Below are 230686 nucleotides of genomic sequence, written 5' to 3' on the forward strand. Positions count from 1 at the left end.
GTCGTGGAATGATCCGTGGAACAATCTCACTTTCATTGATTCGATTGGATAGCCCGCCAAAGGACCATTCTTCATCGCTTCAGCAAATCCTTTCTGGATAGATGGGATAAATTCTTTTGGAATCACACCACCAACGATACCGTTTACGAAATCCAATCCTTGCTTGATCTCTCCTGTTTCAGGATCTGCTTCGCGTGGACCTAGTTCAAACACGATATCGGCAAATTTACCTTTACCACCTGTCTGCTTCTTATACACTTCCTTGTGCTCAATAGAACCAAACAAAGCTTCTTTGTAAGCAACTTGAGGAGCACCTTGGTTGATCTCAACCTTGAACTCACGCTTCAAACGGTCGATGATGATATCTAGGTGAAGCTCTCCCATACCTCTCAAGATAGTCTGACCAGTTTCGTGATCAGTATTTACTTGAAGTGTAGGATCTTCTTCTACTAGCTTGGCGATAGCCATACCCAATTTATCAACATCAGCCTGAGTTTTTGGCTCGATAGCGTATCCAATTACAGGCTCAGGGAAGATCATAGACTCCAATACAACTTTACGCTTTTCGTCGCAAAGGGTATCACCAGTCTTGATGTCCTTAAATCCTACTACCGCACCGATATCACCTGCGCGAAGTGCATCGATTTGATTTTGCTTGTTAGCGTGCATTTGGAATACACGAGAAATACGCTCTTTATTTCCAGAACGGCTATTGAATACATAAGAGCCAGAATCCAATCTACCTGAATAAGCTCTTACGAAGCATAGACGTCCTACGAATGGGTCAGTAGCAATTTTGAATGCTAGACCAGAGAAAGGCTCGTCCTCATCTGGAGCGATTCTTACCTCTTTCTCTTCATCATCCAAATCATGAGCGATGATATCGTCTTTGTCCATTGGAGAAGGAAGTAATTCCATCACCAAGTCAAGCATGGTCTGAACTCCTTTGTTTTTGAATGAAGATCCACAAACCATCGGTACAATCTTCATATCGATGGTAGCTGCACGAAGCGCGGTCAAGATTTCTTGCTCTGAGATAGAATCTGGATCGTCGAAGAATTTCTCCATCAACGATTCGTCATACTCTGCAACAGCTTCTAGCAAGTGCTCTCTCCACTGATCTACATCTTCTTGCATATCTTCAGGGATTGGAACCTCCTCGAAAGTCATTCCCATATCCTCTTCATTCCATACAATAGCTCTGTTATTGATCAAGTCAACAACACCTTTGAACTTATCTTCTGCACCGATAGGCAACTGCAAAGGAACTGCATAGCTACCCAACATATCCTTTACCTGCTTACACACGTCAAGGAAGTTAGCACCTGCACGGTCCATTTTGTTGACAAATCCGATACGAGCTACTTTGTAATTATCTGCTAGTCTCCAGTTGGTCTCCGACTGAGGTTCTACACCATCAACGGCACTGAAAAGGAATACCAATCCATCCAATACACGCAAGGAACGGTTTACCTCTACGGTAAAGTCAACGTGTCCCGGAGTATCGATGATGTTGATTTGGTATTTTTGATCTCTGTAGTTCCAGAATACGGTAGTCGCAGCTGAAGTAATGGTAATACCTCTTTCCTGCTCCTGAGCCATCCAGTCCATGGTAGCTGCTCCGTCGTGAACCTCACCGATTTTGTGAGATACACCTGAGTAAAAAAGGATCCGCTCAGTGGTGGTAGTTTTACCGGCATCAATGTGAGCGGCGATACCGATATTTCTGGTGTATTTTAAGTCTCTTTTAGCCATCCTTAATTAAAATCTAAAATGTGAGAATGCTTTGTTGGCTTCAGCCATTCTATGCGTATCATCTTTCTTCTTGACGGCAGCTCCTTCACCTTTAGCAGCAGCCATAATCTCTCCTGCTAGTCTATCCATCATCGTCTTTTCACCTCTTTTTCTTGCATAGTTGATCATCCACTTAATTCCAAGGGACATCTTCCGCTCTGGTCTGACTTCCATTGGAACTTGGAATGTAGCACCACCAACTCTACGACTCTTCACCTCTACGGATGGAGCAATATTGTTAAGCGCTTTTTTCCAAACTTCAAGACCATTCTCACCTACTTTTGCCTCCACTTTCTCGACTGCGTCGTAGAAAATGTTGTAAGCAATACTCTTCTTCCCGTCGATCATTAGACAGTTTACAAACTTGGTCACCAAAGTGTCATTGAACTTTGGATCGGGAAGAATATATCTCTTCTTTGGTTTCGCTTTTCTCATTTCTTTCTCTGATTACTGATTATTTTTTGGCTGCTGCAGCCTTTGGTCGTTTCGCACCGTACTTGGATCGGCCCTGCTTTCGGTCCTTCACACCAGCGGTATCTAGTGCACCTCGGATGATGTGATATCTCACACCTGGTAGATCTTTCACACGACCACCTCTGATCAATACGATAGAGTGCTCTTGTAGATTGTGACCTTCACCTGGAATGTAAGCGTTCACTTCTTTTCCATTTGTCAATCTAACCCTTGCCACCTTTCTCATCGCTGAGTTAGGCTTCTTAGGCGTGGTAGTGTATACTCTGGTACAAACCCCTCTTCGCTGTGGACATGCATCCAAAGCTCTTGATTTTGATTTGGTTTCCAGTGTAGTTCTACCTTTTCTTACTAACTGTTGAATAGTAGGCATTAACTGAAATTATTTAGTTGTCTTGTAAACTGTTGAATTTTGGACTGCAAAGGTAAATAAAGTAATAAGACTAACAAAATTAAGGAGTTATATTTTTGTTAGGCTTCTCCAGGAGTCCCAAAGCTAATCGGGAACTTGGACTGCTCATCTTGTGGGTTGATTTTTCCAAAAGCGGCCTCATACTTATCAATGTTGTCTTTTAATGCAGCCAACAATCTCTGGGCATGTTCCGGAGTAATAATCACTCTGGATTTTACTTTTGCCTTTGGAACACCAGGCATCATCCGGATGAAATCTATCACAAACTCTGAATTGGAGTGGGCGATCATGGCCAAATTACAATAAACGCCTTCTGCCACTTCTTCGCTCAATTCGACATTGATCTGTTGATCTGGTTTCTTTTGCTCGCTCATTTTCTTAGGATTAAAAAAGGCCTGCTCGACGCAGGCCTTCCACTTAAAACTAATTATAAATTTTACAGAATTGCTTCGCTGGACTTTGAAGAAGTCATCTCCATGTTTTCAGAAAGCTTTTCATACTCCTCTTGAGATCCAACGATCATCTTCTGGAAGTTACGCTGACCTGTACCGGCTGGGATCAAGTGACCTACGATCACATTTTCCTTCAGACCTAACAACTCATCACGCTTACCTCGGATAGACGCTTCCGAAAGCACCTTAGTAGTTTCCTGGAAGGATGCTGCAGAGATAAAGCTCTCAGTACCCAAGGAAGCTGCTGTGATACCTTGAAGTGTTGGCTTAGAAACCGCAGTTTCTGCATCCCTCACTTGTACCAATTTCAAATCCTTACGCTTCAGACTGGAGTTTTCGTCTCTCAATCTTCTTGCAGAAATGATCATACCTGGCTTCAAAGTACTAGAATCACCTGCATCCATCACGACTTTCTTATCAAGAATCATATCGTTTTCTTCTCGGAAAGCCCATTTGTCTACAGTCTGACCCTGAAGGAAGCTGGTGTCTCCTGCATCCAGAATTTCGACTTTTTGCATCATTTGAGATACAATCACCTCGATGTGCTTATCGTTGATTTTCACACCTTGAAGTCGATATACTTCCTGGATTTCATTGACCAAGTACTCCTGAACAGCCGTCGGTCCTTTGATCGCCAAGATATCATTTGGAGTAATCGCTCCATCAGATAATGGCTCACCAGCACGGATGAAGTCATTCTCCTGGACCAAAATGTGCTTAGAAAGCGACACCATGTATTTCTTGATCACACCATCCTTAGATTCGATGATAATCTCTCGGTTACCTCGTTTGATACCTCCGTAAGAAACCACTCCATCGATTTCAGAAACTACCGCCGGATTAGACGGGTTACGTGCTTCGAAGAGTTCAGTTACTCGTGGAAGACCACCGGTAATATCTCGAGTTTTACCTACGGATCGAGGGATTTTCACAAGGATTTGGCCAGACTTCACTTTGTCACCCAAGTCAACTGCCAAGTGGGCACCAACTGGGATGTTGTAAGACTTGCTATCCTCGCCGTACTCAACTACGATCGCAGGGTTCTTCGTTCTATCTTTGGTTTCGATGATTACTTTCTCACGGAATCCTGTCTGATCATCGGCTACTTCTTTGAAAGTAACCCCTTCAACGATCGACTCGAAATCAATCTTTCCATCAAATTCGGAAAGAATCACTGCGTTGTATGGATCCCAAGTACAAAGTGAATCACCTTTCGCTACCTTCTGACCATCTTTTACATTCAAGATAGCTCCGTAAGGAACGTGGTTTGACACTAGGGTCTTGCCACTTTTCGCTTCATTGATTCGAATCTCACCGGATCGTCCCATTACTACTGTGACAGGCTCTCCATCCTTATTGGTGGTCTCGATGAATCTCAATTCCTCGTCGAATTCAACAACTCCTTCAAATTTAGCATTGATACTTGCATCAACGGCCATGTTGGAAGCTGTACCACCGACGTGGAATGTACGAAGTGTCAACTGAGTACCTGGTTCTCCGATGGACTGTGCAGCAATTACACCGACAGATTCACCTGTATGAGCCATTTTACCAGTAGCAAGGTTTCTTCCGTAACACTTAGAACAAACTCCTCTACGAGTTTCGCAAGTCAATACAGATCGAATTTCAACTTCTTCGATTGCAGAATCATCTACTTTAGCAGCGATTTCGTCATCAATCTCTACTCCCGCAGGAATGATCAATTCATCTGAAATCGGATCATACACATCATGAACAGATACACGCCCTAGGATTCGCTCAGAAAGTGGCTCTACAATATCTTCATTGTCTTTGAGTGGCTGTACAACCAATCCTCTTAGCGTACCGCAATCATCTTCAGTGACGATCATATCTTGAGCTACGTCAACCAGACGACGAGTCAAATAACCCGCATCGGCTGTTTTCAAGGCTGTATCTGCAAGACCTTTTCGAGCACCGTGTGTGGAGATAAAGTACTCCAATACATCAAGACCCTCTTTAAAGTTTGAAAGGATTGGGTTTTCGATGATTTCACCTACAGAACCCTGAAGGTTCTTCTGTGGCTTGGCCATCAAACCTCTCATACCACCCAACTGACGAATCTGCTCACGAGAACCTCGGGCTCCGGAGTGCATCATCATGTAGATAGCATTAAATCCTTGCTTATCTTCCTCCATCTGCTTCATCAAGATGTTAGTCAGATGAGAGTTAGTTCTTGTCCAGATATCAATTACTTGGTTGTATCGCTCATTGTCTGTGATAAGACCCATTAGATAGTTGTTCCAAACGACATCTACTTCTTCTTTTGCCTTATCGATCATCGGATCTTTCTCATCCGGAATGATGACATCATTCAGACCCATGGACAATCCACCTTGATAGGCCATTTGGAAACCAAGGTGCTTGATATCATCCAGGAATTGAGCAGTTCGGGCTACACCGCAAACCTTCACAACTTTGGCAATGATTTGCTGAAGCTTTTTCTTAGTCAATAGTTCGTTGACATAGCCTACTTCTTCTGGTACAAATTGATTGAAAATCAATCGTCCTGCTACCGTGTCAATAAGCTCAGATTTGATCTCTCCATCTGCAGAGCGAACATTTACCTTACACTTAATGTGAGCATGCTTGGAAATTTGCCCCTCGTTAAGAGCAATGATTACTTCCTCTTGACTGTAGAAGGTCATTCCCTCTCCAGCTACAGGCTCTTCCTCAGTAGATTTTTTACCCTTAGTCACGTAGTAAAGACCCAAAACCATATCCTGAGAAGGAACAGTAATTGGAGCACCGTTAGCCGGGTTCAAAATGTTGTGCGAAGAAAGCATCAATGTAGATGCCTCTAGGATAGCTTCATGTCCAAGTGGAACGTGTACCGCCATTTGGTCACCGTCAAAGTCAGCGTTGAAGGCTGTACAAACGAGTGGGTGCAATTGGATCGCTTTTCCTTCGATCAATTTTGGCTGGAAAGCCTGAATACCCAAACGGTGAAGAGTTGGAGCACGGTTGAGAAGAACAGGGTGCCCTTTCAACACATTTTCCAAAATATCCCAAACAACAGGATCTTTACGATCCACAATTTTCTTAGCAGATTTTACAGTCTTAACAATTCCTCTTTCGATCAACTTTCTGATGATAAAAGGCTTGAAAAGCTCTGCTGCCATATTTTTAGGAAGACCGCACTCGTGAAGCTTCAATTCAGGACCTACTACGATCACCGAACGACCGGAGTAATCCACACGCTTACCGAGCAAATTCTGACGGAATCGACCTTGCTTACCTTTCAACATATCGGAAAGAGACTTCAAGGCACGGTTTCCATCGGATCTTACCGCATTTACTTTTCTTGAGTTGTCAAATAGTGAATCGACAGCTTCCTGAAGCATTCGCTTTTCGTTTCTCAAAATCACCTCAGGTGCTTTGATATCGATCAAACGCTTCAATCGGTTGTTTCGAATGATTACACGACGGTAAAGGTCATTCAAATCAGAAGTTGCAAATCGACCTCCATCCAAAGGAACCAATGGACGCAATTCTGGTGGAATCACAGGCACCATGCGGACGATCATCCACTCAGGTCTGTTTTCGATTCGCGTACGTGCATCACGGAATGCCTCTACTACTTTCAATCGCTTCAGCGCTTCAGCCTTCCGCTGCTGGGAAGTATCTGTAGCCGCCTGGTGGCGAAGAGAGTAAGATAGATCATCCAAATCCAAACGAGCAAGAAGCATTTCCAATGCCTCCGCACCCATTTTAGCGATGAATTTATTAGGATCATCGTCATCCAAAAGATGGTTTTCTTTTGGAAGCTTATCCATGATATCGAGGTATTCGTCCTCAGTCAAAAAGTCAAGATATTGAATACCGTCTTCAGCTTTAATACCAGCTTGAACCACCGCATATCGCTCATAATATACGATTTGATCTAGCTTTTTGGTAGGAAGTCCCAATAGGTAACCAATTTTGTTTGGAAGGGACTTGAAATACCAAATATGGGCAACTGGAACTACCAATTCGATATGTCCCATTCGCTCACGTCGTACTTTCTTCTCGGTCACCTCTACACCACAACGGTCGCAGATAATGCCCTTGTATCTGATGCGCTTGTATTTGCCACAATGACACTCCCAGTCTTTAACCGGACCAAATATCCGCTCGCAGAACAAACCGCCCATCTCAGGCTTGTAAGTTCTGTAGTTGATAGTTTCTGGCTGGGTCACTTCACCATTTGAACTATCCAGAATAGATTCTGGGCTAGCCAAACTGATGGTGACTCTCGAAAAGTCATTGTTGAGTTTTTTGTTTTTTCTGAACGCCATAGTTTATAGAAAGATATGTGAAGGGCGGTTTCCCGCCCAATTGAGCCAAATTAGTCTAAGGTGATTTCTAGTGCCAAACCTCTCAATTCATGAACCAATACATTGAATGATTCAGGGATATTTGGTTTTGGCAGGTTCTCACCCTTAACAATCGCTTCGTATGCTTTTGCACGGCCAATTACGTCATCAGACTTAACCGTCAAAATCTCCTGCAACACGTGTGATGCACCAAATGCTTCCAATGCCCACACTTCCATCTCTCCGAATCGCTGTCCACCGAATTGGGCTTTACCACCCAATGGCTGCTGCGTGATCAAAGAGTAAGGACCGATGGATCTTGCGTGCATTTTGTCGTCTACCAAGTGACCTAGCTTCAACATGTAGGCTATACCTACAGTCACCGGCTGATCAAATCTGACGCCTGATAGACCATCGTATAGGTAAGTTCGGCCATATGGAGGTAAACCTGCTGCTTCCAATTCTGCAGAGACCTCTTCCATAGAAGCTCCATCAAAGATTGGAGTGGCATATTTCTTACCAAGTTTCTGACCAGCCCATGCCAATACAGTTTCGAAGATCTGTCCGATGTTCATTCGGGAAGGAACACCAAGTGGATTCAATACAATGTCCATTGGAGTACCATCTTCCAAGAATGGCATATCTTCATCTCTTACGATTCTTGCCACGATACCTTTGTTACCGTGACGACCTGCCATCTTATCTCCTACTTTCAATTTACGCTTCTTGGCTACGTATACTTTTGCCAATTTCACGATACCTGCAGGAAGCTCATCGCCTACCTCCAATGTAAATCGCTCACGCTTAAATTGACCGGAAATCTCATTACGAGCATTGGTGTAGTTTTTCACCAATTGTACAATGAGTGAATTGGTATGTGCATCATCTGTCCAGTCATCTAGGATGATATCTGAGATCAAATTAGCTTCTTCTGGCACATTGTAGTTAGACTCATCCCGATAAGGGTTCTTAGCTGGGAAGAGGTTATTTTCAATGTTCTTATGATTGAACTTCTGTCCCTTGCTGATAATCTCATCACCAAACTTGTGCTTGACACCCAATGATGTCTTTCCGTCAAGGATATTGACCAATTTGTTGATCATTCGAGCACGGATTCCAAGAAGGTCTTTGGAGTATTTTGCTTTCAGTTTTTCAACCTCAGCTTTTGCCTTAGCACGTACATCCTTGTCCTTCTTTGGTCTTGAGAATAGTTTGGTCTCGATTACCACCCCGTTCAATGATGGAGAAGCTTTCAAAGAAGCATCTTTTACATCACCTGCTTTGTCACCGAAGATAGCTCTTAGAAGCTTCTCTTCTGGTGTAGGATCAGTTTCACCTTTTGGAGTAATCTTACCAATGATGATATCGCCTTCTTTGATTTCCGCACCTACGGTGATGATACCGTTTTCATCCAAGTGCTTCACAGCTTCCTCGGATACGTTTGGAATTTCAGAAGTTAATTCTTCCTCTCCACGCTTGGTATCCCGAACTTCTAGTTGGAATTCTTCTACGTGAATGGAAGTAAATATATCCTCACGAACAACTCGCTCAGAAATAACGATCGCATCCTCGAAGTTATAACCCTGCCAAGGCATGTAAGCCACTCTTAGGTTTTTACCCAGTGCAAGCTCACCATTGTTGGTGGAGTATCCTTCGACCAAAACTTGACCCTTTTCCACTTTTTGACCATGCAAAACAAGTGGTGTCAGGTTTATCGTCGTGTCTTGGTTAGTTCTTCTGAATTTGATCAGATCATATGTTTTATATTCATCCGTGAAGTTGACCAACAACTCATCGTCAGATAGGTCATACTTGATTCGGATTTTTGTAGCATCTACGTAGTCAACCACACCGCTTGCCTCAGCAATGATCAGTGATCTAGAGTCGATAGCAGCTTTTCCTTCAAGTCCAGTACCTACGATTGGTGCTTCAGCTTTCAACAATGGAACTGCCTGACGCTGCATGTTGGAACCCATCAAGGCTCGGTTTGCATCATCATGCTCCAAGAATGGAATCAAAGAAGCAGCTACAGATACAATCTGATTAGGAGCTACGTCCATGTAACTGATTTCGTTTGGCTCCAAAACAGGGAAATCACCCTCATATCTAGCCTTCACTCGATCATTTACAAAAGATCCTTTCTCATCCAATGGTGCATTGGCCTGAGCGATGTTATGATTATCCTCTTCTTCAGCGGTAAGGAAGACAATATCCTCCTTTTTCATCCCTACTTTGCCTTCTTTTACTTGGCGATAAGGAGTTTCCAAGAAGCCCATTGAATTCACTTTTGCGTGAACACAAAGAGAGGAAATCAAACCAATATTTGGACCTTCAGGAGTTTCGATCGTACAAAGACGCCCATAATGCGTATAGTGAACGTCACGAACCTCGAAACCTGCACGCTCTCTTGAAAGACCACCTGGACCTAAGGCAGAAAGTCTACGCTTGTGTGTCAACTCAGCCAATGGATTGGTTTGATCCATAAACTGAGAAAGTTGGTTGGTTCCGAAGAAAGAGTTGATTACTGAAGAAAGCGTACGCGCGTTGATCAAATCAACAGGCTTGAAATCTTCGTTGTCACGAACGTTCATTCGCTCACGGATGGTTCTAGCCATTCTAGCCAAACCTACACCAAACTGGCTGTAAAGCTGCTCGCCTACAGTACGAACACGTCTATTAGACAAGTGGTCAATATCATCGACAACCGCTTTAGAGTTGATCAAACCGATCAAGTATTTAACGATATTGATGATATCCTCTTTGGTAAGGACGATTTTCTCAGAATCGATGTCGAGACCCAGTTTTTTGTTGATTCTATAGCGACCAACTTCTCCTAGATCATAACGCTTGTCAGAGAAGAACAAGGAGTGAATTACCTCACGGGCAGTAGCCTCATCAGGAGCTTCAGTATTTCTCAACTGACGATAAATCACTTCTACCGCTTCCTTCTCAGAGTTTGAATTATCTTTTTGTAGAGTATTGTAAATGATAGAGTAGTCGGCAATGTTGACATCTTCTCTGTGGAGAATGATGCTCTTAGAGCCTGAATCCAAGATCATTTCAATATCTTCCTCAGTAAGGACCGTATCACGTTCTAATAGAACTTCATTTCGGTCGATAGAAACTACCTCACCAGTATCCTCATCCACAAAGTCCTCTACCCATGTTCTCAAAACACGTGCAGCCAACTTACGGCCTGCAGCTTTTTTAAGGGCAGTTTTAGTGGCATTCACTTCCTCAGAAAGACCGAATAGATCCAAGATATCTTTATCTGAACCGTATCCAATAGCTCTAAGAAGTGTGGTTACCGGGAATTTTTTCTTACGATCGATATAAGCATACATGACATTGTTGATGTCAGTTGCAAACTCGATCCAAGAACCTTTGAAAGGAATAATTCGAGCGGAATAAAGCTTGGTACCGTTGGTGTGCTTACTTTGAGCAAAGAAGACACCTGGAGATCGGTGAAGCTGGGAAACGATCACTCGCTCAGCCCCATTGATCACAAATGAACCTTTTTCGGTCATGTATGGAAGATTTCCTAAAAATACTTCCTGCTCGATGGTTTCAAAGTCCTCATTATCTTCATCGTGGCAAAGCAACCTCAATTTTGCCTTGAGCGGCACAGAGTAGGTTAGTCCGCGCTCGATACACTCTCCGACGCTGTATTTAGGAGGGTCAACTGCATAGTCAATAAACTCCAAGGTGAAGTTTTCACGGGAATCAGAAATTGGGAAATTCTCTGAAAAAACCTTGAATAATCCGTCTGCTCTTCGCTTCTCAGCAGGTGTATCCAGTTGGAAAAAGTCCTTGAAGGACTGCAACTGAATATCGAGAAAATCCGGATAGTCTTTGACCACCTTAATGGAGGAGAAACTTTTCCTTTCGGTTTGATTCTTGATAGCCAAGGTAGTGTGTGTTTTAGTGATATTTAATAACGGAATGCGACAATTATCGCTTAGAATAATGCAATTTTTACCCTGTGCATAAACAGGAAAAGACCTGACTTATTTTAGTCAGGTCTTAGGGCAATACCTAAACCAAGGGTTCAGGTTTTGCCAAATTATTTGATCTCTACTTCAGCACCAGCTTCTTCAAGAGACTTCTTCAAAGCCTCAGCTTCGTCTTTAGCGATACCTTCTTTCAATGCTTTAGGAGCGGAGTCAACCAATTCCTTTGCATCTTTCAATCCAAGACCAGTCAATTCTTTCACAAGCTTAACTACTGCAAGCTTCTGACCACCGGCTGCCTTCAATACCACGTCAAAAGAAGACTTCTCTTCTTCTGCTGCGCCACCATCAGCACCACCAGCAGCTGGTCCAGCTACTGCTACAGCTGCAGCTGCAGGCTCGATACCATACTGATCCTTAAGGATATCTGTCAATTCTTTAACCTCTTTTACAGTCAAGTTAACCAACTGATCTGCAAGTTGTGTTAGATCTGCCATTTTATTGTAAAGTTTAAATTTTCGTTGTTAAATGTGTGAATTTTTACTGCTCGCCTCTTTCTTCCAAAGCCTTCAAAACACCACCTAGGTTGTTTTGACCACTCTGAAGTGCAGAGATCAAGTTCATAGCAGGAGATTGCAACAGACCCAAGAGGTCTCCGAGCAATTCTTGCTTAGATTTAAGTTTGGACAGCATGTCAAGGTTTGCTTCACCTACGATTACATCAGAATCGATGGAAGCTCCTTTGAATACTGGTCTGGTTTCTTTTTTACCCAACTTCTTACGGAAGTCAAGCAAAACTTTCGCCGGTAGATTACTTGTCTCTTTGGAGAAAATAATACCAGAGAAACCTTTCAATGTATCATCCAACTGAGAGAAATCTGCATCGAGATTCTCCAATGCTTTTTTGATCAAGGTGTTTTTGTACACTTTGTACTCCACTCCTTTTTCAAAGCATGTACGTCGGAAAGCATTCACCTGTGCTACAGTAAACCCGGAAGCATCTGTAACATAGAAGAAAGGGTTTTCTCTGAATTTCTCGGTAAGACCGTCGATTATTTCTTTTTTCTCTTCTCTAGTCATGATTTAGATACCTTGAAAACTACCCTTGTCTAGTTTGATGCCCGGAGACATCGTACTGGATAGATGAATACTTCTAAAATAAGTTCCCTTTGCGGAAGCTGGTTTCAGCTTGGAGATGGTTTGGATAAGTTCATTTACGTTCTCCTGAATTTTCTCAGGGGTAAAAGATACTTTTCCTACGCTTGCGTGAATAATTCCAAACTTATCTACCTTGAAATCAATCTTACCAGCCTTCACCTCTTTTACAGCTTTACCTACTTCTAGGGTTACTGTTCCTGCTTTAGGGTTTGGCATTAGTCCTCTAGGACCCAATACCCTACCTAGTCTACCTACTTTTGCCATCACGTTAGGCATAGTGATAATGACATCAATGTCAGTCCACCCACCTTCGATCTTAGCAATGTAGTCGTCCAATCCAACGTAGTCTGCGCCTGCTTCTTTCGCTTCTTCCTCTTTATCGGGTGTACAAAGAACCAATACTTTGGTGTCTTTACCAGTACCGTGAGGTAGAGCTACTACACCTCTGACCATTTGATCTGCTTTACGAGGATCAACGCCAAGGCGTACATCCACATCAACAGATGCGTCAAATTTAGTGTCAGTAATCTCTTTTACGATCGTAGAAGCGGCCTCCAGGGAGTACACTTGGCTTGGGTCGTACTTAGAAAGAGCTTCTTTTTGCTTTTTTGTTAACTTAGCCATAGTTGTATAATTATTCTTCCCAAGGGGCTTTTCCAGATACTGTGATACCCATACTACGTGCAGTCCCTGCTACCATTCGCATGGCAGACTCCACTTTGAAAGCATTTAAGTCAGGCATTTTCACCTCCGCTATCTCCTTTACCTGATCCCAGGTAACAGATCCTACCTTCTTACGGTTAGGCTCTGCAGATCCGCCTTTGATTTTTGCTGCTTCCAAAAGCAGGTTTGCTGCTGGTGGAGTTTTTACAACAAAATCGAAAGACTTATCCGAGTAGATTGTAATCAATACAGGACACGTTTGACCCATTTTGTCTTGGGTACGTGCATTGAACTGCTTACAAAACTCCATGATGTTCAAACCCTTGGAACCAAGAGCTGGACCTACTGGAGGCGACGGGTTAGCCTGGCCACCTTTCACTTGCAGTTTTAAATAACCAGTGATTTCCTTAGCCATTGCTTAGTCTTGTTTTTCTACTTGTATAAAGTTTAATTCAACAGGAGTATTTCGTCCGAAGATCTTGACCATAACATTCAATTTCTTCTTGTCATCAAATATCTCCTCAATCGTCCCGGTAAATCCACTGAAGGGTCCATCCATTACTTTTACGGACTCTCCGACTATAAATGGTGTATCTAGCTTCTCGGCAAACTCATCAATCTCCTCAACCTTTCCTAAGATGCGATTGACTTCTGATTGGCGTAATGGTTCAGGGGTTTTGGAAGCTCCCCCCTGGCTTGATCCAAGAAACCCGATTACTCCCGGAATACTCGTTATTACGTGATTGGCCTCTCCATTCGATAGATCTGCGTTGACAAGCACATAGCCCGGGAAGAAGTTCTTCTCTCGGACTCGCTTTTTGCCATTTCGCATTTCATATACTTTCTCAGAGGGGATCAGTACATCAGGAATAAATTCATCCAACTTTTGCCTGACAATTTCATTGTCAAGGTAAGTCTTCGCTTTTTTTTCCTGTCCTGCTACTACTCTGAGTACGTACCACTTATGTTCGGCCATGCTGTAATTTCAATTCAATTAAAACAAATCATAAAACCATGTCATGATATTTTCGAATCCTAGATCCACTCCACCAATAAATAGTGCAAAGATCAGTGACGCTACCAATACCAATACGGCAGAATTCTGGAGAAATGAGTACTTCGGCCAGGTGACCTTGTTCTTCATTTCGTCGTAAGACTCGAGGACAAAGTTTTTTAAATTCATATTGATTCGCTTGCTAGCACGGGCAGAGAGATTCGAACTCCCATCAACGGTTTTGGAGACCGCTATTCTGCCATTGAACTATGCCCGTGTGTTTGATCGCTCTCCAAACGGGAACGCAAAATTAGATATAAGTGCCTTAAGAAACAAATGCGATCCCAAAAAACTTTAGGATCGCATTGTTAATTAAGTATAATGTGTATTAGTCTAGGATTTCAGTAACCTGACCGGCTCCTACTGTACGACCACCTTCACGGATCGCAAATCGAAGACCTTTCTCCAAAGCAACTGCGTTAAGCAAGTTAACTTCGATAGTTACGTTATCACCAGGCATTACCATTTCAACGTTTTCTGGAAGTTTGATCTCTCCAGTTACGTCAGTAGTTCTCAAGTAGAACTGTGGACGGTACTTGTTGAAGAATGGAGTGTGACGTCCACCTTCTTCTTTTGAAAGAACGTAAACCTCAGCCTTGAAGTGAGCGTGTGGAGTTACGGATCCTGGCTTACAGATAATCATACCACGCTTGATTTGCGCTTTTTCGATACCTCTAAGCAATAGACCTACGTTATCACCAGCTTCACCTCTGTCCAAAATCTTACGGAACATCTCAACACCAGTAACAGTAGACTTCAATCCTTCTGCACCCATACCGATGATATCAACTGGATCACCAGAGTTGATTACACCTCTTTCGATACGTCCGGTAGCTACAGTACCACGACCTGTGATAGAGAATACGTCCTCTACAGGCATCAAGAAATCTTTGTCAGTCAAACGCTCTGGAAGTGGAATGTGGTTATCAACCGCATCCATCAATTCCATTACTGTGTTAACCCACTTCTCTTCTCCGTTCAATGCTCCAAGAGCAGAACCTTGAATAACTGGAATATTGTCACCGTCGAATTCATAGAAAGAAAGCAATTCTCTAACTTCCATTTCTACTAGCTCAAGAAGTTCCTCATCGTCAACCATGTCAACTTTGTTAAGGAATACAACTAGAGCAGGTACACCTACCTGACGAGCCAAAAGGATGTGCTCACGAGTTTGTGGCATTGGTCCGTCTGTAGCTGCTACCACTAGGATAGCTCCGTCCATTTGAGCGGCACCTGTAACCATGTTTTTCACATAGTCAGCGTGACCTGGACAGTCTACGTGTGCATAGTGTCTGTTTGCTGTTTGATACTCTACGTGAGAGGTGTTGATAGTAATACCTCTTTCTTTTTCTTCTGGCGCGTTGTCGATAGAAGAGAAATCTCGTAGTTCGGAAAGACCCTGCTTAGCCAACACTGTAGTGATAGCTGCAGTCAATGTAGTTTTCCCATGGTCCACGTGTCCAATCGTACCGATATTTACGTGCGGCTTGGAACGGTCGAATGTTGCTTTTGCCATGCTTGAAAATCCTCAGTTTAAGTTTAAAGATATGTTTAGTTTAATTATAAGCCGTTAAGAGCCAACGACGGGATTTGAACCCGTGACCCCTTCCTTACCAAGGAAGTACTCTACCCCTGAGCTACGTCGGCTTTTACCCGATGCCCTCCTCAGAAAGGCATTGAGCGGGAGACGAGGCTCGAACCCGCGACCTGCAGCTTGGAAGGCTGCCGCTCTACCAACTGAGCTACTCCCGCTTTTAATCTTTAGAGAATACTTCCTCTACTTTTTTGCCCTGCAAAACTAGGAAAAAATTTTACAATTCGGCAATGTGGGGGAAACAGGATTCGAACCTGTGAAGACATAAGTCAACGGATTTACAGTCCGTCCCAGTTGGCCGCTTTGGTATTCCCCCTTGTCTGCTTTTCAGTAAATTATGACCGCTATTCGTCATAACGGATGGCAAAATTATAGGCTTTTCACAAAGTTTCAAAGCATACAAAATATTTTTCCGAATATTTTATTGAAATAAGTTTTAATTCGCTTAAAATCAATGATTTAATTTTCGTCTCCAAAGCTCTGAAGGAAGTACTGAAAGTAATTTTTGATCTGGGAGTTCGTCTCTTTCGATGCAATTTCCTGCAATTGCTTCACCAAGGTCTCATCATCAGCAAATCCCAATAGCCCTTGAAATGCTCCCAATCGAACAAAAACCTGTGGATTATTTTGCATCTGATCCAACAAATAGGCCTTGGCTTCCTCAGCCCCTTCTTCCGGATTGGAGACAAAATACTCACTGAAATAACCCAAAAAATAATACAAACCTTCGCCACTCAGCACAGAAAGCTTGGAACGAAACCAATCTCCCTTACCCTTTATATCCTCATTGAGATAGTATTCTGCGACAGGTACGAGTACCCGATAATTCGTTTCCGATTCAAATCGCTCAAACAAGTCAGGATCAAGCCGCTCGGAAGAAACATTATTCATTGCCATCAAGGCAGAACTGACAATCAAAAAAGATGAATCATTCACATATCGGCTGAGGTCAGGATAGTATTTGTCCGCATTTAACGAACCTAATACATCGATGGCTCCCGCCCGAACAGAATTTTTTTCATCATTATCGGCAATGGTATAAATAGATTCCTCCATTCCTTCTGATATCCATTCTGGGTTGCTCTGAAGAATATTCAGCGTCAACTCCCGAATACTCCAAAAGGGATCTTTCAGACCTTCCGCCAACAAAGGTTTCAACTTATCCTCCTCCACTCTACTCACCAGGCTATCCAACGCTTCATATCTCGCGATTCCCAACTGAGATTCTTGAAACTGCCGCACATAATGATCAGATGAAAACTCTCCTTTCCGCTTTGTCAGTAAATCTTTACCCTCATCAAAATAGGCTTGTGTCAGGGGAAATTCATTTTCAAGCGCAAACTGCTGAAAGCCTTTCTCCAAAATTAATCGCCTACTCTTCCGCTCTTCCCCTTCGTACCAACTGATCTCGAAAGGCAATTTATACAGAGGGGAAAGTGTAAGATCTTGCGTTTGCTCTACTGTGATCAAGAGATTCTCAGGAATGGAGTAATCAATGGAGACCTTTAGCTCAGGGTGTCCCTTATCCAGAAACCACTGGTTGAAAAACCAATTCAGGTCTTCTCCGCTGACCTTTTCAAATGCCAACCTTAAATCATGCACTTCCACGCTTTGGAACGCATGAGTAGTAAGATAAAGATTGAGTCCTCTGAAAAATAACTCATCGCCCAGGTATTTCCGAAGCATATGTAGGATCACCCCTCCTTTGGAATAACTATGCGCATCAAACATATCCTCAGGATCGGAATAGCCAAAGCGAATCAAATCCACCTGCTTGGTTTCAGCTTCCTGAAAATAAGTTTCCGTCTCGACGATCAGCTTTAATTTGGCTAGGTCATCTCCATATTTATGCTCGTTCCATAAATATTCACTGTAGTTTGCAAATGCTTCATTCAGGGTCAGATTAGCCCAAGACTCTGTAGTCACTAAGTCTCCAAACCATTGGTGAAATAATTCATGTGCAATGATGTAGTCCCACTCTGAATCGATGGCTTCACGCTCTGTCAATCGTAATTCTTCCATAAAAATGGAAGCTGTGGTATTTTCCATCGCACCAGAGACAAAGTCCCGCACGACAATCTGATCATATTTGGGCCAAGGAAATTTTACCTGAAGCAAATCTTCGAAATAGCGGATCATTTCAGGGGTATGCTTAAATACTCTCGCTGCCCCAGCTCCATATCCTTTTTCTACATAGTAATTGATTGGCAAGCCATCCAAGTCTCTCTTCACGACATCAAACTCCCCAATCGCGACCGCAGCAAGGTAAGGAGCATGAGGCAAATCCATTCTCCAGGTATCTTGGCGCATTCCATCTGCAAGCGGTTTTTGGGCAATCAGCTCTCCATTGCTGATGGTGGTAAGATTATCTTTAACTGTCAAATGGATGGTCTGAGTAAAGCGCTCATTAGGTTTATCGATAGTCGGAAACCATTTACTGTTGTATTCAGTCTCCCCTTGAGTCCAAATCATGGTAGGCTTGCCCGGTACGGTATCCAGAGGATCAATAAAGTACAAACCCTTGGTGTCGGTAATAGCCAAGTTGTCCGAGCCTGAATTTCGCTCTGGAAAAGCTGTATATCTTACCCGAATAGAAAATGTATCGCTTAGGCTAACAGGCTTGGGAAGGTAAATCATCAACTGCTTGTAGTCATAGCGATAATTAGTCGATGTCTCCTCTCCATCGTGAGAAAAATAAATGGATCCAGGTTCAAAATCTTTTGCATCCAAAACCAATATAGACTGAGCTTTGGCATAGGGAGTGATGGTCAAAATAGCTTCACCCATCACAGCCTGCTGCTCATAATCAAAGCGTAAATCCAGTTCGGTATCCAAAATATCAAACTCTCTGGTAGCTGCGGCCCGGTAGTTTGCAATTGCCGCCTCTTTTTGCCTTAAAAGCTGCATTGCCTTCAGTGAATCATCTGAATTAGAGTCATCACTTTCTATTTGAGGAATAGGTTCTATGATGCTAACAACTTCTTTGGGAGGCAGATCCTGGGTAGATTTACAGGCAGTGGTATAGATCAATAAGCCTGAAATCCCCCAAATCAGATTCTTTCCCAAAATATTCTTTGGCTTCGTGTGCATTTATTGGATATTTGACAAATTTCAGAAAACTCAAAATAAATCTTGAAGGCCTAAATTAGCAGGAATGTTTTCAGCAACCATCAATGACAAAACCTTTTCGGTTGAAAAAAACGAAAAGGGCATCACCGTGGCAGATAAAGCACTCGATTGGGATATCAAACCCATCGATGGAAGGAAGTTTCATCTGATTAAAAATCATCAGTCCTATGAAGCTGAATTGGTGAGTATTGACAAAGAATCCAAAACACTTCATATCAGACTGAATAAAAAACTGGTCGAGGTATCTCTAAAAGATCGCTTTGATCTCTTGCTTGAAGAAATGGGCATGGAAGACGTAGCCGGTTCGGCTGTTCAGGATATCAAAGCACCGATGCCAGGACTGATTTTGGATTTGAAAGTAAAGCCCGGAGATGAAGTCAAGAAAGGCGACGTAGTGTTGATTCTTGAGGCCATGAAAATGGAAAATATCATCAAGTCTCCCGGAGATGGCCTGGTATCAGAGGTAAAGGTAAACCTCAAGCAAAGTGTGGAGAAAAACCAGGTTTTGATTACTTTCTAAAGCTTCCTGACGGGAAACTCAAAAAATACTAGCATTCTGAGGGATAGAAATTATATTTGTCCGGTGATTTTTGAAAACAGTCCAAAAAAATCAAACTCAGTGCCTGCTTGGTCAAGATAAAGGTTTAAGCAAAATGAGTTTGGAAAATCAAGCTTCATCAAGAAGAGGTGACATTTTAAAAACAAAGGGAAATAAAAAATGAAGTACAAAAGAATCCTCCTCAAACTCAGCGGAGAGGCCCTAATGGGTGACAAAAACTACGGGATTGACCCCAATAGGCTACAGCAATACACTGCTGAGATCAAAAAAGTAAAAGATATGGGCGTGGAAATCGCCATTGTCATTGGAGGAGGAAATATTTTTAGAGGGGTTCAGGCTGAAAAATCCGGAATTGACCGAGTACAAGGTGATTACATGGGAATGCTAGCCACCCTGATCAATGCGATGGCATTGCAAAGCGCCTTGGAGCAAGCCGGACTTTACACCCGCTTGATGTCTGGTATCAAGGTAGAAAGTGTGTGTGAACCCTTTATTAGAAGAAGAGCAATCCGACACCTGGAAAAAGGTAGAATCGTAATCTTTGGAGCTGGGATTGGTAACCCTTATTTCACAACAGACTCTACAGCCAGTCTTCGAGCTATCGAAATTGAGGCGGACGTAGTCTTGAAAGGCACCCGAGTAGACGGCGTATATACAGCAGATCCTGAAAAAGATAAATCAGCTACCAAATATCAAACCATCTCTTTTCACGAAGTGTATGAAAAAAACCTCAATGTCATGGACATGACGGCTTTTACACTTTGCCAGGAAAACAATCTGCCTATCATTGTATTTGACATGAACAAAGTCGGTAATCTCAGCAAACTCGTAGAAGGAGAGAAAGTCGGCACACTAATCACATCAATCTAAGCAATCTCATGGAAGAAATAGAACTGTATCTCGAGGAAGCAAAGGAACTCATGCAAAAAGCCGTGGATCATACGGCTGCAGAATTAGTCAAAATCCGTGCAGGAAAGGCCATGCCTAACCTACTCGATGGAGTCATGGTCCCCTACTACGGCACCCCTACTCCTATTAATCAAGTATCTTCTGTCACTACACCGGATGCTCGGACATTGTCTATTCGCCCTTTCGAAAAAAACCTAATCTCTGAGATCGAAAAGGCCATCATCAACTCTGACCTTGGCCTAGCTCCTCAAAATAACGGAGAGGTAGTCATTCTTACCATTCCTACACTTACTGAAGAGCGCAGACTAGCTTTAGTCAAGCAAGCCAAGCATGAGTGTGAAAACGGAAAAATATCCATCCGTACCGTACGTAAAGACACCAATGATTCACTGAAAAAACTTCAAAAGGAAGGTGCTTCAGAAGATGAGGTAAAGCGTGCTGAAGACAAGGTTCAAAAATTCACCGATCAATATTCCGCAAAAATCGATGAACTTCTCGTGAAAAAAGAAGCGGATATCATGAAGGTCTAAAAACAAGAAAGCACATTAACTTTCAAAAGCCACTTTCGGAAAGAAAGTGGCTTTTTGGATTTTAAATGGGAAGAATCCGATCAATTGGGGAGGTATCTTGAAAAATCTCAGAACCCAAAATTCATGTATTTAGCTAAAATCATGAATTCAACTTCACGTATTTAGCTAAATTTATGAAGTTCACTTTAGATACAATCAAGCTCCCTAAGATTTTCAGCCAAACCTATCCCAATTCCAGCTTTAAGGTAATCCGCCCAGATAATTTTTATGAATTAACCGATTTGGAATAGCTCCAACTATGCCTTTCAAAGCACCTTTCGAAAGAGAGGACCCCATTTTTAGCTTTGCATGATCAATAATCTTTCTAGAGGGATAATTCAATACTCTTTTTAAACACCTCCCCGTCCAGTGTCAATCCTTCGATTCGAATTCTCAACTGGCGAACGCCGTGGGGAATTTTAACCTGAACGCTGAAAACACCATCCTCGGTCAGTGCCTCGGGCTCCCAGAAAATGGTTGGTCTTTTCTTTAAGTATTGGTCAGCTGGTGGATTTTTGGGGAATTCCTCGAATTCGGTAAAACCTAAGACATCAAAAAGCTGAAAACCTTTAGAATTAAAGTTGCGGCTTCTTTCTTCTCTGATCCTTTCACCACGTTTGGTTTCAAGTATCACTACTCCTGAATACCCTGCCATTCCAAATACCCCCGCGCCGAATGTATAAATTCCTACAGATTTTATTTCTTTAGGAACATAGGAATTAATCATATCCACAAATTCTTGGTTTTCAAGAAAAGGAAACTTGGAACCATCTATAATCAAAAGCGGTGCTCCAGTTCTTTCTCCGTAGCTATAATTGCCAAATTTTAAACTATTTGAATTAAAGCCCATGCGTGTTAAAACTGTCATCATATTTAAACTCATCGCTAACTGATCCTCAGTCATTACCCTATCTGGCTCCCCATATCCATACCAGTCAGATTCTTTCGCAACCTCTTTTTTAGCCTCTTTAACAAACTCCTCCAAAAGGATGTAATCGCCTGCTGCATCGAGGATATCTTCATCAGTCGGAAGTGGTGCTTTCTGGTAGGGCATTCTTGGAAACTCCGAAGGAGGATCCGGTTTTCCCAAGGAGTCCAGCCTGACCGAGCCATAGGGTTTTCGTTTACTGTCCATTGCCGCCACTGCGATCTGGGCAGTATCCTTGAAATATAATCCCGTTGCCCAAAACCTCCCTGCCGAATCCGTGTCCACCTGTCCGTAATCCTCCAAGTCTCCCCGAACTATGGTAATGGGATTGATCAGGGGACGGCGTTTTTTGTCCGGAATAAACTGACCCTGAATGGATATCCCGTATTCGACGGGATGGGATAGCTCAGTCCCAACGTCTTCCGGTAGGGCAGTATCCAGCCAGTCCATGGCCTGCTCCAAACTGTTTATTCGGGGGAATTCCCGCACATACTCCGCATCTGTGATGCTAAGGATAAATTCCCCGTCGATGGGATTGTCAAAACCATCCTTCAGGGCCAACTCCAAATCCATTAGCCCATAGCTCAGCGAATCCCTGAGGGTATAGGAGGAACTCACCTGAATTTCCCCAAAATATTCCACCGGATCGGGAAGATCTGCTGTGGGAAAATATCCCGGCTCCATTACCACAAAAGGGGTCAAGAATTCATCCAATTGTCCAAAGTTCCGGCTCCAATGGGTATAGGCTCTAAGGGCATAATCCCCCGGCTTCAAATCCTCTGATAAAACCAAGGCTCCGGAAAGCTTCCCTTCCCGGACAGGAAAAGTAGCCGATTGGATGACTTCTGCCTTGGAATCCAACAAGTCCACATAGACTGTCCGGCTGAGTGAATCTTTCAGGGTAGGTTCATGGTAAAGCATCCGTCCCCCAAGCCAAGCGGTCTCTCCGGGATAAAAATAGGGCTTGCTGGTAGTTATCCATGCCTTTTCCCGTAAGCGGTTCAGTTTGGAAGAAGGATCGTTGAGGATTTCGTTTGGTGGTTGTTGGGCCAAAAGTCCCGATTCTGGAACAAAATCCAGCGGCAAGGTCCGGGCTACCCGCTGCCGACTCAAATAGCCAGAGAGCATCAACTGGGTGGGATTGATCAGTACCCCTCTGCGATCGATGTCATAAAAGCCCAGAGGGGCTTCGATCCAGCTGAGGGCATGATACACATCTCGGTAATACTGGTTGGGCCAGGGCTTATCCAGGTGGTGGATTTCCATCTTTCCGGGTAGAAAGATTCTGTAATTGCCATTTTCCAAAGGTTTTCTCAGCAAAGAGTCCTTGCTGACAGCAAGAATGGACTCATCCAATTCTTCATAAAACTCGTTGGTGCGTCTTCTGTCCATCCTTTCCGGCAATACCCGATAGAGTTTAAATTCCACAGAATCCGGCGCATTGAGCAGGATGGACTGATTGAGGCTACGGATAGATCCCTGATAGTTTGCAGCCCTGGCTTCCGCCCAACCTTGGGATTCCTCGGCATCTGTGGGATTCAGCGGTTCGAAAAATACCTGACCGTAAAACCGGGATCCGTTTCGGATAAGACGATAATCCTGAAGATAATAATCGATTCGGTACCCCAGGGCGCGGTTGATGATTTTCAGGGGTTCCCGGGCGCTGGCCCGGAGGTAATTTTGTCCCCTTTTCGGTTTTATCTTTTCAAATTCCACCACCCAGGGGTTTTGGATTTCGATTTGGGATTTATACGGGTCATCGGGCACCGCCAAAAAAACTTCCTCAAACCTTCGGAATTCGCGTTGCCAGGCTTTGTCGCGTTTAGCCTTGAGCTCTACTTCAGAAAGACCAGACTCCTGAAATGCAAGTTCAAAGTCCACCTTTAGCTCATTTTTGTTTTCAAAGGAAATCGTCTTCACCTCAGTGACATACCCGACAAATGAGGCAACGATTTCGATTTCGTTGGGGAAAGTTCCTCTGAGCGTAAACCGGCCTTCCTCGTCTGAGGCCGCGCCCAAGGTGGTATTGTTGACAAATACATTTGCAAAGGGAAGGGGAAGTCCAGATTCTTTTTCGAAAACCGTTCCCCTGATGGTTTGCGAAGCAAGAATTTTAGCTGAAAACAGAAGTAAGATCAAAAAAAGAATTCTCATCCTTGAGTTTTTACTTAATGGAATTGAATCTACTATTTTTCTTGATAAATACTCATTTCATAGGTCTGATTATTTACTATCCTTTTCAGTGACACAATTCTAACAACGACTAATTTACTAATTCATAATATTGGATACCTCGAGAACTCCCCACCTTAATTCACCCTTTGACCGTAGCATTTTCGAATTTTCTTCGGGCTAAATTGAGTACGAGTCGAGGGAAACCCGAAGAATATCCGAATGAAAGCCGTAGAAAACCTAAAGATACCAAGGCTTAGCCATGGCTTTGAAATAGGAATGAATTACTGAATCTGTATAAAAGTCGCCACACCAAATCTCACACCTCCACGCAGATAATTTCCATTTTCAAACCCTGCACCTATCTCTACACGGAAGATCCTAAACAAATTATCCAACGAGTAGCCTACTTCTACATAGTGAGGGGAGTTTTCGGTTTTAAGATAGTTCAAGAAAACATTTTCCTGCACTCCTGAAAATCGAAGCATCGGAAGCTGAGTCAGGAGAAACTTTCGGAATTGATAATGGAAAATACCTGACAAATAAGAGCTTGAAGTGCTGTATTTGTAATAGTCCATAAATCGGAAGTTGGAAGCAGGACCAAAGTTTGAAAAGATGGTACGATTGCCCCCGAAGTGCTGGAAGTCTGGAAAATAAACCCGATTGGAATTCAAGAAAGTCCCGGCACTCACATTGAAATCGAACTTCCCACTGATTCCAAAGGTGTAGTCATGCTCCACTCCTACCCGAATGTGGTCAAAGTCTGCTGCATAATCTTGCTGTCGGGTCAGTTGTGGAATAGCTTTGATGTAATCAAACCGAATCAATGGCGCTCGATCCGAAATAGGGTATTTTCGACCATTTCGGATACCGTATTTTATTCCAGGCCTCCATTCTACACCTAGCTGAAGCTTAGCAATCTGATGGTCTTGAAATGCCTGATTACCGGTCTCTACGTTTTCAGGTCGATTTGGGGTATAAATCCGCTCACCTCGATTATAAAAACTGTAATCCGAGTTATTGAAAAGCTGATTTCGCTGCGCATAGGTGAAATTCACCCGGTAAGTAAAACCATAATCCACCCGATGAGCCCAAAATGCCCGACCAAAGCTTTGCTCATAGAGCTTCATGTAATTTTGTCTGAACAAGAGCGAATACAAGGCATTCACTTGCTCATTGATAGGCTCTCCCCCATTAAACTGATAAATAAAACGCCCCCCCTCAAGTCCATAAGAGTAGCCCGAGGTGGGCTTGTTGCCTGACCAGCGCAAGGTAGATTTTCCATAAAATCGCCTGCTACTGAAACCATATCTGAGTTCGGGTTCGATATTGAAACTCTTCCGAAAGACATTGACACTATCTGCCATCGGTATTTCTTTCGCTTTCCGATAGAAACCTGACACACCAACTTTCAGTCCCTCCACGGTATTGAAAGATATTTTGGTCCAATTCTGATTGAATCCTATGCTCCTACCTTTTCCAAAACTGTAAGTAGCCCCATTGAGAAAGTCCAAGGGCCGATATTTCCTTCTTGCCTTTTTGGCTACTGAGTCTACCTCACTCATTTTGGCAGCTTCCACCACTGCCAGACTATCATCCCGCTCATAGCCTTGAATCTCCTTTGCTGTCAAAGGAACCGGCCGGATGCTATCCCAATAGCTCAAGTCCCGCTTTTTCGCAAGACTGTCCACCGTATAATTCCGCTCGATAATCACCTCTTCTTCCCGTTGCTCTTGGAGCATTTCCTTTTCATACTCATTGAGAAGTTTCCGGTATTCCTTACGCGTCTTGGGAGTTTCACTGCTTAGCTTTTCTAGAAGCCCCAGATCTTCGGCTTCTTTTGCCATTGCATCCTGAGGCTTTTCCTCAATTTTTTCATCGATAATCTCAGGAGTTTGGACAAGGTCAGGATTCAGCACTACCTCATAATCCCGGGTAGAAGCGAGGTAATTAAATTCACCGGCAAAGCCGAAAATCTTTCCTGAAAAGCGGTAGGTATGTGTAAAGGGCATCCAAACATTCTCAGCCACAGGGGCGTATTGTTGCTTGGCTTCGATTTGAAAACCCAAAAGCGAAGACTTCAGATCCAGACTATGAATGGCCCATAGATCCTCGATAATGTAAATGTACCCGTCAAAAATCCGCTCGCCACGCGACCGAGGGATTACCCGGATTTTATTGACCATGACATCTTCATCAAAAAAACTTCCTTCATAGCGAAAGCGATAATACTGAAAGGCTGCTCGAGATAGTGGAGAGATGATTTCATTGATTTTTTCTTCGTAAAAACTCGTCTGAATGTACGGAGCGGGTGAAGTGTTTTGATTATCCCCATTGGTACGGATTGAGATGACCTCTTCTTCCAATTTGTCAGGTAATGAAAACCGGATCTTGGAAACCGACTCTGAAGTGTAGGCTTCATTCAGGTTCAGTCCATCTTTTTCAAGCGTTTTTTTAAGAAAAAAGGGAGCATCCGTCAATTGACCTGTTCCCTTCAGGTAGACAGTCATCTCATACGATTGGAGCTGCAGTCGATGGTACTTTGCCTTAGAGATGGCTTTCCTCATGATAGTCAAAGCGGGATCTTCAGCACCTGCCCGAACTTCTACCTGCTCGAGTGTGTAAATCTGAGGCTCCAATCTTACATCAAAATCTGTCCAAGCACCTTCTTTGACAACCAAGGTCTCGATGCGTGATTTATATCCCAAAATCTGAAAGTAGACATCGTAGATTCCCTCCGGTAATTTCATTTCATAATAACCTTCATCATTGGCAGGCACTCCATCTCCAAGGTTTCTAATAAAGACTGAAGCGTAAGGCAAAGGCTCTCCATCATTAGAAAAAACCCGACCACGAATTCCCTGAGAAAAAGAAGAAAATGAAATGAATAAAAATGACAATATTAAGAGTGAAAAAGCTGCAGGATTTTTCATATAAAGCAGAGTAATAGAAGTAATAAAATAAAATTACGAGGAATAGATTTCCAGAGTTGTAAAATGCTCACCAGTCCAAACAAGGGTCTTTTTGGGACCAAAAACAAGGCGAAAAGGAAGCAAAAAGACCAATTTTAATTTTTTTAGGAAAATAGACTACTTTTTAAAATTTTTTAAAGATGTCATTTCTTGAAATAGAGGCACTTCCTCGAAAGCTTCAAAATTTTCATTTTTTTAAAAATATTTCAATTTTTTAAGTTTTAATAAAAGGAAAACGATTTCCATTAAAAATATTTCAATTAATAATTCGATAATATATGGAATTATTAAAATATACTTTATTCTATTAAAAGGCGCTTTTCCAACATACTCCTTTGCACTTTGTTAAATATTGCAAAATCAAAAATAATACAACACATTAGTTTCGAAATTAAGTACTCATACCTATTTCGCTTTTTAACTAACAAAAAACCCTATGAGAAATTATTTACAACAGTTCAAAACATTGGCTTTTGCACTGACCCTCCTATTTGGGGTGTCTTTCCTAGCCAATGCGCAAAACAGAACCATCACAGGTACCGTCCTGGATGCTTCTCTTGGTGACCCTGTTCCCGGTGCCACTGTGCTAGTCAAAGGCACCACCCGCGGGGTTGCAACGGATTTGGATGGAAAGTTTACTCTTGACATTCAATCAGGCGATCAAATCTTGGTAGTTTCCTTTGTAGGATACCTAACCCAAGAAGTAGAAATCGGAAACCAAAGTAGCTTCACCATTAATCTGGAGGAAGATATCCAGAGCTTGGAAGAAGCAGTGGTAATTGGTTACGGTTCTCAGGACAAAAAGGAAATCACCTCAGCAGTAGTGGGTGTGAAACCTGAAGACTTCAACCGTGGTAACGTTGCCAATCCGGCTCAGTTGCTTCAAGGTAAAGTAGCAGGTCTATCCATTACTCGTCCAGGTGGTAACCCAAATGCTGGATTCAACATCCGATTGAGAGGTCTTTCTACCTTCGGGGCCAACTCCTCTCCACTTATCGTATTGGATGGTGTGATTGGTGCTTCTTTGGAAAACGTCGATCCGAATGATATCCAATCGATCGATGTTTTGAAAGATGGTTCTGCAGCTGCAATTTATGGTGCAAGAGGTTCTTCTGGTGTAATCTTGATCACTACTACTAAGAAAGGAAGCAAGGAAGGCCGAGCTGAAGTAAGCATCAATTCATTTGGTACATTAGATCAAGCCACAAACCTGATTCCTGTATTGTCTCCAGAGGAATTTGTTGCCCGTGGTGGTACTGATTTCGGAAGTGAGACAGATTGGAGACAGGAATTGATCAGAGATGCTTATTCCTACACTACAAATGCAAGTATTTCCGGTGGATTTAACAACACCAATTATTTGGCATCTGTCAATTATCGGAGTAATAACGGAGTAGCTAAGGGAATTTCAAATGAAAGATTGAATACTCGAATTAATTTATCCCAAGCTGCTTTGGATAATAGATTGCGATTCAATGTTAATCTTTCGTTTACAACAGTCGAATCAAATTCAGTCCCTGAGTCAGCATTTAGATATGCAACTATTTACAATCCGACTGCTCCTATTTTCGAGGATACTGAAGATGCCAATCAGCGATTTGGAGGATACTTCCAGCGTGACCTATTTGATTTCTTCAACCCGGTAGCATTGATCAATCAGCAAAGAGGCATCAATGAAATCAAAACTGCATTGACTTCATATCGAGTGGAGTATGACTTCCTGCCAAACTTGACACTATCTGCTCAATATTCAGAAGATAGAAGAAATGAATTGATCGGTAACTTCTGGTCTATCCAAGATTTTCAGGTAGGATTTGGAGCTAGAGGTTCTGCTGAGCGGATCACCAATGACCGAGTTCAACGAATCTTCGAATCTACCCTTAGATATGAAGTAGATTTGTTTGATGGATTGAATCTTGCTCTATTGGGTGGTGTCGGTACGCAGACTACCAAAAACCAAGGATTCGGTGCACGTTCAAGACAATTCCTATTCGATACAGGATGGGATAACCTAGGAGCAGGTGCACTTCGAATCGGTAACTTTACCAATATGTATTCTTATGCCAATCAGGATCAATTGAATTCTGTATTTGGTCGAGCGAACTTTAACTATAACAACTTCTTGTTCTTCTCTGCGTCTGTCAGAGCGGAAACCTACTCAGGATTTGGACCAGAAAATCAAACGGGTGTATTCCCAGCCTTCTCTTTGGGCTCGGACTTTACGCAGATTTTCGATATGGGAGTATTCTCTCAGTTCAAGCCAAGAGTATCTTACGGTGTGACTGGTAACCTTCCTCCATCTCCTACCCTGGCTTTGGGTGTATTCGGAAATGGTAACCGAATTGACTTGGATGGTGATCCTTTGAGTACTGATGACATCTATGTGGGTATCATTCAAAACTCCAACCCAAACAGATTCTTGAAGTGGGAAACAAAAAGAGAATTCAACGTAGGTGTGGATTTCGGTATTTGGGATAACAAGGTGACTGGTAGCATGGACTACTACACCAGAAATATCTCCGACCTACTATTCAATGTGCCAGTTGGTGGTGGACCAAACATCTTCGACCCAGGACGATTCAACACCGTTGGAAGTACTTGGGTTAACCTTGCTGATTTGAGCAATGCAGGTTTTGAATTCGCTGTAGCAGTAAATGGCTTAAACTTGGGAGAAGTCCTTTGGACACCAAGCGGTAACTTTACTATCTATCAAAAGACTCAAATCGAAAGCTTATCGGCTTCTGGTCTTGGATTTGATGAATTACGATTTGCGACTCCAGGTTCTCCAGGACAAAACAACAACCCAATTATCTACAATAGAGTAGGTCAGACATTGGGTGATATCTATGGACCAAGATTGCTAGGTCTATCTGAATCAGGTGAGTATATCTTATCTACCACGAATCCAGATGAGTTTGAAAGACTAGGAAATGGACTTCCAAAAGGCGAGTTTGGTTTTGCCAACAACTTCGCTTGGAGAAACTGGACATTGAACTTCTTCCTTAGAGGTGTATGGGGTCATGACCTTTACAACTCTTACAGAGGATTCTACGAAAATGCGGATGGAGCTTCTGTAACTTGGAACTCTGTAATTACAGAGAAAACTCCAACCAATCCGGTGGTAACCTCAACCCCAACCTTTAATAGCTCGTATGTAGAAGATGCAAGCTTTATTAGACTGGATAACATGGAGTTAGGTTATAACTTTAGAACTAATTCACCAAATATTGGTTCTTTTAGAGTATACTTTGCCGCTCAGAATCTTTTCACTATTACCAACTACACGGGTATCGACCCGGAGGCAAGAGTAACTGACTCAGAAAATGATGATAATTTCACTACTGCCCTTTCCCCAGGGATTGAGCGTAGAGATCAGTATTTCCAGACCCGCTCATTTACATTGGGACTTTCTTTAAACTTTAAATAATCAATCAAAATACAGAGATATGTTTAAATCAATTCGAAAAACCTTTCTTTTGATCCCTGCGACATTGATGCTGGGATCATGCTGGGAGTTGGATCAAGAGGTGCTGGATGGGATTACACAGGAAGAGGTGAATAATAGCAACAATCCGGTATTGATTGATGTCTTGAAAGCCTCTGCTTACTCAAGAATTGTAGGTAGCTGGGGTGGTCACAACAGTATTTGGTCTATCTATGAAGTCACATCTGACGAGCTAGCTATTCCTCAAAAAGGTGCTGACTGGGAAGATGGTGGCCTTTGGCTACGGGCTCACAGACACACTTGGCAAGCTTCCGATGAAGCCTTCAACAACTCTTGGGCTTATTGCTACACTGCAATCGGTGAAATCAACAACTTGATCGTTTCTTATAGAGATGTTCAAGCTTTGACTGCTGAACTTAGAGTACTTAGAGCATTGGTATATTCTTGGCTTATTGACAGTTTCGGAAATGTTCCAATCGTCACAGAGGATGACTTAGAGGGTAACCCTACTAACAATTCCCGTCAGGAAGTATTTGACTTTATCGAGCAGTCTATCTTAGAAAATGTGGATTTACTTCCGAAAACTGACACTAAGACTACGTTGAACTACTATTCAGCTCATGCTGTCTTGGCTAAGTTGTATTTGAATGCTGAAGTATACACAGGCACGGCTCGTTGGGCCGACGCGGAAGCTGCAGCAGACGTGGTGATCAACAGTGGTCTTTATTCTCTATCATCTAACTTCTTTAGCAACTTTTCTACAAGAAATGGAGGATCAACAGAAAACATCCTGACTCTTCCTTATGATGAGAATAACGCTGGTGGATTCAACTTGGCGCAGATGACTCTTCACTACTCCAGTCAGGCTACTTACAACCTACAGGAGCAGCCTTGGAATGGATACGCTTCCTTGGAAGAGTTTTACAACTCGTTTGATGACAATGATGTCAGAAAGAACTCCTTCTTGGTAGGTCCTCAGTTTGCTGCTGATGGTACTCGTTTGAATGATATTTCTGCCGAAGCAGAAGATCCAGATGGAGAGCCTTTGACCTTCACTCCTGAGATCAACGAATTAGCTCCTAACGCTTTGCGTCAAGCGGGTGTTCGGGTAGGTAAATTTGAGTTTGCTTCAGGTGCTGCTTCCTCTTTGAGCAACGATTATCCTTTGCTAAGACTTGCGGACATGTATCTGACTAAAGCAGAAGCTGCTTTCCGTCAAGGAAAAACAGGTGATGCGCTTGCAGCGATCAACATGGTAAGAGAAAGAGCTGGCATGCCTGCATTCGCTTCTTTGACCCTCGAAGACATCTATGATGAGCGAGGAAGAGAAATGTTTGCTGAAGCTTCCAGAAGAACTGACCAGATCCGTTTCGGTACCTGGAATGATCCATGGTGGGAAAAAGGACAGTCTGAGCCGTTCAGAGCACTATTCCCTATTCCATTGCAGCAGATCAATGCTAACCCTAACTTGGTACAGAACCCAGGTTACTAATCACCTATTAATTTGAATCAAAAAGGAAGTGTACATTCGTGCACTTCCTTTTTTTTACAAGTATGAAGAAGTCAGCTTCTTTCCTTTTTATTCTTTTTTCCATACTCGCCTCCTGTCAGAAAAAAGGAGAAAGCGAGCAATTACTTTTTGAAAAAATAAAGCCTGAGGAGTCAGGGATAACATTCAGAAATGACCTTAGCTATACCGAGTCAGTTAACCCATACACTTTTCGAAATTTCTACAATGGAGCTGGTGTCGGTTTAGGAGATTTAAATAATGACGGACTGATTGATATTGTTTTCTCAGGAAATCAGAGCCCCAACAAAATCTATCTCAACGAAGGAAACTTCAAATTCAAAGACATTACGGATTCCGCCGGGATTATTTCCCAAAATGAATGGAATACCGGAGTAAGCCTGGCAGATGTGAATCAGGACGGTCTACTCGATATTTATTTTTGTAAATCCGGCCCTCTCAACAGTGCCAATCGAGCCAATGAGCTCTATATCAATCTGGGAAATCTACAATTTGAGAATCAAGCAAAAGCCTATGGCTTGGATGAAGTTGGACTCTCCCAACATGCAGTTTTTTTTGACTTTGATAAAGACGGAGACTTGGATGTATACCTTCTGAGTAATTCTGCCCGCTCAGTAGGAGTATTTGATCTGCGTGAAGGGCAACGTGAAATCCGAGATCCCGAAGGTGGGAATAAGCTTTTCAGAAATGAAGGAGAAAAATTCACCGATATCAGCGAAGAAGCAGGGATTTATGGCAGTGTGATTGGCTATGGACTCGGGGTGACGGTCGCTGACCTCAACGAGGATTTTTGGCCTGATCTATATGTTTCCAATGACTTTTTCGAGCGGGATTACCTCTATCTCAATAATCAAGATGGGACTTTCCGGGAGGTTCTCCCTGATCTCCTACCCGAAATCAGCATGGGATCTATGGGAGCTGATATTGCAGATCTCAATAATGACGGACTTCCCGAAATATTCGTGACTGAAATGCTTCCTGCAGATTTGGCACGTGCCAAAACCAAAACACCTTTTGAAGAATGGGACAAGTATCAATCTAACCTGAAGGCTGGTTACCACCGACAATTTACTCGAAACACCCTCCAAAGAAACTTGGGAAAATACCCAAATTCTGATTTACCCTTGTTTACAGAGATAGCCCGAATGGCTGGTGTGCATGCTACCGATTGGAGCTGGGGAGCTCTGATCTTTGATGCTGACTTGGATGGTTTGAAGGATGTTTTCGTAGCCAATGGCATCGTGAAAGACCTGACTGACTTTGACTTCGTGGATTTTTACATGAACAATCAGGAGAAGATCGAGGATTATCGGGCAGATTCTATTTTGGTCACCAAGATGATCGATGCCTTTCCTTCCAATCCACAGGTGAATTTTTGGTTTAAAAACCAAGGGAACTGGTCATTTGAAAATCAGGCAGAAACGAGTGGATTAGATCAGGCAACTTTTAGTACGGGGGCAGCCTATGGTGATCTAGATAATGACGGAGACTTGGATCTGGTGGTAAACAATCTCAATGATGAAGCAGGAGTCTATCGGAATACCAGCATAGAAAAGCAGCAGAGCAATTTTATAGGCTTGGATCTAAGTGGATATTTTGGAGCAAAAGTTTCAATCAAAACTGCAAAAAACAAACAAGTTCAAGAGTACCATCCAGTCAAAGGGTATATGTCCTCTGTGGATCCCCGTTTGGTTTTTGGATTGGGAGATGAATCTTCCATTGAGGAAATCCAAGTAATTTGGCCGGATTTAAGTGAGACTATTCTCAGCAACATTTCCGCAAATCAATACCTAAAGCTCTCTCCTTTAGAAAAGGAGCTTTTAAAGGATCAGAAAGACTTGGTTTCTCCACTTTTAGAAGAGCTCCCACTTCCCGAAGGTATTAAGCATCAAGAAAGTCCTTTTGTGGATTTCGATCGGGATAGACTTAGGTTTTGGTCCATCAGTAACGAAGGCCCGAGAATAGCATCCACTCAAGAAGCGGATGGATCGCTGATTTTTCTTCCGGGAGCAAAGGGCTATCCTTCCCAACTATTCAGATTAGATCAAGCTGGAAAAACCAAGGACGAAAGTGAGCGATTGGTGGGGCAAAATCCAGAAATGGAAATCGTAGGAGCTGCATTTTTCGATGCCAACGGAGATGGACGGCAAGATTTACTCACATGGTCCGGAGGAATAGAATTCCCGGCTCGTAGTCCTCAATATCGTGATCAACTTTTCATCCAAAACGAACAAGGAGAGTTCATTTTAAGTGAACAAGGATTCGATTCCCGACCCACTGCTTTTGCTCTTTCGCATGATCTGGACCAAGATGGGGACGAAGACTTGATCTTTGGATACCGTGCCCACCCTTTTGCCTATGGAGTACCGGAGGGATTGGGTATTTGGCAAAATGATGGAAAAGGAAATTTCAAAGACATCTCTGAATCCTATGGAGAGTCTATTTCCAGTCTTGGGATGCTGACCGATGGAGCATTGGCAGACTTGGATGGAGATGGCATGAGTGAGCTAATTGTGGCGGGAGAATGGATGGCTATTCAGATCTTTTCATTGGATGAAGCACTAACCAACCGTACTGCCGAATTTGGATTTGCGGAAAGTACAGGCCTTTGGAATCGACTTTTGGTTGAAGATCTCGATGAAGATGGATACCCAGAAATACTAGCTGGAAACAGTGGAACCAATACCCGCCTTCACTTCAAAAATGGTTCAACGCTTCGGATGTATATCAATGATTTTGACCAAAACGGAAGCCTTGACCCGATTCTCTGTGAGTTTAATGGGGAGAAATCAATTCCCTGGGTGATGAAAAACGCGCTACTCAAGCAAATCCCCTCACTTCGAAAAAACCTAGTTCGCTATTCCGACTATCAGGATAAAAGCATGGAGGAGCTTTTCCCTGCCAATTCCCTTTCAAATTCCTTAATTTTGGAGGCTGAAAATCTGGAAACTACCCTTTGGAAAAATGAGAATGGGGAGCGATTTACCAAGTCAGAATTGCCGCAGGAAGTGCAGCAAGCTCCGGTATTTGCAATTCATTCGATTGAGACAGCAGCTGGCAAATACCTCATATTGGGGGGTAATCAGAGTCGTATCAAACCAGAACTTGGAACGCAACTAGCTTCCTACGGATGGGTTTTACAAAAAGACAATTCAGGAAAATGGAAGGCTATGATGCCTGCCGAAAGTGGAATGGCAATTCCAGGAGAAATCCGGGATATCCTAGCCATCCAAAACAATCAATATTTAATCGTAAGTAAAAATGATGATAAACCGGTTCTATTTAAGATTCGTCCTTAGCTGTACCATGCTATCGGGTTTGATTTCTTGCCAAAGCGAATATCAAAAAATAGAGCAAGAGGAACTTTCCTCAGGAGAGATCAATAATGAGCTCTTTCTGGATTTGGAATTAGGAATGGTAAGAAAGGACTTCTTCCAGACCTGTTGGGATTGGAATAAGAAAGGAGTGCTAAGCAATGGCCCCACCGAGCTTTCCGTTGAATACAATGTGACCCTACCTTCCGGAAAGGATGCGAAGATGCGGTTCTACCCCAAATTTGAAGATGATAAGATCTACCTGATGCCTGTGGAATTCACTTACGAGGGATGGGCTCCATGGAATGAAGAGCTAAGCGTGGAAAACCTCCGGGAAGATGTTGTAGCTCAATTTGAAGAGTGGTACGGACCTGGATTCTTTGAAGTCAGTAATGAAGATCGAAGTCTGATAGCCTTTGTGAAAATCGACGGTAATCGCAGAGTTCGGGTTTTCAAAAAAAGCCTCTCCGTGGTGAGGGCTGAGATAGCCGACTTAAACATTTTGAAAAGCCTAGAAGAAAACGAATGAGAAATTACTCTTACATAGCACTCAGTTTAATCTTGGCTTTTTCCTGTAAACAAAAGGAGGAGAAGGCGCCTACTCTTTTTCAGGAATTAGACCCCGCAGTCTCTGGAGTAAACTTTAGCAATGACCTATCCTTTGACGAGGATTTCAATATTTTCACTTATAGAAATTATTACAACGGAGGTGGAGTAGCTCTAGGGGATGTCAATCAAGACGGACTGCTCGACATCTACCTCACAGCCAACCTGGGGCCGAACAGACTTTATCAAAACCGAGGAAATCTAAAATTTGAGGATGTCACGGAGCAGGCAGGAGTAGCTGGGACCCGTGCATGGTCTACGGGTGTCGCTATGGCTGATGTGAACGGTGATGGATTGCTTGATATCTATGTCTGCAACTCCGGGGATATTTCCGGCGACAATAAGCAAAATGAGCTTTTCATCAATCAGGGTAATGGGAGTTTCTCGGAAGAGGCTGAAAAATATGGCCTAGCAGATGAGGGATTTTCTACGCATGCCGTGTTTTTCGACTATGACAAGGATGGAGACCTAGACGTCTATCTTCTAAACAATAGCTATCAGGCCATTGGCAGCTTCAATAAAATGCAAAATGAGCGACCCAAACGCGATCCGGTTGGTGGTGATAAACTCTTTCGGAATGATGGGGAAAGCTTCACAGATGTCAGCGAAGAGGCGGGAATTTACGGATCGATTATAGGTTTTGGGCTAGGCATCACCATCGGGGATGTGAATCAGGATACTTGGCCGGACATTTTCATCTCCAATGATTTTTTTGAAAAGGACTATCTCTATATCAACAATCAGGACGGAACCTTCACTGAATCTTTGGAGTCATCCATGCGATCCATTTCCGCGGCTTCCATGGGTGCGGATATTGCAGATATTAATGGAGATGGCTTGTTGGACATTTTTGTCACAGATATGCTCCCAGAACCCTTGGAGAGACTGAAGCAGGTAACCACCTTCGAAAATTGGGATAAATTTCAGTTTAATAAAATCCACGGCTACCATTATCAGTTTTCGAGAAATATGCTCCATCTGAACAATGGGGATGGAAGCTTTAGCGAAGTCGGCCGGCTTGCCAACGTAGAAGCAACGGATTGGAGTTGGGGAGCCCTGATTTTCGACATGGATAGCGATGGCAAGCGGGACCTTTTCGTAGCCAATGGCATCTACCAAGACATTACCGACTTGGATTACCTGAACTTCATCGATGATGAAGACACCAAAGTAAAAATTATCACAGGAGAGGGTGTAGACTATCGGGCTTTGATAGATCCGATTCCGATTAATCCTGTCCCAAATTACGCTTATCAAAATCAAGGCAATCTGAAATTTGTCAATCAAGCTGATGCCTGGGGATTGGGAGAAGCCATCCATTCTAATGGGGCTGCTTATGGAGACCTCAACAATGATGGCTACCCTGATTTAGTAATCAACAATGTAAATCGTTCAGCACAGCTTTTCATCAATCAGGCCGACAGTTTGTTGAGTGAAAAAAACTACTTGCAAATCCAGCTAGAAGGCAAAAGTAAAAACACCTATGCGATCGGAACTCAAATTCAAATCAAGGCTGGAGAGGAGATTTTCTATCAGGAGCAAATGCCCAATCGAGGCTTTCAATCCTCTGTCGACCCAAAAATTACGATCGGACTTGGAAGCATAACCGAACTGGATGAAATCCGCGTCACTTGGCCTGACAACAGGGAAACCATCCTCAAGGATCAAGACGTCAACCAATTGATTTCCCTGAAATGGGAAGATGCCGAAGAGGCCATTGACCGTCCTTCTTCTGATTCTGGTTTTGGGACTTTCAAAAAAGAGAATAAAGATCAGCTCGCCTTCGAGCACCGGGAAAACATCTTCGTGGATTTTGATCGGGATAGATTGACCTACCATCTATTTTCTACCGAGGGGCCGGCCATGGCCACAGCTGATGTGAATGGAGATGGGCTGGAGGACTTTTACTTTGGAGGATCAAAAGACGCAGCAGGACAGCTATTCTTGGCCAGTTCAAGTGGTGATTTTCAATTTAGCTCTCAAACAGCTTTCGAAGGAGATAAAAATTCAGAGGATACGGATGCAGTATTTTTCGACGCCAATGGAGATGGATCTTTGGATCTCTTTGTAAGCTCCGGAGGAAATGAATTCCCGCTAAATGCCTTGGATCTTGCTGACCGACTTTACCTAAATGACGGGAAAGGAAATTTCACCAAATCCGAAAACAGTGGCTTGCAAAGCCTTCGGGGCAGCAGCTCGGTAGTCGTCCCGATAGACATCAATGAAGATGGTGCAATGGACTTGTTTATCGGTGACCGTTTAGTTCCTTTCGTTTATGGCGCTCCTGCAAGCAGTCATATTTGGATCAATGATGGAAAAGGGCAATTCACCGAACAAACACAAAATTACGCTCCTGAACTACTAGAAATCGGCATGGTCACAGATGCTGCCAAACTTGATTGGGATGGAGATAGAAAAGAAGATTTGGTACTGGTGGGAGACTGGATGGCACCGACCTTCTTCAGAAATACAGATGGAAAGCTAGAGAAAATCAGCATGCCTGAAATGGAAGGTAAAAAAGGCTGGTACCGAAGTCTCAAAGTAGCTGACCTCAACAAGGATCAAAAACCGGATTTGATTTTGGGAAATCAAGGGCTAAATACCCGATTCAAAGCATCTGAGGAACAGCCTGTCCGCCTGTACTTAAATGATTTTGATCAAAACGGTTCTATTGAGCAGCTTTTTACGACAGTCCGAAACGGAGTCGCTATTCCATACACGCTCAAACACGAACTAGAAAAGCAGGTCCCAAGTATCAAAAAGAAATACATCCGCTACAGCAATTACAATAATCAAACGCTGGAGCAGATTTTTGATCAAGAAACCATCGGAAAATCCATTATCAGCGAAGTCAATCATTTGGAATCAGGGGTATTGATGAATCAAGGTTCAGGGAAATTTGAATGGAAATCCTTACCAATTGAAGCACAGCGATCCATGATATTTGCGATTGAAACAGCTGATCTGGACGGTGATGGAATTCTGGATCTGATCTTAGGAGGAAATCTTTATGGGATCAAACCCGAAATCGGAAAATCAGATGCAAGCTATGGTGAAGTGCTGCTTGGGAATGGGGATGGAACGTTCCGCTTTATTCCCAATCGCATTCATTCGATGCAATTGCAGGGAGAGATTCGTCATTTCAAATGGCTAAGTGATTCAAGGCTGCTAGTAATCAAAAACAACGCGGCAGCAGAAATTTGGAGGTATGAGGAGTAGAATCAAAAGCAGATTAATTCTCGGTATTCTTGGATTTTCATTCTCTTTTTATTCCTGTGAAGAAAAGAAAAAAGAGCAAAGCCTCTTTGAGCTCATTCCTGCAGAGAAGTCCGGTGTAACATTTGAAAATTCACTTCAATCCACGGACTCATTGAATATCCTGGAGTACCTATATTTCTACAATGGAGGAGGAGTTGCAGCTGGAGACATTAATAATGATGGTCTGGTCGATTTATTTTTTACCGGAAATCAAGTTCCCAATAAGCTGTACCTAAATAAGGGCAACTTTCAATTCGAAGATATCAGCGAATCCTCAGGAGTTCAATCTGTCAAAGGCTGGTCCAATGGGGCCATTTTCGGTGATGTAAATGGAGATGGCTTTTTGGACATTTATATCAGCCAAGTGGGTGATTACAAGGGGATCCAGGGTCATAACCGACTCTTGATCAATCAAGGAGATCTGACTTTTGAAGAAAAATCAGAGCAATACGGGGTTGATTTCAAAGGATTTGGGACTCATGCGGCTTTTTTAGATTTTGACAGAGATGGAGACCTCGACCTGTACTTGTTGAATCATGGTGTGAAGTCACCGGAGGTTTTTGCCCAATCAGAAAACCGATATAAACCGGATGAAGGCGGGGATAAGCTGCTGAAAAACTTATCGGTAGAAGGAGAAGATCGCTTTGTGGATGTCACTGAGTCCGCTGGAATTTACTCCAGTATTCTAGGCTTTGGCCTGGGTGTAGCTGTCGAGGATTTCAATGAAGATGGCTGGCCGGATCTTTACGTTTCGAATGATTTTACAGAAAATGATTACCTCTACCTAAATCAGCAAGACGGTACTTTTGAAGAATCCTTGGAGTCCCTCATTGCCAACACCTCGCGCTACTCCATGGGAAATGATGCCGCCGATCTGAATGGAGATGGAAAGCCGGATATCATCACCACCGATATGCTACCCGAAGACCCGGAGATCTGGATGAAATCCGTCGGTGAGGACAAAGTAGAGGTTTACTCGATTAAAAAGCAGTTCAATTATGGAGATCAATATGTCAGGAATCATCTGCAATTGAATCAGGGAAAGAAAGGTTTCAGTGAAATCGCGCTTTATGCCGGTACTTTTGCCTCCGACTGGAGTTGGTCCCCATTGATTTTTGATATGGACAATGATGGCTTGATGGACATCCACATCACCAATGGCATTGTCAAAAGACCGAATGACCTGGATTTTATCCAATATTCTCAGGAGGCTGATCCTAATATGACTTTCTCGGAGCTTCGCAAAAGACAAATCGACATGCTCCCAAGCGTTAAGCTTCCAAATTACGCCTTTCAAAATCTGGGTAATCTAAAATTTGAACAGGCACAATCAAGCTGGGGACTTGATCAGGAATCCTATTCCAATGGCAGTACTTATGCCGATTTGGACAATGATGGGGATTTGGATCTCATTATCAATAATCTGGATCAGCAAGCTTTCATCTACCAAAATCAAAGTGAAAGGCTAAATAGAAATTTTGTCCAAATCAGTCTTTCTTCAAGCAGCAAAAACCCATTTGGAATTGGGGCAGAAGTCCAGGTTTTCGCTGGAAAAAGAGTTTTTCGCCAATTCCTCAGTACCTCGAGAGGATTTCAGTCAGGTACGTCAACCATCCTGACTTTTGGATTGGGCGAAATCGACGCGATAGACTCCATACAAGTCAACTGGCCTGAGGGAGAACAAGAGACCTTCAAAAATATCCCAATCAACACCCTCCAAAAGCTCAAAAAAGGGAATGGTGAATTAAGAGAAAGTAAGCTGAGAGTTGAGGAGGAAATTCTGTCAGACAGTCCATTCAACTGGAAACATCAAGAAAAAAACAGCATCAAAGAAAGTGATCGCGAATACCTGATCCCCCGAAGCTATGCAATTTCAGGGCCTGCCATCGCGGTGGCAGATGTGAATGGTGATGGGTTGGAGGATATCTATTTGGGAGGTGCTAAGGATCAGGCAGGTGAACTGCATTTGCAACAAGCAGATGGGTCTTTTGAAAAAATTGAAAACCCAACCTTCAACCAATTGGCCAGAGCAGAGGATATCGTTACCACTTTTGCTGACTTGAATGGAGATGGTGCTTTGGATCTCTATGTAGCAAGTGGGGGAAATGAACTCGAGCAAGGAAATCTATTTCTTTTTGATCGGGTGTTTTTGGGAAATGGTACCGGTCAGTTCACTTTCTTCCCAAATGCCTTGCCACCAATTGGCGAAAATACGGCTGCGATAGCACCCTCAGATGTAAATGGCGATGGTGCTTTAGACCTCTTTATCGGAGCTTCGAATGTGGCAGGCGACTATGGTGCAAGCCCAAAAAGCTACCTCCTCATCAACAACGGAAAAGGGCAATTTCGAGAGCAAACCGAAGAATGGTTTGGAGTGAACATCGATTTCGGGATGGTCAATTCAGCCATGTGGAGCGATTTGGATCAGGATGGGACTGATGAACTCCTACTTTCAGGGGAATGGCAGGGAGTCCGTGTTTTCAAGAAATCAGGTTCTAAGTTTGAAGAAATTTTCCCGAAGGGCTTAGAGAATTCGGCAGGATGGATCAATGAATTGCAGCTTGCAGATATTAACGGGGACGGTCTTCCTGACATTCTCACTGGAAATCTAGGATTGAATTCCAAACTAAAAGCCAGTCCGGAAAAACCGGTTTATTTGTATCATCATGATTTTGACGAAAATGGGCAGGCAGATCCGCTAATCTTTCATTTCATGGGTGAAAAATTGGTACCATTTGCTACCCGAGATGACTTGATCAAGCAAATTCCCGGCATCAAACGCAAGCATCCTAGTTATCAGGAATATGCCCAAATCAAAAGTCCCGAGGACCTTTTTCCCAAAAGCACCTTGGACCAAGTGACACCCAAAAAAGCGGTAGAATTCCGCTCGGGCGCATACCTTCAAAACGCAGACGGGGGCTTTACATTTCAACCATTTCCTTGGGAAGCTCAACTGAGCCCCATATTGGCAATTCATTGGGATCAGGATACCAAAACCCTAATTTTGGGAGGTAATTTCTCAGGATATCGAGTTGATTTAGGAAAAGCATCCGCATCATCTCTTTCGGCATGGAAATGGGATGAGGGCCAATGGAAAAAGGCCCAATTAGATGAAAATCTACCCCTTCATGCAGAGGTGAGAGCTTTGTTTGAGATCAAAAAACAGGTATTTGCACTGACGCATGATGGTCCCATCTATCCTCTTGGACAAATACAGGAATGATAAAAATCATAGCCTGTTTTCATAAATTAACCTAGCTTTGTCCCTATCGTACAAAGTAACAGAGAGTTGATTAACTCCACGACGAAAAAATCAAAGCTTTAATAGATTAAAATTACCCGATTATGCGTAGCCTACGCCTACTTATCTTATCCATTTTCGTGATTACAGCTTCCTGCCAAGAGCCTGTAGATTACAGTCAGGTCATCACAGATGGAAGCTATATTTCCAGAGCACAAGACCGGATCACAGAGGTGATCATTCACGATATTTTCTCTCCTCCGGTAGCAGCTCGGATCTACTCCTATTCATCCTTGGCTGCCTATGAAGTTGCTGCAGCCTCTGACCCTGCTTACCAGTCCCTTTTGGGACAATTGAAAGGTTCCGAATCGGTGAGTTTTACCATTCCGGAAAAGGTTTACCCTCCCCTTGCTTCACTTGCAGCTTATTACAAAACAGGGACCGCATTGATCTTTTCAGAAGATATGGTCAATGCGCATCGGGATGGAATCTATGAGGAATTGAGAGAAAAAGGAATCCCGGATGATGTATTTGAAGCATCCTTGGAGTTTGGTCAAGAGGTAGCAGATGCAGTCATAGCCTATTCCAAAAAAGACAATTACCACGAAAGCCGCTCATTCCCAAAATACACGGTAACAAATCTTCCGGGTACCTGGGAACCTACACCTCCTGCATATATGGAGGGAATCGAACCCCATTGGAATAAGATCAGAACATTCGTGATCGATTCAGCTTCTCAATTTAAGGTATCTCCTCCCCCTCCTTTTTCCACAGATCCAAATTCAGATTTTTACAAGTTGGCCTACGAAGTCTATGAGGGAGTGAATAAAGCAAGCAAGGAAGAGGTAGATATTGCCATGTTTTGGGATTGCAATCCTTACAAGATGAATGTAAAGGGCCATGTAATGTTTGCTGAGAAAAAGATTACTCCCGGAGGGCATTGGATGAGTATCGCAGCTATCGCTTCTAAAACCGCAAATGCAGATTGGAAAAAGACCGCTGAGGCATTGGCTTTGACCGGAGTATCGCTGCATGATGCCTTTGTTGCCTGCTGGGATGAGAAATACCGAAGCGTATTAATTCGCCCTGAAACATACATCAATCAATACATTGATGAGGAGTGGCTTCCCATTCTACAGACACCACCATTTCCTGAGCATACCAGCGGACATAGCGTTGCCTCCACCGCTGCTGCCTATACCTTGACTCAGATCTTTGGAGAGGAATTTCATTTTGTGGACAGTTCAGAGGTCAATTACGGGCTTCCTGTTAGAGAATATGATTCATTTTTGGAAGCCTCATCCGAAGCAGCCATTTCCAGATTGTATGGCGGTATTCACTACATGCCTGCGATTGAAGAGGGAGTATGGCAAGGACGACAAGTAGGTGAGTTGATTTGGAAACGAATCAGTACCAAGCCAGAAAATTTGGCAGAAAACAATTAATTTAAGCGAGGCTGTTTCATAAATATGAGGTCACGTCATCGCGATCCCGACAGGGTCGGGAGAAGCGATCTTTATATTGATTAGGATAAAATCTGGGTAGATTGCTTCTCCGCCACGGCGGATCGCAATGACGGAATCCTTTTGAAACAACCTTAATTTTTTTACCCAAAAAACCTATTTACAAATGGCTAATCCGATTTGGATCATGACTTCAGCTTTTGACCAGCTGAATTTGGAACAAACTATCACCAAAGCAAATGAAATTGGCATACAGGGCTTGGACCTTTGTGTCTTCCGGAGGGATGGCACACGGGATGATTTTGTCGCTACCCATTTGGATTATGAAAGTTTTGGGCCCGAAGATGCTCATCGGATTATTGAGCAATTCAACCAAGCTTCTCTTCGTCTTTCGATCGGAGCCTTTGAAAATTTGATCGGTGGAGATCCCATTCAGCGTGTCAAAAATCAAAACCATTTACTCCGACTCATCCGAATGGCCTACCTTCTAGGAGGAGATGAAAATGATGTGAAAGTCGGAACCTTCGTTGGCTACAATCACGAATTGGGAAATCAGGAAGGAGGCTTCGAAAAAAACCTACTGGAATACCAGCGGATTTTTGAACCCATCATCAAGTATGCCGCGAATCTGGGCGTCAGTATATTATATGAAAACTGCCCGATGGAGGGTTGGCGAAGCTCGGCTCAGTTTAGTACTTACAACAACCTGCCTGGGGTACTAGCAGCACGTAAACTCATGTATGAATTGATTCCTGCCAAGAATCATGGTGAAATCTACGACCCTTCCCACGATATCTGGCAGCACACAGACCCCGTGGAAGTGATCAAAAATACGGATATGAGTCGCCTGAAGCGTATCCATGTCAAATCCACACGCAACAATCCTGATCCTTTCTGGGGTAATATGTATCCCATGCATCAGATTCCTGAAGATTGGGCCAAAAAGGCCGGAATCCCATCCAGCACCAATCCTTGGGACCGGCATCACTACGAGGCTACCTTACCTGGATTTGGCTTAGGGGATCATCTGGACTGGAGAGCTTTTGTAAATGTATTGAAGGAAAAAGGCTTTTCAGGACCTTTTGAAATAGAAAATGAGGCAGTCCTATCCAAGCAAACCGGAAAAATGGGTGCAATCGTGCAAGGCTGTAAGGCAGCTGTACAAAATTTAGCGCCTCTTCTTTACGAATTGACTGATGAAGGATGGGTATATCCACAAGCTGAGTATCAAGCTCTAAAAGAAGTCAATCGAAAAGACATCCCGCTAGTGACGATGGAAGACTTATAGGCGTGGAGTTTATATTGTCAAAACACAAAGGTTTATTTTTACAGTATAAACTTTTTTATATTACAAAAATAAACTCTTACCTTTGAGTAATAAAATTGGTAGAATTATGCTACTCAAAGAAGAAATAGAACTAGCAGTTAATCGGCAAAAAAAGCTGTTTGACCAAAAATTACCACTCACTCGAAGAGAGGCAAAAAGCAAAATCAAGCAGGGAAGTCGGCAGATAGAAGTAATCACCGGAATAAGAAGATCTGGGAAAAGTTCGCTAATGCGACAACTCATAGATGAATTTGCTCCAAACTTCTCCTATTTGAACTTTGAAGATCCTCGGATATTTGATTTTACAGTTGATGATTTCTCCAAATTGGATGAAATCTTAGAATCGAGTGGCGCTCCTTATTTTTTTGATGAAATCCAAAATGTAAAAGGTTGGGAAGTTTATGTTCGTCAATTGCATGATCGCGGGCAAAAAGTCTTCATCACTGGATCCAATGCTTCGCTTCTCAGCCGGGAACTTGGCACCCGACTCACTGGAAGATACTTAGCCTATGAAATATTCCCCTTTTCCTACTCTGAGTTTTTAGAATATAATGCTTGGGAAGATAGTGTAGAAAACTTTCAAAATTACTTGGACTTGGGGGGCTTTCCTGAGTATCTCCGAGACAGAAATCCTGAAATCCTTCAAAATTTGCTTAAGGACATCGTTTTCCGAGATATTGCGATTCGCTATGGCATCAAAAACACCAAAACACTCTTAGATGTCACCTTGTACCTGATATCCAATGTGGGAAAAGAAATCAGCTATAATGGTATCAAAAAGACATTTGAAATCGGATCAGCCAATACCGTCTCTGATTACCTAAACTGGCTAGGAGATGCCTATCTTCTATTTTTCCTACCACGCTTCAGTTGGTCTGCCAAAAGCATATCCAAAAATCCAAAGAAAGTCTATTGCATAGACACCGGATTTGCTCGGGCAAATTCACTGAGCTTTTCAAAGGATCAGGGAAGACTATTGGAAAATTTAGTTTATTTAATGCTTCGAAAAACAAGCTATCAGTTGTTTTATTTCAGAGAAAAGAAAGAATGTGACTTTGTAGTTTTTGAGGACAAAACCTGCAAGTGGGCCATACAAGTTTCTGAGAAAATCCATTCAGAAAACAAAAATCGAGAAATAGAAGGCCTTTTTGAGGCGATGAATTTCTTTGACCTGAAAGAGGGTTTTATCCTTACCCTGGATCAAGAGGACAGCCTTTCAATGGAAGGGAAAGTAATTCGAATACTTCCCGTTAAGGAATTCCAAAAGAAGTATCTGACTTAAAGCACTACTTGGCGTTTGACTCATACCCCTCATCTACTTTGAGACTAGGACCTTCTGCTGCTTCTACCGCTAGCTGATCGCAGCGCTCATTCTCGATATTTCCGGCATGCCCTTTCACCCAAACAAACTTGGGCTTATACTTCAGATGAAGTGGAATGTACCGAAGCCATAGGTCGGGGTTCTTTTTGTCCTTAAAGCCCTTTTTCTGCCATCCCCAAAGCCAACCTTTTTCGACAGCATCCACGACATACTTGCTATCTGAGTAGATCGTCACGGGAATTCCCGTAAGCTTTAACTCTTGCAAAGCTCGGATCACTGCCAAAAGCTCCATGCGATTGTTGGTAGTCAGGCGAAACCCTTCGGAAAGCTCTTTTCGGTGCTTATTAAACTTCAGAACTGCGCCATAGCCACCGGGACCCGGATTGCCTTTGGCAGCTCCATCTGTGTAAATGGTAATCATGATGTAAAGAAAGGGAATTTGCCCTGTTAGACAATTTCCATGGGGAAGGCATTGCTCTTGAAAATTTTCACTGCGATCGAAAGCAAGATGATCCCAAAAATCCTTCGGAGCACATCCAGACCTGTTTTTCCAAGTTTCCGCTCCAGCCAAGAGGTACTTTTCAATACCACATAGACCAAGATCAAATTCAGGACAATCCCGATCGCGATATTTACCTGATCAAACTCGGCCTTCAAAGTCAAGATAGTGGTCAAAGTACCAGCACCGGCAATCAAAGGGAAGGCAATAGGAACAATCGATGCTCCTGTGGAAGCCTCTGGATCAGGCTTGAAAAGCTCAATTCCCAAAATCATCTCAGCTCCTAGAGCAAAAATGATCAAAGCTCCGGCGATGGCAAAGTCCTCCACCCCGATTCCAAAGAGGGATAAGATGGTTTTTCCTCCCAGAAGAAAAAGAATCATCAAAACACCCGCTGCAAGGGTAGCTTTTTCGGACTGAATATGTCCGGCTTTTTTACGCAAATTGATGATGATCGGTATAGATCCGAGTATATCTATCACCGAAAAGAGGATCAATGAAACCGACAGAATTTGCTTGAGGTCAATCATGCCGCAAAAGTAGACATTTCTTTGCCGGAAAAGAAAGAAGAACAGATTATGAAATAATTACTCAGACGGAAAACTTGGGTTCATCCAATTATAAACGAAGAATCAGTTCTTGAAAAAGTACTCAAATCCAAAAAACGCTAGAATCACCAAGGCAGCAAGAAAAGGAACGCTCATCCGCACTAGGAATTCCTTTCCCCTTCCTTCCTTACTATAAAGATTATAGATGAATCTTTGGGTCAAAATAGCATAGCCAAATAGGATCAATAACAAAACGTTCCATCCTAGCGCTATAGAGAAAGCTAGTAGCGGAAGAACAGGGAAGAATAAAATTCGTTCCCATTTCTTTACTTCCGATGACCTATTTGGAATTCCCTCAAAATTCATTCAGGAAAATATTAAAGATTTAATAATTTTTCAAGAAACTCATCAGCTTGTCCATTTCCTCATCCGTAATCGCGGGAAAATTAGCGATCCGAAAAGAAGTGGGCTTCAGTGGACCATAGCCACTTCCCAATTGCATCCCCGCTTCTTCCGCTGCCTTTTTTACTTCACTGATCAGGCTCTCTGTACCCGTCACACCCAAAACCGTCTTACTTCTAGTTTCGGAATTGGGAACCAACAAACGCAAGCTTGATGTCTGAATGATGCACTGCTCGAGCTGGTGCATGCGATCATTGAGTCTACTGGAAATATGCTGGATTTCAGGGATATCCTGTAAAACCCGCTTCAGCAAGTAGATTCCCAAGACATTGGGTGTGTAATGCGTTTGGAATGAGCGGGCATTTTCCAGCATGAAATTCAGGCTGTTGTATCGACCTTTTTCACCCTTTCGCTCCGTCTGCTCCACGGCTCGGGGAGACAAGATTAATACTCCCAGACCAGCCGGCATTCCGAAGCATTTTTGAACGGAAGCGTACCAAATGTCCCCCAGACTAAAATTCAAAGCTATTCCCCCCATACTGGAGGTCGTATCTACTGCTATAAGCTTTTCGGGATATTTATCTCGAATTTCCTCCAAGACTTCCATCGGAACTTGCGTCGCATTGGAGGTTTCATTTTGGGTGATCGCAATCAGGTCAAACTTCTCCGCTATATTCAAATTAGCCACATCGATTGCCTGATCAGCCTCGATTTTTAGCCCTTCTGTTTCGGGATTGATATGCTGCGCAAAGTTGATCCACTTCTTCCCAAAAGATCCCGAATAAATATGATAGCTCGCAGATTCTACGATGGACTGCGTGATGATTTCCCAGTTTTCGGTTGCTGAGGATGTAAATAGCAAAGAATAATCTTCAGGCATGTGAAGCTTTTCACAGAATAGCTGATGAACTTCCCGGTAGAGATTCATGAAAGCTGCGCTCCGGTGATTGGCACTCAGGATCCCCGCTTCATAAGCATCCTGTAAATATTGAGGCATGGAATCGTAAACCTTGGAAGGTCCTGCAGAGAAGGTAAGCATAGGTAAGAGAATTTATAGAAAATAGCGGATGCCCAATTCGTAGCCCTTCAGGCCCAATCCAGAAATCATTCCGACACAGGCCTGGGAGATGATACTTTTATGACGAAACTCCTCCCGCTTGTAAATATTGGAGATATGAACTTCCAGCACGGGAGTAGTCACTCCGGCAATAGCATCGGAGATGGCCACCGAGGTATGGGTGTAGCCACCTGCATTGAGCAAAATGGCATCAAAATCAAAGCCCACTTCATGAATTTTATTGATCAACTCCCCCTCCACATTGCTCTGAAAGTAATGTAGATCGATTTGAGGAAATTGCTTTTTCAGCTCCTCGAAATATTCCTCGAAGGATGTGCTGCCGTAAACTTCAGGCTCGCGCTTTCCCAGGAGATTGAGATTGGGTCCGTTGATGATTTGTATTTTCAAAACTGGAAGGACTTTTGGTCTGAGAGATCAAAGTTAAAAACTAGGCAGATAAATAAATCATTTTCGAAAGATTTGAAGGCTTTATTTTCAGCTTTTTAGAAAAGAAAAATCTAACCAATCAAATCCGTACCTTTGCAGCATGGAAGAGATCCAAAAAAGGGACATACGAAAACTGAGCTTAGAGGAGCTAGAAGAGTTTTTCCTATCTGTGGGAGATAAGAAGTTTCGGGCAAAGCAAGTCTATGAGTGGCTTTGGAACAAGTCGCTGAAAAACTTCGACGAAATGACCAATATTTCCCTCGCTACTCGTGAGATGCTCAAAAAGCATTTTGAAATCAATCACATCTTGGTCGATCTCATGCAGCACTCCCAGGATGGCACGATCAAAAATGCCGTCAAACTCTACGATAATAAAATCGTCGAGTCTGTTTTGATCCCTACTTCCAAGCGGATTACAGCCTGTGTTTCTTCCCAGGTCGGCTGTAGCCTGGATTGCAACTTCTGCGCTACTGCCCGACTCAAGCGAATGCGAAATCTGAATCCCGATGAAATCTACGATCAAGTCGTGGCTATCAAGGATGAAGCAGAAACCTACTTTCAGCGTCCATTGACCAATATTGTATTTATGGGAATGGGAGAGCCTTTGCTGAACTACAACAATGTACTTTCTGCCATCGAAAAAATCACCGCTCCGGAAGGCTTGGGAATGGCACCGAGACGGATTACCCTCTCGACCGTAGGCATCCCCAAAATGATCAAGAAATTGGCAGATGATGAAGTCAGGTTCAACTTGGCTATCTCTCTACACTCCGCCATCAATGAAACGCGCTCCCGACTGATGCCGATCAATGATTCCAGCCCATTGGAAGATCTGGCGGAAGCCTTAAAATATTGGTACCAAAAAACTAAGCGAAAAGTCACCTACGAATATGTCATCTGGGAAGGCATCAATGATGATGAGCGACATGCGAGGGCTTTGGCCAAGTTTTGTAAGATCATCCCATCCAAAGTCAATATTATCCAATACAATCCCATCGATGAGGGTGAATTCCGACAGGCAAAGCAGGAAGCCGTGGATCTCTATGTCCGCATCTTAGAGCAAAATGGTATTGTAGCAAAAGTACGCAAATCAAGAGGTCAGGACATCGATGCTGCTTGCGGACAACTAGCCAACAAAAATGAAGTGGCAGACCTAATCCAATAATTAAGATTTTTTCACTTTTAAATTTGCTGATTATTTAGTTTTATTACGATCTCTTAAGATTAAACCAAAAGGTTTTCTTTTCGTCAAAATACAGATAGTACTAAACCAACTCTTTTTATGCGAAAAATAATTATTGGGGCCATTATTCTTTTTTCTTTTGGCCACCTAGGCTTTGCGCAAGAAGGACTACCAAGTCAAATCCAATCCTTTTTTGATACTTACCAAAAGGAAAGTCCACCTGAAAAGGCTCACTTGCATTTTGACAAACACACCTACACACTTGGAGAGGATGTGTGGTTCAGTGCCTATTTGGTAGCTGGAAGCTCGCAGATTCTATCCCCTCTCAGTGCCACGCTTTATGTGGACCTTTTTGACGGGGATGGTTTATTACTGGAGCAACGCATCGTCCAATTGGAAAATGGACGCGGAAAAGGGGATTTTTCTTTGCCTCGATTTGGAAAGGCAGGAACCTATCAAGTCAAAGCCTACACTGCTTGGATGCGGAATTTTGGAGAAGAGTTTTTCTTCAACACAAGCCTTCAGGTCATTGATGGAGATGCGGGGAGTTTTCTTCCAAACCTTGAAATCAAGCAAATCACCACCGCAGGAGGAAAGGTAAGCTATCAATCGGAGTTGACTGCGATCAACGACAAGGGGAACCCCCTTTCTTCTGAATCAGTCGAGCTTCTGATTTTCGGGTCCGGAGAGCAGCTGTACAAGCAAGACTTACTTCTCAATGCCGACGGACAGGCTTCTTTCTCTTTTTCTATTCCTGAAAAGCCCTACGAAAGCCTCCATGCTGAATTGATTTTCATGGAAAATGAAAACTATCCTGTTAGCAAAAAACTAGGACTGCCATACAGCTTAAGTCTGGCTGACATTCAATTCCTCCCTGAAGGCGGTAATTGGCTGATTGGGAAAAAGTCAACCATAGCCTTTCGGGCTGTGGCACCTAATGGCGAACCCTATCAACTCGAGGGAGAGATTTCAGGAGAGGAAGTAGCTTTTGAAAGCAATTTTGCCGGTTTGGGAAAATTTGAATTAACCCCTACCAAAAAGGAGTATCAGGCTGTATTAACAGATCCCAAAACACAAGAAAGTAGAACTATTTCCCTGCCGGAGCCACTTGAAAATGGCATGGTGCTTCAGGTAGTAAATAATCCTGAAGCAAGCTACGTGACGGCATTTGTGCAAGGCAATATCCCGGCAGAGGGACTGCTTTTGGTGAGTCAGACTCGTGGGATTGTGAATTACATGATTCAAGGTGGCCTCACCAATGGCGTTTGGGGTGTACGAATCCCTAAAGAAAATCTGATCGCAGGCATCAATCAGATCAGTATTTTGGATGCTACTGGAAAACCACTTTTAGAACGACTTATATTTATCCATCCCGAGGACTACCTTGATCTTAGCCTGAGTATGAAAGGGTCAATTCAACCTCGAGAAAAACTCAGCTTAGAGCTTCAAAATTCATTAAATGGAAAGGTCCAACCTGGTACCTTTTCGGTAGCTGTTCTGGATGCTGATCAAGTAGAAGACGAGCGTGATATTTACGGTACGATTGCATCTCAACTCCTGTTGAGTTCGGATCTCCCCGGCAAAATTTATTTACCAGGTTATTACTTCAAGGACAATTCACCAGAAACCTTAGCCGCAATGGATTTGGTCATGTTGACGCATGGCTGGAGACGATTTACTTGGGAGGAGGTTTTGGAACAGGAAATCCCAAAGGTTGACTATTTCATCGAGCGGGGAATCAATATTGAAGGTCAGATCACCGATCAAGAAGATACCCGAAAAGGTTTGGCTGGAGGAAAAATCACGGCACTAGTCGGCGAAGGAATCGAAATCGTCACCTCTGAGTACGGGCCCAACGGTCGGTTTATTTTTAGGGATTTGGTTTATCAGGACTCTGCCAAGGTGACCATCACAGCCGAAGACAACAGATTAAAAACCTTTATTGATGTCGAGGTGATTCGGCCGGAACCGGTTTTCTCAAAAATCACTGGAGAATATGTCAAGGAAATCCAATGGCCTGAGGGATTGGCAGAGAGTTTTCAGGCTCGAAATCTGATGAAACAAATGAATGAAGATCCAGATTTAGTGGATTTGGAAGAGGTCACAGTAGAAGGACAAACCATCGAGCGGGAAGAAGAGGAAGTTCGCAAGATCTATGGAAGTGGTGATGTGACTATCACTCCTGACAAGATCCCTTCATCCGTTGGCTTTACCAATGTATTTCAATTGATTCAAGGTCGGGTCTCCGGGGTACAGGTTTTCGTCAGCGGTTTGGATGTCGCTGTTACTATCCGAGGTGTGGGTTCGGTGAACTCGGGCACTACACCGCTATTCCTTTTGGATAATATTCCTGTTGATGCAGCAACCCTACTACAGATTAGCCCACGCGATGTGGCAAGTGTGGATGTCTTCAAAGATCCTGCGAGAGCGGCCATTTTCGGTGCTCAAGGAGCCAACGGAGTAATTGCTGTATATACCAAGCAGGGAGCAGGATTCACCCCAAGTGTGGGTGGAACCCTAGTCACGACCTACGGTGGCTATTCTATTGCCCGGGAGTTTTATCAGCCTGATTACTCTGAAAAATCCATGGAAACGGCTCTCACTGATCAACGGGCCACCATTTATTGGAATCCGCTGGTGAATGTGGATGAATCCGGCAAAATCTCCATGGAGTACTACAATACCGATCAGGCAAAACGACAACTGATCATCGTGGAAGGAATGGATGAAAGCGGTCGAATGGGACTGTTCTCAAAAATTTTCGAATAAGAATATTGTTTTCTTCACCAAAGCCCTCTAATTTCTCAGCATAAACGACTGACTATGAAGAAGGCTTTGGTGATTTGTTTTTTGGGCCTGCTAATGGCACTGCCCTCCTACTCCCAGACACAGGAGCAAGGAGATGCTCGAGTTCATGCTTTTGGAACTTATGGCCTTCGATGGCAAGAGTTTGGAATTGGTGGGGGTGTAGAGTATTTTTTCTTGGAGCACTTTGCCTTGATGCCCAGCTTTACCTATCATTTTCCCAACATAGGAAATCGAACAAACTTCAGTTTTGATCTTCGCTACTATGTTTCTGAAGGTCCATCCCAACTCTACTTCATGGCAGGATACAGTCAAGATTGGGAAAATACGCAGCCAGGCGATCCCGGAGTTAGAAGGACATTCAATGGCGCCAACATGGGTTTGGGTGCCTACATTGCAATTGTCGATTGGGTAGGATTAAGTACCGAATTCAAATTCCAAAGTCAAAACAGAAGGGAATTGGGATTTCGGGTTGGATTCGCTTTTCCGCTCTGATTACTTTTTGCTAAACTCAAATAACTTTCTCTTCTCATCCTTTGACAGGGCATCATAGCCTTTGTCAGCAATCTTGTCTAGAATTCGGTCGATTTCTTCCTGCGTAGCCTCTGAGCCACCTTTTACCGGAGTAGTCTTGCTACTGCTTTCAGACTTATTAAAGGAACTGAAGCTACCACTTTTGCTTTGCGTTTTGCGGAAACTGACTTTTACTCGAGGGCGGTTGGACCCAAAAAGGTTTTCGAAGAAAATTCCAACCTTCTGAATAGGCACTCCCCAGTCATTTCCTTTTCGGAGCTGAGTTACATATAAAAATCCCATCAAGGCTCCACCGAGATGTGCCAGTTCTCCACCGGCATTTGCTCCTGCGCTATTGGCAAAAGATAACACCACGTAGAAAATCGCGATGTACTTGATCTTCACCGGTCCGAGTAGGATCAGGAAAAAGGTGGTATTAGGTGACAAAGTAGCAGCACCGACGACAATAGCGAAAACTCCCGCACTCGCACCTAGCATCATGGATGAATCAACAGAATTGCTGAAATAGGGAGCCAAATTATAGATCAACAAATAGAAAAGACCACCTGCCAAACCACCTAAAATGTAGAGATTTGCGAGTTTTCTACTGCCTAGGTACTGATGGATCAGCAAACCGAACCAGTAGAGGAATAGCATATTGAACAGGATGTGAAAAATCCCCTCATGCAAAAACATGTAGGTAAAAATACTCCAAGGCTGAATGGCCAATTTGGGTAAAGAGGCCGGCATCATAAACCAGGAAATCAGCGAACCATACGTATCACCGATTCCTCCAATGGTCATCACTACGCGCAATACCATAAATACTGCCCAAACGATGAGATTGATGGCGATCAGCTTGTAAACGCTGTTGTCTCCATGCTTGAAGGCGTTCTTAAGATTTTCCCAAAAATTTCCGTACATATCAATAAAAACTATTTCGGTCTTTTTTCCACTTATACACCAATGCTCCACCAATAATCAAACCACTCAGGTGGGCAAAATGCGCCACGTTGTCGAGGGGATTATTTACCAATACGTTGTAAATCGTATAAAGCCCATAAAAGAGTACCAGATACTTAGCCTTTACCGGCATCGGCGGAAAGAGCAAGAATAGCTGCGTATTGGGGAACAACATGGCGAAGGCAATCAAAATTCCAAACAAGGCTCCGGAAGCTCCAACCATCGGAATATTAGACTGAATATCAATGATCGCATTCAGGGTCTGCTTGGCTTGGTTGATTTTGGCCGGGTCTCCAGGGTTTCGGCTGTATTCATCTACAAAATCAAAGACAGATCGCTGAAAAAATCCTCGATTATCCAGCACAATCCGATTGAAAACTTCAGGATCAGGATTATTGACAAAGGTCTCAACTTTACTCTCCAGTTGGTTGACTCGGTAGATATTGTAGCCCGAGTACAGAACTCCCGATCCCACACCACAAATCATCCAAAGCGTAAGGAGTTTTTTAGGCCCCAGAAACTGCTCCAAGAGCGGTCCAAAGATCAAAAGTCCAAACATATTGCTGAACAAATGCCAAAAATCGGCATGCATAAACATGTAAGTCAAAAACTGAAAGGGCTTGAAATACTGACTACCGATGTAATAAAGGGCAAACCATTCATTCAACTGAGGCAAGACAAAAGCACTCACCAAAAAAAGAACGATGTTGATTAAAAGTAAATTCTGTACGACTGGCGTGATATTTCTAAACATAAGATTCTATTTCCCAAAGAAGGAGTGGATGCTGCTTAAATCCAATTTTACAAAGGTTTTGTTCCCGGAAAGCCCATAATTCGCATTTTGACAGGCAAATAGCTGCCCAACGAGGGTCTCCATCTCTTGATCATTGAGCTTTTGACCTCTCTTCAAAGAAGACTTTCTGGCTAAAGAACGGGCCAAATTTTCCCGCGTATCCAATGACAATTCGTTTTTGAAGTTTTTGAATTGCTCGATCAAGCCTTCAAAAAGCTCTTTTTCATTTCTGACCTGAATATCTGCAGGAACTCCCTGCACCACTACGGCCTGATTCCCAAAAACAGAAATCATGAAACCCAGGCTATGCAACTCAGGAAGTAAGCCTGACACCAATTCGAAGTCACTCGGGCTCAGCTCGATCACGGGAGGAAATAAGCTTTGCTGCGAAGGTCCTTGGGCCAATTTGAGTTGCTTCAGGTAACGCTCGTACAAAATCCGCTCATGCGCTGCCTGCTGATCCACGATCAAAAGACCCGTTGACATCTGGGCTACGATGTAATTTAGCTCGACTTGAAAGGTCGTCCCAGTATTCTCAAGCATCTCTTTTGAATTGAGAATGCTCGGTTCGCTCTCAGGATTGGCCCGGGATGAGAAAGTCAATACTTCCGTATCATCCTCATTGGATTTTTGTGAGGCGACTGCTGGCCCTCCCTTAAAATCCCCCTCAAATAATTTTTCCCAACCTGAAGCACTGGACTTTTTAAATTCCGGTGTATTGAAGGTCTTATAGCTGTACTCTTGATCTACTTTGATTTTATTTTCCGGATCCTGATCCCACTTATCATTGAAGTTGACATCCAATGAAAAGTCCAAGGACGGCACGACGTGATGGGCTCCCAAAGCTTGTCTCACCGCTGCCCGAACCACGGCATAGACCGTGCGCTCATCGTCAAACTTGATCTCAGTCTTGGTCGGGTGGACATTGATATCGATATGCGAGGGATCTATCTCCAGGAAAAGCACGTAAAATGGATGCTGATCTGTCTGAATCATCCCTTCAAAGGCGGTGCTTACCGCATGATGCAGGTAGGAGCTTTTGATATAGCGATTATTGACGAAAAAGAACTGCTCACCACGGGTTTTCTTTGCGGATTCAGGTTTTCCGATATATCCTTTGACGTTCACATGAGGAGTCAGTTCCTCGCAAGGCACTAATTGGCTTTGATAATTTTTCCCAAAAAGACCAACCACCCGTTGACTGAGTTTGCCGGCATGCAAGCGAAACAATTCCATATCATTTTGCATCAGCGTAAACGCGATTTCTGGATAGGACAATGCCACTCGCTGAAATTCCTCCACGATATGTCGCATCTCGACAGGATTGGATTTTAGGAAATTTCTTCGGGCGGGGACATTGAAAAAGAGATTTTTCATTGCCACGGAAGTGCCCGGTGTGGTAGCTATCGGCTCTTGTTTTTTGACTTCTGAGCCCTCTATTTGGATTAAAGTCCCTAGTTCCTCGCTTTCCTGCCGCGTTTTGAGTTCTACCTGTGCTACGGCGGCTATGGAGGCCAAAGCTTCTCCTCTAAATCCGAATGTACGAATAGAAAACAGGTCCTGACTATTGCGAATCTTGGAGGTGGCATGTCGCTCAAAGGACATTCTGGCATCGGTAGGACTCATCCCCCGTCCGTCATCCACGACCTGAATCAATTGCTTTCCTGCTTCTTTGACAATCACCTGAATTTTGGAAGCGCCGGCATCGATCGCATTTTCCAATAGCTCCTTTAGGGCAGACGCTGGCCGCTGCACCACTTCACCGGCAGCAATTTGGTTGGCGATGGCATCAGGCAAAAGCTGAATCAAATCACTCATCGTTTGGATTTGTTTTTCAGCTTAGAGAAGAAATATCCAACTGCAATGATCAAAACGATGTAAAGCAAGTACTCAAAAATTACAGGACCGAAGTAAATATATCCTGCCAAGCCTCCGACAAGAATTAAAAAAATCAAGGTTCGAAGCATGGCCGTAGATGCAAGTACAGAAGTCGCTCTGGGGCGAATGCCTTGATGATGCGCAAAAGCTCCTCTGATTCCTGTCTCATAATGCCTTAAGCGGTCGGCCTCGTCCAAATCCCCCAGCTTTCCTTCAGCCTCTAATTCTTTTTTGATACGGGAGGTTCGCTGCTCCAATTCCTCCTTGACTGGATCATAGTATCTAGGCTTAATATCAAATCGGTTCGGACTGGCTGTACGAAAGATGGAAGGAAACTTCATGCGTTAAGTTTTTGACTCAGGGAGCAGGTTTGAAAGGCAGATCAGATTACGAACCTGCCAACTATCAAATTTATATTATTTAAACCCAAATCCATGCTCAAATGTTGACTGGACTTTAGTATCTTCAATTTAATTAAGTCCAATTGGATTTAATTTAGCCCTGTTTGAAGCAATTTTCAGAATTCTTCGTTTTTAAAACTACAGGGTGATGACACAAATTTATCTCAAAAATTAAGGATAAAAAATCAAGCTCGAATGCATAAACTGCTGTCGAAAATAGTTCTAATCTGTTTATTCACATTTTTTTGGACCAGCCAGTCGAACAGCTGGAGTTCAGGCAATTCGCCGGACCCTGTTGCGATAGAAAATATGGAAATGGCCAATTGGGTAGATTCCGTGTTCAATGCATTGAGCCCGGATCAGCGACTCGGTCAGCTGTTTATGGTAGCAGCCTATTCCAATCAAGGTCAAGATCATGTCAATCAGATTGCCAACTTGGTCGAGCAGGAAAACCTAGGAGGTTTGATCTTTTTCCAAGGTGGCCCAAAAAGACAGGCACGCTTGACAAATTATTACCAAGCTAAGGCAAAAACACCACTTTTGATCGCTATGGACGCTGAGTGGGGAATTGGAATGCGACTCGACTCCATTCCTGATTTTCCCAAAGCCATGACCTTGGGGGCAATCCCCGATACCCAATTGATCTATGAAATGGGTGAGGAAATCGCCAGACAGTTTAAGGAACTAGGCATGCACATCAATTTTGCCCCGGTTGTGGATGTCAACTCCAATCCGGATAATCCCGTGATCGGTTATCGCTCATTTGGTGAAAACCCACAAGCTGTGGCCCGCCAATCCGTCGCCTACATGAAAGGAATGCAGGACCATGGCATCATTGCCAATGCCAAGCACTTCCCTGGACATGGCGATACCGAAGCTGACAGCCACTATGCACTGCCGCTGATCCGCCATCCCGAAACCCGAATCTGGGAAGTAGACCTCTACCCCTATCAGGAGCTCATTAAAGAAGGCCTCAAATCTGTCATGGTAGCCCACCTCAATATCCCCAGCTTGGGAGAAAGTGGAAATCGGCCTACCAGTTTGAGTAAAAAAGTTGTGACTGAACTCTTGCAAGAACGAATGAAATTCAAAGGGCTGATCTTCACCGATGCCCTGAATATGCAGGGAGTGACCAAATCCTACAGCCCGGGAGAAGTCGATGTAGAAGCCTTAATCGCCGGAAATGACGTATTGCTTTATTCGCAAAATGTCCCCAAAGCCAAGGAGCTGATCAAGAAAGCGGTGGCCGAAGGAAAAATCGAACAGTCAGAAATTGATCGCAGAATCAAAAAAATCCTCAAGTCAAAATATGAGGTGGGATTAAACGAATATCGGCCAATTGATACTTATCGTTTAGTGGAGCGAATCGTCACTCCCAAAACACATGAGATCCTCGAAAAGCTCTACGCCAGCGCTATCACCGTGGCTTCCAATAAAGCTGATCTGATTCCTTTCAGGCAATTGGACACCAAGCGTTTTGCCAGCTTGACCATAGGGGGTGATGGAAAAGAATTCCAGAAGGGGCTTGACAAATACGCCAAATTTGAACACTTCCAGATCGGAAAAGCCAGTAGTGAATCCGAGCATTATAATCTGCTCAAAAAACTGGAGGATTTTGATGTCATTGTCGTAGGTGTAATGGGAATATCCAACAGCCCCCGCCGGGCATTTGGAATAGCGCCGGGAGATGTAGCTTTGCTCAGAAAGCTTCAGCAGCGGCAAAAAACCGTGAATGTGCTGTTTGGAAATGCTTACTCCAGTAAGTTTTTCGAAGGGATCGACCACTTGGTGATGGCCTACGAAAATGTGGACTGGACCCAAAGCATCGTTCCCCAGATTCTCTTTGGTGGCAGACCTGCTCAAGGCATCCTACCTGTCAGTACCGGAGGACAGTTTACTTACGGCGTAGGAGGTTTCCTGAGTGGACTAAATAGGCTTTCCTATGGAACTCCCGAAAGCGTAGGACTAAACAGCAAAACCTTGGATAAGATCGACTCGGTCGTCGATCGAGCCATCAAAATCCAGGCTACTCCCGGAGCAAATGTATTGGTGGTAAAAGATGGAAAAGTAATTTTTGAGCGGTCTTACGGGCAATTGGAATACCGAAACAGTCCGAAGGTGAATTCCGAAACTGTTTATGATCTGGCTTCTATTACCAAGGTCTTGGCCACTACACAGGCGGTTATGTTCTTGAACAGCCGCGGGGAACTGGATATGAATAAAACCTTGGGAGACTACCTTCCCGAACTTCGTGGCACCAACAAGGCAAATTTGGTACTCAAGGATGTCATGGCTCACGAGGCGGGCCTAAAAGCTTTTATCCCACACTATGCCAAGACCGTGGAAAGCGGACAATGGAAATCAGAGTTTTATCAGGAAAGCTCCAGTCCGGGATTCACCCGGCCAATTTCCAATCGCATGTATGCCAAAGAAAGCCTTCGGGACAGCATTTGGAAGTGGACGGTCGAGTCAGAATTGTTACCCAAGCGGGCTGGAAGAAATCGCTATGTCTATTCAGACCTGACCATGTACTTTATGCAGGCCGTCGTAGAGCGCATCGTCAATCAGCCCCTGGATGAGTTTCTGGAGCAAAACTTCTACGAACCCTTAGGGCTACACACACTTACGTTTAAGCCGCATGAAAAAATGCCATTGGACAACATTGCCCCTACGGAAAACGATGTGGTTTTTCGGAAAAGGCAGGTACAAGGATATGTGCATGACCCGGGGGCTGCCATGTATGGTGGCGTGGCTGGACATGCAGGGCTTTTTGGCAAAGCCAATGACCTAGCCGTGATGATGCAGCTCATGCTGAATAAAGGCTACTACGGGGATGTAAGCTTGATGAAACCCGGTACTGTCAGCGCATTTACTGCCCGTCAATCCACGCAGAGCCGTCGCGGCTGGGGCTGGGACAAACCTGAACCCGAGGAGGGAGAAGGTGGCTCAGCCGGAAAACTCGCTCCCAAATCTACTTTTGGACATACGGGATTCACCGGTACTTGTGCCTGGGCAGATCCCGATAATCAGCTGATTTACATTTTCCTATCCAACCGGGTCTATCCCGATGCCGAAAACAAAAAATTGCTCAGAGAAGGAATCCGAACGGATATCCATGATATCATCTATCAGGCAATGGCTAAGGGGAAAGGATAAGTGCAAAGATTTTATTCTTTGTCCATTATCATTATCCCTTTATCAGAACTTTCGATTAATTAGAATTAACCTTTGGGGTTTTGGAAACCCCGAAGGTTTCTAACCATATTCCCCTGTCCTGCTTTTAGAGATCCCCGACAGCTGACATTTTGGAACAAAGACTCTTCCTGCTTTCGGAAAAGCAGGAAAACAGAATAACAAGTACAGTTCTTTGATTCGGATTAAATCTCCCTTGATAAAATTCTCATCGTCTTGGTTTTTACTATTATAGCTAATCCAAAGCCCTTCCGATGTAACAAAAGAAAACCCAACATTGTAGGTATTCTCCTTTGGTAAGTAAAAATCTGAAATCAGATTAAGATTAGAATCTAAAACGGAAACTAATATTCTATTGTAATTGACATAGTGAAAATCAGCTTCGTTGAAATTTGGCCGAGGAGGACTACTCAATCGATAATAAACGTCCCTGTAATGGTCATAGTAAATTTTATAATAAAAAGGATTTTCAGCCATGAATAACTGTTTTTCAGAAGTATTCATAGGACCGAAGGGAATATCATCTGCTTTGACCTTCTCCCAAGGTGGATTTGCCACTACAGAACTGACACTGGAACTAAGAAAATCATATCGAAAAATCCTTGGGCTGCCCGAAAAAATATATGCGAAGCCATTTCCATCGAGCGTAGCTGAAGTCAAAAAAAGTTTACTTAAGTCAAGCTTTTTGCCTAGATAATCCTCAGGATAGTATATGGGGATAGATTTGGATTTCCCTGTCTTTAGTGAATAAGAAGCAAATATCCTTTTCTTCTTAGGTTGATTAAAACTCGTAAAATAAAGGAATATTTCATGCTCTTCGGAATTGTATAAAAGTTGTGAAGCAAATCGAAGAGAAGGACTATTATCATACACCTTTTCTCTTTCAACAGTCTCAAAGCTACTCTCAAAATCACTATACCTTCTCTTCAATTCTCCTCTACTAGTGATCAAAACAATGGCTTGATTATTCTCTGCCAAAAAAATAGAATCTTCATTGTGATAATAAAAGCTAGAGATCTCATTCACAGCATTTGGGCCGTTAAATTCAAACTGAATAGAGGAAACTACCGAATCCACACGCGTATCGATGATATTAAGTGCATGATCATAAACGTTAAATACGAGCAAAGAATCGTTTCTCACTTGATTAAAAAAATAAAATTGGCCTAGTGAGTTACCGGTATGGAAATTCTTCGAAACCACCTCCGGTGATAAAGAAATCGGAACAGTTTTCTCCTTTGAACAGGAAAAAAGCCCAAAAATTAGCAAAGAAAAGAGACGAATTTTTAACCTCAGGACAACTTCTAATTTTTCCATAAATTCAAAAATGCCATCTCAGCGGAATCGCTGAGATGGAATAATTTTAGATAATAATTTAACAGGCTCCAATCGGTTTTTTCTTAGATTTTCCACATGAAAGAGAACTTTCAATTGATTCACAATATTTACCCTGATCATAAGGGCAGTCAAAATAATACCACTTGATCTTTTCTCCCCCAATGTCATCTGGATCTGTTGCTTCCTCCTCCTCAGGTGGATTAGTAGTTTGAGCCGGGGCAGGAGCATACAAAAATCCCATCATTCCCAAGCTCAGCGCAATAAACGCAATTCTTGCTTTTTTCATTTTAATAAAATTTAAAATTAAACGATTTATTAAAAGGCTCTCAGCGCTGAAAGCTTGAACTAAAAGTAGCGCCCACCCCACGAGAAAAGCAAGTATTTACTAAATACTTTTTACTGCTTTATACAAAACTAGTTAAAACTTAATAGGTTACACTGATTTGGGTTAACCTTTGGGGTTTTCAAAACCCCGAAGGTTTCTAACCATATTCTCCTGTCCTACTTTTAGAGATCCCCGACAGCTGAAATTTTGAATATTTGGCAGCTTCCGCTTAAAGCCATCAGAAGAAAATAGCTGATTGGGAGATTTTTAGCATGTATTTCCTTTTGACAGGAAGGCTATATGGAAATCCAAAAAATAAAGTCTTAGCCTGGCACATGTCTCAAACCTAGTTAAAACACTTGAAATCAAAGCAATAGGAAATAGGATTAGTGAAGAGAATATCAGGATATATGATTAATTCCTTTTATTTTGAACAAAACTTGCATTTATGCGTGTTTTAGTCGCTGAATAGCTAATTGGCTCAATAGAGAAATGAAAATAGGAATTGTTTGTTATCCTACCTTCGGTGGTAGTGGGGTGGTCGCAACGGAACTTGGAAAAGGACTGGCGAAAGTCGGTCATGAAGTTCATTTTATCACCTATCGCCAACCGACGAGATTGGATTTTTTTAGTGAAAACCTTTTTTACCACGAAGTTGACATCAAGAGCTATCCGCTTTTTGAGCACGCGCCATACGAATTGGCACTAGCGAGCAAGATGGTCTCCGTAGTGAAATATGAAAATCTGGATCTTCTCCACGTTCACTATGCCATCCCGCACGCCTCCTCGGCCTACATGGCCAAGATGATCCTCGCCGAACAAGGAATTCACATTCCGGTCGTGACCACACTCCATGGTACGGACATTACCCTAGTGGGGAAAGACCCGAGTTATGAACCCGTGGTGACATTCAGCATCAATCACAGTGATGGCGTGACGGCAGTTTCGCAGGACTTGAAAGATGAAACGTATGCCTATTTCGGCGTCAAGCGTGACATCGAGGTGATTCCCAACTTCATCGATCTTGAGCGATTCAAAAAGCAGAAGAAAGAACATTTTAAACTGGCCATCTGTCCGGATGGTGAGAAGCTACTGGTACACACCTCCAACTTCCGAAAGGTAAAACGCGTAGAAGATGTCATTCGGGTTTTCTACGAACTTCGAAAAGAAATCCCTGCCAAACTGCTTCTCGTAGGAGATGGCCCCGAGCGGGACAAAATGGAGCGGCTTTGTCGGGAACTGGGCACCTGCAATGACATCCGCTTCCTGGGCAAGCTGGATGCTGTCGAGGAGGTTCTTTCGGTATCAGACTTGTTTATAATGCCTTCAGAAAAGGAAAGCTTTGGGCTTGCTGCCCTAGAAGCCATGGCCTGCGAGGTACCGATTTTGACTTCCGACGCGGGAGGTATTCCCGAACTAAACATTGATGGAAAAACAGGGTTTGTATGTGCAGTGGGAGATATTCAAGGCATGAAGGAGAAGGCTAAAATCATCTTGGATGACCAAAACCTCCAAACTTTCAAAGACAATGCGCTGGCAAGAGCCAAGGAATTTGATATTTCAAATATCCTCCCTCGGTATGTAAAATACTATGAAGAAACCATCGAAAAGTCGATGGCAAAAACTCTCTAATTGAAGCAAATAGGAAAAATCTGACAAAAATCAATAAGGTTTAGAATCATAATTAGTTAATTTTGCAAGTGATGAGACCAACTGTTGCAACCCATAGTCCCATGAAAAAGATAGGAAGACTGGATAGACCGGATAATAACGGCTCTGCCAAAATGTTTGAGAATCCGATCTTGGAACGAATTTCAAGAACCCATATCTCTATCCCCATTACCATGTTCCTTGTTTTTGCAGGGATATCAATTTACTATGGAATTACCACCACGGTGATTTCTTGGCCATTGGCCATTGCCTTATTCTTGGTAGGATACATTGCTTTTACCTTTGTGGAATACATGATGCACAAGCATTTCTTCCACATGGAGCCGGATACGCCTGTTAAAGATAAATTGCAATATTCCATCCACGGTGTCCATCACGACTACCCGAAAGATAAGGATCGATTGGCGATGCCTCCTTTTGTAAGTGCTGCCTATGCCGCGATTTTCTATTTGGTCTTCAAATTGATCATGGGCAATTTCGCTTTCTATTTCCTTCCAGGATTTTTATTTGGCTATGCTAGTTATTTGGGCGTACACTACATCGTGCATGCCTTCAACCCACCCAAAAACTTCTTGAAGATTCTTTGGGTCAACCATGCCATTCACCATTACAAGAATCCGGATGTAGCTTTCGGAGTAAGTACTCCGCTTTGGGATTACATTCTGGGCACCCTCCCGAAAAAAGATTAGAATTAAGAGGCAATTTTAAAAGACTTCCGTCATTGCGAACGAAGTGAAGCAATCTTTCCTGATTTCAATAAATCAACATTAAGATCGCTTCTCTCGACCTTGTCGAGATCGCGATGACGGAATTTTATTTTTTTCGGACAGACTCTTTTTTATTTTCACGTATGCAAAAAATATCCATTATCGGTTTGGGTTGGATCGGTCTGCCTTTGGCAAAAATCCTTCGGGAAAAAGGCCATCAAGTAAGCGGTAGCACGACCACAGCCGAAAAAACCAATCTACTGCTAAAAGAAGGCATCCATGCCATCCAATTCTCCCTTGACCCCTATCCCTCAGGTGTGGGCTTTCAGCAGCTATTCCAATCAGAGACTCTGGTGATCAATATCCCTCCGAGAAGCCGCTATGATGGCGGAGAAAAATACCTAGAGCAATTAAAGTTTTTGAAGGATTTGCTCTCCTCTTCAGCGATCAAAAAGGTGGTCTATGTGAGTTCAACAGGAGTCTATCCGGATGAAAACAAGGAATCCGGCTATACCGAGAATGATGCTATGAACCTTGAAAATACCGGAAACCCCAACCTTTGGAAGGCAGAGAAATATCTTCAGGAGAATCTCAGTCAAAAGTTGAGCATCATCCGCTTTGGTGGACTTTTGGGTGATGATCGAATCCCGGGGAAATATTTCTCAGGAAAGGAAAACGTAACAGGCCATACCGGGGTAAACTTCATCTACCGACTGGATGCAGCTCGCCTGATTGCCTATGTCATCGAAAATGAATTATGGGGAGAAACAATCAACGGTGTGGCTCCAAAGCATCCGCGACGCAAGGAAATCTATGAAAAGAACGCTCGAGAGTTAGGCATAGCGCCTCCACTCAGCTATGCACCTGAGAAAGAAAATGATCAGCGAATCATTTCAGGCGAAAAAATTCTAGAAATGGGCTTTGATTTTCTCTATCCGGACCCGCTTGATTTTCCATATTCTTCTCCAAATCATTAATTTCCTACTCTCAAACCAAAACCCAATGAAAAGTAGAATTACCCTTTGGGCTGCCATTATTTTGATTTCCGCTTGCAAGCCCGAACCAAAAGAAATCGATTACACCGATTGGTCGCATTACGGGGGGCCTGAGGACGGAAGCCGCTATTCCTCACTCAACCAAATCACCCGAGAAAATGTCGGACAGCTTTCCGTAGCTTGGACCTACCAAACCGGCGATGCTACTGAACGATCCCAAATCCAATGTCAACCTATCGTCAAAAATGGAATTCTCTATGCAACTACGCCCGGATTGGATGTTTTTGCATTGGATGCAGAGAGTGGAGAGGAAATTTGGCGTTTTGATCCCTTTGAGATTTTGGGAGGGGAAAACTCCTGGGCCGGAACCAATCGGGGTGTAAGCTATTGGGAAAAGGGGGAAGATAAACGGATCCTATTTGGAGCAGGCAACTGGCTCATGGCGGTTGATGCACTGACAGGAGCGCCTATTCCAAGCTTTGGAGATGGCGGAAAAATAGATCTGCGGAAAGGACTGGATGATAAACGAGAGGATTTTTTGATCGTAGCCAATGCACCCGGCGTGGTTTTCGAAGATCTTTTAATCATCGGAATGCGGCTATCCGAGGGCTTGGATGCTGCACCTGGACATATCAGGGCTTATCATATTCCCACCGGGGAAATGGAGTGGATATTCCATACGATTCCTAAAGAGCCAGAATTTGGATATGATACATGGGATTCAAAGTACGTCTCCCAAATCGGCGGAGCGAATAATTGGGCAGGAATGGTGGTCGATTACCAGCGGGGAATGGTATTTGTCCCTACGGGGTCAGCTACTTATGACTTTTGGGGAGGCTACCGGCATGGGGACAATCTATTCGCCAACTCCCTTTTGGCTTTGGATGCCAAAACCGGGGAGCGAATCTGGCATTTTCAAGGAGTTCATCATGATGTTTGGGATCGGGACTTCCCCTCTCCTCCTACCCTTATTCGCGTGAATCATGATGGCAAATGGATCGATGCTGTCGCCCAAACCTCCAAACAAGGATTTACTTATGTATTTGATCGGGAAAGCGGGGAACCCCTTTGGCCCATCGAAGAGCGAGCTGTCCCACAGAGCAGTTTACCTGGAGAGCAAAGCAGCCCCACTCAGCCTTTCCCTACACTCCCGGAGCCTTTCATGAATTTGGTTTTTGAAGAAAAAGATATCCTAAACCTCAGGCCCGAATGGGAGGCTGATATTCGCGATCAGCTTCAAAATGCACTCTACGGAGATATGTGGTTTCCCCCAAATGCTGAAAAACCGCTTGTTTTATTCCCCGGAATGGATGGTGGAGCAGAATGGGGCGGAGCAGCTTTCGATCCCGAGACACAGACTTTTTATGTCAATGCCAATCAAATCCCGTGGATGATTGAAATGACGCCTAATTCGGATTTTGAAAATGTAGGCAAGTCAGTATACACCAATTATTGTGGCAATTGCCATGGTCTGGAGCGAAAAGGAAACCTTCCGGCTATTCCTGCTCTCTTGAATCTTGAAGCGAAATACAGTCCTGATTCCCTCACTGCTTTACTGAAAAAGGGACGAGGTGCCATGCCTGCCTTTGACTATCTCTCCGAAGAGCAGCGGGATGTTTTAGTCGATTATTTGCTGGGGAAAAGTCAGGAAGGAGACAAGAAGGAACTGGAAGCAGAAAATGCGGCCCTCAATCCTCGATACTACATGAATGGCTACAAAAAGCTTCTCACCAAAGAGGGGCTCTATGGGTCCAACCCACCTTGGGGAGTTTTGACAGCCATCGATATGCAAACCGGACTGCGCAAATGGCAGGTACCCTTGGGAGAAATTGACTCCTTAAGTCAGCAAGGCTTTGCACCCACGGGCACAGAAAACTATGGAGGCCCGGTAGTCACTGCAGGAGGCTTGCTCTTCATTGCAGCAACTAAAGACGAGAAGATTCGGGCATTTGACAAGGATACTGGCGAGCTCTTGTGGCAGGCTGACCTTCCCGCCTCGGGCCATGCTACACCGGCTATGTTTGAGCAAAATGGCAAACAGTTTTTGGTGATTGCCTGCGGAGGAGGAAAGGGCACCAAAAGCGGTGATAGCTATGTGGCTTTTGCCTTGCCGGATTGATCAGAGCTTAGCCTCACCCGAATTTTTATCCAAAGACTTTATCTGAAGACGGATCAGCTCCAATCGTTGATCCGTCTTCTTTTTTATCTTTTTCAAGGTCGTATTGCTCTGATCCAAATTCCTGGAGCGCTGTATCTCTTGCTGCACCAAAAGCTCCAAGTCCTCCAATCGCTTTTTTTGAATCCGCTTTTGCTTGGCATACTCGCGAATGAGCAAAAAGTGAAAGGCTGCCAAGACAAAGAAGATCAAAAAGATCAATACAGAAAGAGTCAGATCGGATAGAGGCATTACGACAAAATCAGAGGAAAAGTCAATTCAGGCTTTTCTTCAAAATTAAATCGAAACACATCGCCTCGAAATACGACAAATCACCTATTTAACCTTGACAACCCTACAGCGGGAGTAATAGGCTAATTTCTGTTCCTTGCCCAGTTTCGGATTTCACAGAAAGAATGGCCTCGATTTCATCAGCTCTTTTTTGCATATTTCCCAAGCCATTTCCCACTTTGACCTTTTCCAGATCAAAGCCCTTCCCGTTATCTATGACCTGAAATTGAAGCTGATTTTCACTGAGAGAAAAAATCACTTGAATTTGGCTTGCTTCGGCGTATTTGACAGCGTTTTGAACAGCTTCCTGCACGATTCTTAAGATCTGAATACTATTCGCCGAGCTGATTTTCTTCGAAAGGTCCAGCCCCTCCTCCTGCACAAATTCGAGTTTGACATCCGTTGATTGTTTCCCCTGTTGAATGAAATTTTTAACCCTACCGACCAAATCTTCCAAAGTAACAGCTCCACTATTCATTGCCCAGATAGTATCCCGAAGTTCGCGGATAGTCTGCTTTGTAAAATTGGCAATCGACTCATAGCGAGGAGTCAGGGTTTCCTTGATGGGTTCAAAGTATTTGAGGTTTTCGATCGAAGAAATAATAAAGGTCAATTGCGCCCCGATATTATCATGCAAGTCTCGGGCGATCAAAAGCCTTTGTTCCTGCAGTTTGTTTTGAGTTTCTATTTGAGCCAAAGCCTCCTTGAGTTCTACCTCCTGCTCCAGTTGCCGGTTTTTCAGCTTTTGCTGCTTGTAGAGAAGGTAGCCCACCAGTCCGAGCACCAAGGCCATAAGGAGCGAACCATAAAGTTGAAAGTTTTTATTGCGAATTTGCAGTTGCTGCTCCGAAATTTGACTGTCCTTGAGGGCTGTTTGATATTTGGTCTCCAGTTCGGCAGTTAGTTCCTTTGCAGCTTTTTCTTCCTTGCTTCGCAGGGTGGATTGATAGAGGTTGGCATAATACCTCGAACTGTCGGCATCTCCCAGTGCGGCAAAGCTTGTTATCAACTCCAAATAGGGCCCGAACACATCATCCTCGGCACCTTGGCTCACAAACTTTTCAGCTGCCGATTCTAGATATTCTTTGGCCTTTTTGTAGTTCTTTTTTGTGTTTTCAACCACTCCCAAAGCATATTCCATGGTTGCTTCCTCATAGAGTGCATTGACAGCTCTGGCAGCTTCCAGTCCTTTTTGAGCAACTTCTTCTAGACGATCCATGTCTCCTTTTTCTTGAAGAAAAAAGGCATACATCCGATAGGAAACTGCCAAATTGAGAGGGTCATCCTCCCGAATAGCCAAATCAATGGCTTTCTGAAAGTATTCCTCTGCTTGATCAAAATTCCCCAAATACTTATGAGTTGTCCCCAGATTGGCATAGCTTCCAATCAGATTCCTAAAGTCTTTTTGAGCCTCTCGCATGACAGCAGCCCGTTCGTAAAACTCTATGGCCTTGGGATAATTGGACATGTTTTGGTAGATCACTCCGATATTATTCAGAATAGTAGCGGCATTGAGCAGGGCCCCTTCCTTCTCGAAAATGGGTAGGGCTTTCAAAAAATAAGTGATCGCAGAATCTGATTCGTACTTCCGCTGAAGGATAAAGCCCAAGGCATTGTAAACCTTAGCCATTCCGAGCGAATCCCGATTTGCCTCTCGAATTTCAAGGGATTTTAGATATACCTCACTTGCCTCCTGCAGCTGACCTTTTTGCAGGTATCCACTGCCCAAATCACTGTAAGATTGTGCTAAAAGCGCCTGATCACCTGTTTTCTCAGACAGTTCAACCGCCAATTGACCATAGTAGATCGCTGAATCCAAATTAATAGCGGCATAGGTCCAGCCCAATTCCCCATAGATCGCAGCAAGAGTTTCATCAGCGTTTTCCTGCTGTGCGCTATTCAGCAAACTGTCGACAATCTGTCGAGGAGATTGTCCAAATACGTATGGACTAAGTACTAAAAAAAGGAGAAGGCTAGACCAAATTCGGAGTTTCATATGATTATAATTTTTTTTAAGGTCATATAGCTTGTCCCGAACTTGATTCGGGAGAATCTCGTCTGTTTTACAATCTTCTCTTTGTGTGACGGGTACGTCATGCTTGATTTCATGACAGTAGATTTTTTTAGGAAGGGGATAGACAAATAAAAACCCAAGCAGAGCAATATTTCATAGCAATTAAATAATAAAAAGAGATTTTTTGTAGAAAAAAAAGTATCCTTTTTGGAAAAGAACACAATCTTCTATGGAATGTGGCGATTTGCTTGAACCAAACTAATTCTGAATCTTAGGGTTTGATTTACAGCATATAAACCCAAAGTATACCATGAATTTCAATATGAATGAAAATCAGCGAATGATCGCTGAAATGATTCGGGACTTCGGAGCAAAGGAGATCACTCCTTTCCGAAAGGAGTGGGATGACAATCAGCACTTCCCGATTGAGCTTTTCAAGAAACTGGGAGAGCTTGGCCTGATGGGCGTGCTCGTTCCTAATGAATATGGAGGTTCGGGTTTTGGCTACTTTGAATACGTCACAGCCATCGCAGAACTATCCAAACTGGACCCTTCCGTCGGACTCTCCATGGCCGCCCACAATTCCCTTTGCACAGGGCACATCATGCTATTTGGCAATGAGGAGCAAAAGAAAAAGTACCTTCCAAAACTCGCTACCTGCGAATGGTTGGGTGCTTGGGGATTAACTGAGCCCAATACCGGTTCGGATGCCGGAAATATGCGAACCGTCGCCAAGAAGGAAGGGGAATATTACATCATCAACGGAGCTAAAAACTTTATCACCCATGGCTATTCGGGTGATGTAGCAGTCGTAATAGCCCGGACAGGTGAAGTCGGTGACTCTCATGGAATGACGGCTTTTGTGGTCGAAAAAGGCACTCCTGGATTCAAAGGAGGCCGAAAAGAAGATAAACTCGGCATGCGGGCTTCTGAGACAGCAGAGATGATTTTTGAGGATTGTAAGGTTCACGAAAGTCAGATCCTGGGCGAAGTCGGGGAAGGCTTTATCCAATCCATGAAGATTTTGGATGGAGGTAGAATCTCTATCGCAGCACTTTCTTTGGGAATCGCTGAGGGTGCATTGGAAGCTTCCATTCAGTATTCCAAAGAGCGTCAGCAGTTCAATCAGCCGATAAGTAGATTTCAGGGAATTTCCTTCAAACTGGCAGATATGGCTACCCAAGTGGAAGCGGCGAGTTTACTGACTTTCAAAGCAGCTGATCTGAAAAACCGAGGGGAAAAAGTAACCTTAGCTGGAGCTCAGGCGAAATACTATGCTTCTGAAGTAGCTGTTTCGGTCTCCAATGAAGCTGTGCAGATTTTCGGAGGCTATGGCTTTACCAAGGACTATCCGGTGGAGAAATACTATCGTGACGCCAAGCTTTGTACCATCGGTGAAGGAACGTCAGAAATCCAAAAATTGGTGATTTCGAGAGAGGTGTTGAAGAAATGATGCTTTAAGTCTGGTGTCGGATGTCCGATGTCAGGTGAACTCAAATTTTCATCTGGATTGTAAACTTTAAAACTTCCCTGAGGATTTCCTCGGGGATTTTTTTATTTCAATCAGTCCCTAACTGTACTGATTTATTGTTTTATGTACAATTGGTGAATACGATCACCAAAAACACTGATTTTTGGTGAATACAATCACCAATTATCCATTTTTCTGATTTCTTGGATGGAAATCAGTCAATACTTGACGAAGGTAATCTCGGTCCAAATGGGTATAAATCTCGGTGGTGGTAATGCTTTCATGGCCCAGCATTTCCTGCACCGCGCGAAGATCCGCACCGCCTTCGATCAAGTGTGTGGCAAAGGAATGACGGAAAGTATGAGGGCTCACATTTTTTTGAATCCCAACTCGGTCCACTGCCTCCTTAATAATCATAAAAATCATCACCCGACTCAGTTTTTTCCCTCGTCGATTGAGAAATACATATTCCTCGTGTCCACGGGCAATATTTTGGTGATTCCGCACTTCTTCTTGATAGATTTTCAGATATTTCAGTGCATCCTTTCCGAAAGGAACGAGCCGCTCCTTATTGCCTTTTCCCACGATTCGCAGGAAGCCAATGTCTTCAAAAATCTGGCTTTTTTTCAAATTGATCAGTTCGGAAACACGTAAACCACTACTATAAAGCAACTCCAGCATGGCACGGTTTCGATGTCCTTGGGTTTCGCCTAGCGGAATCCCCTCCAAGATTTGATTGATTTCGTGAAAGCTCAGTGTATCAGGCAACTTTCTACCCAATCTTGGTGCTTCCAGCAACTGAGCAGGATCTTTTTTGACCAAGTCCTCATAAACCAAAAACCGATAAAAAGCCTTGATTCCCGAGATCATCCGGGCTTGGGTAAATTCGGAAAGTTCGAGCTCACCGATCATCCGTACAAAAGCCTGAAGTTCTTTGGAGCTCACGTCCAAGGGACTTAAACCCTGAAAATTTATTTCTACAAATTCCGCCAATCGCTGCACATCCCGGCAATAAGCCTCGATGGAATTATCACTTAGCGACCGCTCTATCTTTAGGTAATGCCGAAACTGCTTGATATAGGAATCCCAGGGCTTGGACATGAATTAGAATTTATGGGAGGAGATCAAAAATGGAGCCATACAATTAAATAAGATAGCTACGCAGATAAAATGAAGATAAGGTAGCAAAAGCTACCTAGATAAACCTTAAGGGTTAAACCTTCCTATATCTTGCGAAGCATATCTTGCCGACCGTAGGGAGGCATATCTGCGACGGCTATCTTTTAATTGCTCCAAAATAAGTAAGCTGCCCCGAATCTTAAATCCTCCACTTAAAACTTTTCTCATCCATCGCCCTCATCGTACAAAGTACTCCGTCAAGATGATCGTATTCGTGCTGGATCAGCTCGGAGATCGCTCCCTCCACTTGCCAGCTTTGCTTTTCCCAGTTTTCATCCCGGTATTCCAGGGTCAGGCTTTGATGCCTTTCTACTTTCACAAAGAGATTGGGAAAGGACATGCAATCATCCCAGAGTTCGAATTTTTCCTCGCTCAGGTTTTGAAGTACCGGATTTAGAATGATATAAGGCCGATCCAAATTGAGATAGAACATCCGCTTCATAATCCCCAATTGAGGAGCAGCAATTCCTCTTCCAAAGCCATACACCCTACGGATATCTTCCATTGCTTCGTGCAGCTGCTGAGTCCATTCAGATACCTGATCCAACTCGGATTCGAGTACAGGTTCGCAAATTTGATACAATCTGAGGTCACCTAGCTTGAGGATATCGTGGATGGTTTTCATAGAGGAAAGATAGGAAAGATCCAAAATTCCAGGAAGGTTTGGATTAAAAGAAAAGAGCTGACTTCAACTGACCACTAACACAATAAACAAACCTTTTATCAAAAGAATAACTAATTTCATGTGTTTAGTCAGCCAATTTTCTTGAATAATAATAATAATATGTTAGAAACAGTTAGTCGATTGACTAGCCGCTCCTTTCGAGGAGGATGTGTTTTTATAATCTAAATTTATTATGAAAAAGTTAATTTTAGGAGTTGGGCTTTTTGTTTTTAGCTTCGGTTTTTTGATTTCTATGGGCACAACAGCACAAACAATGTGTGAGGAGAACTGTGAGGAAGAACCGAAATATTATAAAATGGCACAAGTAGGTCCCAATACTTATTGTTGTGTAGAAAGTACGAATCCGATAGACAGCTGTTCAGGGATACCTTGTTCTTAAAATACTTAGTGAACCATAAAGGAGGGTAATTCCCTCCTTTAAATTATTCTTTATATGAAAAAAAGTCTTTCTCCATTCTTAACACTTTTCATTTCTTTTTTGATAATTAGTTGTTTTTCATCAACTAAGGAAACCATTAATGAGTTAGAATCAATCGCCATCAATCTTCAGGATGCCAAGTCAGGTAGATTTGATTCCATCTTTACGGTAGAGGATTTAATCTCCTTAAAAGATTCAGAAGGTAATCCGATCACCAAAATCAAAAGAATCCTATCGCTTGAAAAAAATTATTGGATCCTTAGCTCAGAAAAAATCTTGCATTTGGATTCAAATGGTGAAATATTAAATCAGCTCTCGAACCAAGGTCAGGGCCCAGCAGAATATCAGTCAGTGGATGATATCCGATGGAATGAAAACTCCAATCTCTTGGAGGTTCTAGACAAAAACAGTGGCAAATTGCTACGGTTTACTGTTGAAGGAACGTTTCACGATGAATGGAAAAACCCTTTTCTATATTTAGCAACTTCGTTTATTCCCCAAGGTGATGATTATTATATTTACGGTGGAGTTTTTTTCAATGGAGACGGAAATCGTGCAGTATTAGTCTCGGGAAAGACTGGTGAAAAAATTAATGGATACAGCAAAATTGGCAAAGAAAGAAATTATCTCAGCGTACTCAATAATGACACATTTTATAATACAGGAGATAAAACAGAGTTCTTTTATTCTGATAGCGATACGCTTTTTACTTTAGGTGAATCAGGAGCTAGGGCAAAGTATTTTTTTGATCTTGGAGAATTTCAAACCCCGGAGGAATTCTTTGATCGTGACTTTGAAAACATCATGGACTTCAGAAATAAAGCAGCAGAAAATGATTATGCTTCTGTTTTTTCAATCCAGCCAACAAACAAAAATTTATTCCTTTTCATTATTCAAGGTTCTAAGTTCTATACTGCAATAGTAAATAGAAGTAGTCATGAAGTTAAAATTACAAAAGGTTGGTCAAGCGAATTTGGAGACGATTTTTCAAATTTGAGCTCCTACTTGGCCTATACCCCAATTGGAAGCGATAGTGAATTCCTCTTTTTTTCCGTAGATCCCTATGCAATCAAATCGGAAATTGATAAGCTAAAAGGAAACCCTTCGCTTCCTGACTTCCTAAAGGCAAACTCTTTAATTGATCGCATCTATCAAAATTTTGAAACCTATGAAAATCCTTACATACTGAAAGTCAGAATCAAAGAATTCTAAGGAGTAAAATTTTCTATCCCTTATCCTGAAAAATACTAATTCGATCTTAGTACAGACAAACTGTTATCCAGCTTGATACGAGTTCCAAAGCCATACACCCGACGGATATCCTCCATCGCCTCATGTAACTGAAGAGTCCATACAGATACCTGATCCAATTCGGATTCGAGTACAGGTTCGCAAACTTGATACAATCTGGGGTCACCGAGCTTAAGGATATCGTGGATGGTTTTCATGGCAGAAAGATAGGAAAGATCCAAAAATTCGAGTTGATCTGGGAGGGAAAGACCTGGGACTGATCACTGAAAGTTATTTCGAAGGGGGAATCTATTTCCCAAACAATCACTTTATAACCGAAAAAGGACTTTACCTCTCCACCAACAATCCCGAAAACCCCGATGCGGAGGAAGACGCTTTTCGGTTTGAGTTGATTGAATTAATTGATTGAAATCATAGAATTCGGCTCAAATACCCTGAATTTATTTAAAATACGGCTCAATTTGCTTTAAGAGTGAGCCTTATTTCCAAACTTTTTGAGCCGAGTCCCAGTATTTCCACATTATTTCACCCAACGAAGGAGGGTGTATTTCCATAGTATTTCAGCCTCCAAAGGAGGCCCTATTTCTATTGTATTTCCATCGTATTTCCACAGTATTTTCCCGTACTTTTGCCCCATGAATTACCTTTCGGTTGAAAATCTCAGCAAAGCCTTTGGCGAGCGCAAGCTTTTTTCCAATATCTCATTCGGTATCTCCCAGGGACAAAAAATCGCCCTAGTCGGCATCAACGGGGCAGGCAAATCCACCCTGATGAAAATCATCATGGGACTGGAAATCCCCGATACCGGACAAGTGGCTCTCAATAATGCCGTGAAAATCGCCTACGTGCACCAAAACCCGGTTTTTGACTCCAATCTGAGTATCTATCAGACGATTTTTGACCAAAGTAATTCGGAAGTGCTTCGAGTGATCGAAGACTATCACAAGGCCATGCTGGACTCGGAGCGAGGGATAGACAACTCCGACAAAATGGCCAAGCTTTTTGAGCAGATGGATGCACTTCAAGCTTGGGATTTTGAATATCAGGTGAAAGAAGTTTTGGGGAAATTAGGCCTACATGACACTGATTTGCCGGTTGGAAATCTCTCCGGAGGTCAGCGGAAGCGGGTAGCTTTGGCGAAAGCCATTCTAGAAAAACCGGATTTGCTCCTGCTCGATGAGCCTACTAACCACCTGGACTTGGAGACCATCGAATGGCTGGAAGACTATTTGGCCAAAGCGAACCTAGCCATCTTTATGGTGACTCACGACCGTTATTTTTTGGAAAAAGTCACCAACGAAATCCTCGAACTCGACCAAGGCAAAATTCATCGCTATCAAGGGAATTACGGCTATTTCCTGGACAAAAAGGCGGAGCGCATGCAGATCGAGGACATCGAGATCGAAAAAGCCAAAAGTTTATACAAAAAGGAACTGGACTGGATCCGTCGACAACCCAAAGCACGTGGAACCAAAGCCAAGTATCGCGTGGATGCTTTCGAAGAGACGAAGGAAAAGGCCTTTACCAAACGGGAAGAGCGGGATATTGAGTTGTCCGTATCCACCCAAAGATTGGGGAATAAAATCCTTGAAATCGATAAAATCAGCAAGTCTTATGGAGAGAAGAAACTGATTGAAGATTTCTCTTACATCTTCAAGAAAAAGGACCGCATCGGGATCGTAGGCCCCAATGGAGCAGGAAAAACCACCTTTCTGCAGATGATTACAGGCCTTATCGAACCCGATCAGGGGAAAGTTACTCAAGGGCAAACCACCTTATTTGGCTACTACAGACAGGAAGAAGATCGCTTTGATGAGGAAAAACGACTCATTGACGTAGTGAAGGAAGTGGCTGAAGTAGTCACTCTCAACAAGGGGCAGACCATCACCGTCGGACAGTTTTTGAATCAATTTGGCTTTCCCCCTAAGCAGCAGTTTACCCCCATCGGAAAAATGAGCGGAGGAGAGCGCCGAAGACTGCAATTACTGATGGTACTGATCAAGAATCCCAACTTCCTGATACTGGATGAGCCAACCAATGATTTAGACCTGATGACCTTGAATATTCTGGAGGAGTTTTTGGATACTTTTCCGGGCTGTCTGATCATCGTTTCGCACGATCGATACTTTATGGACAGATTGGTGGAGCACCTCTTTGTGTTTGAGGGAGAAGGGGTGATCAGGGACTTCCCTGGCAACTATACGGATTTCAGAGAGTGGGAGAAGGAGGAAAGTACAAAGTACCAAGTATCAAGTACAAAGACGTCTGAATCAAGAAGCGAGAGACAAGAGAAAAAGATAGAAAATAAGCTTGATGACTCTGTTAAATCTGACACAAAAGTCAAGGCTAGCTTTAAGCAAAAGCAGGAGTTTAAAAAGACCAACGAGCAGATTGCTAAACTGGAGGGCGAGAAGGAAAAAATCACTGCGCAAATTGCCGCTGGCATTGAAGATCATGAGGAGCTTTTGAAGCTTTCAAATCGGATCGCTGAAATTGACTCCGAACTGGAAGAACTCGAAATGACTTGGTTGGAATTGAGTGAATTGGAGGGGATAGAAGATTAATGATTGAAATACAATAGAAATAAACCTTCCTGCGGTCGGTGAAATACTTTGGAAACAAATAGGCTTTCAGTAGGCGAGCGAGGCTATTTCGACTCCCGAAGGGATTCAATTTCATCTGTTTATTATTTATTTTCAATGGTCATCCCGATAGCTATCGGGAGGAATCTCGCATATTGAAAAACACTTCACTATGTATTGAATTTTGTCATGCCTGTCAGCAGGCGGGCTCGATTTCATGAAATATATTTCTACTATATTTCATATTCTCCCTTTCAAAAAATCCTGCCTCAATTCTTCTGGAAACTTCTCAATGGCATAGCGTAAGGCTGTTCGAGGCAGGGATTGGTAGTGCTTTTTCAAGAATACCATTTCCACATCAAAATCCTGGTTTCCGATTTCCCGGAGCATCCAACCCACCGCTTTATGCATCAAGTCATGGGGATGATTTTTAAGCTGCTCCGCCAAAGCCAAAGCATCCTTGAAATCTCCTCTTTTGATCCAATGATAAGAACTAATCATAGCCACCCGCTGCCTCCAGAGATGATCTGAATTTGCTAATTCATAAAACAGATTTTTTTCTCTTTTGAGATAGTATGCTCCCAAAATCTGGTGACAACTTGTATCCACCAGATCCCAGTTGTTCACATAATCCAAATGAGCCAAATAAAAGTCCACCAGCTTTTTCTTTTCCTCCTCAGTCTTGCATTTTTCATAGCGGTATACCAAAGCCAAAAGCCCGGTCAGTCTCATTTCGTGATAAGGGTTTTGGACCAATTCGGATAATTCTTTCAGACTGATTTCTTTGAAAAACTGCTTGGCTATCTTTCGCTGATCAGGGACTTTAACTCCCAAAAACAAATCACCTTCTCCATATCCTCCCGGAAAGGCCTTGAAAAACTTGGGAAAAAATGCGGCTTTCTCGGGAATTGACTTTTCTCGTAAGGCAAATTCGATCTGTTCGGTCAACTGACTCATGCCTCAATTTATCAGATTTTTCCAAAAAGAAACAATAGCAACATAAAGGCCTCTTATTCGGATCATTATGTATATTTGAGCTATGCCCTTTCGATATTTTTACTCTACTATTTTAGGATTGGCCTTTTTTAATAGCTCTGCTTTCGGTTTTCAGAAGCAGGAAAATCCCCCGACCGCTGAGCAGGCCGAAAACTGGACCCGAATAATCAAAGAAGAGGATACTCCTGACAGTGTAAAAACCCAGCTCTATCTTCAATTGATTAATTTCTATGAAAGCTCAAAAGAGTATGAGAATATGGCAAGGCAAGCCATTGATTTCTTTCACTATCCTACCTTTTTGGATAGTTCGAATTGGGTCAAAAAATCTTACCTCGAGCGAGCACTCTCCTATCGGAATCAAATCCAGGACTCGCTTTTGCTCGGAAATCTTGAGCTAAAAATTGCGGGTGCCTGGTTTAATCTACAGGAATTTGACTCAGCTATTTCTCATTATACCCGGGCTTTTGAGCATTTGGACGAAAATGATTCACTATACATCGCAGACACCTATTTTTTCAGAGGTCAAGCAGAAGATTATCAAGGCAATATGCTTGAAGCCATGCAAGACTATCAGATTGCCAGAGACATTTATGAATCCCAAGGCGATGAAGATTTTGCCAACTACACCAAGGGAGGTATGGCTATCCTTTTCAGTAAATATGGCATCTACGAACCTGCACAGGGTATCAGAGAGGAATTGGTGGAGTTTTATAAAACCCGAGAAATCGAAGGTGACCTAGGGGTACAGCTCTATAATATGGCTGAGACCTATCGAAAAATGGGGGAAGAAACTCTTCAGCTTCAAAAACTCAAAGAACTGGAGGCTCTCATTCCATTTGAGCCGGAGGATTTTTACTTGGAAGCCATGACCTATTTTTCGCTTTCTAGGTATTATGGGGAGAAAAATGAACTTGAATCTCAAAGGAAATACTTCCAAAAAGGTGAAGAGGTAAAAGACAAAGTACCTCAAAACTGGAATGAAAATGGAGCCTATCTGATCACCAAAGGCCTTCTTGAAATAAATTCGGGAAACCTCGTTCAAGGCAAAGCAATTGCTCAGCGACTACTCGAACTATCGGCTAGCAAGGAAAACATGGATCACCGAATAGGGGCTTTGGAACTTTTGGAAGAAGCGTATGAAAAATCAGGTCAAACTGATGAGTCACTCAATGCTCTCCGTCAGCTTACAAGTTATAAGGACTCTATTTTTGAAGCGAATCAAGCAACATCTTTTGCTTACTACCAGACACTCTATGAGACAGAGAAAAAGGAAAGAGAAATCCTTCGAAAAAATCTTGAGCTTGAAGACTTACAAACTGAATCCAGATTTCGCATTCAATTATTCCTGGGAGTCATTCTAGTTCTAATCGTTGGAGGGATTATCTTTTTCCTATCCTTAAACCTGAAAAACACCCGAAAGGCAAAGAAACTTCAGGAGGAATTTTCGCAGGAACTACTTAAAATTCAAGAAGAGGAGCGAAAGCGAATATCAAAGGACTTACACGATGGCTTAGGTCAAAGCCTGCTCCTTATCAAAAACAAAGTTGCTCTCAATCAACCGGAAAATGCAGGCGAAATGCTCGATACCGCAATCAGCGAATTGCGGTCCATCGCCAGGTCACTCCATCCCATGCAATTGGAAAAACTGGGATTAGCTCAGGCATTGATTAATCTTTTGGATCAAATAGATTCGGAAACAGATATTTTCGTTTCGCATGAAATAGAACCCTTGTCCAAAACATTAGATAAAAATGTGGAGTTGCAGCTATATCGAATCACACAAGAAAGCATCAACAATATCCTGAAGCATTCGGAGGCCAAAGCCATGCGCGTGCTTCTTGTACAACAAGAAAATCATATCGAGTTGAGCATTGAGGATAATGGAAAAGGATTTGATTTTTCGGAGAAATACCAAGACTTTCATAGTCTAGGCCTCAAAACTCTCAAAGAACGTACAGCATCTATCAAAGGCACCATGAAGGTAAATAGTGAGAAGGGAAAGGGAACCAAGCTAAGTTTTTTGATCTATGGATAAGCAGCGTCACCAGGTAATCATTGCAGACGATCATCCGATACTTCTGAAGGGACTTCACGAATTTTTGGCAGATCTTGGCCTCGAAGTGATTGGAGCCTTCCATAATGGCAAGGATGCATTAGATGCCATCGTAGACAGTCAGCCTCCACTTGCTATTCTCGACTTGGAAATGCCTGAAATGACTGGTCTGGAAGTAGCAGCGGATTGCAAAAAATTGGGCTTAAAAACCCGAGTAATTCTATTGACCCTTCACAAAGAATTGAAATTTTATCAGCAAGCGAAGGAACTCAACATCAGTGGATATATCCTTAAGGAATTTGCACTAAATGACCTTCGAAAAGCCATTGATACTGTGCTATCTGGACAGGAGTTTTTCAGTGAAAAACTTTTTGAAGGTCTGAAAAAGGAAGATTGTCTCTCTGATCATTCTTTGACCCCATCTGAACTCAAAATTCTCCGCTTGATCGCAGATGGTCATTCGACCAAAGAAATTGCCGAGCAGCTTTTTATCTCTGAGCGAACGGTTGACAAGCATCGTTCAAATATTATTTCCAAGCTTAATCTGGAGAAAAAGCACAACTCCCTATTGATCTGGGCACAAAACAATAAGGAAAACCTGTACTAAGCACAGCTCTTATATTTTATTTTTTAAGCAGTTTTCTGACTCTCAAAAGCAGTTTCTATGCTATAAGACTGAAAATAGGTATTTCTACGTATTGTTAGATGTACGTTGATTTCATAGGTTTGAATATCATTAATCATTTTTAAGCTATGAAAATTTCAAGTCAACTTGGAAATTTTAAGATAATTCAAACTATCAAGGATAGAGACGAATTATTGATTTTGGGCAGTTGGGCGGACTTGGTCAAACTCTTTGATAGCAAGCGGACCTTTCGAGTTAATGAGAACCAAAACTTGTTTGGAATATATGTTTGCAAGCAAGAGTGTGCTGAGTTTTTGACTAGGATTTTACAAGACATTGATTACCACGAATGGGAAGACTTTCAATTGGAAAAATCTCCCCTCTCTCGTCGGTATCTCGCGTAAGGGTGATCACTTTTTAAGCAACGAATAATTCTAAGGCTGTGTGGATCAACGTATCCACGGTTTTTGCAGCGTTTTTATCAAATTCATTTTTAGGACGATTTGCTACGATAGCATTCAGGCTTAGCATATCATGGCCCAGCAATTTACCCATAGCATAATAGCCCGCCGTCTCCATTTCAAAATTGGTTAAGCGCTTGCCCTTTGATTCGATAGATGACAACCTTGAAATCATATCCTCAAATCGAGGTTTCAATCGAACTTCTCTTCCCTGCGGAGCATAAAATCCGGGACAAGTCAGCGTGACACCTTTAAAAAATCGTTCATCAAGCTTACTTAACAAATCTGATGAAGCTGATGCCTGATAAGGCAAAAAACCAAGCCCCAGCTCCTGTCTAATCAGCTCTGCTATGGATTGATCTTCGGCTAAAGATGGGTAAAACTGCATGAGGGTATCCATTCCAATCCCTACTTCGGAGGCGAGAAGACTTCCTACCGGGATATCCGCCTGCATACTTCCTGAAGTCCCCAAACGAATGATTTTAAGTGCCTTTTTTAGATCATTCACCGTTCGATGCTCCAGATCCACATTGACTAGAGCATCCAATTCTGTCATGAGAATTTCGATATTATCTGTACCCATTCCCGTACTCATGACTGTCACCCGCTGCCCCCGGAGATAACCCGTATGCGTCACAAATTCACGCTTTCGCTTTTTGATTTCTATCCGGTCAAAATACTGGGAAACCTGAGCTACCCGATCCGGATCCCCAACCGTAAAAACAAGTGAAGCCAGGTCTTCTGGCTTCAAATGCAAATGATAAATACTTCCATCCGGATTGATAATCAACTCAGATGCAGGAATCCTGTGTTTCTCCATGTAGTTTTAAGATCTGATCCTTATTTGGCTTTCGGTGAAGTCCTTTGTAAGGATTGTAACCGTTGGTATTTTTTTGATAGTATCCTGTACCATCATAGGGACGCTTCTCGGGATGCTCTTTGCACTCAGGAGAGCATGCACCTTCCAATTCCCATCCGCATGATTCACAGATAGGCACATGGATATTGCAGACCGAGTTGGCACAATTGACCATACGGTCGGAAGGAGTACCACAGACATGACACTTTGATACGATGGTCGGATTAACTTTGTTGACATCTACAGCGATCCGATTGTCAAAGACATAGCATTTACCTTCGAAATCCTCTCCACCTGCTTCCATTCCGTATTTGATAATGCCACCATGAAGCTGGTAGACATCTTCAAAACCCTGCTCCAAAAGAAATGCAGATGCCTTTTCACACTTGATCCCTCCTGTGCAATAGGTAAGGACTTTCTTGTTTTTCAAATGCTCCAGTTCCTTCACTTTTTCTGGGAAATCCCGGAAATTGTCAATATCCAAAGTGAGTGCATTTTTGAAGTGCCCTAACTCATGCTCGTAGTTTGATCGGACATCCAAAATGACCACATCTTCCTGATCTTTGAGCTTTTTAAACTCTTCCGGCTCCAAATGCTTACCCGTGCGGACATTGGGATCCAAATGCCTAAGTGAAGAATGCACAATCTCCGGCTTATACCTTACGTGGATTTTAGTGAAGGCATGCTTATCATGATTGTCAATCTTGAACTCAGTCTTGGCAAATCGAGGATCGGCATGGACATAGGCCATGTACTTTTCACAGTCCTCTTTCAGTCCAGAGACCGTTCCGTTCAATCCCTCATCTGAAATGATGATTCGACCCCGGATGTTGTTTTCCACGCAAAATAGGTGGTGCTGCTCCCTGTACTCTTCGGGGTTTTCGATTTTTGCATAGCAATAGTACAGGAGAATTTGGTAATCGTTGTTTTGTTCCATAACTGAAGCCCTGTTTCGGCAGGGTGTTTGGTTTTTGTTTGATGTCCGATGCCGGATGTCTGATGGTTCACTTCATTGTTCAGTATTCGACATTCAGCATTCGATATTTATTTCCTCTTAAATTTCCTCCACAAGGGAAATGGCCTAGGCCCTTTCTTACTTAATTTTTGCTGCTGGATTCCCAAAGACCGTCTCATTGGCTCCAACTGAGCTGATTACAACCGAACCGGCTCCTATTCGGGCATTTTTCCCGATGGTCACTCCCGACACAATTGTTGCGCCAGAACCGATAAATGCACCTTCTTCGATCGTCACCTCCGAATTGATAATGCTTCCTGCTCCGATCTGCACATAGTCTGCCACTTTCACATGATGATCTATGATCGCTCCGGTGTGCAAAATACAATGCTGGCCTATTTCGGTACCAGTTCCTAAAGTAACGCGAGCATTGATGAAATTGCCATGGCCAATCGCCGCATCACTGGAAATAAATACTGTGCTATGAATCGCATTGACCGGCTGTACCTTGCGTCGCTCATTCAAAAGCTCCACAATAAACTTCCGGTACTTGGCATCATCGACTGCTACAAAGGCTTCTGTCTTCTTTCCAATCAGTTTTAGAAATCCATCATCTTCCGGATGGCCCAACACAGGCACCGTGTTGATTTCGGAGCCATGCAACTTTTCGTCCTCCTCGAGAAAGCCATAGACCACAGCTTCATTGCTATTGAAAATCTCCAAAGCTGGCTGGGCTATTCCTTTTGCTCCAAATATTATGATTGGTTTATCCATTTTTCTTGATTTTGGATTGCAAAAGTACGGCAATTCAACACCATCGCCAAAAAATCAACCTTTTGTCGACTTAATCAAACTTTGGGCGATTTTGCATTGTAAGCATTTCTTAGGAGAACAATAGGTCCGGAATAGCCCTATCATCCCTTGGGAATCGAAGGCGTTTGCCGCTTTCCAGTCGGATGACTCAAACTTTCGAATAATAAAATTCCGCTCAGCAGGTATCTCTTGAAGGAGATCAAAGCATCGCTCCTGCCAATCTGGATTTTGGAAATAGCGGCCGTAAGCAAACCACAGCGGCATAACAAAATTGATGATAAGCAGCTGCAAAACCGTACCAGAAATACCTCTAGAGGCCATTTTTTCGGAAGACTTCCCAAAAGAGTAATGATATAACCAATAGTCTGAAGGCTGGACTTGCAATAGCTTTTTGAAAGAAGCAAAGTCCCTGGAATCTTCCATCACGGCCTGAAGTAAATTGGGAGCTTTAGCCAAAATTGCAGCAAGTTGGGCGATCCTTAGGGTTGGAAAATTACTGGGACGAACTCCCATAAAATTCCAGTGCTGACGAAGGAGCTGATCCTGCCAGACAAACTTTTTCTGATAAAAATCATACTCCCGAATCAGGTGCTGCACGTAGGGTTCTTCCGTTTTGTCGGGCAGAAGCCCCGCCAAACCAAAAAGCATCGCTTCCACCGCAGATAATTGATTTCGATGCTTTTGAAGGATTTTATAAGGTAGTAGGCTAGCCAAATCCAACATCGGACTAGCATTGGTCTTGAAACCAAAACACTGAAACAGCCAACGATAAGCCGTCTCTTCCCAATCACCCTTGGTCTGATCCAGAATCTGAAGAATCTGCTCTGATTTTTGATGCAAGCGTTCTACTAGAGCCTTTTCCAAAGCTGAAAATCGGATGATTTCGGGCACCTGAGACAAAGCGTGACCACAAGGCAGGTCTTGCTCATAATGGAGAAGCTGCTCGTAATTCCGCCAGATTTCCAGAAAAATCCTCCCCTCTAATTCCAAAGTAGGAATACGAGTTCCATCTTTTCGAAGAGCGGATTTATCATCTTTCCAGACCACATGGAGGATGACCGAATTGTAGGCCGAATCTCCATCATGTGCATGCTGCTTCCACTCAGAAGCCAAGCGATGTACCTCCAAATGGCCATGAAATGTCACTCCGTCTAAAACTATCGTCGCATCTCTGAAATCAGGACCTTCGCCTAGATTATGAATACCTACATTCAGGATTTGGGCCGATTGTCCATCTGTGGTTTGGAGGCCTTTCCGATCAAAATACTGGTACTTCCAGACGAGTTGTAAAAAATCTTCTTTAAAATTCATAAGCCTGAGGACTAAAAGCTTATGAAAATAAATATTTCAAACTAAAGACGCAAATAGCAGCTTTAAAAAACCATCCAACTCCGCTTTGTGGCCTGCCTTTTCCGAAGGAAAGTCTGCACTCACAGCCAATCAAAAAGAAGAGAATTAGAAACTAATCAATCTAGTTCGGCCCTTCAAAAACGTGAGTAATGACACTCCCGTTGACAAGAAATTTTTGGGACCGGCTAGTTTATAGGTACTGCTCTAACAAACTCTTCATTTCTACCTGAAGCTTTTCTGCTTCCCTTCGTGCTGCCTTCGCAAAGTCTTTTTCTCCCGAAGCGTAAATAATCCCCCGACTGGAATTGACCAAAAGCCCACAAGTGGAATTCATTCCGTATTTGGCAACCTCGGAGAGACTTCCACCTTGAGCGCCTACGCCCGGCACGAGGAAGAAATGCTCAGGAGCGGATTTTCGCACCTCGCCGATCAGCTCTCCCCGAGTTGCCCCGACCACATACATGAGGTTTTCCGGGCTTCCCCATTCTTGACTTTTAGCTAAAACCGATTTATAAAGGGGTTGCCCAGATTCGTCCTGAATTAATTGGAAATCGGATGAACCCGCATTCGAAGTCAGGGCAAGAAGAATCACCCATTTATTTTCAAACTCCAAAAAAGGAGAAACCGAGTCTTTTCCCATGTAGGGAGCCACGGTAATTGAATCAAAATCCATAGTCTCAAAAAAAGCCTTGGCATAGAGTTTTGATGTATTCCCGATATCCCCACGCTTGGCGTCAGCAATGGTAAAAATATCATCTGTAATCAATTCTTCTACCCTGGCTAGCGTCTCCCAACCCTTTGCCCCTAGCGCTTCAAAGAAGGCAATATTCGGCTTGTAAGCCACCGCAAAATCGGCCGTTTCCTCGATAATTGCCTTGCAAAAGCTAAAAATCGGATCCGGCTCAGCAAGTAAATGACGAGGAATCTTCTCCAAATCCGGATCAAGACCTACACATAGAAAGGAAGATTTTTGCTGGATTTGGGCAAATAGTTCGGATCGGGTCATGGGGATTTTTTAGGATTCTGACAAAAGTAAGGAATCCGAGCGAGTTCGAAAACCCCCGAAAAATACCCACTTTAGGGTATTGACTTTTAAAAAAACAGTTTTTACTGAACTAATTTTTCAAAAATAACTATATTGAATGTTCTAGAGATTTAAAAACCAAACAAAATGAAAGTCTACCTAAGTATTATTTTTTTCAATTTCCTTTCATTCTATTGGTCAAATTCCGGGATACCGAGAAGATACTGCTTTTCCTACCTTTGACCTGAATTTCCTAATTATTAAATCCACCCAAGATTCGAAAAAGGAGTTTAGATTTCTTAAATCTTATATGGCTGACTTCTTAGAAAAGTTTCCAAACCCTGATAGAAACGAGGATTATTACTACGAAATGGATGAGGTAATGGCTCGACTCATTTCTTACGATGCTTCTGAGCTTTACTTTCTCGAAGGTAAACTAACTGATTTCAGATTTCAAGATTCTAAATTCTCAATTGGAAATGGTGAAAGTTTCATCAAAGTTGGGGACCATTATTCAGAGGTCGAAAAAATATATCCTAGCTACAAAAACCAATTTGACACTTTAAAACTAGAAAATATTGGGAGGATATTCATTATTCTTTCAAATAAAAAAATAGTTTTAGACGATGGCTTGGGTATATTTTTCGATTTGACAACTGGAAAAATAACAGATATACAATTGTAGTTAAACTTATTTTTATGGAAAAAACACGAAGATATTCGACGTTGTTATTTTTGATTCTTTTTTCTATAAATGGTTATTCTCAAGACATTTCGGGGTCTTGGAGATGGTTTGAAAAAGAAGACCAGTCATTCGAGATTTATTTAAAAAAAGCAACATCAGAGTTTTCGGAATTCGACTTTATAGGCACACATTGTGGAGTTGCCTTCAATGGCGATCGCATAGATTGTACTGATGAATCATATTCTATATTCTTGAAAAAAATAGACCAAAATGTATTTGTTGGAAAGATTACCAGTGCTTATTCCTTGACCGATTTTGAAATTCGACTAATCTATTTGGAAGAAAACAAAAGGATACTTTGGGAAGTGACCAAGGAGGGCCCGGGACTTTTTTATTTTCCTTTAAAAGTTGTACTCAATTAATACCGTTTTCACCCAAATCCACCTTTACGAAAGCCCCCATCAAAGAAACCCCGGCTGTAATCAGAAAAAAGATCAGACTGAAAGCTACTGCTGCGGCCTCCTCGATTCCTGCATACTGATGAGCATAGACAAAGACCAATTCACGGGCTCCTACACCCCCAATCGTCAGCGGAAGAACCGCCACGATGGAAGAAAGCAAAAAGACCAATTGGTAAGCCAGAGTCTTCTCATCAATTCCTAAAGCCATCAAAATAAACCAAGCACAGATCAATTGAGCTATCTGTCCTGCAAAAGACCAGGCATTGGCTGACCAAAAAGAGGGAAGAAAATCTTTAAAAAGAAGCTTTTGGACTAGCCAAAAAGTAGGAATAGTCAGTATCAAGCCTCCAATCATCAAAGCGTTCCAAATTGAACTTTCCAAAAAATCCAGCTCTACGTCCACCATCAAAAACAATCCAAACAATAAAAAAACGATCGCGACCAATCCTCCCAAACGATCCAAGAGCGCAGCCTGAAGCAGTTTTTTGACAGGGGTTTTGAATTGTTTATTGAGCAGGTAAACCTTATAGCCATCTCCTCCAATGCCTCCTGGAAGAAACAAATTGTAAAACATTCCGAGCAGATATAATCGGAAGTTTAACTTTTCCGAGAGGTACAAATCAATATTCTTGAAATACTGATTTAATCGGACAGCCGTAGCCACCTTACTCAATACAAAAAGGCAAGTCGCCGGGATCAACCAAGGCCATTGAAGGGTTTGAATAATTCCTAAAAGCTGCCCAGTGTCAATCTTTCGAAAAACCAGATACAAAGCCAATCCGGTGAGGATGAGTTTGAGGAGTGTTTTCAGCTGGTTTTTGTATTGATGCAATGTGTATTAGATTAATTCGTCACTGCGAATCCCGAAGGGTGAAGCAGTCTCCTTGGTTTTATTTTTACAAAAAGATTACTTCGTCATTCCTAGCCTAAGGATGACGATTGATTAAATACCTCTATTTTCAATAAATGACCTTCACATATTGTATCAGTCATGCCTACGGCATTTTCTGAAATCTATAGCATCATCCATTTTCCAGCCATTGAAATGGCTGGCTAGATTATTTTCCATGCCTACGGCATTTTGTAAATGGAATTTTCAAGTAAAACCTTCATTCAGTTTTGCTCTCACCCAAATGCTAGAGCTGTTTCAAGTCTCAATTATCCTGCTTCTCCAGAAGCAGGATTGGTAATATTTTTCTCCTTTGTATCTTGTTTCTCTCCCACAAAAACCGACCGCACCGTGTAGGTCTTCTTATCCTGAGACTCAAAGTAGGTCCTCACAATGATCTCAGCAATGATCCCAGTCGTGATCAACTGAATTCCTCCCAAAATCAAAATAAAACCCAAAATCATGATCGGTCTGCCCCAGATATCCTCACCCAGTAATTTCAAAACCAAGAGATAAAAACTAATCACAGATCCCACCAAAAAGGACAAAAGACCTATTCCTCCGAAAAGGTGGATCGGGCGTTGAAGGTATTTTTGGAAAAAGAGCATCAGAATCAGATCTGACAATACTTTGAAAGTCCGACTCAATCCATATTTCGATGTTCCATGGATTCGTGGATGATGCTTGACGTCCATTTCCGTCATTCGAGCTCCCTGCTCCTTTGCCAGGACAGGAATGAAGCGGTGAAGCTCTCCGTACAAGCCCATATTCTGAGCGATCTCTGCCTTGTAAACGCGGAGTGTACAACCGTAGTCACTCAGGTAAACCTTGGTAGAGTTTCGGATGATCCAGTTGGCGATTTTGGATGGAATCTTTCTTAGGACAAATCCGTCCTTGCGCTTGGCACGAACGCCGGCCACTACATCCCAGTCCTCATCGATAGCTTTTTGAAGCATGCCGGGAATGTCCGTCGGGTCATTCTGAAGATCCCCATCCATGGTGACAATGTACTCACCCTTGGCATGATCAATTCCTGCTGCCAAAGCTGTAGTTTGCCCAAAATTCCGGTTGAAGATGATGAGTTTCGTCCGCTCATTGGCATACTTTTTCACCTCGGAGACGGTCCCATCCGTAGAGCCATCCTCGACAAGGATCAATTCGTAATCCAACTCTTGAAGTGCTCGGTAGCATTGGTCAAGGAGGGGTTGGATATTTTCTTCTTCGTTGTATACCGTCACGACGACGGACAAAAGTGGCTGGCTCATGGGATAAAATTTGGTCAAAAATACTCCAAAAAGCCAGCCTTGACAAAAAAGCCTTATCCCAATTCCAAAACCCAAAGAAAATTCTGAAACTGCTGCGTCTGAAAACTTATCTTTACGCATGCTTTTGTCCTCTTCCAGCGAGCTTAAAATCAACCCATGGATTCTGATGGCAGCCTATTGCCTGTTGATAGGTCCCTTTGTCCTGAATTTTCACATGCATTATCCGGATGAGATTTATTACCGGGATGCTGCTATCAAAATGCTTCAGAATGGGGATTACCTCACCACTTACTTAGGAAGCGGAGAACTACGATTCAAAAAACCTATTCTCACATATTGGGCGGTTTTGGCAGGTTTTAAGCTGTTTGGCATTCATGAGTTTGGTTCAAGAATTTTCTTTTTACTGGCTGGTGCAGGGACCGTAGGGCTCACTTTTTTACTCTCCAAAATCCTTTTCAAGGACAAAAAAATCGCCGGCCTCTCAGCGCTGATTATGACAGCAAACCCCGTATTGATCCTTTCTTCAGGGCGATCAATTCCCGATGTCTTGCTGGTTTTGACCATGACCTTGAGTGCTGTTGGCTTTGCATGCTTGCTACGGGATGGGGAAAAAGCCCATTCAAAGTTTATTTGGGCGATGTATGTAGGGTTGGCTTTAGCATTTGAAGTGAAAGGACTTCCCGCAGCAGCCTTGGGTGTCCTGGGGATTCTGGTATTGCTTCTGAACCCCTGGAAGCGGGTGTCTTGGAAAAAGCTCCTACACCTACCTGCACTCATACTAAGCATAGCCATCGCGCTTTTTTGGTTTGTCGCTATGTGGAAAATCCACGGCCCCACCTATTTGGACAGTTTCTTGGAGGACCAAGTTGGGATCCGCGTTGCTTCCCGCTTTCTCCTGATTTTACAAAATGGACTTTTAGCACTCCTGCTACTCCTGGTAATGTTTATTCCCTGGATACTGCTCATCATTCCCAACTTGAGGCAAACAATCAAGAAGACTTGGAAAGAAAACCCTCAGTTTTTCCTGTTTGCAATTGTGTGGGGCTTGGCGATTTTGGGAATGGGTGCTCTGACCAGTAAGTTTTATGAGCGATACCTACTTCCAGTAGCCCCAGTTTTGGCTGTTTTGATTTCCTGGATTGGCGTAGAAGGAGGATTATTTGAGCGCATCAAGTCCCTCAAAATTTCCATTGCCTTATTCTTACTTTTGATCCTAATTCTGACTGGGTTCAGTCTTTGGATCAACTTCGGAGAGGCGGGTAATTTTTGGCTTCGGCTTCAAGCAGGGATTGGTGTTATTTTCTTGATTTATGCCATTTATACAGGCTTGAAAACCCCGGAGAAGCTTCCGAAAATCATTTCTTACACCTTCCTAATAATTTTTTTCCTATTGAGCTCAATCACCTATCATATATCGCTGCCGCATCAAGGAACTCAAACTGCAAGCCTAATCCAAGCTGAAAATATTCGAGAACCAATTGCTTTTTATGGAAATCTACATGCCGGGAGCAAAATCCGCATGAGCCTCGGCCCGGATTATGAATTGATCGATCTACCTAAAAACCAATGGCAGGCTGAAGCGACAAAGTACCAATTTATAATTTTGGAAGATCACTGGCTTGAAGAGATGGATTTGACTGCATACGAGGTAAAAACCGCCTCTCGGAATTGGGATTCCAAGGCTATCCCCAATCTACTTTCTCAGATCCACAGGGCTGAGTTTGAGGAATTGCTGCAAGCCAACAGTAAAAAGTATTATTTGCTTGAAAAAAAATAACCCCGGAGGGTGAATCCGGGGTTAGGGTCAAATTTGTTTTTGGGTTTATTGCTTAGCCAAGACTACTTTTTCCTTGTACTTCTTGATCTGTCTTCTCAAGCCTTCCACCGCCTCATCGGCAGCCGCTTCGAAAGAGTCTGTTTGATGCTTTGCAAAAAACTGCTTGCCGGGAACATTCAGTTTAATTTCAACGATTTTATTTTCATTTTTTTCGTTTTTGTCCAATCTCATGAATACTTCCCCGTCAATAATCCGGTCGTAATAGGTGTCCAGTTTGTCAGCTTTTCTCTGGATAAAATCAATCAACTTCTGATCAGCATCGAAGTGAATAGAGTGCATTTGCAGTTTCATAGCATTTAGCATTTTAGGTTGAACAATTAATTAATTATGCTTTAGGATGTGCCTGTTCAAACACAGCCTTCAGTTTTTCCATGGAGTTGTGGGTGTAGACTTGGGTAGCCGCCAGATTGGCATGTCCCAATAGATCTTTCACCGCATTCAGATCTGCTCCCTTATTGAGCAGGTGTGTCGCAAATGTGTGTCTCAGCACGTGTGGGCTGCGTTTGCTAGTCTGAGCAAAGCGATCAAGATACTGCCGAACCGTGCGATAGACCATCATGGGATAGCTTTGTTTACCTGAATTTGTTACGATAAAATAGGGATTTTGGCCCAAATCCGGAAACCTTTCCTCAAATACTTTTCGGTAAGAAATAATATTCTGAATAAGGCCTTTGGATAGAGGGATTACCCGTTCTTTCTTTCGTTTTCCGAGTACACGAACTTGCATTTGCGGTAAATCCAAGTCAGACCATCGAAGTCCAATCAACTCAGATAATCTCACACCGGTCAAGTATAGAAATTCCAAAATCATTTTGTCACGCTGTCCATCAAATCCTGGATCGTAAACATCCGATTCTAAAACGTCCTGAATACTGGATTCCTGTACAAATTCGGGGAGTTTTTTGGGGTTTTTAAGACTCTTTAACTTGTAGGTAGGATCTTGACTGATGTGCTCCTGTCGAAGAAGAAATTTATAGAAAGAACGCAGGGTTGCTAACTTGCGATTGACTGAAGTGGTGCTTAATCCTTGCTCGACCAAGTCGATAATCCATGCCCGAATCTCCGAATGTCCTGCCAAACTCAAATCGGATTGCTCAAAGGAAAGTGAAAGGAATTCCTGAAACTGAAGTAGATCCCGCTCATAGGCCTCCACCGTATGGGCACTGCTGCGTTTTTCGTATTGTAGGTAACTGACAAAGGAGTCGATCATCTGGCTTGGAATTGAATTTTAAGATAGCAGAAAAAAAGGAGACTATTTTCTGACAAAAGTCACAAATCGAAAAAGCATGCTAGAAAGAAATAACCAAAAAAAAAACAGCTACCCAATGGATAGCTGTCTCTATTTTATTACAAGGAGCAACAATTATTTGTTTGCCTCCTCCTGCATCCGCTGTTTGTAAGCAGCTTTGATGACTTGATCTCTTCTTTTGACGGAAGGTTTGGTGAAAGCCTGACGGGCTCTAAGCTCGCGAACCGCACCGGTTTTGTCAAACTTCTTTTTAAAACGCTTCAGCGCTTTCTCGATGGATTCGTTTTCTTTTACGTTTACTATGATCATATGTGTACACCCCCTTTCGTGGGGCAAAGGTAAGAGAATAATTTAAAAATTGGAAGATTGTTGGATTTTAAAACAAATTAGGGAAAGACCTTTTCGAAACCTACTTTAATCCAATTAATAACCAAACCTCTATTCGAAAAAAAAGTCCAACCCTTACGAGTTGGACTTATCTATTTTTAACTGTTCTCGTTTAGCCGATTACTTTTTCTGCCAAGACGACAATTACATTGTTTTTGACTTCCACGACTCCACCATCCACGATCATAGATTGCTTTCCTTCAGGAGTGGTAAAGGAGACCGCCCCTTTGGCCAAAGCAGATACAATCGGAGCGTGACTATTCAATACCTGAAATGCACCCGATGCTCCGGGGAAGCTCGCTTCAGATACTTCTCCTTCGAAGACTTTCTTATCCGGTGTGACAATTTCTAACTGCATATCTTTTTCGTTTGATATAAACACGAAAAGTAATCGGAACAGATCTAAATTCTTACCGATTACTTTTCATCATTTACAAATTCTTATTTGGTCTCAGCAAGCATTTTCTCACCCTTAGCGATTGCATCTTCGATGCTACCTACCAAGTTGAAGGCTGCTTCTGGAAGATGATCTAATTCACCATCCATGATCATATTGAAGCCTTTGATGGTGTCCTTGATATCTACCAATACACCTTTCAAGCCTGTAAACTGCTCAGCTACGTGGAATGGCTGAGAAAGAAAACGCTGAACTCGACGAGCTCTGTGTACGACTTGCTTATCTTCTTCAGAAAGTTCTTCCATACCCAAGATTGCGATGATGTCCTGCAATTCTTTGTATCGCTGAAGGATTTCTTTTACACGCTGCGCACATCCGTAATGCTCCTCTCCCAAGATATCTGGAGAAAGAATTCGGGAAGTAGAATCCAAAGGATCCACTGCAGGGTAGATACCCAATTCAGCAATCTTTCTTGACAATACCGTAGTCGCATCCAAGTGAGCGAAAGTCGTCGCAGGAGCTGGGTCAGTCAAGTCATCCGCAGGTACGTAAACCGCCTGTACGGATGTAATGGAACCGTTCTTGGTAGATGTAATTCTTTCCTGCATGGCACCCATCTCTGTTGCCAAAGTAGGCTGGTAACCTACCGCAGATGGCATACGTCCAAGAAGTGCGGACACCTCAGAACCTGCCTGAGTGAATCGGAAGATGTTGTCGATAAAAAATAGGATATCCTTACCCGCTCCATCACCTTCACCATCACGATAATATTCTGCCAAGGTCAATCCAGTCAAGGCTACTCGAGCACGGGCCCCTGGAGGCTCGTTCATCTGACCGAATACGAAGGTTGCTTTAGAATCTTCCAGTTTCTTCAAGTCCACTTTGGAAAGATCCCATCCACCTTCTTCTTCTAGGCTATGTACAAAGTCTTCACCGTAAGTAACGATACCAGACTCGATCATTTCTCTCAAAAGGTCATTTCCTTCACGGGTCCTTTCACCTACACCTGCAAATACAGATAGACCTGAGTATGCTTTGGCGATGTTATTGATCAATTCCTGGATCAATACCGTCTTACCTACACCGGCACCACCAAACAAACCAATCTTACCACCTTTAGCATAAGGCTCGATCAAGTCAATTACTTTGATACCTGTATAAAGTACTTCGGTAGAAGTAGAAAGATCTTCAAATCTTGGTGCAGATCGGTGAATAGGAAGACGCTTGCCAGCAGGTACCTGAGGAAGACCGTCAATTGCTTCACCTACCACATTGAAAAGACGACCTTTGATCGCTTCTCCGGTAGGAACAGAGATAGGCTGACCCATATCTTTCACTTCCATGCCACGAACCATCCCTTCGGATGAGTCCATCGCGATCGTTCTTACTCGGTCCTCACCTAGGTGCTGCTGAACCTCCATAACGACGACTTGGCCGTTCTCTTTGGTCACTTCCAGCGCGTCTAGGATGTTTGGTAGCTTACCGCCTTCGAAGGAAACGTCCACTACGGGGCCGATTACCTGCGTTATCTTTCCAATATTTGCCATTTGATTTGATGAAATGTAAAAAGGATGTGCTTTTTGAATTCGTGCGCAAAATTAATCAATAAAGACTAATACCAAAGGATATTTGGAAAATTAATCCTTTCAAATTCAAAGACATTTAGAGCCATCGACTTTCGAGCCCCAAATGAAATTTCCTTTTATTTCGGACACATGATATAATAATTAATGTCCGCTTTCTTACCATTACCGAAATTGTGCGGCTAAAATTCTGCGAAATTGATCGATTTATGCAGTCATCCGTCATCGGACATCGGACATCCGGATAGATTAGCAAAGAAAGTTCAGTTACTAGCATCATAGCGGATAATCCTAGAATATTTATATCTATTGAATCTCTTACCTTCTTTTCGCTTAGGTTTTTCCATTCAATGAATGCTTTCATTTAAAAGAAAAACCGATCCCATTGCAGGACAGGGAAATGCATAAATAATTTTTGCTTTTCGATAAGAATTTTCTATTATTTTTTATTTGGATTGAATCTAATTAGCAATTACTTTTGAGCCATTATTTCAATTCAATCTAAATAAATGAGAAAGCTATTTGCTTCTTTGACCATCCTTCTAGCAGCCTTTGCCTGTGGTATTCCAGAAAAGACCGAAGTGTCTTCAGAGACTACAACGCCAAAAATCATTACTGCCGGGGGGACTATCAGTGAAATTGTGGTTGGTCTGGGACTCGGTGACCAAATCATTGCGACAGATCGAACTTCTACCTTTCCAGCGTCGCTGCAAAGCCTACCTAGCATCGGATACCGAAATCAAATCAAAGCAGAGGGGATTCTTTCCTTAGGTCCCGATATGATTTTGGTGGAAGAGGGATACTTAAATGAAGAAGTAATAAGCCAGATTCAAAGCGTCTCTACGATCAAATTGGAAGTCTTCCCAAAGACTCAGTCTAAAGAGCAAACCATTGCCTTAATCCAACAGATCGCTGCATTTTTTGAGATGGAAGAGCAAGGACAGGCAATGATTGCAGAAATTGAGCAAGACCTACAAAACCTGAACGATTTTCTTTCCAATTCAAAGCCAAACGGGAAAGCCGCCTTTGTAATGGCTAGAGGACCTGAGTCTTTATTCATCGCTGGTGATGGAAGTTTTTCTGAGTCCATCTTCGGAATGGCTGGCGTGGAGCAAGTAGAAACAAATTTCGAAGATTTTGTGCCACTCACTCCCGAGGCTTTAATCAGCCTAAATCCTGATTATCTAGTGCTGTTCGAATCAGGCCTTGAAAGCTTGGGCGGTAAGTCCGGCCTGACCAAAATACCCGGTATCACAGAAACTACGGCTTTTCAAAAAGATCAAATCATCGCTATGGATGGACTTTACCTATCAGGGTTCGGTCCTCGCATGGGAAAAGCAGCACTTGAACTCGCCAAGGCAACAAGAACGCAAGAAAATTGATCGCCGGACTCTCCATATCGAAGGATTCTTATCAGGCCTTGGTGCTTTCTGCACTGGGAATAGCATTGATTCTAATAATGTTGCTATCCCTTTCGCTTGGAGCCTATGCCATTCCTTTCTCTTCAGTATTGGCTATCCTAGGTGAACAATTTGGATTAAGCTTGGAAGGAGTAGACCGAAGTGCCGCTAACGTACTCTTGCAAATCCGACTTCCTCGAATCATCATTGCTTTATTAATAGGTGGTGGATTAGGCATCGCTGGAGCTGCACTTCAGGGCTTGTTTAGAAACCCACTGGTAGAGCCCGGTTTAATCGGAGTCAGCAGTGGCAGTGCACTTTTTGCAGTTGTGTTCATTGTCTTGATCCCCGGTCTTGCGGGTAGCAGCAATTTGATTCAAAATCTAGGAATGCCGCTTTTCGCCTTCTTGGGTGGATTGACTCATGTTTGGGCTGTCTATCAATTGGCAAGAACTCAAGGAAGGACAGATACGGCAACTTTGATTTTAGCAGGTGTTGCAATCAATGCCCTAGCCGGTGCATTAATAGGACTTACCCTGTTTTTCGCCGACGACTCTGCTTTGCGCAGCTTTACCTTCTGGAGTTTGGGAGATTTGGGAGCCTCCTCGTGGAGTAAATTCCCCGTAGCGATTTCCCTCATTGGCATTCCTTCGATCATGCTGATGCTAGAATATCGAAATCTAAATGCCCTGTCACTAGGCGAGCGGGAAGCCTTTCACATGGGAATTTCCGTACAGCGCGTCAAAATAAAAATATTAATCCTCTCCGCACTGATCGTGGGCGTGGGTGTATCCCTAGCGGGAATGATCGGTTTCGTCGGGCTAGTCGTACCGCATTTAATTCGAATTGGATTTGGAGCAAATCACCGCTTGGTATTACCTGCCTCTTTTCTGCTGGGAGCCATTTTATTAAATGTAGCTGACCTTATGGCTAGAACCGTCGTCTCACCCGCAGAATTACCCATTGGGGTTTTGACGGCACTTATTGGCGCTCCTTTCTTTATTTATCTGATTTTCAAACTCAACAAAATTAACTCCTAATGCTGCAAGCCGAGGACATCCACTTTTGTATCAGACAGCGGCCTATCGTCAAGAAGGCAAGCATATCCGTCAACCCAGGTGAGATTCTGGCTGTCTTAGGTCCAAATGGTGCCGGAAAATCTACCCTTTTCAAAATCCTTGCAGGGGAAATCTCCTGCACCAGAGGACAGGTAGATTACAATGGCCAAAATCTACGGGCCCTAAAAACCCAACAATTGGCAAGTGTCCGAGCTGTGATGCCGCAGCATTCTACGGTAAGTTTCCCTTTCACCGCCCGAGAGGTAGTTGAACTGGGCCTGCCAAAAGACTCCAAGAAGAATTCAGAGAAGAATATCCGTGAAGTCATGGAGCTGACAAAAGTGGTTCATCTGGAAGATAGATTGTATCAGCAGCTCTCAGGAGGTGAAAAGCAGCGGGTTCAACTCGCTCGGGTATTGATTCAGATTTGGGAGAAAAAGCCCTTCCCTCGCTACCTGCTTTTGGATGAACCAACCTCGAGCTTAGACATTTCCCAGCAGCACATTGTCCTGGATATTCTTAAAAAACTAAAATCTCAAAATATCGGCGTATTGATCGTACTGCATGACCTAAATCTAGCAGCACATTACGCAGATCGAATTGCCATTGTAAAAGATGGATTGATCGCCGGCGTAGGCAAAGTGGAGGAAGTCTATTCCGAATCCCTCCTATCTGAGGTCTTTGACCATCCTATCCGACTAGTCAAAGATCAGGAAACCCAGCAGATCTTGGTCAGTAGCAATTCCGCCTTTCATTCAGAATTAAAAATCTCAAAACAAGCACAAGCATGAACACCGCAATCGAAACTACCTCACTCAAGCAGGCCTGGACCAATCTAAAGGAACAAGAGCCAAAACTTCGAATTCGTGACGCTGCCAAAAAATTGGGCGTTTCTGAAGCTGAATTACTAGCAACAGGAATCGGTGAAAACGTGATCCGACTATCCGAGGACTTTGTGGAACAGCTTGAAAAATTTCCAAAGCTAGGTCGGGTAATGTCTTTGACACGAAATGAAGGCTGTGTTTTGGAGCATAAAGGCACTTTCCAAAAAATCGAGGTGCATCAGGCCGGACCTCAAAAAATCGCCACAGTGATCGGACCAATTGAGCAGCGGGTGTTCTTCGGAGGATGGAAATTTGGCTTTGCGGTAGTTTCAGAAACTCCACGTGGCCCGATGTTTAGTCTTCAGTATTTTGACAAAGCTGGTGATGCGGTCATGAAGGTGTTTTTGCAGGAGGATTCCGATTTTGACTTCTCTGAAGAATTGGTCAAAGCACATACCCACGCTGATCAGTCCTCTGATTTGGCTATTGAGACATTCGAAAAAGCGGAGTACGTAAGCAAGAATGACTTGGATTTTGAAAGCCTTTCTTCGGATTGGGAAAATATGAAAGACACCCATGATTTCTTCGGAATGCTTCGCAAATACAAATTGAACCGACTCAATGCGGTCGAGTGGATTGATGACAAGTGGGCTTATGAAGTGGATCGGCTTTCTGTGAGAAGTGTATTGGAAACTGCCTCTGACATCAAGCTTCCTATCATGATTTTCGCAGGAAATAAGGGGAATATTCAGATTCACCAAGGCAAGGTGAAGACCATCAAGCAACTGGGAGATTGGCTCAATGTCATGGATCCTGAATTTAATATGCACCTCAATGAATCCGTTGTGGACCGTGCCTTCGTAGTTCATAAAAATACGACCGAAGGATTGGTCTCTGCCTTAGAGCTTTTTGATGCGGAAGGAGAAATGGTTGCTCAGTTCTTTGGACTGCGCAAACCTGGAATTCCTCAAAAACCCGAATGGAAAGCAATTCTCGACAGTTTGAACTAAATCAAACAAGCGGAGGTCCAACTCCGCTTAAATTTTAAACCTATGTTTAGAATTAATCTAATTAAAATTACAGCTATTTTTCTTCTGATTCCCCACCTTGTATTTGGGGCTTTTCAAGAGGGGGAAAAGATTATTTTGGATGAAAAGGGAAATCCTATTCCATTTGCCCTAGTCAAAGTGGATGGCCAAAAGCCTTTGTCTGTGGATGAAAACGGGCAGGTAGATTCTCCTTCGAAAGGTGACCGAGTGGTGATTTTTGCGCTTGGTTATGAAACCCAGCAGCTCACTTGGGAAGAATGGCTGGCATCCGAAAAAATCATTCTTCTTGAAAAATCCGGAAACCTCCAGGAGGTTGTGGTGGCAGCCACGCGAACTGAGCGAAGTGTTGAAGACCTTCCCATGCCGGTAACTGTCTTGAATACCGAGAAAATTCAGGAAACAGGCGGGATGCGCCTATCGGAAATTTTGCGCGAGCAAACTGGCCTTCAAATCGCCTCAGACCATGGCGCTGGCTTGCAGATGCAAGGGCTTGACTCTGATTACATTTTAATTCTACTAGACGGCGAGCCATTGATTGGTCGTACAGCAGGCACCTTTGATTTGGACCGCATCTCAGTCTCCAATATTGAGCGAATCGAGATTCTTCGGGGCCCATCCAGTGCCCTGTATGGAAGTGAAGCCATGGCTGGAGTGGTCAATATCATCACCAAAAATAACTCGGGACAACGCAAAGCAGATATAGCGCTACGCCATCGGTCGTTTAACAGCTGGAACCCATCCTTGGAACTTGGAACTGGCGGTGAAAAATGGGATGCCAATGTATTTCTGGACCACTTCCAAACGGAGGGTTTTGACCTGACTCCAGAAACTATCGGACAAACTCAAAACCCGTACAAGGCCACTACTGCTCAGGTGAAAATCAACGGAAAGCTGGCTCCAAAATGGGATTTGAGCCTATTTGCAAGAGGCTATTCAGAAACTTCAGATGGTCTGATGCAAATAGGTGGCGCAGCTAATCCTGAGCTTTTGGAATTGGACAATACCCGCCGGGATCTCAACCTTAACCCCACTCTTCGAATCAAACCCAATGAAAAGTGGCTTTTTACACTCAGAGGGATGAGCTCTTGGTTTAGTACGAATTCAAACACCCAATTCCAATCCAGCGGAGAAGTTTTCGATTTGCAGGATTTCCAGCAGTTTTATCATCGAACCGAACTTCAGACAGACTATCAAATCAGAGCCAATCAGCTCTTGACACTAGGTTTGGGGCAATTGATCGAGACGGTAGAAGCGACTCGTTACGATGATTTGAATCGTTTCGATGCCGGCTACTTTTTCCTTCAGCATCAGTGGGACCCAGGGCAGCGGGTGAATGTAGTCTCTGGCCTACGGGCGGACTTCCATAGCCAATATGGCAATCGACTCAGTCCAAAAGTTTCTGGACAGTACAAGATTTCTGAAAAATTCAGTTGGCAGGCATCCATCGGAGCAGGTTTCAAAGCCCCTGACTTCCGCCAACTCCTCTTAAACTTCAACAATGCTGCTTCGGGCTACAATGTCTTTGGAGCCACTTTAGCCCAAGAAGGAATAGCCCGACTGCAAGAGCAAGGCTTGGTGGCCCAAATTTTATTCGACCCATCTACCTTGGGGGATCTGAAGGCCGAGACTTCCTGGGCTTTCAATACAGGCTTTCGATGGAAAGCCAGCGAAAGAGCCAACCTGCAGGTAAACGCCTTCAGAAATGCCATTGACAATCTGATTGAAACGGCGCCGATTGCACAGCTAAACACAGGACAGAACGCATTTTCCTATTTCAATGTGCGAAGTGTAATCACTCAAGGAGTAGAAGTAGACGCCTCTTTTCAAGTACTTGAAAATTTATCCCTAAGCGCAGGTTATGCCTTTTTGGATACTCGTGATTTGGATGTAGTGGATCGAATCGAAAATGGGGAAGTTTTCAAGCGAAATAGCCAAAATCAAACCCGAAGAGTCACTTTGGAAGATTATGGGGGCCTGTTCAACCGAAGTCGCCACAGCGGAAACTTCAAGATTAACTACCAAGAATTGAACACCGGAATTGACTGGGCTTTGCGCGTCATTTACCGAGGTAAGTTTGGCTTTGCTGACCGCAATGGTAACCTCATCCTAGACGATGAGAGCGAGTATGCTGATGGTTGGGTTTCGGTCAATCTTACTGCCTCCAAAACCCTTTCAAACGGAATATTCTTCGAAGCAGGCGGAACCAATCTATTGAATACCGCCACTCCAGCACAACCCAATAATCCCGGCCGAGTGCTTTTCCTTGGTGTCAAAATTCCAGTATTAAACCTTATAAATTAATTAAATAAAATCGAGTAAAAACAAATGAAGACTATTCAAAAACTCCTCTTTACCACAGCTATTTCGGGCTTTTTATTTTCTTGCGATAGCAATGATGATCCTTTACCAATTGTAGAACTTGAAGCCACTTTGGTCGAAGACCTGGCAGCACCCAATGATGTCATTGACAGGACTACAGGAGAAGTGACTGAAGAGCGACCATTCCAGTTTTTCAGCCTAGAACAGAATGCCTTAGTGTCTGAAAACGAGGATTGGGACCTAGCTTTCAAAGGAACGACCATTCGGGTTAACAGCAGTAAGAATGTAAGTGCGGCTGTGGTCAATGGTATCTTTGAAGAAATCACCGAAGTGCCTGCCAATGCCACTTTTGCTACCGATACAGAGACTAGTTTTGCGATCCCTACAGGAAGTGGAAGCGGTTGGTACAACTACAACCCAGCTACTTTCACCGTGACACCTATCCCAGGTCGAGTTATTTTAGTGCAAACCACAGCTGGCAACTACAGTAAGATCGAAATTCTCAGCTATTACAAAGGAAACCCACCGGCAGATCAGATCAACCCAATGACCACTCCGAGTGCTCATTATACCTTCCGGTATGTGTTGAGGCCTGATGGCACTACAAATCTTTAATTTTACTTCATGGGGCTATTTAAGAAAAAGGAGCGCTTAGTAAGTGCTCCTTTTTTATTCCAGCAATCTTCTTGCAAATAAAAAAGCCTTGTTCCAATAGCGATTGCTCAGATAATCCTCCGATACCCCGAGTGAAGTAGATGCATGGATAAAACGAATATCTCCCTTATTCACTTCCGTGACAATTCCTGCGTGTGTCACTCTTTTTTTCCGCCTGCTTGTTGCAAAAAATAATACATCCCCGGGTTTTAAGTCTCTAGTATTGACCTTTACTCCTTGTTTGGCCTGATCCGCCGACATGCGAGGCAAATTGATCCCCACTGAATAAAAAGAGTGGAAAAGTAAGGCTGAACAATCCATTCCTGCCCTTGTCGTCCCGCCAAACTTATAGGGTGTACCGTAATAGGATTTTGCTGTACTGATGACCTTGAAAGCCGGGTCATCTTTTGCTACTTTTGAAGACTTGCAGGAGGCAAATACAAAAACGAATAAAAAAAGTAAGGCCCAATTGATTCCGAGGCGATTCTGAATAGAAAAATTCCGATAGTTCATGGAACCAATTTTAAAGACTAATCCTTTGTGATGCAATGCTTTTTCAGAAATATTATCGAATAGAAATCGCAATCTGATTAGAAGGATGTTACGTGACATGCATCACCAAAACTGACTTTTGTCAGGTTTTACCTTTGTGGTATCAATTCAGAAAAAACTTATACAACATGAATATCCAACAATTTTATGACGAAGGCTTGGCACATGCCAGCTATGCCATTTTAAGTGAAGGAAAAGTAGCACTCGTAGATCCAGGGAGAAACCCTCAGCAGTATTACGATTTTGCGGAAGCAAATAATGCAAAAATCGTTGCGGTTATCGAAACCCACCCGCATGCTGACTTCGTAAGTTCTCATCTTGAATTTCATCAAAATGAGGATGCAACAATCTATGTTTCTAAGCTTGTAGGAGCAGAGTACCCACATACAGGATTTGATGAGGGAGATTCTTTTCAGATGGGTAAGGTTACTTTCCACTCCATTCATACCCCAGGTCACTCTCCAGATTCTATCAGTATCTTATTGAAAGATGAGAATGGAAAAGACCATGCATTATTCTCTGGAGACACCCTTTTCATCGGAGACGTAGGACGACCGGACTTGCGTGAAAAAGCTGGAAATATGAAAGCTCAGCGTGAGGAATTGGCGAAAATGATGTTCCACACGGTACAAGACAAATTGAAGCCTTTGGCAGATGATGTCATTGTTTATCCAGCACACGGTGCAGGTTCGCTTTGTGGTAAAAACCTCAGTGATGCCCGTCAATCAACCATCGGTGAGCAGAGAGCAACTAACTGGGCATTTGGAGATGTAGACGAGCAGACTTTTGTGAGTTCACTTCTAGAAGGACAGCCCCACATCCCAAAATATTTTGGCTACGATGTAGATATGAACAAAAAAGGTGCTCCTGCCTATCAGCGATCAATTTCTCAGGTGAGCATTTGGCCAGCAGGTTCTGCCATTCCAGAGGGAGCCTTGGTTATTGATAGCCGTGAGCAGGATAAGTTCCGTGCAGGACACGTACCGGGGGCCATCAATATCATGAATGGTGGAAAATTTGAAACTTGGTTGGGATCCATCGTAGGACCTGAGGAGAAGTTTTTCTTGGTAGCAGATACAGAAGCTGAGTTGGAGATTTTGATCTTCAAGGCTGCAAAAATCGGCTACGAGCAATTGATCAAAGGGGCAGTAGTCAATCCAGCAGGAATGACTGCCACCGGAGAAGAATTTGATGTAGAAGCATTCAAGATGAATCCAGATGCTTACACCATCGTGGATATTCGAAGTGCTGACGAGCACAAAAACACTCCGATTTTCGAGTCTAGTATTAATATTCCTCTTCATGAATTGCGTGAGCGAGCCAATGAAATCCCAGCTGACAAGCCAGTTTTGGTACACTGTGCAGGTGGATATCGCTCGGCTGCCGGATCAAGCATTGTATCAGGTGAAATGAATAATACGGAAGTATTGGACTTTAGTGAGGCTATCAAGGACTTCCAAGAAGCCGTTCACTAAGTACAGCTAAACCAACAATCAAAGCCCCAAGAAAACTATCTTGGGGCTTTTTGCTTTTGGAATATTTCACGGACTAATTCAAAAAATCACGCATTCCCCGAACCATTTTGATTAATTTGGAGTCAGAAGTAAAAACAAGTTCATGAGCCGAGAAGAATTCAGTGATATGCCTTTACACCAAAAGATCAAGACCCTATACCTTGAGGGTACCTTCGTGGTGGCTATTCGCTATTATCGGCACAAGGTGAATCTGTATCTATTGGAAAATGATTACGTAGAGGTTTTTTATAATCACAAGGAAGACAAGATTGATAAAATTGACTTTTTACCCCGGGACCACAGCCGGATGAAGTTTTATCTTGATCAGATAAAGTTCGTTTAATCCGGGTTTTCAAACTCATCTTGATAGAAATCCTCGCGGTATCTAAATCGGCCTACGCCTTTCAATTCCCACTCTTGAATTTCAATAGTGGTGTCCGTAGTTTTCAGAGGAAGGTCAAATTCAATTACTACCTCAATTTTTCGCACATCTTGGCCAAAGTCATCCTTAACTACTCCTTCTTCCACAGCCAAAACCCTGATTTTTCCTCCTTTCGATGGAAAGTAGTTATCCGCCAGATAAGCATAATATTCTTTTTGATTTGCCAATTGAACTCGAAATTGGTCAAAACTCGTGTAGCTCGGATCCGATTCGGCTTTGGATTTTTCAGTTAAAAAGACCTGAAGCAAGTCTTCATAGGGATAGTGAGTATTAAATAAGTCTATAATTTCCTCCCTAGGGACATATTCACCCCGCGGCATATCATCGGGAAAAGGCTGGGAAGGGGTCTCAAGGCTTAATGACCATTTATGGTCAAATGTCCTGATTCCTAAAATATGTCTTCCCCGATATTCCCCATTAATGCCTGAACCCCCGCTCCCGTTTCCAGACCGAACATCAATTATTCCAAATGCGCTTCCATCCGGAAGATCGCCCTCAAAGCCCACCTCATCGAGTAGGTTTTCGGGTTCCTCAGTTTCTTGACATGATAAAAAGACTAAGAAAAGTAGCAGTAATGGTATAATCCTAAATACATCATTCATAGAGATTGGTTTTGGTTGACGAAAGTGTTTAATCTCCATACGCTGAATAGTTAAGAATTGTTACAATAAAAAACCGCAGAATTTTCATCCTACGATTTTTTATTCGGAGATATGAGCTTTTTATAGTTTTCTCTTCAAGAAATCCGTCATCTGCGAATACAAGTGCCAGGTGGTATTTCCTCCATAGATCCCATGGTTTCGGTTTGGATAATAGAAGGTCTCAAACTGCTTATCCGCCGTGATCAAGGCATCAACCAGGTCAACTGTGTTTTGGAAATGAACATTATCATCACCTGTACCATGAATCAGTAGAAAATTCCCTTTCAACTTGTTCACATGAGTGATCGGGCTATTGTCATCATAGCCTGCAGGATTGATTTGCGGTGTCTGAAGATAGCGCTCAGTGTAAATCGTATCGTAGTATCTCCAAGTAGTTACAGGTGCCACAGCAATGGCAGTTTTGAAGACATCATTGCCTATCATCAAGGAAAGTGAAGACATGTATCCTCCATAGGACCAACCCCAGATTCCGATTCGACCCGGATCTACAAAGGATTGCTTCGCAAAATACTTCGCTCCTTCTATCTGATCGATAGTTTCTAATTTCCCAAGATTCGCGTAGGTCGAATGCTTGAAGTCACGGCCACGGGCTCCTGTACCACGGTTGTCTACACAGGCTACGATATAACCCTCAGCCACCAAAGCCTGATGCCAAAAGTCACGGGCACCACCCCAAGAGTTCAATACATTCTGAGATCCCGGACCTCCATAGACATACATCAGTACCGGATATTTTTTATTTGGGTTAAAATCTGCCGGCTTGATCATATATCCGTTCAAGGAGGTACCATCCACAGTAGGAAAAGTGAAAAACTCCTTTTTACCCAAGGCAAAGCCTTTCAAGGTCTGCTCCAAAGCTTCATTTTCTTCCAAAGTTTTTACAGGCGTACCATTTGCTTCGCAAAGCACCACTTTTTGAGGAATCTCAGTAGTAGAGAAATAATCGATAAAGAAACGATGGTCCGGACTCATATTGATTCGGTGCGTACCGGATAGTGGAGTTAGGGATTTTTTATTTTTCCCATTCAAATCAACCACATAAAAGTTTCGCTCAAGTGGGGATACCTCGGTAGATACAAAATAGATTTTCTTTCCTTTTTCGTCCACTCCAACCAATTCTGTCACTTCCCAATCACCGGAAGTAACCTGCTTGATTAAGCTTCCATCCATGGCATGATGGTAGATATGCTTGAAGCCATCTTGCTCCGATGTCCGGATAAAGCTTTTTCCATCACTCAGATATTGGAGATTGTCATTGTAGTTCAGGTCCACATAGGTCTCTGACTTTTCGGAAATGATCAACTTGCTTTCTCCTGTATTTGCATTGGCGTGAAATAGATCCAGTTGATTTTGGAGACGATTGAGTCGGATAAAAGCCAGTTGATTGGGATCTTGTGTCCAATAAATTCTGGGAAGGTAAATATCAGTTTCCGAACCTGCATCCATTTTCTGTATATTCCCAGATGTCAAATCATAGACATGAATACTAACCTCCGCATTCTTTTCTCCTGCCTTTGGATATTTGAATCGGTAGTCGGCCGGATAAAGCGGCCCCCAGAGTTGCATATTAAACTCAGGAACATTTGTCTCATCAAAGCGGATAAATGCGATTTTCTTCCCATCTGGAGACCATTTGAAAGCCTGTGCCATGGAAAACTCCTCTTCATAGACCCAATCTGCAGCTCCATTGATGACTTTGTTCCATTCGCCGTCTTGAGTGATTTGGGTCATCTCATTGCTTGACAAATCGACCATGAATAGGTCATTATCCTTGACGAAAGCGACCTTGTTATTGTCAGGTGAAAGTGTTGCGTAAGAGATTTTCTCTCCATCTGCGAGTTGCTGCTTTTCGCCAGTAGCCATATCAACCACATAGAATATTCCCTTGCTGGATCTTCGGTAGATAGACTCCACATCAGATGCAATCAGCGCTTTGGACTCATCCGTATTGAAGGAATAGGAAGTAAATTTGACTCCAAGCTCCCTACCATCTAATAGGACTGCTTCTTCCTCCCCAGTTGCAAGATTGATCTTGACCACCATGGGAGAGCCAGCCCGATTCACCAAACTGCTGTAAAATTGCCCGTCTTTCATCCAATTGATGCCATAGACGGATTTTTGGGAGAAGGTGCCTTTTTTAAAAACATCCTCAAGCGTTACTTTTTTTAAAGCCTGTGCTTGTAGCAAGGAGGCTGTGCTGATCAAAACCAGTAAAAGCATACTGGTCTTTTTCAAACTTTTAATCATATCAGAATTAATTTGGGGTAAATGCGTGAATTAACAGGGACGAATATAAGAAAATAAGGCGCTGAAGGGGCATTATCTTTGGAGGGTTTGGATAAATTAAGCTACTTCGCATATTCATTTTACTCCAGCTATGAAGAAAAAAATTGCCCTCGTTACAGGCGGATTTACCGGTGAGTCGGTGATCTCATTGAAAAGCGCCGCTGTCGTGGAAAAAACCATAGACCGTAGCCGTTATGATGTCTATAAAATCCTAATTTATCCCAATGATTGGCATTTTATCTGCGATTCTGGAGAAAAGATCCCGGTAGACCTCAATGATTTTTCGATCACTATCGGCGATGAAAAAATCAACTTTGACGGAGTGTTCAACATTCTTCATGGTTCACCAGGGGAGGACGGAAAGCTTGCCGGATATTTTGACATGTTGGGAATTCCCTACACGACCTGCGACCAACTCACCTCTGCCATCACGATGAACAAGGGCTATACCAAAGCAATTGTGGACGATATCCCTGAGCTTCACATCGCCAAATCGCTTCAATTATTTGCGAATACTCCTGAAAACAAAAAACGAATCGAATCTGAATTGACTCTCCCGCTTTTTATCAAACCGAATAATGGAGGAAGTTCGATAGGGATGAGCAAGGTGAAAACTTGGGAGGAACTTCCACAGGCTTTGGAAAGTGCCTTTGCTGAAGACAAACAGGTCTTGGTGGAGGAGTTTGTATCTGGCAGAGAATTCTCTATAGGGGTTTTTCGGGGAAAGGGTACAATCACGGTCCTTCCAGCCACCGAAATCGTCTCCAGCAAGGAGTATTTTGATTTTGAGGCCAAGTATACCGCAGGAGTCACCGAAGAAATCACTCCAGGTCGAATGAACGAAGAAGAGGCAACGCGTGTCAGCCGAATCGTTGAGAAGGTCTACGAAAAGCTCAACTGCAAAGGAGCCGTGCGCATTGATTACTTTTTAGAAAAAGAAAGCGGGAAATTTTACTTTATCGAGATCAATACCGTTCCCGGGCAAACAGAAACAAGTTTGATTTCTCAGCAAGTACGAGCGATAGGCATGGAAGTGAAAGATTTTTACACCCAATTGATTGAGGAGATGTTTGAGTGAGGTTGAGTTGGAAGATGGAAGTTGGGAGCTGGAAGAAAGGAGTAAAAAGTAAATAGTGAGTGGCAAGTAGTAAGTAGTGGGTTTTCCTCAGTCATAGGGAAGCACAAAATATCTTGTGAGGCGGAGCCGAACCTATCTTGCTGAACGAAGTGAAGCATATCTTGCCAAAGGCATATTTCATCGAGCAAAGCGAGTTATATTTCAACAGTATTTCGCCAAAGGCTTATTTCGGCAAAGCGATATTTCACCAAGTACATATTTCCTACAAATTCCTTCCTCAATGAATCGGAATACTTAACTTTGTTTATTGGTAACCAATCCCAAATCTCCATGAACGAGCGCTATATGCAGCGCGGTGTTTCCGCCTCCAAAGAAGATGTGCATCAGGCCATCGCCAACCTTGATAAAGGCCTTTTTCCAAAAGCATTCTGCAAAATCGTCGAAGACACACTGGGCAATGACCCGGAATACTGCAATATCATGCATGCCGACGGCGCAGGTACCAAGTCTTCGCTGGCATATCTCTATTGGAAAGAAACAGGAGATTTGAGCGTATGGAAAGGGATCGCTCAGGATGCTATCATCATGAATACCGACGATCTGCTTTGTGTGGGTGCGATCAATAATATTCTTGTCTCCTCTACTATCGGTAGAAATAAAAACTTAATCCCTGGAGAAGTCATTTCGGCCATTATCGAAGGCACAGAAGAAGTACTTCAAATGCTTCGTGACAAAGGAGTCAACGCAGTACTTACCGGAGGAGAAACAGCGGATGTGGGCGACTTGGTGCGTACCGTAATTGTAGACAGTACGGTCACATGTCGCATGCGAAGAGAGGACGTCATCTCCAACGACAAAATTCAGGCAGGAGACGTCATTGTTGGTTTAGCTTCTTTTGGCAAATCCAACTATGAAAATGAATACAATGGTGGAATGGGAAGTAATGGACTAACCTCTGCCAGACATGATATTTTCAATAAACTTTTGAAGACGAAGTATCCTGAATCTTTTGACCCTGCTGTACCCGAAGACTTGATTTACACAGGGAAATACAACCTGACTGATCCAGCACCTGGAGCTCCTTTGGATATGGGCAAGCTCGTACTTTCCCCTACCCGAACTTATGCCCCCATCATGGTGGACGTACTCAATTATTTGAGACCACATATTCACGGTTTGGTCCATTGTTCTGGAGGCGCACAAACCAAAGTGCTTCACTTCATCGAAAATCTCCATGTGATCAAAGACAACCTCTTTGAGACTCCTCCTCTTTTCCGAATCATTCAGGAAGAAAGCGGCACGGACTGGAAAGAAATGTACAAGGTTTTCAATATGGGACACCGAATGGAAGTTTACCTAGACGAGCGCTATGCCGAAGAAATCATCGATATCGCAGAATCCCACGGCGTAGAAGCCCAAATCATCGGTCGGGTCGAAGCGTCTACCGAGAAAAAGGTAACGATCCATAGCCCTTACGGGACTTATGAATACTAATTCATGAACTGGAAATCTATTTATATCACTTTTGGAAAGGTCCTTCTCGGGATCTTTCTGTTTTTGTTGCTGGTAGCAATTTTCACCCTTACTCGTGTAGACCGATCACCGATTGAGAATCAGGATTTTTATCAAAATACTCTCCAAAGCCTTCAAGACTTACCCATTCAATCTACCCAAGGAGACCTTTGGCTAGCAGGATGGGCCAAGGCAAATATGACGCCCGCTAAGCCGATTGACTTAGTAGGATATGCACCAAGGGGACCTTATGATTTTGTTCAGGATAGCAGCTTTGTCAAGAGTATCTTCCTCAGCAATGGAAAAAGCAGCATTGCTTGGTTAAACCTGGAGCTTTTGATTGTCCACCCTCACTTGGCAAAATCCATAGAAAGCGCAGTCAAAAAAACCTTTCCTGATCTCACTCAGGTAATTTTCACCGCTACACATACGCATTCAGGCATGGGTGGCTTCATGCCCGGTCCAGTGGGTGAATTAGCCTTTGGTGGTTTTCAGGAGGAAATAGTCCAAATGATAACAGAGAAAAGTGTAGAGGCTATTGCTAAGGCAAAAATAGAGCTGGATACGGTTTCTATCACTTACCGAAAGGCAAATGCCGGAGAGCTGCTTGCCAACCGATTCATCAAGGATGGCCCGACGGACCCCTTTACCCGTCAGTTGATTTTCACCCAAAAATCTGGTCAAAAAGCCACCTTGATCACCTACTCGGCTCATGCCACTTGTCTCAGTTCGAAATTCATGGGGCTTTCTGGTGACTATCCTTTCTACCTCATGAAAACCCTGGAAGAAAAAGAGTTTGACTTTGCGCTTTTTGCTTCCGGAACAGTTGGTTCTCACCGCCCGATTGCCCCTGGAAATCAGGTAAAGGATATTCAGGAATACGCCTTTCAACTAGATTCTGTCAATCGCTTGAAAATGACTCGTTATGCTACGATTCGAAATGCAAGCCTGAAAAATGCACGATTGAATATTCAGCTTCGAGAACCGCACCTTCGAATTTCTGATAACTGGCGAATTCGCCCTTGGCTCTTTGAGCGGCTTGTGGGTGACACCAATGCGCATTTCGATATCACACAAATTGGGAATACACTTCTGATCTCTTCTAGCGGTGAAATATCCGGTGTATTCTATGAAAAATGGGAAAAACTAGCCGAATCGAAAGGTCTTAACTTGATCATCACAACTTTCAACGGAGGCTATATTGGCTACATCACGCCCGATGAACTCTATGACAAACACTTTCACGAAGTGCGCGAGATGAATTGGTATGGACCCGGAAATGGAAAGTACTTTGATGATATGATCACTAAAATCATCGAACAAAGCGGTATTTAACCCTTTACCCAAACTTGCGCCCGAATCCAGCCATTTTTCCAAACTTTTTCCTCTTTCAAAATCCAGCCCTGAGCACTCAGCCAGGATGAGTGATCCGGAAGGTCCTTTCGAGAGTGTCCTGCTACCAGTCGAAAAAAAGCAATCATCAACGCAGTGATAATAGACTGCCGGACTGAATCTGTTTTGAAAAAGTCAGATAAGACCACCACTCCTCCGGACTTAAGATTTTGACCCACTCGATTAAGAAATTTGGGAATTTGTTCATCTGTAAGCGTGTCCAAAACAAAAGGCAATAGAACTAGATCAAAGGGCTCAGCTTGTGGAAAATCACCTAAATGAAACGAAAGCTTGCTGGATTGAAGGTTTTCTTTTGCCTTATTCAACATGGATTCGGAAAGCTCCCAGTATTCGCCGGAAAGCCGGTCTTGAAATTCCCGGTAGTCAAACCCTTCACCTCCACCGACGATCAAGGCTTTCCCATTGAGATACTGACTCAAAAAATGGACATTTGCCAGGGAAAGCGATTCTCCAAAAACCAATCTTGCTAATGGCCTATAAATCCCTGCTACCAAACGGTATTGATCCTTCATGCCTCTAAAGTAAAATGAGCAATAAGAGCGGAAGTGAAAAAGCCCATTCCATACTTAGTCGCTTTTCTTCCAAAGTCCAATGAGATCTACGGAAAGTGAGCCAGTGAATCAAAGTCATTGCTAAGAGAAAAACTCCAAAAATTTTGAAAAACGATGGGGCAAATACCAGGGTCAGAAAATTTCCTCCCAAAAGTACCGCACTGATAGCATAGATGATCTTTTCTAAGCGATCAGCTCCGAAAGACCTTGCGGCAGAAAAAAAGCCAGCCTGCTGATCTTCCTCCACATCCAAAAAAGATAAAATAAACAGGTTGTAAATAGCTAAAAGCAAATAGAGCGTGAAAAACAACCAAAACCAAAGCGTCCTATCCAGCGCATCCGCGGTCATTAAGGGTAAAAAAGATATCCCCAATACGTAAAAGAAAGCAATGGAGACCTCCTTCATCCAACCCATCCCAAACTTCCATATCACCATCCGAGCAAACAGAATAATCAGACCAAGTGCAAAAACCGACTTCAATACACTCCCCCAGCCAAACCACCAAAACCCTCCGATAAGACCTATAAAACCAAGGGACAATACCGCGACTATCAACACCTTTTTAGCCTTTTGATGAAAAAACCTTCTGGAGGAGAATACCCCGTTTTCCTGTGCATCGAGTATATGATCCAGATTATAGATGCTCCAAACGGCCATTCCCAAAAGAATGTAAGCAGGGAGTTCTATAGATACATGCAAGAGTTCCGAAAAAAACAGCATTCCAGCCATAGCGCCGGAAACCACATCCAAGGAAAGCCATGAAATCCACAAAAGCACTTTGTTGAAAAATTGCATTCCGTAAAAATACAGGGACAAAGACCAGAAACAAGGAATTTTGATTGGCCAAAATTTCCTATTTTTCAAAAACCAAACCCATTAAACCTTATGATGAAATTAGTTTTATTCTTTCTATCCTTTGCCTTCTCAAGTGCTCTTCTTGCTCAAGAGCCAATCAAAATCGCCTGCGTGGGCAACTCTATCACACAAGGACCCGGTAGAGATCATCCGGACAGTTACCCCCTTCAAATGCAGGCTATTCTTGGTGATACCTATGAAGTCAAAAACTTTGGAGTCAGCGGAAGAACGCTTCTTCGAAAGGGAGACTTCCCTTATTGGAACGAACCGCAATTTCAGGAGGTAAAGGACTTTTCTCCAGACATTCTGGTGATCATGCTAGGCACCAATGATTCCAAGCCTCAAAATTGGGCTCACAGCTCAGAATTTAAACAGGATTATTTGGATATGATCGCAGAATTCAAGGCTCATATGCCGAAAGACGGAAAAGTCTACGTGGTCATGCCCGTGCCTGTGACTAAGGATAATTTTGGAATTACTGCTGATGTAATGAACAATGAACAGCGGATGATGATCATCGATATCGTCAAATCCAGTGGTTCTGAAATGATCGATTTGTACACTCCTTTGATGGATAGGGCAGATTTGCTTCCAGATGGAGTGCATCCAAACACAGAAGGTTTGGGTATCATGGCTGCTGCAGTAGCCCGCGCTATCAGACTTTAAAATTTTCGAGAAAAAAGCCGGCGGTATTGTAACCTTATCCGGCTTTTTTTCGCTTTTATATTTTTAGTAATTAATCACTTTTAAAAGCTTCCTATATGAAATTATCGCAAGCGATCCTACTCTTCGCCCTTTCAAGCTTATTTTCCTGCAGTAGCGATTCAGAAATCAACAATTCGGAGAACTTCCCAAGCTTTGAGGTTAATGAGCGTATTATCCAGAGTCCAGAACAGGTATTGGGCGAAGTGGAGTTTATCCCTTTAAAAATCCCAGAGGGCACTCCGATTCAGTATTTTGGCTTTGACCCAAATATGGCTATCTCTGGAGATCGGATATTCTTGAACACCGATCCTTACATGAATCCATCCATTCATGAATTTGACTTACAAGGCAAGCATATTCAGTCGATCGCGAGAAAAGGCGGTGGGCCAAATGAATACGAGAGTATAGACAAATTAGGATTGACTGACGATGGACGCCTAGCGGTTATTTCCAGGGCATCACTTTTAGAGTTTGATGAAAAGTTAGACATCCAAAACAGAATCAATCTCCGCCAAGTCGGTTCCTATTTTGTTATTGACTTTCATCCTTTTGTGGAAAAAAAGTGGCTTGTCTCTTTGAGAGGGACAGACCCTGAGGAGGATGGCTTCTTCAAAAATTTTGCAGTCTTTGACCGTGACTCTTTGACTTATGAATTTTTACCCCTGAAATCCTATCCGGCTTCAGGAAGTGGTGAAGCGGGTTCAATCGTCCCCTATGAAGAAGGATTTTTGTTGAATTTCGGCGCTTCCGATACGATTTTTTACTATTCAAAAGGTACTATTAAACCACTTTTGAGTATGAATTCGGGTGATAGAAGTATGCCTGAGGAAAGCCGGCTTCAACCGGAGGACAAAGCAGATGAAGAACTGGAGCGAATGATTGCCACACAGACTTATGATTTTTACTTCGGCAATGTGGAAGTAGCCGGAGAGACCATCAATACGCAAGTTTTTGGAATTACGCCAAAGCCATTAAGTCCTTCTGAATTGGAGGAAATGGAAGAAATACCTGCAGATTTTCCGGTTTATGAGGTTTTTATTCATCCAAAAAAGCAACAAATCAAAGCTTCGAAGATAGTCCCTGGCCTGGGAGGGATGCCCTTTTCAGATGGAGAGTACTTCTACCGACTGCTCTACACCGAAACTTGGAATCAACTGTTAGAATCTGGGCAATTGGGAGAAAATCATACGCAGGCGCTTCAGATTGCCTCTGAGCAACTCATAGATCAAGAAGATCCTATTGTCATTCGATACAAGATCAAGTGGGACTAAGCATTTTGAGTTGAAAAAATATGAATATATATAATCTTGCCAGTACCCAATTTATTTTGCCGGAAGCTGGAAGAATGAAGATCGAACTAGCCAGAAGCTTAACCTCAAGGCTTATTTCACTCCGTATTCCGGAGTGGTTTCATATCGGCAGAAAGGCGGATAATCATAGAAAAAGTCAACTGATTATAAAACTCTCGACTCTGAAAACAGATCGTAGGCAGCTACCAGTAATTGCCTTTCAGGTGAGGTCCCATATCGTGAATAGGAATGGATCTGTGATCGCTCCTCTACATATATGGGCAAATAGGTGTTTTCGATTTCATCCCAAATTACTAGCAAATAGGCATACGGAATCGGCTTTTCCCGGCCGATTTCAAGCCATTGCTCGAAGAGGTCTTCAGAAAGTGATTGGGGATATTCGGGACTATCAAACATGAATTTTGTTCTAAAAGCTGATTAAGAATATTTTGTCAGGAAACTTTTACAAATCCTATAAGCTCCCTATCTGAGAGCTGTCATCTAGGTGAGTGAATCAAATACAGCATCACATCTTTTTCCAGAGATTTTCCCAGCCTAACCCTTTGAAACTAGGTCCTGTGGTAGGCTCAGTATAAATTATTCCAGGGTGCCCAGTATTCCATTCAATTAATTTGATTTCTCCGGAATCAGTTACCGACACATCCCAACCTATCAACTGTAAATGAGGAATTCGATTGTGAAGCTGTTCACAGCTTTTCACAATTTTGGAATAAAATGGGATAGATTTTCCCTTAAATTTAATTCCACTTTCTGGATGAGATTCTAAAGTTTCCCACTCTGCAGTAATTCCCTTAGAATAGAATTCACCGCTTTCCAAAAAAATAGGGACTCGAATAGAACTTTTTGAATCAATAATATCCATTCCTTTTTGACCAACCCGAAGGCCGGAAAGTATATTTTTAGCCTGTTTTCCTTGCTGTTTGAGAGTGGTAATCCGGATGGTGGCTACTGCATTTGGGCTTAATTCATTTAATATGGAGTGCTGAAAAATCGGGGCTTGAATAACTGAATCTCCGAAGGATCCAAAATCAAATTCGTCAAAATCATCCGGACTTAATTTGATTACTCCATTTCCTTGAAATGAAAAATCTCTTTTGATAAAAACAAAAGGATAATCCTCAAAGCAAGCTGATTTGACCTCATTGAGAGAAACAGGTTCCCCTGAAACTAGAACCCAACTTCCTTTAACAAAATAGGCCAAATCTGGCATCAAATCAGTTTCTAAAATCCTTTTAGATAGCGTTTTGTAAACACTAAGATTCTCAAAATGCCCGTTCAGCCCAGGCGAAATGACTCTCCCCATATAATTATCTGGAATCCAACCTTCTAGAAACTCCCCCCGAAAAGTGGTATATACTTGAAGCCAAGGTGAAAATGCCTTGGACCCAAGGACATCTTGCGCATAGTCATTGCATGCTTTTAGCTGAGAGGGAGAAATACTTTTCCCTTGTTTCGCCAAATTGGCCAAAGCAGCTTCGGCTTTCTCATTAATTTTCTTGTCGAAAAGAGCATTCCATCTCTTTTGCCTTGACTTTCTATATTCTCTCTTTACGAGCTGTATGAGTTTCAAAATGAAATGTCTTTAGGTTGGATCTGAAGTTTTATTATTTTTCTCAAACATAGAGAAAATCTAATTTATCACATCTCTAAATCTTTTGATTGGACTTATTCCCATTGATTGGTTCTTTTGCAGAAAACAGCATTATCCAGAGAACAACTGTCATTACAAACCTTATTTCATTTATCAACACTCATTTTTAGGTTGGCTTGATTGTATGACATTTAATGACCAATTCCAGGGAATATTTTTATTTAAAACCCAGATTATTAATTTTCAGCATGCAAGAAAACCAACGAGTATTTCACTTTCTCTGCCTCCTACTTTTTATAGGTTTATTCATTTCAAATGAGTTAAACGCCCAACAAAAAACCGGACTACTCCGGGTGAGCAAGGTAGTTGACGGAGATACCTTTTGGCTGATCAATGCCCAGGGAGAGGAGGAAAAAATCCGGCTTATCGGAGTGGATAGTCCTGAGGCTAGGAATGCAGGCCGGGTGAAAAAAGAGTATTTCGGTGCCGAAAGTTCTGCCTTTGCCAAGCGCATGCTAGATGGAAAAAGGGTCCGACTCGAATATGACGCACAACGCAAAGATCGCTATCAGCGAACTTTAGCCTATGTCTATCTGGAGGATGGCACTTTCTTCAATGCGCTTCTCGTTCGTGAAGGCTATGCGACAGTGGCCACCTTCCCCCCCAATGTGAAATATGAGAAGCTCTTTATCCGCCTACAACGGGAAGCTCGCTCGAAAAAGAAAGGTCTTTGGAAGTGAAAAAAGCTGATGGATTTTGATATTATTGTTTTTCCCAATTGGTAAAAAGACTTATCATGAGAAAGCCTGAAACACTTTTGAAGATAAATTTAGATGAAGGAAATTGTGACCATATTTTAGAATTTGTTCGAAGCCAAACTGATCATTTATTCGTTTAATGATTAGGGGATTTAGTAAATTTGAAAAAAATCAGATATGGAACTTTCATTAAAAGAAGTCTTTAACGCCGCAAAAAAACAATTTGCAGAGCTTATCAATATTCAGGAATCTGATTTCCGTTTAGAGCAACTTGAATATAAAAAAGATGAAAAGACATGGGATGTAGTCGTTTCTTACCTTCAAGAAAATAAAAATCGAGGAGCTTCTACAGGTTCGATTCTCAGCTTTTTGCCCTATGAAAGAATCTACAAAAGATTAAAAATTGATGAAAACAAAGAAGTTGTAGGGATTTTCATGTTTTCTGAAGCAAAATGATTTTTGTGGATACCAATGCGCTAATTCTTTTGATCGTAGGGTTTATCGATAAAGCTCTAATTTCTTCACATAAGCGCACTTCTATCTATGAACCAATTGACTTTGAAAATTTGACATTTTTAATCGGAGACTTGGAGAAAGTGGTTACTACTCCCAATGTATTGACAGAAGTAGATAACCTCTTGAATAATTTCCAAAAAGGGCATCGATGGGCCTACTATCAAGTGATCCGAGAAATAATTACTAAATCTTCTGAAAAATTTCTTGAAGCAAGAAAGGTGATTGATTTTGATGCTTTTTTGCAACTCGGGTTGACAGACACCGGAATATTAGAAATCTGCAAAAATTGTGATTTGTTGATCACGGGGGATTCCAAACTTGCTGATTACGCAAATGCCTATGGGATAAAAGTGGTGGATTTGGTAAAAATCAGAAATAACAGGTTGAATTGATTCAACCTTATTGAGGTAAGCTCTTTACTTTTTCAATTTTTGAAATCATTTCATCCCAGGTTCCAAATTTCATTTTTCCAGCGTCAAACAAGTCCAATCTTCTTTTTAATTCGGCCTGCTGTCCTGAAGTTAATTCATAGTTAGACTCATTGAATTCACTGACTACCGAAAACAAAAATTTCCAATAATTTGGGATCAGCAGAATCGACTGCTTGATGAAGCTTTTCTTTAAGAACCGAATTTTCCATGCCTTCAAAGTTTATTGAATTTAATTCATAATACGGGTTTCTCCAATGAATGAATAAAAACCACCCCATTTCTGAGGTGGTTTTCGATGAAATTTGAGATTGCAAATCTCGAATAGCTACCGTTTTGTAGGGATCTGAATTATCCCAAAATCTTTGCTGCCAGCCAGTCTCCCACTTGGGAGGTTTTGTAGGCAGTCCCGCCGTCAGCAATATCCTCGGTCACATAGCCCTCAGCCAAGGAAAGATTCACCACATCAGATATGGCATCTGCCTCAGCTTTCATGTCAAATGCATACTCAAACATCATCGCAGCGGACAAGACGGTAGCCAATGGGTTGGCGATGTCTTTTCCGGCAGCCTGAGGATAGGAACCGTGAATCGGTTCAAACAATTTCACCTCAGATCCCAAAGAAGCCGATGGCATCAAACCCATAGAGCCGGAAATCACCGAAGCCTCATCGGTCAGAATATCTCCAAAAAGATTTTCCGTAATCAAGACATCATAGGCTTTGGGCCACTGAATCAGCCGCATGGCTACAGCATCCACAAACTCATATTCCACCTTCACATCCGGGTATTCGGAAGCCAGCTCCTGCACCGTTTCCCTCCACAATCTGGAAGTGGCCATGACATTGGCTTTGTCCACACAGGTCAGGAGTTTCCTTCGCTTTTGCGCAGCTTCAAAACCCATTCTGGCTAAGCGTACAATCTCTTCTTTGCTATATACATTGGTATCGAAAGCCTTGGTGCCCTGCTCATTGCGACCTCTTGGCTCACCGAAATATACCCCACCGGTCAATTCTCTGAAGAAAACAAAATCCACTCCGTCCACCCGCTCCAGTTTCAGCGGTGACTTATGCACCAAAGAAGGAAAAGTAAAGGTCGGACGGACATTAGCAAAAAGTCCCAACTTCTGACGCATTCTCAGCAGTCCCTGTTCAGGTCTTACTTTCGCTTTCGGATCATTGTCATACTTCGGATCGCCAATGGCCCCAAAAAGGACAGCATCTGATGCTGCACAAATCTCATGCGTAGCATCTGGATATGGGTCACCCGTCGCATCGATAGCGCAAGCGCCTACCAGACCTTCCTTGAAGGTGATTTGATGTCCGAATTTTTGGCCAACAGCCTTGACTACTTTGACAGCCTGAGCAATCACCTCAGGTCCGATGCCGTCACCCGGCAACAGCGCGATATTCATTTCCATAATAAGTGGATTCTTCTTTATTGGGTTGGTAATTCATGTTTTCAATGATGTTGAGCATTTTTTCAGTAGCCATCATCGCCGCTACTGTTTGGTCGGGGTCAAGCCCCTTGGTCTTAAATATCTTTCCATAATCCCAGGTAACTACAGTCTCCACAAAAGCGTCGGTCTTACCTCCCGGAGGAATAGAAACATGGTAGTCGACCAGTCTTGGAAGTTCACGGCCTAGGGATTTGTAGATTTTTTTGAGTGCCTTCATGAATGAGTCATACTGTCCGTCTCCTGTAGCACTTTCATCGTAAAACTTCCCGTGGATATTCATCCGAAGTTGTACCGTGGGCTTTAACCCCTTCGAATGCGTCATGTGATAGCCCTCGATACTGATGTGCTTGGATATGGAGTTGTTTTGCAGGACATCCGAAATGATGTAAGGCAAATCCTCCGTGGTCACACGCTCCTTTTTGTCGCCGAGTTCAATTATTCGCTGGGTTACTTTGGTGAGTTCATCTTTCTCTAAAGAAATACCCAGCTCCTCCAAATTCTTCAGAATATTGGCCTTTCCGGAGGTTTTACCCAAGGCATATTTCCGTTGCCTGCCAAATCGCTCTGGCATCAGATCGTTAAAATAGAGGTTCTTTTTATTATCTCCGTCTGCGTGGATTCCCGCGGTTTGGGTGAAGACATTTTCACCTACGACTGGCTTATTTGCAGGAATATGCTGCCCTGAAAACTGCTCCACCAGCTTGGATACACGGAAAATCTTATTTTCTCGCACTCCAATTTCAAAATGGGTAAAATCCTTCACCACAGCCACAATGGACTCCAAAGGAGCATTTCCTGCGCGTTCACCCAAGCCATTCACAGTAGTATGAATTCCGGCTGCACCATGAAGAATAGCCTCCATGACGTTAGCCACAGAAAGATCGTAATCGTTGTGCGCATGAAAGTCAAAATGGGCATTAGGAAAGCGGGAAACGATGAGCTGGAAATAGTCTTTGACCTCTTCCGGAGAAAGCAATCCTAAGGTATCAGGAAGCATGATTCGCTTCACTGGCTGATGATCAAGAAAATCGATTAGGTTTAAGGTGTATTCCTGAGAATTCCGCATTCCATTTGACCAGTCCTCGAGGTACACATTAACTTCAATCCCCTTTTTCTGGGCATAGTTAATACACTCTTCAATTTCTGAAAAATGCTGCTCGGGAGTCTTCTTCAGCTGATGCACCAGATGATTGAGCGATCCTTTCGTAAGTAAATTCAGCACTTTGGCGCCAGCATCCTCGATCCAATCAACTGAAACAGGTGTATCTACAAAGCCCAAAACTTCCACCTGATGGAGATGTCCTTTTTGACCAGCCCATTGAGTGATTTTTTGAACTCCCTCCAATTCTCCTTCTGAAACTCTCGCAGAGGCCACTTCAATCCGGTCTACCTTCAGTTCCTCCAGCAATAGCTTGGCAATTTGAAGCTTCTCTGAAGGCAAAAAGGATACACCTGAGGTCTGCTCTCCATCCCTCAGTGTCGTATCCATGATTTCGACACGTCGTTGGTTCAAACCCTCCAAGGGTTTGAACCCCTTGGAGGGTTGATTTTTGACTTGATTCCTACTTCCCTCCATTTGCTTTTATTTGGATGCTTCGAATGCCTCGATTTCAGAAGACATGTTTAGCAAGTAATCAATATCATCGAAGCCATTCTGCATATTGGCCTTCTTATATTCATTGATGTCAAAAGATTCGGATTCTCCAGTTGCGAGCAGTTTGATTTTCTGTTCGGGCAGGTTGATTTCGATCTCGGACTTAGGATCTGCCTCAATCGCATTGAATAGTTTATCAGCAAATTCAGTAGAAACTGTCACCGGAAGGACTCCAATATTCAGACAGTTATTTTTGAAGATATCTGCAAAAAAGCTGGAAACCACACAGCGAAAGCCATAATCATACAGTGCCCAAACGGCATGCTCCCGGCTGGAACCTGAACCGAAGTTTTTACCAGCAACCAAAATTTTACCAGAATAGGTAGGATCGTTTAGCACAAAATCCTTTTTCGGATTGCCTTCCACGTCATACCGCCAGTCGCGGAAAAGATTGTCTCCAAAGCCTTCTCGTTCAGTTGCTTTCAAAAAGCGAGCGGGGATGATTTGGTCAGTATCCACGTTTTCGGTCGGCAATGGAACTGCCGTATCGCGGAGTATGGTGAATTTATCGTAAGCCATTTTAATTTGTTCAAAGGTTTTTAAGTGGGAAGGTTGAAAGGTGTGTCATCTCAGCTAAGCCTGAAATTCCATTAAGCCCGTATCTCGTATTTCCCACTTCGTATTTAATTTTCAAAGACTTCCCTCGGGTCGGTGATACGCCCGGTGACGGCCACTGCTGCAACTGTCAAAGGAGAGGCAAGCATAGTCCTCGCACCTGGTCCTTGACGACCTTCGAAGTTTCGATTGGACGTAGAAACCGCGTATTTTCCAGCAGGAATCTTATCATCGTTCATGGCTAGGCAGGCTGAACAACCCGGCTGACGAAGTTCGAAACCAGCTTCTTCCAAGATTTTCACCAAGCCTTCTTCATGAGCGAGCTTTTCCACTTCTCTGGAGCCCGGAACAATCCAAGCGGTGATATTATCCGCTTTTTTCTTGCCCTTGACGAATTGTGCTACTGCGCGAATATCTTCGATTCGCCCATTGGTACAGGACCCGACAAATACATAATCGACTTGCTTTCCTTTGACCGGTTCACCCGGCTGGAAGCCCATATAATCCAAAGATTTGAGGTAAGACTTTTTATTGGAGCCTTCCATCCCATCCGTGGTCGGAATAGAGTCTTTAACCTTGATCCCCATTCCCGGATTGGTTCCATAGGTGATCATTGGTTCGATATCAGCAGCATCAAAGTGAAGTTCCTTATCGAAAACAGCCCCATCGTCCGTTTTGAGTGTCTTCCAGTAGGCTACTGCCTTATCCCAATCTTCCCCTTTTGGTGCATATTGTTTACCTTTTAGGAAAGCAAATGTTGTCTCATCCGGAGCAATCAAACCTCCTCTGGCGCCCATTTCGATGGACATGTTGCAAATGGTCATCCGAGCTTCCATGGAGAGGTTTCGGATCGCCGATCCTGCATATTCCACAAAATAGCCGGTAGCCCCAGCGGCAGAGATTTTGGAAATGATGTAGAGAATGATGTCTTTGGAGGTCACTCCTTTTCCAAGTTCTCCTTCTACAGAGATTCGCATTTTCTTTGGCTTGGACTGCATGATGCACTGCGTCGCTAGCACCATTTCCACCTCAGAAGTACCGATACCAAAGGCAATCGCTCCAAAGGCCCCATGCGTAGAAGTATGTGAATCGCCGCAAACGATGGTCATCCCAGGTTGGGTTACTCCCAATTCCGGTCCGATTACGTGGACAATTCCGTGATGAGCAGATCCCAAATCATGGAGCTCAATGCCGTATTTTGCGCAATTTTGGCGAAGTCGCTCCACTTGCATCCGAGAAAGCTTGTCCTTGATCGTCTGATCCTGATCTATCGTCGGAACATTGTGATCTGGAGTTGCTATCGTCCGATGAGGATATTTTACGCCAATGCCTCTTTTCTCCAAATTCAAGAAAGCTACAGGGGAGGTAACTTCATGGATAAAATGCTTATCAATGAAGAACACATCTGGCCCCGCAGGTACCGATTTCACGACATGTGAATCCCAGATTTTATCAAATAATGTTGTCTTTTCCATAATTAGGCAGTCACGTATTCTTTGACTGGTATTTTGTTTAATGCATCCACAAATGCTTGAGCAGATGCCAATACGATATCTTGGTTGGAAGCAAAGCCGTAGTAAGGCTTGTCGGATTTGATGACACGCATGTGGACTTTTGCCACATCATTGGAGCCATGGGTCATGGCTTGAATCAGAAATTCTTCCAAATCAACTTGGGGTTGGACGACTTTTTCGATAGCTGTCAAAACAGCATCTACAGGACCAACTCCGGTTGCTGAAGCTTCATGGGATTCATTACCGATTTTCACTTTTACTTGTGCGTTGATCTCACCATTAGAAGAATAAGTCACTTCTTCCAATTCGATGAAATTGGATTCATCCATGTACTTACCTACCAGCTCCAGCAAATCTTTTCTACCAATATCTCGCTTTGAATCAGCCAAAAGCAAAAACTCTTCGTAGACTTTGCGAAGCTCTTCGCCTTCTAATTCCACACCCAAGGCATCTAGATGATGCTTCAAGGCAGCTCTCCCGGATCTTGCAGTCAGGACAATCGAAGACTCCTCCACCCCGACCTCTTTGGGATCGATGATTTCGTAGTTTTCTCTGTGCTTCAAGACACCGTCCTGATGAATCCCTGAGGAGTGAGCAAAGGCATTTCTACCTACAATCGCCTTATTAGGCTGTACAGGCATATTCATCAGTTTGGATACCAATCGGCTGGTTTGGTAAATCTTCTGCGTAACGATATCCGTGTGAACAGGAATGGACTGATGACATTTGATAGCCATCACCACCTCCTCCATGGAAGTATTTCCGGCACGCTCTCCGATTCCATTGATCGTCACTTCAACCTGCCGGGCACCATTTTGAACACCAGCCACCGTATTGGCGGTAGCCATCCCCAAATCATTGTGACAATGGGTGGCTATGATCGCCTTGTCTATATTGGGAACTCGATTTTTGAGATTTGCGATAAAGCCCCCATACTGCTCTGGTAAACAATAGCCGGTGGTATCCGGAATATTCACCACAGTAGCTCCGGCTTTGATGACCTCTTCAATGATTTTACAAAGAAAATCAGGCTCCGAACGCCCGGCATCTTCTGCATAAAACTCCACATCCTCCACAAACTGCTTGGCAAATTTCACAGCTGCCACCCCACGGCGGATGATCTCATCCGGAGTGGAACGGAGCTTGTACTGAATATGATAGGGAGAAACCCCAATACCCGTGTGAATTCGGCCTTTTTTGGCATACTTGAGTGCCGCTGCAGCTACTTCGATATCCTTTTCTACCGCACGTGAGAGGGCACAAATGATCGGATTGGAAACAGCTTTCGAAATCTCCTGCACAGAATTGAAATCACCTGGGCTAGAGATGGGAAATCCTGCCTCAATTATATCAACTCCTAGTTCTTCTAGGGCCTTTGCCACGATAATTTTCTCCTGGGTATTCAGCTGACACCCTGGCACTTGCTCCCCGTCTCGCAGGGTTGTATCAAATATCCACAGCTTCTCACTCATGATCTTTGGGTTTAAATTTGGGGTTTAATTATTTTCTGGTCTCAACTGACGGACGACCGCACCGGCCTGCCACATTTCAGACTCGCGCAATTCTTTCAACTCAGCCTCCAGCTTTTCTCTGTAATCTGACTTCGAATTAGAGTCAATGGATTTTTGAGCCTCTTTACCTGTTTTGACAGAATCATACAATGCCTCAAAAACAGGCTTGGTTGCATCCCGGAAAGGCTTCCACCAATCTAAAGCACCTCTTTGAGCCGTAGTGGAACAGTTGGCATACATCCAATCCATTCCATTTTCTGCTACCAAAGGCATCAAAGACTGCGTCAACTCCTCTACTGTCTCATTGAAAGCTTCGGATGGAGTATGACCATTTGCTCTCAAAACCTCATATTGGGCAGCAAAAATCCCTTGGATCGCTCCCATCAAAGTCCCTCTTTCACCGGTGAGGTCAGAAGTAACTTCACGGTAAAAATCTGTTTCGAAAAGGTATCCTGACCCTACGCCAATACCTAAGGCAACGACACGATCCTTAGCCTTGCCTGTTGCATCTTGGTAAATCGCATAAGAGGAATTCAATCCACGACCCTCTACAAACATTCTTCTCAAAGAGGTCCCAGACCCTTTTGGCGCAACCAAAATCACGTCTACATCTGCAGGAGGTATGATTCCTGTTTTATCCTTATAAGTCACACCAAATCCATGCGAGAAGTATAATGCCTTTCCAGGAGTCAGGTGTTTTTTCACTGTTGGCCAAAGGGCAATTTGTCCAGCATCTGACAGCAAAAACTGAATGATCGTACCTTTTTCACAGGCTTCTTCGATCTCAAAAAGCGTCTCGCCAGGAACCCACCCGTCCGATACGGCTTTATCCCAAGTTTTGGAATTTTTACGCTGACCTACGATGACGTTGAATCCATTGTCTTTAAGGTTCAAAGCCTGTCCTGGGCCTTGGACACCATAGCCAATGACTGCGATCACCTCATCCTTGAGTACTTCTCTGGCTTTCTCCAGTGGGAATTCCTCACGGGTCACCACATTTTCTTCAACATTGCCGAATTTTAATTTCATGATTCTAAAATTAGGTTTAATAGATTGATTTTTAATGTTTTATGATAAATACTGATCAATTGTTCGCATTCGTTTCGCGACAGCAACTCTGCCTGATCTTGCAAATTCGAGAAGACCATAGCCCTTCAGAATTTCCAGCAACTCCTGGGTTTGTTCTTTATGTCCTGCCACTTCCAGCACGACAAATTCCTGCTCTGCCGAAATGATTTTTGCATGATGCTGTCGAATGATTTTCTCTAAGCTTCCATCCAAGCGAGCAACAGGGATCTTGTAAAGTGCAATCTCCTGATAGACCACGCCGGAATCTTCATGATAAAATGCCTTGATGACATCAATGATTTTTTCAATTTGATTGACGAGATGAACTACCATTTCTTCGGAGGTAGTCACTTCGATCGTAATCCGATGAATCCCATCCACACTGCTTTCAGAAGCAGTCAACGCATCGATATTGATCCCTCTTCGAGTGAAGATGATAGTGATCCGATTGAGAATTCCGATAAAATTCTCCGTAATGACGAAAATAGTATAGCGTTTCATAGGGGGATTTTTTTAAGAAAGTCGGACTTCTTCTACCGAGCATCCGGTAGCGATCATCGGGAATACATTATCTTCTTTCTCCACCACCACTTCCAAGAAATAGGGGCCGTCATGAATCAACATATCTTCAATAGATTCCGTGAGCGTATTTCTTTCGGTTACCTTTTGAGCTTTAATGCCATAGGCTTCTGCCAGTTTGATGAAATCCGGATTGTCCAATTCAGTGAATGAGTAGCGTTTATCAAAAAACATCTGCTGCCACTGACGGACCATTCCCAGGTAATTATTATTGAGCAGGACAATTTTGACGGGCGCCTTGGTCTGCATGATAGCACCCAACTCCTGAATGGTCATCTGAATACCTCCATCCCCGACTACACAGATTACCTGTCTGGAATAGTCATGGAGCTGTGCTCCTAAAGCCGCTGGAAGTGCAAAACCCATGGTTCCTAAACCTCCTGAAGTAATCTGGGTCCGTGTCTTCTTATAGTGAAAATAGCGCCAAGCAATCATTTGGTGCTGTCCCACATCGGTTACCAAAACAGCATCATCTGCCTTGTAGCGATTGATTTGACTGATTACCTCACCCATGGTAAGGCCCACTTTGGTCGGAGTGATATCATGCTGCATCACAGCTTCCTTTTCCATCTGCTCCAACTCACGAAACTTCCCAAGCCATTCCGGATGGGACCCTTGCTCTACCGCTTCGGTCAGCATGGAAAGACTTTCCTTACAGTCTCCCAAAACTCCTACTTCAACTTTGACATTTTTATTAATCTCAGCGGCGTCCAACTCCAGATGAATGACTTTTGCCTGCTTGGCATAGCGCTTCAGATCTCCGGTCACCCGATCATCAAATCGCATTCCTACCGCAATAAGAACATCGCATTGATTGGTCAGCAGGTTGGGAGCATAATTTCCGTGCATACCGAGCTTACCCACATAATTTGGATGATCCTCAGAAAGTGCCCCTGATCCCAAAAGGGTAGAAGCAGCAGGAATACCTGTTTTATCTAAGAAAAACTTCAACTCGGTCTCAGCTTTTCCCAAGACCACGCCCTGCCCAAAAAGCAAATAGGGTCGCTTAGCCTGCTTGATCAATTCTGAAGCTTTCTGAATAGCATTTGGGTCTATTGGCTGATGAACTTTGTAAGATCTGAAGCCTAAGCAAGGCGTGTAGTTCATCTGCCCAAAGTCTACCTGAGCATTTTTTGTAATATCAATCAATACCGGTCCGGGACGCCCAGACCTAGCGATATAAAAGCCCTTTGCAATAGCAGGTGCAATATCTTCCACTCTTCTCACCTGAATATTCCATTTCGTCCCAGGCATAGAAATACCGACCACATCCGTCTCCTGAAAGGCATCTGTACCCAAAAGGTGTGCGGCAACTTGCCCAGTAATACAAACCAAGGGGGTGCTGTCGATCTGCGCATCAGCCAGCCCCGTGATCAAATTAGTCGCTCCGGGGCCTGAAGTAGCCAAGCAGACTCCGACTTTTCCAGAAACTCGGGCATAGCCTTGTGCTGCATGGATAGCACCCTGCTCATGCCGAGTCAATACGTGCTTGATCTGCTCATGATAATCGTACAAGGCATCGTATACAGGCATGATTGCGCCTCCAGGATACCCAAAGATAATTTCTGCTTGCTCTGCGATTAGGGACTGCACAACTATGTCTGCCCCACGAATCATGGATTCTTCCTTCATAGACTTTAGAATTTATCGGTTACGCAGCCTTCTGATGCGGTTGCCACGAGTTGATTATATTTTTTCAGGGTACCCTGCAATCCTTCAATTTTCTTGGGTGACCAGGATTTTTTGCGCTCCGCAAACTCTTCTTCACTCACTTGCACTGAAAGCTCAAAATTATTCGCATCGATTGTGATGACATCTCCGTCTTTTAAGAGTCCAATGGGACCTCCACACCAAGCCTCCGGGGTAACGTGTCCCACTACAAAGCCATGCGTTCCGCCAGAAAATCTTCCGTCAGTAATTAGAGCTACATCTGAACCCAAGCCCGCTCCAATGATCATGGAGGTTGGTTTAAGCATCTCTGGCATTCCAGGAGCTCCTTTTGGACCGACATTTCGAACTACCACTACATCTCCAGCCTGCACCTTGTGATCCCGTATGGCATTATTAGCCTCCAATTCAGAATCGAAAACTTTGGCTGGACCCGTGAATGAAACCCCTTCCTTTCCAGTGATCTTCGAAACTGCCCCTTCAGGAGCAAGATTTCCTTTGAGAATGCATAGATGACCGGTTTTCTTAATGGGCTGATCGATTGGCCGAATACAATTGACCAAGGATGGTATGATAGGGTCGATATTTTCCAGATTTTCGGCTAGAGTCTTACCGGTGACGGTCATACAGTCTCCATGGAGCATTCCTTGATCTAGCATGAATTTCATGAAAGCTGGAAGCCCACCTTGTTCATGAAGGTCTTCCATCAGGAATTTTCCGGAAGGTTTGAAATCTCCTAACAATGGGGTGATATCATTTACAGCTTTGAAGTCTTCAAGTGTAAAATCTACTCCAGCCGTACGCGCAATCGCCAGGATATGCATCACTGCATTGGTACTTCCACCCAGAGCTACAATGACTCGTACAGCATTTTCAATGCTTTTTCGTGTGACGATATCCTTTGGTTTGATATCTTTTTCAAGTAGGATTTTGATGTATTTGCTGACCTCTCTACACTCTCGGAGTTTCTCAGGGGAGTTGGCAGGATAGGAAGCTGAATAAGGAAGAGACATTCCCATAGCTTCTGCAGCAGATGACATGGTGTTGGCGGTATACATCCCCCCACAGGCACCTGCTCCGGGGCAAGCATTTCGGATCACTCCATCATAGTCTTCATCTGAGATCGTTCCTTGGATCTTTTTCCCAAATGCCTCAAATGCAGATACGATGTTCAGTTTCTCACCTTTATAATTGCCCGAGGCAATCGTCCCACCATAAACCATAATCGATGGGCGGTTGATGCGAAGCATTCCCATGATCGCCCCGGGCATATTTTTATCACATCCTGCTACTGCCACACAGGCATCAAAGGAGTGACCTAAAATGAATGACTCAATCGAATCTGCAATGATCTCTCTAGAAACCAAGGAATAACGCATTCCCAACGTCCCCATGGAAGTACCATCCGAAATCCCAATGGTATTGAAAACCAAACCGGTCAAATCATGCTCTTGAGTAGTTGATTTGATCTCAGCAGCAAAGTCATTGAGGTGCATGTTGCAGGGATTGCTTTCATAGCCACAGCTTGCAATTCCTACAAAAGGCTGCATTAATTTCTTGTCAGATAGACCAGTGGCATACAGCATTGCTTTGCCTGCCGGATGCTCGGGATTATCAGAGATTTCCCAACTATATTTTTTAAGGTTTTTCATAGGGATATAAAAAAAGTGCCTTCATGTAATGAGGCACTTACAGATTTTTTATTTTGATATAGTCTAGTGCCTCACCTTAGTATCCTAGGAGAATAATAATGCTAAGCAAAAAGACCACTCGATTCATAGATTTTGGGTTGAGCTGCTGTGAATTCGAAATTTTGTCAAATTTAAGTTTCATGAAGGAGACTAACAATATTTAATTCGCTTAAAAATCTTTAACACAGAATATAAATTATCGCAATATGAATTTTTATAGAATTTTATTCTTATAAAAGAACTTTTTATGCTTATTATTCTATTTGAAATATATTTTTTTTCAAAAAACAGAATTTTATACTGAATTGACTTTTTTTTAATAAAAAGTGAAAAAGATTCCATTTTTATCAATCGAAGAGATCAATCGCCTTATTTTTCCTAATCTTTCCAAGATTAACTTAAAAATATTCAAAGATCGAATTGTAAACTTTTCAGTCTAAAATCCACTTAATTTGCGGAAAGCTCTCGATATGATCACTTTCCCTAATGCAAAAATTAACCTCGGACTGCATATCCTAGGAAAAAGAAAGGATGGATACCACGAAATCGAAACTTGCATGGTTCCTATCCCTCTTCTGGATGCCTTAGAAATCATCTTGGATAAAAAAGGCGGCTGGGAAAGCACCGGAATCCCTATCCCAGGTGAGGCCAAAGACAATTTGATTTTAAAAGCAGAAAAGCTACTGAGAAAAGATTTTCAGGGGCTACCACAACTCAAAATCCACCTTCATAAAAATATACCAATGGGTGCTGGTCTCGGTGGGGGTTCGGCTGACGGAGCTTTCGCTTTGAAATTGATGAATAATCTTTTTGACCTTCATCTCGATGACTACTTTCTAGAGGAATATGCAGCACAGCTTGGAAGCGATTGTCCTTTTTTTATCGAGAATACGCCAAAAATCGCCCGTGGTCGGGGTGAAATCCTCAGTCCCTCAAAGGTATCTCTTGCAGGAAGCTATCTGGTCTTAATCAATCCGGGAATTCACATCGGCACCAAAGAGGCCTACTCAGGCGTCCACCCTGCTGCACCCAAAGTGAAGATTGAGGAGGTTATAGCAGACCGAAGTAGATGGAAAGATGAATTGGTCAATGATTTTGAACCAAGTATTTTTAGAAACCATCCTGAAATAGCCGCCATCAAAAGCCAACTGTACAAGGCTGGTGCCTACTACGCAGCTATGTCCGGTTCCGGTTCCAGTGTATTTGGCCTTTTCGAAACAAAGCCAAGTGAAATTGATTTTCCTGATAATTATTTTTGTTTTGAAAAAGAACTTTAAATCCCAAAAGCCTTCAAAAAGAAAACATCTACTTCAGATCGATTCTGCAAAAGCCAATTAATATCAAAAATCAAGATCTGGCTTAAAAAAATGGCTTACAAAAAATCCTTTCAACGAGCCAAAAAAGATCCCCAGATTATTGAGCTTGCAGAATGGGGAATGGATGATTACGCGAAGCAGCTGGATGATTTTAACCCAAAGTCCTCACAGCTTTTCTCCGCTTATTCCAATAATTCAGTACTGGATAAATCAAAACCGAAACCAGAATAATCAAGGTCCCCAGATAAAACTCCGGGGTCATTTTTTCCTTTTCTCCAAAGATCAATACTGCCAACACAATCCCATAGACGGGTTCCAAATTAATCGTCAGATTGATGGAGAATACGGTCAGTCGCTTCATCAAATCCACCGAAACGGAAAAAGCATAGACTGTACATACTCCTCCTAACACTAGCAGCCAAAACCAATCCATACCCTGCCAGGTCCATTGAATACCAGCACCATCGGTCAGCCAAACAGAATAAACAGGCATGAATAACAGAATTGCCAAACAGGCTCCAGTCATCTCATAAAAGGTGATTTGATAGGGATCGTGACGCTTGGTCAGTCGACCATTAATGACAGAAAAGCAAGCCGCCAAAAAGGCCGAAGCCAAAGCCATGGATAGCCCTAGCCAATATCCTGTTTCAAATTTGAAAATGACCAAGAGGCCGGAGATCACCAGTAAACCCAATGCCACCTCGTACCACTTGATTTTTGCTTTATTGAAAAACGGCTCGACAAATGCTGTCCACAGCGAGGTCGTGGCCATTCCAGCTAAGCAAACGGAAACTGTGGAAACCCGCGCTGACCAAAAAAACAGAATCCAGTGCAAGGCGATCAGTACCCCGGTACCCAACACTTTCCACATCTGATGAGGAGGAATAAGGATATTTTTCTTTTTCCAGGTAAATAGCAGAGCAACGCCAATTGAGGCGATGAGCGTTCGGTAAAAAACCAGTTCAAAAGCCGGTAGAGAAATTAAAACTCCAAGAATAGCTGTAAAACCCCATATCAAGACAATGAGGTGGAGTAAAAGATAATCTTTCAGTGAGGCCTGCATTTATCGCGGGACGGTTTTATAAAGCACTAGACCTACCGAAGCAAAAATGATATTGGGGAGCCAAACAGCAAAAATGGGGTACTCGGATCCATTTTCGGCAAAGGTTCTGGATAGGATAAATAGCAAGATGTAGATAAAAGCCATCAAAAAGCCCATGGCAATCTGAAAGCCTGAACCACCCCGAGTCTTCCGAGCCGACATAATTACTCCGATGAAAGTCAAAATCAAGGCAGCAAAGGGAGACATAAACCGAACGTAGCGCTCGATTTTGTAATAGGCCACATTATCAGCTCCCCGATCCTCCAAAATCCGGATTTGTCGGCTGAGTTGAGGTAATTTGAGTGTCTCGTGATGATTCTCCGGTACTCCAAAGTCCTCTGGAACGATCGAAAGCACGGTATCCAATTCGGTACCTACCGACCATTTTTCACCCTCCTCCTTCAATTCTCGGAGTCTCCAGTTTTTCAAAGTCCAGGCATTCTTTGCGGTATCCCATTCTATCCGGTCAGATGAAAGCTTGGCTAGCATCTCGCCGTCTCGGATAGTTTCCAATGTGAAATTATAGCCAGTGCTGTTAGTCTTAAAGAATCGACTCAAATATGCGTAGCTATCCTCCCCTACCTTGATGTGAATGTTTTGCTCATTTTGAGGGGCTCCTTTTTCCAGATACACTAAGCGAAAAACCGTAAGATTTTCGGTAGCTGTAGGCAGTACCCAACCATTTAGTAAAAAGCTTACGCCTCCGATCAAAGCTGCGGAGAATAGAAAAGGGAAAAGCAAACGAACAAAGCTTACCCCACTTCCAAGTATGGCGATAATCTCGGTTCGTCCAGCCATTTTGGAAGTGATGAAAATAACCGAAATAAATACTGTAATCGGTGTGAGGAGATTATTCAAGTAAAGTCCATAGTTACCCATGTACTTAAGTATCTCGACCGTAGGCACTTGATTTTGGATGTATTTGTCATTCTTTTCCGTAAAATCCAGTACCAAAACCACCAAAATCAACATCAAGACCACAAAGAAATAGGTCTTCAAAAAATCTTTGATAATGAGTCGATCGATCAGTTTCATGTTAGAGACGAGTGCTTACTTTTTTGACCATCTGGTTTTTCCAGCTAGCAAAATCACCGGCTAAAATATGATTTCTTGCCTCTTTTACTAACCACAGATAGAAAGACAAGTTGTGAATACTGGCGATTTGTGCAGCCAAAATTTCCTTAGAAATTGTTAAATGACGCAAATAGGCCTTCGAATAAAAAGTACTCGCATAATTTCCTATGGCGGGATCGATAGGAGTGAAATCATCTTTCCACTTTTCATTTCGAATGTTGATGATCCCTTCTGAGGTAAAAAGCATCCCGTTTCGGGCATTTCTCGTCGGCATTACGCAGTCAAACATATCGATCCCAAGTGCGATGCACTCCAGAATATTGGCCGGAGTTCCCACCCCCATCAGGTAGCGAGGTTTATCCCTCGGTAAAAGATCCGTGACGATCTCGGTCATTTCGTACATCATTTCAGCAGGTTCTCCTACAGAAAGACCACCTATTGCATTTCCTTCTCGACCTTGCTCGGCGATGAATTCCGCACTTTGCTTTCGCAAATCCTTGTAAACAGATCCCTGTACGATCGGAAATAGTGTTTGATTGTATCCGTATTTTCCTTCCGTAGAGTCAAATCGTTCGGTACAGCGCTTGAGCCAGCGATGCGTCATTTCCATGGACTTTCTCGCATAGCCATACTCGCAAGGATAGGGCGTGCACTCATCAAAAGCCATGATGATATCCGCTCCGATAGTCCGCTGAATGTCCATCACATTTTCTGGAGTGAAATTGTGCTTTGATCCATCAATATGGGATTTGAAGGTCACCCCTTCTTCTTTAATCTTTCGTGTCCCGGCAAGCGAAAAAACCTGATACCCTCCCGAGTCCGTCAAAATCGGCCGATCCCAGCCATTGAATTTGTGAAGACCTCCGGCTTTTTCCAGAATATCCAATCCTGGCCGCAGATATAGATGGTAAGTATTTCCCAAAATAATCTGGGCTTGCACATCCTCCTTAAGTTCCCGCTGATGGACAGCCTTGACAGTACCTGCCGTTCCGACTGGCATAAAGATGGGCGTCTCGATCTTTCCATGGTCTGTTTCCACCAGTCCTGCCCTGGCTTTGGATTGAGGATCTTCCTGTGCTAAAGTGAACTTCATCGAAGGATTATTTTGATTGGGTGGCCAAAAAAGAGCCGTGACAAAATTATCTCTTTATTCCTAAACGAATGCTGAAATTGATTTTATATTTGCCGAGCACAACTAAACTATGGCCCTTCTTTTACTCTGGATTCTATTTGGACTTGGCATTTTTATTCAGCTGATTTATTTGTTACCCATATTTGGGAAAGTCGCATTTTTCAAGGCAAAACCAGACAGTAATTCTGAAAATACCGAAGGTGTTACCGTCTTGATCGCCGCTCATAATGAGTTCAAAAACCTAAAACGGCTGATTCCTCAACTATTTGAGCAGGATTATCCCAACTTTGATGTCTTGGTGGTCAATGATCGAAGTAGGGATAGAACGGGACGTCTTTTGGAAGACCTGATGAGTCAGTATCCCAAACTCCGCACCGTCACGGTGAAATATACCCCTGACCATGTGACCGCAAAGAAATATGCGCTTACTCTCGGTATCAAAGTGGCCAAAAATGACGTCATCTTATTGACTGACGCAGATTGCATCCCTGCGTCCGATCAGTGGATTCGTAAAATGACCCAGCCCGTTAGAAATCAAAATATGACCTTTTCGATTGGGTACTCCGGCTATGAGCAGCAAAAGGGATTCCTTAACCGATGGATACAATTCGAAACGCTCAAAACAGCGCTTTTGTATCTATCCTTTGCCAAGTGGAAAAGCCCATTTATGGGAGTTGGTAGAAATCTTTGTTACCGACGTAGTTTTTTCATGGAAATCAAAGCTTTCAAAGACCTTTGGCATCTCGAGGGTGGTGACGATGACCTGTTGATCAACCGTTATGCCACCGGAAAAAACACCCGTGCGGTTTTGGATGCAGATGCAAGGACTATTTCTATTCCCAAGGAGAACTGGAAGGATTACTTTTCTCAGAAAAAAAGACATTTAAATATCGGAAAGCACTATTTGACGCAAGACAAGCTAAAAATCGGTTGGTATGCCTTTTCCCACCTTTTATTCTGGGCTGGAGCCATAGGTTTATTTATTTATTTGGCTTTGGAGCAGAAATGGGAACAAATTGCGATCGTTTTCGGTATATTTCTCATGAGGCTTCTGCTACTCACTTGGGTATTTTCCAAGGCCAACAGAAATCTCAATGGTCACAAAAATCCATCAAACACCTTAATCAATGACTTTTTGTATTTAGGTTATTTTTGGATTTTGGGGCCAATATCCCATCAGTCAAAGGACATCAAATGGAACTAAACCAACGTGGATTTTCTAAGAAAGCGCTCGAAGACTTCGATCTAATCGATCAAGCCGTAGAGGAAAAGGATCAGCAAGCTTATGCAGCTTTGATGAAGCGCTACAAGAAGGCTGTTTACTTCATGATCCTCAAGATGATCCGAGATGCCGATGATGCCGAGGATTTGACCATGGAGGCATTTGCCAAAGCCTTCAAAAACCTACATCGATTCAAAAAAGACTACACCTTTTCCACTTGGCTTTTCCGGATTGCGACCAATAATGCCATCGATTTTATCCGTAAGAAAAAGCTCAAAACCATGAGCCTAAATACCACCATGTCCGATGACAGCGGTAACTCAGTGACCATCGATGTAGAAGACGATGACAACAATCCGCAGGATGAATTCATCAAGTCTCAGCGGATCGAAATGGTGCGGATTTTTGTCGATAAGCTTCCAGCCAAATACCGCAAATTGGTACAACTTCGATACTTTGATGAGCTTTCTTACGAAGAGATCGCCCAAGAACTCGAAAAGCCACTCGGAACGGTCAAAGCACAATTGCACCGCTCCCGAGAACTATTATATGAAATCGCCTCCGGCAAAGAAAAGCACATCTGATGAACTCCGGCACCGAGCTGATTCTTTCCTATTTTCCTAATCTAACCGAAAAGCAGATCGAGCAATTCGATCGCTTAGAGGAACTTTATGCTGATTGGAATGCAAAAATAAATGTGATCAGCCGCAAGGACATGGATCAGTTTTACATCCATCATGTCCTTCATTCCTTGGGAATAGCACAAGTCATGCGATTTCAGCCTGGCACCAAAGTACTCGATATCGGTACGGGAGGAGGATTTCCGGGAATTCCATTAGCCATTCTTTTTCCAGAGACTCACTTTCACCTAGTGGACTCGATTGGAAAAAAAATTACGGTTGTGAAAGAGGTAGCCAAAGCCCTTAAGCTTAGCAATGTAGAAGCCCAACAAGCCCGGGCGGAGACATTAGTACGGAAATATGATTTTGTGATCAGCCGCGCCGTGACCCGCATGATCAATTTTTATCCTTGGGTCAAAGGAAAAATCAAGCGAGAGGATTTTAATGAATTTCCCAATGGCATCCTTTACCTCAAAGGAGGCGATGTGGATGAGGAAATGGAGGAAACAGGCAAATCCTATGTAACCTACCACTTAAGCGACTATTTCAAGGAAGATTTTTTTGAGACCAAAAAGGTGGTCTATATGCCTTGGGAGGACAAAAGATAACAAAGTGTATCTTTGAAGATGCAGTTTAGGTCTAAAAGTGTACCTTATAAAGTACATCTTATCTTTTTACTTTTCTCGAAATTATGCTGAGCAATTTCTCAAGATTTTTATGATTTAGGTCCCAGTAGTCCCCAAATACGTCTGTCCAATTTCAAAATAAAATTTCATTATTCTTTGACATTCAATGAGTTAAGTTTAATGTGAAGAAAATCAATATCTTATCGAAATTCTGAGACAATTCCCGCCGCTCCACTTTTTTGACTGATCGAATTACCCTAATTTGAAGCCTCAATTTTCTGTGCTGTATGTATATTATTTTCGATACCGAAACCACCGGTTTACCCCGCGATTACAATGCTCCCATGTCCGATGTGGACAACTGGCCTCGGCTGGTTCAGCTGGCCTGGCAACTGCATGATGCTAAGGGTAAACTGATATCCAATCATAACTACATCGTCAAACCAGAGGGTTTTACTATTCCCTATAATGCCGAAAAAGTCCATGGAATCTCCACCAAGAGAGCTCTCGCTGAAGGATATGACCTGAAAGAGGTTTTGGCGATTTTTGAGAAGGATGTCGCTGAGGCCAAGCATCTGGTCGGTCATAATATCGAATTTGATATTAACGTGGTCGGGTCCGAATTTATCCGAGCAGAATTGGGAATGCCGCTAACGGCCAATCCACTCGATACCAAGGATATTTCCACGGAGTTCTGTGCGATTCCAGGGGGAAAAGGCGGAAAATTCAAATGGCCTACCCTCACTGAATTGCATCAAAAACTATTTGGTAAAGGCTTTGGCGATGCCCACGATGCCGCCTATGATGTGGATGCCACGGCACGCTGTTTCTTTGGCTTGATAACCCATGGAGTACAAAAGCCTGAGGAAGGTATCAGTATCCAGGAAGTCGTCTATGAAGCACCCGATCTAGCAGAAGCAAATTTCGCTCAGGCCAAAGACGAACAGAAAGTTGCAGCCAAGGAAGTTCTGAAACAAGCCGGGAAAGCGGATATCTCTGAATTGGTCGATGTACCTTTTACGCATCTCCATGTCCATACTCAGTATTCAGTTCTACAGGCTACTTCGGAAATACCTGCCCTGATTGCCAAGGCAAAGTCCATGAATATGCCTGCCATCGCTATGACAGATCATGGCAATATGATGGGGGCTTTCAATTTTGTGAAATCTGCCATGGTAGCAGATATCAAACCCATTATCGGCTGTGAATTCAACCTGTGTCGGGATCGAAAAAACAAATCCAACAAGGATGATGGATACCAAACGGTCCTACTAGCCAAAAACAAGGCCGGTTATCACAATCTCGCCAAATTAGCTTCCTATGCCAATATTGAGGGTTTTTATTACCTCCCAAGAATTGACAAAGAAGTACTTGTGCAGTACAAAGGCGATCTTATCGCGACCACCGGCGGTCTCTGGGGAGAGATTCCTTTTTTGATTTTGAATGTGGGCGAAACGCAGGCAGAGGAGGCCTTTATCTGGTGGAAAGAGCAGTTTGGAGAGGATTTCTACGTCGAGCTCAACCGACACGGGATTCCTGAGGAGGAAAAAGTCAATGAAGTACTTTTAGAATTTGCCCGCAAATACAATGTCAAGTATTTCGCAGCAAACAACACCTATTACAATGACAAAGCAGATGCTAAAGCGCATGATATTTTGCTTTGTGTGAAAGACGGTGAATTGGTGGAAAAGCCGAAGAAATACATCGGAAAGCGAGGAAGGGAATATCGATATGGACTTCCCAACGATGAATTTTACCTCAAGTCTCCTGAGGAGATGAAAAAGCTTTTCGCTGATCTTCCAGAGGCCATCGAATGTACGCACGAGATTGTCGAAAAAATAGAGGCATACAAGCTTGCCCGAGAAGTACTGCTTCCAAAATTTGACATACCCGAGGAGTTCAAAGACCCTCAGGATGAAGTGGACGGTGGCAAGCGTGGTGAGAACGCTTTTCTCCGCCACCTGACTTATGAAGGAGCAAAGAAACGATACAAGGAAATTACCCCTGAGATCCAAGAGCGATTGGATTTCGAATTGGAGACCATCGAGCGAACAGGTTATCCGGGTTACTTTTTGATTGTACAGGACTTTACCCGAGCAGCTCGGGATATGGGCGTATCAGTCGGCCCGGGTCGGGGTTCGGCAGCAGGATCAGCCGTAGCTTATTGTATTGGAATCACCAATGTGGACCCGATCGAGTATGACCTCCTTTTTGAGAGATTCTTGAATCCGGATCGGGTATCTCTTCCCGATATTGATATTGACTTTGACGATGAAGGTCGTGGACGGGTCATCGACTATGTGATCAAAAAGTACGGTAGCAATCAAGTAGCCCAAATCATTACCTACGGTACCATGGCTGCCAAATCAGCCATCCGAGACACGGCGAGAGTTTTGAACTTGCCCCTCCAGGAAGCAGGCCGACTGGCTAATTTGGTGCCTGACTTGAAATTGAAAGTGCTTTTTGACCTGGCGAAAAATAAATCTGCCTTGGCGGATAAATTGAAGGGACAGGGTGAACTGATCCAAAAAGCCGAAGAACTACTGAAAATCGCACAGGGTCAGGATGATTCTGCCAAAACTGTCAATCAGGCAACCGTATTGGAAGGTTCCGTTCGAAATGTAGGAATCCACGCCTGTGGTGTAATCATCACGCCGGACGACATCACCAATTTTGTTCCGGTAGCTTTAGCCAAGGATTCCGAGATGGTTTGCACCCAGTTTGACAACTCCGTGGTCGAATCAGCTGGCTTGCTCAAAATGGACTTTTTGGGACTCAAAACCCTCACTCTGATCAAGGATGCGATCAAAATTGTGAAGGAGCGACATGGAATTCAGCTTGATGCGGATGCTTTTCCGATAGACGACGAGAAGACTTATGAGCTTTTTCAGCGGGGTGAAACAGTCGGTATTTTCCAGTACGAATCCGCTGGCATGCAGAAGTACATGCGGGAACTGAAACCTACCGCATTTGCCGATTTGATTGCTATGAATGCCCTGTATAGACCAGGACCTTTGGCTTACATTCCAGAGTTTATCGATCGAAAGCATGGCAAAAAAGAGATTAGCTATGACCTGGATGATATGCAAGAATATCTCGAGGAGACATACGGGATTACGGTCTACCAAGAGCAAGTAATGTTGCTTTCGCAAAAATTGGCTGATTTCACCAAAGGTGAGGCCGACGTACTTCGAAAGGCCATGGGTAAAAAGCAAAAGGACGTCCTCGATAAAATGAAACCCAAATTTATCGAGCAGGCAGCTGCAAAAGGCCATGAACCTAAAAAGTTGGAGAAAATCTGGACAGACTGGGAAGCTTTTGCCTCCTATGCCTTCAATAAATCCCACTCGACCTGCTATGCTTGGGTAGCCTATCAGACAGCCTATCTCAAGGCGCACTATCCGGCCGAATACATGGCTTCCGTCCTCAGCAACAACATGAACGATATCACGCAGGTGACATTCTTCATGGAGGAGTGTAAGCGAATGGGAATTCCTGTTTTAGGGCCGGATGTCAACGAATCCAAAAGTGGCTTTACGGTAAACAAAGATGGAGAAATCCGATTTGGAATGGCTGCCATCAAAGGAGCCGGCGGTGCTGCGGTAGAAGAAATCATCCTGGAACGTGAAAAAAACGGGCTTTACACCTCCTTCTTTGAATTTGCGAAGCGAGTAAATCCAAAAGTTCTCAACAAGAAAACGATGGAGGCTTTGGCAATGGCAGGAAGCTTTGACTGCTTTCCTGAATATCATCGCCGCCAATACCTCGAAGCGCCTGAAGGTGATATCACCTTGATCGAGAAGGCAACCAAGTATGCCCAACGCCTACAACAGGAAAAAGAAAGCTCGCAAGTGAGTCTATTTGGAGGAGCAGGCGGAGGAATGGACGTCCCCGTGCCGTCTGTATCACCGATGGAACCTTTCTCCCAGCTTCAGCAGCTCAACATTGAAAAAGAAGTGGTCGGGCTGTACATTTCAGGCCATCCGCTTGATCAGTACAAATTGGAAATTGAGTCTTTCACCAACTGCAGCTTGTCAGAGCTCAATGATCTCCCAGCTTTGCAAAACAAAAAAGACATCAACCTTGCCGGTGCAGTCACTGACTTTGCCCATCGGACTACCAAAAATGGGAAGCCTTTTGGGACACTAACCTTGGAAGACTATCAGGGAGGCTTTACTTTCTACCTTTTCGGAGAGGATTATGTGAAATTCAAAGAGTATTTCATGAAAGGCTGGTACCTCTTTGTGAAGGGCGGAGTCAGTCCGAAGAAGTGGAATCCCGACGAAATGGAGTTTAAGATTTCATCCGTCATGTTACTCTCTGAGGTTCGGTCAAAAATGGTCAAAGGCCTTCGTGTAAACATTGACCTGGATGATCTAAACTATGACCTGATGGAAAAGCTGGAATCCATGACTCAGAAGTATAAAGGGGAAGCAAAGCTTTATTTCAACGTGATCGACCGAAAGGAAAATATCAGTCTGGAGCTCTTTTCGAAGCGCTTTCTGATCGACCCGAGTGAGGAGCTGATTAAGGAACTGCAAACTATCCCTGACATCGTCTATAAGATCATGAGTGAGTAATTGTAAAAGTCTGACTATGACTCATAGAGAATTTTTTAAACACAATTTGAACTTAATGAAGATACATAGGCTTTCTCTAATATATTTGGAAAATCGAACCGAACTAAACACATCAAATAATGGCAAAAGCAATAGAAATTACTGACGCAAATTTTGAAGAAGTCATCAAATCAGAAAAACCAATCCTAGTGGATTTTTGGGCAGAGTGGTGCGGACCTTGTAAAATGATCGGACCTATCGTAGAAGAGCTCGCAGGAGACTACGAAGGCAAAGCTGTCATTGGAAAAGTGGATGTAGATTCCAATCCAAGCGTAGCACAGGCATTTGGCATTCGCTCTATTCCTACCCTTCTATTCTTCAAAGACGGGCAGATTGTAGACAAGCAAGTAGGCGCAGTACCTAAAGCAATTCTTAGCCAGAAATTAGAAGCTCAACTCTAATTTCTACTTCAAGTATTTAAGATGCCACCGGAGTGATTCGGTGGCATTTTTTTATATTCGACCTCCTATGAGTGAGACCCTGATTACGCTTTCTGATTTTTTTGAGCTTCGCAAAAGCCTTCCCATCCTGGATGCGAGAAGCGAAGGGGAATTTGCGCAAAGCCATATTCCCGGAGCCATCAATCTGCCCATTCTGAATGATCAAGAGCGAAAAATAGTCGGAACACTCTACAAAGAAAAAGGTAGTGAAGCTGCAACACTGAAAGGCTTTGAGTTGGTAGGACCTCGATTTCATGAGATTCAGCAAGCAGCGATTGAAAAATTTCCCGAAAGAAAGATAATCCTTTACTGTTGGCGGGGCGGAATGCGCAGTCAGATTTTATCCTGGCTCTTAGGAATGGTCGGATTTGAAATTTTCCGTATCAAAGGAGGATACAAAACCTACCGAACCTTTACTTTCGAAGAAGTCCGAAAAAGCAGAAAGCTCATCGTTTTGGGTGGAAAAACCGGGACAGCAAAAACAGTTTTACTTCAATTGCTCAAATCATCTCAAGAGCAAGTAGTCGACTTGGAGGACTTGGCCAATCATAAAGGTTCTTCCTTTGGTGGAATCGGACAGCCTCCCCAGCCTACTGTGGAGCAATTTGAAAATTTACTTGCTGAAGAACTCCTGCCTTTTGTAGGAGAAAAAGCCATTTGGGTAGAAAACGAAAGCAGAAGAATCGGTCGGATTATCCTGCCGGATGCATTTTTCGAACAGATGAAAAGCAGCCCACACATCGATATTCAAAAATCGCTGGAAGAGCGGACCGATCACATTGCAAATGAGTACGCAAAACTACCTCAGGATTCCCTCAAAAAGGCCGTCCTGAGACTGCAGAAGAAACTGGGAGGACTCCGAACGCAGGAAGCTTTGGATGCAATAGATGCAGGAGAACATACAAAATGGATCCAAAATCTTTTGATCTACTATGACAAAACCTACGAATTTGAGTTAGATAAGCACCCAAAGGATCGAACGGTTTCCTTGGATCTCTCCGGCCTAAGCTTGGACCAACAGTGTAAACTTTTACTGAAAGCAAAAGAAAAATTCTATGAATGAGACCCCTATCAGATTGACCGAATGGAGTGAAGGCTCTGGCTGCGGCTGCAAAATCGCGCCTGCCATCCTGGATCAAATTCTTTCATCCAGCAACTCATTTAGCCAAAGCGACTCAAACTTGCTAGTGGGCAATTCGGGTAAAGATGATGCGGCGGTGTATCAAGTGAGTGAGGATATTGCGCTAGTCAACACCGTAGATTTTTTCACTCCTATTGTAGACGATCCTTTTGATTTTGGACAGATCGCCGCTGCCAATGCGATCTCGGATGTATATGCCATGGGCGGAAAGCCCTTATTTGCGAATGCGATTCTGAGTTGGCCTGTAGAAAAACTTGCACCCGAACTGGCAGCCAAAGTCATGGAAGGGGCGAAAAGTATCTGTAGCAAGGCTGGTATCGAACTCGCAGGAGGTCACAGCATCGCTGCCAAGGACCCGATTTTCGGACTTTCAGTGAATGGAATCGTACATCCCCGAAAGATCAAAACCAATCAGGGAGCCAAAGAAGGTGACCTGATTTTTCTGACCAAGCCACTCGGAATCGGCGTCTTGGCTACGGCATTGAAACGTCAAAAGATCCAAAATCAGGACTATGAAAAACTAGTGAATACAGCCTGCCAATTAAATAAAATCGGGGCTGTCTTGGGAAATCATGAGGAAGTGCATGCCATGACAGATGTGACAGGCTTTGGGCTGTTGGGACATTTGATCGAAATGGCAGAGGGAGCTGAACTTTCAGCAGAACTAGCGATTGGTCAATTACCATTGATTGAGGGAATTCAGGACTATATCGATCAGTTTATTTTTCCAGACAACACCTATCGAAACTGGAACGCTTACAATACCAAAACAGAAGGAGTCAAGGGTATGGATCTGGTCAAACTCTGCGATCCACAGACCAGCGGAGGACTATTGATAGCAGTTTCGCCAGAAAATCAAACATGGTTTGAAGACACGCTAAAACAAGCCAATCAAGAAGTTTGGCAAATAGGATCTTTTACTCCAAAGCAAAAATTTACAGTAAAGGTAAGCTAGGTCAGGATTGGGTTTTGTAAATTAAAAGCAACAAACCTAGCCTAAAATGAACCTAAGAATCAGCAATTTCCTGTTTTCACTAGCCCTTTTCTTTACTTACTTATCAGCCATGGCCCAAGTTCCAGCATCTATCGAAAGTGAATTAGTCATTTTGAATGTAGAAACGCTGGAGCAAAAAGTGATTTTGAGAGAAAAGCGACACTTCGAAGCGCCAAACTGGACTCGGGATGGAGATTATCTTTTGATCAATGCCGCTGGAAAACTGGAAAAAATTGATTTGGAAGGAAATAATTTGGGGCCGATTTTCCCAGATCAAATCACTCGGATCAACAATGATCATGGCTTGAGTTTTGATGGGAAAACCATCGTTTTCAGCAAAAATGAGGAAGGAATGGGATCGCGTATCTACACCATTCCCACAGCGGGCGGAACTGCCAAACTCATCACCCCTAAGTATCCCAGCTATTGGCATGGAATCAGCCCGGATGGAAAGACGCTAGTATATTGTGCAGAAAGAGATGGTTCTTGGGATGTCTGGGCTATCTCGACCCAAGGGGGCGAGGAAGTTCGATTGACCGACGCGGAAGGATTGGACGACGGCCCGGAGTATTCTTATGATGGAAAATGGATCTACTTCAACAGCCACCGAACCGGCAGGATGCAAGCCTATCGGATGAAACCTGATGGAAGCGGGCAAGAGCAACTGACTTTTGATGACTTGGACAATTGGTTTCCCCACCCATCGCCGGATAGTAAAAGTGCCGTAATAATTTCTTACTTGGAAGATCAAAAAGGTGCCCATCCATTCGGAAAAGACGTGAAGCTTCGACTACTCGATGTAGAAACCAAAGAAATCGAAGATCTGACAGAAGTCTTTTATGGCGGCCAAGGCACGATCAACGTGCATTCTTGGTCACCAGATGGGAAGTGGATTGCTTTTGTGAGGTATTATATATAGATAATTACCTCAAACTCGACACTCCTCCCGAAACCATAAACTTCATCACGTCGGTACTTTTGACTCCTTTGAGTGGCTTGATCTTATCTTTGGGTACCAGAAAAACATTACCGGAGACATTGTAGCTATGCGGAAAATACACGGCCACCAAGTCCGGCTCACCGATATTGGACATGTCTTCCTGTGTGATAAAACCCAGCCGGGATAAGTTCTCAGAAATTTGTACAATCACCGGACTGCTGAACTTCTTCTTTTCACCCACAAAAGCTCCCATCAGGTCTTTAATCGAGGTATAGAGCAAATTCACCAAGGGAATCTTAAATACCCCTCGCTCAAACCACTCAAAAAACGGCTTGGTAAAGAACAAACTCGCCAGATAGCCAATAAACGTAATCAAGGCCAAAACCATCAGAATCCCTATACCGGGAATAGGCACCGGAATCAGACCATCTAAAAAGATAAAAATCGCATAAATCACATAGACTGTCACTGCCAAGGGAGTCAGAAACAGTAAGCCTCTCAGAAAGTAGGATAAGATTCTTTTATAGGTAAATGCCATAGGGGACGGAATTCAAAAATATCATATTAGTCAAGAGACTTTTTTTGTCAGGCTGAGCGAAGTCGAAGCCCATTTTCTATTTTTTAGTGTTTCAATCCAAATTCTTATCAAAAGGAGCATTTAAAACAAACCAGGAACCATGGATGAACTGATTACATTCAACACCTTAACTCAATTTTTTAATCCAAAACCTTAATTTTCACACTGCGGTAATAAATCACGGATTCGGGATCATGTGCTTGTAAAGCGATTGTCCCCGAGCTGAGCTTTTTGGTTCCTAAATCACCGCTTCTCACCTCCGACTCATCATACTCATTGATAGTCTTTCCGTTGATTTTCACAGTGATTTGATCACCTTGGACGATTACATGCTCCGTGTACCATTCCCCATCCTCTACGTAGACTTCACGTACGTCTTGGAAAGAATACACACTCCCGGTTTTTCTCCAGTCAGAATGAGATTGATTGACCTGAATTTCATAGCCTACATTTGGCCAACCGTTTTCTTGGTATTCTGTATGAATAAATATCCCTGAATTGGCCTTAGGCATGGTTTTTACTTCCACCATCAGCTCGAAATTCTTAAAATCATGATTTCCTACCGGCCCTACATAAAAGGCGTGGGCACGTGGACCATCAACTTTAATTACTCCATCTACTACCTGGAATGAATCTGGATTTTCGGAAACCTTCCAACCTTCCAGATTTTCTCCATTAAATAACTCAATCCATTCTCCGGATTGAGCAAAAGAAAGCTGGGAAATAAGAAAGAGGATTAAAAATGATATGGACGTTTTCATAGCGTGAGATAAGGTTTGAAACAGTAAGATACGACCTGTAGCGGTAGCATTCCAAACCTCTGAAAAATAAATAGTCCTCGCGATGCAAATAAAAAATTCGTCATTGCGAACGAAGTGAAGCAATCTAAATTCAATAATTAAGATCGCTTCGTTTCTCTCGCGATGACGAATCAATAATGTGTTTCCTATGAAAGGAATTCTAATCCTTAAAGGTCAATCCCCATAAAGGACATAAATGCGATTCCCATCAAGCCTGTCAAAAGCATGGTAATACCCAAACCTTTCAAACCATTAGGAACTGCAGAATATTTTAATTTCTCACGAATAGCAGCCAAAGCTACAATTGCCAAGAAGAATCCTGTTCCGGAACCGAATCCGTAGACAGCAGATTCAGCCAGAGTATAGTCTCGCTGAGCCATGAAAAGAGATCCACCCAAAATCGCACAGTTTACAGCGATCAAAGGCAAGAAGATACCCAATGCACCATAAAGAGCAGGAGCGAACTTTTCAACGACCATTTCCACCAACTGTACCATCGCAGCAATAATCGCGATAAACATGATGAATCGAAGGAAAGTCAAATCAACAGTAGCCAACTCAGCATTGACCCATCCAAGAGCACCTTCTTTCAAGACATACTCATTCAAAAGCCAGTTGACTGGAACAGTCACGGTCAATACGAAAATAACCGCAGCGCCTAGTCCTAGGGCAGTACTTACTTTTTTGGATACAGCAAGGAAAGAACACATGCCGAGGAAGTAAGCGAAAACCATGTTGTCGATAAAGATCGACCGAATACCTAAATTGAATAATTCCATTTCTTCTACCGGGTTTTAGTGTTCTACATAGCCTGTCTTGGTACGCTGTACCCAGATGATCAATCCAAGTATGACGAAAGCTCCTACCGGAGAAACCATCAGACCATTGGTGGCTAGTTTGAAATCAGGACCAAAGATGCTAGAAACATAATCAAAAACAGGGACTCCAAAGACGGATCCAGATCCCCATAGCTCTCTGAAGAATGCTACCGTCAAAATGATCCAAGAGTATCCTAAGGCCGAACCAAAGCCATCCAAAACAGAATCATAAGGCTTGTTACCTAGAGCAAATGCTTCTAGACGACCCATTACAATACAGTTAGTAATGATAAGACCTACGAAAACTGAAAGCTCCTTGTACATATCGAAAGCAAAAGCTTTCAATACTTCATTTACAAGAGTTACTAGGGATGCTACTACTGCAAGCTGTACAATGATTCGTACTCGGCTAGGGATGGTATTTCTCATCAATGAGATGACCAAGTTGGACATCACCATTACGAATATTACCGAGATAGCCATTACCAGGGTTGGCTTCATCTGGGTCGTCACTGCCAAGGCAGAACAGATTCCCAATACCTGAATGGTGATGGGATTATCATCCACTAATGGGTCACTAATCAGTCTTTTTCTACGCTTCGAAAGTAAAGCCTCAGCTGGCTTTTTTTCGATTGCTTTTTCTACAGTTTCTGTACTCATATCAATTAGATTCAGTGAAGTGGAGAATATTAATTTACGACCGCTAGGGTTGTAGATGATTTTTTAGAATCGATAAATGCTTTGTAATGACCTAGGTAATTACTCAACATATCGTTGACACCATTTGCAGTAATGGTTGCTCCAGACATTCCATCTACTTTGTGAGGCTCACCGGTATAATCTTTTCCTTCTCCCTTTTGCATACTTACAGCCACAAGCTCGCCTTGCTCATTGAAGATCTCTTTGCCTACAAATCGCTGCTGTACACCAGACTCAGTGATTCTAGCTCCCAAACCTGGAGTCTCTCCAGCATGGGCGAAAGTCACACCACCAATGGTATTCATATCAGTATCCAAGGCTACGAAACCCCAAATAGCATCCCAAAGTCCAGCTCCATAAACGGGGAAGATATAAGATTGAACCGCTTCCGCATTTCCTTCTTCATGAAAGATGAAAACTGGGAAGAGTCTTTCTTCTACTGGCTTCTTGTAGTTCTTACCGATATCCACGCTCTCAGCTGTAACGGGAGTTCCACCCTGTTCGGTTACTTCATTTCCCTCGATATCAACTACTACAGTAGCGATATGAGAGTTGTAGAAAGCATTGATTTCCTCAGCTTTCATAGAGCCGATTTCCTCTGCGGAAATTACAGCACCTAGAATTTGCTTCTTCTTATCCAAAGCCTCTGCTTCTTTCTGAAGTGGACCTAGGACTTGAGAAGTCCCAGATAGAAGAAGACCCAATACAACGGTCAAAATGACCGAAAATGTGATGATATATGCGTTAGACTGTTGCACGTTGTAACCTCCTTGTTTTGTTTGCTTTCACTACGTAATAGTCAATCAATGGTGCGAAGACGTTCATCAAAAGAACGGCTAGCATAATTCCTTCTGGATAAGCTGGATTGGTTACTCGGATGATAATGGTCAAAGCACCAATCAAGAATCCATAAATCCATTTACCAGTTTCAGTTTGTGATGCTGATACGGGGTCAGTAGCCATAAATACTACACCAAATGCCAAACCACCCATCACCAAGTGCAAGTGTGGAGCCATTGCCATGAATTCATTAGCTGCAAAGAGATTCATTACTAATCCCATTACATAAGCACCCCCAAATCCGGATACGATGATTTTCCAGCTTGCTACACCTGTACCGATGAGAATTACAGCTCCGATCAAAGCCATCAGAGTAGAAGTCTCACCAATGGAACCTGGAATCCAGCCCATGAACATATTCATAAAGCTAAAGTCGGCTCCGATCGATGCATTGTGCTGTGCCAAAGCCTGACCTGCGTCTACACCTTCCACACCGGCATTGTATGCAACTGCCAAAGCTGTAGCTCCAGAGTAGCCATCAACTGCAGTCTTGTCTGCTAAGTAAGTCCAAACTTGATCTCCGGAGATTTGGGCAGGATAAGCAAAATACAAGAATGCTCGCGCAGTCATGGCGACGTTCAAAATATTCATACCTGTACCACCAAATACTTCCTTACCAATCACCACAGCGAAAATCGTCGCTAGAGCCACTTGCCAAAGCGGAATGTATGGAGGCATAACTAGGGCAATCAGCATACCTGTCACCAAATAGCCCTCAGAAATTGGGTGATTTCGGATGACACAGAAAGTAAATTCTGTCAAAAGCCCTACTGCGTAGGAAACGATCAGAATAGGAAGAACTGATATTGCTCCAAAAACAGCTTTATCAATCCAAGTAGCTGCTTCGCCAGTTGCCATAAAATGCTGGTGTCCTATGTTCAGGATACCAAAAAGCAAAGCTGGAACCATGGCGATCACCACGGTGATCATCACTCGCTTAAGGTCGGTCGCATCTTTGATCTGAGCACCTTTGGCCTTGGTAGTCAAGTCCGGTGCAAAGGCAATCGTGCGGTGACCCTCATAAAGGGTGTGAAATTTTTCCCATTTGCCGCCCTTTTCAAAGTTCGGCTTAATACTATCGAAGAGATTTTGTAATGCCTTCATATTTTAGCTATACATTAATAATTCTATCCCACTTCTTACCAACTCCTGCAAATCATTCTTAGAAGGATCTACAAATTCACATAAAGCCACATCTTCCTCTATGATCTCATAAAGACCAAGCTGCTCCATCTCGTCAAAGTCCTCCGCATGGATTGCTTTGAATAGGTAGGTTGGAAGAATGTCCATTGGAAGCACTTTTTCAAATACACCGGATACTACAAAAGGTCGCTCCTCACCGTGCGTATTGGTGTCTACTTTGAACTCTCCTTTGTTGAGGAAAGAAAGCATCCCGATCGCCTTGTGGAAGCTGAGTTTGGAAGTGGTAGGTTTCAACCAACCCAAAAACTCTTCATAATCGCCTTCTGGAATTACGGTGATTTGATTGTGATAATATCCCAAATACCCTTCCATGGAGATTTTTTCACCGGTAAGAACGTTGCCGGAAATCACACGGATATGACCGCTTTGTAGATTTCCTTTCACATAATTAGTAACGGCTGAGCCAGAAATTGTTTTCACATATCCACGCTTGGATAGTTCAGACCCTGTCAGGACAATGACTTTGGAGGCATCATACTTTCCTTCCAAAACCAACTTTCCAATCTGCGCTACTCCCACTGGATTTACTGTCCAAACCAAATCACCTTTATTGATAGGATCAAGATGATGAATCTGCACGCCTACGTTTCCAGCAGGATGAGGGCCTGAGAATCGGTTGATTTCTACATTTTTTGCTTGCGAAAATAATGAAGAACCCTGCTCGTCGCCATTAATATTGAGGTGAACCTTTCCGCTTGTCAATTTGGTCAATGCATCTAGACCAGCCTGAAAATAAGCTTCTTGTCCTTGAAGAACGAAAGCCATATCAGGAGACAAGGGATTAGTGTCGAAAGCTGAAACATAAATCGCTTTTGGCTCATCAGCCGGATTGGCAATGACACCAAAAGGACGCTGAATGATATGAGGCCAAACACCTCCTTGAGCTAAGCGATCCACCAAGGTCTCACGATCTATTTTGCTTAGATCAATTTTGCCCAAATCCTCGTAGGCAACTTCCTTGTCAGCCAGAATTCTAATTTCTAGAAGTTTGCGCTTTTCACCTCGCTTGACCTCGATGATCTCACCGGATACCGGGGCTACAAACTTCACCTGTTCCATGGCTTTGTCGAAGAAGATGGGTGTTCCCGCTTTGACGGTATCTCCTTCATTGACCAATACTTTGGGGCGCTGTAGGCCTACAAAGTCTGTTGGCTTAACGGCAAAGGTTTGAGCTGGGGCGAATTCAACCATTTCTTTGGCTGCCTTCCCTACCAGATTGATATCAAAGCCTTTCCTCAGCTTGACGGTTTTTGACATATCTTATTGTAACTATGGGCTTTTGAAAAACGCCCCAAATCTAATAAATAACCTTTTTATTTTGAGGTTAATTGGGTTTTAATCTTGCAACTTTATGATTGATGGCAGAGAAAATCCACTTAGACCTTGGCTATCAGGCCATCAGCGCATTTTCTTCTAAGGATTCAAGATGCTCTTTTACCTGTTCCATTAGCCACATGGGCGTCGAGGTAGCACCACAGATTCCTACTCTGTCCGTAGTTTCAAACCACTCAGGTTGAATCTCTGTTTGGTTTTCCACGAAAAAACTTCTTGGGTTTTCTTCGAGGCATACCTGATAAAGGGCCTTACCATTACTACTCTTCTTCCCAGACACGAAAATGATCACCTCATTTTCCTGCGCAAATTTGCGCAATTGAGGTTCTCTGTTGGAAACTTGTCGGCAGATAGAGTCATTGGCATTGAAGTCCAGTTCTGTGAGTTCGCCCTTGGATGCTTTAATCCGCTCTTCGATTTTCTGCGAAAGCTCATAAAAGCCTTTGGTGCTTTTGGTCGTCTGACTGAATAGCGTCACCGGACGGTTGAAATCGATTTTCTCCAAATCAGCATCCTCCATCACCACAATAGCCTTCTCCAGCGTCTGCCCGGTCAGTCCAATCACCTCGGCATGACCCTTTTTACCATAAATAACGATCTGACCGTCTTCCCGCTCCATCTTATCAAAAGCTGTCTTGACTCGATGCTGAAGCTTCAGCACTACAGGACAGGAAGCATCGATGAGCTCGATATTATTTTGAATGGCTGTTTTATAAGTCTCTGGCGGCTCTCCATGGGCACGGATCAGGACCTTACAGTCACTTAATTCGGAGAGCTGATCCCGGTCGATGACGACTAGCCCCTTTTCAGCCAAACGCTTGACCTCCATGTCATTATGAACGATATCGCCCAGGCAATAGAGCTTATCCGACTGCTCCATCTCATCTTCTGCCATTTTGATGGCAAATTCTACCCCAAAGCAATAGCCTGAATTCTTATCGATGGTTACTTGCATAATCTTCCGTCTGTTTGATTCTTTGCTCAGCCAAGTGCACGATCTGTGCCACTTGCTCTGCAAAAGTCAAATTACTAGTATCTATTTCTACCGCATCAGCCACCTTGAGAAGTGGGCTTTCTTTGCGATTGCTGTCTATTTCGTCGCGCTGACCAAGGTTAGCTTTGATATCCTCTAGATCTACCAATTCTCCCCGCTCGATCAATTCCTGCTGTCTGCGAGCAGCGCGGGTTGCCAAGTCAGCTGTCATGAATACCTTCAACTCAGCATCGGGAAAAACTACCGACCCAATATCCCTACCATCCATGACCACGCCTTTTTTCCTCCCTAAACGTTGCTGCTGCGCAACAAGTTCTTCCCGGATTTCTTTGACCTTGGCAAAGTCACTGACACGCTCAGAAATCCGCATACTACGGATATCCTTTTCCACATTCAAGCCATTGAGATAGGTCTCTTGCTGTCCGGAATCTGGATTTGCTTGAAAGGTGATTAACAAATCTTCAAGACCTGAGAGAATGTCTTTGGGATTGGTAGGTGAAAGGTGTCGATTCAGAAAATGAAGCGTAACCGCCCGATACATAGCCCCCGAATCGATATAGGTATAGCCCAAGTCCTGGGCCACCGCTTTTGCTGTAGAACTCTTTCCGCATCCGGAATATCCGTCAATTGCAATGACTATTTTACCCATTCAAAAAGTAAGCTTCCCCCTTTTAGTTTTCTGGGGCAAATATAGTAGTTTTAGCACAAATGAAAGGGAGATTTGAAGGTTTTCCTATTTCAAAATATTGAAGTTAAATTCTGATTTTCATGACTATCCAAGCCCAACTCGTCGATATCCATCACCGCCAAATCCGGTCGGTAAACCTTTCTGTAGAAGATGGTCAAATCTCAAAAATCGAGGAAATAGCGTCTGATTCTAGCCTTCCCTACCTGATGCCGGGATTTATCGATGCCCACGTCCATGTGGAATCTTCCATGCTGGTACCTTCGGAATTTGCTCGCTTAGCTGTCGTTCACGGAACTGTTGCCACCATCTCCGACCCGCATGAGATCGCCAATGTCTGCGGAATGGAGGGCGTAGAATACATGATAGCAAATGGCAAGCAGGCCCCCTTTCATTTTTTCTTTGGAGCTCCTTCTTGTGTCCCGGCCACTCCTTTCGAAACGGCAGGAGGTGAAATCAACGCGCAGGATATCGAAAAACTAATGAGCAGATCAGAGATTCTGTATCTAGCAGAGATGATGAACTGGCCAGGAGCGGTCAATCGGGATCCGATTGTGATGGAGAAGATTGAGATTTCCAAAAAATATGGCAAACCCATCGATGGACATGCGCCGGGTCTAATGGGGAAAATGGCCGAAAAGTATGTATCCGCAGGGCCCAGCACGGATCATGAGTGCTTCACCTATGAAGAAGGGCTAGGCAAAATCAAACTCGGAATGAAAATATCCATCCGGGAAGGTTCAGCTGCCAAAAACTTCGAGGCCTTGATCGATTTGATCGATGAATACCCGGAAATGATCATGTTCTGCTCGGACGATAAGCATCCGGACAATCTGGCCATCAGCCATATCAATGAATTGGCTGCGCGGGCAGTGGCCAAGGGAAAAGATGTCTTTGATGTGCTAAAAGCAGCATGCCTGAATCCCATCGAACATTATTCCCTACCGGTAGGTCGACTGCGTGAAGGAGATCAAGCTGATTTTATTTTGGTCAAGGATCTGGAAAAGTTTGAGGTGCTGGCGACTTATATCCAAGGCCAAAAAGTAGCTGAAGACGGAAAAACCCTGATTCCCCGGATCAAAAATGAGGTGATCAACAACTTCCATACCTCGCTCAAAAAATCGGAAGACTTCAGAATTTCCGCTTCGGGCACCAAGGTACGCGTCATCGAAGCCTTGAACGGACAATTGATCACTCCAGAAATCGAGGGAGAGATTTTGGTTCAGAATGGCTTTGCGGAATCCAATCCTGAAAAAGATATTTTAAAAATCACTGTAGTCAATCGCTACGAAGATGCCTCTCCAGCGGTAGCTTTTATTAAAAACTTCGGCCTAAAATCCGGAGCGATCGCCTCCTCCGTAGGTCACGACTCTCATAATATCATCGCTGTTGGTGTAGATGATGAATCCATCTGCCGGGCGGTGAATATCCTTATCGAAGCGAAAGGTGGCATTTCGGCAGTTACAGGAGAGAAAGAGGAAGTCCTTCCCCTACCCGTAGGAGGGATTATGTCACCCGAAGATGGTTATCAGGTCGCCGAAGCCTATACCCGAATCGATCGAATGGCCAAGGAAATGGGTTCTTCCCTAAATTCTCCCTTTATGACACTGAGCTTTATGGCTTTACTGGTGATTCCGGATCTGAAGCTGAGTGATAAGGGCTTGTTTGATGGAAAGAGGTTTAAGTTTACTGATGTTTTCCTGTGAAAAAAAGCCAGAAAATTAAATCTGGAGGGTTTTTCATCAAAACTCCGAGGTAAAGTGAAACTCGATCTCGGGATAATTGTCCTGCACCATTTGTAGCCATGCTTTGGACTCGGCCATAAAGACTAGCTTGCCATCCTTGTCATGGGCGATGTGACGATTTTTGGATCGAACAAATTCATCCAATTGCTTTTTATCCTTACTGCTGATCCAGCAGGCTTTGTATAAGTTCATCGGGTGAAATTCGACCGTGGCATTGTATTCATTTTTTAAGCGAAACTGAATCACCTCAAACTGAAGCTGCCCAACTGTACCGATCACCTTTCGCGACCCCATATCGAAGGTAAACAGCTGCGCCACCCCTTCTTCCATCAGTTGCTTGAGCCCTTTTTCCAATTGCTTGGTCTTCATCGCGTCCTTATTGACTACTTCCCGGAAGATCTCAGGAGAAAAGCTAGGAATACCCGTAAAAGTCAAATCCTCTCCATCCGTGATCGTATCCCCGATCTTCAAATTACCAGTGTCGTATAATCCGACAATATCTCCTGGAAAAGCTTCATCAATAATTTCCTTGTCCTGAGCCATAAACTGGGTCACGTTGGAAAATCGTAATGGCTTTGGACCTCTGACGTGATTGTAAGGCTTGTTTCTTTCAAATTTGCCAGAGCAAATCCGCAAGAAAGCGATCCGGTTTCGGTGATTGGGATCCATATTGGCATGAATCTTAAAGACAAAGCCAGAAAACTTGGATTCATCCGGAGTCACTTCGCGAACATCGGTTTGACGGCTTTTGGGCGCTGGAGCGATTTTGATAAACGTATCCAGCATTTCATTCACCCCGAAGTTGTTGACCGCTGATCCGAAAAATACCGGCGCAACCTTTCCTTCCAAGTACTCCTTCGGATCAAAATCCGGATAGACTCCCTCAATCAGTTCCACATCTTCCCGAAGCTGATCTGCGAGGCCATTCCCGATCAAGCGATCCAAGGAGCCATCCTCCAAATTCTCAAAAACCTGTCGGTCATCACTTAGTTTTCGCTGAGAAGGTGTGAAAAGATTAAGCTTTTTTTCATACAAATTATAAACGCCCTTGAAACTTTTACCCATTCCGATTGGCCAGGAAAGCGGTCTGACCTTGATATTGAGTTTTTCCTCCACCTCATCGAGCAAGTCATAAGGATCTCGCCCTTCGCGATCCAGCTTATTGATAAAGCAGATCACCGGGGTATTCCGCATGCGGCAGACCTCCATGAGTTTTTCGGTCTGAATCTCTACCCCTTTCACACAGTCGATGACCATGATCACGGAGTCCACGGCAGTCAAGGTCCGATAGGTATCTTCCGCAAAGTCCTGGTGACCCGGCGTATCGAGTAGATTGATTTTGATGTCTTTGTATTCGAAGCCCATGACCGAAGTCGCCACGGAGATTCCCCGCTGCTTCTCGATTTCCATCCAGTCAGACTTGGTAGCCGTGTCGATTTTGTTGGATTTGACGGCTCCCGCCGTATTGATCGCACCACCAAAAAGGAGGAGTTTTTCCGTCAAGGTAGTCTTCCCAGCATCCGGGTGAGCAATGATGGCAAAGGTTCGGCGCTTTTTGATTTCGTCTTTCAAACTCATGGATTGTAAATTTCAGGGGGCAAAGGTAGGGAAAAAACAGTTGGAAGGTTTAAAAGTGGGAAAGTAGGAAGGTGTATAAGTCTTAAAAATCCAGAATACTCCATTGAAGAATTAAAAGCTTTGGTCCTTAAATTTCATGTCTAGTATTTCCAACCTCGCATTTCCACTAGTATTCTAAAATTCCCTCCGTCACAAACTGCTCTGCTCCCTCAATGGTACTATGCAGGATGATGCGAAAAGTGGTACCATTTCCGATTTCGGAAGTTTTGACGAAAATTCTTCCACCATGATAGCCTTCAATGATGCGCTTTGCCAGGGTCAAGCCCAGTCCCCAACCCCGCTGCCTTGTAGAGAATCCTGGGTTGAAAACTTTTTTGAAATTGCGCTTTTCGATGCCCTTACCCGTATCAGTAATATCCACAATCACGAATTTGTCACTATCCTGTAGGATATCGATCTCAATCCGCCCCTTTCCTTTCATGGCATCCACGGCATTTTTGCAGATATTTTCGATGACCCATTCGAAGAGTGGCTTATTCATCATGGCGTCGAGATTTTGCGAGTCAGCATTGATGATGAGATCCACTTTCGTCGAAATCCTAGGTCGGAGATAGTTGATCGTCTCCTCGATTGCTTGATAGAGGTTTTCGGATTGGATGACTGGCTTACTGCCGATGCTACTGAAGCGCTCTGTCACCATTCGAAGCTTCACCACATCTTTGTCCATTTCCGTGATGATTTCCTTATTTTCTTCCCATACAGGCGAATTGCGCAGGTAGTCAATCCATGCCATGAGTGAGGCAATGGGAGTCCCTAGTTGATGGGCAGTTTCTTTGGTCAAACCTGCCCAAACCCGGTTTTGCTCCGCGATTTTGCTTTGATTGAATAGTGCATAAGCCAAAACTCCAAAAATCAAGATTACGGCCAGCTGCACATAGGGATAGTAGCGAAGATTGGTGAGCAGCTCTGAGTTGCGATAAAAGATCTGAATATCTGCTTCCCGCAGCAAAATGGGCTCGTATTCTGCCTTCATCTCTTCCAGCTCCTCGGCAAGGATCTTAGTCGAGTCTTGGGCGGAAGCATTTTTCCGAAAGGGAATATTTCGAAACTCCAATGGAGCTCCACTTGCATCCACCATGATGATGGGAATGGAGTAATTTTGCTGAATGATCTCCTGATTGATAAAGGAGAGGTTATCCGCATTGCTTGCCGCATACTCCAAAGCACTGGATAGCAATTCGATTTGCCTTCGCTCCCGAGCTTTCAACTCCTCCACCAAACGATTGGTATACCAGATGGACCCCGCTCCTATCAAAATAGACAGCGCCACTACCAGCCACTTCACCTGTCGTCGGTTTTGGTAAAAATCAATAGAAGTAAGATCCTGAAAACGGTTTTTCATCGGGTAATTTTCGCTGATATATTTTAGCTATTAACTCTCAATTTCGATAGAAAGTATATGATAGCTATAGAAATTATCAGTTGGTATCAGAGGGTAATTTTTAGTAAATTTAAAGTATTAAATGAAAGACAAAAACAAACAAACAATATGAAAACGAACGACATAGGATTAGAGGTAAAAGAAACCGCGATTTTGGTGAATAAGCTCAACACCTTATTAGCCAACTATCAGATCTACTATCAAAACTTGAGAAACTTCCATTGGAACGTTAGCGGACCCAATTTCTTTGAGCTTCATGCGAAATTCGAGGAATTGTACACCACCGCAAATGAAAGTGTAGATGAAGTAGCTGAACGAATTCTAACATTGGGTGCTAGACCATTCTCTTCGTACGGCGAATACATTGAAAACTCCTCCATCAAAGAGGCATTGAAAGTATCCGATTCCAAGCAAATGGTAGAAATCACAAGGGATAATATCAATACACTATTGGATATTGAACGAGGAGCCTTGGAAGCTGCCGCGGCGCAAGGCGATGAAGGTACAGTCACCTTGATGAGTGATTACATCACAGCCAAAGAAAAGGTAGTTTGGATGCTCTCAGCGTACCTTAGATAGTCATCAAAGGACAATCATCAAAAATCCTGACCACTGATGGTCAGGATTTTTTTTGAAGTAATAAACCCCAACTCCGGGGACAGATCTAAAATTTTTTACCCTAGTTTCTTGACTCTAGATTCTTGTCTCTACTATCAATTACTGGTCTTAATCCATTTCCAAAGGGTTTTGTAGCTAGGCTTGGTGCCATGCATCAGAATTCCGATCCGATAGATTTTTCCTGCCAACCAAGTAGTGGCCAAAAAACCCAAGACCAATAATCCCATGGAAAGCAAAAGCTCCCAGAATGGAACGCCGTAGCTGATCCTACCCATCATAGCGATTGGAGAGGTAAGTGGCACAATAGACAGCCAAAAAGAGGTCGTACTATTAGGATCTTGAAGTACAAACACAAACAATCCCATGTAGGCTACGATCAATGGAATAGTCACCGGCAGCATAAATTGCTGCGCATCTGAAGGTGCATCCACTGCAGAACCTATCCCAGCGAACAAGGCACCATAAAGTAAATAGCCTCCCAGAAAATAGAATACGAAAGCGCCTACTAGGGTGACGAAATCAATTCCTTGAATTACCGCTAATATTTCACCCAGTTCTCCATTTGGTACGGCTTCACCCATGTCTGCCTGAGCCATTTCCATGGCTTGCTGCTGGGGCATCTGCATTCCCAAAAACCCTGTCACCACGGTAGTCAGCGTTCCAATTAGGACAATCCATATCAGCAGTTGGGTAAGTCCTACTCCTGCAATTCCGACGATTTTACCCATCATCAACTGAAAAGGCTTCAGCGAAGAGACGAGGATTTCCACGATTCGACTGGACTTTTCCTCAATCACCCCTTGCATGATTTGATTACCATAGATGAAAATGAACATGTAGATCAAAATGCCAGCAAGAAACCCGATAGCATAGTTGACGGTGGCATCGGACACCCGCTCGCCTCCTTCTTCATCGAGAGTAATTGCCGTCACATCGACGGAAGTACGGATTTCTGAAAGGATTTGGGGGTCTATCCCCGAGTCATAGAGGCGCTGATCTTCAATTTTTTTGCGAAGACTGCTCTCCAAATAGGAAATCAAATTCATATTTGGATTTTCTTCCCCGTAGTAAGTGATACCCTGAGGATCTTCCAAGTCAATTTTTGGAATCAATAAAAAACCATAGCGGTCTCCTTTTTGAACTAGCTCCTTTGCTTCCTCCACACTTCTGTCTGAAAAAGAAAAAGCGTATTGATCGGAGCTTTCCATGAAAAAGAGATTGTTTTCATCTACAACTTCGATGATCCGAAGGGATTGATTTTCCTTTTCCTCCACAGCTATCCAAATAAATATCCCCATTATCGCAGGAAAGATTAATGGAGTCAGTAGCGTCGCTAGCAAAAAGGATTTTTTCTTCACTCGAGATAAGTACTCGCGCTGAATGACTAACCAAATTTTATTCATAATCCCTATTCTTTACTTGGTGGATAAAAATCTCTTCCATACTTGGAATCTTTTCTTGAAATCTGGCCACTTGCCCCATCTGCATGAGTTCTGCTAGCAATTCATTTGGGGTTTTGCCATCCAAGGCAAGGGAGAAATGCCAAAGCCCTCCATCCTCTACAGCTTTCCAAGCGGAAGGTAGAGGGGCTTGGAGATCTTCCAAAGTGACATGAAAAATATTTGGGCGATAACTTGACTTTACTTCTCTGATACTTCCATCCAGGATTTTACGGGATTTGTTGATCATCGCCACCTGATCACAAAGCAACTCTACGGACTCCATTCGGTGCGTACTGAGGATGACTGTGGTCCCCTTTTCCTTCAGCTCCAAAATCTCATCCTTGATAATCTCCGCATTGACTGGATCAAACCCAGAAAACGGCTCATCCAAGATTAATAATGCAGGTTCATGAAGAATAGTAGAAATGAACTGAACCTTCTGAGCCATCCCTTTGGATAGGTCCTCGACCTTTTTTTCTCTCCAGCTGAGCATGTCCATTTTCCCAAGCCAAGCATTGATTCTTGATTTGGACTCTGCTTTGCTCATACCTTTCAATTGAGCAAAATACAGCATCTGATCCCAAACTTTCATTTTCTTGTAAAGACCGCGCTCTTCTGGGAGATAGCCTATTTGAGAAATATGATCCGGAGCGAGTTTTTTACCATTGATATGGATCTCACCTGAGTCGGCATCGATGATTTGGTTGATGATTCGGATCAGGGTTGACTTACCGGCGCCATTTGGACCAAGTAATCCAAAAATCACCCCTTTGGGAACATGCAAATCCACGTCTGTCAGGGCGCGGTTTTTCCCGTAGGTTTTATTTAGTTGTTTTATTTCGAGCATGGTGGTTTTATTCGACTTTGAGCGAACCTACGCCAACGTCTATGATCAGATCCATCAACTTTGGATCATCAGCCGAAAAGCCTCTGGTCACGTAGGTTTCACTATCTATTTGTCGGAGGTATTTTGGCAGGGAGGTCCGGCACATAGCCGTTGTTTTCATTTTGATCCTGACTGGATAATTTTCCGAAGGAATCTTGAGGTATAGCGAACCGGCGCCTACAGCAGCAATCACTTGGCATTTGGAAGCCATACCATCACTGAAATTTAGGTTTATTTTACCATAATTCACTTCAAAAATCATTTTATCCGCATTCGAAAAGTTGGCGTCACGGATATCGACTGTTCCCATATTTAAAGTTACCAACAGGGTATCCATTAAAATACGATTGGGCTCTCGGTCACTATAATGAATGAGGACGTCTGCACTGGCACTTTGCACCTTGAGTTGACTGACCGGTAGATTTGCCAAATCAATTTCTGCCATACCGACACCTAGGTTAAAATTCAGATGATACAGGTAATTAGATCCTAGTCCTATATCCCAAGAATGTCCAAAATCGTCCTTTGAAGTAGAAAAAATCTTAGAAGTGAGGCTTCGCCCTAGATTATCAGATTGGATATTTTTATGACTGAGCTCCGCGTGCAAGATCCGATCAGCAATCCAATGATCAAAAACCGGTAGAATATTCACATTATCCAAATGCCCGTGAATCTGCACAGGTTCGCTGGATCGGGATCGCTTTAGGTGAGTGGTGCTTTTGTATGAAGAAAAATCAAGCTGCACCATTTCAAAGCCTTCTTTCTCGGGAGTCCTAAACTCCTTGACCAATTGTGCCTTGCTTACGCCTATCCCACTGATGATTCCAATAAGAAGCAGACAGAATTTTTGAAGCATACGGATAGGTTACGAGCTGAACTTTGAAAAGGTTTTTTAAAAATATAAAAAAAGCCAGAATTGCATCTGGCTTCTTAAATTTTAGAAAAACTCTTTCATCTTATCAAAAAATGACTTTTCCGAATTACCCGGGGCCGGCTTGAAGTTGGGAGACTCTCGCAATGCTTCCAAGGTCTGCTTCTCCTCTTTTGTAAGTTGGGTTGGAGTCCAAACATTGACCATGATCAATTGGTCTCCTCGAGAATAGCCATTGATATCTTTGATCCCTTTTCCTTTCAATCGCAACATCTTACCACTTTGTGTACCTGGCTCGACCTTAATCTTCACCCGACCGTCGATAGTCGGCACTTCTACTGATGCTCCCAAGGCTGCATCTACAAATGAAACATACAGGTCGAAGATGACATTATTGCCATCTCGCTGCAATACCTTGTCCTCAATCTCCTCGATGACAATCAACAGATCTCCAGGGATCCCTCCCGGTATTTCATTACCTTTTGTGGACATGCTGAGCTGCATCCCTTCTGCCACACCACCCGGGATATTGATAGAAATCACTTCTTCCTTTACGATCAATCCTCTAGAGTCAGCCTCAGCGGGTTTTTTATCAACAATCTGACCACTACCTCCACAAACTCCACAAGTGCTGGCAGAGACCATTTGGCCCAACATGGTATTGACCACCTTTTTGATCTGACCTGTTCCTTGGCAAGTAGAACAAGTCTTGAAAGTAACTCCAGGTGCGACTACATGACGCTTCACCTTGATTTTCTTTTCTACACCATTAGCGATTTCCTGCAGGTTCAATTTCAGCTTGACACGTAGATTGGTGCCTTTCTTGGTACGTCGGCCACCACCGCCGCCTCCGCCGAAGAAAGAACCAAATCCTCCTCCGCCGAAAATGTCTCCAAACTGGGAGAAAATATCCTCCATGTTCATTCCGCCACCGCCGAATCCACCATTTCCACCAAGTCCTTGGTGACCAAATTGGTCGTAGCGTTGACGCTTTTCAGGATTGCTCAATACCTCGTAGGCTTCCGCTGCTTCCTTGAATTTTTCTTCAGCTTCAGGATTGTCCGGATTTTTATCTGGGTGATATTGGATGGCCAATTTTCTATATGCCTTTTTGATCTCATCCGCTGATGCGGATTTGCTGACCCCCAATATTTCGTAATAGTCTCTTTTTGCCATGATTTTTATGCTCCTGTTACCACCTTCGCGTACCGAACTACCTTGTCACCTAAGGTATATCCCTTCTCCACTACGTCTATCACTTTACCTTTCATTTCTTCACTTGGCGCTGGTATCTGTGTAATGGCTTCCTGTGTTTCTGCATCGAATGGATGACCAATTTGATCCTCCATGACTTTCAAGCCCTTGGATTCCAAGACCTTTACAAATTTTTGAAAAATCAAATGATTGCCTTCTCTCACCTTTCCTGCATCGGATTCATTTTCAGAGGCTTTGAATGCTCGCTCAAAATCATCCACCACAGGAATAAGATCCCGGAGCACCTCTTCTGAAGCAGTCTTGATCAAATCAAGGCGCTCTTTGGCGTTTCGCTTTCTGAAATTCTCAAAATCTGAATAAAGTCGTAGATATTTATCCTTCATCTCTGCAAGTTCACCCTGCATTTTAGCCAAAGGATCCAAGTTGCTTTCGGGCTCCTTAACGGATTCCTCTTGAGCTACTTCTTTATCTTCTTTAATCTGTTCTTTTTGATCAAGAACCTCCTCGTTTTCTTGCTCGCTCACTTCTTCTTTATTTTTTTTCATTTGAATTCAAACTAAAGTTCAATCTCCCTCTAGCATCAATATGCTTGCCATCACCTCAATTCTGACAATCTGACACATCATTCTGCATGAATGGCCTGCCAAATCATGTCTTTGAGTCGGTCAAGGTTGGTTTGGGTCACGGAGGAAATAAACACTGCAGGTATTCCCTCAGGAATTTCAGCCTGCATTTCCTGCATCAATTCCTCATCTAATAAGTCAGATTTGGAGATTGCCAGCAGACGCTTTTTGTCAAGCAATTCGGGATTATATTTTTCTAATTCTCCCAAAAGAATCTGGTATTCTTTTTTGATCTGATCCGCATCAGCAGGAATAACAAAAAGTAGAATGGAATTTCGCTCAATATGCCTTAAAAATCTAATCCCCAATCCTTTGCCATCTGCGGCACCTTCGATGATTCCAGGAATATCTGCCATCACAAAGGATCGGTCGTCACGATAGGATACCACACCGAGATTTGGGACCAAAGTCGTGAAAGGATAATCCCCAATTTCAGGTTTGGCGGCAGAAACAGCCGAAAGCAAGGTAGACTTCCCGGCATTGGGAAAGCCAACAAGTCCTACGTCTGCCAAAAGCTTAAGCTCTAGAATAATCCACTCCTCTATTCCCTCCTCACCAGGTTGGGCGTAGTGCGGAGCTTGATTGGTTGAAGACTTGAAATGATGATTGCCCAATCCACCTCTTCCTCCTTTGGTTAAGACTACTTCTTGCCCATCTTCCGTTATTTCAAATCGCTTTTCACCTGTCTCGGCATCTTTGGCTACTGTACCGAGCGGCACTTCTAAGATGACATCTTTTCCGTCTGCTCCAGTCCTTCGTCCACCTTCTCCCGACTTCCCGGATTCGGCTATTACATGTTTTTTATATTTCAAATGTAGAAGTGTCCACATTTGGGTATTCCCCCGAAGAATGATATGACCTCCTCTACCACCATCTCCACCGTCAGGTCCTCCTTTGGGCACGTGCTTTTCCCTTCGGAAATGCATGGAGCCTGCCCCACCAGCCCCTGATCGTGAGCAAAACTTTACATAATCGATGAAATTGGACTCTGCCATAATAGAAATAAAAAAGCTAAGCTGATGGCTTAGCTTGTTAGAATCACAAAGGTAAGGAATATCAGGAACTTAATAGCTGTCAATCACTTCACTGATCTGACCAAAGATGCTATCAATTGCCCCTACTCCATTGATATTGGTAAGTTTGTCCTGATTTTGATAGTAAGAAGCAACTGGAAGTGTCTCATCAAGGTAAACCTTTATTCTGGTTTGGATTTTCTGATCATCCTGATCGTCTACTCTTCCGGAAGTTTTTCCTCTTTCTTTGATTCGAGCTTTTAAAACATCCTCAGGTACCTCAAGCGCAATCATTCCGTCGATTTTCATCCCATGTTTGGCTAGCATATCATCAAGTGCTTCTGCCTGAGCAGTAGTTCGAGGAAATCCATCAAAAATGAACCCTTTGGTATCTTGGGTAGATGCAATCTTCTCTTCCACCATTCCGATGACCACCTCATCCGGCACCAATCTTCCCTCATTCATATATTTTTTGGCAAGATTACCTAGCTCTGTCCCTTCACCAAGATGCTTACGAAAAAGGTCCCCAGTAGAAAGGTGGGTGAGACCGTATTTCTCGATGATTTTTTCACTTTGAGTACCTTTTCCCGCTCCCGGAGGGCCAAACAAGACGATATTACGCATCCTTTATTCTTTAAATTTTCAATCAATTACTTGGTAAATATCAGGCAGATTTCGACCTAAGTCATCATAATCCAGCCCATAACCGACGACAAATTTATTCGGAATTTCAAAACCGACATAATCAATCGGGTAATTAAACCGGAAAGCATCTGGTTTATAAAGCAATGCTACTATTGAAACAGAGTTCGGTTTTAGGTCTTCCAGCTCTTTTTTGAGGTGATAAATACTGTTACCTGTGTCAACTATATCTTCTACAATAAGAATATCCCTTCCTTCAAGTTTTTCCTTTATTGAAAGGGAAATTTGAGGTTTGCCAGTGGAATGAAATCCTTCATAGGACTGTAGTCTTATAAAAGACACCTCTAATGGAAGGTCTATCGCTCTCGATAAATCAGCCATAAAAACAAAGCAACCTTTCAATACTCCAAGTAATACGGGATCTTTTCTTTCAAAATCTTTTTTTATCTGAGCTCCCAGAGAAGAAACTCTGGACTCAATCTCTTCTTTGGTCAGAAATATTTCAAAAGATTTATCATGGATTTTCTTACTCATATATTAAAGGTGTTTCATTAAATATTGGTGCATTTCAATCATTGAGTCCAAATCCGCAAGGGAGACTTTCTCATCCGGGGAATGAACATTTTCCTCAGCCGCTCCTACGAAGCACCAATCTATTGGATAAGGAGAAAATTGGATTTCTCTTCCATCACTTCCTCCTGAGGCCTCTACCTCCAACTGAAAAGGTATTTTACTTTCCGTAGCTAAAGCAATTACGCGGTCGATGAATTTTCTTCGAGGAATGTATCGGTCCCGGATGGAAATAGCTACGCCCTCGTGAGGGACTACCCCTTCAGTCACCCAAGTAATATCCGCTATCAGAGCCTGTCGAATGGGGTGATTTTCTTGGATAAACTTAAGAAGAAAGGGCATACTTCCTCCACCGTGTTCTTCATAAGTACTAAATACGACCCATCCATGTTCTAAATTTTCGCAAACCTGCAATGCTGTATAAAGCCCAAGTCTATTATCTAGATACGCAGCTTGAATATATTCCCCATCCACTCGGATATTCTGAGCGAAGGATAAATAAGTGCCCGGTTGAATGGGACGTTGGAAATCGTGAAAGAGGGAATCATCCTCAACTTTTAATCGACACTCAATCGGACCCAATTCATCTTCTCCAATCAAGAGCATCCCGTCTTCAGTTTCAGGTCCACCCACTGGAATTAATTGATTTTCATACCGGGTCATAAACCCTATTGTATCCATATGCGCAAAAAGCGCTGTTCTAGGATTTCCAAATTTCAATAAGATACAATCGTGGAAATCTTCCCCAGAATAAATTTGCGGGCAAACTTTCCAGTCATTCTTTCGTTGTTGTATCGTATCTAAAAGGAATTGGGCGATTTGGGATTCGTTTCCCGAAACACTTGATTGTTTTAAAAGATGATGCAAAATTTTCATTCTGGCATAAATTATGTTACATTTTCATTAATATTTAAAAAAATCTATTGTAATATTTATTTCCTTAATTGGGAATTAAATAATTCATCTAGATTTGCAGTAAGTTAAAAGTTTATAAATTTGTACTCACATCAATCAAACACTTAAAATTTGGACAAAAATTTTTTGTTATGAAAAAACTAATACTCTCAACATTAATGGCAGGTGCTTTAGCTATTGGAGCTAATGCACAGGAATTCGACAAGTGGTCGGTAGAAGTTGGAGGTGGCTTTAACAAGCCAATGGCTCCGCTTAATCGAAACTTCTTGTCTCCTACCCTAAACCTAGGCCACATCGAATTTGGCGCCCGGTACATGTTCAACGAAAAGTTCGGTCTTAAGCTTGACTACGGATTTGGATCTATGCGTGAAGCGCGTGGTGCTGATTCCCAAAGCCAAGAGTTTGACACGAAGTATTTCAGATTGAATATGCAGGGTGTTGCTAATGTGGGAAGAATCATGAATTTTGAATCTTTCTCAAGATCATTCGGTCTTCTTCTTCACGGTGGAGCGGGTATTGGTCTTGTTAACCCAGAAATGAACACTTTCAACGATTTTGATGACAATGTTTACACATTGATCTTCGGAATCACACCACAGTTGAAGCTTTCTAAAAACATTGCTTTAGTAGGTGATATTTCAACTATCCTTAATGGTCGTCAGACTGTTACTTGGGATGGTTCTGAAGCTATCAGACCTGACATCAACAATGGATTCTACGGCGCTAACGGTACTTGGTGGACAGGTACTCTTGGTCTGAATTTCTACCTTGGATCTAATGACGAGCATGCTGATTGGTATATCGCTGCTGACAAATATGCTACCAAAGAAGAGCTTGCTTCTCAGATCAATGGAATCAAAGATATGTTGAAGGACTCTGACGGAGACGGTGTTCCAGATTATTTGGACAAAGAACCAAATACTCCAGCAGGTGCTCGTGTAAATTCTTTCGGAACAACTCTTGACTCTGATGGTGATGGAACTCCAGATCATATGGACAACTGTCCATTCCAGCCAGGTCCTGCTTCTACAAACGGATGTCCTGTAGTGGAAGAAAGAGAAGAAGTTGATTACTTGAAGAAAGCTATCAATGATGGGTACGTAAACGTATTTTATGCATTCGACAGTGCTAAGCCGCTTGGCTACTCTGTAAGTGCTGCTAATTATGTAGCTAACTTCCTAAAGAGAAATCCTGGAGTAAGTGTTGAAATCAAAGGATATGCTGATGAGCTAGGTCCAGAAGATTACAACATGAAGCTTTCTGAAAGAAGAGCAAAAGCAGTATATGACCTAATGGTTGCTGCTGGAGTAGATGCTTCAAGATTGTCTTACAAAGGATACGGCGAAGATACTAGCGTAGACAAGTCATCTGCTGATGCTCGTCAAATGGCGAGAAGAGCTTCTTTCGAAGTAAAATAATCAGAAAAATACTCTCAGAAACCCACATGGAAACATGTGGGTTTTTTTGTTTTAACTCAAATGAATAAAAATCCATATTTTTGAAAAATCATCCTACTCAATCAATAATATCAAAATGAAAAAACGTTTCCTAACCATCTTAATGTTGGTCGGTACTTGTTTGGCGTCAGTTGCCCAACAAGACTTCAATCGATGGTCACTTGAGGTAGATGCAGGCTTCAATAAGTCTATGTCCCCACTATCTAGAAATTATCTTTCACCCACCTTAAATATCGGGCATGTGAATCTTGGAGCCCGCTATATGTTTAATGAGTATTTTGGGGTAAAAGGGGATTTAGGTTTTGGAAGTTTTTCGGAAGCTAAGGGAGTAAGTCTACCTTTTGATACTGATTATGTTCGGGTAGACCTCCAAGGCGTAGCCAACTTTGGCAGAATGCTAAGCTTCGAGTCTTTCGCACCAAAGCTTGGATTCCTAGGGCATCTTGGTGCTGGATTTGGAAGAATGACTTTTGACGAGGGAGCTTTACCTTCTGAACCTGACTATCACTACAATATTATTTCTGGATTGACCGCTCAATATCGTATCAGTTCAAGGATTGCCCTCAAAGGGGATATTTCAATGATTGTTAACGGGCGACAGACCTATACTTTTGACGGCCGCATGTTTAATGCTCCATTTCAACCTATTGTTCCTGAAAACCCATTTGTCCATGCAACGGGAGTCTGGTGGACGGGTACTTTTGGGGTGAATGTATACTTAGGTTCTAAGGAAGAACATGCTGATTGGTACATTGCTGCTGACCGTTACGCCACGAAAGAGGAACTTGCCTCTCAAATCGGAGAAATTAAAGATATGCTCAAGGATTCTGATGGAGACGGGATTCCTGACTACTTAGACAAAGAGCCAAATACTCCTGCAAATGCACGTGTGAACTCTTCAGGAATTACGCTGGATTCAGATGGAGACGGATTAGCAGATCATGAGGACAACTGTCCATTCCTTCCAGGTCCATCAGCGAACCAAGGATGCCCGATTGAAGAAATCAGCAAACCCATCGATTACCTTCGAAAGGCTATTGACGATCAATTTGTAAACGTATACTTTGGATTCGACTCAGCCAAACCGCTTCAGTATTCGGTATCTGCAGCTCAGTTTGTATCAAATTTCCTGAAAAAGAATCCAGGGATTTCACTGGAAATAATGGGCTATGCAGATGAACTAGGCTCAGAAGATTATAATATTAAACTTTCTGAAAAAAGAGCTAAAGCTGTTTACGACTTGCTGATTGCCTCAGGAATCGATAGTAGCCGACTCAGCTATAAGGGCTACGGAGAAGATACAAGCGTCGATAAAAATTCTGAAGACGCAAGACAGATGGCCCGAAGGGTTTCATTTAACCTGAATTAAAAAAAGATCATAGATTCAAAAACCCAGCTTTCTCCTAAGCTGGGTTTTTTCTTTTAAATTCGCTCTATGTTTGTTTTATCAGAGACACCTTCCATTGCCTCTCAATTTCTTTCAGAATTAAGAGACAGAAATATTCAAACTGATTCAATGCGGTTTCGAACTAATTTGAGAAGGTTGGGTAATATTTTAGCTTATGAACTTTCCAAAAACCTGGAATATAAAGTAGTAGAAATTGAAACCCCTTTAATGAAAACCAACGTATTGCAACTCGATGAGCAAGTCGTTTTGGTTTCAGTACTTAGAGCCTCCTTACCTTTCTATCAGGGTTTTTTGGATTTTTTTGATAAGGCAGAGAATGGATTTATCGGTGCTTATAGACAGGAAGGAAAAAAAGATGATCTTGAAATAAGCCTAGGTTATTATGCCAGTCCAAACCTTGAAGGGAAAACTCTGGTAATCGTGGATCCAATGCTTGCCACAGGAAAATCCTTCATCAAATCTCTTGAAAGCCTATTCATCAACGGTAAACCCAGGAAAATCCACATCGCGGCTGTAGTTGCTGCACCTGAAGGGTTAGCTCACATCAAAGAAAACTTATCTATCCCTCATCAAGTTTGGATAGGAGCACTGGATCAGGGCTTGAATGAGCAAGCATATATACTACCTGGTCTAGGTGATGCCGGAGACTTAGCTTTCGGCCCAAAACTTTAAAATCATGACTGAATATTTGCTATTAATAGCAGGACTTGCCATTCTTTTATTAGGCGGGAAATTCTTGGTAGATGGTGCCTCGGGAATTGCTGTCAAGCTAGGAATGAGTGCTGGGCTGATTGGTCTGACGATTGTAGCCTTTGGAACTTCAGCACCTGAACTTTTGGTGAGTATCAATGCCGCTTTGAAAGGAAATAGCGATATATCCATAGGAAATGTGGTAGGATCAAATATTGCCAATCTAGGTCTAGTCTTAGGACTTAGCGGACTCTTCTACCCAACCAAAATCACCAAACGACATATTCGATTCGAATACTTGATTACATTGATTGTCACTGGTGTTTTTTATCTCGTGAGTGTAAATGGAATGGTAGACCGCTGGGAGGGAATCGCCATGTTCACTGCCTTTGTCAGCTTCAATATTTACCTCTTTTGGTTGGAAAAAAAAGGAGTAGTGAAGGAATCCAAAGAGGTAGAAGAGGAAATAGAACAAGTCAAAAATTTCCCTTGGTGGAAAGCTATCCTTTTCTTTTTCGGAGGTATTATAGGTTTGTATTTTGGATCAGACCTTCTAGTAGAAAATGCAGTTTTGATCTCACGTAATTTTGGAGTCTCTGAACGGGTGATAGGCGTGACTATCATAGCCATTGGTACAAGCCTTCCGGAATTGATCACCTCAATCATGGCCGCATTGGCCAAGGAAACGGATATGGCCCTAGGAAATATCTTAGGGAGTAATATTATGAATATCCTTTCCATCATTGGTATTACTGCCATAATTGAACCCATAAGCGTAGCTGATGAGTTTATCCGAGTTGATTTTTGGTGGATGATTGGAATTACAGTTTTATTATTCCCATTGATCAAAACCAAAATGCAGATTTCAAAATTTGAAGGAAGTATCCTCTTCTTGACCTATTTGGCATACATGTTTTTCCTTCTATGAAAGAGTCAATTATCAGCCTTCTAGGAATCTACTTCCTTTCTTATTTCAAATTCATTGCCGGTCCTGTACTAGCACCTGCTGCCGGGTTTGGGGTGGTGACCACTATCTTAGTAACAGTGGCAGGAATGATGTCCAGCGTTTTGATTTTTACGCTTTTAGGAAAAAAGTTTAAAGAGAAACTCCTATTACGCATCAGAAAGAAAAAACCAATTTTTACCCCAAAAAATAGAAAGATCGTAACCTTATGGAAAAAATACGGTGAAATTGGAATTGCCTTCCTGACGCCACTGATTTTCACTCCGATCGGAGGAACTTTGATCTTGGTCTCTTTCGGTTCCAAAAAACGACAGATCTATTTCCACATGCTCTGGAGTGCTATTTTTTGGGCTACAGTATTTAGTCTGAGCATCGATCAAATTCTAGAAATTCCGTTTTTCAAAAGCCTAATCGGGTAACTCCTCATCTGGTAAAATTTCAATATCTTGGATCAATACGCGCTCAGCAATTTGCTGACCGGTCAGTGTGGCAGCCAAGCCTCCAAGAGCGGTTTCCTTGTAGCGACTTTCCATTGAAGCCCCAATCTCTCCCATAGCCTCTACGCACTCATCTACAGGAATCACAGCTGATACCTGTGCCAAGGCAATTTGAGCTGAGCTAAAAGCAATACTAGCAGCACTAGCATTTCTGACCACACAAGGGACTTCCACTAGCCCTGCTACAGGGTCACAGACTAGGCCTAGCATACATTGTATAGTGATAGCTACTGCATTAAAAACTTGGTCTAAAGAACCTCCCAAACAGTAAACTATCGCACCTGAAGCCATTGCTGCGGCAGAGCCAGTTTCTGCTTGACAACCTCCTACAGCACCTGCCAAACTCGCTTTTTGCTCAATAATCAAAGCAATTCCTGCACCTACCAAAAGGCCCTCTGCAATCTTTTCATCAGATAATCCGTGAATCTCCTGAAGTGTAACCATTGTTCCAGGTAAGATCCCGGATGCTCCTGCGGTCGGTGCTGCGACTACCCTCCCCATACAAGAGTTCACTTCCTTTGCAGCTAAGGCTCGACTGATTAATTTTTGAAATTCTGGAGATAGTACCGTCAGGGGATGATTGAAAACCTTTTTGGCCCCATTATCTATCATTCCGGACCTCGACTTCATATCTTTTTCAAGTCCGGTATGAACTGCTTCCTTCATCACTTGATAGGCTTGAAGCAGGCCATCCTGAATTTTTTCCGGCGTTGCTCCTTTTTGCTCACATTCGTATTCAATGACGGATTGAGGCAATGAAATATCCTTTTCTTCACAGTAGGACTTCCATTCCCGAAAGCTGTTGAATAAAAAACACATAGAAATTTGGGTTTATTGGGTCTAGGAATCTAGAATTACCTGATTAATACACAGATTAAAATTCCAGATAGGCACTTTTTATCACGAGTCTAAACTCTTACTTTTAATTTTCAGTTAAATAGATAACCAAAAATAGGTTAATAATAGCTCACATGATATCAGTACGTATAAAATTCATTTTGGCTCTCTTTTTTGCAGCTTCCTTTACAGAAGTTTTAGCGCAACGAGAAGATGCCGGCAATTATGAATACGATAAAGAGTTCATTTTTGGGCTAAATAAAAATACCAATGGTGGTCTGATTGGAGGCCTGATGTTTAAAGTTGGTACAAGGATATCTGATGAACAGTTCAGCTTCTTCGCTGTAGAGCTAGCCAATGTCAAGAATCCCAAAGAAGTTCGCTACAATACTGTATTAGGCAATAGTTACATCTTTGGGAAATCCAATTATCTGTACTCCATAAGACCGCAATATGGACGGGAAGTGATTCTCTTCCGAAAAGCACCAAATCAAGGAGTGCAAGTCTCTGCCCTTGCTGCAGTTGGTCCAAGTATTGGTTTGATTGCCCCGTATTACATTGAATATGCAGTAAATAGACTGGAAACAGTAAGAGAACAATATAACCCTGAAGTACATCAAAGCCGATTTAATATTCTAGGAACAGGACGATTGTTCGAAGGCCTCGGAGAATCTCAACTTGCAATAGGAGCTAATGCAAAAGCAGCCATTAATCTTGAATTTGGAGTCTTTAGAAGCAATGTCACCGGCTTGGAACTAGGATACATGATTGAAGGTTTTAACAAAGAAATTCCATTGATACCCACTGCTGAAAATCGTCAGTTTTTCCAAGCTGCCTATTTCACCTTCTATTACGGATTCCGAAAATAGACTGGTGGTATTTCCCGGAATAAAATTTAATTTTGACCCTGAAAATCCAATAGAATGATAGAATTACCCGTAATATCCGAGGAATCAACTCGCAGAAAAAAGCCTAATTGGCTGAGAGTCAAGCTTCCTGTGGGTAAGGAGTATGCCAAAGTTCGCAAACTTGTCGATCAACATAAACTTCACACGATTTGCGAAAGTGGAAACTGTCCCAACATGGGTGAGTGTTGGGGTGCTGGTACTGCTACCTTTATGATTTTAGGAAATGTATGTACCCGATCTTGTTCCTTCTGTGCTGTCGCGACAGGTAGACCGCCTGAGTATGATGAAGACGAGCCAAGAAGGGTGGCTGAGGCCATCAAATTGATGGGGGTCAAGCATGCAGTGATCACCTCAGTCAATCGAGATGAGCGTAAAGATCGCGGTGCCGAAATTTGGTATCAGACAGTCGTACAGACCAAAGAGCTTTCTCCAGAAACAACCATAGAAACACTTATTCCCGATGTCAAGGCAAACTGGGACGCATTATATCGAATGATCAGTGCAGGACAGGAAGTCGTTTCTCATAATATGGAAACGGTGGAAAGTCTCTACAGAAGAGTAAGACCTCAGGCTAAATACAATCGTTCTTTGGAGCAGATTAAATTGACCAAAGAGTATGGAAAACGAACCAAGACTGGTATCATGCTAGGCCTTGGAGAAACCAAAGATGAGGTTTACAAAGCTATGGATGACTTGGTAGCCCATGGATGTGATATCCTGACATTAGGACAATACCTCCAACCTACCAAAATGCATATTGAAGTTGCAGAATTCATTCATCCGGATCTTTTTGATCACTATCGTGAGGAAGGATTGAAGAGAGGATTAAAATATGTGGAGTCAGGCCCACTTGTCCGATCCTCCTATCATGCCGAGCGGCATGTAAATGTTTAAAAAACCAAAAGCCATCTTTTCAGATGGCTTTTTTTATGTTATCAGTATAAATTCCCGCTATTCCGCAAGTAAGAAAAAAGTATGGGCAATAGGTTCAGAAATTGGAAGCTTAAGTCTTCCTACATATTCCAGTATATCTATCCCTTCAATCAATAGCTTTCAGACTTCGTAGGGAATTTCCTTTCCTTCACGTCTTTAATATAGTTTTGGAAAGCATCAGTCATTATAGACTGAAGGTCGGCATATTGACGCAAAAAGCGTGGCTTAAACTCCTGAGTAATCCCCAGCATATCGTGCATGACCAATACCTGACCATCTACATCGGGACCTGCTCCTATCCCAATCACCGGGATTTTCACAGATTCAGCTACTTTCTGTGCCAAAGCAGCAGGTATCTTTTCAAGGACAATCGCGAAACATCCACATTGCTCTAGCATTTGTGCATCTTCTAAAAGCTTTTTAGCCTCTGCTTCTTCCTTTGCTCTGACTGTGTAGGTCCCAAATTTATAAATAGACTGAGGAGTCAAACCCAAGTGTCCCATGACGGGAACACCTGCACTCAGAATTCTGCTAACTGACTCTTTGATCTCAGAGCCCCCTTCTACCTTGACGGCATGGGCACCGGACTCTTTCATGATCCGAATAGCCGATCGCAATGCCTCCGAGCTATTTCCCTGATAGTGTCCAAATGGAATATCTACCACGATAAAAGCTCTTTTGACTGCTCGCACCACCGAGGAAGCGTGATAAATCATCTGATCCAAAGTGATTGGTAGTGTGGTCTCATGGCCTGCCATCACATTGGATGCTGAGTCACCTACCAAAACAATATCAATTCCTGCACTGTCCACAATTTTAGCCATCGAAAAATCGTAGGCTGTCAACATGGATATTTTCTCACCACTATCTTTCATTTCCTGAAGAATGTGGGTAGTGACTCGTTTGACTGAAGAAGAGGAGTGAACAGACATGATATCAGTGTAAGTGTACAGAATAGCTTGATGAGGAAAGATCTACTCGGATGTGCTCATTGAGCGTAGTAGAAAGTTCAAAACCTGTGTAATCAGGTCTTAACGGAAATAAACCATGGGCTCTATTTACCAAAACAGCCAACTCCATTTTGCTAATTTCCTCCTGCAAAAATGGCTTCATTGCATAAGCTACAGTCCTACCTGTATTTAGTACATCATCCACGAGAATCAGGCTCTTCCCTGTTAAATCTAGGTTTTGGGAAAGTGAAATCTTAGAATTAGCAACATCAGACTTATCCAATTGTACCTCCAATTGTTCTACCTGCAATTCGGATATATGACTTAGCTCTTTAGCCAAAAGCTCGGATAGGATCAAACCCATACCAGTCACACCTGCGAAAACAACACCTTTCGTGTGAAGATTACGCTCGTAGATTTCGAAAGCCATCCGGGTTATTTTTTGCCGGATTTGTTTGTCGTTGAGTACTTCGCTCATGATAAAATTTTGAAAATGAAAATTAGGCCTATTTGCCTTGCTTTCAAAATCAATTTTTAGCGATGGCTTTCCTCCTCCTCCAGCATATTCAGATAGCTCCGGTATCTACTAGGGTGAATTTCCCCTTCTTCTAGCTTTTCGAGTACGACACAGCCCGGCTCATTGACATGTCGGCAATTGTGAAACTTGCAATGACCCAAATAGGCTCTCATCTCTGGAAAATAGTGGGAGAGCTCATTTTCTTCGATATCCAAAATCCCAAATTCCTTGATCCCCGGAGTATCGATCAGATCTCCACCTCCATCAAGTTCAAAAAGTTCTGCGAAAGTCGTGGTGTGAACTCCCTTGCTGCTAAACTTGGATATTTCTTGGGTGCTTTGCTTTGCTTTTGGTACCAACTTATTCAAAAGTGTGGATTTACCTACTCCAGAATGCCCGGCTATCAAGGTGGATTTCCCTCGAAGGAACTCTTGGAAACGGGACGAAAGGTCCTGATCACTTTGAGCAGAAATTTCTATCACTGGAATATCCAGAGGATCATAAATTTCATGCAAGTTCTCCAGCCATTCTTTGCCTTTTTTCTTCGATTTCAGCAAATCCATTTTGTTGACCACAAGTATGGCTGGAATCCTGAAACTTTCTGTACTGACGAGAAAGCGATCAATAAACCCAGTAGAGGTTCGAGGTTGCTCCATCGTGATGATCAACATGGCCTGATCCAGGTTACTGGCAATGATATGGGAAAAGTGTTGATTTCGAGTAGACTTGCGAATCACATAATTCTCACGAGGTAAAATACTCCGAATGACAGCAGTCTCCTGTCCCGGTTCAACATCAAGCTCAACCCAGTCTCCCACGGCTATAGGATTGGTAAGCTTCAAGTCTTGCTGCTTGAATTTCCCCTTTAACCTTGCCTGAATGTACTTTCCTTCAGCGTTCACCGTGTACCAGCTACCAGTGGATTTGATTACTCTTCCCTTCATTTATTGCAAGTTATCGGTAAAATCCAAAATTCTTTCAGTCGCACCCCGATTGCTTTCTACCCAGGAATTTGCTGAAATCCTACTTCTCTCCAAGTTTTCTGGATTCTTTAAAGAATCAAAAGCGGTTTTTAGCGCTAAGAAATCCTCCACTTCAAATCCGCAACCCTGTTTGATAGACTCTTGAGCCTCAGGAAATTTCCCTGCCTTACGAACCTTCCCAAAAATAACAGGAGCGCCAAAGCCAATCGACTCCAAGATATTGTGTAAGCCCTCTCCGAATGCACCTCCTACATAGGAAACCTGTGCAAATTGATACAAAGAGGCGAGCATTCCGATGGTATCAATAATTAGCACCTCCGTGGTTTTCGTCTGATCCCAGGAGGTATAAAATTGACAGCTAGCCTTGGTTTGTGACTTCCAATTTTGCATTGGCCCAGGGTTCATACTATGCGGGGCAATAATCCATCTGAAGTCTTGATTTTGATTGATCAAAGGGATGAGTAAATCCATATCTTCTTGCCAAACAGAACCTAGAACGACCGCAGGCTTTTCCCCTAGCCAAGTTTCGATTTGGGGGAATCTCTTCGGAGCCCTAGCGATCTCCGCTACCCGATCAAAGCGAGTATCCCCAACTCTAGTGTAGGATTGAAAATTGATTCCTTCAAGGAGCTCAGCACTTTCCTCATTTTGAGTGAAAATATGGTCAAAGAAAAATATTGGAGCTCTGAAAAACCCCTTTCTCCTAAAATAAACCTGATCTTCTCTAAAGCTTGCAGAGATCAGGTAGAGAGGAATACCACGAGAAGAGCTTTCCTTGAGAAAATTAAACCAAAGATCATACTTGACGAAGTAGATAATGTCCGGCCGAACGATATCAAGAAATTCCCTGGCATAACTAGGTCTGTCAAGTGGTAAGTAAGTGACAAAATCAAGTACCGGTTCATTCCTTTTTGAGATTGGCTCAAATCCTGAGGTTGAAAAGAAACTGACCAAAATCTGTACTTCAGGCTTTCGCCGCTTCCAAAGGCTCATCACAGGCCTCGCCTGCTCATATTCCCCCAACGAGGCGACATGAAACCAGATTACAGGTCTTTCAGCATCAGGAGCAAAAGTTCTCAATCGCTTAAAGAGACCTTCCCTCCCCTTTACAAAATCAGCGATCTTAGTAGAAAATATAGCTGCAACTGGAAAAAGAAACTCCACCACCCGAAGAAAGAAATTGTAGATCCATTGCATGGCTAAAATTAAGCTTTCCCTAGAGAAGATTTAAAATTAGTAGCTTCGCATTCATATTTTTTTGAAAATATGGGTGCTCTTTTGTTCGATTACATTTAAAAATTTTTAATTTCAAAGTTACCTCTTGGGTAAACTTTAAAATGAGAATGCAGAATACATGATTAAGGTTCTTTTTGTCTGTCTTGGAAATATTTGCCGATCGCCTCTAGCTGAAGCAATTTTTAATCATAAAATCCATAATAAAGGGCTTGATTCTTTCTTCAAGTCTGACAGTGCTGGCACTTCTGACTTTCACATCGGGGAGCTCCCTGATGACCGGACTATTCGCTGTGCAAAACACTATGGCATGTCGATCAAACATCGTGGGAGGCAAGTAAATCGTGTGGATTTCCGGGAGTTTGATTACATCATCGCCATGGACAATCAGAATCTCCAAAATCTAGATAAACTTAAAATCAGATATGGTTTTCCCGACAAAACCATCTATCTCATGCGGGATTTTGTGGAGGAAGAAAAGGGCCAACCAGTCCCAGACCCCTATTATGGCGGTGAAGAAGAATTCCACAAAATCTATGACATCTTAGATCGGGCCATAGAAGATTTTTTACAGGAATTGAAAGAACGACATCAGCTTTATGCTTGATTTGAATGGGATTTATGAACAAATTCTTTTCCAGACACTAGGCCCTTTGGCAGAATTTAAGTCTGCCACACTCATCGCTGCAGGCAATCACAACCAAGGAATCAGGCTTGCCAGTTCAGAGGGTACATTTTTTCTCAAACTCAACTTTGACCACGAAAAAGATATTTTAGCACGTGAAGCTCAAGGCTTGGATCTGCTGAGAAAATCAACCTTCCTGAAGGTACCGGAAGTCTACGGGTATGGTCGAGTAGAAGACTATAACTATCTGCTAACGGAGTTTTTGGCTGGAGGCAAAAAGCAACCCAACTACTGGGAAAACCTTGGCATCGGATTAGCCCATCTCCACCTGACTCAGCGGGAGACTTTTGGTTTAGAATCTGATAATTTCATCGCTTCCCTCTATCAAAAGAATCCCGATGCAGAGGACTGGCTAGACTTTTTCATTGAGCAGCGCTTGGAGCCCCTTTTGGGCAAGGCTTATTTTGACCGCTTGATTCCCTTGGATTTTCTGAAAAAATTCCAGGAGATCTATCCTAAACTAGAAGGCATTTTTCCAAAAGAAAAACCATCACTCGTACATGGTGATCTTTGGAGCGGGAATGTAATACCCACAGATTCAGGGGAACCGAGCCTGATCGACCCTGCCATCTATTTTGGACACCGGGAAATGGATCTAGCTTTCAGCAGATTGTTTGGCGGATTTGACCAGCAATTCTATGATTCCTACGAATCAGCCCTTCCCCTAGAACCGGAATTCGAGTCGAGAATTGGAGTTTATAATCTGTACCCCCTTTTGGTTCACCTCAATTTATTCGGAGAAGCCTATCTGCCAGGCATTCAAAAAATCATCAATCGCTTTCAGTAGAGTTGCCACACTTTTGAAAAAGAAGGTTAAACCAAACTAACCTTTCCACCCGTTTTCACTGCTTTATAAATCGCGTCGATGATGACCATATCTTTCAATCCTTCCTCTCCATCTACTGGGATCGATGCTTTCTTTCCATCCAAAATGATAGCCGCCATCTCATCCATTTGGGTAGTTTGATGGGTTACATGAGGCTCATCCAATGGTCCTTGATGTGTACGTCCCTTGATAGGTCCATAGCCTGTGGAAGGTTGCATTTCAGCATATCCATTGGTTCCATTGAGGAAAAACTTATCCAAATAATTCATGCTGTAAGTCGAAAGACAAGAAGCTACAACCCCTGAAGGAAAACCCATTTGGAAAGTAATGGTCTCATCGACCCCTTCCTTAAACTTTATCGGGTCTGTTTTGACTTCCTGAGCCGTCACCCAAATAGGCTCCTCTCCTACCATATATCGGGCACCATTGATGGAATAAATCCCGATATCCATCATTGCCCCACCACCTGCTAATTCTGCATTGAGCCTCCATTGATTCGGATCACCAATGCGGAAACCGCTCAGCCCTTGGAAAAATTTAATTTCCCCAAATGCACCATCTCGCCTCATATTGACCACTTTTAAGGTATTTGCCTCAAAATGCATCCTGTAGCCGATTAGCAAATGAACTCCAGCTTTTTCACAGAATTCCACCATTTCCTTCGCATCGCTAGCATTGACTGACATGGGCTTCTCACAAATCACATGCTTCCCGGCTGCAGCCACTCCCAATGCATGCGGTTTATGCAAAGCATTGGGTGTAATGACATAGACAGCATCAATATCCGGATTGTCTTTTATCCGATGGTAGGTCTCGTAATTATAGCAATTAGCCTCAGGAACAGCATATTTTTTACTCCAGGTCTCCAATTTGGAAGGGGTACCACTGATCAATCCTGTTATTTTTGCACGCTTGCAGCTTTGCATTGCATCTGCAACACGAGCTGCATAACTCCCCAATCCCATCAAGGCTACTTTCAAAACAGGACCATCTTGAACGGGATTGATAGCAGCAAAATTTTTTGGGAATCCCCCTGAAAAACTTTCAATTTTTGGCACCGCAATAGCAAGTGCTGAAAGGCCTGTCTTGAGCAAAAATGATCTTCTTGACTTCATAATCTTTTCTTTTTTTGAAGGTTACATGAAAGACTTTTTCTAAAAAGGCTTCATGAAAAATGAGAGCAGGAATGAAAATACAAAATTCCTCCCAAAGAAGACTATTTCATTTCTTCTCCGCGCTATCTTCTGACAATTTGGAAAGCATGTCGGCTACTTTGTTCCAATAGTACTTCCCGGTCTTTAGTAAATGAATTCAGATCAGCCAATTGAGGATTTAAAACAGTCAAAAGCTCCAAGCCATCATTATAACGAATGGTAAAACGGCTTTTTAAAGCCAAAATCAATTTTTCCAGTTTAAATAGCTGATCATCCAAAACTAGAGAAACACCCATCGCAGTGGTCTGTAAAAGATTAACCTGCAACTTTAACTCATCTAATTGCTGATAGATCACATGGATATGTGACTCATTGAGAAAAGTGAAATCCGTAACCCGGAACGTAACCAATACCTGATTTTGCTTCAATATAATCGTTGGTAACAAATTAGGTGCTCCTGTATCATGGATCTTGGTACCCGACTCATCCGGCTTCAAAAAAGACCTGACAAAAAGCGGAATTTTACGATTGGCAAGAGGCTTGATCGTCTTTGGGTGAATTACAGTAGCTCCATAAAAAGTCATCTGAGCAGCCTGAAGGTAATCCAATTCATCAAAAAGCACCGATTCTGGGAAAAGCTTTGGGTCTGCATTGAGCACCCCGGGTACATCTTTCCAGATAGTCACTGATCGAGCATCGAGACAAGAAGCCAAAATAGCTGCGGAAAAATCTGATCCTTCCCTTCCCAAAGTAGTGGGCTTCCCTGCAGAATTACTTCCTATAAAACCCTGAGTCATTACCGGAAATTTTTCCAAAACAGGTTCAAGAATCTTTTTTGCCTTCTGTCTAGTATTAACCCAGTCCACATTTGCAAAGCGAAAATTGGAGTCTGTTTTGATCAACTCCCTGGCATCCTGCCAGACCACTATTATTCCCATTTCACAAAGAAACTCTGACACAATCCGACTGGAAATCAATTCTCCCAAGCAAATTATACGATCGTAGGCCTCATCATAATTCTCAGGGCTGATGGGCTTTTCGAGTTCATGGCTCAGTTGAACAAAGAGATTTTCTACTCTGGAAAATACAGGATGGCCAGAAGGAAAAAGCGCTTGGCATATCTCCAAATGAAAATTTTTTAAAATTGTATAATTTGAAGATATATCCAAATTATCCAATCGAAACTGCAGCAATTTTTCCAACGCATTAGTCGTCTTTCCCATTGCTGAAATGACTAAAAGCGTCGAATTTCGCAATCGATTACGAAAAATTTCAGCTAAGTTTTTTATTGATTCAGCATCTTTAACAGATGCTCCACCAAATTTGAAAACGATTGTTTTTGCCATCCAATTTTCTTTCTAATTTCGAGAAGAATATAAACCCAAATATTGTACTTTTCTAATAATGAAAATCAATCCTTATCAACCCGATCAGAGCGGCGTGGCCTACTCTGTCGGTACTACCCTTGATCGCTTTATCAAATTCAAACAAAGCGATTTTCCTTTTGCTTCCGGAGAACTTTCCCAATTGCTACGTGACATTGCACTCGCAGCAAAGATCGTGAACCGGGAGACAAATCGCGCTGGTCTTGCCAATATTGGTGGGGCTTTTGGTCAAACCAATGTCCAAGGCGAAGAGCAACAAAAGCTGGATGTGATCGCCAATATCCGATTTATGCGAGCACTGAGCAAAGGCGGTGAAGTGTGCGCCATCGTATCAGAAGAGGAAGATGCTGTCATCGACCTGAAAAACAAATCCGGCAAATACGTTGTGGCCATTGATCCTTTGGATGGAAGCTCAAATATTGACGTAAATATCAGCATAGGGACGATTTTTTCAATTTACAGACGAAAGACCCCACTTGGAAGTCCCATTCAGATGGAAGATATCATGCAACCGGGTTCTGAGCAGGTAGCAGCTGGGTATGTACTCTATGGCTCTTCTACCATGCTTGTGTATACCACAGGCTTTGGGGTAAATGGATTTACCTATGAGACCAGCCTGGGCGAGTTTTTTCTTTCACACCCACAAATCAAGGCGCCCAAATCAGGAAAAATCTATTCGATTAACGAGGGATTGGAGATGGACTGGCAAGAAGGCATAAAGAATTACATTGATGAATGTAAAGCAAAGCGATATGCGGCCCGCTATATTGGGTCTTTGGTGGCTGACTTTCATCGAAACTTGCTTAAGGGAGGCATTTACCTGTATCCAGCGACTAAAAACAACCCCAATGGTAAGCTTCGATTACTATATGAAGCAAATGCATTGGCCTTTATTGCAGAGCAGGCAGGAGCAAAAGCTACGGATGGAAAATCCAGAATTTTGGATATCGTCCCCGACTCCCTTCACCAGCGTACACCACTATTTATCGGCTCAGAAGAAATGGTTGACCAAGCGATCAAGCACATCGAAAAATCAAAGATCTCTGCGACCGTTTAAAACCATTCTGATTGAAATTTGTACTAGAAACTGTACCTTCGGATTTCAAACCTAAATGATATGAACAGATACAATCTTTGGATATTGATCGGTGCTGGAATGCTAGCCACTGTTTCCTGCGCAACAAAGGAAGCAGATGATATCAATCAGCCTGAGCCAGTAGATCCTACTTTCGCACAGCAAACTGAAAAGCACCTTATCAAAGTAGATACACTATTCACCGAATTTGAGAGCCCATGGGGTATGACTTGGCTTTCAGATGGAAAAATGCTCGTAACTGAGCGAAAAGGTGAAATATTGATTTTCGAAAATGATGAATTTACCGGTCAAAAAGTGACAGGCCTTCCGGAAGTTCATGAAGTGAATCAAGCAGGTCTATTGGATGTCGCAGCACATCCAAATCATGCTGAGAATGGCTGGATTTACATTGCTTACGCAAAGCCATTCCCTGACAATAAAGGTGCTTTAACGATTATGCGTTTCAAGCTTGATGACAACAATAATGCAATCGATCAGGAAGAGATCATTGTTGCCATGCCTGAATGGGAAGGTGGGCGTCACTTTGGAAGCCGGATCGTATTTGACAACGAAGGTTTCCTCTATTTTTCCAATGGAGACAAAGGAAATAAGCCTGAAAATGCTCAAACCTTGACCAATGCTCATGGAAAAGTTCACAGAATTCATGACGATGGGAGAATTCCTGCAGACAATCCTTTTGTCAATGAGGAAGGCGCAGTAGGTTCTATTTGGTCTTATGGAAATAGAAATCCACAAGGATTATATTTTGACAAAGCGAATAACAGACTTTGGGAAGCAGAGCACGGTCCAATGGGTGGTGATGAACTCAACCTGATCGAAAAAGGCAAAAACTACGGTTGGCCAGTGATTACCTACGGACAAAATTACGATGGAACACCAATCACTGAAATCACCGAAAAAGAAGGGATGGAACAGCCTGTCACTTACTACGTGCCATCGATCGCAACTTGCGGCATGACCATGGTCACTTCTGACAGATATCCCAACTGGAAAGGAGATATTTTGATAGGTGCTTTGGCAAAAATGCACATCAACCGAGTAGACATGGATGGAGCAACTGCACTTTCACAAGAGGTGATGTTCCAAGACATCGGCCGAGTGAGACAAGTATCTGAAAGTCCGGATGGATATCTTTACGCCATCACAGAAGGAACAGGCCTGCTAGTCAAACTCCTCCCGGTGGAATAAATCAAAAAAAGCTCTTCAAAACGAAGAGCTTTTTTTATGTCTACACGAAATCAACATCCACATTGAAAGGGTATTTCATCAGAAACTGAAGTGCTTCCTCTATCTCCAGATCTTCAAACAAAACCCGGTACAGGTTTTCTGTAATTGGTGCCCGTAAATCCGCTGCCTCCAAAAAGCCTTTGATAATTTTAACAGTATTAATTCCCTCAGCCACTTCTTCCATTTCATCTAGGATCTGTGGCAATTTTTCTCCCTTTGCAAGGCGATAGCCGACTGTATAATTTCGAGAATTCACCGAGTTACAAGTAGTCACCAAATCCCCCACACCAGCGAGCCCAAAAGCTGATTTTACGCTACCTCCCAAGGCACGACTCAAATGTACCATCTCTACCATCCCTCGAGAAATAAGTAGCCCTTTGGCATTTTCTCCCAAACCTAACCCTGCCAATGCCCCGGCAGCTATGGCAATGATATTCTTCAATACCCCACTTAGCTCTACTCCGATGATGTCGGAATTGCCGTAAACCTGAAATTTTTCAGATCGAAGCAACCGCTGACCTTCCAAAATCACCTCGTTGAACTTAGAAGCAATCACCGTTGCTGCAGGTTGACCTTTGGAAAGCTCCTTTGCGATATTCGGTCCGGCTAGGCAACCCACGCGAACTGCCACAGTCTCTTTCTGTAGAACTTCGCTCATGGTCAGGATGCGGTTACGATCAAGGTTTTTCACCTCATCCAAACTTTGCCCTTCAGGCAAATCCAGACAAAGTCCCTTTGTACCGTGAATGACTAAATGATAGGGCTGAAGGAAAGGAGAGAATTTCCTGGCTACATCCTGAAATGCCGAACTGGGAACCATGAAAAAAATGGTTTGGCAGGATTCACAAAGCTGCTGAGGATCCTGTGTAGCCATAATGGATTCATGCATTGATTTACCCTGCGCTGTATGATTTTCATTGATCTCTGCAACGACCTCAGCGTTCCTAGCATAAACCAAAACTTGGTTTTTTTCAGCAAGCATATTGGCGATGACGGTCCCAAAAGAACCTACGCCTACTACACCGATCAATGATGAATCAGAAAAGATTTTCGAGCTCATAGCCGTGTAGTCTATTGTGATAGAAATAAAGTAAACTCATGTCCTCGGTCACTATTTGACCTTTTTTATTTCGGATCAAAGGCCGCTTGGCATGATACATCCCCACATTATCGAGTCCATGAGCGATAATTTCCTCTAGACTTCGCTTCATGTGTGGAGCAATTTTGATCAATCCCTGCTCGCGAAGAATTAGAATCTGATCATACACACGCTGACAAGCATCCTTGAATTCTTCGTATTCAATGAAAATTTCCTCTTCTGGCAATCTAATCAAGTCAAATAGATCCAATTTGGAGTTTTTGGCTTTGATGAGTTCGAATGCTGTAAAGGCTACCAAATGCGAGCTAAAAACCCGATTGATACGGTGAAACTCCTCTACAATTCTCCTTCCTAGCATGTGGGTGTATTCTTCCTCTCGCTGAGAATCAACTGTCACCTTTCCTCCGGATCTGAAATAATGACTGGTGTCAATCACTCTGCCATGCTGATCCAAGCTTTCGCCCTTTTCGTTGACATAATTTCCCAGAACATCCATCGCTTTCCCAACAGAAACAGAAATATCTGAACCCTTGGTAAAAAACTTGACGAGGAACTTCGAGATTTTGTAAGAAGTAGAAAACTCATCATTCTCTTTGTAATAGCGCTCCTGCCCGGTGATACTTAAGTGGTCTCGTATTAGACTTGGAGCCTCCAAGACAAAATGATAATTAATCGTGACGGGTACCACGAAGATTTTACCTGAAATCCCGGTGATCCCCTCCTGATAATTATTTCGCTGTGCTTCAATAGCTGTGCTAAGTAAGCCCAATTTGAGTTTGCTCTCAATCATACCGCTTCGGCTACGTGTGCCTCCAGGGAAAAAGAGAGAGTGACACCCAAATTGAATGGCCTCTTTGGAATAGGTTTTTAAAGTCTCCAAGTAGACCAAATTCTTTTTTCGACGATCTACTTTATATGCTCCAAGCGCATTCATAAAGTAGGCAAAAATGGAAATATTGAAGAGATTCAATCCAGCTCCATAGATAAATGGAGGTAATCCTAGCACTGAAATAATCCACCCAATAAGAATACTATCCAGATTGGAAAAGTGCGTAGGAACCATCACAATGGTGCCTTTCGTAGCCAAATCTCGGAGTTGATCGGTTTCCCCAGTGATTTGTATCTTATCCTGTAGGGTGTACTGATTGGAAAAAATGGATCGAAATCCTTTTACCCGGGCCGCATTGAGCAAGCGTGCAAATCCAAAGGTGACCACGCTCCGAATAAACTTGTAATGCTGATGCTTAAAATTGCTGGCAATTTCCTCCGAATACCGGGAAGTAATGGATTCTAATATTTCCTTATAAATCGCTTCCCTCTGCTTTTTGGAAAGGCTTGTTTCCGAACTCGCATGAAGAAGAGACTCTTTGACTTTTCCCCAAAAGGCCCCTTCATCATCTGGGTCCACCACCCATGGATTTTGCTTTATTCGAAGCTTCTCTCGGTAGCGAGTAGTTTCCAGCTCTTCCTTCAATATTTCCATATTATTGGAAGTAAGCTTCAATATCCGACCTTGAGCATTTTCAGATACTTTTTTGACAAATTCCTTTCGCTCACGCGCCAATTTGACAACGGGCCACTCATCCTTACTAGGAAGGATGGGATCGTATTTGTGCTTGATATATTTTTCCTCCAAGGGGCAGATTGATTAGAAAAATCAAAGATACATAAATAGAATTAGTCAGATTAGGATTAGCTGGCAGAGGGCATAGGTGTATTTTTTTTTGATTTCACCAAAAAAGCTACTACCAAGGAGGTAATCAAACCCATAATGAAGGCTCCTATAGTGGCTTGGATAATGTAACTCTTCAAATTGAAAAACTCCTCTGCAGCGCTTCTCTCCATGATGCCAGTGCTTACTGAATATTCAATCACATTGGAGAAATAGTCGGGAGTAATATAAGTAGAGATGATAAATTGGCTCAATGGAGTAAGCAAGGCCACAATCAAGGTAATGATCATCCCTGATACAAAACCTTGTTTGAAACTCAAATGTCCTCCATAGAAATTAATCTTTTTATCCCGAAGAGCCAACACATAAATCAGAATCGAGGGGATAGCCACCAAATTGGTATAGTTAGAATGATCAGCAATCTTCTCATCGTGCCAACCCATGGATTTCTCAAAGACCATCCAAATCAGCATCATAGCCACAAAAATTAGTGCCCATTTAATTTCAATACTTAGCTTTTTCATCGTAGTGGGGGTTATGATAAATCAATAAAATACAAAATACAGAAAATCCATAAACGTTTCGGGATCTAGACCGTTTGTCAGTAAAGCCAAAAGATTTCTTGCACTGCACCCAAAGCATGCTATTTTTACGCTCGCATTCCTGATGAAACCTGACCTCAAACAAATCCAAGTCCCGATTGCTGCCGAAATGATTGAATTCGAGCAGAAGTTTAGGGATTTTATGAAGAGCAAAGTCAAGCTCCTTGACCACATCACCAATTACATTGTCAAGCGCAAGGGTAAGCAGATGCGTCCCATGTTTGTGTTTTTGACAGCTGGTGTCTGTGGACAGATCAACGACTCTACCCACAGAGGAGCTGCGCTTATCGAGCTCCTTCATACAGCTACCCTAGTGCATGATGACGTAGTGGATGATGCGAACTACCGCCGGGGATTTTTTTCTGTAAATGCACTCTGGAAGAACAAAATCGCCGTTTTGGTAGGGGATTACCTGCTGTCGAGGGGGCTACTCCTTTCCGTAGACAATGGAGACTTTAATCTCCTGCAGATCGTCTCCAATGCCGTAAGGGAAATGTCAGAAGGTGAACTTCTGCAAAGTTATAAAGCCCGAAAACTGGACGTAGACGAAGAGGTTTATTACGAGATTATCCGACAAAAAACAGCCAGTCTCATCGCCTCTTGCTGTGCAGTTGGCGCATCAAGTGTTGGAGCTGACTTGGAGAACGTAAGCAAAATGCGTGATTTTGGAGAAAAAGTCGGGATGGCTTTCCAGATCAAAGATGACCTTTTCGACTACGGGGAGGATGAAATCGGTAAGCCCGTAGGCATTGATATCAAGGAAAAGAAAATGACACTTCCGCTGATCTATGCTTTGAGAAATGCAGATTGGCTGGAAAAAAGAAGAATCATTTCCCTGATCAAAAACAAATCAGAAGATAAGAAAGCTGTAGCCCAGGTAATTGACTTTGTCAAGAAAAGTGGAGGGCTAGAATATGCCAAAGAGAAAATGAATGAATTCTATCAAGAAGCTTTGGATATCCTAAAGGACTTTCCTGATTCCGAATTTAAGACATCCCTCAAAGACCTCGTCAGTTACACCATTGAGCGTAAGAAATAAGCCGGACAGAATCCGGCTTTTGCATTACTTCATTGGGTTGATAGTCTGAATTTTTCCGTCAGGTAGGTGAGTTAACTCAGCCATTTTGATATTCCTAAGTGGAGTCTCTCCTGATAGCTCAGTATCATGATAAAAAAGATACCATTTGCCATCAAAATCCACGATGGAATGGTGATTGGTCCAGCCCTGAACTGGTTCTAAGACATTTCCCTGGTACGTAAAAGGCCCATAAGGGCTGTCCCCTGTAGCATAAGCAATAAAATGGGTATCGCCAGTGGAATAGGACAGATAGTATTTCCCTTCGTATTGATGCATCCAGGCTGCTTCAAAGAACCTCCGATCATTGTCTCCTGCTTTGATTGGCTCACCATTTTCATCCAAAATCAAAACTTCCTTTGGCTTCTCTGCCAATTCAGTCATGGAGCCTGAAAGTTTGGCAATGTATGGCATTAAGGCTTTTTGGTCTGGTGCTGGAATACCATCCGTTGGACCTTTTCGTCCTTCCACCAGCTTTTGATCTTCATACCATTGAAGCTGACCGCCCCAGATTCCTCCCCATAGCAAGTAATACTCCTCTCCATCCTGAAAGGCTGATGGATCCATACTGAAAGTCCCGGCAATAGGTTCAGGCTCCGCTTGAAAGGGGCCTTCTGGCCGATCTGAGATCGCTACCCCAATTTTGAAAATATCCTGTTTGTCCTTTGCAGGAAAATAGAGGAAATATTTTCCATCCTTCTCAGCCGCATCCGGAGCCCAAAGCTGACGGCCTGCCCAAGGAATATCCTCCAGTTTGAGCGCTACCCCATGATCGGTAACAGCCCCTCCTGGCTTTTCCATTGAAAAAACATGATAATCCTTCATATCAAAATGAGAACCCATATCGTCCTCCGCCACCTCCGTTTCGATATCATGCGAGGGATAGATGAAAATTTTCCCTTCAAAAACATGGGCTGAGGGATCAGCGGTGTAGATATGCTCAACCAATGGAGCATTTGCAAATTTGGAAGCGGTGGAATCAGCCGTGATGACCTCGGAGGTCTCTTTTGGCTGGGAGCAGGCAAATCCTGCAAGAAGCAGAAGACTGAGAAAACGAGTTGAATAATACATGGTTAAAATAGGTTTGAATTAGAAATTGAAAATAGTGAAGGCAAAAGCTTTTTCTAAATTTTTACAGAAATAGAATCAACAAACAGAAAACACACGTATATTTAAATAAATTACACGTGTCATAAAATCAGCACGATTAAAATAATCTTTTAACGCACGGGAAATGCCCCGATTTGTCGGGGTTAATCGTCACCCCGAAAGCTTTCGGGGCAATCTGACCATTCAAAATCAATTTGAAAACAGATGAAATCGAGCATGACGCAAGCGACACACAGAGGGATGATTATAATTGCGAGATTCCATGTGACCGCTTTAAGACAAATTATAAACACATGAAAACAAAACTCACGCTCACTATCGAAAAAAACATCATTGAAAAGGCAAAGGAATTCGCGGGGAACTCTGGAAAGAGTCTTTCGGATTTGGTCGAGCGATTTTTAGAAAAAGAAATTGCTGAAGCGGAGAAACAGCAAGCTAATATTCCTGAGGAATTCAAAGGGCTTTTTGGTTCGGTCAATTTACCCGCTGACTTAAATGAAAAAGAGGCGATCCGAGAAATTTTAAGCGAAAAACACCAGAAATGACACGATACTTTTTAGACACTAATATCCTGCTGGACTTTTTAGGAAATAGACAGCCGTTTGGAAAGTATGCTTTGGAGATATTCAATAAATCCCGGCTGAAGGAATGGCAACTTTGGACCTCGGACAATTCGATACTGACCAGCTATTACATCATTTCAAAAGAAATAGGAGAAGCAGAAAGCAGAATCAAAATTGGTCGGTTGATCAATTATTTGGAGATTCAACCTACCCAAAAAGCTCAAATACTACAGGCTTTAAACTCTGTTTTTAATGATTTGGAAGATGCCGTGCAGTACTTTTGTGCTTCTGGCATCCCCAAACTTGAAGGAATTATCACTAGAAATAAAAAAGACTTCAAATCAAGTCAAATCCCTGTTTTTGAGCCTTGGGAGGTGATTTGATTGGATTTTGATAGTATCAAATAACACTATCACTCACCGGATCATCAAACCAACCCCTTTAAAAAACCCTTAAACTCATCAAAACTTTTCCCCATAGGAATCACTTTTTTCTCCCCCTCCAAAAAGGCTGCTAATCGCTCAGGTAAGATCAATTTTTCTCCCAATGCTTCCTCCACCACATCCCGGAATTTACCCGGATGGGCGGTTTCCAAAAAGACTCCCACATAACCTGGATTTTCGGCCATAAAGTCTTTCAAGCCCAAATATCCCACTGCTCCATGAGGATCGAGTGTATATCCCTTTGGCTGTATTGCTTGAATGGCCTCCACCGTTTGCTCATCGGTGTAAAAATACCCTTTCACGTTTTCCCGGAACCGCTTCTCATCTCCTTCATATAGCGCCAGAAGCCTTGGGAAATTACTTGGATTGCCCACGTCCATAGAATTGGACACAGTCGGGATGGAGGGCTTGGCCTTAAAAGGAAAGCCATTCAAATACTCGGGAACTACCTTATTTACATTGGTTGCGGCCACAAACTGTTCTATCGGCAGGCCCATTTGTTGTGCCAAAATCCCAGCTCCGATATTCCCGAAATTCCCGCTTGGAACTGCAAATGCGACTTTTTTACTCGTTTTAGGCAACTGGGAAAAAGCATAGAAATAGTACAGGGATTGCGGAATCCAGCGGGCAATGTTGATGGAATTTGCCGAGGTCAGCATCAGCTTTTCATTTAATTCCCTATCCAAAAAAGCCTGCTTCACCAAGGTCTGACAGTCATCAAAGACTCCCTCCACCTCCAAGGCGGTTATATTTTGCCCTAATGTGGTAAACTGCTTCTCCTGAAGTTTACTGACTTTTCCTTTGGGAAAAAGAATAATGACCTCCACTCCTTCCACTCCCAAAAAACCATTGGCAACAGCACTTCCGGTATCTCCCGAGGTGGCAACCAAAACTCGAAGCGTCTTACTTTTATCTTCGACAAGCATACTCATCAGTTTGGAACAAAACCTTGCTCCTACATCCTTGAAAGCCAAAGTAGGCCCATGAAACAGCTCTAGGCTATACACATCTTCCTCCACCTCCACGATTGGTGCATCAAAACTGAGCGTATGATCAACCAACTCATGAATCTGCTTTTCGGTCAAATCCTCTGAAAACAAAGCCCCGATCACCGCATAGCCGATTTCCCGAAAGCTCATTTCGGACATTTTTTCGATCAGGTCATTTGGCAAAACAGGAATCCGCTCGGGCATATACAGGCCATTATCTGGTGCCAAGCCCTTGATTACGGCCTCGGAAAGACCAACTTGATGCTTATGGTTATTGGTGCTGTAATACTTCATGCTGTGGTTTATTCAATTACAAAAGCTCCACGGATATTGATCGCTGAGTGATAGGCATCTACTCCGAGACCCGTAGATTCATAGACCTTTCGAGCCGCTGAAATAATTCCGGGGATGGAACTCTCCCCCTGACAGAGGGAAAAAAGGGTTGGCCCGGAACCTGAAATACCCATTCCGAGTGAACCAGCCGATTTGATTGCCTCACGTACCTCATAAAAACCAGGGATCAACACTGCTCGATAAGGCTCGGCTATCACATCCCGCAATGACCTTGATATCAATCCATAATCGGATAGAAAAAGCCCAGAAACCAAGCCACCAACATTTCCTGATTGTATGGTGGAATATTTTAAAGGAATTTGGTCCCGAAGAACTGAGCGGGAATCCTCTGTCCGGAGTTCATAATGCGGATGCAAAAGTACACAATGTAATTCCGAAGGCACTGGCAGTTTGATGACATCTAGTGGGTGATAATCCCGGATCAGGACAAATCCTCCCAATAGACTGGGAGCGACATTATCAGCATGACCGGCACCGCAGGCAACTTTCTCTGCTAAGATCGCAAAGGGCAGCAGATCTTTTTTCTCCAATGGGTTTTCTAGCAATTCATTCACAGCGACCAAGGCCGCCACGGCACTGGCAGCACTTGAACCCATTCCAGATCCGAGTGGCAGCCCTTTTTCTAAATGAATATTCAATCCAAGACGGATTCCCAACTCATCCAAGAGAGCCTGAATGGCTACCGAACAAGTGTTTTTAGCAGCATCCAGAGGCAATCTACCCCCGTCTCCTGTGATTGAAACTACCCTGAGCTCTTGGCTATTATTTTCTATGAGCTGCACGGTATCTCCCATGCCTTCTATAGCAAAGCCTAGAATATCAAAGCCACAGGAAACATTGGCTACAGTAGCTGGCGCAAAAGCTTTGACGGTTCGCATCACTCCCGAGTATAGTTACCGATTCGAATGACGTCTGCAAATACACCCGCGGCAGTTACATCTGCCCCGGCACCTGGCCCTCTAATGATCATCGGCCGATCAAGGTATCGCTCTGTAGTGAGCAAAATCATATTATCACTGCCACTCAGATTGCTAAATGGGTGCGAAGCAGGAAGTGAATTTAGCCCCACTTTCGCCTTCCCATTTTCAAGAGTAGCCATGAATCGGAGTTTTTCTCCTTTAGCTTCTGCAGTTTTGAGCAAGTCTGCGAAACCTTTATCATGACCTTTCAATTTTTCGAAAAAATCCTGGACTGACTCGGCAGATTGACAATCTTCAGGTACCATACTTTGCACCGTGATATCTTCAAATTCTAGTCTTTGCTCCGCCTCTCTTCCGAGGATCAAAATTTTTCTAGCCACATCCATCCCACTCAGATCATCTCGAGGATCCGGTTCGGTGAAGCCTTTCTCTTTAGCAGATTTGACCACTTCGGAAAAAGGGTCTCCCTTTTCCAATTCGGAAAAAATAAAATTCATTGACCCACTCAAAACTGCCTCAATTCGGATCACCTTATCCCCGGATAGCATCAAATCCTGCAAAGTATTGATGACGGGAAGCCCTGCTGCAACATTGGTTTCGTAGAGGAATTTCACCCCTCGTTTCTTCGCCAACTTCTTGAGCTCCAGGTATTGCTCCATGGTTCCTGAATTGGCTTTTTTGTTCGGAGTGACGATGGCCACTTTCGCGCCCAAGACACGAGGATAGGCATCTGCCACTTCTTGACTTGCCGTGCAATCCACGAAGACGGAGTTAGAAAAGTTCATTTCCTCCATTTGTCGGACAAACTTCTCCATATCCATTTTCTGATCCTTCTCGGACAAATCATAGCCGGCTTTCAGATCAAATCCATCCTCATGAAAAGCCATAAAACGACTATTAGCCAAACCGTGGATTTGGATGTCCAGCTCGCTTTCCTCTCGAAGTTTTGCTTGTTGGATCGCAATCATTCGCATCAGGGCTTTTCCAATCAAGCCAGTCCCTACCAAAAAGACGTGAAGCACCTTGTTTTCTGAAAGGAAAAAGGCCTCATGCAGGGCGTTCAAAGCCTTTTGCAAGTCCGGCTGAGGAATTACAGCAGAAATATTCAGCTCTGAACTTCCTTGGGCAATGGCTGCCACGTTGATGTTATTCCGACCTAAAGCCCGGAACATTCGCCCGGAAGCACCCGGATTTTGCTTCATATTTTCTCCCACCACTGCAATGGTCGAATACCCATGAAGGAGGGATACTTCCTCCATTTCGTTGGATTTGATCTCGTAGAAAAATTCCTGCTCGATTACCTCTTTGGCCAGATATGCCTCACTGGTTTTGATCGCGAGACAGATGCTATGCTCCGATGAAGCTTGAGAGATGAGGACGATATTGACTTTGGCCTCCGAAAGAGCCTTAAATACTCGACTTCCGGCAGTCCCATCCAACAAAGCAGCTCCTTGAACAGTCACAATTGAAATATTGGACATGGAGCTGATACCCTTGATCAGTGGGCCATTCGTCACATCCCCATTAATCAAGGTTCCCGCATTTTCAGGTTCAAAAGTGTTTTTGATCCTAATCGGGATATTGCGCTTCATAGCCGGCTGCATGGTTGCAGGGAAAATCACCTTAGCACCAAAATGAGAAAGCTCCATCGCCTCATTGTAGCTCAACTGAGGAATGGTGAAAGCGGTGTAAACCAAATTTGGATCTGAAGTCAAAACTCCGGATACATCCGTCCAAATCTCCAAATCATCTGCTTCCAGGGCTGATGCAAAAATCGCCGCGGTGTAGTCTGAACCAGACCTTCCCAATGTAGTCGTCTCACCCTTATCCGTTGAAGCGATAAATCCTGTGATCACCTTAACCCCATCATAATTCAAAAAATACTGACGGATCAATGCATTGGTTTTTTCAAAATCAACCCTTGCCTGCCCGAATCGGTCATTGGTCCGGATCACTTCCCTTGCATCGAGAAAGCGGCTTTTCACGCCCTTGGCAGTCAATGCTTCTGATAAAATGAATGCAGAAAGCCGCTCCCCAAAACTCACTACATAATCCAGCGTCCGAGGGGAATTTTCTTTTATCAGATAGATACCATGAAACAAGTCCTCCAATTCATTGAATCGGACTTTTACATAAGTCATGACGGTAGACTGATTCTGCACAGCAATAAGTTGCCGAACCATATCCAAATGCTTCTCTTCAAGAGTCTGTAATAAATCCCGATAAACTTGATCCCCTTCTCTGGCCATTTTCGCAATGGTGAGGAGTGTCTCAGTAACTCCACCAAAAGCGGAAAAAATAACTGCTATTTCCTGTCGCTTCAGTTTATCCTGAATGATGGAAAAAACCTGTTTAATTGAATCTGGATTCGCTATGGACGAACCACCAAACTTGATGATTTTCATGATTTACTTTGTGATTTGATGAGAAATATGGCAAAAGCCAAAAGGGCGGAGGTAGAAAATAGAAACGGGATTACCCCGTAATGATGGTCGTCATCATGGTCTTGCTCATTCCAAAAAAGGTAAAGCCCCAAGAAAGCCGTGGGGTAAAAGCCGGTAAAAATGGTGCAATCATGGACTTTTTCATAGCAAGGATAGCATTTGCAAGTTTAAGCCTCCATTTTCTTTTTGCCAAGCATTAGCCCATTTATCTTTCAAATTGGCAGAAAAAACAGCCTTTAAATAGATTTTTTCTAAAGCTAAGATAATCGATCACCCAAATATTTTTTCGAAAACCGACTTTCCTATAAAATAAAAATGAAGTAAATCCGCTATTTTAGGGTGAACCAAATCTAGATATCCATGAAAAAAGCACGTTTATTTTCGATAGCCTTGGTTTTTATTTTGTTCAGCGGCTGTAGCAGTGTCAAAAGTCTGAACCCCCTAAGCCTCCTTACTGGAAATAGTTGGGCCCTTTCCTCCCTACTAGGTCAAGGTCTAGATCTATCACAATTTTCCGGAGGAGTCCCTTTTCTCAACTTTATGGATGATGGAAAACTCACTGGTTTTTCGGGTTGTAATAATTTCAATGGAAGCTTCAAGCTCGAAGGAACTGACATCAACCTAGACCCCGGTGCCATGACTCGAAAAGCCTGCCCTGGAACAGGAGAGCAGGATTTTATTTCCGCACTGAGTCAAGTAAAAAACCTTAAGGTAGGCAAGGATAAATTGACACTACTTGATGGAGCAAAAGAATTGATGAGTTTTGTCCCGAAAAATTAGCCTAGGCAATCAGTTCAATGGAATTCTCTTTTCCTTTGAATAGGACTTTGTCGCCACTCCCTTTTCCCATGACACTCTGTGCCAAAGGTGATGCTGCGCTGATCAAATAAACGCCTTGCTCATTGACCGTAATTTTACCAACTGCGGCAGCGATAAGAAAGTATTCTCCGGCAAGGCGGATCAAAGACCCTTCTCTAACATTTGAGCTTTGGGATTTTACGCTTTGCACCCGATAAATTTCATCCAAAAGGTTGGAATTGGAGGTAATTTGAGATTCAACCTGCCTCAGGTCCTGGGTAAGCATTTCCCGGCCAGTTTCAAATTTATCTCCGGCACTGCTTTTATCATCTTCCAAAATCCCATCAGAAATAGCTTTTCGCTCTTCCTTCAATTCCTGAATTCTTGTTTTGAGGATCGAAACGGCCTGTTTGAATACCTCTTCTTTGTTCAAGTTCATTGGTTACAGCCCTCTTTCCGACGGGTATCGATGATATAGGATATTTTCCAACCTTCAGCAGTACGGACAAGTTGAAAAGAATTGACCCCGCAGTGGCTGAATTGATCATTCACATAGAATTCATAAGGTGTCCAGGCTGCAGCAAGATCTCCGTCTACTTTGATTTGGTATTCCAGGATCCGCTCATCCAGATTTACATCTTCTGGAGTGGTGGCGATCCGATTCACAAAGTCAGCGACTGAATTACTTCCAAGAGTACTCCCATTTTCGCCTGCTACCACAGTTTGCATAGGTGCTGATTCTAAAAAGACCGCTCCTGCGGCAGCACCATCTTTGGCACGCATGGCATCAAAAAGCTTCTCGATCACCTTTTGAACCTCTATCTCTGGAGTCTGGGCCATTGCCTGATTTTGAAGCCCAATCATGAAGAAGGTCAAGATTACTACTAAAATATTTTTCATATTATACTTCACCATAAAGTTTGAAAGTCATATTTCGAAGAGCATCATTGTTCACTGCATAGTGCATGGCTTCTGCAATTTCTTCAGGGCGGACCCATTTCGAAAAGTCTGAATCAGGCATAGATTCTCTGTTTGGCGGAGTATCAATAATGCTCGGAACAAAAACGTGAGACCGGATAGAAGTATCCTGTGTAAAACTAGCGACCATTTCTGCTAGATTGATAACCATGCTTTTACTCATCGCATAGGCAAAAGTCCCTGCTGCATCTACTAGCTGCAATGCTGGCCTTGCACCTACAAATAGGAAAGTGCCTTTATTCTGCTTTTGCATCAAAGGAAGAAAACCTTTTACTAAGTGAAAGGCACTGTAAAAATTCAGCTGAATCATTTGATCCAAGTCTGCTTTCGAGGTTTCTTCCATAGAACCCATCGCAAATCCTCCTACCAAAAGTGCTAATGCATCCAGGTCATTGTACTGCAATTGATACTCTTTGACAAAAGCCTCAACTGCCGCTTCATCTGCGACATCTACCTCATAGCTATCATCGGCTTCTTCTACTTCTTCATTTTTTCCGGGCTGCAATAAGGCAATGACTTTATAGCCTTCCCGCTTGAATTTTTCTACAACAGCTCCTCCCAAATTACCCGCAGCACCTGTGACAATAATATTTCGAGTCATTCCAATTTTAATGGTTGATAATTCCTAAAATTAACTGTTATTTTTCGATTCTATTATGAATGATATAAAAACCAGTATACGAAGCAAAGAGAACAGGAGAAGAGGTTACTTTTTTCTCAAGCTGATCTTGTTGATCCTCTTACAGATTGCTTATGTGGCGGATACACCCGTGCATAGGTTTTTAGAAGAGCATGCTTCCCTCACCAATCTACTCCGGGCTGGTATTTTTCTGCTGAGTGCACACTTGGTTATTTCTCTTGGCCGGTTTATCACTTTGGGGATTTATTTAAAGAAAACTGCAGAGACAAAGGTTCAGCCCAATTTCGTCCTTGGAATCAACCGGATAGCCACGATCCTGAATTTCTTTGCCTTCCTTATTTCATTGATGCTTGCCTTTGGTATCAGACCCTTGGAGTTTTTGACTTCCATCACTATTGTCGCAGCTGCTATTGCGCTACTTACAAAAGAATACATCACCAATATCGTGAACGGTTTGATCCTGATGTTTTCAGAGCAGCTGGAAATAGGAGACAAAATCAATGTGGGTAATAAAACGGGGTTCATACGGGATATTACGCTCGTGAATACGGTCCTAAAAAGCGAAACAGGTGAATTGATTTTCATTCCCAATTCCATGATTCTATCCACCGATGTGGTGAATTATTCTAAAAACAACACGCACCAAGTCGTATTCGATGCAGAAATCCCCTACTCCAGTGATTTACAATTGAATCAATTGGAGGAGAGCCTCACGCAGGTTTTGAAAGAATATGGAGATCTGGTGCTGACCGAAGGCGCCCAACTGAATATACTGGAGCGAAAGTCCGATAATATCCTGATGCGCTATCAATTCCCTATTCGGTCAGGTGAAAAAATCAAAGAAGCGCAAGTCCGAAAGGCTATCAATCAATCCTTTTTGAACTGGAAAAATGAACACAAAAAAGTCTAATTATTTTGACCTTGTCTATCAGGTGGTGCGAGAGATTCCCCCGGGAAGGGTATGTACCTACGGAACGATTGCTCACTATTTGGGGCTAAAAAGCGGTGCTCGCATGGTTGGTTATGCTATGAACGCGGCTCATACCCTACCGGATGTTCCAGCCCATCGAGTCGTAAATAGAGCAGGAGTTTTGACCGGAAAGCATCACTTCGCCACTCCTACCCGAATGCAAGAACTATTGGAACTGGAAGGAATCCATGTAGAAAAAGATCAAGTTCAGGATTTCGACAAGCTTTTTTGGGATCCGGAAAAAGAACTCGGGCTTTAATTCTTTTGACGGAAAAGATACAGCCCTAAAAACATCAAGAGACCATTCAAAATCAAAGCCTCAAACCCAAACTTATATCCCCAAAACCAACGCTCTGAATTTGAGCTAATGAAAAAGGTAATTAGGGGGGCTGCAACAGCTAGAAACGGAACCATATTATCCTGAACTTTCATTTTTGTAAACAATCCAAAAGCATACAATCCCAGAAGAGGCCCGTATGTGTATCCCGCAATGATAAATACCGAATTGATCACACTTTGATCATTGATCCAGTGAAAGATCAGGATAGCCAAAAACATGATAAACGTAAAAGCCAGGTGGACTTTTTTTCTGACTGCCACTTGTCTGTCCTTTGGATATTTTCGCTCGATTTCTAGAAAATCAATACAAAAGGAAGTGGTCAAAGCAGTAAGCGTTGAGTCTGCGCTGGAATAGGCTGCCGCCGTTATTCCCAGGACAAAAATGATTCCTGCATAAGCAGGAAAATGCTGAGTCGCCAAAAAGGGGAACAATTCATCTGATTTCTCGGGAAGTGCAAGCCCTTGCGTCTCCGCAAAAAGATATAACATTACCCCCAGTCCCAAGAAAAGTAGATTTACAAAGACCAAGATGATTGTAAACCAAAACATATTTTTCTGAGCATCCCCAATATTCCGACAGGTCAAGTTTTTTTGCATCATATCCTGGTCCAGGCCAGTCATGACAATAGTGATAAATGCTCCGGAAATAAACTGCTTGAAAAAATTAGTCCCGGCTTTCCAGTCCCAATTAAAGATGGAAGACCTCGAGTCTTCGGATACCCGGCTGAAATAATCTGAGATCCCTGAAAACTCCAATGCGTCGCCGACCACAATGATGCAAACTACCACCGATGCAAGCATAAAAAAGGTCTGTAGCGTATCGGTCCAAACCACCGTTTTGATCCCTCCCCGGTGGGTGTAAATCCAAATCAGGCCTACTGTAATTAAGACCGAAACCCAGAAGGGAATTCCTAAGGAATCGAACAGAATCAACTGTAAAACTGATGCCACCAAGAAAACCCTTAGCGATGAGCCTAAGGTCCTCGAAAGAATAAAAAAGAAAGCACCAGTCTTGTAGCTGTAAAAGCCAAATCTATCCTCCAAATAGGTGTATATCGAAATGAGATTCAATCGATAATATAAAGGCAAAAGAACCTTAGCAATTGTAAAATAGCCGAGCGTGTATCCAAGCACAACCTGGAAATAATAAAAATTAGTATTGCCAACTTCACCTGGAACTGAGATAAAAGTGACTCCAGAGAGCGAAGCCCCAATCATTCCAAAAGCCACCAAAAACCATGGAGACTGCCTATCACCAGTGAAAAAGGTATCTGAAGTCACCTTTCTTGATGTCAACCAAGAGATGACAAAAAGCAACAAAAAATAGCAGGCGATAACAATTAGTACTGTTTGTGGATTCATAAAAGAGAAGGCTTGAAACCGCTAAATTTGACCATTATTCTTAATTTTGCAATATGATTTACCTTCAAAACGATCTACCCCAGCTGGAGGAAGAAGAAATTTTAATTGAAGATTTGCTGGACCTGGAGGAACATGACCTGGTAGTATTCAATGACGATGTGAATACCTTTGATCATGTGACCCATGTTTTGATGAAAGTCTGTAAGCATACCCGAGTACAGGCTGAGCAATGCACATTAATCATTCATTACAAAGGAAAATGTGCTGTCAAAAAGGGGAGTTTCGAAGATCTGAAACCCATGTGCGAAGCGATCCTTGACGCAGGAATTCAAGCTACCATTACTTAATTTCCACTTTTGTGAATCTCCCTTCAAAACTAATCGAGGATGCCGTTACCGAAATATCCAGGCTGCCAGGCATCGGCAAGAAAACTGCTCTTCGACTCGCCCTTCACCTTCTTAAACAACACGAAGCTCATACAGAGGCATTGGCGCTATCACTGACTCGAATGAGGCAAGAAATCAAATATTGCAAGACTTGCCATACCATCTCCGATGACGAGGAATGCAGCATCTGCAAAAGTCATAAGCGTGACTCGTCCACTATATGCGTGGTAGAAGATATCAGGGATGTACTAGCTATCGAAAACACCAATCAATACAATGGGAAATATCATGTTTTGGGCGGTGTCATATCACCTATTCAAGGGATTGGTCCTGAAGAACTAACCATCGAATCCCTGGTAAGCAGAATTTCTGAATCTGCTAAGAATGAACCGGTTAAGGAAATCATTTTGGCGCTAAGCGCTACCATGGAAGGAGATACCACTGCTTTCTACTTGGGCAAAAGACTAAAAGAAACAGGCGTAAGTATCAGTACCATCGCAAGAGGTATCCCTGTAGGGGGTGAACTAGAGTTTACAGATGAGGTCACCTTGGGAAGAAGTATTATGACCCGGATTAATTACAGCCAAGAGTAATTAAATATTTGTGGGTATTAAATCCAGTTCTATATTTGCACCTCAAACAACGGGGATTAGCTACCCGGTAGTCATCGGGACTAGAGCGTCCCGAAAGCATTCGGAAAGTTCATCGGTTTAAATACTGAAAAATAGAAAAATTGGGGGATTAGCTCAGCTGGCTAGAGCGCTACACTGGCAGTGTAGAGGTCATCGGTTCGACTCCGTTATCCTCCACCATCAAAGCTTCTCAAAAGAGGAGCTTTTTGTTTTTATCTAATTAGCTCAACTATCTAGAGCGTCCCGAAAGCATTCGGGAAGGTTGCCGATTTTCTTCGGCACAGGCTATCGGTTCGACTCCCTGCCTTTGCCGGCAGGCAGGCGTTATCCTCCATCAAGGCTTGCAGAGTTTGCAAGCCTTTTTTTATTTTTAATCATGTATTTCGTTTACATCCTTTTCAGTACCAAAACCAATAAATACTATATCGGGTCAACTGATTCTCCTGAAGCAAGATTAAAACACCATAATGCAGGAGCAACTCCCTCCACAAAATCAGGCGCCCCTTTTTGGGAAATAAAATATTTGGAAAAAGTAGCTGATCGGTCTATTGCATTGAAAAGAGAACGCGATATTAAGAAGAAAAAAAGCCGAAAATATATCGGATGGTTAATTAGCTCAACTTCCTAGAGCGTCCCGAAAGCATTCGGGAAGGTTGCCGATTTTCTTCGGCACAGGCTATCGGTTCGACTCCCTGCCTTTGCCGGCAGGCAGGCGTTATCCTCCACCATCAAAGCTTCTCAATAGAGGAGCTTTTTGTTTTTTTAATGTTAGCTCAAAGACTAGCGAATCCCAGTTGCATTTCGGAAGGTTTCAAAATTCAGTAAAACCTCTGTAAACCCGAATCATTTAAAGTCAAAGAAACCATCAAGTAGAGTCAGCCTCAATCTATACCAAGTGAACTTTTCGAGTTGACTCCAAAAAAAATTAAGTCGTTTTTTGATTTTTTCCTGTGACAAAATTCAATATTCTCAATACCAAAAGACTTTTTATTTTTATATAATAACCCAATCTTAATTATCAGAAAACCAGTTATTTACAATGTTTTTTGTGTTGCTTCATTTGCTATATTTGAAGCCCGAAAGTACCGAGTTAAATGCAAAAAATAGGACTAGTCAAAATAGTTATTTTGATACTTATGACCCTAAGTATTCCTAAGGTCCTATTTGCCCAATGCCCTCAGAATAATTTCGTTGTTGATGGCTTTCAGTTACGAGATGCCGATGGAAACCCTTTCACAGTCACTGACGAATATGAACTTGGAGAAGAAATCAATGGAGAACTCTGGACTATTCTGGGAGGCTCTTCAACTAATGGATATAACCTGAGATTCTTTTTTGATATTGTCATCAATGACGTTCTAATCGCAGATGAGCAATACGAATGTCTTTTTTCTGGTGTACAAGCCCAGCAGAACGTTTGGGTTAAGGTTCGGGATTTTACTTGGAATTGGGGGGATGTGGTAGACATTAAAGACATTTTCATCTATTGGACCACGGGTACAGCTAACCCTAATTCTACTTGTGTTATTAGCAATAAAAACAACATTAACTCACAATGCTACGGCAACCTTGAAGGCTTTACTGCTGCTGTTCCATTATTTCCAAAATTCGATTTCCAGTCTAATGGGATTTGTAATACGACCATAGAATTCACTTCGCAAACTATAGGGGGATCACCACCATACAATTATACTTTCGAATGGGATTTTGACGGACTAGGGACTGCTACCGGACCAAGTCCAGTTTTTGATTTCCCTGCAACAGGCACTTACACTATAGGACTTACCGCTGATGATGGGGTGACAACTACTAACATCTACAAGGATATTTTCATTGATCCTAACTTTGGTATTCAGGTGACTATTTTCCCTACAAAAATCGATGATGATACCGGGATCATTTACGTGGAAAGTGTCACTGGAGGCACGGAGCCTTATAGCTTTGAATGGACGGGTCCTGATGGTTTTTACAGTACTAATAGAAATATATTCGGCCTGAGCACAGGCTTATATACACTGACTGTGACCGATGCTAATGGATGCTCTCAAACCGTAGAATACTTTCTGGATGTTGCTTCAGTTCTATCTTTAGATCTTTCCTACTTTGTAGGAGAGTGGTCTCCCAAGACAGGAAAAGTAATCCTCAACTGGGAAACGAATCGAGAAATAGAGCCTGGCACTTTCGAAATTCAAAGAAAAAATAATGGTGATGAGCCTTTTCAAACTATCGGAACCATTGAAATTCCTAATTCAAAAACCGAAAAGACTCCTTACTCCTTTCAAGACACAAATTTCCCCTTTAATCAAGACCACCTCTATTACAGAATAAGAAAAAAAACAGGAGAATTCGATTATTACAGCTCTGTTCTCTTGGTAAAACGAGAGATGCCCAAAGAGATGATACCCAATTGGACTTTATTTCCAAACCCAAGCTATGCAGGTCAAAATTTAGAATTAGCCTATCTGGGAAAAGAAAAAATCTCAGGAGGAAATGTGAAGCTACGCCTGTTGAATACTACGGGTGAGTTAAGAGAAAAAACAGTTCCACTCCCCACAACTTCAAGGTTCATAATAAATTCGTATTTTAGTTATCTTCCAGCTGGCTTCTATATTCTGGAATTACAGTGGAACAATCACTCTGAGCAAATCAAAATACTTAGAAATTGAGCTTTATGAAAACAATAAGACTTCAAGCCATCACTTTTTTGATGGCTATTTTTTTTCTCTCTTCCTGCTCCTGTCAGCCTGAGGATATCCTCAAAATAGCATTTAAGGGAATGGAAAAAATGGTGGGAGATGGATTTGTTCCTTCGGATGAAATTCGCGCTTTAGGTGATTTCCAAGGCACCTCTGTGAATTTGAAGCGGACAAATGATGAATCTATAATTATTCTTAAATTGGAGAATGGCGACCCAAAACTTCTGGGAGAATACCCGGAAGTACTCGCCAGAAAATGTGCTGAAATCTATCTCAGAGACTTTGAAAATTCTGAAAACTATGAAAAAATCGTGGTTCAGTTTATCCAAACTGATCCCTTTAACCCGGATAATTTCGCTATGCAAGAGCATGAGTTTCAGACCAAAGATTTCCTCGAAACAACTAACCTCAAACCACTATGAACATTCCTGAAGAATTCCAAAAACCCACCTTAACGCTTGGAGACTGGATCATCAACGTCTTGATCTCCAAATTGCCACTCATTGGTTTTATCATGTTGATCGTTTGGGCAGTAGATAAGAATACCGATGTCAACAAATCCAATTGGGCCAAATCTGAGCTGATTCTTCGACTCATCGGCTTTGTGATTGGAATCATTATCTTTTCCGTGATTGGCTTTGGCTTTTTTACAGCCTTTTCTGAAAATGTAAATTGGAGTGATTTTGATTAATACGGTTTTCCGCAATTAAGCCTTTGTCAAATTCTCTTTTATTTCTGGCAGGAAGTTGAAAGAGTGAAGCATCCGAATTATGAACATCTAGGTTCATTGTAGGCAATTCACCTTTCCTACTATTAGATTAGCGGATCTACAAATTGATAAAGCCTTCAGAAATTAAAGTAAATTCGAGCCGTCTTCGACCTCTTCTACGGCTTTATCCAGAAAGTCCAAAAAAGGCTTCATCACGGAAAACCCTTGGAAGGCAAGGTTCAGAAAATTGCCCGAGTTTACATCCTTGTCTGCAATTGGGCTGGAAACGATGAAGCTTTTCATCCGAAGAAATTCGATATATGGATGGTCTGCATCATAGTCCCTTGGACTTGTCTTGAGCTTTTCTCCTTCGATGGTGGGAAACATTTTGACAAACTCAGGTTTGCTGAGAATTTCCGTTAACTCAGCACCGGAGTAATCAATTTCCTTTCGAATTTTCTTCAGTGTTTCTGCCATTGGCATCCAAATGCCTCCTGCAAAAAATGAATTGCCTGGCTGTATATGAAGATACCATCCCGGCCCCTCGGATTTCTTTCCTTTTGGTGAAAAATAGGCCGCGAAATTGGTTTTATAGGGATCCTTATTGGCAGAAAAACGGATATCCCGATTTTGTCTAAATACGCAATCTTTCGGTTTGAAAGCAGACAGTGCCGGCTCGAGTTCTGAGAGATTCTTTAACATGACCGTCACATCCTCTAAAAATTCTTTTCGGTTTGACTGATACCAATCTCGGTTGGCATCCATCCAATCTTTATGATTGTTTTCTGCGAGAGTTGAAAGAAAGTCTAGATAAGGCCTCATAATTTCTAGTTTGATAATAGATGTGTCTTTTTAACCCTTAGAAAAAGAGAGAGTTTAAATAAAATCAACAAGCCCCTCCAACTTCATCCCTCTACTTCCTTTGATCAGAATCATGTAGTCTTCAAGCTGACTGTCCTGAAGCCAATTTCGGAATGAAAAAGGATCGGGAAAATACAGGGCCTTCGGTGCCTTAGTGAGTGCAGAAACGATGAGTTTTCCTGTGAAACAAACCTTATCAAACTCATACTCGCTGACTATCTCTCCTAATCTTGCATGCTCCGCCTCGGCATGCTCACCCAACTCATACATGTCTCCTAGGATGATCATTTTATGCTTCTTCCCTTTCATCTGACCAAAGGTCCGAATCGCTGCTTCCATGCTTGATGGATTGGCATTGTAGGCATCCAAAATGATTAAATTACTCCGCTTTTCGACCAATTGGGAGCGCATATTGGAAGGCTTGTAATTCAAAACTGCCTCTACAGCTCGATTCATATCCACTCCAAAAAACTTCCCGATAGTAAGCGCAGTGGCAATATTTCCAAAATTATAAGCTCCGATCAGAGAAGATACTTGCTCCCCATCTACCCCCTCGACCGAAAATTTTACAAAGGGATCGGCACTCAAAAATTGTATTTCGCAAAAATCCCCTTTGGAAGGATAAAGAACGGGCTCTTTGAATCGCTTGACCATATTGCTCAAGATCTGATCTTGGCTATTGATGAAAACCGTCCCCTTATTTTCCCGCAGGTGCTGGTAAAGCTCTGTTTTTGTCTTCAAAACCCCTTCCGGTCCTCCCATTCCCTCTAAATGAGCTTTCCCAATGTTAGTAATGAAACCATGTGTGGGTTCGGCAATTTCACAAAGCTCCTGAATATCCCCTTGTTTATTCGCTCCCATTTCGATGATTGCCAGTTCATGCTCTTTCTTGAGAGAAAGCAAGGTCAATGGAACCCCAATGTGATTATTGAGATTTCCGACTGTAGCCAAAGTCTTGAATTTGGTCTTCAATACAGCATTCAGCAGCTCCTTGGAAGTAGTCTTTCCATTGCTACCGGTAAGACCAAGGATGGGTATGTCGAATTGATGTCGATGATAATTGGCCAGTTTCTGCAAGCAAACCAAAGCATCCTGACAGATAAAATAGCGCTCATCATTTTCCAAATAGTAAGCGGGGTCATCGACCACCACTCCAGAAGCACCCATTTCAAGAGCCTTCGCAGCAAATTCATTCGCATCGAAATTTGGACCTTTTAGGGCGAAAAACAGATTTCCTGGTTCAATTTTCCGTGTATCGGTACTGACTCCTGTACTTTTGAGAAAAGCTTCGTATAGGGTGATGATATTCATGACTTAATTTTAATAGTCCAAAATAAGCGAATCCATCTCATTTTTGGCTTTTGGCAACGTTTTATCTTTAAATTCGGTTTAGAATTTAGCCATGAGAAGTTTATTCCTGCTTTTTTTCATATCGCTCTTATCCTTGCCCAGTCAAGGCCAAACCGCTTTCACTTTTGATAAGAGCACAGCAGTCGATCTGGAAGGCAAGACGCTGAGCTCCCCTTGGAGTGGCGGGATCAATTCAGCCCAAATCCAAACAATTGATTTGAATGATGACGGAGCCGAAGAGTGGGTAGTCTGGGATATCAATTCCCGGCAACTCTCGGTCTTTGAAAAATCAGGTGAGGAATTCATCCATCAACCTGAATGGGCTTACTATTTTCCGGAGGATATCAGTGGGTTTTTGGTGTTGGCGGACTACAATTCAGACGGTAAAAAGGACCTCTTTACTTCCACAGCCAGAGGTATCAAAGCATACCAAAACACTTCTTCCGGCAACTCCATTTCCTTTGAACTGGCTCAAGACTTTCTTCCATTGGATAATGGATCAAATATTCAAGCCAATAATCTTGACACACCGTTGATTCAAGATTTAGACGGAGATGGAGATCTAGACTTGGTGATCTTCAATTTTGCCTCGGGAGACTATCTGGAATTCTATGAAAATACTTCAATAGATCGAAGTGGCAGCCCGGAAATCGACGGCTTTGCTTTCCCGGTGAGGCATTGGGGATTATTTGAAATCTGTGCCTGCGGTGATATCTCTTTTGGACAGACTTGTGCTGGCATAGATTTAAGAGTCAGTCCTACTGAAAATGCCCGAATCCAGCATGCTGGCGGCCATTCTCTTCTCTATCAGGATTGGGATGGCGACGGTATTTCCGATTTGCTTTTAGGCCGCGATGAGTGCGATATCTTATATTTCCTACCTAATAAAGGAACAGAAACCGATCCCCTTTTCGACGAATTTTCCACCAGTCTTCCTAGCCTTGGTGCGCTACCCCGATTTCCCGTCTTCCACAATCCGGAGTTGATAGAGGGGAATCTGATTATCAGTTCAAATTCCAATGAAGCAGCTGCCATTTATGGAGTGGACTTCGCTCAGTCCATCTTCCGGTTTGATGGGATGAGCAATCCTATTTTACAGGATCAAATTTTGGATTTGGGAGAAAACACAAGGCCTTTTTTCCTTGGAAATCAAAATGGAGGAAAACTCTACCTCAGTGCCAATGTGACCCGTGAAGGAGAAGTATTGGGTGAAATCTTAGAATTCGATTTTCAAAATGGAGCATTCGAAGAGAAGGATCGCTTTGAAAACATTCGAGAATTAGGGCTTTCTGAAGTTCAATATTTAGAATACACCGACCAAACAGGTCGAGTCCAAAGATTACTGACAGGAATACGTTTTGAGGGAAATATCCCGCAGCAGCGTATTTTTCAGCTGCTCAACAATCGGTGGACCGGACTTGAGCTTTCAGGCTATCAGCCCAGCCGAGGGGATTATTTGTCGCTTTTTAATTATCAGGATCAAGACTATTTACTCGTTGCCGCTCAGAATGGAGGCTTGGATCTCTATTCCATAGACTTTGAAAATTTAGCTACTGAGCTCCTTGAAACCGATTTCTTGGGATTTCAGGACAATCCTGCCAATCGAAATCTAGCTGTTGCAGTTTATCAAAAAGAAGACCCCGGCTTGTATACTATCGATCAACAGGGAATTTTAACCTATATCGACAACTTCATGCAACAAAGTCAGCGAGAAGAAGTACAAATCCAAATCGGAGGTGAAAACTATCCGACTCGCTTTGGCAGAAATACTTGGATTACCTTGCTGCCGGATGTTTTGGGAGGTAATCCTGATTTGATTTTAGGTACGCGAGCCGGTGGATTGATTTATCTCAAGGCCTCGGAATCTGCCATTCCCCCAAGTGAAGGGATTCAGTTAATTTTATATCCCAATCCAACACTAGGACCTGTAAAAGTCATTTCCAACCAGTCCGGGACAGGACGTATCGTCAATGCTTTGGGCCAGGTGATTTTATCAGATATCAGCCTAGAGGCAGGACAGGAATTGGAGATTCAGTCAGACTTTTACACACCGGGACTTTATATTTTTCAGCTTCAAACTAACAACCGTAATTCTATATCAAGAAAGTTCTGGGTGAGGTGATTGAGATTAGTTTTGTTTGGATACAGGAAATATCCTAGCTTTCAATACAGAATAAACACCAACTTATGAGACATATTTATTTCTTGGCCTTTTTGGCCTTTATCGGGTTTGCCTGTAATAGCGGCCCGGAAAATCCTGCTGATAAAATTTTTATTAACGGAACCATCTACACCGTGGACGAATCCAATCCGAAGGTCGAAGCAGTAGCCGTCAAAGATGGAATGATTCAGGCAATTGGTTCATCTGCTGAAATCCAGGAATTAGCAGGTAAAAATACCGAAGTGGTTGACTTGGAAGGAAAAACCATGACACCAGGCTTTATTGAGTCCCATGCCCACTTGATGGGAATCGGCTACAACAAGCTGGAGCTTGACCTGATGTATGTCAAAACCTATGATGAACTCGTCGAAAAAGTAGCCGAGGCAGTTGCTAAAGCCAAACCTGGCGACTGGATCACAGGTCGGGGATGGCATCAGGATAAGTGGATCGAAAAGCCTGAAAAAATGGTCAAAGGTTTCCAAACTAACGAGCCTTTGAATGCTGTGTCTCCTGACAATCCGGTATTCCTTCGCCATGCTTCTGGTCATGCATCCTTTGCAAATTCAAAAGCTTTGGAACTCGCTGGAATCGCCAATCTAAAAGGCGAAAGACCAGGTGAGGTCGAAGGCGGAGAAATCATCACGGATGAATTGGGTAATCCTACCGGGGTATTGACCGAAAGAGCTTCGAGTCTTGTCGCTAGATTAGTCCCTGAGGAAACTCCAGAACGAGCAGAAGAAGCCTTGACTTTGGCTTTGCAAGAATTGGTAGAGAAAGGAATCACCTCTTTTCATGATGCAGGTTCCGGTCAGGGTGTAATCGATTTGGTTCAAAAATTCAAGGACGAGGGAAAACTTACCGTCCGCCAGTATATCATGCTTACCGGACGTCAGCCGGAGCTTTTGGAAGAATGGTACAAAAAAGGCCCGATGATCGATACAGAAGATCACTTGTTGACCGTCAGATCCATTAAATTGAATTGCGACGGAGCCTTAGGGCCAAGAGGAGCATGGTTGCTAGAGGACTACGCTGACCGACCAGGTCATCGTGGCCATGAGACTTTGCCTATGTCTGTGGTGACGGAGGTTTCTGAAAAGGCACTTCCTTTAGGTTTTCAGGTTTGCTCTCATGCTATTGGTGACCGAGCTAATCAGGAGATTTTGGATCGCTATGAAGCTGCCTTCACGAAGTTTCCAGATGCAACAGACCATCGGTTCCGCATTGAGCATGCCCAGCATTTGCATCCTGATGATATTCCAAGATTTGGTGAATTGGGAGTGATTGCAGCCATGCAGGCCATTCATTTGAGTTCTGACAGACCATGGGCGATTGATCGCTTGGGTGAAAAGCGTATCATTGATGGGGCTTATGTGTGGCAGAAGCTTTTCCAAACTGGCGCAAGAATCTGTAATGGAACGGATGCGCCTGTGGAACCAGTAGATCCAATTCCTTCTTTTTATGCATCCGTAACACGCAAGACCTTGGAAGGACTTCCTGAAGGAGGTTACGAGGGCGATCAAAAAATGACCCGAGAGCAGGCGCTAAAGTCTTACACATTGGACGGTGCCTATGCGGAATTTGAAGAAGATTTCAAAGGCTCGATCGAGGTAGGCAAAGCAGCTGACTTCACTGTTTTTGATCAAAATATCATGGAAGTGCCAGAGGATGAAATACTGAAAACTCAAGTTGCCATGACGGTGATGGGGGGACAAGTGGTATTTAAAAAGTAGAATTCTGAAGTCAATAATCAGAAAAACTCCCAGGCCGTCCAAGTTTTGAAAACTTGGATGGCCTTTTTTGTTTTCTTTCCATCATAACCACCAACCTAATTCGGCTAGGACTATCGAAGAATTTAATAGTATTTTTTTTTTAAACCTCCCGTATCAAAATGAATCACCTGATAAAAATGCAACAATATTGCTTTTTTTGACCATTCCTGAGATATCGTTCAGGACTGTGCGTTATTTTCCCTATTTTCCTGCTTCAGAAAAAAGAATAGCAATGATCAAAAAACACTTACTCACATTTTGGGCACTTTTCCTGATTGCCAGCTTGGCAATAGCCCAAGAAAAAGATCCCATTACCTGGAAAGATATCCCCTCCTGGAAATATATGCCTGGATCGGCATTTCAACTCTCTCCTGACGGACAATGGATGGCCTATGGGCTCGTTCAACTCGAAGGAGATGGAGAAATCATCCTGCAAAAAGTGGGGGAGGAAGACTCCAAAAAGACTTTGAAAATCGGTTCGACCAGTTATCCGTCCATGCAATTCAGCGAAGATGGAAAATGGTTTGCCTACACCGAGTATCCTACCTTTTCGCAGAAAAAAGCCAATGAAAAGAGCAAAGGAAAACCGCTCAAGAACAAGGCTATTCTCATCAAATTGGGAAGCGAAGACAAAAAGGAATTTGAGAATGTCAGCAATTACTCGTTCAATGGAGAAGCCTCCACTGTTTTAGCAATTAATCTTTCCAAGAACGGAAATGGCGATGCCCGGGGTTCTGATCTTTTGATCTATCACTTGGCTAGCGAAAAAGCCCAAAATATTGGCAATGTGGCTGATTTCTCTTTCAACAAAGCGGGTAATTACCTAGCCTACACAGTCGATGCTGCCAATCAATCCGGCAATGGCTTGTACTTGATGAATGTCTCCGCCAATAGCATGCAGATTCTGGACTCGGACAAAGCTTCCTACCGATCCTTGGCTTGGACCGAAAAAGGTGATGCCTTTGCTGCTTTGAAAATGGTCGAAGACAAAAAGTACAAGCAGGACAAGGGACAAGTCATCGGTGTGAAAAATCTAGCCGCTCCTCAGGTGACGGTGTATAATCCGGAAAAGGATTCAGTCAATTTTGATCAGGCTTATACCATTTCCCAAAACAGAAGACCTATGTGGTCGGAGGATTTGACTCGCTTGTTTTATGGCATTCACCCTTTGGTTTTAGCAGAGAAAAAAGAGGAGAAAAAGGAAATGGACCAAGACTCGGTTAAGCAGGCTGAAGCTGAAGCCATGAAAAAAATCATGGCAGACACCACCATCAAATCCATCTCTGACCTTCAGAAAGCCATCTCCAAACTGGACTCCGGTAAGGTGAATGACAAAAAAGATAATGATGCTGACACTCCGGATATGACCATCTGGCACTGGAATGACAGCCGTCTGCAGTCCCGACAGCAGGTCATGCAGAATCAGGACAAAAACTACAGTTTCTGGGCCATGTATGATGTCAATGCTGGCAAGCACATCCAATTGCAAGACAGCAGTATGCGTGACCTGAATATTCTAGACAAGCAGCGTTATGCCCTTGGGGCGGATTATTCTGCCTACGAACTGGATATGAACTTGGATGGACAGCGATACCAGGATTTCTATATTGTGGATTTGAAAACGGGAGAAAAGAAAGAGCTATTCAAGAAAATGTACCTCCCCAATTATTCTTCGTTCCCTCGTGAATCTCCGGATGGCACCAAATTGATCTATGGCTCAGACGGGCATTACTACATCTACGATATTCCTACCGGCCAAAGCCGAAATATCACTGAAGGAATGTCTGTTTCTTTCATAAATATCGAGGATGATCATAACATCGAAAAACCACTTTACGGAGCTTTGGGCTGGAGTTCGGATAGCAAATACGTTCTTCTGAGAGACGGCTGGGATATTTGGCAGGTTCCCGCCATGGCGTCAAAGGAAACGCCAATAAATTTGACTGTGAATGGCAAAACAGATCAGATTCGCTATCAGTATCGCTTCGGTTTGGATCCTGAGGAAAAAGGCATCGATCTAAGGAAGCCTGCCTATATCCGAATGTATGGAGAGTGGACCAAGAAATCTGGTATTGCGCAGCTTTCTCCTGCGAAAAAAGGAGGCTTGACTCCGGGAGCAAAAGTCTTGATTTGGGATGATTTTAATGTTGGAAATCTATCCAAAGCTAAAAACGCCGAAACCTATTTTTTCTTCCAAGAGAAATTCAATGAACCAACGCAGGTTTACCTCACTGATGCCTCCCTGACTAATCCTCAGCAAGTCACCAATAATGCACCGGATGCTGATAAATATGCTTGGTCTGAAGGTACCATGCTGGTGGATTATGTTTCTGATAAGGGCGATAAACTCCAAGGAACGCTCTTTTTGCCGGCAGGCTATGTAGAAGGACAGAAATATCCGACGGTAGTTTATTACTACGAGAAACTTTCCCAAACTCGCCATAACTGGTCTAATCCCGGTTTTGGCGGAACAGGTTGGAATCCGAATGTGTACACTTCCAATGGTTTTGCGGTCTTTATTCCGGATATCGTGTACAAACTGGATGATCCGGGCATGTCGGCTGTTTGGTGTGTGATTCCTGCTGTGAAGGAAGCCATCAAAACAGGAGTTATTGATGAAAATAACATCGGAATCCACGGACACTCTTGGGGTGGCTATCAAACTTCCTTCTTGATCACGCAGACAGATATGTTTAAGGCTGCCGCTGCAGGAGCTCCTTTGACCAATATGATTTCCATGTATGATTTGATCTACTGGAATTCGGGAGGAGGTAATATGTCCATATTTGAGGCTTCTCAGGGAAGATTCCGTGGTGGCCCATGGGAAAACTGGGATGCCTACGAGCGAAATAGCCCTGTTTACCATGTGAAAAATGTCAGCACTCCTCTCCTACTTTTGCATAATGACAAAGACGGAGCAGTGGACTTTACACAAGGAATCGAGTATTATTCAGCCTTGAGAAGATTGAAAAAGCCAGTGGTGATGATGCAGTATAAGGGCGAAAATCACGGACTCAGCAAGTTGGAAAACCGCAAGGATTACAGCGTACGGATGATGGAGTTTTTCGATCACCATCTGAAGGGTGAAGCTGCTCCCGACTGGTGGAAAAGCGGAGTGAATCTACTGGATCTGGAAGAGCACTTGAAGGAAAGAGCTTTTTAGCAGAAGAAAGAGAATAGAAATGAGAAGCAAGAGAAATCCCCCGGTTGAATGATCGGGGGATTTTTCCTTTTGTAAGAGAGCCAAAAAGCTATCTACAGCTAAAAACCCTTAATTCCTTTTAAAAACCCTTTCAAATCCCTAGATTAATAATTGACCCAATACTTTTAGCATGAAACCTGACGTAACTTTTGACTCGATCATCATAGGTTCAGGCCAAGCAGGGAACCCTTTGGCCTTTTTCCTTGCAGATCAAGGAGAAAAAGTGGCCTTGATCGAAAAAGGAAAGTTGGGCGGCACCTGTGTCAATACGGGCTGTACACCCACCAAAACCTACGTGGCCTCAGCCAGAAGGGCATGGGAACTCTCTAGCCCCAAGCGAATTGGAGTGCAAGCTTCCACGAAGCTCAAAATTGACTTGAAGGAAATCTGGAAGCGAAAAGAAACCATTATTGGCTCTTCCAGAAAGGGATTAGAGAAGGGAATGGAGGAAAATGATAAAATCCGTCTTTTCAAAGGGGTGGGTAAATTCCTCGAGCCCCATCTCATTCAAGTTGGAAAGGATAGACTTGCCGCCAAAAAAATTTACATCAATGTCGGAACGAGGCCCAGGATCATTTCAGGTTTTGAAAATGTCCGCTACTTCACGAATGAAAGTATTCTGGAACTTCAAGAAATCCCCGATCATCTCCTGATTGTGGGTGGAAGTTATGTGGGACTGGAATTTGCCCAGATTTTCAAAAGACTGGGAAGTAAAGTGACGGTGTTAGAAAAAGGAAATCGAATCATTCATCAGGAAGACCCTGACCATTCACAGCTTATTCAGGAAATTTTAGAGGCTGAGGGCATTCAGTTTGAACTCCGATCCAATTGCCTCTCCGGAAAAAACTGGGGCAAATCCCAAGTGGAAGTGCAAATGGATTGCCATGGAGAAAAAAAAGCAGTGCGAGGAAGCCATTTGCTATTGGCCACGGGAAGAGAGCCGAATACCGATTTGCTTCAATTAGAATTAGCGAATATTTCCACCGATGAAAAGGGCTTTATCCCAGTCAATGAAAAATTGGAGACTGAGATCCCGGGCATTTTTGCACTCGGTGATTGCAATGGGAAGGGAGCATTTACTCATACAGCCTTCCATGACTTCGAAATCATCAAAGACCATATCAGCGGTACCAAAAAGAAAAAAACCAGCGACCGTATTCTCAATTATGCCCTCTACATCGATCCACCCTTTGCACGAGCTGGCATCACGAAAACACAAGCTCTAACCTCTAAAAAGAACTATTTATTCGCAGAAATGCCCATGTCGCAAATCAATCGAGCCAAAGAGAAAGGAGAAACTCAAGGGAAAATGGAGGTTTTGATTGAAGAAAAGAGTGGACAAATCGCCGGAGCAATGATTTGTGGTACGGGAGCTGATGAAATCATCGGTATTTTCCTTACAGCCATGTACGGAAATTTACATTTTGATGTACTGAAGAATGGGGTTTTTACCCATCCAACAGTGACAGAATTAATTCCTACGCTTTTACAATCCCTTCAACCCCTCAAAAAATGAAGAAAGCCCAAAAAGCCATCGCACTCATCAACTTACTTGTATTACTGGTCCTCATATTTTGGAATTATCGGGTCAACGCTTTCGGAATCAATGGAAATACGGTAGGCTCGCTGAGCCGGGAATATGAAAACCTATTTACACCCGCATCCTATGCCTTTTCAATATGGGGTTTGATATTTTTGAGTTTGACTGCGCAGGCCATCTACTTGGTCAAATCAGCCTTCAGCGATGGAAAAAGCAGGTACATCCTACAAATGGGACCATTTTTGATTCTGGCTAATCTACTAAATGGAGCTTGGCTTTGGTTTTGGCTTACTGAGCAGACAGGATTGAGTGTGGTGATTATGCTGGGAATTCTAGCCTCATTGGTAGCTGTCATCCTCCGACTGAATATGGAGCGTTGGCATGCTCCCCGCTACATCATTGGCTGGATTTGGTGGCCCATTTGTTTCTATTCAGGCTGGATTGCAGTGGCCACTATTGCCAATTTTTCCGCCTATCTGGCTAAGATCGGTTGGACGGGCGGACTGGATGAACTTACTTGGACCATCATCATGATTTTAGTGGCAACAGGATTGAATCTTTGGATGATTTACACCCGATCCATGCGGGAATTTTCCTTGGTTGGAGTTTGGGCTTTAGTAGCCATTGCCGTTCGACACTGGGGTGAAATCATGCCCTTACAGATAACTGCCATCGCAGGTGCTGCATTGATTTTTCTTTATAGTTCATATCATGGATTCAAAAACAGAAAGACCAACCCTTTCAACCCAAAAAATTTCACATAATCAACTGTATTTCAATTAATTGAATAATCAAAAAAATCCCAAGAAATAAATATCGACCCCTGATCTAAATGAGACTTTTTTCCATCTACATTTGCGCGATTTATTGAAAGAATTTTAATCATTCTTCAGAACTATGGTAGTTTCAATTCTCTTATTGCTCATTGGGTTAGTATTTTTAGTCAAAGGGGCAGACTGGCTCGTGGATGGCGCCTCTGTTTTGGCAAAAAAGAAGAATGTCTCTGATCTGGCAATTGGTTTGACAATTGTAGCTTTTGGCACTTCTGCTCCTGAGCTTGTGGTAAATGCCGTTGCTGCCTCTGGAAACTACCCGGACATTGTATTTGGGAATGTGATCGGCTCCAATAATTTCAATCTATTCATCATCTTGGGTATATCCGGGCTGATCATTCCTCTTTCTGTCCAGTCAAGTACTGTTTGGAAGGAAATTCCCTTTTCTCTTGTTGCTGCAATTGGACTGTTTTTTCTGGCAAATGCTTATTTATTTTCGGGAAATCCCCTCCTATCACGGTGGGACGGTGTGATTCTACTAGTTTGTTTTGTTGCCTTTCTTTATTACGTAGCCACTCAGCTCAAATCTGACCCACAAGCAGAGCAAGTCGAGGTGAAAGATTATTCCAATCAGAAAATCTGGATGTTGATTTTGTTAGGTTTAGCGGGCTTGGTTGGCGGCGGAAAACTCGTCGTGGACAATGCCGTTTCAATGGCTCAATCCTTGGGTGTAAGTGAAAAAATCATCGGACTTACTATCGTAGCGGCAGGAACATCCCTTCCCGAACTCGCCACTTCTGTCGTAGCGGCCATGCGGAAAAATGCCGATATCGCAATCGGGAATATCGTAGGCTCTAATATTTTCAACCTTTTGCTTATTCTGGGAGTCAGCTCTGTCATCCGCCCATTAGAATTCAATATTTCCTTCAATACCGATCTTTATATCCTCGGTGCAGGAACAGTCTTTCTTTTTGTGGCGATGTTTACCGGAAAAAGATACCGGCTAGATCGCTGGGAAGCACTGATGTTATTGACCACTTACCTGCTTTACACGGGATACTTGATAGGATTAGAAAATTAATCCTTACTCATTCCCCTGTAAATTCAAGTTATTGAGACCGTTCCAGGCGATCATTTCTTCTTTTGCGATCTCCATTGCTTTCACCACATATTGAAGGCTTTGGATATTGGGATCAGTAGCATGATCAAAGTCGCTACTCCTGAAGGCAAAAAATTCCCCTTCATCAAACAGCTCATCTATTTCCTTGAATTCGGAAGCCATAGCAACATTGATCAGCGCTGTAAAAACCTGGATTTTGGCATCTTCCAGGATTTCAAAAGCCTCTTTTACTTTATCTTGATAGTTCATATTTGAATAGTATATTTTAATTTCTTTCAGCCCGCCTAGACTACTTTTGTATTCACTAAGAAAACTTCACCTTAGTTGGTTCTACCCACATAGCTCGATGTGAATCTATTTTTTACCAAAATCACACGTAGCTGATTTTGAACTGATTAGTAGAATAAATTTACGGCAAAGAAAGTTGACCGACTAACTTTTGACAGTAAGTGTCATTCAATAATTTCGACTCAAAGTATTGGTATCCCTGCTTTTTTCAACTCAAAATTTTCTCCTGCCATTGATCAAAAAGAGAAGGTAAATACACCAAAATCAAGGTAGATTTAGAAACTAATTTGGCAAGCAATTGTCTTTTAGCCCAGCCTATAAACCTATGTTCAGCCCAAAAAACCACTATCGACATTTTCTTGTCGTATTTGCCTTGTTATTCTTGGGAAGTAGCCTCGCTTATTCTCAAGGGAAGCTTCGAGGCATCGTTCAAAATCAATCTTCTGAGCAGGCCCTGCCCTTTGCATCCGTAGCCGTATATTCTGAAAAGGACAGTCTGGTAGGTGGCGGAATTACGGAAGACAACGGAAGCTTTTCGATTGATCTACCCTTTGGAAGGTTTTATGCTTTGGTGGAGTTTATGGGCTTTGAATCCTTCAAGAGCCCGCTTTTTGAATTATCCAGAGCAGATGGTATAGTGAATTTGGGTACGATCTCCCTTCAATCAAATGATCAAAAGCTGGATGAAGTAGTGGTCCAAGGAGAAAAGACCCTGATGGAGCTCTCACTGGACAAACGGATTTTCAATGTGGGAAAGGACCTTGCCAATGCAGGAGGTACTGCTACGGATATTCTGATGAATCTTCCTTCCGTTGCCGTCGATCCAGAAGGGAATGTGAGTCTACGGGGCTCCACCAATGTCCGCATTTTGATCGATGGGAAGCCTTCCGGACTGGTGAGTTTCAAAGGTTCTTCGGGCCTCAGACAGCTTCAAGCCAATATGGTCGAGCGAGTCGAGGTCATCACCAATCCATCAGCACGCTATGAGGCCGAAGGGATGGCCGGAGTAATCAACATCATCCTGAAAAAAGACAGCAATCAGGGATTCAACGGTTCCTTTGAAGTAATCGCTGGCACTCCGCTTAATTTGGGCTTTTCCACCAATCTGAACTACCGCAAAAACCGCATCAACTGGTTTATCAATTACAGCTTTGCCCGACGCTACCAGCCGTATGTCAGCGAGCAGTATCAGGAGGTCTACGAAAATGGGGAAACCCTCATTCTCAGTCAGGCCAATTCCGGTGAACTTCGGGGCTGGAACAACAGTATCCGGGGCGGATTGGACTATTTTTTCTCCGAACAGAGCATTTTCACTGCATCCTACCTATGGAGACGAACCGATGGCCGAAGAATCACCGACATCCGCTATGATGATTACCTGAATTCTCTGGATAATTTTCAAGGCTATTCTTTGCGAAGACAGGACGAAAAGGAAAAAGAGCCCAATTCAGAAATAGCATTAAACTACAAGCGGACTTTTGGTCAAAAAGGCCATGAGCTGACTGCAAATTTTACCTACCTGAATTATTGGGAAAATTCAGATCAGCTATTCACCGAATTCCGCTTTGATGCCAATGGACAGCCGGTACCCGAGGAAGATCTGCTTCAGACTTCACTGAATGATGAATTTGAAAATCAGTACCTATTTCAGCTCGATTATGTCAAGCCTATCGGTTCGGAAGGGAAATTTGAAACCGGTCTGCGGACCAGTTTCCGTGAGATGGAAAATGACTTCATTGTATCTGAAGAAAATGAAAGTGGGGAATTGGTTCCCATACCCGGACTGGACAATATTTTCCTCTACAATGAAAATATTCTAGCCGCCTATGGGATTTTGGGCAATAAAACTGGCGACTGGACTTATCAAGCAGGGCTTCGCGTAGAGCATACCGATGTGGAAACTATCCTCGCTGAAACCAATGAGCGTAACCCAAGAAACTACACCAATCTCTTTCCTAGTGCCCATTTGACCTATAATATCTCAGAGGAAAATGCCTTTCAACTCAGCTACTCGAGACGGGTGCGCCGACCGGTTTACAATGATCTAAGTCCCTACGTTACCTTTTCTGATCAGCGAAACTTCTTCAGCGGCAATCCAGACCTAGACCCGGAGTTTACCGATGCATTTGAATTGGGACATATCAAATACTTCGACAAAGGCACACTTTTTTCCACCGCTTATTTCAGAAATACAGTGGATAAGATCGAGCGAATCCGCACGGTGAATGAAGAGGGTTTTGCGACCACCCTACCTTTCAATCTCACTGGTGAGCGTTCATTCGGCTTAGAGTTTAGTGCTGATTACCGACCCAAAGACTGGTGGAAACTGGATCTGAACCTGAACTTTTTCCATGCTAATATCGACGGAAGCAATGTGCAGGCAGACTTTCAGGCTAGAACCACCTCATTCCTTGCCCGACAGACCTCTCGATTTACTTTGGATGGAGGTTGGGACTTACAGTTTCGCGCGAATTACGATGCTCGGCAAAAAACAGCTCAAGGGGTAAGAAAAGGCATCTTTTTCATTGACCTTTCTGCCAGCAAGCAAATCATGCAAGAGCGAGGAAGGCTGATATTGACTGCGAATGACATATTCAATTCACGAAGAAACCGCTACATCATCGAAGGGGAAAACTTCTTTACCGAAGGAGACTCCCAATTTATCCGAAGGCAAATCAATCTGACCTTTTCCTACCGAATAAACCCATAAAACTCGCTTCCTTTGAGACTCCTATCACTGATAGTCAAGCAATCATTCCCCAACTTTGAAGAGCAAATGATGATGCTCAGACTTACAGCTTTCTTTCTTTTTCTCTCAATAATCTGCATTGGACCTGTTCAAGCCCAAAAAATAAACGATTCCTACCGACTCCACATGAAGCGGGCTTCATCTCCAATTTTGATTGATGGAGTGATGGATGAGAAAGCATGGGAAGAGGCCGAGGTGGCCAGTGATTTTTTTATGATTACGCCCATGGACACAAGTTTCGCGCAGGTGCAGACGGACGTCCGGATGACTTACGATGATCAGAATTTATATCTCATCGTGGTCAATCATCACTTGCTGGAAGGCCCCTACATGGTCGAGTCGCTTCGCCGGGATTTTAGTTTTGGGAAAAATGACAATTTCTTACTTTTCATGGACCCCTTTGACGACCAAACCAACGGATTTTCATTCGGGGCGAATGCTGCCGGAGCTCAATGGGATGGAATCATGTTCAACGGAGGCTCGGTAGACCTCAGTTGGGACAACAAATGGACCTCCAAAGTCAGCAATTTCGAAGACAAATGGATATTTGAAGCAGCCATTCCCTTCAAATCCATCCGGTACAAAAAGGGTATCAAAGAATGGGGAATCAACTTTTCCCGCCTTGACCTAAAAGCTACCGAAAAATCAGGCTGGGCTCCTGTACCACGTCAATTTCCTTCGGCTTCCTTGGCTTATACCGGAGTCTTGGTTTGGGATGAAGCACCTCCGGAAGCAGGAGCGAATATTTCTGTCATCCCTTACCTCTTGGGAGGAGTGTCCAAGGATTTCGAATCGGAAAACGAAACTCAATATCGTCGGGAGTTTGGGATGGATGCCAAAATTGCCCTCACTTCCTCCCTGAATCTAGACCTGACGGTAAATCCTGACTTTTCACAAGTCGAGGTGGACAGGCAAGTGACCAATCTGGATCGGTTTGAGCTCTTTTTCCCTGAACGAAGGCAGTTTTTCCTGGAAAACGGAGACCTCTTCGCCAACTTCGGCTATAGTACCATCAGACCTTTTTTTTCCAGAAGAATCGGACTCAATGCCCCGATCCAGTTTGGTGCCCGGCTCAGTGGGAAAATCAACAAAGACTGGCGAATCGGAGCCATGAATATGCAAACAGGAGCGGTGGACAGTGAAGGTCTCCCTTCCCAAAACTTCACAGTACTTGCCTTGCAAAGACAGGTCGGCTCCCGATCCAATATCACCGGAATTCTGATCAACAAACAATCCCTGAATTACAATCCTGATCCGGAATCTGAGCTTCCTGTTTATAGTCAATTCAATCGAAATGTAGGTTTGGAATACAATTTGGCATCTTCCAATAATCTTTGGACAGGAAAAGCCATGGTGCTGAAAAGCTTTGGGCCGGACGGCACTCAGGAGGGTTTTGTTCACGCAGCCAATCTGCGCTATGCATCGGGAAACCTGACTTGGAATTGGCAGCATGAATACGTGTCTGAAAACTATACGGCTGAAGTAGGTTTTGTACCCAGAAATGGCTTTTTCAAAATCAGTCCTACAGTAGGGTACCGCTGGTTTCCCAAAAGCGAAAAAATCCTTTCTCATGGACCGGATGTGGGAACTGCCTTCTTTTTTAATACTACTGGAGAACAAACCGATAATACCACTTATGCTGCATACAATGTGAAATGGAGAAGCCAAAGCACCTTTATGCTCTGGGCAGGCTATGATTTTGTAAAGCTGCAGCGACCTTTTGACCCGACCAATTTCTCAGGAGAAACACTCCCTGCCGGAACCGTTCATACGTGGAGGGCATGGGGCACCGAATATTCCTCCAAGCCGCAAAGCTTGTTCACTTACAGCTTTTCCACACGGATGGGTGGATACTATGCAGACGGGGATCGGTACAACATCAGTACCGAACTGGGCTATCGATTCCAGCCCTATGTGAGTATCGCAATGAGCACCAATTACAACCGAATAGTACTTCCGGAGCCATGGAATACGACCAATTTTTGGCTGGTCGGCCCACGTGTGGATGTGACCATGACCAATACCCTCTTTTTCACTGCATTCGTCCAGTACAACGAGCAGATCAAAAACATCAACCTGAATACCCGCTTCCAGTGGCGATTCCAGCCGGCTTCGGACCTTTTTATCGTGTACACGGATAATTACCTTCCTGCTCCATTCTACACCAAAAACCGATCAATCGTGTTGAAATTCACCTATTGGTGGAATATTTAAGGCACTAGCCAAGTACCCTCCCAATCTTTTTCTTTAGCAAATAGTACTCGAAGGTGCCCTTCTTTGCGAAGCTGCAATACCTCGATTTCCAAAGGCTCCAAGTCCAAAACGGTGAAAAAGTGATTTTCTAAATCTCCTTGGTTCCATCCTTCCTGAGGATTAGAAATGGGAATTCCTGGAGTTTGGACTCCGCTATATTCAGACCTTCGGTGGGTTGGAATGGTCTCCCAAAGTTTTTCAGCCAATTCATTCTGAAAATGGAGCTTAGCCTGAGTCTTTACCCGGATTTGAACCTGCTTTTTGGGATGGTAAAAATGAAGCGTAGCATTCGGATTGGACTTCAAATCTGAACATTTCTCGGATCGGTAATCGGTGTAGACAAAAAAATGAAGTTCCTCACTTACCTTTCTTAGCACCACCGTACGAACTGAGGGAAAATCCCCAGAAACCGTACCCAAATTTACCCAATGAAAGGGGTGCTTCACGTCCAAGGCTCCACGATGCAGCTCATGCTTAACTGCCTGCCAGATTCCTTCCAGCGTTTCTTCTTTTGAAAAAAGCATTATTGTTCGATGGAATTTGCCTCAAAATAAACCAGTTCCCCCTCCTCAAACTCCACCTGAAGCTCGATAGGATTACAGCAAACTTCACAATCCTCAATGTACTCCTGACGAGAAACCGAGGGATCGAGAAGCATAGAAATCTCCTGAAAGCAATGGGGACATTGGAAGAAGTGTTCGTACATGAAAATAAAACAGATGAAGGGGTAAAAAGTTAAGGCCTGGATTTCAAACCCAAGCCTTAACTCAATTTTAGCTATCCTGCTATTCCGAAAGCAGGATAGAAAACTTTTAAGTAAAAATTCCTGCTTCTGGAGAAGCAGAACAGCCAGAACGCTGATTCCTTTTCCTTAATCCTTCTTCGGAACCAAAATCGGAATCTTTTGGTCAATCATGGACTTTTCTAAGGCTTGGGTAGAAGCCATTACCCCTTCAACTTGTGCTTTTACTTTTGAGAAAACACTCAAAAGGTCTTTGGCTCGCTGCTTTTGCCCTTCTGTAATCGGCGGCTCGCCCTCATTGATCGCACCGTAGATATGCAAGAGATCGGCATCCAGTTTATTCGGGAAGTTGATCACATCCTGGAAGGTCTTCTGCTTGGTCTGAATCAATTCTGACTCGGCTTCATCGATGGCTGTCAGTACTTCTTTGGCCTGATTATGCCAAGTCTCGTATTTCTCAGCATCCACTCTTTCTGACAAGTCTTTGATCTGACCTCTAAGGCTTCGCAGGTCTTCCGCCATTTTTCGAGTTGAAATAATAGCTTCCCGAAGATTGGTCAGCTGCGCATACTGCTCTTGATATTGAGCTGCGTTAGCCGTCCACCTTGGGTCGGGTTTAACTTCTAATTCCTTGCTGATTTCCTGGTCTCCGTAGCGCATCACCAACTTGTATTTGCCAGGAATGACCCGCTGGGCTGAAGAACCTATTCCAGAGAAAACTCCTTTCACTGACTCAAAAGAATCCAAACTCAAATCCCAATTCAGTCGATTCATACCCGTTTTCTTTTTGATTTTTCCGGTTTTTGCGTCCGAATCAGTGGTGAATTTGCGAAGCACTTTACCACTCATATCCTGAAATTCGGCTTCCAAAAGCACCGAATCCACATTTCCCTTCAGGTAATACATCACAGAAAATCCGGGATAAGGATTTTGCCCAACTTGGGGATCATTTCCGCGGAAAGCAAAATCACGAATCGCAGCCTCAGGTTCGTACACATAGAAGTCAGCATCAGCAGCAGCTTTCAGTTCATACAGCGGATTCAAATCATCCATCACCCAAAATGCTCTTCCAGAAGTAGCAATGATCATATCATTGTCCTGAATCATCAGGTCATTAATCGGAACTACGGGCAAGTTCTGCTGAAATTTCTCCCATTTTTGACCACCATTGAAAGAGACATAAAGCCCCGTTTCGGTACCTGCATACAGCAAGTCCTTCTGGTTAGGATCTTCCCTTACTACACGAACAAAAGCTTCTTCCGCAATTCCATTCACCATGCGGGTCCAAGTAGATCCGTAATCACTAGACTTAAAAATATGCGGGGTGAAATCATTGTACTTGTAGCTCGTGAAAGCCACATAAACGGTAGCAGGATCATGAGGAGAAACCTCGATCTGATTGACCATGCCTTCCGGCGTATTGGGGATGGTGATATTGGACCAGCTTTGGCCTCCATCCTTGGTGACATGAAGCAACCCATCGTCCGCACCGGCATACAAAACATCTGGAGTATGAGGAGATTCCGCGAGATACATGATCGTATGAAAAACTTCCCCACCTGCCCCCTCATTGGTAATCGGTCCACCGCCATAGTCTAGATGAGCAGGGTCATTCTTGGTCAAGTCAGGAGACACTTCCTCCCAACTCAAACCTCGGTTGGTAGTCTTCAAAATCACATTTCCTGCATGATAGATTACTGAAGGATCATGCTTGGAAGCGATGATAGGAGCATTCCAGTTGAAACGATATTTGACTTCAGCAGGCTTGGAAGCCAAGCCTTGGTAAGGATAGGCCATCACGTCTTTTTCCTGCTTGGTTTTAGCATTCCACTCGGTGATGATACCCTGATAACAACCAGAATAGATATAAATGGGGTTTTCTGGATCAAAAGCCGAAAAAGCAGACTCGCAACCTCCCACTGGATAAAACTCATCCCAGCCAATTCCTGAACCATTGGCACGGGAGGCTAAAGAAACGGATGAATTATCCTGCTGGCCTCCATAAATGCGATAAGGGAATTGCTGATCCACATTTACCCGATAGAATTGAGCGGTAGGCTGATTATCCTGACGGGACCAATTTTTACCGCCATCGATAGACACATTCCCTCCCCCGTCATTGGCGTTGACCATGTATTGGGGATGCTCCGGATTGATCCAAAGCTGATGATTGTCGCCGTGGCGGGTTCGAAGGTTAACAAATGTCTTCCCCCCATCCTTGGACTCCACCAAAGGTGCATTCATGATATACACTGTCTCCGACTCAGTTGGGTGAGCCAAAATATGCATGTAATACCAAGAGCGTGCACGAAGCAACCGGTCTTCATTTACCAATTTCCAGGTTTTCCCCGCATCATTAGATCGGTAAAGCCCACCGTCTTCGGCTTCGATGATAGCCCAGACAATATTATTATTGGCCCGGGAAACGGATATTCCGATTTTTCCCATGACTCCTTTTGGCAGGCCTTCGCTGAGTTTGGTCCAGGTTTTTCCCATATCCGAGGACTTGTAGATTCCTGAACCGGGACCTCCACTCTGTACTTTCCAAGGAAAACGACGGTGATCCCAATAGGCTGCATAGATCATCCGGGGATTAGTCATATCCATGCTGAGATCCGAAACACCGGAATTTTCATTCACATAATGAACTTTTTCCCAAGTTTCCCCTCCGTCTTCCGAGCGGTAGATTCCCCGGGCATCGGTCGCGCCGTAGGGACTTCCCTGTCCGCCTACGATGACTAGGTCAGGATTGCTTGGATGAACAACTATCTTCGAAATCTGTCGAATCTCAGAAAGCCCCATATGCTTCCAGGTCTTTCCTCCATCAACTGATTTGTACACTCCGTCTCCATGGGAAGTCATGACTCCTCTGACAGGCGCTTCGCCCATTCCGACATAGACTACATTTGGATCGGACTCCGCAACGGTGATGGCACCCACGGATGCCGTACCAAAGAATCCGTCTGAAACATTGAACCAGCTTTCTCCGGCATCGGTGGTTTTCCATACTCCACCGACTGAGCCTTGATAGAAAGTCATGGGTTCCTGAACGACTCCTGCCACGGCCGTCGCCCGACCTCCCCTGAAAGGACCGACAAGACGAAATTCCATGGCATTGTAAAGTGCGGTATCATAAGTGGCTTCTTGAGCCGGCTCAGATTTCTTTTTGGATTTCTGTGAAAAGGCACTTTCGGGTGAAAAAAGCAAAAGCAACCCTAGCAAAAGGGGGCTGAATTTTAAATGCATGATTGATTGGGTTTGGTGGTAAGCAGTAAGTTACAAAAGGCTGGGAAAAATGAGTACAGAAAACAAAAATTAGCTTTTCTAAAAAATATATAATTGACGGAATTTACATGAATTGAGTCAATTGACTAACGGAATTTACGTTAATTGCGTCAGTCTACTGACGGAATTTACATTAATTGCGTCAGTTTAATTTGGATTTATTGAATGAATAAGTCAATTTTGGATTGATATTCAGTTATTTAACACATTCAATGGTAATTTATCCAAGAGGGATTCGATCGGTTTTCGAAAAAAAGCTCAAGCCAAACAAGGTACTGATGCTGATCGGGCCAAGGAGAGTAGGTAAGACTGCCTTTATTCGAACATATATTTCTCAATGGAAATCAGAGGAAACACTGATTCTGAACGGTGATGACGTCACAGATGCAGCACTGGTAAAGGAAAGGTCCGTCGCAAATTATACCCGATTACTGGCAGGTAAAAAACTGCTGGTCATCGACGAAGCGCAGCATATTCCTGATATCGGAATGATTCTAAAGCTAATTGTAGATACCATCGAGGGAATTCATGTGATCGCTACGGGATCATCTGCTTTTGACCTGCATCAGCAAGTAGGCGAGCCATTGGTCGGACGGAAAAATACCCTTTACCTATTTCCTTTGGCTCAGATGGAATTCAAGGAGCGGGAAGATTACAAGACTACACTTGAAAAGCGTGAGGAACGACTCATTTTTGGAGGCTATCCCGAATTGATTCAATATCCCACGTGGAAAGACAAAGAGGATTACCTGTACCAAATCATGAATGATTACCTACTGAAGGACATTTTGATGGTGGACGGAATCAAAAACTCCGAGAAGCTTTATTCCTTGTTGAGACTTATTGCCTTTCAGGTCGGAAAAGAAGTCTCACTGGAAGAGCTGGGTCGCCAGCTCAGCATGTCAAAAAACACGGTAGAAAGGTATCTCGATATGCTATCCAAAGTTTTTGTGGTGTACCGAATCGGCGGATTCAGTAAAAATCTAAGGAAGGAAATCGTCAAAAACAGCCGTTGGTATTTTTATGACAATGGGGTACGAAATGCCTTGATCCAGAACTTCAATCGCCTGAATCTAAGGACGGATGTGGGCGAACTTTGGGAAAATTATTTAGCAGCCGAGCGCCTTAAATTCCAGAGTTATACTCAAATACACTGCAACAATTACTTCTGGAGGACTTACGATCAGCAAGAATTGGATTGGGTAGAAGAAGAAGGTGATCAATTGAGAAGCTATGAGTTCAAATACTCTTTAAATAAAACCCCAAAAGCCCCGGCTGCTTGGTCAAAAGCCTATCCGGATGCAAGTTTTGAGGTAGTTCATTCGGGGAATTATTTGGATTGGATTGGGGGGTGAAACAGCCTCCGATATGCTTTTAAAACTCATTTTAAAAAAGGAATTAGATTAACTCTATCTACACAGCTAGATTCCGCATTTAAAATAAATAGGCTTCAAATGCAGATTTTATTTTAAGCTTTATCTAAACAGTTCCATTCTCTTGAAATCTATAACCATAAAGGGAATTAACCAGAAAGGAAACCCAAGACCTCAAATTATCTCCCAGGAATTAAAGGAAAAGTGATTCCTATTGAATTTATCCAGTCACTATCATTAGAGCCTACAAAAACCTCATACTTGATCCTGAATGAAGATTTTACCAGTACATCCAAACCGAACTTATTTTTATTAAACTCAAAAAATGAGCCTGTATCATCACCAACATACCTACCATAAAAAATACTTACAGGTGTATCTTTGACCCCGAAAAGCCAGCCAACATTTATGAATGAGGAGTTTTCTAATTGAACTTTATTTTCTTGGTTTCGGCTGAAAAACTGGTAAAATTCGGCTCCAATAAATGCTCCGTGCTTAAATTGTGTCCATTTATTGAATTTATTGG

The 230686-nt window shown here is 43.1% G+C and carries 196 protein-coding genes and 5 tRNA genes (2 of these 201 running past the window's edge); 88 read left to right on the plus strand and 113 right to left on the minus strand.

The window, feature by feature from the left end; genetic code table 11:
* From fusA to CDH51_RS08755, 18 genes are all read right to left on the minus strand, one after another.
* A protein-coding gene (fusA, locus tag CDH51_RS08670) for an elongation factor G (RefSeq protein WP_100628253.1) crosses the window boundary here: on the minus strand, nucleotides 1-1755 show its 5' portion. Its footprint begins 369 nt before the window's first position; the window shows 1755 of its 2124 coding nt (coding positions 1-1755); its start codon is at nucleotides 1753-1755; the stop codon falls past the left edge of the window.
* 6 nt (nucleotides 1756-1761) lie between these two features.
* The gene (rpsG, locus tag CDH51_RS08675) at nucleotides 1762-2229 is read right to left on the minus strand and encodes a 30S ribosomal protein S7 (RefSeq protein ID WP_024284764.1); all 468 of its coding nucleotides are present in this window, start codon (nucleotides 2227-2229) and stop codon (nucleotides 1762-1764) included.
* Between the two features lie 19 nt (nucleotides 2230-2248).
* Nucleotides 2249-2638 (minus strand): 30S ribosomal protein S12, encoded by a 390-nt coding sequence (gene rpsL, locus CDH51_RS08680; RefSeq protein WP_009034221.1) that lies wholly within the window; start codon nucleotides 2636-2638, stop codon nucleotides 2249-2251.
* Nucleotides 2639-2736: 98 nt separating this feature from the next.
* Nucleotides 2737-3051 carry a DUF3467 domain-containing protein gene (locus CDH51_RS08685; RefSeq protein WP_024284763.1) on the minus strand — a complete coding sequence of 105 codons (315 nt, stop codon included), beginning with the start codon at nucleotides 3049-3051 and terminating at the stop codon, nucleotides 2737-2739.
* A 62-nt stretch (nucleotides 3052-3113) separates the two neighbouring features.
* Nucleotides 3114-7424: a DNA-directed RNA polymerase subunit beta' gene (gene rpoC, locus CDH51_RS08690; protein ID WP_100628254.1), complete on the minus strand. Its 4311-nt coding sequence runs from the start codon at nucleotides 7422-7424 to the stop codon at nucleotides 3114-3116.
* A 50-nt stretch (nucleotides 7425-7474) separates the two neighbouring features.
* On the minus strand, nucleotides 7475-11350 hold the full coding sequence (gene rpoB, locus CDH51_RS08695) for a DNA-directed RNA polymerase subunit beta (RefSeq protein WP_026945199.1): 3876 nt from the start codon (nucleotides 11348-11350) through the stop codon (nucleotides 7475-7477).
* 155 nt (nucleotides 11351-11505) lie between these two features.
* Nucleotides 11506-11889 carry a 50S ribosomal protein L7/L12 gene (gene rplL, locus CDH51_RS08700; RefSeq protein ID WP_100628255.1) on the minus strand — a complete coding sequence of 128 codons (384 nt, stop codon included), beginning with the start codon at nucleotides 11887-11889 and terminating at the stop codon, nucleotides 11506-11508.
* Nucleotides 11890-11932: 43 nt separating this feature from the next.
* Nucleotides 11933-12472 carry a 50S ribosomal protein L10 gene (rplJ, locus tag CDH51_RS08705; RefSeq protein ID WP_100628256.1) on the minus strand — a complete coding sequence of 180 codons (540 nt, stop codon included), beginning with the start codon at nucleotides 12470-12472 and terminating at the stop codon, nucleotides 11933-11935.
* Between the two features lie 3 nt (nucleotides 12473-12475).
* Complete coding sequence (gene rplA / locus CDH51_RS08710) at nucleotides 12476-13174, minus strand: 50S ribosomal protein L1 (protein ID WP_024284758.1); 699 nt, start codon at nucleotides 13172-13174, stop codon at nucleotides 12476-12478.
* Nucleotides 13175-13184: 10 nt separating this feature from the next.
* Entirely contained in the window at nucleotides 13185-13628 is a 444-nt protein-coding gene (gene rplK, locus CDH51_RS08715) for a 50S ribosomal protein L11 (RefSeq protein ID WP_024284757.1), read from the minus strand.
* Nucleotides 13629-13631: 3 nt separating this feature from the next.
* On the minus strand, nucleotides 13632-14189 hold the full coding sequence (nusG, locus tag CDH51_RS08720; RefSeq protein WP_024284756.1) for a transcription termination/antitermination protein NusG: 558 nt from the start codon (nucleotides 14187-14189) through the stop codon (nucleotides 13632-13634).
* 18 nt (nucleotides 14190-14207) lie between these two features.
* A complete protein-coding gene (gene secE / locus CDH51_RS08725; RefSeq protein ID WP_024284755.1) occupies nucleotides 14208-14396 on the minus strand; it encodes a preprotein translocase subunit SecE in 189 nt (62 codons plus the stop codon).
* Between the two features lie 17 nt (nucleotides 14397-14413).
* Nucleotides 14414-14484, minus strand: a tRNA-Trp gene (locus CDH51_RS08730).
* Between the two features lie 111 nt (nucleotides 14485-14595).
* Nucleotides 14596-15783, minus strand: a complete 1188-nt coding sequence (gene tuf / locus CDH51_RS08735; RefSeq protein WP_026945194.1) for an elongation factor Tu — start codon at nucleotides 15781-15783, stop codon at nucleotides 14596-14598.
* 59 nt (nucleotides 15784-15842) lie between these two features.
* A tRNA-Thr gene (locus tag CDH51_RS08740) sits at nucleotides 15843-15914 on the minus strand.
* Between the two features lie 32 nt (nucleotides 15915-15946).
* Nucleotides 15947-16019 (minus strand) — tRNA-Gly (locus CDH51_RS08745).
* A 75-nt stretch (nucleotides 16020-16094) separates the two neighbouring features.
* Nucleotides 16095-16177: transfer RNA gene (locus CDH51_RS08750), tRNA-Tyr, on the minus strand.
* A gap of 143 nt (nucleotides 16178-16320) precedes the next feature.
* Nucleotides 16321-18951, minus strand: a complete 2631-nt coding sequence (locus CDH51_RS08755; protein WP_100628257.1) for a M1 family metallopeptidase — start codon at nucleotides 18949-18951, stop codon at nucleotides 16321-16323.
* 64 nt (nucleotides 18952-19015) lie between these two features.
* On the opposite strand from CDH51_RS08755, the gene CDH51_RS08760 reads away from it, so the two are divergent.
* The 3 genes from CDH51_RS08760 to frr all read left to right on the plus strand — a co-directional run bounded on the left by CDH51_RS08760 (nucleotide 19016) and on the right by frr (nucleotide 20988).
* The gene (locus CDH51_RS08760) at nucleotides 19016-19510 is read left to right on the plus strand and encodes an acetyl-CoA carboxylase biotin carboxyl carrier protein subunit (RefSeq protein WP_100628258.1); all 495 of its coding nucleotides are present in this window, start codon (nucleotides 19016-19018) and stop codon (nucleotides 19508-19510) included.
* 198 nt (nucleotides 19511-19708) lie between these two features.
* On the plus strand, nucleotides 19709-20419 hold the full coding sequence (pyrH, locus tag CDH51_RS08765) for a UMP kinase (protein ID WP_100628259.1): 711 nt from the start codon (nucleotides 19709-19711) through the stop codon (nucleotides 20417-20419).
* A gap of 8 nt (nucleotides 20420-20427) precedes the next feature.
* Nucleotides 20428-20988: a ribosome recycling factor gene (gene frr, locus CDH51_RS08770; RefSeq protein ID WP_024284750.1), complete on the plus strand. Its 561-nt coding sequence runs from the start codon at nucleotides 20428-20430 to the stop codon at nucleotides 20986-20988.
* Nucleotides 20989-21352: 364 nt separating this feature from the next.
* Here the strand turns inward: frr and CDH51_RS08775 are convergent, their stop codons facing one another.
* Both CDH51_RS08775 and CDH51_RS08780 read right to left on the minus strand, forming a co-directional pair.
* A complete protein-coding gene (locus tag CDH51_RS08775; protein WP_100628260.1) occupies nucleotides 21353-24109 on the minus strand; it encodes a carboxypeptidase-like regulatory domain-containing protein in 2757 nt (918 codons plus the stop codon).
* A 302-nt stretch (nucleotides 24110-24411) separates the two neighbouring features.
* Nucleotides 24412-27060, minus strand: coding sequence for a DUF5686 and carboxypeptidase regulatory-like domain-containing protein (locus CDH51_RS08780; protein WP_100628261.1), 2649 nt, complete (start codon nucleotides 27058-27060; stop codon nucleotides 24412-24414).
* Between the two features lie 475 nt (nucleotides 27061-27535).
* On the opposite strand from CDH51_RS08780, the gene CDH51_RS08785 reads away from it, so the two are divergent.
* The 9 genes from CDH51_RS08785 to CDH51_RS08825 all read left to right on the plus strand — a co-directional run bounded on the left by CDH51_RS08785 (nucleotide 27536) and on the right by CDH51_RS08825 (nucleotide 46563).
* Entirely contained in the window at nucleotides 27536-30526 is a 2991-nt protein-coding gene (locus tag CDH51_RS08785; RefSeq protein ID WP_100628262.1) for a SusC/RagA family TonB-linked outer membrane protein, read from the plus strand.
* Between the two features lie 19 nt (nucleotides 30527-30545).
* A complete protein-coding gene (locus CDH51_RS08790; RefSeq protein ID WP_100628263.1) occupies nucleotides 30546-32036 on the plus strand; it encodes a RagB/SusD family nutrient uptake outer membrane protein in 1491 nt (496 codons plus the stop codon).
* Nucleotides 32037-32098: 62 nt separating this feature from the next.
* Entirely contained in the window at nucleotides 32099-35371 is a 3273-nt protein-coding gene (locus tag CDH51_RS08795; protein WP_100628264.1) for a VCBS repeat-containing protein, read from the plus strand.
* Nucleotides 35334-35915, plus strand: a complete 582-nt coding sequence (locus CDH51_RS08800) for a hypothetical protein (protein WP_232724781.1) — start codon at nucleotides 35334-35336, stop codon at nucleotides 35913-35915. The genes CDH51_RS08795 and CDH51_RS08800 overlap by 38 nt, the downstream gene beginning before the upstream one ends.
* The gene (locus CDH51_RS08805; protein WP_100628266.1) at nucleotides 35912-39211 is read left to right on the plus strand and encodes a VCBS repeat-containing protein; all 3300 of its coding nucleotides are present in this window, start codon (nucleotides 35912-35914) and stop codon (nucleotides 39209-39211) included. The genes CDH51_RS08800 and CDH51_RS08805 overlap by 4 nt, the downstream gene beginning before the upstream one ends.
* A complete protein-coding gene (locus tag CDH51_RS08810; RefSeq protein WP_100628267.1) occupies nucleotides 39201-42473 on the plus strand; it encodes a VCBS repeat-containing protein in 3273 nt (1090 codons plus the stop codon). Before CDH51_RS08805 ends, CDH51_RS08810 begins: the two co-directional genes overlap by 11 nt.
* A gap of 122 nt (nucleotides 42474-42595) precedes the next feature.
* Entirely contained in the window at nucleotides 42596-43936 is a 1341-nt protein-coding gene (locus CDH51_RS08815) for a vanadium-dependent haloperoxidase (protein WP_100628268.1), read from the plus strand.
* Nucleotides 43937-44120: 184 nt separating this feature from the next.
* Complete coding sequence (locus CDH51_RS08820; protein WP_100628269.1) at nucleotides 44121-45242, plus strand: sugar phosphate isomerase/epimerase family protein; 1122 nt, start codon at nucleotides 44121-44123, stop codon at nucleotides 45240-45242.
* A gap of 106 nt (nucleotides 45243-45348) precedes the next feature.
* Nucleotides 45349-46563 carry an ATP-binding protein gene (locus tag CDH51_RS08825; RefSeq protein WP_100628270.1) on the plus strand — a complete coding sequence of 405 codons (1215 nt, stop codon included), beginning with the start codon at nucleotides 45349-45351 and terminating at the stop codon, nucleotides 46561-46563.
* 4 nt (nucleotides 46564-46567) lie between these two features.
* Here the strand turns inward: CDH51_RS08825 and rnhA are convergent, their stop codons facing one another.
* The 4 genes from rnhA to aroQ all read right to left on the minus strand — a co-directional run bounded on the left by rnhA (nucleotide 46568) and on the right by aroQ (nucleotide 49516).
* Entirely contained in the window at nucleotides 46568-47023 is a 456-nt protein-coding gene (gene rnhA / locus CDH51_RS08830; protein WP_100628271.1) for a ribonuclease HI, read from the minus strand.
* A 26-nt stretch (nucleotides 47024-47049) separates the two neighbouring features.
* A complete protein-coding gene (locus CDH51_RS08835) occupies nucleotides 47050-47631 on the minus strand; it encodes a MarC family protein (protein ID WP_026945180.1) in 582 nt (193 codons plus the stop codon).
* Nucleotides 47632-48034: 403 nt separating this feature from the next.
* Nucleotides 48035-49090, minus strand: coding sequence for an aminotransferase class V-fold PLP-dependent enzyme (locus CDH51_RS08845; RefSeq protein WP_100628273.1), 1056 nt, complete (start codon nucleotides 49088-49090; stop codon nucleotides 48035-48037).
* Nucleotides 49091-49102: 12 nt separating this feature from the next.
* Nucleotides 49103-49516, minus strand: coding sequence for a type II 3-dehydroquinate dehydratase (gene aroQ, locus CDH51_RS08850; RefSeq protein ID WP_100628274.1), 414 nt, complete (start codon nucleotides 49514-49516; stop codon nucleotides 49103-49105).
* Between the two features lie 139 nt (nucleotides 49517-49655).
* Here aroQ and rlmN point away from each other — a divergent pair, with 139 nt between their 5' ends.
* The 3 genes from rlmN (at nucleotide 49656) to CDH51_RS08865 (ending at nucleotide 54038) form a co-directional block, all read left to right on the plus strand.
* Nucleotides 49656-50720, plus strand: coding sequence for a 23S rRNA (adenine(2503)-C(2))-methyltransferase RlmN (gene rlmN, locus CDH51_RS08855; RefSeq protein WP_026945176.1), 1065 nt, complete (start codon nucleotides 49656-49658; stop codon nucleotides 50718-50720).
* Nucleotides 50721-50837: 117 nt separating this feature from the next.
* Nucleotides 50838-53507 (plus strand): TonB-dependent receptor plug domain-containing protein, encoded by a 2670-nt coding sequence (locus tag CDH51_RS08860; protein ID WP_100628275.1) that lies wholly within the window; start codon nucleotides 50838-50840, stop codon nucleotides 53505-53507.
* Nucleotides 53508-53561: 54 nt separating this feature from the next.
* Entirely contained in the window at nucleotides 53562-54038 is a 477-nt protein-coding gene (locus CDH51_RS08865; RefSeq protein WP_198514291.1) for a porin family protein, read from the plus strand.
* Here the strand turns inward: CDH51_RS08865 and CDH51_RS08870 are convergent, their stop codons facing one another.
* The 4 genes from CDH51_RS08870 to CDH51_RS08885 are packed head-to-tail and all read right to left on the minus strand — an operon-like array spanning nucleotide 54039 to nucleotide 58031.
* Complete coding sequence (locus CDH51_RS08870) at nucleotides 54039-54980, minus strand: rhomboid family protein (protein WP_100628276.1); 942 nt, start codon at nucleotides 54978-54980, stop codon at nucleotides 54039-54041.
* Nucleotide 54981: 1 nt separating this feature from the next.
* Entirely contained in the window at nucleotides 54982-55773 is a 792-nt protein-coding gene (locus CDH51_RS08875) for a rhomboid family intramembrane serine protease (protein WP_100628277.1), read from the minus strand.
* Nucleotides 55774-55779: 6 nt separating this feature from the next.
* Complete coding sequence (gene mutL / locus CDH51_RS08880) at nucleotides 55780-57630, minus strand: DNA mismatch repair endonuclease MutL (RefSeq protein ID WP_100628278.1); 1851 nt, start codon at nucleotides 57628-57630, stop codon at nucleotides 55780-55782.
* Entirely contained in the window at nucleotides 57627-58031 is a 405-nt protein-coding gene (locus CDH51_RS08885; protein WP_026945170.1) for a hypothetical protein, read from the minus strand. Before CDH51_RS08885 ends, mutL begins: the two co-directional genes overlap by 4 nt.
* A gap of 375 nt (nucleotides 58032-58406) precedes the next feature.
* On the opposite strand from CDH51_RS08885, the gene CDH51_RS08890 reads away from it, so the two are divergent.
* The gene (locus tag CDH51_RS08890) at nucleotides 58407-61247 is read left to right on the plus strand and encodes a glycoside hydrolase family 3 N-terminal domain-containing protein (RefSeq protein WP_317045932.1); all 2841 of its coding nucleotides are present in this window, start codon (nucleotides 58407-58409) and stop codon (nucleotides 61245-61247) included.
* 99 nt (nucleotides 61248-61346) lie between these two features.
* Here the strand turns inward: CDH51_RS08890 and CDH51_RS08895 are convergent, their stop codons facing one another.
* Together CDH51_RS08895 and CDH51_RS08900 are read right to left on the minus strand one after the other, a co-directional pair.
* Complete coding sequence (locus CDH51_RS08895; protein ID WP_100628280.1) at nucleotides 61347-62600, minus strand: DUF4221 family protein; 1254 nt, start codon at nucleotides 62598-62600, stop codon at nucleotides 61347-61349.
* 58 nt (nucleotides 62601-62658) lie between these two features.
* Entirely contained in the window at nucleotides 62659-62907 is a 249-nt protein-coding gene (locus CDH51_RS08900; RefSeq protein ID WP_100628281.1) for a hypothetical protein, read from the minus strand.
* Nucleotides 62908-63438: 531 nt separating this feature from the next.
* On the opposite strand from CDH51_RS08900, the gene bshA reads away from it, so the two are divergent.
* The 4 genes from bshA (at nucleotide 63439) to CDH51_RS08920 (ending at nucleotide 68438) form a co-directional block, all read left to right on the plus strand.
* Nucleotides 63439-64578 (plus strand): N-acetyl-alpha-D-glucosaminyl L-malate synthase BshA, encoded by a 1140-nt coding sequence (gene bshA, locus CDH51_RS08905; protein WP_100628282.1) that lies wholly within the window; start codon nucleotides 63439-63441, stop codon nucleotides 64576-64578.
* 101 nt (nucleotides 64579-64679) lie between these two features.
* Entirely contained in the window at nucleotides 64680-65306 is a 627-nt protein-coding gene (locus CDH51_RS08910; protein ID WP_100629387.1) for a sterol desaturase family protein, read from the plus strand.
* 161 nt (nucleotides 65307-65467) lie between these two features.
* Nucleotides 65468-66301, plus strand: coding sequence for an NAD(P)-binding domain-containing protein (locus CDH51_RS08915; RefSeq protein ID WP_100628283.1), 834 nt, complete (start codon nucleotides 65468-65470; stop codon nucleotides 66299-66301).
* A 25-nt stretch (nucleotides 66302-66326) separates the two neighbouring features.
* A complete protein-coding gene (locus tag CDH51_RS08920; protein WP_100628284.1) occupies nucleotides 66327-68438 on the plus strand; it encodes an outer membrane protein assembly factor BamB family protein in 2112 nt (703 codons plus the stop codon).
* On the opposite strand, the gene CDH51_RS08925 is transcribed toward CDH51_RS08920, so the two are convergent.
* Entirely contained in the window at nucleotides 68439-68726 is a 288-nt protein-coding gene (locus tag CDH51_RS08925) for a hypothetical protein (protein WP_100628285.1), read from the minus strand.
* A gap of 103 nt (nucleotides 68727-68829) precedes the next feature.
* Entirely contained in the window at nucleotides 68830-70761 is a 1932-nt protein-coding gene (locus CDH51_RS08930) for a tetratricopeptide repeat-containing sensor histidine kinase (protein ID WP_100628286.1), read from the minus strand.
* A 328-nt stretch (nucleotides 70762-71089) separates the two neighbouring features.
* Between CDH51_RS08930 and CDH51_RS08935 the strand changes: the two genes are divergently transcribed.
* A complete protein-coding gene (locus CDH51_RS08935) occupies nucleotides 71090-72232 on the plus strand; it encodes an acyl-CoA dehydrogenase family protein (RefSeq protein WP_100628287.1) in 1143 nt (380 codons plus the stop codon).
* Nucleotides 72233-72433: 201 nt separating this feature from the next.
* Here CDH51_RS08935 and xerD read toward each other — a convergent pair whose 3' ends face one another.
* Both xerD and CDH51_RS08945 read right to left on the minus strand, forming a co-directional pair.
* Nucleotides 72434-73351 (minus strand): site-specific tyrosine recombinase XerD, encoded by a 918-nt coding sequence (gene xerD / locus CDH51_RS08940; RefSeq protein ID WP_100628288.1) that lies wholly within the window; start codon nucleotides 73349-73351, stop codon nucleotides 72434-72436.
* 217 nt (nucleotides 73352-73568) lie between these two features.
* The gene (locus tag CDH51_RS08945; RefSeq protein WP_100628289.1) at nucleotides 73569-74054 is read right to left on the minus strand and encodes a peptide deformylase; all 486 of its coding nucleotides are present in this window, start codon (nucleotides 74052-74054) and stop codon (nucleotides 73569-73571) included.
* A gap of 493 nt (nucleotides 74055-74547) precedes the next feature.
* On the opposite strand from CDH51_RS08945, the gene CDH51_RS08950 reads away from it, so the two are divergent.
* Nucleotides 74548-75744 (plus strand): 6-bladed beta-propeller, encoded by a 1197-nt coding sequence (locus tag CDH51_RS08950; RefSeq protein WP_100628290.1) that lies wholly within the window; start codon nucleotides 74548-74550, stop codon nucleotides 75742-75744.
* Nucleotides 75745-75779: 35 nt separating this feature from the next.
* Here the strand turns inward: CDH51_RS08950 and CDH51_RS08955 are convergent, their stop codons facing one another.
* Nucleotides 75780-75980: a hypothetical protein gene (locus CDH51_RS08955; protein WP_317045933.1), complete on the minus strand. Its 201-nt coding sequence runs from the start codon at nucleotides 75978-75980 to the stop codon at nucleotides 75780-75782.
* A gap of 438 nt (nucleotides 75981-76418) precedes the next feature.
* On the opposite strand from CDH51_RS08955, the gene CDH51_RS08960 reads away from it, so the two are divergent.
* Nucleotides 76419-78347 carry an ABC-F family ATP-binding cassette domain-containing protein gene (locus CDH51_RS08960; RefSeq protein ID WP_100628291.1) on the plus strand — a complete coding sequence of 643 codons (1929 nt, stop codon included), beginning with the start codon at nucleotides 76419-76421 and terminating at the stop codon, nucleotides 78345-78347.
* Nucleotides 78348-78605: 258 nt separating this feature from the next.
* Here the strand turns inward: CDH51_RS08960 and CDH51_RS08965 are convergent, their stop codons facing one another.
* Nucleotides 78606-79322: a DNA alkylation repair protein gene (locus CDH51_RS08965; RefSeq protein ID WP_100628292.1), complete on the minus strand. Its 717-nt coding sequence runs from the start codon at nucleotides 79320-79322 to the stop codon at nucleotides 78606-78608.
* 82 nt (nucleotides 79323-79404) lie between these two features.
* Between CDH51_RS08965 and CDH51_RS08970 the strand changes: the two genes are divergently transcribed.
* The 3 genes from CDH51_RS08970 (at nucleotide 79405) to CDH51_RS08980 (ending at nucleotide 82443) form a co-directional block, all read left to right on the plus strand.
* Nucleotides 79405-81396: a tetratricopeptide repeat-containing sensor histidine kinase gene (locus CDH51_RS08970; protein ID WP_100628293.1), complete on the plus strand. Its 1992-nt coding sequence runs from the start codon at nucleotides 79405-79407 to the stop codon at nucleotides 81394-81396.
* On the plus strand, nucleotides 81389-82021 hold the full coding sequence (locus tag CDH51_RS08975) for a response regulator (RefSeq protein ID WP_100628294.1): 633 nt from the start codon (nucleotides 81389-81391) through the stop codon (nucleotides 82019-82021). Before CDH51_RS08970 ends, CDH51_RS08975 begins: the two co-directional genes overlap by 8 nt.
* Before the next feature lie 146 nt (nucleotides 82022-82167).
* Complete coding sequence (locus CDH51_RS08980) at nucleotides 82168-82443, plus strand: hypothetical protein (protein ID WP_100628295.1); 276 nt, start codon at nucleotides 82168-82170, stop codon at nucleotides 82441-82443.
* 13 nt (nucleotides 82444-82456) lie between these two features.
* Here the strand turns inward: CDH51_RS08980 and CDH51_RS08985 are convergent, their stop codons facing one another.
* The 5 genes from CDH51_RS08985 to pyrF form a co-directional block, all read right to left on the minus strand.
* Entirely contained in the window at nucleotides 82457-83320 is an 864-nt protein-coding gene (locus tag CDH51_RS08985) for a nucleoside phosphorylase (RefSeq protein ID WP_100628296.1), read from the minus strand.
* Nucleotides 83292-84296, minus strand: coding sequence for an oxygen-dependent tRNA uridine(34) hydroxylase TrhO (gene trhO / locus CDH51_RS08990; RefSeq protein ID WP_100628297.1), 1005 nt, complete (start codon nucleotides 84294-84296; stop codon nucleotides 83292-83294). Before trhO ends, CDH51_RS08985 begins: the two co-directional genes overlap by 29 nt.
* A gap of 156 nt (nucleotides 84297-84452) precedes the next feature.
* Nucleotides 84453-85088 carry an acetyltransferase gene (locus CDH51_RS08995; protein ID WP_100628298.1) on the minus strand — a complete coding sequence of 212 codons (636 nt, stop codon included), beginning with the start codon at nucleotides 85086-85088 and terminating at the stop codon, nucleotides 84453-84455.
* A 54-nt stretch (nucleotides 85089-85142) separates the two neighbouring features.
* Nucleotides 85143-86438 carry a DUF2851 family protein gene (locus tag CDH51_RS09000; RefSeq protein ID WP_100628299.1) on the minus strand — a complete coding sequence of 432 codons (1296 nt, stop codon included), beginning with the start codon at nucleotides 86436-86438 and terminating at the stop codon, nucleotides 85143-85145.
* A 229-nt stretch (nucleotides 86439-86667) separates the two neighbouring features.
* A complete protein-coding gene (pyrF, locus tag CDH51_RS09005) occupies nucleotides 86668-87483 on the minus strand; it encodes an orotidine-5'-phosphate decarboxylase (RefSeq protein WP_100628300.1) in 816 nt (271 codons plus the stop codon).
* A 328-nt stretch (nucleotides 87484-87811) separates the two neighbouring features.
* Here pyrF and CDH51_RS09010 point away from each other — a divergent pair, with 328 nt between their 5' ends.
* The gene (locus tag CDH51_RS09010; RefSeq protein WP_100628301.1) at nucleotides 87812-88186 is read left to right on the plus strand and encodes a hypothetical protein; all 375 of its coding nucleotides are present in this window, start codon (nucleotides 87812-87814) and stop codon (nucleotides 88184-88186) included.
* A gap of 414 nt (nucleotides 88187-88600) precedes the next feature.
* Here the strand turns inward: CDH51_RS09010 and CDH51_RS09020 are convergent, their stop codons facing one another.
* Both CDH51_RS09020 and CDH51_RS09025 read right to left on the minus strand, forming a co-directional pair.
* Nucleotides 88601-89479 carry a lysylphosphatidylglycerol synthase transmembrane domain-containing protein gene (locus CDH51_RS09020; RefSeq protein WP_198514292.1) on the minus strand — a complete coding sequence of 293 codons (879 nt, stop codon included), beginning with the start codon at nucleotides 89477-89479 and terminating at the stop codon, nucleotides 88601-88603.
* A 326-nt stretch (nucleotides 89480-89805) separates the two neighbouring features.
* Entirely contained in the window at nucleotides 89806-90801 is a 996-nt protein-coding gene (locus CDH51_RS09025) for a glycosyltransferase family 2 protein (RefSeq protein ID WP_100629389.1), read from the minus strand.
* 118 nt (nucleotides 90802-90919) lie between these two features.
* Between CDH51_RS09025 and CDH51_RS09030 the strand changes: the two genes are divergently transcribed.
* On the plus strand, nucleotides 90920-92578 hold the full coding sequence (locus CDH51_RS09030) for an ArnT family glycosyltransferase (protein WP_100628303.1): 1659 nt from the start codon (nucleotides 90920-90922) through the stop codon (nucleotides 92576-92578).
* A 45-nt stretch (nucleotides 92579-92623) separates the two neighbouring features.
* Here CDH51_RS09030 and hpf read toward each other — a convergent pair whose 3' ends face one another.
* The 5 genes from hpf to atpD form a co-directional block, all read right to left on the minus strand.
* Nucleotides 92624-92929, minus strand: coding sequence for a ribosome hibernation-promoting factor, HPF/YfiA family (hpf, locus tag CDH51_RS09035; RefSeq protein ID WP_024284692.1), 306 nt, complete (start codon nucleotides 92927-92929; stop codon nucleotides 92624-92626).
* 34 nt (nucleotides 92930-92963) lie between these two features.
* Nucleotides 92964-93848: a tyrosine-type recombinase/integrase gene (locus CDH51_RS09040; RefSeq protein ID WP_100628304.1), complete on the minus strand. Its 885-nt coding sequence runs from the start codon at nucleotides 93846-93848 to the stop codon at nucleotides 92964-92966.
* 153 nt (nucleotides 93849-94001) lie between these two features.
* Entirely contained in the window at nucleotides 94002-94196 is a 195-nt protein-coding gene (rpsU, locus tag CDH51_RS09045; protein ID WP_024284690.1) for a 30S ribosomal protein S21, read from the minus strand.
* A gap of 190 nt (nucleotides 94197-94386) precedes the next feature.
* The gene (gene atpC, locus CDH51_RS09050) at nucleotides 94387-94632 is read right to left on the minus strand and encodes an ATP synthase F1 subunit epsilon (RefSeq protein ID WP_100628305.1); all 246 of its coding nucleotides are present in this window, start codon (nucleotides 94630-94632) and stop codon (nucleotides 94387-94389) included.
* Between the two features lie 83 nt (nucleotides 94633-94715).
* Nucleotides 94716-96218 (minus strand): F0F1 ATP synthase subunit beta, encoded by a 1503-nt coding sequence (gene atpD, locus CDH51_RS09055; RefSeq protein WP_026948026.1) that lies wholly within the window; start codon nucleotides 96216-96218, stop codon nucleotides 94716-94718.
* 545 nt (nucleotides 96219-96763) lie between these two features.
* Here atpD and CDH51_RS09060 point away from each other — a divergent pair.
* The 6 genes from CDH51_RS09060 to CDH51_RS09085 are packed head-to-tail and all read left to right on the plus strand — an operon-like array spanning nucleotide 96764 to nucleotide 103519.
* Nucleotides 96764-97636: a heme/hemin ABC transporter substrate-binding protein gene (locus tag CDH51_RS09060; protein WP_100628306.1), complete on the plus strand. Its 873-nt coding sequence runs from the start codon at nucleotides 96764-96766 to the stop codon at nucleotides 97634-97636.
* Nucleotides 97633-98694 (plus strand): FecCD family ABC transporter permease, encoded by a 1062-nt coding sequence (locus tag CDH51_RS09065; protein WP_232724782.1) that lies wholly within the window; start codon nucleotides 97633-97635, stop codon nucleotides 98692-98694. The genes CDH51_RS09060 and CDH51_RS09065 overlap by 4 nt, the downstream gene beginning before the upstream one ends.
* A complete protein-coding gene (locus CDH51_RS09070) occupies nucleotides 98694-99503 on the plus strand; it encodes a heme ABC transporter ATP-binding protein (protein WP_100628307.1) in 810 nt (269 codons plus the stop codon). The genes CDH51_RS09065 and CDH51_RS09070 overlap by 1 nt, the downstream gene beginning before the upstream one ends.
* Nucleotides 99500-100546, plus strand: coding sequence for a hemin-degrading factor (locus CDH51_RS09075; RefSeq protein ID WP_100628308.1), 1047 nt, complete (start codon nucleotides 99500-99502; stop codon nucleotides 100544-100546). The genes CDH51_RS09070 and CDH51_RS09075 overlap by 4 nt, the downstream gene beginning before the upstream one ends.
* A 42-nt stretch (nucleotides 100547-100588) precedes the next feature.
* Entirely contained in the window at nucleotides 100589-102886 is a 2298-nt protein-coding gene (locus CDH51_RS09080) for a TonB-dependent receptor (RefSeq protein ID WP_100628309.1), read from the plus strand.
* A 24-nt stretch (nucleotides 102887-102910) separates the two neighbouring features.
* Complete coding sequence (locus CDH51_RS09085) at nucleotides 102911-103519, plus strand: HmuY family protein (RefSeq protein ID WP_100628310.1); 609 nt, start codon at nucleotides 102911-102913, stop codon at nucleotides 103517-103519.
* A gap of 54 nt (nucleotides 103520-103573) precedes the next feature.
* Here CDH51_RS09085 and CDH51_RS09090 read toward each other — a convergent pair whose 3' ends face one another.
* Nucleotides 103574-104170: a C40 family peptidase gene (locus tag CDH51_RS09090; protein WP_232724783.1), complete on the minus strand. Its 597-nt coding sequence runs from the start codon at nucleotides 104168-104170 to the stop codon at nucleotides 103574-103576.
* A gap of 68 nt (nucleotides 104171-104238) precedes the next feature.
* Between CDH51_RS09090 and CDH51_RS09095 the strand changes: the two genes are divergently transcribed.
* Nucleotides 104239-105585, plus strand: coding sequence for an MBL fold metallo-hydrolase (locus CDH51_RS09095; protein ID WP_100628311.1), 1347 nt, complete (start codon nucleotides 104239-104241; stop codon nucleotides 105583-105585).
* A 142-nt stretch (nucleotides 105586-105727) separates the two neighbouring features.
* On the plus strand, nucleotides 105728-105967 hold the full coding sequence (locus CDH51_RS09100; protein WP_100628312.1) for a hypothetical protein: 240 nt from the start codon (nucleotides 105728-105730) through the stop codon (nucleotides 105965-105967).
* Here the strand turns inward: CDH51_RS09100 and CDH51_RS09105 are convergent.
* Together CDH51_RS09105 and CDH51_RS09110 are read right to left on the minus strand one after the other, a co-directional pair.
* Complete coding sequence (locus tag CDH51_RS09105; RefSeq protein WP_100628313.1) at nucleotides 105964-106668, minus strand: hypothetical protein; 705 nt, start codon at nucleotides 106666-106668, stop codon at nucleotides 105964-105966. The genes CDH51_RS09100 and CDH51_RS09105 overlap by 4 nt on opposite strands.
* A gap of 120 nt (nucleotides 106669-106788) precedes the next feature.
* Nucleotides 106789-108948, minus strand: coding sequence for a S9 family peptidase (locus CDH51_RS09110; RefSeq protein ID WP_394335573.1), 2160 nt, complete (start codon nucleotides 108946-108948; stop codon nucleotides 106789-106791).
* Between the two features lie 157 nt (nucleotides 108949-109105).
* Between CDH51_RS09110 and CDH51_RS09115 the strand changes: the two genes are divergently transcribed.
* The 3 genes from CDH51_RS09115 (at nucleotide 109106) to CDH51_RS09125 (ending at nucleotide 112939) form a co-directional block, all read left to right on the plus strand.
* The gene (locus tag CDH51_RS09115) at nucleotides 109106-110092 is read left to right on the plus strand and encodes a D-alanine--D-alanine ligase (RefSeq protein ID WP_100628315.1); all 987 of its coding nucleotides are present in this window, start codon (nucleotides 109106-109108) and stop codon (nucleotides 110090-110092) included.
* A gap of 330 nt (nucleotides 110093-110422) precedes the next feature.
* A complete protein-coding gene (locus CDH51_RS09120; protein WP_100628316.1) occupies nucleotides 110423-111586 on the plus strand; it encodes an AIR synthase related protein in 1164 nt (387 codons plus the stop codon).
* A 3-nt stretch (nucleotides 111587-111589) separates the two neighbouring features.
* The gene (locus CDH51_RS09125; RefSeq protein ID WP_100628317.1) at nucleotides 111590-112939 is read left to right on the plus strand and encodes a neutral/alkaline non-lysosomal ceramidase N-terminal domain-containing protein; all 1350 of its coding nucleotides are present in this window, start codon (nucleotides 111590-111592) and stop codon (nucleotides 112937-112939) included.
* Here the strand turns inward: CDH51_RS09125 and CDH51_RS09130 are convergent.
* The gene (locus CDH51_RS09130) at nucleotides 112936-113529 is read right to left on the minus strand and encodes a class I SAM-dependent methyltransferase (protein WP_100628318.1); all 594 of its coding nucleotides are present in this window, start codon (nucleotides 113527-113529) and stop codon (nucleotides 112936-112938) included. The genes CDH51_RS09125 and CDH51_RS09130 overlap by 4 nt on opposite strands.
* 4 nt (nucleotides 113530-113533) lie before the next feature.
* Complete coding sequence (locus CDH51_RS09135; RefSeq protein ID WP_100628319.1) at nucleotides 113534-114364, minus strand: UbiA prenyltransferase family protein; 831 nt, start codon at nucleotides 114362-114364, stop codon at nucleotides 113534-113536.
* Between the two features lie 90 nt (nucleotides 114365-114454).
* Between CDH51_RS09135 and CDH51_RS09140 the strand changes: the two genes are divergently transcribed.
* Both CDH51_RS09140 and CDH51_RS09145 read left to right on the plus strand, forming a co-directional pair.
* Nucleotides 114455-115090 (plus strand): GDSL-type esterase/lipase family protein, encoded by a 636-nt coding sequence (locus CDH51_RS09140; protein WP_232724784.1) that lies wholly within the window; start codon nucleotides 114455-114457, stop codon nucleotides 115088-115090.
* A gap of 95 nt (nucleotides 115091-115185) precedes the next feature.
* Nucleotides 115186-116400: a 6-bladed beta-propeller gene (locus CDH51_RS09145; protein ID WP_100628320.1), complete on the plus strand. Its 1215-nt coding sequence runs from the start codon at nucleotides 115186-115188 to the stop codon at nucleotides 116398-116400.
* A 183-nt stretch (nucleotides 116401-116583) separates the two neighbouring features.
* On the opposite strand, the gene CDH51_RS09150 is transcribed toward CDH51_RS09145, so the two are convergent.
* The gene (locus tag CDH51_RS09150) at nucleotides 116584-116835 is read right to left on the minus strand and encodes a hypothetical protein (RefSeq protein WP_024284665.1); all 252 of its coding nucleotides are present in this window, start codon (nucleotides 116833-116835) and stop codon (nucleotides 116584-116586) included.
* A gap of 109 nt (nucleotides 116836-116944) precedes the next feature.
* Nucleotides 116945-118009, minus strand: a complete 1065-nt coding sequence (locus CDH51_RS09155; RefSeq protein ID WP_100628321.1) for a sugar-transfer associated ATP-grasp domain-containing protein — start codon at nucleotides 118007-118009, stop codon at nucleotides 116945-116947.
* Between the two features lie 269 nt (nucleotides 118010-118278).
* Here CDH51_RS09155 and CDH51_RS09160 point away from each other — a divergent pair, with 269 nt between their 5' ends.
* From CDH51_RS09160 to CDH51_RS09170, 3 genes are all read left to right on the plus strand, one after another.
* Complete coding sequence (locus CDH51_RS09160; RefSeq protein WP_100629392.1) at nucleotides 118279-118770, plus strand: thermonuclease family protein; 492 nt, start codon at nucleotides 118279-118281, stop codon at nucleotides 118768-118770.
* A gap of 195 nt (nucleotides 118771-118965) precedes the next feature.
* Nucleotides 118966-119244 (plus strand): hypothetical protein, encoded by a 279-nt coding sequence (locus CDH51_RS09165; protein WP_100628322.1) that lies wholly within the window; start codon nucleotides 118966-118968, stop codon nucleotides 119242-119244.
* Between the two features lie 5 nt (nucleotides 119245-119249).
* Nucleotides 119250-119696 (plus strand): PIN domain-containing protein, encoded by a 447-nt coding sequence (locus CDH51_RS09170; protein WP_157807080.1) that lies wholly within the window; start codon nucleotides 119250-119252, stop codon nucleotides 119694-119696.
* A gap of 7 nt (nucleotides 119697-119703) precedes the next feature.
* On the opposite strand, the gene CDH51_RS09175 is transcribed toward CDH51_RS09170, so the two are convergent.
* From CDH51_RS09175 to ilvD, 10 genes are all read right to left on the minus strand, one after another.
* Entirely contained in the window at nucleotides 119704-119952 is a 249-nt protein-coding gene (locus CDH51_RS09175) for an addiction module protein (protein WP_100628324.1), read from the minus strand.
* 131 nt (nucleotides 119953-120083) lie between these two features.
* Nucleotides 120084-121151 (minus strand): 3-isopropylmalate dehydrogenase, encoded by a 1068-nt coding sequence (leuB, locus tag CDH51_RS09180; RefSeq protein WP_100628325.1) that lies wholly within the window; start codon nucleotides 121149-121151, stop codon nucleotides 120084-120086.
* The gene (locus CDH51_RS09185; protein ID WP_100629393.1) at nucleotides 121120-122679 is read right to left on the minus strand and encodes an alpha-isopropylmalate synthase regulatory domain-containing protein; all 1560 of its coding nucleotides are present in this window, start codon (nucleotides 122677-122679) and stop codon (nucleotides 121120-121122) included. Before CDH51_RS09185 ends, leuB begins: the two co-directional genes overlap by 32 nt.
* Nucleotides 122680-122772: 93 nt before the next feature.
* Nucleotides 122773-123363, minus strand: a complete 591-nt coding sequence (gene leuD / locus CDH51_RS09190; RefSeq protein WP_100628326.1) for a 3-isopropylmalate dehydratase small subunit — start codon at nucleotides 123361-123363, stop codon at nucleotides 122773-122775.
* Between the two features lie 104 nt (nucleotides 123364-123467).
* Complete coding sequence (gene leuC / locus CDH51_RS09195) at nucleotides 123468-124874, minus strand: 3-isopropylmalate dehydratase large subunit (protein ID WP_100628327.1); 1407 nt, start codon at nucleotides 124872-124874, stop codon at nucleotides 123468-123470.
* 2 nt (nucleotides 124875-124876) lie between these two features.
* Nucleotides 124877-126385: a 2-isopropylmalate synthase gene (locus CDH51_RS09200; protein WP_100628328.1), complete on the minus strand. Its 1509-nt coding sequence runs from the start codon at nucleotides 126383-126385 to the stop codon at nucleotides 124877-124879.
* Between the two features lie 24 nt (nucleotides 126386-126409).
* A complete protein-coding gene (gene ilvC / locus CDH51_RS09205) occupies nucleotides 126410-127453 on the minus strand; it encodes a ketol-acid reductoisomerase (protein WP_100628329.1) in 1044 nt (347 codons plus the stop codon).
* A gap of 39 nt (nucleotides 127454-127492) precedes the next feature.
* Nucleotides 127493-127993: an acetolactate synthase small subunit gene (ilvN, locus tag CDH51_RS09210; RefSeq protein WP_026947999.1), complete on the minus strand. Its 501-nt coding sequence runs from the start codon at nucleotides 127991-127993 to the stop codon at nucleotides 127493-127495.
* A 12-nt stretch (nucleotides 127994-128005) separates the two neighbouring features.
* Nucleotides 128006-129688 carry a biosynthetic-type acetolactate synthase large subunit gene (gene ilvB / locus CDH51_RS09215; protein WP_100629394.1) on the minus strand — a complete coding sequence of 561 codons (1683 nt, stop codon included), beginning with the start codon at nucleotides 129686-129688 and terminating at the stop codon, nucleotides 128006-128008.
* Nucleotides 129689-129708: 20 nt separating this feature from the next.
* Complete coding sequence (gene ilvD / locus CDH51_RS09220; RefSeq protein WP_100628330.1) at nucleotides 129709-131391, minus strand: dihydroxy-acid dehydratase; 1683 nt, start codon at nucleotides 131389-131391, stop codon at nucleotides 129709-129711.
* 509 nt (nucleotides 131392-131900) lie between these two features.
* On the opposite strand from ilvD, the gene ispE reads away from it, so the two are divergent.
* Complete coding sequence (gene ispE, locus CDH51_RS09225; RefSeq protein WP_100628331.1) at nucleotides 131901-132707, plus strand: 4-(cytidine 5'-diphospho)-2-C-methyl-D-erythritol kinase; 807 nt, start codon at nucleotides 131901-131903, stop codon at nucleotides 132705-132707.
* A 190-nt stretch (nucleotides 132708-132897) separates the two neighbouring features.
* On the opposite strand, the gene CDH51_RS09230 is transcribed toward ispE, so the two are convergent.
* Genes CDH51_RS09230 through tgt form a run of 3 tightly spaced genes read right to left on the minus strand, consistent with a single transcriptional unit; the run spans nucleotide 132898 to nucleotide 136015 of the window.
* Entirely contained in the window at nucleotides 132898-133809 is a 912-nt protein-coding gene (locus CDH51_RS09230) for a DMT family transporter (protein WP_100628332.1), read from the minus strand.
* Complete coding sequence (locus tag CDH51_RS09235) at nucleotides 133810-134883, minus strand: LptF/LptG family permease (protein ID WP_100628333.1); 1074 nt, start codon at nucleotides 134881-134883, stop codon at nucleotides 133810-133812.
* 1 nt (nucleotide 134884) lies between these two features.
* The gene (tgt, locus tag CDH51_RS09240; protein WP_100628334.1) at nucleotides 134885-136015 is read right to left on the minus strand and encodes a tRNA guanosine(34) transglycosylase Tgt; all 1131 of its coding nucleotides are present in this window, start codon (nucleotides 136013-136015) and stop codon (nucleotides 134885-134887) included.
* Between the two features lie 109 nt (nucleotides 136016-136124).
* On the opposite strand from tgt, the gene CDH51_RS09245 reads away from it, so the two are divergent.
* From CDH51_RS09245 to CDH51_RS09280, 8 genes are all read left to right on the plus strand, one after another.
* Complete coding sequence (locus CDH51_RS09245; protein WP_100628335.1) at nucleotides 136125-137258, plus strand: glycosyltransferase; 1134 nt, start codon at nucleotides 136125-136127, stop codon at nucleotides 137256-137258.
* Complete coding sequence (locus tag CDH51_RS09250) at nucleotides 137249-137860, plus strand: sigma-70 family RNA polymerase sigma factor (protein ID WP_024284647.1); 612 nt, start codon at nucleotides 137249-137251, stop codon at nucleotides 137858-137860. The genes CDH51_RS09245 and CDH51_RS09250 overlap by 10 nt, the downstream gene beginning before the upstream one ends.
* On the plus strand, nucleotides 137860-138504 hold the full coding sequence (gene rsmG, locus CDH51_RS09255) for a 16S rRNA (guanine(527)-N(7))-methyltransferase RsmG (protein ID WP_100628336.1): 645 nt from the start codon (nucleotides 137860-137862) through the stop codon (nucleotides 138502-138504). Before CDH51_RS09250 ends, rsmG begins: the two co-directional genes overlap by 1 nt.
* 305 nt (nucleotides 138505-138809) lie before the next feature.
* Nucleotides 138810-143102 carry a DNA polymerase III subunit alpha gene (gene dnaE / locus CDH51_RS09260; protein WP_100628337.1) on the plus strand — a complete coding sequence of 1431 codons (4293 nt, stop codon included), beginning with the start codon at nucleotides 138810-138812 and terminating at the stop codon, nucleotides 143100-143102.
* A 119-nt stretch (nucleotides 143103-143221) separates the two neighbouring features.
* The gene (gene trxA / locus CDH51_RS09265) at nucleotides 143222-143542 is read left to right on the plus strand and encodes a thioredoxin (protein ID WP_026947986.1); all 321 of its coding nucleotides are present in this window, start codon (nucleotides 143222-143224) and stop codon (nucleotides 143540-143542) included.
* 67 nt (nucleotides 143543-143609) lie between these two features.
* Complete coding sequence (mnmH, locus tag CDH51_RS09270) at nucleotides 143610-144644, plus strand: tRNA 2-selenouridine(34) synthase MnmH (RefSeq protein WP_100628338.1); 1035 nt, start codon at nucleotides 143610-143612, stop codon at nucleotides 144642-144644.
* Nucleotides 144637-145677 (plus strand): selenide, water dikinase SelD, encoded by a 1041-nt coding sequence (gene selD / locus CDH51_RS09275; protein ID WP_100628339.1) that lies wholly within the window; start codon nucleotides 144637-144639, stop codon nucleotides 145675-145677. The genes mnmH and selD overlap by 8 nt, the downstream gene beginning before the upstream one ends.
* A gap of 46 nt (nucleotides 145678-145723) precedes the next feature.
* On the plus strand, nucleotides 145724-146635 hold the full coding sequence (locus CDH51_RS09280) for a TolB family protein (RefSeq protein WP_100628340.1): 912 nt from the start codon (nucleotides 145724-145726) through the stop codon (nucleotides 146633-146635).
* Between the two features lie 4 nt (nucleotides 146636-146639).
* On the opposite strand, the gene CDH51_RS09285 is transcribed toward CDH51_RS09280, so the two are convergent.
* From CDH51_RS09285 to cmk, 9 genes are all read right to left on the minus strand, one after another.
* Entirely contained in the window at nucleotides 146640-147194 is a 555-nt protein-coding gene (locus CDH51_RS09285) for a DUF502 domain-containing protein (RefSeq protein WP_100628341.1), read from the minus strand.
* Nucleotides 147195-147373: 179 nt separating this feature from the next.
* Nucleotides 147374-147994, minus strand: coding sequence for a 3-keto-disaccharide hydrolase (locus CDH51_RS09290; protein ID WP_100628342.1), 621 nt, complete (start codon nucleotides 147992-147994; stop codon nucleotides 147374-147376).
* A 206-nt stretch (nucleotides 147995-148200) separates the two neighbouring features.
* Nucleotides 148201-148812, minus strand: a complete 612-nt coding sequence (gene nqrE, locus CDH51_RS09295) for an NADH:ubiquinone reductase (Na(+)-transporting) subunit E (RefSeq protein ID WP_100628343.1) — start codon at nucleotides 148810-148812, stop codon at nucleotides 148201-148203.
* Nucleotides 148813-148827: 15 nt separating this feature from the next.
* Entirely contained in the window at nucleotides 148828-149511 is a 684-nt protein-coding gene (locus tag CDH51_RS09300; protein ID WP_100628344.1) for an NADH:ubiquinone reductase (Na(+)-transporting) subunit D, read from the minus strand.
* A 29-nt stretch (nucleotides 149512-149540) separates the two neighbouring features.
* Nucleotides 149541-150308: an NADH:ubiquinone reductase (Na(+)-transporting) subunit C gene (gene nqrC, locus CDH51_RS09305; protein ID WP_026947979.1), complete on the minus strand. Its 768-nt coding sequence runs from the start codon at nucleotides 150306-150308 to the stop codon at nucleotides 149541-149543.
* Nucleotides 150295-151494, minus strand: a complete 1200-nt coding sequence (locus CDH51_RS09310; RefSeq protein ID WP_100628345.1) for an NADH:ubiquinone reductase (Na(+)-transporting) subunit B — start codon at nucleotides 151492-151494, stop codon at nucleotides 150295-150297. The genes nqrC and CDH51_RS09310 overlap by 14 nt, the downstream gene beginning before the upstream one ends.
* Before the next feature lie 3 nt (nucleotides 151495-151497).
* Complete coding sequence (locus tag CDH51_RS09315) at nucleotides 151498-152850, minus strand: Na(+)-translocating NADH-quinone reductase subunit A (RefSeq protein WP_100628346.1); 1353 nt, start codon at nucleotides 152848-152850, stop codon at nucleotides 151498-151500.
* Nucleotides 152851-152983: 133 nt separating this feature from the next.
* Entirely contained in the window at nucleotides 152984-153880 is an 897-nt protein-coding gene (locus tag CDH51_RS09320) for a 4-hydroxy-3-methylbut-2-enyl diphosphate reductase (protein WP_100628347.1), read from the minus strand.
* Nucleotides 153861-154568, minus strand: a complete 708-nt coding sequence (gene cmk / locus CDH51_RS09325) for a (d)CMP kinase (protein ID WP_100628348.1) — start codon at nucleotides 154566-154568, stop codon at nucleotides 153861-153863. The genes CDH51_RS09320 and cmk overlap by 20 nt, the downstream gene beginning before the upstream one ends.
* Nucleotides 154569-154687: 119 nt before the next feature.
* Between cmk and ade the strand changes: the two genes are divergently transcribed.
* The gene (gene ade / locus CDH51_RS09330; RefSeq protein WP_100628349.1) at nucleotides 154688-156310 is read left to right on the plus strand and encodes an adenine deaminase; all 1623 of its coding nucleotides are present in this window, start codon (nucleotides 154688-154690) and stop codon (nucleotides 156308-156310) included.
* 36 nt (nucleotides 156311-156346) lie between these two features.
* Here ade and CDH51_RS09335 read toward each other — a convergent pair whose 3' ends face one another.
* Both CDH51_RS09335 and CDH51_RS09340 read right to left on the minus strand, forming a co-directional pair.
* Nucleotides 156347-157927 (minus strand): peptide chain release factor 3, encoded by a 1581-nt coding sequence (locus CDH51_RS09335; RefSeq protein ID WP_100628350.1) that lies wholly within the window; start codon nucleotides 157925-157927, stop codon nucleotides 156347-156349.
* Nucleotides 157928-158093: 166 nt separating this feature from the next.
* Nucleotides 158094-159329, minus strand: coding sequence for a sensor histidine kinase (locus CDH51_RS09340; protein WP_100628351.1), 1236 nt, complete (start codon nucleotides 159327-159329; stop codon nucleotides 158094-158096).
* A gap of 147 nt (nucleotides 159330-159476) precedes the next feature.
* Here CDH51_RS09340 and CDH51_RS09345 point away from each other — a divergent pair, with 147 nt between their 5' ends.
* Nucleotides 159477-159947: a Dps family protein gene (locus CDH51_RS09345; protein ID WP_100629395.1), complete on the plus strand. Its 471-nt coding sequence runs from the start codon at nucleotides 159477-159479 to the stop codon at nucleotides 159945-159947.
* A 134-nt stretch (nucleotides 159948-160081) separates the two neighbouring features.
* Here the strand turns inward: CDH51_RS09345 and CDH51_RS09350 are convergent, their stop codons facing one another.
* From CDH51_RS09350 to CDH51_RS09390, 9 genes are all read right to left on the minus strand, one after another.
* A complete protein-coding gene (locus CDH51_RS09350) occupies nucleotides 160082-161389 on the minus strand; it encodes an ABC transporter permease (protein ID WP_100628352.1) in 1308 nt (435 codons plus the stop codon).
* Entirely contained in the window at nucleotides 161382-162275 is an 894-nt protein-coding gene (locus tag CDH51_RS09355; RefSeq protein WP_100628353.1) for an ABC transporter ATP-binding protein, read from the minus strand. Before CDH51_RS09355 ends, CDH51_RS09350 begins: the two co-directional genes overlap by 8 nt.
* A gap of 7 nt (nucleotides 162276-162282) precedes the next feature.
* The gene (locus CDH51_RS09360) at nucleotides 162283-163170 is read right to left on the minus strand and encodes a hypothetical protein (protein WP_100628354.1); all 888 of its coding nucleotides are present in this window, start codon (nucleotides 163168-163170) and stop codon (nucleotides 162283-162285) included.
* Between the two features lie 81 nt (nucleotides 163171-163251).
* Nucleotides 163252-164361, minus strand: coding sequence for a molecular chaperone DnaJ (gene dnaJ / locus CDH51_RS09365; RefSeq protein WP_100628355.1), 1110 nt, complete (start codon nucleotides 164359-164361; stop codon nucleotides 163252-163254).
* A 5-nt stretch (nucleotides 164362-164366) separates the two neighbouring features.
* Nucleotides 164367-164945, minus strand: coding sequence for a nucleotide exchange factor GrpE (locus CDH51_RS09370; RefSeq protein ID WP_100628356.1), 579 nt, complete (start codon nucleotides 164943-164945; stop codon nucleotides 164367-164369).
* A gap of 77 nt (nucleotides 164946-165022) precedes the next feature.
* Nucleotides 165023-166018: a GTPase ObgE gene (obgE, locus tag CDH51_RS09375; RefSeq protein WP_026947963.1), complete on the minus strand. Its 996-nt coding sequence runs from the start codon at nucleotides 166016-166018 to the stop codon at nucleotides 165023-165025.
* A gap of 69 nt (nucleotides 166019-166087) precedes the next feature.
* Nucleotides 166088-166660 (minus strand): adenylate kinase, encoded by a 573-nt coding sequence (locus CDH51_RS09380; protein WP_026947962.1) that lies wholly within the window; start codon nucleotides 166658-166660, stop codon nucleotides 166088-166090.
* 18 nt (nucleotides 166661-166678) lie between these two features.
* On the minus strand, nucleotides 166679-167212 hold the full coding sequence (gene hpt, locus CDH51_RS09385) for a hypoxanthine phosphoribosyltransferase (protein ID WP_100628357.1): 534 nt from the start codon (nucleotides 167210-167212) through the stop codon (nucleotides 166679-166681).
* Nucleotides 167213-167215: 3 nt separating this feature from the next.
* Nucleotides 167216-168124, minus strand: coding sequence for a M20/M25/M40 family metallo-hydrolase (locus tag CDH51_RS09390; protein ID WP_100628358.1), 909 nt, complete (start codon nucleotides 168122-168124; stop codon nucleotides 167216-167218).
* A gap of 170 nt (nucleotides 168125-168294) precedes the next feature.
* Between CDH51_RS09390 and CDH51_RS09395 the strand changes: the two genes are divergently transcribed.
* The 5 genes from CDH51_RS09395 (at nucleotide 168295) to CDH51_RS09415 (ending at nucleotide 173101) form a co-directional block, all read left to right on the plus strand.
* Nucleotides 168295-169581: an OmpA family protein gene (locus tag CDH51_RS09395; protein WP_100628359.1), complete on the plus strand. Its 1287-nt coding sequence runs from the start codon at nucleotides 168295-168297 to the stop codon at nucleotides 169579-169581.
* A gap of 115 nt (nucleotides 169582-169696) precedes the next feature.
* Complete coding sequence (locus tag CDH51_RS09400) at nucleotides 169697-170989, plus strand: OmpA family protein (protein ID WP_100628360.1); 1293 nt, start codon at nucleotides 169697-169699, stop codon at nucleotides 170987-170989.
* 66 nt (nucleotides 170990-171055) lie between these two features.
* Nucleotides 171056-171700, plus strand: coding sequence for a uracil phosphoribosyltransferase (gene upp, locus CDH51_RS09405; protein ID WP_100628361.1), 645 nt, complete (start codon nucleotides 171056-171058; stop codon nucleotides 171698-171700).
* A gap of 4 nt (nucleotides 171701-171704) precedes the next feature.
* Nucleotides 171705-172646 (plus strand): calcium/sodium antiporter, encoded by a 942-nt coding sequence (locus tag CDH51_RS09410; RefSeq protein ID WP_100628362.1) that lies wholly within the window; start codon nucleotides 171705-171707, stop codon nucleotides 172644-172646.
* Nucleotides 172643-173101 carry a hypothetical protein gene (locus CDH51_RS09415; RefSeq protein WP_100628363.1) on the plus strand — a complete coding sequence of 153 codons (459 nt, stop codon included), beginning with the start codon at nucleotides 172643-172645 and terminating at the stop codon, nucleotides 173099-173101. Before CDH51_RS09410 ends, CDH51_RS09415 begins: the two co-directional genes overlap by 4 nt.
* On the opposite strand, the gene sdaAA is transcribed toward CDH51_RS09415, so the two are convergent.
* Complete coding sequence (sdaAA, locus tag CDH51_RS09420; RefSeq protein ID WP_100628364.1) at nucleotides 173090-173998, minus strand: L-serine ammonia-lyase, iron-sulfur-dependent, subunit alpha; 909 nt, start codon at nucleotides 173996-173998, stop codon at nucleotides 173090-173092. The two genes, CDH51_RS09415 and sdaAA, sit on opposite strands and share 12 nt — an antisense overlap.
* Nucleotides 173999-174150: 152 nt before the next feature.
* Between sdaAA and CDH51_RS09425 the strand changes: the two genes are divergently transcribed.
* Both CDH51_RS09425 and lipA read left to right on the plus strand, forming a co-directional pair.
* Nucleotides 174151-174885, plus strand: coding sequence for a hypothetical protein (locus CDH51_RS09425; protein ID WP_100628365.1), 735 nt, complete (start codon nucleotides 174151-174153; stop codon nucleotides 174883-174885).
* A gap of 54 nt (nucleotides 174886-174939) precedes the next feature.
* Nucleotides 174940-175818, plus strand: a complete 879-nt coding sequence (lipA, locus tag CDH51_RS09430) for a lipoyl synthase (RefSeq protein WP_100628366.1) — start codon at nucleotides 174940-174942, stop codon at nucleotides 175816-175818.
* A 149-nt stretch (nucleotides 175819-175967) separates the two neighbouring features.
* Here the strand turns inward: lipA and panB are convergent, their stop codons facing one another.
* From panB to CDH51_RS09455, 4 genes are read right to left on the minus strand one after another with little or no spacing between them, the layout of a single operon-like run.
* Nucleotides 175968-176789, minus strand: coding sequence for a 3-methyl-2-oxobutanoate hydroxymethyltransferase (gene panB / locus CDH51_RS09440; RefSeq protein WP_100628368.1), 822 nt, complete (start codon nucleotides 176787-176789; stop codon nucleotides 175968-175970).
* A 4-nt stretch (nucleotides 176790-176793) separates the two neighbouring features.
* On the minus strand, nucleotides 176794-177285 hold the full coding sequence (locus tag CDH51_RS09445; RefSeq protein WP_024284602.1) for a phosphoribosyltransferase family protein: 492 nt from the start codon (nucleotides 177283-177285) through the stop codon (nucleotides 176794-176796).
* Nucleotides 177286-177341: 56 nt separating this feature from the next.
* On the minus strand, nucleotides 177342-178268 hold the full coding sequence (gene rsgA / locus CDH51_RS09450) for a ribosome small subunit-dependent GTPase A (protein ID WP_100628369.1): 927 nt from the start codon (nucleotides 178266-178268) through the stop codon (nucleotides 177342-177344).
* Nucleotides 178269-179504 carry a 3-deoxy-D-manno-octulosonic acid transferase gene (locus CDH51_RS09455; RefSeq protein ID WP_100628370.1) on the minus strand — a complete coding sequence of 412 codons (1236 nt, stop codon included), beginning with the start codon at nucleotides 179502-179504 and terminating at the stop codon, nucleotides 178269-178271. It abuts the gene before it with no gap.
* 157 nt (nucleotides 179505-179661) lie between these two features.
* On the opposite strand from CDH51_RS09455, the gene CDH51_RS09460 reads away from it, so the two are divergent.
* Nucleotides 179662-180147: a low molecular weight protein-tyrosine-phosphatase gene (locus tag CDH51_RS09460; RefSeq protein ID WP_100628371.1), complete on the plus strand. Its 486-nt coding sequence runs from the start codon at nucleotides 179662-179664 to the stop codon at nucleotides 180145-180147.
* The gene (locus CDH51_RS09465) at nucleotides 180140-181012 is read left to right on the plus strand and encodes a fructosamine kinase family protein (RefSeq protein ID WP_100628372.1); all 873 of its coding nucleotides are present in this window, start codon (nucleotides 180140-180142) and stop codon (nucleotides 181010-181012) included. Before CDH51_RS09460 ends, CDH51_RS09465 begins: the two co-directional genes overlap by 8 nt.
* Nucleotides 181013-181038: 26 nt before the next feature.
* Here the strand turns inward: CDH51_RS09465 and CDH51_RS09470 are convergent, their stop codons facing one another.
* Together CDH51_RS09470 and CDH51_RS09475 are read right to left on the minus strand one after the other, a co-directional pair.
* The gene (locus CDH51_RS09470) at nucleotides 181039-182166 is read right to left on the minus strand and encodes a Gfo/Idh/MocA family protein (RefSeq protein WP_100628373.1); all 1128 of its coding nucleotides are present in this window, start codon (nucleotides 182164-182166) and stop codon (nucleotides 181039-181041) included.
* A gap of 122 nt (nucleotides 182167-182288) precedes the next feature.
* Nucleotides 182289-183551 (minus strand): aspartate kinase, encoded by a 1263-nt coding sequence (locus CDH51_RS09475; RefSeq protein ID WP_100628374.1) that lies wholly within the window; start codon nucleotides 183549-183551, stop codon nucleotides 182289-182291.
* 58 nt (nucleotides 183552-183609) lie between these two features.
* Here CDH51_RS09475 and fbp point away from each other — a divergent pair, with 58 nt between their 5' ends.
* Together fbp and CDH51_RS09485 are read left to right on the plus strand one after the other, a co-directional pair.
* Nucleotides 183610-184647, plus strand: a complete 1038-nt coding sequence (gene fbp, locus CDH51_RS09480; RefSeq protein WP_100628375.1) for a class 1 fructose-bisphosphatase — start codon at nucleotides 183610-183612, stop codon at nucleotides 184645-184647.
* Between the two features lie 60 nt (nucleotides 184648-184707).
* A complete protein-coding gene (locus CDH51_RS09485) occupies nucleotides 184708-185874 on the plus strand; it encodes a PQQ-dependent sugar dehydrogenase (RefSeq protein ID WP_100628376.1) in 1167 nt (388 codons plus the stop codon).
* Nucleotides 185875-185914: 40 nt separating this feature from the next.
* On the opposite strand, the gene CDH51_RS09490 is transcribed toward CDH51_RS09485, so the two are convergent.
* The 3 genes from CDH51_RS09490 to CDH51_RS09500 are packed head-to-tail and all read right to left on the minus strand — an operon-like array spanning nucleotide 185915 to nucleotide 189208.
* Nucleotides 185915-186973, minus strand: a complete 1059-nt coding sequence (locus tag CDH51_RS09490; protein ID WP_100628377.1) for an NAD(P)H-dependent glycerol-3-phosphate dehydrogenase — start codon at nucleotides 186971-186973, stop codon at nucleotides 185915-185917.
* A complete protein-coding gene (locus CDH51_RS09495; RefSeq protein ID WP_100628378.1) occupies nucleotides 186951-188648 on the minus strand; it encodes a 1-acyl-sn-glycerol-3-phosphate acyltransferase in 1698 nt (565 codons plus the stop codon). Before CDH51_RS09495 ends, CDH51_RS09490 begins: the two co-directional genes overlap by 23 nt.
* Nucleotides 188649-188704: 56 nt before the next feature.
* Nucleotides 188705-189208: a DUF4199 domain-containing protein gene (locus CDH51_RS09500; protein ID WP_100628379.1), complete on the minus strand. Its 504-nt coding sequence runs from the start codon at nucleotides 189206-189208 to the stop codon at nucleotides 188705-188707.
* 142 nt (nucleotides 189209-189350) lie between these two features.
* Here CDH51_RS09500 and CDH51_RS09505 point away from each other — a divergent pair, with 142 nt between their 5' ends.
* Nucleotides 189351-190325, plus strand: coding sequence for a polyprenyl synthetase family protein (locus CDH51_RS09505; protein WP_100628380.1), 975 nt, complete (start codon nucleotides 189351-189353; stop codon nucleotides 190323-190325).
* A 24-nt stretch (nucleotides 190326-190349) separates the two neighbouring features.
* Here the strand turns inward: CDH51_RS09505 and CDH51_RS09510 are convergent, their stop codons facing one another.
* On the minus strand, nucleotides 190350-191432 hold the full coding sequence (locus CDH51_RS09510; RefSeq protein WP_100628381.1) for a glycoside hydrolase family 43 protein: 1083 nt from the start codon (nucleotides 191430-191432) through the stop codon (nucleotides 190350-190352).
* A 332-nt stretch (nucleotides 191433-191764) separates the two neighbouring features.
* Here CDH51_RS09510 and CDH51_RS09515 point away from each other — a divergent pair, with 332 nt between their 5' ends.
* Together CDH51_RS09515 and CDH51_RS09520 are read left to right on the plus strand one after the other, a co-directional pair.
* Entirely contained in the window at nucleotides 191765-192016 is a 252-nt protein-coding gene (locus CDH51_RS09515) for a DUF6364 family protein (protein ID WP_100628382.1), read from the plus strand.
* The gene (locus CDH51_RS09520) at nucleotides 192013-192417 is read left to right on the plus strand and encodes a type II toxin-antitoxin system VapC family toxin (RefSeq protein WP_100628383.1); all 405 of its coding nucleotides are present in this window, start codon (nucleotides 192013-192015) and stop codon (nucleotides 192415-192417) included. The genes CDH51_RS09515 and CDH51_RS09520 overlap by 4 nt, the downstream gene beginning before the upstream one ends.
* A gap of 44 nt (nucleotides 192418-192461) precedes the next feature.
* Here CDH51_RS09520 and thrC read toward each other — a convergent pair whose 3' ends face one another.
* The 3 genes from thrC to thrA are packed head-to-tail and all read right to left on the minus strand — an operon-like array spanning nucleotide 192462 to nucleotide 197145.
* Complete coding sequence (thrC, locus tag CDH51_RS09525) at nucleotides 192462-193760, minus strand: threonine synthase (protein ID WP_100628384.1); 1299 nt, start codon at nucleotides 193758-193760, stop codon at nucleotides 192462-192464.
* 8 nt (nucleotides 193761-193768) lie between these two features.
* Nucleotides 193769-194698, minus strand: coding sequence for a homoserine kinase (locus tag CDH51_RS09530; RefSeq protein WP_100628385.1), 930 nt, complete (start codon nucleotides 194696-194698; stop codon nucleotides 193769-193771).
* Nucleotides 194698-197145 (minus strand): bifunctional aspartate kinase/homoserine dehydrogenase I, encoded by a 2448-nt coding sequence (gene thrA, locus CDH51_RS09535; RefSeq protein ID WP_100628386.1) that lies wholly within the window; start codon nucleotides 197143-197145, stop codon nucleotides 194698-194700. The genes CDH51_RS09530 and thrA overlap by 1 nt, the downstream gene beginning before the upstream one ends.
* Nucleotides 197146-197544: 399 nt before the next feature.
* Between thrA and CDH51_RS09540 the strand changes: the two genes are divergently transcribed.
* Nucleotides 197545-197964 carry an META domain-containing protein gene (locus CDH51_RS09540; protein ID WP_024284583.1) on the plus strand — a complete coding sequence of 140 codons (420 nt, stop codon included), beginning with the start codon at nucleotides 197545-197547 and terminating at the stop codon, nucleotides 197962-197964.
* Nucleotide 197965: 1 nt separating this feature from the next.
* Here the strand turns inward: CDH51_RS09540 and CDH51_RS09545 are convergent, their stop codons facing one another.
* From CDH51_RS09545 to CDH51_RS09555, 3 genes are read right to left on the minus strand one after another with little or no spacing between them, the layout of a single operon-like run.
* Nucleotides 197966-198421: a hypothetical protein gene (locus CDH51_RS09545; RefSeq protein ID WP_100628387.1), complete on the minus strand. Its 456-nt coding sequence runs from the start codon at nucleotides 198419-198421 to the stop codon at nucleotides 197966-197968.
* On the minus strand, nucleotides 198418-198882 hold the full coding sequence (locus CDH51_RS09550) for a nuclear transport factor 2 family protein (protein WP_232724785.1): 465 nt from the start codon (nucleotides 198880-198882) through the stop codon (nucleotides 198418-198420). Before CDH51_RS09550 ends, CDH51_RS09545 begins: the two co-directional genes overlap by 4 nt.
* A gap of 1 nt (nucleotide 198883) precedes the next feature.
* Nucleotides 198884-199561, minus strand: a complete 678-nt coding sequence (locus CDH51_RS09555; protein ID WP_100628388.1) for an SDR family NAD(P)-dependent oxidoreductase — start codon at nucleotides 199559-199561, stop codon at nucleotides 198884-198886.
* 55 nt (nucleotides 199562-199616) lie between these two features.
* Here CDH51_RS09555 and CDH51_RS09560 point away from each other — a divergent pair, with 55 nt between their 5' ends.
* Both CDH51_RS09560 and CDH51_RS09565 read left to right on the plus strand, forming a co-directional pair.
* On the plus strand, nucleotides 199617-200510 hold the full coding sequence (locus tag CDH51_RS09560) for a mechanosensitive ion channel family protein (RefSeq protein WP_100628389.1): 894 nt from the start codon (nucleotides 199617-199619) through the stop codon (nucleotides 200508-200510).
* A complete protein-coding gene (locus CDH51_RS09565; RefSeq protein WP_100628390.1) occupies nucleotides 200491-200829 on the plus strand; it encodes an MGMT family protein in 339 nt (112 codons plus the stop codon). Before CDH51_RS09560 ends, CDH51_RS09565 begins: the two co-directional genes overlap by 20 nt.
* Here CDH51_RS09565 and CDH51_RS09570 read toward each other — a convergent pair.
* Entirely contained in the window at nucleotides 200826-202271 is a 1446-nt protein-coding gene (locus CDH51_RS09570; RefSeq protein ID WP_100628391.1) for a sodium:solute symporter, read from the minus strand. The two genes, CDH51_RS09565 and CDH51_RS09570, sit on opposite strands and share 4 nt — an antisense overlap.
* Before the next feature lie 53 nt (nucleotides 202272-202324).
* Here CDH51_RS09570 and CDH51_RS09575 point away from each other — a divergent pair, with 53 nt between their 5' ends.
* The 7 genes from CDH51_RS09575 (at nucleotide 202325) to CDH51_RS09605 (ending at nucleotide 206676) form a co-directional block, all read left to right on the plus strand.
* A complete protein-coding gene (locus CDH51_RS09575; protein ID WP_026947926.1) occupies nucleotides 202325-202618 on the plus strand; it encodes an ATP-dependent Clp protease adaptor ClpS in 294 nt (97 codons plus the stop codon).
* An 11-nt stretch (nucleotides 202619-202629) separates the two neighbouring features.
* Nucleotides 202630-203250, plus strand: a complete 621-nt coding sequence (gene recR, locus CDH51_RS09580; RefSeq protein WP_024284575.1) for a recombination mediator RecR — start codon at nucleotides 202630-202632, stop codon at nucleotides 203248-203250.
* A gap of 142 nt (nucleotides 203251-203392) precedes the next feature.
* Nucleotides 203393-203469, plus strand: a tRNA-Ala gene (locus CDH51_RS09585).
* A gap of 196 nt (nucleotides 203470-203665) precedes the next feature.
* The gene (locus tag CDH51_RS09590; RefSeq protein ID WP_100628392.1) at nucleotides 203666-203917 is read left to right on the plus strand and encodes a GIY-YIG nuclease family protein; all 252 of its coding nucleotides are present in this window, start codon (nucleotides 203666-203668) and stop codon (nucleotides 203915-203917) included.
* Nucleotides 203918-204383: 466 nt separating this feature from the next.
* A complete protein-coding gene (locus CDH51_RS09595; protein WP_100628393.1) occupies nucleotides 204384-205955 on the plus strand; it encodes a PKD domain-containing protein in 1572 nt (523 codons plus the stop codon).
* Between the two features lie 5 nt (nucleotides 205956-205960).
* Entirely contained in the window at nucleotides 205961-206407 is a 447-nt protein-coding gene (locus CDH51_RS09600) for a hypothetical protein (RefSeq protein ID WP_100628394.1), read from the plus strand.
* Complete coding sequence (locus CDH51_RS09605) at nucleotides 206404-206676, plus strand: hypothetical protein (RefSeq protein WP_100628395.1); 273 nt, start codon at nucleotides 206404-206406, stop codon at nucleotides 206674-206676. The genes CDH51_RS09600 and CDH51_RS09605 overlap by 4 nt, the downstream gene beginning before the upstream one ends.
* Before the next feature lie 162 nt (nucleotides 206677-206838).
* Here CDH51_RS09605 and CDH51_RS09610 read toward each other — a convergent pair whose 3' ends face one another.
* Together CDH51_RS09610 and CDH51_RS09615 are read right to left on the minus strand one after the other, a co-directional pair.
* Nucleotides 206839-207516, minus strand: a complete 678-nt coding sequence (locus CDH51_RS09610; RefSeq protein ID WP_100628396.1) for a DUF2461 domain-containing protein — start codon at nucleotides 207514-207516, stop codon at nucleotides 206839-206841.
* A 54-nt stretch (nucleotides 207517-207570) separates the two neighbouring features.
* Nucleotides 207571-208866 carry a UDP-N-acetylmuramoyl-tripeptide--D-alanyl-D-alanine ligase gene (locus tag CDH51_RS09615; RefSeq protein WP_100628397.1) on the minus strand — a complete coding sequence of 432 codons (1296 nt, stop codon included), beginning with the start codon at nucleotides 208864-208866 and terminating at the stop codon, nucleotides 207571-207573.
* Between the two features lie 91 nt (nucleotides 208867-208957).
* Between CDH51_RS09615 and CDH51_RS09620 the strand changes: the two genes are divergently transcribed.
* From CDH51_RS09620 to CDH51_RS09645, 6 genes are all read left to right on the plus strand, one after another.
* Nucleotides 208958-211027, plus strand: a complete 2070-nt coding sequence (locus CDH51_RS09620; protein ID WP_100628398.1) for a T9SS type A sorting domain-containing protein — start codon at nucleotides 208958-208960, stop codon at nucleotides 211025-211027.
* Nucleotides 211028-211092: 65 nt separating this feature from the next.
* A complete protein-coding gene (locus CDH51_RS09625) occupies nucleotides 211093-212796 on the plus strand; it encodes an amidohydrolase (RefSeq protein ID WP_100628399.1) in 1704 nt (567 codons plus the stop codon).
* A 271-nt stretch (nucleotides 212797-213067) separates the two neighbouring features.
* On the plus strand, nucleotides 213068-215998 hold the full coding sequence (locus tag CDH51_RS09630; RefSeq protein ID WP_100629397.1) for a S9 family peptidase: 2931 nt from the start codon (nucleotides 213068-213070) through the stop codon (nucleotides 215996-215998).
* 169 nt (nucleotides 215999-216167) lie between these two features.
* On the plus strand, nucleotides 216168-217553 hold the full coding sequence (locus CDH51_RS09635; protein ID WP_100628400.1) for a mercuric reductase: 1386 nt from the start codon (nucleotides 216168-216170) through the stop codon (nucleotides 217551-217553).
* Complete coding sequence (locus tag CDH51_RS09640; RefSeq protein ID WP_100628401.1) at nucleotides 217550-218341, plus strand: hypothetical protein; 792 nt, start codon at nucleotides 217550-217552, stop codon at nucleotides 218339-218341. The genes CDH51_RS09635 and CDH51_RS09640 overlap by 4 nt, the downstream gene beginning before the upstream one ends.
* Nucleotides 218342-218474: 133 nt before the next feature.
* Nucleotides 218475-219431, plus strand: coding sequence for a calcium/sodium antiporter (locus CDH51_RS09645; protein ID WP_100628402.1), 957 nt, complete (start codon nucleotides 218475-218477; stop codon nucleotides 219429-219431).
* A 3-nt stretch (nucleotides 219432-219434) separates the two neighbouring features.
* Here CDH51_RS09645 and CDH51_RS09650 read toward each other — a convergent pair whose 3' ends face one another.
* Nucleotides 219435-219719 (minus strand): hypothetical protein, encoded by a 285-nt coding sequence (locus CDH51_RS09650; protein WP_100628403.1) that lies wholly within the window; start codon nucleotides 219717-219719, stop codon nucleotides 219435-219437.
* Nucleotides 219720-220083: 364 nt separating this feature from the next.
* On the opposite strand from CDH51_RS09650, the gene CDH51_RS09655 reads away from it, so the two are divergent.
* Entirely contained in the window at nucleotides 220084-222468 is a 2385-nt protein-coding gene (locus tag CDH51_RS09655; protein WP_100628404.1) for an outer membrane beta-barrel family protein, read from the plus strand.
* Nucleotides 222469-222540: 72 nt separating this feature from the next.
* Nucleotides 222541-224721 (plus strand): DUF5916 domain-containing protein, encoded by a 2181-nt coding sequence (locus tag CDH51_RS09660; RefSeq protein ID WP_100629398.1) that lies wholly within the window; start codon nucleotides 222541-222543, stop codon nucleotides 224719-224721.
* Here CDH51_RS09660 and CDH51_RS09665 read toward each other — a convergent pair.
* The 3 genes from CDH51_RS09665 to CDH51_RS09675 all read right to left on the minus strand — a co-directional run bounded on the left by CDH51_RS09665 (nucleotide 224718) and on the right by CDH51_RS09675 (nucleotide 228748).
* Nucleotides 224718-225284 (minus strand): pyridoxamine 5'-phosphate oxidase family protein, encoded by a 567-nt coding sequence (locus tag CDH51_RS09665; protein ID WP_100628405.1) that lies wholly within the window; start codon nucleotides 225282-225284, stop codon nucleotides 224718-224720. The two genes, CDH51_RS09660 and CDH51_RS09665, sit on opposite strands and share 4 nt — an antisense overlap.
* Entirely contained in the window at nucleotides 225284-225466 is a 183-nt protein-coding gene (locus tag CDH51_RS09670; RefSeq protein WP_026947906.1) for a CPXCG motif-containing cysteine-rich protein, read from the minus strand. Before CDH51_RS09670 ends, CDH51_RS09665 begins: the two co-directional genes overlap by 1 nt.
* Before the next feature lie 165 nt (nucleotides 225467-225631).
* The gene (locus CDH51_RS09675; protein WP_100628406.1) at nucleotides 225632-228748 is read right to left on the minus strand and encodes a WD40/YVTN/BNR-like repeat-containing protein; all 3117 of its coding nucleotides are present in this window, start codon (nucleotides 228746-228748) and stop codon (nucleotides 225632-225634) included.
* A 317-nt stretch (nucleotides 228749-229065) separates the two neighbouring features.
* Between CDH51_RS09675 and CDH51_RS09680 the strand changes: the two genes are divergently transcribed.
* Entirely contained in the window at nucleotides 229066-230142 is a 1077-nt protein-coding gene (locus tag CDH51_RS09680; RefSeq protein ID WP_449353827.1) for an ATP-binding protein, read from the plus strand.
* A 197-nt stretch (nucleotides 230143-230339) separates the two neighbouring features.
* Here the strand turns inward: CDH51_RS09680 and CDH51_RS09685 are convergent, their stop codons facing one another.
* Nucleotides 230340-230686 carry the 3' portion of a hypothetical protein gene (locus CDH51_RS09685; RefSeq protein WP_100628408.1) on the minus strand. It continues 766 nt past the right edge of the window, so only the last 347 of its 1113 coding nucleotides appear in the window; its start codon lies off the right edge, out of view; its stop codon occupies nucleotides 230340-230342.

Origin of the sequence: Algoriphagus formosus (assembly GCF_002807035.1) — a bacterium.
In the GTDB taxonomy this organism is placed as follows: domain Bacteria; phylum Bacteroidota; class Bacteroidia; order Cytophagales; family Cyclobacteriaceae; genus Algoriphagus; species Algoriphagus formosus.

Bases quoted from the DNA above. Each gene is read 5' to 3' on its own strand.
- rpsG (WP_024284764.1), bottom strand. From the start codon at position 2,229: ATGAGAAAAGCGAAACCAAAGAAGAGATATATTCTTCCCGATCCAAAG.
- rpsL (WP_009034221.1), bottom strand. From the start codon at position 2,638: ATGCCTACTATTCAACAGTTAGTAAGAAAAGGTAGAACTACACTGGAA.
- CDH51_RS08685 (WP_024284763.1), bottom strand. From the start codon at position 3,051: ATGAGCGAGCAAAAGAAACCAGATCAACAGATCAATGTCGAATTGAGC.
- rpoC (WP_100628254.1), bottom strand. From the start codon at position 7,424: ATGGCGTTCAGAAAAAACAAAAAACTCAACAATGACTTTTCGAGAGTC.
- rplL (WP_100628255.1), bottom strand. From the start codon at position 11,889: ATGGCAGATCTAACACAACTTGCAGATCAGTTGGTTAACTTGACTGTA.
- rplJ (WP_100628256.1), bottom strand. From the start codon at position 12,472: ATGACTAGAGAAGAGAAAAAAGAAATAATCGACGGTCTTACCGAGAAA.
- rplA (WP_024284758.1), bottom strand. From the start codon at position 13,174: ATGGCTAAGTTAACAAAAAAGCAAAAAGAAGCTCTTTCTAAGTACGAC.
- rplK (WP_024284757.1), bottom strand. From the start codon at position 13,628: ATGGCTAAGGAAATCACTGGTTATTTAAAACTGCAAGTGAAAGGTGGC.
- nusG (WP_024284756.1), bottom strand. From the start codon at position 14,189: ATGGCCGAACATAAGTGGTACGTACTCAGAGTAGTAGCAGGACAGGAA.
- secE (WP_024284755.1), bottom strand. From the start codon at position 14,396: ATGAATTTAAAAAACTTTGTCCTCGAGTCTTACGACGAAATGAAGAAC.
- tuf (WP_026945194.1), bottom strand. From the start codon at position 15,783: ATGGCAAAAGCAACATTCGACCGTTCCAAGCCGCACGTAAATATCGGT.
- CDH51_RS08755 (WP_100628257.1), bottom strand. From the start codon at position 18,951: ATGCACACGAAGCCAAAGAATATTTTGGGAAAGAATCTGATTTGGGGG.
- CDH51_RS08760 (WP_100628258.1), top strand. From the start codon at position 19,016: ATGTTTTCAGCAACCATCAATGACAAAACCTTTTCGGTTGAAAAAAAC.
- pyrH (WP_100628259.1), top strand. From the start codon at position 19,709: ATGAAGTACAAAAGAATCCTCCTCAAACTCAGCGGAGAGGCCCTAATG.
- frr (WP_024284750.1), top strand. From the start codon at position 20,428: ATGGAAGAAATAGAACTGTATCTCGAGGAAGCAAAGGAACTCATGCAA.
- CDH51_RS08775 (WP_100628260.1), bottom strand. From the start codon at position 24,109: ATGAGAATTCTTTTTTTGATCTTACTTCTGTTTTCAGCTAAAATTCTT.
- CDH51_RS08780 (WP_100628261.1), bottom strand. From the start codon at position 27,060: ATGAAAAATCCTGCAGCTTTTTCACTCTTAATATTGTCATTTTTATTC.
- CDH51_RS08785 (WP_100628262.1), top strand. From the start codon at position 27,536: ATGAGAAATTATTTACAACAGTTCAAAACATTGGCTTTTGCACTGACC.
- CDH51_RS08790 (WP_100628263.1), top strand. From the start codon at position 30,546: ATGTTTAAATCAATTCGAAAAACCTTTCTTTTGATCCCTGCGACATTG.
- CDH51_RS08795 (WP_100628264.1), top strand. From the start codon at position 32,099: ATGAAGAAGTCAGCTTCTTTCCTTTTTATTCTTTTTTCCATACTCGCC.
- CDH51_RS08800 (WP_232724781.1), top strand. From the start codon at position 35,334: ATGATGATAAACCGGTTCTATTTAAGATTCGTCCTTAGCTGTACCATG.
- CDH51_RS08805 (WP_100628266.1), top strand. From the start codon at position 35,912: ATGAGAAATTACTCTTACATAGCACTCAGTTTAATCTTGGCTTTTTCC.
- CDH51_RS08810 (WP_100628267.1), top strand. From the start codon at position 39,201: ATGAGGAGTAGAATCAAAAGCAGATTAATTCTCGGTATTCTTGGATTT.
- CDH51_RS08815 (WP_100628268.1), top strand. From the start codon at position 42,596: ATGCGTAGCCTACGCCTACTTATCTTATCCATTTTCGTGATTACAGCT.
- CDH51_RS08820 (WP_100628269.1), top strand. From the start codon at position 44,121: ATGGCTAATCCGATTTGGATCATGACTTCAGCTTTTGACCAGCTGAAT.
- CDH51_RS08825 (WP_100628270.1), top strand. From the start codon at position 45,349: ATGCTACTCAAAGAAGAAATAGAACTAGCAGTTAATCGGCAAAAAAAG.
- rnhA (WP_100628271.1), bottom strand. From the start codon at position 47,023: ATGATTACCATTTACACAGATGGAGCTGCCAAAGGCAATCCGGGTCCC.
- CDH51_RS08835 (WP_026945180.1), bottom strand. From the start codon at position 47,631: ATGATTGACCTCAAGCAAATTCTGTCGGTTTCATTGATCCTCTTTTCG.
- CDH51_RS08845 (WP_100628273.1), bottom strand. From the start codon at position 49,090: ATGCTTACCTTCTCTGCAGGACCTTCCAAGGTTTACGATTCCATGCCT.
- rlmN (WP_026945176.1), top strand. From the start codon at position 49,656: ATGGAAGAGATCCAAAAAAGGGACATACGAAAACTGAGCTTAGAGGAG.
- CDH51_RS08860 (WP_100628275.1), top strand. From the start codon at position 50,838: ATGCGAAAAATAATTATTGGGGCCATTATTCTTTTTTCTTTTGGCCAC.
- CDH51_RS08865 (WP_198514291.1), top strand. From the start codon at position 53,562: ATGAAGAAGGCTTTGGTGATTTGTTTTTTGGGCCTGCTAATGGCACTG.
- CDH51_RS08870 (WP_100628276.1), bottom strand. From the start codon at position 54,980: ATGTACGGAAATTTTTGGGAAAATCTTAAGAACGCCTTCAAGCATGGA.
- CDH51_RS08875 (WP_100628277.1), bottom strand. From the start codon at position 55,773: ATGTTTAGAAATATCACGCCAGTCGTACAGAATTTACTTTTAATCAAC.
- mutL (WP_100628278.1), bottom strand. From the start codon at position 57,630: ATGAGTGATTTGATTCAGCTTTTGCCTGATGCCATCGCCAACCAAATT.
- CDH51_RS08885 (WP_026945170.1), bottom strand. From the start codon at position 58,031: ATGAAGTTTCCTTCCATCTTTCGTACAGCCAGTCCGAACCGATTTGAT.
- CDH51_RS08890 (WP_317045932.1), top strand. From the start codon at position 58,407: ATGGCCAATTGGGTAGATTCCGTGTTCAATGCATTGAGCCCGGATCAG.
- CDH51_RS08895 (WP_100628280.1), bottom strand. From the start codon at position 62,600: ATGGAAAAATTAGAAGTTGTCCTGAGGTTAAAAATTCGTCTCTTTTCT.
- CDH51_RS08900 (WP_100628281.1), bottom strand. From the start codon at position 62,907: ATGAAAAAAGCAAGAATTGCGTTTATTGCGCTGAGCTTGGGAATGATG.
- bshA (WP_100628282.1), top strand. From the start codon at position 63,439: ATGAAAATAGGAATTGTTTGTTATCCTACCTTCGGTGGTAGTGGGGTG.
- CDH51_RS08910 (WP_100629387.1), top strand. From the start codon at position 64,680: ATGAAAAAGATAGGAAGACTGGATAGACCGGATAATAACGGCTCTGCC.
- CDH51_RS08915 (WP_100628283.1), top strand. From the start codon at position 65,468: ATGCAAAAAATATCCATTATCGGTTTGGGTTGGATCGGTCTGCCTTTG.
- CDH51_RS08920 (WP_100628284.1), top strand. From the start codon at position 66,327: ATGAAAAGTAGAATTACCCTTTGGGCTGCCATTATTTTGATTTCCGCT.
- CDH51_RS08925 (WP_100628285.1), bottom strand. From the start codon at position 68,726: ATGCCTCTATCCGATCTGACTCTTTCTGTATTGATCTTTTTGATCTTC.
- CDH51_RS08930 (WP_100628286.1), bottom strand. From the start codon at position 70,761: ATGAAACTCCGAATTTGGTCTAGCCTTCTCCTTTTTTTAGTACTTAGT.
- CDH51_RS08935 (WP_100628287.1), top strand. From the start codon at position 71,090: ATGAATTTCAATATGAATGAAAATCAGCGAATGATCGCTGAAATGATT.
- xerD (WP_100628288.1), bottom strand. From the start codon at position 73,351: ATGTCCAAGCCCTGGGATTCCTATATCAAGCAGTTTCGGCATTACCTA.
- CDH51_RS08945 (WP_100628289.1), bottom strand. From the start codon at position 74,054: ATGAAAACCATCCACGATATCCTCAAGCTAGGTGACCTCAGATTGTAT.
- CDH51_RS08950 (WP_100628290.1), top strand. From the start codon at position 74,548: ATGAAAAAAAGTCTTTCTCCATTCTTAACACTTTTCATTTCTTTTTTG.
- CDH51_RS08955 (WP_317045933.1), bottom strand. From the start codon at position 75,980: ATGAAAACCATCCACGATATCCTTAAGCTCGGTGACCCCAGATTGTAT.
- CDH51_RS08960 (WP_100628291.1), top strand. From the start codon at position 76,419: ATGAATTACCTTTCGGTTGAAAATCTCAGCAAAGCCTTTGGCGAGCGC.
- CDH51_RS08965 (WP_100628292.1), bottom strand. From the start codon at position 79,322: ATGAGTCAGTTGACCGAACAGATCGAATTTGCCTTACGAGAAAAGTCA.
- CDH51_RS08970 (WP_100628293.1), top strand. From the start codon at position 79,405: ATGCCCTTTCGATATTTTTACTCTACTATTTTAGGATTGGCCTTTTTT.
- CDH51_RS08975 (WP_100628294.1), top strand. From the start codon at position 81,389: ATGGATAAGCAGCGTCACCAGGTAATCATTGCAGACGATCATCCGATA.
- CDH51_RS08980 (WP_100628295.1), top strand. From the start codon at position 82,168: ATGAAAATTTCAAGTCAACTTGGAAATTTTAAGATAATTCAAACTATC.
- CDH51_RS08985 (WP_100628296.1), bottom strand. From the start codon at position 83,320: ATGGAGAAACACAGGATTCCTGCATCTGAGTTGATTATCAATCCGGAT.
- trhO (WP_100628297.1), bottom strand. From the start codon at position 84,296: ATGGAACAAAACAACGATTACCAAATTCTCCTGTACTATTGCTATGCA.
- CDH51_RS08995 (WP_100628298.1), bottom strand. From the start codon at position 85,088: ATGGATAAACCAATCATAATATTTGGAGCAAAAGGAATAGCCCAGCCA.
- CDH51_RS09000 (WP_100628299.1), bottom strand. From the start codon at position 86,438: ATGAATTTTAAAGAAGATTTTTTACAACTCGTCTGGAAGTACCAGTAT.
- pyrF (WP_100628300.1), bottom strand. From the start codon at position 87,483: ATGACCCGATCCGAACTATTTGCCCAAATCCAGCAAAAATCTTCCTTT.
- CDH51_RS09010 (WP_100628301.1), top strand. From the start codon at position 87,812: ATGGCTGACTTCTTAGAAAAGTTTCCAAACCCTGATAGAAACGAGGAT.
- CDH51_RS09025 (WP_100629389.1), bottom strand. From the start codon at position 90,801: ATGAGCCAGCCACTTTTGTCCGTCGTCGTGACGGTATACAACGAAGAA.
- CDH51_RS09030 (WP_100628303.1), top strand. From the start codon at position 90,920: ATGCTTTTGTCCTCTTCCAGCGAGCTTAAAATCAACCCATGGATTCTG.
- hpf (WP_024284692.1), bottom strand. From the start codon at position 92,929: ATGAAACTGCAAATGCACTCTATTCACTTCGATGCTGATCAGAAGTTG.
- CDH51_RS09040 (WP_100628304.1), bottom strand. From the start codon at position 93,848: ATGATCGACTCCTTTGTCAGTTACCTACAATACGAAAAACGCAGCAGT.
- rpsU (WP_024284690.1), bottom strand. From the start codon at position 94,196: ATGATCATAGTAAACGTAAAAGAAAACGAATCCATCGAGAAAGCGCTG.
- atpC (WP_100628305.1), bottom strand. From the start codon at position 94,632: ATGCAGTTAGAAATTGTCACACCGGATAAGAAAGTCTTCGAAGGAGAA.
- atpD (WP_026948026.1), bottom strand. From the start codon at position 96,218: ATGGCAAATATTGGAAAGATAACGCAGGTAATCGGCCCCGTAGTGGAC.
- CDH51_RS09060 (WP_100628306.1), top strand. From the start codon at position 96,764: ATGAGAAAGCTATTTGCTTCTTTGACCATCCTTCTAGCAGCCTTTGCC.
- CDH51_RS09070 (WP_100628307.1), top strand. From the start codon at position 98,694: ATGCTGCAAGCCGAGGACATCCACTTTTGTATCAGACAGCGGCCTATC.
- CDH51_RS09075 (WP_100628308.1), top strand. From the start codon at position 99,500: ATGAACACCGCAATCGAAACTACCTCACTCAAGCAGGCCTGGACCAAT.
- CDH51_RS09080 (WP_100628309.1), top strand. From the start codon at position 100,589: ATGTTTAGAATTAATCTAATTAAAATTACAGCTATTTTTCTTCTGATT.
- CDH51_RS09085 (WP_100628310.1), top strand. From the start codon at position 102,911: ATGAAGACTATTCAAAAACTCCTCTTTACCACAGCTATTTCGGGCTTT.
- CDH51_RS09090 (WP_232724783.1), bottom strand. From the start codon at position 104,170: ATGTCACGTAACATCCTTCTAATCAGATTGCGATTTCTATTCGATAAT.
- CDH51_RS09095 (WP_100628311.1), top strand. From the start codon at position 104,239: ATGAATATCCAACAATTTTATGACGAAGGCTTGGCACATGCCAGCTAT.
- CDH51_RS09100 (WP_100628312.1), top strand. From the start codon at position 105,728: ATGAGCCGAGAAGAATTCAGTGATATGCCTTTACACCAAAAGATCAAG.
- CDH51_RS09105 (WP_100628313.1), bottom strand. From the start codon at position 106,668: ATGAATGATGTATTTAGGATTATACCATTACTGCTACTTTTCTTAGTC.
- CDH51_RS09110 (WP_394335573.1), bottom strand. From the start codon at position 108,948: ATGCTTTTACTGGTTTTGATCAGCACAGCCTCCTTGCTACAAGCACAG.
- CDH51_RS09115 (WP_100628315.1), top strand. From the start codon at position 109,106: ATGAAGAAAAAAATTGCCCTCGTTACAGGCGGATTTACCGGTGAGTCG.
- CDH51_RS09120 (WP_100628316.1), top strand. From the start codon at position 110,423: ATGAACGAGCGCTATATGCAGCGCGGTGTTTCCGCCTCCAAAGAAGAT.
- CDH51_RS09125 (WP_100628317.1), top strand. From the start codon at position 111,590: ATGAACTGGAAATCTATTTATATCACTTTTGGAAAGGTCCTTCTCGGG.
- CDH51_RS09130 (WP_100628318.1), bottom strand. From the start codon at position 113,529: ATGAAGGATCAATACCGTTTGGTAGCAGGGATTTATAGGCCATTAGCA.
- CDH51_RS09135 (WP_100628319.1), bottom strand. From the start codon at position 114,364: ATGCAATTTTTCAACAAAGTGCTTTTGTGGATTTCATGGCTTTCCTTG.
- CDH51_RS09140 (WP_232724784.1), top strand. From the start codon at position 114,455: ATGATGAAATTAGTTTTATTCTTTCTATCCTTTGCCTTCTCAAGTGCT.
- CDH51_RS09145 (WP_100628320.1), top strand. From the start codon at position 115,186: ATGAAATTATCGCAAGCGATCCTACTCTTCGCCCTTTCAAGCTTATTT.
- CDH51_RS09150 (WP_024284665.1), bottom strand. From the start codon at position 116,835: ATGTTTGATAGTCCCGAATATCCCCAATCACTTTCTGAAGACCTCTTC.
- CDH51_RS09160 (WP_100629392.1), top strand. From the start codon at position 118,279: ATGCAAGAAAACCAACGAGTATTTCACTTTCTCTGCCTCCTACTTTTT.
- CDH51_RS09165 (WP_100628322.1), top strand. From the start codon at position 118,966: ATGGAACTTTCATTAAAAGAAGTCTTTAACGCCGCAAAAAAACAATTT.
- leuB (WP_100628325.1), bottom strand. From the start codon at position 121,151: ATGGAAATGAATATCGCGCTGTTGCCGGGTGACGGCATCGGACCTGAG.
- CDH51_RS09185 (WP_100629393.1), bottom strand. From the start codon at position 122,679: ATGGATACGACACTGAGGGATGGAGAGCAGACCTCAGGTGTATCCTTT.
- leuD (WP_100628326.1), bottom strand. From the start codon at position 123,363: ATGGCTTACGATAAATTCACCATACTCCGCGATACGGCAGTTCCATTG.
- leuC (WP_100628327.1), bottom strand. From the start codon at position 124,874: ATGGAAAAGACAACATTATTTGATAAAATCTGGGATTCACATGTCGTG.
- CDH51_RS09200 (WP_100628328.1), bottom strand. From the start codon at position 126,385: ATGAGTGAGAAGCTGTGGATATTTGATACAACCCTGCGAGACGGGGAG.
- ilvC (WP_100628329.1), bottom strand. From the start codon at position 127,453: ATGAAATTAAAATTCGGCAATGTTGAAGAAAATGTGGTGACCCGTGAG.
- ilvN (WP_026947999.1), bottom strand. From the start codon at position 127,993: ATGAAACGCTATACTATTTTCGTCATTACGGAGAATTTTATCGGAATT.
- ilvB (WP_100629394.1), bottom strand. From the start codon at position 129,688: ATGATTCGTGGGGCAGACATAGTTGTGCAGTCCCTAATCGCAGAGCAA.
- ilvD (WP_100628330.1), bottom strand. From the start codon at position 131,391: ATGAAAAACCTTAAAAAATATAGTTGGGAAATCTCTGATAATCCCGAG.
- ispE (WP_100628331.1), top strand. From the start codon at position 131,901: ATGATCACTTTCCCTAATGCAAAAATTAACCTCGGACTGCATATCCTA.
- CDH51_RS09230 (WP_100628332.1), bottom strand. From the start codon at position 133,809: ATGCAGGCCTCACTGAAAGATTATCTTTTACTCCACCTCATTGTCTTG.
- CDH51_RS09235 (WP_100628333.1), bottom strand. From the start codon at position 134,883: ATGAAACTGATCGATCGACTCATTATCAAAGATTTTTTGAAGACCTAT.
- tgt (WP_100628334.1), bottom strand. From the start codon at position 136,015: ATGAAGTTCACTTTAGCACAGGAAGATCCTCAATCCAAAGCCAGGGCA.
- CDH51_RS09245 (WP_100628335.1), top strand. From the start codon at position 136,125: ATGGCCCTTCTTTTACTCTGGATTCTATTTGGACTTGGCATTTTTATT.
- CDH51_RS09250 (WP_024284647.1), top strand. From the start codon at position 137,249: ATGGAACTAAACCAACGTGGATTTTCTAAGAAAGCGCTCGAAGACTTC.
- rsmG (WP_100628336.1), top strand. From the start codon at position 137,860: ATGAACTCCGGCACCGAGCTGATTCTTTCCTATTTTCCTAATCTAACC.
- dnaE (WP_100628337.1), top strand. From the start codon at position 138,810: ATGTATATTATTTTCGATACCGAAACCACCGGTTTACCCCGCGATTAC.
- trxA (WP_026947986.1), top strand. From the start codon at position 143,222: ATGGCAAAAGCAATAGAAATTACTGACGCAAATTTTGAAGAAGTCATC.
- mnmH (WP_100628338.1), top strand. From the start codon at position 143,610: ATGAGTGAGACCCTGATTACGCTTTCTGATTTTTTTGAGCTTCGCAAA.
- selD (WP_100628339.1), top strand. From the start codon at position 144,637: ATGAATGAGACCCCTATCAGATTGACCGAATGGAGTGAAGGCTCTGGC.
- CDH51_RS09280 (WP_100628340.1), top strand. From the start codon at position 145,724: ATGAACCTAAGAATCAGCAATTTCCTGTTTTCACTAGCCCTTTTCTTT.
- CDH51_RS09285 (WP_100628341.1), bottom strand. From the start codon at position 147,194: ATGGCATTTACCTATAAAAGAATCTTATCCTACTTTCTGAGAGGCTTA.
- CDH51_RS09290 (WP_100628342.1), bottom strand. From the start codon at position 147,994: ATGAAAACGTCCATATCATTTTTAATCCTCTTTCTTATTTCCCAGCTT.
- nqrE (WP_100628343.1), bottom strand. From the start codon at position 148,812: ATGGAATTATTCAATTTAGGTATTCGGTCGATCTTTATCGACAACATG.
- CDH51_RS09300 (WP_100628344.1), bottom strand. From the start codon at position 149,511: ATGAGTACAGAAACTGTAGAAAAAGCAATCGAAAAAAAGCCAGCTGAG.
- CDH51_RS09310 (WP_100628345.1), bottom strand. From the start codon at position 151,494: ATGAAGGCATTACAAAATCTCTTCGATAGTATTAAGCCGAACTTTGAA.
- CDH51_RS09315 (WP_100628346.1), bottom strand. From the start codon at position 152,850: ATGTCAAAAACCGTCAAGCTGAGGAAAGGCTTTGATATCAATCTGGTA.
- CDH51_RS09320 (WP_100628347.1), bottom strand. From the start codon at position 153,880: ATGCAAGTAACCATCGATAAGAATTCAGGCTATTGCTTTGGGGTAGAA.
- cmk (WP_100628348.1), bottom strand. From the start codon at position 154,568: ATGGGTAAAATAGTCATTGCAATTGACGGATATTCCGGATGCGGAAAG.
- ade (WP_100628349.1), top strand. From the start codon at position 154,688: ATGACTATCCAAGCCCAACTCGTCGATATCCATCACCGCCAAATCCGG.
- CDH51_RS09335 (WP_100628350.1), bottom strand. From the start codon at position 157,927: ATGAGTTTGAAAGACGAAATCAAAAAGCGCCGAACCTTTGCCATCATT.
- CDH51_RS09340 (WP_100628351.1), bottom strand. From the start codon at position 159,329: ATGAAAAACCGTTTTCAGGATCTTACTTCTATTGATTTTTACCAAAAC.
- CDH51_RS09345 (WP_100629395.1), top strand. From the start codon at position 159,477: ATGAAAACGAACGACATAGGATTAGAGGTAAAAGAAACCGCGATTTTG.
- CDH51_RS09350 (WP_100628352.1), bottom strand. From the start codon at position 161,389: ATGAATAAAATTTGGTTAGTCATTCAGCGCGAGTACTTATCTCGAGTG.
- CDH51_RS09355 (WP_100628353.1), bottom strand. From the start codon at position 162,275: ATGCTCGAAATAAAACAACTAAATAAAACCTACGGGAAAAACCGCGCC.
- CDH51_RS09360 (WP_100628354.1), bottom strand. From the start codon at position 163,170: ATGCTTCAAAAATTCTGTCTGCTTCTTATTGGAATCATCAGTGGGATA.
- dnaJ (WP_100628355.1), bottom strand. From the start codon at position 164,361: ATGGCAAAAAGAGACTATTACGAAATATTGGGGGTCAGCAAATCCGCA.
- CDH51_RS09370 (WP_100628356.1), bottom strand. From the start codon at position 164,945: ATGAAAAAAAATAAAGAAGAAGTGAGCGAGCAAGAAAACGAGGAGGTT.
- obgE (WP_026947963.1), bottom strand. From the start codon at position 166,018: ATGGCAGAGTCCAATTTCATCGATTATGTAAAGTTTTGCTCACGATCA.
- CDH51_RS09380 (WP_026947962.1), bottom strand. From the start codon at position 166,660: ATGCGTAATATCGTCTTGTTTGGCCCTCCGGGAGCGGGAAAAGGTACT.
- hpt (WP_100628357.1), bottom strand. From the start codon at position 167,212: ATGAGTAAGAAAATCCATGATAAATCTTTTGAAATATTTCTGACCAAA.
- CDH51_RS09390 (WP_100628358.1), bottom strand. From the start codon at position 168,124: ATGAAAATTTTGCATCATCTTTTAAAACAATCAAGTGTTTCGGGAAAC.
- CDH51_RS09395 (WP_100628359.1), top strand. From the start codon at position 168,295: ATGAAAAAACTAATACTCTCAACATTAATGGCAGGTGCTTTAGCTATT.
- CDH51_RS09400 (WP_100628360.1), top strand. From the start codon at position 169,697: ATGAAAAAACGTTTCCTAACCATCTTAATGTTGGTCGGTACTTGTTTG.
- upp (WP_100628361.1), top strand. From the start codon at position 171,056: ATGTTTGTTTTATCAGAGACACCTTCCATTGCCTCTCAATTTCTTTCA.
- CDH51_RS09410 (WP_100628362.1), top strand. From the start codon at position 171,705: ATGACTGAATATTTGCTATTAATAGCAGGACTTGCCATTCTTTTATTA.
- CDH51_RS09415 (WP_100628363.1), top strand. From the start codon at position 172,643: ATGAAAGAGTCAATTATCAGCCTTCTAGGAATCTACTTCCTTTCTTAT.
- sdaAA (WP_100628364.1), bottom strand. From the start codon at position 173,998: ATGTGTTTTTTATTCAACAGCTTTCGGGAATGGAAGTCCTACTGTGAA.
- CDH51_RS09425 (WP_100628365.1), top strand. From the start codon at position 174,151: ATGATATCAGTACGTATAAAATTCATTTTGGCTCTCTTTTTTGCAGCT.
- lipA (WP_100628366.1), top strand. From the start codon at position 174,940: ATGATAGAATTACCCGTAATATCCGAGGAATCAACTCGCAGAAAAAAG.
- panB (WP_100628368.1), bottom strand. From the start codon at position 176,789: ATGTCTGTTCACTCCTCTTCTTCAGTCAAACGAGTCACTACCCACATT.
- CDH51_RS09445 (WP_024284602.1), bottom strand. From the start codon at position 177,285: ATGAGCGAAGTACTCAACGACAAACAAATCCGGCAAAAAATAACCCGG.
- rsgA (WP_100628369.1), bottom strand. From the start codon at position 178,268: ATGAAGGGAAGAGTAATCAAATCCACTGGTAGCTGGTACACGGTGAAC.
- CDH51_RS09455 (WP_100628370.1), bottom strand. From the start codon at position 179,504: ATGCAATGGATCTACAATTTCTTTCTTCGGGTGGTGGAGTTTCTTTTT.
- CDH51_RS09460 (WP_100628371.1), top strand. From the start codon at position 179,662: ATGATTAAGGTTCTTTTTGTCTGTCTTGGAAATATTTGCCGATCGCCT.
- CDH51_RS09465 (WP_100628372.1), top strand. From the start codon at position 180,140: ATGCTTGATTTGAATGGGATTTATGAACAAATTCTTTTCCAGACACTA.
- CDH51_RS09470 (WP_100628373.1), bottom strand. From the start codon at position 182,166: ATGAAGTCAAGAAGATCATTTTTGCTCAAGACAGGCCTTTCAGCACTT.
- CDH51_RS09475 (WP_100628374.1), bottom strand. From the start codon at position 183,551: ATGGCAAAAACAATCGTTTTCAAATTTGGTGGAGCATCTGTTAAAGAT.
- fbp (WP_100628375.1), top strand. From the start codon at position 183,610: ATGAAAATCAATCCTTATCAACCCGATCAGAGCGGCGTGGCCTACTCT.
- CDH51_RS09485 (WP_100628376.1), top strand. From the start codon at position 184,708: ATGAACAGATACAATCTTTGGATATTGATCGGTGCTGGAATGCTAGCC.
- CDH51_RS09490 (WP_100628377.1), bottom strand. From the start codon at position 186,973: ATGAGCTCGAAAATCTTTTCTGATTCATCATTGATCGGTGTAGTAGGC.
- CDH51_RS09500 (WP_100628379.1), bottom strand. From the start codon at position 189,208: ATGAAAAAGCTAAGTATTGAAATTAAATGGGCACTAATTTTTGTGGCT.
- CDH51_RS09505 (WP_100628380.1), top strand. From the start codon at position 189,351: ATGAAACCTGACCTCAAACAAATCCAAGTCCCGATTGCTGCCGAAATG.
- CDH51_RS09510 (WP_100628381.1), bottom strand. From the start codon at position 191,432: ATGTATTATTCAACTCGTTTTCTCAGTCTTCTGCTTCTTGCAGGATTT.
- CDH51_RS09515 (WP_100628382.1), top strand. From the start codon at position 191,765: ATGAAAACAAAACTCACGCTCACTATCGAAAAAAACATCATTGAAAAG.
- CDH51_RS09520 (WP_100628383.1), top strand. From the start codon at position 192,013: ATGACACGATACTTTTTAGACACTAATATCCTGCTGGACTTTTTAGGA.
- thrC (WP_100628384.1), bottom strand. From the start codon at position 193,760: ATGAAGTATTACAGCACCAATAACCATAAGCATCAAGTTGGTCTTTCC.
- CDH51_RS09530 (WP_100628385.1), bottom strand. From the start codon at position 194,698: ATGCGAACCGTCAAAGCTTTTGCGCCAGCTACTGTAGCCAATGTTTCC.
- thrA (WP_100628386.1), bottom strand. From the start codon at position 197,145: ATGAAAATCATCAAGTTTGGTGGTTCGTCCATAGCGAATCCAGATTCA.
- CDH51_RS09540 (WP_024284583.1), top strand. From the start codon at position 197,545: ATGAAAAAAGCACGTTTATTTTCGATAGCCTTGGTTTTTATTTTGTTC.
- CDH51_RS09545 (WP_100628387.1), bottom strand. From the start codon at position 198,421: ATGAACTTGAACAAAGAAGAGGTATTCAAACAGGCCGTTTCGATCCTC.
- CDH51_RS09550 (WP_232724785.1), bottom strand. From the start codon at position 198,882: ATGAAAAATATTTTAGTAGTAATCTTGACCTTCTTCATGATTGGGCTT.
- CDH51_RS09555 (WP_100628388.1), bottom strand. From the start codon at position 199,561: ATGACTCGAAATATTATTGTCACAGGTGCTGCGGGTAATTTGGGAGGA.
- CDH51_RS09560 (WP_100628389.1), top strand. From the start codon at position 199,617: ATGAATGATATAAAAACCAGTATACGAAGCAAAGAGAACAGGAGAAGA.
- CDH51_RS09565 (WP_100628390.1), top strand. From the start codon at position 200,491: ATGAACACAAAAAAGTCTAATTATTTTGACCTTGTCTATCAGGTGGTG.
- CDH51_RS09570 (WP_100628391.1), bottom strand. From the start codon at position 202,271: ATGAATCCACAAACAGTACTAATTGTTATCGCCTGCTATTTTTTGTTG.
- CDH51_RS09575 (WP_026947926.1), top strand. From the start codon at position 202,325: ATGATTTACCTTCAAAACGATCTACCCCAGCTGGAGGAAGAAGAAATT.
- CDH51_RS09590 (WP_100628392.1), top strand. From the start codon at position 203,666: ATGTATTTCGTTTACATCCTTTTCAGTACCAAAACCAATAAATACTAT.
- CDH51_RS09595 (WP_100628393.1), top strand. From the start codon at position 204,384: ATGCAAAAAATAGGACTAGTCAAAATAGTTATTTTGATACTTATGACC.
- CDH51_RS09600 (WP_100628394.1), top strand. From the start codon at position 205,961: ATGAAAACAATAAGACTTCAAGCCATCACTTTTTTGATGGCTATTTTT.
- CDH51_RS09605 (WP_100628395.1), top strand. From the start codon at position 206,404: ATGAACATTCCTGAAGAATTCCAAAAACCCACCTTAACGCTTGGAGAC.
- CDH51_RS09610 (WP_100628396.1), bottom strand. From the start codon at position 207,516: ATGAGGCCTTATCTAGACTTTCTTTCAACTCTCGCAGAAAACAATCAT.
- CDH51_RS09615 (WP_100628397.1), bottom strand. From the start codon at position 208,866: ATGAATATCATCACCCTATACGAAGCTTTTCTCAAAAGTACAGGAGTC.
- CDH51_RS09620 (WP_100628398.1), top strand. From the start codon at position 208,958: ATGAGAAGTTTATTCCTGCTTTTTTTCATATCGCTCTTATCCTTGCCC.
- CDH51_RS09625 (WP_100628399.1), top strand. From the start codon at position 211,093: ATGAGACATATTTATTTCTTGGCCTTTTTGGCCTTTATCGGGTTTGCC.
- CDH51_RS09630 (WP_100629397.1), top strand. From the start codon at position 213,068: ATGATCAAAAAACACTTACTCACATTTTGGGCACTTTTCCTGATTGCC.
- CDH51_RS09635 (WP_100628400.1), top strand. From the start codon at position 216,168: ATGAAACCTGACGTAACTTTTGACTCGATCATCATAGGTTCAGGCCAA.
- CDH51_RS09640 (WP_100628401.1), top strand. From the start codon at position 217,550: ATGAAGAAAGCCCAAAAAGCCATCGCACTCATCAACTTACTTGTATTA.
- CDH51_RS09645 (WP_100628402.1), top strand. From the start codon at position 218,475: ATGGTAGTTTCAATTCTCTTATTGCTCATTGGGTTAGTATTTTTAGTC.
- CDH51_RS09650 (WP_100628403.1), bottom strand. From the start codon at position 219,719: ATGAACTATCAAGATAAAGTAAAAGAGGCTTTTGAAATCCTGGAAGAT.
- CDH51_RS09655 (WP_100628404.1), top strand. From the start codon at position 220,084: ATGTTCAGCCCAAAAAACCACTATCGACATTTTCTTGTCGTATTTGCC.
- CDH51_RS09660 (WP_100629398.1), top strand. From the start codon at position 222,541: ATGCTCAGACTTACAGCTTTCTTTCTTTTTCTCTCAATAATCTGCATT.
- CDH51_RS09665 (WP_100628405.1), bottom strand. From the start codon at position 225,284: ATGCTTTTTTCAAAAGAAGAAACGCTGGAAGGAATCTGGCAGGCAGTT.
- CDH51_RS09670 (WP_026947906.1), bottom strand. From the start codon at position 225,466: ATGTACGAACACTTCTTCCAATGTCCCCATTGCTTTCAGGAGATTTCT.
- CDH51_RS09675 (WP_100628406.1), bottom strand. From the start codon at position 228,748: ATGCATTTAAAATTCAGCCCCCTTTTGCTAGGGTTGCTTTTGCTTTTT.
- CDH51_RS09680 (WP_449353827.1), top strand. From the start codon at position 229,066: ATGCTGATCGGGCCAAGGAGAGTAGGTAAGACTGCCTTTATTCGAACA.